This is a genomic window from Azoarcus sp. PA01 (genome assembly GCA_001274695.2).
Lineage (GTDB): Bacteria > Pseudomonadota > Gammaproteobacteria > Burkholderiales > Rhodocyclaceae > Aromatoleum.
On record LARU01000002.1, the window covers coordinates 459,486 to 690,171 of the forward strand.

Genomic DNA, 230,686 nt, shown 5'->3' on the forward strand with positions numbered 1-230,686 from the left:
CGCCTGCCGTGCCGGTAGGCGACCAGATTGCACGCTATGCCGATGCGCTAGCACAGACGGGCGCCGAAACCTATTCGGACTGGATTACGGGGCAAGGCGCGCTCAAGGGCGCGGTGATGCTCGGGCACCTCTCGGACGAGGATGGCGCCGCGCTGTGGTGGAACTTCACCGATTCGGCGAGTCCGGAGGCGCAGGAGGGCAACAACGACAGCCGCTACGACCCCGAAACCATGTGGGCACGTTGGACGCCTTCGGCGGCCCCCCCTGACGCCCTCGTGGGCAAGCTGTTCGGGCAGGCTAAGAACCGCGCGCTCGACCTCGTTCGCAGCGAGACGGCGCAGGGGGGCGAACTGTCGGCCTCCGGGCTGTCGGCGGCGCGCTACCTTGCGACCTACCACCCGCGCGCGTTCGACGAACTGCGGAGGGTGACGGCATGAACTCGAATGCGATCAGAGAACGCGCCGCCGAACTGCGGGCGCAGCGCGAGGCGGCGAAGGCGGGCGGCGCATCCCGCCCGAACGCGGGGGCACTCGCACCTATCATTAAATTGCCGACCGTCGCCGAACCGCAGGAAGGCACGAAGGCAGCGAGCACCGCGCGGGGGCAGCTCGACCAGATCGCGCAACAGGTGCAACCGGCAGATGCAGCCGCGCGGGCCGCACAGGCGACGCAGGCGCTCGCGGGGGAATTTGACCCGTTCGAGGACCAGAACGGCCGGTTCTACGTAATGTTGCGCGGCGGCAGGCGGCCGGAAGCGGTGCCGTTGGAGTCCGAGCAAGTTGCAGACGCAATCCGGGAAACCGCACGGCGTAATTCCAAACCCATGATGGGAAAGGACGCGATTGAGACGGTGCGAAGCATCCTTCGCACATCGGCGCGCGCGCTGTCGCGACGGACGGTGTATCAACGCATCGGCATGGACGGCGGCGATTACCTGCTCGACCTTGGCGACGCTGACGGGCACGTGGTTCGCGTGAATGCGGCCGGCGTGACCGTGGAGACCAGCAACACGATCCCGTTCCGACGCGGACGGGGATATGGCGCGCTGCCCATGCCGACGATCCCTACCAGCGCGGCGCAGGCGTGGGAGTTCGTAGCACCGATGGTGGAGAACGTGCCCGAGGCGGACAAGTTGCCCGTGGTCGCGGCCGCGGTGGAATACCTCCGCGCCGATAGCCCGCACCCCATTCTTGAGTTTGTCGGCCCGGAAGGTTCAGGCAAGACGGCCGTAGCACTCGCGGTCAAGACGGCGATTGATCCCTTCGACGGACAGGCGCCGAGCGCCGGGCAAGACGAGCGCGACATTGTGGCCGCGGTGCAAGGAAGTCACGTCGTCCTCTTCGACAACGTATCCCGCACGGGGGCGGGTGTGGAAGACCTCCTGTGCCGCGTTGCGATGGGGGGCGCGGTCACGCAGCGCGCGTATTACACGAACGCCGACAGCCTGACGCTGCAAATTCACGCTGCGCAAATCCGCACCGCTCTTGTGCCCTCGCTTCGCCAGTCCGATACGCTCGACCGCGCATTGATTGTGCCGATCAAGAAACCCCGGGCATATCGCCCCGAGGCCGAAGTGCGCGCCGAGTACGCGGCCAAGTTGCCCGAAGTGCTCGGCGGGCTGCTGTTCTTCCTGCACGTCGCAATGCGTGACCGCGCCACGGTCGCCGCGCAGCGCGCATGGAAGCATCGCATGGTCGCGTGGAACCAGACCGGCGAGGCCATCGCGCAGGCGCTCGGACACCCGCCCGGTTACTTCGTCGAGATGATGGCCGGCAAGCGGCAACGCGCGGCCGCCGACTACATCGAAGGCGACACCTTCGCGCGTGCGTTGGTCAAGACGTTGAACACGTGGGCGGCCGAAGCGAAACCCGCCGAGAAGCTGCCGAGCTATCGGCAGTGGCAGAAGGTGCCCGGATGGTGCGCCGTGCGGATGAAAGACCGCGTGCTCGTCACGGCGACCGCCCAAACCATCTGCGCAGGGATCACTAGGCACTGCGACGACTGGACGAGCCGGGGGGCAGGATCGACGCTGCCGAGCACGGCACGCGCGACGACGGGGGCGCTGCAACGTGTACAAGGGGTGCTCGGACGGGCCGGGATCGAGGCAGCCTTGCAGTCGATCAGCGGCGCGAAAAATTCCGCGTGGGTGTTCCTCCTGCCGCCCACGGACGGCGAGTAAGCACGTGCGCCGTCTGGATTGCTCGATTTTGCCGGGTGTGCCGGGTGTCGGAAACGCAACACCCGGCAGGCTGAAACCCGCGCCGTTACTGGGATTGAGGCACGGTGCCGGGTGTGCCGGGTGTTGCTCTTATCTTTCTTCAGAAAAAGGAAAAGGAAGAGAGAGGGAGGAAGAGAGAAGAGTAGTAATAGAACTTCGGCCCTCAACACCCGGCACCCCCGGCAAACGTGCTGAAACCCGCGCCGTTACTGGGATTTGGGTGCCGGGTGTTGGGATTTTCAACACCCGGCATACACCCGGCACCCCCGGCACTTTTCATAAGGACCGCACCCGATGAACCCGTATCGCCTCGCGCACGACCTCGCCCGCGTTACAACGTGGTGGGCGTCCGTACCGGACACCGAGCGCCGCGCGACCTATCGCGCCCACGAACTCACCCGCGCCGCGGGCGTACCTCGTCATGCCCTACCCCACGTGCTCGACCTGCTCGGCTGGCACCGCGCCCGCCGATGGAGCCGCATCAACAACCGCCGCGCACTGCACGTGCTCTATGCACCGCCAGGGCACCGCGTACCCCGCCCCCCGAGAGGGCGCCCCCCGCTAGACGTGCTCGCGCTATTCGCCCTGCACGTAACCGACTGACCCACTATGGAAGCTGATACCATGAACGCCACCACCCCGAACGCCTACACGATCACGCTGAACCTCGCGCACGGCGAGGAATCGACGCGCGCCTATACCCTCCACCCCGCGGACCCGATGTATCCCGTGATGCTCTGTTTTTGGGCGTCGCTGGCGACGCAGGAGGGCGTGAAGGTCGAAGCGCGGCACCCGGACGGCTGCGAGATGCCCCCGGGTTACGTGCCGATGTTTCTTCTGGACGCTGCCAACGCGGCAAACCGTGCCGTCCCGGCCTGCGTTCCGGGCTTGATGCGCCATTACGGACCGCCGGTTAATGCCGCCGGTGCCCGCGCCTTCCATTTCGACTACCGCGCTCTCGATGATTGGAACGCCGTGATTCACAAAGTGCTCGACGCCTTGCCGGAAGAACAGGCGAACGCGATCCGCGCCGCGTGGATCAAGGGCGCGGCCGAAACCTTCGAGCAGCACGCCGACAAGATTCGCGCGGCCATCGAGCACAACACCGTGCACGAACTGCTGAACGTGCCGGAACTCGGCGGTGCGCTCCGCGTGGCCTACTCCGTCCTGCCGGAAGCCGAGGCTATGGGACTCGTGATGCACTCGTGCGGGGTTGAAGAGGCTTAGTAACAGAAAGCAGGAGACACGGTATAGCCCCTTAGCTTCCGTAGAGTTTTCGCACGATGAACGAATATAGCTGACCGCCGCGGGGCTGTTCGTCTTCTCACCGTATTTTCGGGAGCACTTGGTTAGTACAGGGCCCGGCATGCGGTTCGAATTTGTGACACCGCGTAAGCGCTTGCTGTCCCCTTCGCGTACTTCTTAAGGCAGTCGTCCGGAGTCAGCGAATTGAAGAGCTGCCAGCGCCTTGTGTCGGGCCCCGAACCTTTCTTTGCCCTGACGCAGGAGTGCAGAGACGCGCACTCCTGCGTCTGCTTTCTCGCCACTACGTCGTTCATCGTACCGGGGTGGTGGTCGATTATGCATTCATAGTATTCCTTGGGGTAGTAGCAAGGGTTCTCCGAACGCCATTTAAGCGCCTGGTACAAGCGTTCTTTTTCTTCTGTCCAAGCGGCGCAGGCACCCGACAAAAACGAGACAAGTAGAAGCGGCACAAACGCGAGCCGTAACACGCAACCTCCCATCAGCATACGTAGAATGATAATGGTGTATGCGATTTGCACGCTGTTAAATCTGTTACACCCGAAGGTTTTCAGGGGGTCTTGCTGTGAGAGCACTACGTAGTGACGTGCCCACCCCGGGTAGGGGTCGTGTCCCACCCCCGGGGGTACCCCCGCATCGATCACGAGCCGTGGCCGGCCGCGTCGACGTGCTTACGAGTAAGCTAGTCTGTTGATTCGTCACAGTTCTTGACTGAACACGGCACGTTTCCCACAATGCCGCTCGCTTACCCGACGCGGATAAGCTGCGCTGCGGAGGTGCGCCAACACCCCCGCCCGCCTCACCACAACCGACTATCACGGAGCCGATCATGGATACCCACAATCTTACTCTCACCTCGCATGCCGCTGCGCGCTTCGTAACGGCCCTACAGCGGGCGGACGCTACCGACCTACACCAAGCCCTTACCGGCAAGCGGATGACCGTCCTAGAGCGCGCAATGATGCGCAAGGCGCATGCGATGCTGCACGGCGACGTAGAAGCCGCCGACCGCTGGATGGTGGAGTGCGTCGGATTGATGGGGGGACGAGAGCCTGACCGGCCGGGAACGGGCACTGGCCGAACTCGTGGATGCAGTCGCCGAGACGGTCTGAACGGGACGAGGTGACGACAGAGAGCCGGGGCGACCCGGCTTTTTCGTTTGTGGAGGGATGGTCGCACCGGGGATAGTCGGCGCCGAACGGCAACCAAACGGCAACCAAAAACCCGGAAAGCAAAACGCCAACCCCGAAGGATTGGCGTAAGTGCTTGAATCTATGGTGCTGCTGACCGGAATCGAACTGGTGACCTACTGATTACGAATCAGTTGCTCTACCGACTGAGCTACAGCAGCAAGGCGGCGAAATATACATCAGGTCGGCGCAGGGTTCAACTGTCGCGTGTGCATCAAAGGAGTCGTCCTCGTTCGCGGCAAAACGCGCTTCGACGAGCCGACTGCGTTCCCGTCACCGCCGATGCCGGTCAGTCCTGGCGCCAGTAGTCCGGGCGGCCATAGTGATTTTTCAGATGATCGATGAACAGCCGCACGCGCAGCGCGAGATGCTTGCGCTGCGGAAAGACGGCGTAGATGCCCGTCGTCGGCGCGGCGAAGGTGTCCAGCACGGACACCAGACGCCCGGCGCGCAAGTCCGCGTCGACCTCCCACAGCGAGCGCCACGCGAGCCCGTGCCCGGCGAGCGCCCACTCGTGCAGCACTGCGCCGTCGTTGCATTCGAACCGGCCGCCGACTTTGAGCGTGACCGTCTCGCCGTCCTCGTCGCGGAACAGCCACCCCCGCTGCTGGCCGAGCGACAGGCACTTGTGGCCGGAGAGATCCTGCGGCGCCGCCGGCGCGCCGAAGCGCGCAAGATAGGCGGGGCTCGCGACGACGACGCGCCGGTTCTCGGCGAGCCGGATCGACACCAGGCTCGAATCGGGAAGTTCGCCGATGCGGATCGCGCAGTCGATGCCTTCGTTGACGAGATCGACGACGCGGTCGCTCAGATCCAGCATGCATGACACGTCCGGGTTCATTTCGAGGAAATCGCTCATCAGCGGTGCGACGTGGACGCGGCCGAAGCCGGCCGGCGCCGACACCCGGATATGTCCGCTGGCCTTGACGCCGCCGAGGCTGACCGACGCTTCGGCATTCGCCAGATCGTGCAGGATGCGCTGGCAATCCTCGAGGAATGCCGCACCTTCGAAAGTCAGTCCGATGCTGCGCGTCGTGCGCGTCAGCAGCTTGACTCCGAGGCGCTCTTCCAGCGCGTCCAGACGCCGTCCGATGATGGCCGGTGTGACGCCCTCGGCTCGCGCCGCAGCCGAGAGGCTGCCGCGGCTCGCGACGCTGACAAAACTCTCGACCTGTTTGAATGTGTCCATTTTGTACTGAAAGTAACAAATAAATTGACTGATGCACGTCTTCTATCGCGTGCATGATACCAATACACTCCTCCTCAACCTCGCGGTGGAGAACCCACCGCCCGACAATCGAGATGCCTTCGTCCGACAGGGTTGCCGGTCGCAAAGGCGCACGCACCGGAATTCCGATGACGATGAAACACACAGGCCAGATCCGCGCGATCGCTTTCGACGCCTACGGCACGCTCTTCGACGTCTATTCCGTCGGCGCGCTCGCCGAGCAGCTTTTTCCCGGCCACGGCGAAGCGCTGACCGTGCTGTGGCGGCTGAAGCAGATCGAATACTCGTTGCTGCGCACGCTGTCGGACCGCTACAAGCCGTTCCTCGAAGTGACGGACGATGCGCTGCGTTTTGCGGCGAGCCGGCTCGGCCTCGACCTGAACGATGCCCGGCATCGCCAGTTGATGAACCAGTACGCGTGCCTGTCGCCGTTCCCCGAAAACCTCGGCGCGCTGAAGACTCTGCGCGAGCTCGGCGTGCCGCTCGCGGTGCTGTCGAACGGCACGCCGCGGATGCTCGACGTCGCGATCAAGAGCGCAGGCATGCACGGGCTGTTCGATCACGTGCTGTCGGTCGACACGGTGCGCCAGTACAAGACCGCCGATGCCGCGTACCAGCTCGGGCCCGACGCTTTCGGCTGCGCGGCACGCGACATCCTGTTCGTCTCGTCGAACGGCTGGGACGCGGCCGGGGCGACCTGGTTCGGCTACACGACTTTCTGGATCAACCGCTCGGGGCAGCCTCTCGAAGCCCTCGACGTGACGCCATCGGTGATCGGCCAGCGGCTCACCGACGTGGTCGATTTCGTCCGCCCGCGCCTTGTCGGCGCCCCCCGCGCATGAGCCTTCACTGATGACCCCCACCGAACTCCTCGTCATCGGTACCGCCGCGGCGATGGCCGGCGCGATGAACGCGGTCGCCGGCGGCGGGACGTTCTTCTCGTTCCCGGCGTTGCTCGCGATCGGCGTGCCGCCGGTGATCGCCAACGCGAGCAACGCGGTCGCGCTGTGGCCGGCGAGCCTGTCGAGCGCCTACGCGTATCGCAGCGAACTCGCACGCTTCGGCAAAGGCCTGCCGGCGCTCACGGCCGTCGCGTTTGTCGGCGGCATCGCTGGCGGGCTGCTGCTGCTGTCGACGCGCGACGACACGTTCTCGATGCTGATCCCGTGGCTGCTGCTGATCGCGACGGTGATGTTCGCCGGCAGCGGGCGGATTTCCGCGCTGCTCGCACGGCTGCGCGGGGAGGCCGCGAGGGGCCCCTCGCACGCGACGCCGGGCGGCCTGCTGTTCCAGTTCGGGGTGTCGATCTACGGCGGGTTCTTCGGCGCCGGCATGGGCATCGTGATGATCGCGGCGCTGGCGATCCAGGGCCATCGCGACATCCACGACATCAATGCGCTGAAGAACTGGCTGTCGGCAGTGATCTACAGCGTTGCCGTGGTGACTTTCGTCATCGCCGGCGCAGTGAGCTGGCCTCACACGCTCGTCATGCTGGCGACCGCCGCGGTGGGCGGTTACTGGGGTGCCGTCGGCGCCCGCAAGGTTCCTGCCGCATGGTTGCGGCGCTTCATCATCACGGTCGGCACTTCCCTGACCATCTACTATTTTTACACGACGTACCTGCAATAAAGGCGAGACATCATGACCGAACGAATCCAAAGTAATCAGCTCCAGGTTGACGCGGCGCTGCACCGCTTCATCGAAACCGAAGCCCTGCCCGGCACCGGCCTCGACTCGGCAGCGTTCTGGAAAGGCTTCAGCGACCTGGCCAACGAGCTGGCGGTCAAGAACCGCGCGCTGCTCGCCGAGCGCGACCGCCTGCAGGCCGAGATCGACACGTGGCACCGCGCCCACCCGGGCCCGATCGCCGACATGCCGGCCTACCGCGCCTTCCTCGAGCAGATCGGCTACCTGCAGCCGGTCCCCGCCCCGTTCAAGGTCACGACCGCGAACGTCGATATCGAGATCCGCGAGCAGTGCGGCCCGCAGCTCGTCGTGCCGATCATGAACGCCCGTTATGCGCTGAACGCGGCGAACGCGCGCTGGGGCAGCCTCTACGACGCCCTTTACGGCACCGACGCGATCCCGTCGGACGGTGGCGCCGAAGCCGGGGCGTCGTACAACCCGGTGCGCGGCGCGCGCGTCATCGCTTTCGCCCGCGACGTACTGAATCAGGCCGCCCCGCTCGCGCAAGGTGACCACTCGAAAGCTGCGGGCTACGCCGTCGAAGCCGGCAAGCTCGTCGTCACGCTGCAGGACGGCACGAAGACCGGTCTCGCCGACGCATCGAAGTTCGCCGGCTACCAGGGTGACGCGGCCGCGCCGAAAGCGGTGCTGCTGAAGAACCACGGCCTGCACCTCGAGATCCAGTTCGACCGCAACCACGCGATCGGCAAGACCGACACGGCCGGCATCAAGGACGTGCTCGTCGAAGCGGCGATCACGACGATCATGGACTGCGAGGACTCGGTCGCCGCCGTCGACGCCGAGGACAAGATCGTCGCGTACCGCAACTGGCTGGGCCTGATCACCGGCACGCTGGTCGAGACGATCGACAAGGGCGGCAAGACCTTCGAGCGCAGGATGAACGCGGACCGCGAATACACCGCGGCTGACGGCTCGCAGCTGCGCCTGCACGGCCGCTCGCTGCTCTTCATCCGCAACGTCGGGCACCTGATGACCAACCCGGCGATCCTGCTCGCCGATGGCAGCGAGATTCCGGAAGGCATCCTGGACGGCGTCGTCACGACGCTGATCTCGCTGCGCGACCTGCAGCTCAAGCACAACTCGCGCACCGGCAGCATGTACATCGTCAAGCCGAAGATGCACGGCCCGGCCGAAGTCGCCTTCGCCAGCGAACTCTTCGGCCGCGTCGAGCAGCTGCTGGGCCTGCCGGCGAACACGATGAAAGTCGGCATCATGGACGAGGAGCGCCGCACTTCGGTGAACCTCGCCGCGTGCATCAAGGCCGCCGAATCGCGCGTCGCGTTCATCAATACCGGTTTCCTCGACCGCACGGGCGACGAGATGCACACCGCGATGGAAGCGGGCCCGATGATCCGCAAGGGCGACATGAAGAGCTCGGCGTGGATCCAGGCTTACGAGCGCCAGAACGTGCTGGTCGGCCTCGACTGCAGCCTGCGCGGCAAGGCGCAGATCGGCAAGGGCATGTGGGCGATGCCGGACCTGATGGCGGAGATGCTCAAGCAGAAGATCGGCCATCCGAAAGCGGGTGCGACGACCGCGTGGGTGCCGTCGCCCACGGGTGCCACGCTGCATGCGCTGCACTACCACCAGGTCGACGTCCAGGCGGTGCAGCAGGAGATGGAGAAGATCAGCCTCGCCACCGAACGCGACACGCTGATGAATAAGCTCCTGACCGTGCCGGTCGCGGCGAGCGCGAACTGGAGTGCCACCGAGATCCAGCAGGAACTCGACAACAACGCGCAGGGCATCCTCGGCTACGTCGTGCGCTGGATCGACCAGGGCGTCGGCTGCTCCAAAGTGCCGGACATCAACAACATCGGCCTGATGGAAGACCGCGCGACGCTGCGCATCTCGAGCCAGCACATCGCGAACTGGCTGCGCCACGGCGTGACGAACGAGGCGCAGGTCATGGAGACCCTGAAGCGTATGGCCGCGGTCGTTGATCAGCAGAACGCCGGCGATCCGCTGTACCGTCCGATGGCGCCGAACTTCGACTCGATCGCGTTCCAGGCGGCGAAGGATCTGATCTTCAAGGGCTGCGCGCAGCCGAGCGGCTACACCGAGCCGCTGCTGCACCGCTGGCGCCAGGTCGCGAAGGCGCGCGGCTGAGCCGCCGCGCCGGGCCGCTTTCACGGCGGCCCCGGCGCGGCGCGCCGATCTGCGGCGCGCCGCCCTCGCGGGAACGGATCGCGCGCGGATGAGCCATAGTGGAGTATACGTACTGCCCATATTCCGATGACGATGCCCGTTTCGATGCCCGTTTCGATGCCCGTTTCCGCCCCCCTCCCCGACTGGCCGACCGGTCACGCAGTATACGGCTGGCTCGCGCTCGACCGCCGCGGCGGGTGGCGCCTGAAGGACGAGCCGGTCACGCACGCCGGCCTGATCGCCTTCCTCAACACGCATTACGCGTCCGATCCGAGCGGCCACTGGTTCGTGCGCAACGGCCCGCAGCGCGTGTATGTCGCGCTCGAGTACGCGCCGCTGGTGCTCAGGCTCGAGCCGGACGGGCGCGCCGTCGCCCACACCGGGGCCGACGCCGGCGACGTGCGCAGCGCCCATCTCGACGAGGACGGCAACGTGCTGCTCGCGACCGCGCGCGGCCCGGGCTTGCTCGACGACCGCGACCTCGCGGCCTTCGTCGCCGAATGCCGCGGCCCGGACGGTGCGCCCGCGAGCGACGAGGCGTTGCTCGGCGTCCTCGGCGGCGGCGCAGGCGTCACCTGGCGCGGGCTCGCCCTGCAGCCGATCCGCCGCGCCGATATCCCGGCGCATTTCGGCTTCGAGCCTGCTCCGCACGACCGCCGGACGTGACCGGTCCCGGGGGCGACGAGGCCGGAAAGCAATGGTCACCGCGACTTTCCGGTTCTACGAGGAACTCAACGATTTCCTCGCGCCGGCGCGGCGCCGGCGTGAGTTCGACGCGCGGTGCGCACGCGCGGCAACGGTCAAGCACATGGTCGAGGCGCTCGGCGTGCCGCACACCGAAGTCGAACTGGTGCTCGTCAACGGCGAATCGGTCGATTTCGGCCGCCTGCTGCGCGACGGCGACCGCGTCGCGGTGTATCCGAAGTTCGAATCGCTCGACATCACGCCGCTGCTGCGCGTGCGCCCCCACCCGCTGCGCGTGATGCGCTTCGTCGCCGACGCGCATCTCGGCGGACTCGCTCACCTGCTGCGGATGACGGGCTTCGACACGCTCTACGACAACCATTTCGACGACGGCGAGATCGAAGTCCTCGCCGCGCGCGACGGGCGCATCGTGCTGACGCGCGACCGCGAACTGCTCAAGCGCCGGACGCTGACGCACGGCTGCTACGTGCGGACGCTCAAGCCTGCCCGGCAGGTGCGCGAGATCTTCGACCGGCTCGACCTCGCCGGCAGCGCGAAACCGTTCACGCTATGCCTCGACTGCAACGCTCCGCTGCGCCCGATCGACAAGACACAGGTCGAAGACCGCCTGCCGCCGGGCGTGCGCGCGAGCCACACGCGTTTCAGCACTTGCGACGTGTGTCGCCGCGTCTTCTGGGAAGGATCGCACTGGCGGCGGATGCGCGCGCTCGTCGACGCACTGCTCGCCGGGCTCCCGTCGCCTGCCGCGGAAGTCGCGGCTGCGCCAGACTCCGATCATCCGAAGTGAGAGCACCCCGCTGTAGCACGCGCTACTGCACCATCGGCAACCTGAACTCCTCGGCATGCAGCGCGACCTCCGGCGGGAACGGCTGCGAGCGGCGCGTCACCGGATTCAGGCACACGACGGTGCAGTCCGACGTCGAGCAGACTTCGCCGCTTTCGGTATTGACGATTTCATGGCGGAAGCGCACCACTTTTTCGCGCATTTCGAGCACGCCGCTGCGCACGAACACGGTGTCGCCCGGATACAGTTCCTTCTGGTAGCTGATGTTCTGCTGCACCATCGCCAGATTCACCGCGCCGCTGCGCAACAGCGACGCCGACAGCCCGAGCATCGCGTAGAACTGCCAGCTCGCCGCATCGTGGAACTCCATGTACGCGCGGATGTTGATATGCCCCATGTGATCCCGTTGCCATTCATGCACCGTGCCGCGCGCCGTTTCGACCATCGTCATTGCCGCCTCCTCGTGCCGTCGCCGTTGTCATCGAGCCGCAACGATAGGGCGTTCGGGCAGGTATCGGCAATACCGGGCAATCGCAGCGCTGCAGCGGTGCGCTCCGTCGCACGGGCGTGGCGGCCGCCGGCACAGCTGGTCACCCGCCCGTTCGCCGCTACCCGGGAACGGACACCGCACGGTGCCGTTATTAACCCGGCAACTGCTGTAAATACCGTTCGGGCTGAGCCCTTCGACTTCGCTCAGGACAGGCTCGTCGAAGCCCTGGCCAAACACCGTTCGGGCTGAGCTTGTCGAAGCCCTGGCCAAACACCGTTCGGGCTGAGCTTGTCGAAGCCCTGGCAGCGCCCTTCGACAAGCTCAGGGCGAACGGTTGTACGAGCTCAGGGCGAACGTTTATACAAGCTCAGGGCGAACGGTTGTATTTAATCGCCGGGTTAATAGAATGTCGCGATCATCCCGCCCGGCCAGCTCCGCAGAGATTTCATGATCGGCGCCCTGACGCTACTCCTCGTGTTCCAGCTCGTCGGCGAAGTGCTGGTGCGCGGGCTCGATGTGCCGATTCCCGGTCCGGTCGTCGGCATGGGCCTGCTGTTCGTCACGTTGATCGTGCGCGGCGGCCCCGGCGAACAGTTGCGCGGCACTGCGAACGGCGTCCTGCAGCACCTGTCGCTGCTGTTCGTGCCAGCAGGCACCGGCGTCATGCTGCATTTCCAGCGACTTGCCGACGAGTGGCTGCCGCTGAGCGTCGCGCTGGTGTTCAGCACGCTGCTGTCGATCGCAGTTACCGCACTGCTGCTGCAAAAGTTGACGCACCGCCGCGGAGAATCCCGATGACGCCGGTGCTCGGCGAGATCTGGGTGTATCTGTCGACGACGCCGCTGCTCGGCCTGACGCTGACGCTGCTCGCCTATCAGGCAGCATCGTGGCTGTACCGCCGCGCGAACCACCATCCCCTGCTGAACCCGGTGATGCTCGCGGTGATCATGCTGGTGCTGGTGCTGAGCGCGACGGAAACGCCGTACGAAACCTATTTCGACGGCGCGCAGTTCGTGCATTTTCTGCTCGGCCCGGCCACCGTCGCGCTCGCGATCCCGCTCCATGCACAATGGGGGCGCCTGCGCAGCATGCTGGTGCCGCTGCTCGCGACACTCGCCGCGGGGTCGCTGACCGCGGCGCTGTCGGCGGTCGGCATCGCGGCGCTGCTCGGCGCGAGCCGCGAGTCGATGATGTCGCTTGCGCCGAAGAGCGTCACGACGCCGATCGCAATGGGAGTCGCGGAGCGTCTCGGCGGCCTGCCGTCGCTCACCGCGGTACTCGTCATCTGTACCGGCATCCTCGGCGCGATCTGCGCGCGCTATGTCTACCGGATGCTGCGCATCGACGACGATGCGGTGCGCGGCTTCGCGATCGGCATCGCGTCGCATGGCATCGGCACCGCGCGCGCGTTCCAGGTCAGCGAACAGGCAGGCGCCTTCGCCGCGCTCGGCATGGGGCTCAACGGACTGCTGACCGCCGCTTCGCTGCCGTGGATCCTGCCATGGGTCGAGCGACTGATGGGCTGACCGGTCCCCGGACCGCTTTCCCCTTTCGTTTTTTCCTTCAACCCGATCCGCCCCTGACCCCTGGAATCCCCGCCTTGAGCACTGCCCTGTACCGCTGGTTCGACCGCAACATTCTGGAGCTGGGCCGCGAGATGCGGCTGTCGTACCTGCCGCCGCTGATGGTGTATGTCGCGGCCGGCGTATCGGGCCTGACCGGCATCGTCGGCACGTTCTTCGTCAAGGACTACCTCGGCCTGTCGGCGGCTTTTCTCGCCGCGCTCGGCTTCTGGGCCGGCATTCCGTGGGCGCTGAAGATGCCGCTCGGCCATCTCGTCGACCTGATGTGGCGGCACAAGGCCGGGTTCGTCTATCTGGGCGCGACGCTGATCGCAGCGAGCCTCGCGATCATGATCGGGCTGATCTCCCGGCCCGACGAGATGCGCGCCGTGATGAGCGCCGAAGCGTGGTTCGTGCTGTCTGCGCTGCTCGCACCGCTCGGCTACGTGATGCAGGACGCGGTCGCCGACGCGATGACCGTCGAAGCGGTGCCGCGGCTCGACGCCGACGGCGCCCCCTACCCGGCCGAAACGATAAAGCTGATGCACACGACAATGCAGATGCTCGGGCGCGTCGCGATCATCGGCGGCACGGTGCTGGTGTCGCTCGCGAACGTCGCGATGTTCCAGGGCGCCGAAACCCTGCCCGAGTCCGCAAAAGTCGCGATCTACGTGCGCATCTACGAGCTCGCGCTGGTGATCCCGCTGCTGTCGATCAGCGGCGTGCTGCTCGCCGGCGTGCTTAAGCGGCGCGAGGCGCGGCGCCTCGAGTCGCTCGGCCACAGCACCGCGGAAGTCGATCGCCTGGTGCACGAGCCGCAGGAAAAAACTGCGCCGAACTGGTGGATCCTTGGCGGCAGCGCGGTGTTCGTCGCGCTCACGCTCGGCGTCGGGCTGTCGGGCATGGCGTACGGCCAGGAGCTGATCTTCGCATCGTCGTTTGCGATCATCGGCGTGATGATCGCGAAGCTGCTGCGCGAACTCGCCCCGGAGGCGGCGCGCACGCTGCTCGGCACCGTCATCGTGATCTTCGTCTTTCGCGCGATGCCGACGCCGGGAGCCGGTGCGAGCTGGTGGATGATCGATGTGCTCGGCTTCGACCAGAGCTTCCTGTCGCGCCTCGACCTGATCACGAGCACGCTGACGCTCGCCGGCCTGTTCCTGTTCCGCCGCTTCATGGCCGAAAAATCGATCGCCCAGATCGTCATCGTGCTGACGCTGGCCGCGACGCTGCTGTCCGCCCCGATCGTCGGCATGTTCTACGGCCTGCACGAATGGACCGCGCGGCTCACCGGCGGACTCATCGACGCGCGCTTCATCGCGATCGCGAACACTGCGCTCGAGTCGCCGCTCGGGCAGGTGTCGATGGTGCCGATGCTCGCGTGGATCGCGAATTCGGCCCCTTCGCATCTGAAGGCGACGTTCTTCGCGGTGATGGCATCATTCACGAACCTTGCGTTGTCGGCGGCGCAGCTCGGCACGAAATACCTGAACGAGATTTTCACCGTCAGCCGCGAAGTGCGGGATCCGGCCAGCGGCGCCGTGACAATGCCTGCCGATTATTCCGAACTCGGCGTGCTGCTGATCACCGTCACGCTGCTGGGATTGTCGCTGCCGCTGCTGGCGATCGCGGTGACGCGGCTGTTCGGGCTGCGCAGCGCCTGAACGGGCCTGTCCGACCTGCAGGCGTTGCACCCGCGGCGCGACAGGCGGAAACTCTGGTCAAACGACAACGGGAGGACAGCGCCATGACACCGACCTCGGTACACGACATCCGCAACGTCGCCCTGCTCGGCCATTCCGGCGGCGGCAAGACGACTCTGCTCGAAGCGCTGCTCGCCGCCTCGGGGACGATCGGTGCGGCCGGCAGCATCGAACGCGGCGACACCGTCAGCGACTTCGACGCACAGGAAAAGGCGATGGGCCATTCCCTTGCGACGTCGATTGCGCACTTCGAATGGGCCGGGCACTGGGTCAACATGCTCGACACCCCGGGCTTGCCGGATCTCGCCGGGCGCGCGCTGTCGGCGCTGCCCGCAGTCGAGACGGCGGCAGTCGTCGTCAGCGCGCAGGCAGGCATCGAAAGCGGCACCCGCCGCATGATGGATGCCGCGGCCGACAAGTGCCGCCTGGTGGTCGTATCGAAGATCGACGCCGCGAGCACTGCCGACCTCACGGCGCTGATGGAGAAGCTGACGGCGACTTTTGGTCGCGAATGCCTGCCCGTCAACCTGCCGGCCGCCGACCGTGCCCGGGTCATCGACTGCTTTTTCGCGCCCGACCACGCTGCCGAAACCGCATTTTTGTCGGTCGCCGCAGCGCACGAGGCGATCATTGACCAGGTCGTCGAACTCGACGAAGCGCTGATGGCAAGCTATCTCGAGCAGGGTGAATCGCTCGACCCCGAGCAGCTTCACGCGCCGTTCGAACAGGCGCTGCGCGAAGGCCACCTGATTCCGGTGTGCTTCGTATCAGCGCGTACCGGCGCCGGGGTGAACGAACTGCTCGACATTCTCGGCCGCCTGATGCCGGACCCGACCGAAGGCAATCCGCCCCGCTTCCTCAAAGGAGAAGGCAGTCAGGCGCAGCCGGTCGAAGTCGCGCCGGACCCGGCCCGCCACGTTATCGCGCATGTGTTCCAGGTCGCGAACGATCCGTATCGCGGCAAGCTCGGGCTGTTCCGCATCCACCAGGGGACGCTCGGCCCGAACACCCAGCTCTATATCGGCGACAGCCGCAAGAGCTTCAAAGTGGCCCACTTGCTGCGCCTGCAGGGCAAGAACCAGGTCGAGACGCCGGTCGGCGTGCCGGGCGACATCTGCGCCGTCGCGCGCGTCGACGACATCCACTCCGACGCCGTGCTGCACGACTCGCACGACGAAGACACCTACCATCTCGCTGCGCCGCGCTATCCGCAGCCGGTGTTCGGGCTCGCGCTGATCACCAAAAAACATGGCGACGAACAGAAACTGGCCGAAGCGCTGGTGCGGCTCGTCGACGAGGATCCGTGCCTGGAAGTGGGGTTCGATCACCAGGCCCGCCAAACGGTGATCCGGGGGCTCGGAGAACTGCATCTGAAGATCGTGCTGGAGCAGTTGCGCACGCGCTGGAACCTGCAGCTCGACACCGCGACACCCACGGTGCCGTATCGCGAAACCATCGCCGGCACCGCGGAGGCACGCTACCGCCACAAGAAGCAGAGCGGCGGCGCCGGCCAGTTCGGCGAGGTCGCGCTGCGCGTCGAAGCGCTGCCGCGCGGCTCCGGCATCGAACTCGGCAACGAGGTCAAAGGAGGCGCGATCCCGACGAACTTCCTCCCGGCAGTCGAGAAAGGCGTGCGCCAGGCGCTCACCGAAGGGGCGTTGTCCGGTTTCCCGGTGCAGGACGTGCGCGTCGTGCTGACCGACGGCAAGCACCATGCGGTGGATTCGAACGAAATCTCGTTCGTCACCGCCGGGCGTCACGCGACGCTCGAAGCGCTGCTCGCGGCGCGGCCGATCGTGCTCGAACCGCTGGTCACGGTCACGGTGAAAATCGAGGACAGCCATTTCGGCGACATCACCGCCGAGTTCGCTGCACGGCGAGGCCGGCTCACCGCCACCGAGAGCCCAGCGAGCGGGTGGACAGTGCTCACCGCGACCGTGCCGATGGCCGAGATGGAAGGCTTCGAGGCGCGGCTCAAAGCGATCTGCGCCGGCGAGAGCGAATTCGTGCTTGCGGCGAGCGGCCACGAGCCCGCGCCGCAGGAGGTGCAGCAGCGTCTCGCGAAGCTCCATGCCGAGCGAAGTTCCGGCCAATAGCACAGGACGCCTCCCGCACCGGGAGAACCATGCGCCGGGGGGACGCCACACTCTCCCGCCGCATGCGCTCCCTGTTGCGCTCACCCGGAACCTCGGCTGGAACAATGAAACTGACTGAACAACAGCGGGTCTACTGGCGCCGCACCCTGCTGCTCACGGTAGCGCTGCTGTCCGTCTGGTTCCTTGTCACGTTCGGAGCGGGTTACTTCGCCGACGAACTCAACCGGTACTCCTTCTTGGGCTTCCCTCTCGGTTTCTACATCTTTGCCCAGGGATCGCTGCTGACCTACCTGGTCATCATCGCGATCTATGTCCATGTGATGAATCGCCTCGACCGCCGCCACGGGGTCGGCGAACGCCGGTAGGCGAACCTCCCGGGGGACGGCGCCCCGTCCGCTGTAACGCAAAAAGCCCCCTTTCGGGGGCTGCGAGGTGTGTCCACTGACCGCGAGTTACATGCGCGCGATCATCGCGTCGCCAAACGCCGAGCAGGACACTTCCTGGGCGCCTTCCATCAGGCGCGCGAAGTCGTAGGTCACGACCTTGTCGCCGATGGCGGCTTCCATGCCTTTGATGACGAGATCGGCCGCTTCCGTCCACTTCATGAAACGCAGCATCATCTCGGCGGACAGGATCAGCGAACCCGGGTTGACCTTGTCCAGGCCGGCGTATTTCGGCGCCGTGCCGTGCGTCGCTTCGAAGCACGCGTACTGATCGGAAATGTTCGCGCCCGGCGCGATGCCGATGCCGCCGACCTGCGCAGCCAGCGCGTCGGAGATGTAGTCGCCGTTCAGGTTCGTCGTCGCGATCACGTCGTACTCGGCCGGACGCAGCAGGATCTGCTGCAGGAAAGCGTCGGCGATCGAGTCCTTGACAACGATTTCGCGCCCGGTGTTCGGGTTCTTGAACTTGCACCACGGGCCGCCGTCGATCGGCTGCGCGCCGAATTCCTGCTGCGCCAGCTCGTAAGCGACGTCACGGAACAGGCCTTCGGTGAACTTCATGATGTTGCCCTTGTGCACGATCGTCAGCGACTTGCGGTCGTTTTCGATCACGTACTTGAGCGCGGCACGCACCAGCCGCTGCGTGCCTTCGACCGAAACCGGCTTGATGCCGATGCCGGACGTTTCCGGGAAGCGGATCTTCTTGACGCCCATCTCGTTCTGCAGGAACGCGATGACTTTCCTGACCTGCTCCGAGTTTGCCTGCCATTCGATGCCGGCGTAGATGTCCTCGGTGTTCTCGCGGAAGATCACCATGTTGGTCAGTTCCGGGTTCTTCAGCGGCGAAGGCACGCCCTTGAAGTACTGGATCGGACGCACACACTGGTAGAGGTCGAGTTCCTGACGCAGCGCGACGTTCAGCGAGCGGATGCCGCCGCCGACCGGCGTCGTCATCGGGCCCTTGATCGACACCGAGTATTCCTTGAGCGCGTCGAAAGTTTCCTTCGGCAGCCACTCGTCCGGGCCGTAGACCTGAGTGGATTTCTCGCCGGCATAGACTTCCATCCAGTGGATTTTTCTCTGGCCGGCATAGGCTTTCTGGACTGCCGCATCGATGACCTTGATCATCACCGGCGTGATGTCTACGCCGATGCCGTCGCCTTCGATGAACGGGATGATCGGATTATCGGGGATGGGCTGGCCAGGAATGATTTTCTGACCGGCGGCCGGGACCGTGATGTGAGATGTGCTCATGCCTACTCCCTCTAGGTGGACTCGATTCGATTGACTCAGCGTTGCACTGAAAACCTTCGACTGGCAGCTTGGGGAATCACCGCACGCGGGCGCCCCGGGGACGACGTATGCGGATGATGCTCCTCCCCCACTCCGGATATCAATTATGGCGCAAAACCCCGGCACCTTCCTTTCGGCGCCAGGATTTCCGCCTGCGCGCGCCCCTTGCGCGGCGCGCGCTTCGCGATGCTCAGGCCGAGGCTTCCGCCAGAATCGCGTTGAACGTCGCGCTCGGGCGCATCACCGCCTGGGTCTTCGCCGGATCAGGCAGGTAATAGCCGCCGATGTCCGCCGGACGTCCCTGTGCGGCGCGCAGCTCGTCCACGATCTTCTGCTCGTTCTCGGCCAGCGCTTTCGCCACCGGGGCGAAACGCGCCTTCAGCTCCGCGTCGTCGTCCTGCGCCGCCAGCGCCTGTGCCCAGTACAGCGCGAGGTAGAAGTGGCTGCCGCGGTTGTCCAGCTCACCGGTCTTGCGCGACGGCGACTTGTCGTTGTCGAGCAGTTTTCCGGTCGCCTCGTCGAGAGTCCTGGCGAGCAGCTTGGCCTTGGCGTTGCCGGTCTTGATGCCCATGTCTTCGAGCGACACCGCCAGCGCGAGGAACTCGCCGAGCGAGTCCCAGCGCAGGTGGTTTTCCTCGACCAGCTGCTGCACGTGCTTCGGCGCCGAACCGCCTGCCCCGGTTTCGTACATGCCGCCCCCGGCCATCAGCGGCACGATCGACAGCATCTTCGCGCTGGTGCCCAGTTCCATGATCGGGAACAGGTCGGTCAGGTAGTCGCGCAGGATGTTGCCGGTCACCGAGATCGTGTCGAGGCCGCGGATGACGCGCTCGAGCGTGTAACGCATCGCCCGCACCTGGCTCATGATCTGGATGTCGAGCCCGCTCGTGTCGTGATCCTTCAGGTACTTCTCGACCTTTTTGATCAGCTCTGCCTCGTGCGGGCGGTAAGGGTCCAGCCAGAACAGCGCCGGCATGCCGGAGTTGCGGGCGCGGTTGACGGCCAGCTTGACCCAGTCGCGGATCGCGGCGTCCTTGACCTGGCACATGCGCCAGATGTCGCCTTCCTCGACGTTCTGCGTCAGCAGCACTTCGCCGGTGGCGATATCGACGATGCGCGCCTCGCCGGCTTCCGGAATCTCGAAAGTCTTGTCGTGCGAGCCGTATTCCTCGGCCTGCTGCGCCATCAAGCCGACGTTCGGCACGGTGCCCATCGTCGTCGGATCGAAGTTGCCGTTGGTCTTGCAGAAGTTGATCATCTCCTGGTAGATGCGGGCGAACGTGCTCTCCGGCATGACGGCCTTGGTGTCTTTCGGCTTGCCGTCGGCACCCCACATCTTGCCGCCGATGCGGATCATCGCCGGCATCGAGGCGTCGACGATCACGTCGTTCGGCGCGTGCAGGTTGGTGATGCCCTTCGCGGAATCGACCATCGCCAGCTCCGGGCGGTGCTCGTGGCAGGCGTGCAGGTCGCGCACGATCTCGTCGCGCTTCGATTCCGGCAGCGTCGCGATCTTTTCGTAAAGGTTCGACATGCCGTTGTTGACGTTGACGCCGAGCTCGTCGAAGAGCTTGCCGTGCTTCTCGAACGCGTCCTTGTAGAAGATCTTGACTGCATGGCCGAACACGATCGGGTGCGAGACTTTCATCATCGTCGCCTTGACGTGCAGCGAGAACATCACGCCGGTCTTGCGCGCGTCTTCCATCTGCTCTTCGTAGAACGCGCACAGCGCCTTCTTGCTCATGAACATCGAGTCGATGATCTCGCCGTCGAGCAGCGCGACCTTCGGCTTGAGGACAATGGTTTCACCGCGGCGGGTGACGAGATCCATCCGTACGTCGCGCGCGTGATCCAGCGTCATCGACTTCTCGCCATGGTAGAAGTCGCCGCTTTTCATGTGCGCGACGTGCGTGCGCGACGCCATGCTCCACTCGCCCATCGAATGCGGATGCTTGCGCGCGTAGCGCTTGACCGCGGGGGCGCGCGGCGGTCGGAGTTGCCTTCGCGCAGCACCGGGTTGACGGCGCTGCCGAGCACCTTGCCGTAGCGCTGCTTGATGATCTTTTCTTCGTCGGTTTTCGGCGTTTCCGGATAGTTCGGAATCGCGTAACCCTTCTGCTGCAGCTCGGCGATCGCAGTGGTGAGCTGCTGCACGGCGGCGCTGATGTTCGGAAGCTTGATGATGTTGGTGTCCGGATCCTGCGTCAGCCGGCCGAGTTCGGCGAGGTTGTCGGGCACCTTCTGCGCGTCGGTCAGATAGTCCGAAAATTCGGCCAGGATACGAGCGGCCACCGAGATGTCGCTCTTCGCGATATTGATGCCGGCGGGCGCGGCAAACGTCTCGATGATCGGCAGCAGCGAGTAGGTCGCCAGCAACGGCGCCTCATCGGTGAGCGTGTAGATGATGGTCGGACTCTTCGTTGTCATGCATTTCTCCCTCGTAATTTTGCCTGCGCGAAGCCTGACGGACGCAAAAACGCGACGAGATACGGCCTCTGAAGGCTCGATCGCATCCGCTCACTTTCTGGCGGCGCACGATTATAGACCTGTGAGCGCAGCACGTTTGACGCCAGGCGCACAATCTTACTCTTATATAAGATACAAGATGGCGCGTGCTCGTCCGACGGTGTCCCCCGCGCGCCATCGAGCGGCGAAACCGGGGAGCGGCTGTTGCGCGGATTTGGACCTACGCTGCCCCTGAAAGCCGACTCGCACCGGTCGGGGAAGACCGCGTACCGGCACAGGCTGCTGCGCCAGGGCGTTGCGGGCCCATGCCCGGCGCTCCGCAGGTTTCGGGATAAAATGTGGGCCATCACGCCGCTGCGCGCCAACTTCGCACCTCATCGAGACGAGGAATCCATGGACGCACCCGTCGGGGAAAACCCGGTCGCCCAATCGATCGCCCAGGCGATGATCGAAGGCTTCAACAAGCATTACCGGATCTTCCGCGAGACTTCGCGCCGCGCCAAGGAAAGCTTCGAGGCGGCCGACTGGCAGGCGCAGATCGACGCGGTGCGCGAGCGGGTGCAGTTCTACGACGACCGCGTCGATGAGGCGGTGCGGCGGCTGCACGAGGAGTTCGACGCCGACTCGCTCGACGACAGCACCTGGCAGCAGCTCAAGCTCCAGTACATCGGCATCCTGATGCGGCACAAGCAGCCGGAGCTGGCGGAGACTTTCTTCAATTCGGTGTGCTGCAAGATCCTGCACCGCACGTATTTCAACAACGACTACCTGTTCGCGCGTCCCGCCGTCTCGACCGAATACATCGAATCCTATCCGCCGGTCTACAGCAGCTATTACCCGCAGGACGAAGGCTTGCGCACCACGGTGCGGCGGATCATCGAGGATTTCGACTGGCAGCGCCCGTTCGCGGATCTCGATCGCGACATCGACTACATCCTGCGCGCCGTGCATGAACACCTCGGCGCGTGGCCCGACATGGAAGTCAATTGCCAGATCCAGGTGCTGTACTCGGCGTTCTACCGCAACAAGACCGCCTACATCATCGGCAAGGCGATCAACGGCTACCAGGAATATCCGTTCGCGCTGGCCGTGCGGCACAACCCCGCAGGCCGGCTCGAGGCCGACACGATCCTGCTCGACCCGTGGCGCATCTCGGTGCTGTTCTCGCTGTCGCGCGCGTATTTTCTCGTCGATATGGAAGTGCCGTCCGGCTACGTCCACTTCCTGCGCTCGATCATGCCGAACAAGCACCGTTCCGAGCTCTATACGATGCTCGGGCTCGGCAAGCAGGGCAAGACGATGTTTTTCCGCGACCTCATCGCCCACCTGCGCCACTCGAACGACCAGTTCATCGTCGCGCCCGGCATCCGCGGCCTCGTGATGCTGGTGTTCACGCTGCCGTCCTACCCGTACGTGTTCAAGGTCATCAAGGACGTGTTCGGCGCGTCGAAAAACATGGACCGCGCGACCGTCAAGCGCAAGTACCTGATGGTGAAGCAGGTCGACCGCGTCGGGCGGCTGGCCGACACGCTCGAGTTCTCGTACGCCGCGCTGCCGCTGTCGCGCTTCCACCCCGAACTGCTCGACGAGTTGCGCGCGCTCGCGCCGTCGGCGTTCGAGATCGAAGGCGATTCGGTGATCATCAAGCACCTCTACATCGAACGCCGCATGACGCCGCTGAACATCTACCTCGAGCGCGCGGACGACGACCAGGTCGAATACGCGGTGCGCGAATACGGCAACGCGATCCGCGAGCTGGCGACGGCCAACATCTTTCCCGGCGACATGCTGTGGAAAAACTTCGGCATCACCCGTTACGGTCGCGTCGTGTTCTACGACTACGACGAGATCGAGTACATGACCGCGATGAACTTTCGCAGAATCCCCCCGGCACCGTACCCGGAGATGGAGATGGCGGCGGAGCCGTGGTATTCCGCAGGTCCGATGGACGTCTTTCCGGAAGAATTCGCGACGTTCCTGCTCGGCGCCCCGCGCGTGCGCAAGGCTTTCCTCCAGCACCACCGCGACCTGCTCGATGCCAAGTTCTGGCAGGACGTGCAGGCCTCGATCCGCAAGGGTTACCTCGAGGATTTCTTCCCGTATCCGACCGAACTGCGTTTTTGCAACCTGCGGAACAACAAGCGCGCCCGCGCAGACCAGGCGGCCTGACCGGCAGCCGGCTCACACGTCGTCCTGCCACCCGAGTTCCAGCAGCCACGGTGTCGGCCGTGCAGCCAGCGCGCTGCGGATGTAGGGAACGGTCGCCGCGGGAAGGCGCTCCCGCCCGAACCAGCCGAGCCGGTCGCATTTGTCCGGTTCGCAAATCTGCGGCTCGCCGCTGAAGCGGCCGGCGCGGACGAAGAAATCGACACGGTTCGTGTCGGAGCGGCGGTGCACGGCGCCGACGTATTCGAGCGCATCCGCGTGCAAGCACAGCCCGGTTTCCTCGCGCATTTCCCGCACGGCCGCGTCGAGCAGCGACTCGCCGGGCTCCAACTGGCCACCGGGAAGGCTGTACAACCCGTCGAAAAACCCGGTCCCGGCGCGTCTGAGCAGCAGCACGTCACCATCCCGCTCGACGATGACGTGTACGCCAACCGGAATTCCGCGACGCATTCAGTGCTTGCCGGTGCTGCCGAAACCGCCCGCGCCGCGGTCGCTTTGCGGGAATTCATCGACGATGTTGAAGCCGACCTGCAACACCGGCACAACGACCAGTTGGGCGATGCGCTCCATCGGCTGGACCGTGAACGTTTCGCGTCCGCGATTCCACACCGACACGAAAATCTGCCCCTGGTAATCCGAGTCGATCAGCCCGACGAGGTTGCCGAGCACGATGCCATGCTTGTGACCGAGGCCCGAGCGCGGCAGCACCATCGCCGCAAGCCCCGGATCGGCGAGATGGATCGCGAGCCCGCTGGGAATCAGCGTGGTTTCGCCCGGGTGCAGGCTCACCGGCGCGTTCAGGCACGCGCGCAGATCGAGCCCGGCTGCACCGGGCGTCGCATACGCGGGCGCGTGGGTGCGCAGGCGGTCGTCGAGAATCTTGACGTCTATTCGGTGCATTTTCCCCTCGGAACTTGGATCGTCGCCCGCGCAGTCCACAAGCGGCTGCAGCAAACGGAAATGACTTTGTTGATTATCGCGCCCGTTGGTCCCGGGTCGTAACGCGGCAGTCGGTCGCGCTCAGGTCGCGAGCTGCCGGACAGCCTGCATCGCCAGCAGGCCCGCCAGATGCTCGACGATCTTCTGCGCGACGACCGTTTTGGGCGCGCGCGGCTGCGGATGGCGACCGGCGTCGTCGTACAGGATCACCTGATTGTCGTCGCTGCCGAGCCCGTCCTGCACGAGGTTGCCGACCAGCATCGGCAGGCGCTTGGCGCGCCGCTTGCCTTCGGCGTACGCATCGAGGTCGCGGCTTTCGGCGGCGAAACCGACGCAGAACGGTGCATCCGGGCGTGCCGCGACTTCGGCGAGGATGTCCGGGTTGGGTGTCAGCGTCAGCGTGAGCTCGGCGGACGACTTCTTCACCTTGTGCTCCGCGGCCGACACCGGCCGGTAATCCGCGACCGCGGCGACGCCGATGAAGACGTCGGCCCCGGGGAGCGCCGCGGCAACGGCGTCGCGCATCTGCAGCGCGCTGCGCACGTCGACGCGATCGACGCCGAGCGGCGCCGGCAGTCCGGTCGGCCCGCTGACGAGCACGACTTCGGCGCCAGCGCGCCGGCACGCCTGCGCGAGCGCATAGCCCATCTTCCCGGAACTCGTGTTCGTGATGCCGCGCACCGGATCGATCGCCTCGAACGTCGGCCCTGCAGTCAACACGACTTTGCGCCCGGCGAGCAGCTTCGGCTGGAAAAAGGCGATCAGGTGCTCGAGCAGTTCGTCCGGCTCGAGCATCCGGCCCATGCCGGTCTCGCCGCAGGCCTGGTCTCCGGCGGCCGGGCCGACCACCGTCGCGCCCTCGGCAGCGAGCTGCGCGATATTGCGCCGCGTCGCCGGGTGCTCCCACATCTGGCGGTTCATCGCCGGCGCGACGAGCAGCGGACATTCGCGCGCGAGGCACAGCGTCGTCAGCAGGTCATCGGCGATGCCGTGCACGAGCTTCGCGATGACGTCAGCCGTCGCCGGCGCGATCAGGATCGCGTCAGTGCCGCGCGTCAGGTCGATATGCGCCATGTTGTTGTCCGCGCGCGGATCCCAGAGATCCGACCATACCGGGTTGCCCGACAGCGCCTGGAAAGTCACCGGCGTGACGAAACGTGCGCCGCCGGCGGTCAGCACGACGTGCACGTCGGCCCCCGCTTTTCCCAGCAGCCGCACGAGTTCCGCAGCCTTGTATGCGGCCACCCCGCCGGTGACGCCAAGCACGATCCGGCGCCCGCTCAATTCGCTCATGGCATATTCCGTATAATTAATAAACCCATCCTCACACCCGCTACCCATGGCAATCACCGACTGGCCGGAAAACGAGCGCCCGCGCGAGAAACTCCTCACCCGCGGCGCTGCCGCGCTGTCCGACGCCGAACTGCTCGCGCTGTTCCTGCGCGTCGGCATGCGCGGAAAAAGCGCGGTCGACCTCGCGCGCGAGCTGCTGCAACAGTTCGGCTCGCTGACCCGCCTGTGCGCCGCCTCCGCCGCGGAATTTTCCGCGATCCCGGGCATGGGCGTCGCAAAGTATGCCCAACTGCAGGCGGTCATGGAACTGGCGCGACGCGCGCTGGCCGAGCAGATGAACGCTGCCGACGTGTTCGAATCGCCGCTGGCGGTGCGCAACTGGCTGCGCCTGCGCATCGGCTCGCTGCCACACGAGGTGTTCCACGTGCTGCTGCTCGATGCGCGTAATCGCCTGATCGAAGCGGTCGAACTGTTCCGCGGCACGCTGACGCAGACCAGCGTCTACCCGCGCGAAGTCGTCAAGCTCGCGCTCGCGAAGAACGCCGCCGCGGTGATTCTCGCGCACAATCACCCTTCGGGCGCCGCCGAGCCGAGCCCCGCGGACGAACTGCTGACGCGCAGCCTGAAGCAGGCGCTCGAGCTGGTCGATATCCGCGTCCTCGATCACTTCATCGTCACCGCCCACGCGCAGCCCCTGTCGTTCGCCGAGCGCGGGTTGCTGTAGCGCGGCAGCGTGAAAGCCCGGCGCACGCCCCCCCCGGCGTGCCGAAATGGCAAAAGCACTTCCGCCCGCGCTTCGCAGCGGCGGTCATGCCCGCCCTGCCGCGCGAACCCCGCCGCCTCCGCGAACCGCCTGAAAGCCTTGAAATCCTTGACTATCATCGACTTCGCCATTAGAGTGCTCGATTCTTTTGCAAACCCATCAACTGGAGCAACACCATGTACGCGGTGATAAAAACCGGCGGCAAGCAGTATCGCGTCGCAGCCGGCGAAAAGATCAAGGTAGAACAGATACCGGCAGACGTGGGCTCCGAAATCACCATCGACCAGGTTTTCATGGTCGGCGAGGGCGAGTCGGTCAAGATCGGCACCCCGGTGGTTTCCGGCGCCGTTGTCACGGCGACCGTGGTGTCCCACGGCCGTCACGACAAGATCAAGATTTTCAAGATGCGCCGCCGCAAGCACTACCAGAAGCATCAGGGGCATCGCCAGAACTACACCGAGCTTCGCATCGAAGCGATCTCGGCCTGAGTCCGGAGGTAATTCGACATGGCACACAAAAAAGCTGGCGGCAGTTCCCGTAACGGCCGCGACTCGGAATCGAAACGCCTCGGCGTCAAGCGCTATGGCGGCCAGTTCGTGCTCGCCGGCAACATCATCGTTCGCCAGCGCGGCACCGAATACCATCCGGGCGAAAACGTCGGCATCGGCAAGGACCACACGCTGTTCGCGCTGAAAGACGGCACCGTGCAGTTCACGATCAAGGGCGCGCAGCGCCGCCGCACCGTCGTCATCGTGCCCGAAGCCGCCTGAAACCCGGCGGCGTTCCGGTTCGAAAAGCCCTATCCTTGCGGTAGGGCTTTTTTGTTTTTGCCACAGGCACATCATCATCATGAAGTTCATTGACGAAGCACGCATCGAGGTCATGGCCGGCGACGGCGGCAACGGGTCGGCGTCGTTCCGGCGCGAGAAATTCGTCCCGCGTGGCGGCCCGGACGGCGGCGACGGCGGGCGCGGCGGCAGCATCTACGCGTGCGCGGACCGCAACCTCAACACGCTCGTCGACTACCGTTTCACGCGCATGCACCGCGCGCAACGCGGCGAGAACGGCGGCAACAAGGACTGCTACGGCAAGGGCGGCGAAGACATCGTGCTGCGCATGCCGGTCGGCACGGTGATCACCGATCTCGACACCGGCGAACTCGTCGCCGACCTCGACGAGGACGGCAAGCAGGCGATCATCGCGCGCGGCGGCAAAGGCGGCTTGGGCAACCTGCACTTCAAGTCGAGCGTCAACCGCGCCCCGCGCAAGCGCACGATGGGCGAGGAAGGCGAGCGTCGCGCGCTGCGCCTCGAACTGAAAGTGCTGGCCGACGTCGGCCTGCTCGGCATGCCGAACGCCGGCAAATCCACGTTCATCCGCGCAGTCTCGGCAGCAAAGCCGAAAGTCGCCGACTATCCGTTCACGACGCTCGCGCCGAACCTCGGCGTCGTGCGCACCGACGAGAACCGCAGCTTCGTCATCGCCGACATTCCCGGGCTGATCGAAGGGGCGGCTGAAGGGCATGGTCTCGGCCACCAGTTCCTGCGCCACTTGCAACGCACGCGCGTGCTGCTGCATCTCGTCGACCTCGCGCCGTTCGATCCCGACGCCGATCCGGTGCGGGACGCCAAGGCGATCGTCGAGGAACTGCGCAAATACGATGAATCGCTGTACAACAAGCCGCGCTGGCTGGCGCTGAACAAACTCGACCTGATTCCCGAAGACGAGCGCGCCGCGCGTGTCGCCGCCTTCCTCGAAGCCTATGGACCGGTCGAACGCCATTTCGAGATCTCGGCGCTGACCGGCGATGGCTGCCGAAAGCTGGTCTTCGCGATCCAGGACTTCCTCGATGCCGGGCGTGCCCAGGCGGAAGCCGAGAAAGCGGCGCGCGCCCATGCCGAAGCGCTCGCCGCGGCCGAAGCCGAAGCGCGCGTGGAGGCGGCCTACCAGGCACGACTGCAGGCGCTCCTCGCCGAAGGCGACGCTGGATCCGGCGAAAACGACGACGAGAACGAGAACGATCCCACCGATGACCAGGACACCAAGCGGCCCAATCATTAGGAACCTTCCCAGCCCGTCATGAGAGACAAGATCCGCAACGCGCGCCGCATCGTCGTCAAAGTCGGCAGCGCACTCGTCACGAACAACGGTGCCGGACTCGACAAAGCGGCGATGGGCGACTGGGCGCGCCAGATCGCCGCGTTGCGTGTCGCGGGCAAGCAGGTCGTGCTGGTGTCGTCCGGCGCGATCGCCGCCGGCATGCAGCGCCTCGGCTGGCAAAAGCGCCCGCACGAAATGCACAAGCTGCAGGCCGCTGCAGCGGTCGGGCAGATGGGCCTCGTCGAAGCTTACGAAGACGCTTTTTCGCGCCACGATCTTCACACCGCGCAGATCCTGCTGACCCACGACGACCTCGCCGACCGCAAGCGCTACCTGAACGCACGTTCGACGCTGACGACGCTGCTCGAACTGGGAGTCGTGCCGATCATCAACGAGAACGACACGATCGTCACCGACGAGATCAAGTTCGGCGACAACGACACGCTCGGCGCGCTGGTCGCGAACCTCATCGAAGCCGATGCGCTGGTGATCCTCACCGACCAGCAAGGCTTGTACACCGCCGACCCGCGCCGCGACCCCAGTGCAACGCTCGTCTGCGAAGGCCGCGCCGAAGACAGGTCGTACGAGGCGATGGCGGGCGGTGCCGGCACCGGTATCAGCCGCGGCGGGATGATCACGAAGATCCGCGCCGCGCAGCGTGCGGCGCGAAGCGGCGCCCACACGTGCATCGCCAGCGGCAACGAAGCCGATGCACTGATCCGCCTCGCGCAGGCCGAACCGCTCGGCACGCTGCTCTACGCGACCAGTTCGCCGCTGCAGGCGCGCAAACAGTGGCTCGCCGACCACCTGCAGCTCGCCGGCGACCTCATCCTCGACGATGGCGCAGTCGCCGCGTTGCGCAGCGGGCGCAGCCTGTTGCCCGTCGGGGTCGTCGAAGTCGGCGGCGAATTCGAGCGCGGCGCAGCCGTCGCCTGCCGCAGCGCCGCCGGCGACGAGATCGCGCGCGGTCTCGTCAACTACAGCAGTAGCGAGTGCCGCCGCATCGCGCGCAAATCGAGCACGCAGATCGAAAAACTGCTCGGCTACATCGACGAACCCGAGCTGGTTCACCGCGACAACATGGTGCTGCGATAAGCTGCGCGGCTCCGTGACAGCCGGCATTAATCGACGATGGCGAACGACGTTTCCCCGCAGCGCTTCCTGATCCAGATCGCGGACGACCTCTCGTCCGGCGACATCACTTTCCCGACCTTTCTGGACGCGGTGATGAAGATCCGAATGGCGCTCGACAACCCGCGGCTGACCGTCGATGAACTGGCCCGCGTCCTCGGAGCCGAGCCGCTGGTATCGGCCAAGGTCATCCGTCTTGCGAACTCGGCGGCGCTGAATTTTTCCGGAAACGACGTCTGCGATGTCAGAAGCGCGGTGATCCGCGTCGGTTTTTCGGCAATTCGCGCCCTCGCGATTTCCGTCGCGATCGAGCAGCTGATGCTCGACCGGGAAATGGCCCCTTATGCGAGCAAAGCACGCCGGCTTTGGGAACACAGCCTCGACGTCGCCGCCCTGTCGTTCGTCATCGCCCGCAAGCTGACCCGTTTCAACCCGCACGAGGCGATGTTCGCCGGCCTCGTGCACGATGTCGGTTACTTCTATCTGCTGTCACGCGTTGCCCGCCATCCCGGCGTCGCCCACGACGACGACCTGTCCCGCCTGCTTTCCGAATGGCATGCGGCCGTCGGCCACGCCGTGCTCGGCGCACTCGATGCGCCCGATGCCATTCTCGACGCGGTCTCGGGCTGCGGGACGGCGTACGAAGGAGACTCTCCGGCCACTCTGGCAAACGTCGTCCACCTGGCGAACCGGCTGACCACCCATCCCAATCCGTTTTCGCGGCCCGGGGAAATCCCTCCCACGCAGCCAGCCCCCGCCGCTGCGGTCGCGGAAATCGTTGCCGAGTCACGCGACGAGCGGAACTCGCTGATGTCCGCGCTGGGACAGTAGTTTGCGGGCACCCTGCTGGCGACGAGGGCGCGACCCCCGATAGGACCAAGCGAGCCGCTCGTCAGGTAGCGACCATCGCCGCCCGCTTCCCCTCGTAGCCGGCCATGACGCCACCACGGATCAGGTCCCACATCGGGCGAATCAGCGAACGCAGCCCTTCCTTGCTCTGCTCCACGTCCATCATCGACGGCACCCGCGTGCCGCGATGTTCGATCGGCGGGCCGACCTGCACGATACTGAAGCCGAGCCGCGACAGATGCGCGGCGAGGCGCGGCTCGGTGATGACGAACACCTTTTCGACGGCACATTGCTCGGCCAGTGCCATCGTCCCCAGATACAAACCGACCGGGATGAACGGAAAACGCGGCGTGGCGTTCGAGCCGAAGTCGCGGGTTCGCAGCGTCATGTCGGTATGCTTTTCACCACGACGGCGACGGTACATTTGCCTGACCGCAAGCCGGGAAACTTCCGCAATCTTGTGTCGCGGCAGCGCGCGCGAGTCGATCGTGTGCCGATCCAGGTTCGCCCGGCAAACGTTCTCGAACGGGAAAGGATGAGCGGGGTCCTCGGGGCGCGCGAGGACCAACCGGGTGCAGCCGACGAGCGTATGGGAGTCGTCTGCGGTGCGCAGCAGGCAATGCACGCTGTGACGATCGTATTCGTCGGTTTCATGCCGATCGTCGCGCAGCGGCTCGAAGCCGAGGTCTTCGCAGTACACCTCATGGCGAATCGTGAAAACCTGGTCGCGCGTGGATTGATCCAGTGCCGGCAAAACCTCGAAGCGGCTCCCGAAACCCTTGCCCAGGTCCGAATCACAAGAAAACGGTGTGCGCATAATTTCCCCAGTGCCCCGGGCGCTCGAACTCGCTCGACCGGCCGATTCTGTGATCCGTGCCGCCTGTCCGCGGCTCCGAGAAGGAGCTGGCTCTAATCAGAATGTGCAGCTTCCTGACGCGCCATGCCGAAGGAATCCGCACCAGTCGGTGATAATCGTCCGCGGTTGATGAAAAATCGGAAAACCATCGAACTGGCGCGATTACCAGCAACCGGCGTGCCGGCAGCGGCTGCCGTTCATGGTATCGACAACGTCTTTGTAGTCAAGTCTCAATACCGATGCAATGACACTGACCGTCCGCCTGCAGCGCAACTTTCAGCTCGCAATACGACTCACCGCCCGTTCAGTTACGCGGCAAGGCGGTGACGGCGAACGTCCTCGGGCTCGCCTCACGCGGTCGCACGCAATGGGCCGGCGGCCGTGTTCCGGCTGATCGGTCGGGTGCCGCCCGGCGACACTCGCGCCGCTGGCAAGCACCGGCCAAAACGTGAGAAAGTCTGCATCCGCCGCCGCTCAAACGGAACCACGCCCTGCTTCCGAACCCGGCAAGGCGAGAGCGGTCCAGCAACAAACGGCGGCAGGCCAACACGCAGGACTTCAGCATGAATCGACTCTCGGCAGCGACCGGTGACGCAGAAGTGCTACAGATCGTGCGCGTGCTCGTCGCCGAGCTTCGCCCGGGACAGCGGCTGACGCCGGAGCTCGACAGCCATCTCGAGCGGGATCTGGGGCTCGACAGTCTTGCACGCGTCGAGTTGCTCGCGCGCCTCGAGCATGCGGCCGGCGTCCGCCTGCCGGCCGGCACGCTCGCCGCGGCCGAGACTCCGCGCCAGCTGCTCGCAGCGCTGCGCGCCGCCCATCCCGAGCTTGCCGCACAGCAGACCGATATCGTTGTGCCGGAAACGCGCGGCGAGACGATCGAAACCCCCGCGCACGCCGACACGCTGCTCGAGGTGCTGGAGTGGCACGCTGCGCGCTCGCCCCGGCACGTGCACATTCGCCTGCTGCGCGACGACGTCGAGATCGCGACGCTGACGCACGACGAGTTGCTGCAAGGCGCGCGCCGCATTGCCGCCGGCCTGCAGCAGCGGGGACTTGCGCGCGGCGAAGCCGTCGCGATCATGCTGCCGACGGCGCTCGAGTTCTTCACGAGCTTTTTCGGCGCCTTGCTGGCCGGAGGCGTGCCCGTGCCGATGTATCCGCCGACGCGCCCGTCACAGCTCGAAGATCATCTGCGCCGCCAGGCCGGCATTCTCGACAGCTGCGAAGCGCCGGTGCTGGTCACGGACGCGGACGTGCGCACCGTCGCGCGTCTGCTCGCGACGCAGTCGCCAAGTCTGAAGCAGGTCGCAACGGTGCAGGAACTGGCAGCGACTGCCGGCAGCAGCACGTCAACCACGGTGGGGGCGGCCGACCTTGCCCTGCTTCAGTACACCTCGGGCAGCACCGGCAACCCCAAAGGTGTCATGCTCAGCCACGCCAACCTGCTCGCGAACATCCGGGCGTGGAGCCGCACGATCGGGATGAACGCCGACGATGTCACGGTGAGCTGGCTGCCGCTGTATCACGACATGGGTCTGATCGCGGCCTGGCTCGGCAGCCTGTACAACGGCTCCGCGCTGGTGCTGATGTCGCCGCTGGATTTCCTGTCACGGCCGGCGCGCTGGCTGTGGACGATCCACCGTTATCGCGGCAGTCTCTCGGCAGGGCCGAATTTCGCCTACGAGCTCGTACTGAAGCATGTCGACGATGCGCAGCTCGCGGGGCTGGACCTGTCGTGCTGGCGAGTTGCCGTCAATGGAGCCGAGCCCGTCAGTCCGGACACGATCGAGCGCTTCAGCGAGCGCTTCGCGCGCTACGGTCTGCGCCGCGAGACCGTGATGCCGTCGTACGGGCTCGCCGAGAACGCCGTCGGGCTGGCAGTTCCCCTCCCCGGGCGGGAGGCACGGATCGACCGCATCGCGCGCGAGCCGTTTTTCCGCGACCGCCAGGCGCGCTCGATACCGGCGAATGACCCGACCGCGATTCGCTTCGTCGGCTGCGGGCAGCCGCTGCCCGGGCATGAACTGCGCGTGACGGATCCGGCCGGTGGCGAACTGCCGGAGCGCCGCGTCGGCCGCATCGAGTTCCGCGGCCCGTCGGCCACGTCCGGCTATCTGCGCAATCCCGAGGAAACCCGCAAGCTGAGGCACGGAACCTGGCTCGACACTGGCGACCTCGGCTACGTCGCCGACGGCGAGCTCTTCGTCACCGGCCGCGTCAAGGACATGATCATCCGCGGCGGGCGGAACCTCTATCCGTACGAACTCGAGGATGCGATCGGTGCGCTGCCGGGCGTGCGCAGGGGCTGCGTCGCGGTGTTCGGCGCTTCCGACCCCACCACGGCGAGCGAACGACTCGTCGCCGTCGTCGAAACGAGGGCGACGCACGACGACGAGCGCCGTAGCTTGCAGCACACGATCGAAGGCCTCGCCGTCGAGCTGCTCGGCGTGCCGCTCGACGAAGTCGTGCTGGCGCCGCCGCACAGCGTGCTGAAAACATCAAGCGGAAAGATCCGCCGTGTCGCGACGCGCGACCTGTACGTCAGCGGGGCGCTGGGCCGGCAGCGCAGCGTACGCATGCAGTTGCTGCGTCTCGCGGCGTCGGCGCTCGTGGAGCGCGCTTCACGAGCGCTGTCTCGCGGCGCGGCGTTGCTGTGGGCGGGCTGGGCGTGGATCGCTCTCGTGCTGCTTGCGGTGCCGGTCTGGCTGGCGGTCGCGGCGCTGCGCCGCCCTGCTGCGGGCTGGCGCATCGGAAGCCACGCGGCGCGGCTGCTCGCGCGGCTGGTCGGCATCCGCCTCGAGGTCCGCGGCCGGGAAAATCTCCCGGCGCGTGCTCCCTGCATCGTCGTCGCGAACCACGCGAGCTATCTCGACGGCCTGATCGCCGTCGCCGCGCTCCCGCGATCTTTCGCGTTCGTCGCGAAGCGCGAACTGCAGGACAGCCCGATCGCCTATCGCTTCCTGCAGGGCCTCGGCGCCGAGTTCGTCGAGCGCTTCGCAGTGCAGGACAGCGTCGACGCCGCCCACCGCCTTGCCGGACGGGCGCGCGAAGGGACAGCGCTGTTCTACTTCGCCGAAGGCACTTTCGTCGGACAGCCCGGGCTGCGCGAATTTCGCCTCGGTGCCTTCCTCGCCGCGTGCGACGCCCGCCTGCCCGTGGTGCCGGTAACCCTTCGCGGCACACGCACCGTGTTGCCCGACGCGACGTGGCGCCCTCGCCGTGCCGCGATCACCGTATCGATCGCCCCTCCGATCCTGCCGCAGGGCTCGGACTGGAGCGCGGCACTCGCGCTGCGCGACGCGACGCGCGCAACGATCCTCGCCGAGTGCGGCGAACCCGACGCGACTGCGTAAAAGCCTGTCAGGCAGGGCGGCGGGATGCGGGGATGTGCCGAATCAGGCCGGCACCAGCTCCACACGACGGCGTGACATCAGCCCCAGGTGCAGCACCCCGCCGAACAGCGCACCGAACATCCACGCAAAGCCGGCAAAAGCGGACAACGCCGGCACCCACACCGACATCACCGAGAACACCGAGGCCACCGAGAACGCCGCCAGCGCGCGCTTGTTCCAGCCGTGGTCGAAGTAGTACGTCGAACCGGGCTCCGCCGAGAACAGGTCCTGCACGTCGAGCTTTTGCTTGCGCACGAGGTAGTAGTCGGCGACGACGATGCCGTACAGCGGGGCCAGCACTGCGCCCAGGGTATCGACGAAGCCGGCGATGCCGATGTTGCTGATCAGCGAGACCCACAGCCCGCCGATGAAAAACGCCACGACCGCGGTGATGATGCCGCCGGTGCGCGCGCTGATCTTCGCCGGCGCGAGGTTCGCGAGGCCGAACGCGGCCGGGATGAAGTTCGCCACGAGGTTGATCCCGACGGTCGCGGCGAAGAAGGTCAGCGCGGCGATGACGGTCAACGCGAGGTTGTCGACCTTGGCGACCATGTCGGCCGGATTGGTGACGATCTCGCCGAACAGCACCGCGGTTCCGGCGGTGATGAACAGCGCGAGGAAGGAGAAGAAAGCGAGGCTCACCGGCAGGCCGAGGAAGTTGCCCCACTTCATCTGCTTCTCGCTTTTCACGTAGCGCGAGAAATCACCGTAGTTGATCACCACCGCGGCGAAGTACGCGACCATCGTGCCGACCACCGCGACGAAGGCCGCCACCTGCCCGCCCGGATGCTCGCCCTGGCCGTCGAAGATGTTGCCGAGCTCGGCCACGAGGCCACCGCCGGCCTTGTACCAGATCACCCCGAGCAGCGCGATCATCACGAGATAGACCAGCGGCCCGGCCCAGTTCAGGAAGTTCGTGATCCAGTCGATGCCGCGCATGAAGAGCGCCAGCTGGAACACGCACACGACCGCATAGGAGAACCAGCCGACCGCATCCATGCCGAGTAAAGTCGGCCCGCCCGGATGGCCGAGCAGCGCATTGAAGAGCAGCGCGAGCGCGGTCGAAGCGAAGTAGGTCTGCACGCCGTACCAGAAGATCGCGACGATGCCGCGGATCAGCGCGGGGAAGTTCGCACCGCGCACGCCGAGGCTCGCACGGGCGATCACCGGATAGGGGATGCCGTACTTCACACCGGGCTTGCCGGTGAGGTTCACGAGCACATTGACGATCACGCCCGCGAGAATGATGCCCGCGAACACTGCCCAGCCGTTCAGGCCGTAGGAGATGAACAGCGTCGCCGCGAGCGTGTAGCCGAACAGGCTCTGGATGTCGTTCGACCATACGTTGAAGATCTCAAACCAGCCCCACTTGCGCTTTTCGGGTGCCAGCGGCGCGAGATCCTCGTTGTAGAGCGTCGGGTCGATCCTGTGGATTTCCAGATCGATTTTTTCCATGCTTGTCTCCATGGCCGTCCGGCCTTCTGTTTTGATGTATGACGACCGCGCGCTGGCCGTCGTGAATCAGGCTTCGGGCCTGTAAGGGTGGTGCTCGATCCAGTGGCGGGCGATGTCGGCGCGACGGCACACCCACACCCGGTCGTGCTTCTGGATGTGGTCGAGGAAGCGCTGCAGCGCGCGGAAGCGCCCCGGGCGGCCGAGCAGCCGGCAGTGCATGCCGATGCTCATCATCGCCGGGCGCTCGTCGCCTTCGGCGTACATCACGTCGAACGCGTCCTTCAGGTATTCGAAGAACTCGTCGCCGTGCGAGAAGCCCTGCGGCAGCGCGAAGCGCATGTCGTTGGTATCGAGCGTGTAAGGCACGACAAGGTGCGGCACGCTTTCCCCGTCGGTCTTCTGCACTGCGGTCCAGAACGGCAGGTCGTCGCCGTAGTAGTCCGAGTCGTACAGGAAGCCACCGTAGTCGGCGACGAGGCGCCGCGTGTTCGGCGAATCGCGCCCCGTGTACCAGCCGAGTGCGCGCTCGCCGGTGAGGCGCTCGATGATCTCCATGCCGACGCGCATGTGCTCGCGCTCGGTCGCCTCATCCACGTTCTGATAGTGGATCCAGCGCCAGCCGTGGCACGCGATTTCGTGGCCGAGTTCGCGGAACGCCGCAGTCACCTCGGGATGGCGTGCGAGCGCCATCGATACGCCGAAGATCGTCATCGGCAGCCCGCGTCGCTCGAACTCGCGCAGGAAACGCCACACCCCGACGCGCGAACCGTACTCGTACACGCCTTCCATCGACAGGTGGCGGTCCGGGATGGCCGGCGGATTGAACAGCTCCGACAGGAACTGCTCGCTGCCCGCGTCGCCGTGCAGCACGCAGTTCTCGCCGCCCTCCTCGTAGTTCAGCACGAACTGCACCGCGACACGCGCGCGGCCGGGCCAGTTCGCATACGGGGGATTGCGACCGTAGCCGACCAGATCGCGGGGGTAGTGGGATTCGATTTTCATGATCCAGACCTTAGCTGTCGTTGTTCAGCAACGCGGATGGCGCCTGCTCCGCGCATCCGCGCTGCTTCAGCGACGATTGACCCAGCAACTGATCCCGTTCGGGCTGAGCCCTTCGGCCTCGCTCAGGACAGGCCTGTCGAAACCCTGCCTTTCGACAGGCTCAGGGCGAACGGCTGTATTGGATCGCCGCACGAATGGGGAAAATCAGTTCTCGCAGAAGCGCCGGCAGGCACCCCAGTGCTTCATCAGCAGGTAATACGTGAGGCCTGCCGGGATCAGGCTGGCGTACCACGACACCGTCGAGAATGTGAGCGCGACGCCGGCGCCGACCAGCGAGGCGACGATGCCCGCGTAGTTCACGCCGCGGTACGGCCCCTCCTCGTCATACAGCTTGTCGAGGTTCAGCGTGCGGCGGCGCACGATGTAGTAATCGACCACCAGCACCGCGAAGATCGGGCCGAGGAAAGCCGAGTAGGTCTGCACGAAGACCTGCAGGCCGGCGGCCGACTCGTCCTTGACGAGTTCCCACGGGAAAGTGCCGAACGCGAGCAGACCGACGATGATTGCCGCAGTGCGGAAGGAGATCTTGAAGACATCCATCAGCACGTAGGTCGGCGGCACGACGTTGTTGAGCACGTTGGTCGTGACCTGCGCAAAAGTGATGAACAGCAGCGTCGCGATCAGCAGCGGCTTGTTGTCGACCGCGCTGGAGAAAACCTGGATCGGATCGGCCACGCCGGTCGCGCCCGACACCATCAGGCCGATGAGCCCCATGAACAGCGTGCAGGGCAGGATCGACATCGCGTAGATCGTGGTCAGCGGGCCGCGCTTGACGCCCTTCTCCAGTTCGCGCGCGTAATCGCTGACGTTGAGCATCATCGTGCTGTAGATGCCGAGGAACAGCATCGTCGCACCCCAGAACGGCAGGCCCCAGGTGCCTTCGATGTTGACGAGGCGCTCGGAGATCACGTCGCCGTACTTGTCGATGACGCTGATGAACATGTAGGTCAGCGACACCAGGATGAAGCCGCTGCCGATGTTCTCCAGCCACTTGATGCCCTGGAAGCCGAGCACCGACAACGCGATCTGCAGCAGCTGGAACACGACGAACCAGAACACCAGGTTGTCGAAGCCGAACATCGACACCGACACCGCGTTCAGCGCCCCCGCGCCGACCCAGCTCTGGAAGCCGTACCACACGATCGCCGGCACCGCGCGCACGAGCCCGGGAAACTTCGTGCCGGCGAAGCCGAACGCGCTGCGCGCCTGCACGACGAAGGGGATGCCGTACTTGTAGCCGGCCGCACCATTCACCGCCAGCGCAATGCCGATGACGAAGCAGCCGATCGCGATCGCCAGCGTTGCCTGCAGCAGGTTCAGGGTGCCGACGACGCTGGATCCCATCGCAAAAGTGCCGATCGACACGCAGCCGCCGAACCAGGCCAGCAGATACGACCACTTGCCCATGATGCGAGTCTGCTGCGGCGCCAGCGACTCCTCGCCGAGCGCTTTGTGCTGTCCCGCATGCTCCGCGCCTTCCGCCGTCACGGCCGCGACCGCGTCCGCCTGCCAGCCGGCCAGGCCGACATCCTGATTCACCGTTGCCATTGTCTCGCTCCTAGTTATATGGGCGCAGCTGTCGCGCCGCGCTCCGTGCTGCCCTGGTGTCGTTGTTCGGCCCCTTTCTCGTGGGAGCCTTCAATGCTGCGCGCTCAGGCACTGAGGTATTCGAACTGTCCGGTGAAGCGCTTCGCGCGCGGAAAGGCGAGGTCGCCATGCTTGCTGGTGCCGAGCTTCAGGCTGGCGAGGGCCTCGACAAGCTTCACCGCAGCGGTGACGCCTTCGACGATCGGCAGCCCCACCGCCGCGCCGATCTCCTCGGTCAGGTCGGCCATGCCGCCGCAGCCCAGCACGATCGCGCCGATGCCGTCCTCGTCCCGCGCGCGGCGGCATTCCTCCACGATCCGCGACACCGCGCAGGCGCCGTCGTCCTCGAGGTCGAGCACCGGAACCTCGGCCGCACGCACGCGCCGGCAGTGGTGCGCGAACCCGTAGGACTGCAGCAGGTGCTCGGCGATGATGCAGGTGCGCCCGAGCGTCGTGACCACCGAAAAGCGCGTGCTGATCATCGTCGCCAGATGAAACGCGGCTTCGGCGATCCCGATCACCGGCTTGGCCGTCACTTCGCGCGCCGCGAGCAGGCCCGGGTCGCCGAAGCACGCGATGATGTAAGCGTCCGCGGCCTCGCGCTCGCCCTTGCGGATTTCCTCGATGACGCCGACCGCGCTGATCGCCTCGTCGAAGTGACTCTCGATCGACACCGGCCCGCTCGCCGGATTGGTGGCCGTGATGAGCGTGCCGGGCGCGGCGACACGACGCGCGGCCTCGCCGATCTTCGCGGTCATGCTCGCGGTGGTGTTGGGGTTGATGACTCGAATCTGCATCGCCTGCTCCTCGCTGCTGGTGTGGGAACTGCCCCGCGGGGGCTTATCGTTCGCGCCGCTGGCGTTGCGCCACGGCGTCGAGAATCTTGCGCAGGTCCGGCTCGTCGGGCGCCTCCTCGACGAGGACGACCGTGCGCTCGACGTCGCGCAGGTGCCGGTCCATCCATTGCTGTGCCGCCGGCGCATCGCCCGCGGCGATCAGCTCCAGCACGTCATCGTGCTCGGAGTGCCGGCAGCTGCCGGCCATCGGTGCGCCGTAGGTCGCGATCACCAGCGACGAACGGGACACCAGCCGCGCGAGGAAGTCAGCGATCGCCTCGTTCTCGGCCACTTTCGCGAGTTCGACGTGGAACTCGCCGGACAGGAAAATCGCCTCGCGCCGGTCGCCTCGCGCCTCGGCTGCGTGTTCGCGCTGGACGATCGCGCCCAGCCCCGCGATGCGCTCGGGCGTGGCTTTCGCAACGACCTGGGGCATCACGCCGCATTCGACGATGCGCCGCGCCGCGAACACGTCGCGCGCCTCCTTGACGGTCGGCTGGGCTACGGTCGCGCCGCGATTGAGCCGAATATCGACCAGCCGCTCATACGAGAGGCGCTGCAGCACCTTGCGGATGCTCGTACGACTCACGCCGAAAGCCTCGGCCAAGGTGTCTTCCGGCAGCTTGGTGCCGGGGGCGAGATGATTCTCGACGATCGCCGCATACAGGTTGCGATAGATGGCTTCGTCGCGACCATTGCCCGAGACTCCTTCCTCGCCGCGTGCTGTTCCGAGATCGATCGCCGACCGTTTCTTACTCATCTGCTGCGCTCCATAGTCAAATGCGAGAGGACAAGCCCGAACATTTGGCGACATTTGTCGATACGAGTGTAGAAGCTGTTTGTATCCAATTCAAGATATTTTTGTGTTCATTCATATTTTTTCTGGTGCTCAGCGCTTCGCGGTTACTGCACGCAGTCGCAATCCCGCCGCGCCTGAGCAAGGCCACGCATCCGACGCTACCGGGGTCGATGCCCTGCTCGCCCCCAAAACGCGTTCCGGCGACTTCGTGTTGCATTGCAGCGTGCAACGGGACAATCGAAGGAAAAGTTGACTTTTGTTTTTGTGTACACTTTTATAGTGTTATGCGTACACATAATCGCCTTGCGATCAAAAACGCAGCCCCGAAACGCAGCGATCGAACCCGACCCGCAGAAAAATCCACAGGAGAAGTTTCATGAGTAGTCATAACACCGGCAGCATCCGGATCGCCGAGCCTGCCGCGCTGCCCGATTGGGCGACCCGCTCGGTCGACCTCGCCAACCCGAGGATCGGTGGCGCCGCACTGTATGCCTCCGACGACTTCTTCGCCGACGTCTCGCGCATGCTCGATCCCGACCCCGCCCAGTTCATCCCCGGCAAGTTCGACGACAACGGCAAGTGGATGGACGGCTGGGAGACGCGCCGCAAGCGCACTACCGGTCACGACTGGTGCTTCGTCAAACTGGGCCGCAAGGGCACGATCCGCGGCTTCGACGTCGACACCAGCCACTTCACCGGAAACTACGCTCCCGCCGTTTCGATCGAGGCGACCGTCTCGGATACCGACGACGTCGCCGCGCTGAAGGATGCGAAATGGGTCGAGGTCCTGCCTTCGACCTCGCTGTCCGGAAACAGCCATCACCTGCTGCGCGCGAACTCGGACAAAGCCTTCACGCATCTGCGGGTGAATATTTACCCGGACGGAGGCATCGCGCGCCTGCGCGTCTATGGCCAGCCGGTGGGCGTATTCGACGGGCGCGGCGATGAGCTCGTCGACCTCGTCGCGCTGGAAAACGGTGGCCGCCCGGTCGCATGGAACGACGCGCACTTCGGCTCGGCCGCGAACCTGATCCTGCCCGGGCGCGGCATCAACATGGGCGACGGATGGGAAACTCGACGCCGCCGCGAGCCCGGCAGCGACTGGTGCATCCTGCAGCTCGGCGGCGCCGGCACGATCGAGAAGATCGAAGTCGACACCGCCCACTTCAAGGGCAACTACCCCGACCGCTGCTCGATCCAGGCTGCATTCGTGGAAGGCGGCACTGACCAGTCGGTGATCACGCAGAGCATGTTCTGGCCGGTGCTGCTGCCCGAGCAGAAGCTCACGATGGACGCGATCCACACTTTCACCGAACAGATTGCGAAACTCGGCCCCGTCACGCACGTGCGCCTGAACATCATCCCGGACGGCGGCGTCTCACGCCTGCGCCTGTGGGGCAAAGTGCAAGGATGAGCACCCAGGCCGCAGCAGCGGCGACCCCGTCCTCGCCGAGGACGATCGTCGCCGAGCCGCTGACGCGCGAAGCGTTTGCGCCTTTCGGCGACGTCATCGAAGCCGGCGACGCGGTACGCCACTTCCCGATCAACGGCGGCAACACGATGCGTTATCACGATCTCGCGAAGATCGAGCCGGGTGCGGACGGGCACGCGATCCTGTCGATCTTCCGCGGCCAGCCCCGCGCGCTGCCGTTCGCAGTGCAGATGATGGAGCGCCATCCGCTCGGCAGTCAGGCTTTCGTGCCGATGTCGGGACGTCCGTATCTCGTCGTCGTCGCCGCAGCCGGCCAAGCGCCGAGCGCCCAATCCCTGCGCGTCTTCAGGGCGCGCGGCGACCAGGGCGTCAATTACGCGCGCGGCGTGTGGCACCACCCGCTGCTCGCGCTCGACGCGGTGTCCGACTTCATCGTCATCGACCGCGCCGGGCCCGGTGACAACTGCGACGAGGTCGCGCTCGCCGATACCGTCCTGATCGACCTTCCCCGCTGATCCCCAGGTCCGGCCCGCGGGCCGGACATCGCGCGCACAACCGGACAATCACCCTTCCATGCTTACCGGCCTCGCCCTGTTCTACGTCGGCGCCGTCCTCATCCTCAACGGGCTGTGGATGCTCGGACGAATCAGCGACCGCGAGATTGCGCTGATCAACTTCTTCACCGGTGGCGTCACGCTGCTCGTCTCGCTCAAGCTCGCGCGGACTGGGCTGGTTCAGCCTGTTCGTCGCAGTCACCGCAGTCCCCGTCGCCATCGACACGATCTCCGCCGCCCGAACGGGCACCGAACTGTGGATGGGCGTCTCGTGGGCCGCGTGGGTCGTTTTGTGGCTGCTGTTCTTCCTGCTGCTCGCCCTGCAGAAGCCGCTATCGCGCGTCACCGCCTGGACGTCGATCGTCCAGGGAATCTTCACCGGCTGGGTGCCGGGCTACCTGCTACTGACCGGGCTCACGCGCTGAGCTCTTGCCGGAACGCGATGGACCGGGTGCATCCCGATCGGCGGCAGCCTGAGCGCAGTCGATACATTGAGTATCGACAGAAAGGATCGCGGTGGCCATTCAAGCCGTTCGAATTGTTCCCTATCCTGCACTCATACCCATCGACGGCACACGCCGATCAGAGCCCAGGAGGAGAACATGGCCCGCATGAGAGCAGTCGACGCCGCTGCCGCGGTGCTGCGCAAGGAAGGCATCAGCACCTTGTTCGGCATCCCCGGCGCAGCGATCAATCCGCTGTATTCCGCGCTGCGCAGGGACGGCAGCTTCAGGCATTACCTCGCTCGCCACGTCGAAGGCGCTTCGCACATGGCCGAGGGCTACACCCGCACCAAGGCCGGCAACATCGGCGTGTGCATCGGCACTTCGGGGCCGGCGGGCACCGACATGATCACCGGCCTGTACTCGGCGTCGGCGGATTCGATACCCATCCTCTGCATCACCGGTCAGGCGCCGCGCGCCCGCCTGCACAAGGAGGACTTCCAGGCGGTCGATATCGAGACGATCGCGAAGCCGGTGACGAAGTGGGCCGTGACGGTGCGCGAACCGGCGCTGGTGCCGCGCGTGTTCCAGCAAGCGTTCCACGTCATGCGCTCGGGCCGCCCCGGCCCGGTGCTGATCGACCTGCCCTTCGACGTGCAGATGGGCGAGATCGAATTCGACGAGGACACCTACGCGCCGCTGCCCACGTACAAGCCCGCCGCGACGCGCGCGCAGGCCACCATGGCGATCGCGATGATGAACGCTGCCGAGCGTCCGCTGATCGTCTCCGGCGGCGGCGTGATCAACGCCCACGCGGCCGCCCGGCTGCAGGAATTCGCCGAAATCATCGGTGTGCCGGTGATCCCGACGCTGATGGGCTGGGGTTCGATTCCCGACGACCATCCGCTGATGGCCGGAATGGTTTAGGTTTGTTTGACGTCTGCCCTCCACGTGACGAGGCTGGATGACGCGAGAGCGCCTGCGGGCAGACGTTGAATAAACCTCCAGGGACGAAACCGCGGAATGCTGCCGCGCGGTTTGGGCAGGGCGCGACCTATGGGGATTTGAAGTCAGTCGCTGTTCCCGGGATGACCGATGATTGGCGCATCGAACCGTCGGCGACGCGCAGCTCGGCACCGAGGGCGGTCATTGGCGCCACGATCGCGCGTGCCGGAAGCGGCGAATGCTGGCGATACGGCATCGAGCAACAGCCGGCCGCTGTCGGCGCCGGGAATTCGGGTGCCGATGCTGTCGTGTGACGAGAGAACTGCAGGCGGTGGATCATGGTGGAGCGCGAATCGGCTGTCGACGCATAAGGATCTCGACGACCAGCATGGCGGCGCCGCAGCAGCGACAGACGAAGGTCGGCGGTGGCGTGACGGCGCTTTCGTTGTCGACCGGTTCGGGTCGAGGCACATCGAGCAAGGTACGCGCCCTCGCCAGATTCTGCAGTCGCCCGGCATTGGCCAGCAGTCCGTAGTGACGGATGCGGTGGAAACCCGTTGGCAACACATGCAGCAGGAAGCGCCGCATGAACTCATCGGCGGCGAGCGTCATCGTCTTGTGGCGGGTACGCCCCTTGGCGCGGTAGTCCTTCCAGCGGAAGGACACGCCGTGCTCATCCATCGCCACCAATCGGCGGTTCGAGATGGCCACCCGGTGGGTGTAGCGGGAGAGATAGGCCAATACGGCCTCGGGACCGGCGAACGGACGCTTGGCATACACCACCCACTCGCACCTGCGCAGCGGCACCAACCACTGGCCGAACGCGCCGGCATCGGCCAGGGGCTCGTGCTCGCCGAAGAATTGCAGCTGGCCGGCGCGATAGAGCTTCTCGAGTTCCTCGATGAAGCGCCGACGGAACAGACGCGACAGCACGCGCACCGGCAGGAAGAACCCGCGCCGGCAAGCGACCCAGCGTTTGCCGTCTGGAGAAATTCCACCGCCGGGGACGATGCCATGCACGTGGGGATGATGCGTCAATGCCGAACCCCAGGTGTGCAGGACCAGGGTGGCGCCGATCTGGGCGCCGAGGTGTTTCGGATCGGCGGCGATGGTCGTCAGCGTTTCCGCTGCGACGTCGAACAACAGCCGGTAGATCACCGCCTTGTTGGTGTAGGCGATGGTGCTGATCGGTTCGGGCAGCGTGAAGACGACGTGGTAGTACTCGACGGGCAGCAGATCGGCCTGTCGGGCCTCGAGCCAGCGCTGCGCGGCACGCGCCTGGCACTTGGGGCAATGTCGATTGCGGCAGGAGTTGTAGCTGATCTCCTCATGCCCGCAGGCATTGCAACGCAATGCGTGTCCGCCCAGCGCCGCGGTACGGCACTGTTCGATGGCCGACATGACCTTGAGCTGACCGAGGCTCAGGTGGCCTGACTGCTTTGTTCGCCACGCGGGGCCATGGGTGCGGAAGATGTCGGCGACCTCCAGGGCAGGCCGCCCCATGGCGGCGCTACGGCGAGTTCAGCTTCTCCAACGGGCTGACGATCTCGCGCAGGATGTCGGTGGCGACCTGGGCATACAGGGCGGTGGTTTCCAGCTTCTTGTGCCCGAGCAGGACCTGGATCAGGCGGATGTCGACCTTCTGCTCCAGCAGGTGGGTGGCAAAGGCATGGCGCAGCGAGTGCATCGATACCCGCTTGTCGATGCCGGCTTCGTCGGCGGCTGCGTGGATGGCGCGGTCGAGTTGCCGGGCGCTGAGGTGTCGGACCGGATCCTGACCAGGGAACAGCCAGCCGCCATCGAGCATCTTGCCCTGCGCATGGGCCACTCGCCACCACACGCGCAGCCGTTGCAGCAGCAACGGCGAAAGCATCGCATAGCGATCCTTCTGGCCCTTGCCTTGTTCAACCCGCAGCGTCATGCGCTGGCTGTCGATGTCGGCGACCTTCAGGGACACGACTTCGCTGATGCGCAGGCCCGTCGCATAGGCCAGTGCCAGGGCGGTTTGGTGTTTCAGGTTGCCGGCCGCAGCGATCAGGCGCTTCACCTCGTCCGGACTCAGGATCACCGGCAGCTTGCGCGGCAGATGCACCGGCTGCATCTTGGCCATCAGCTCGGGACGGTCGAGCGTGACGGTGAAGAAGAACTTCAAGCCGCAGATTGCCGCGTTGAGCGACGTGGGCGACGTCCCGTGATCCACCAGGTACAGCTGGTAGTTCCGCAGATCCTCGACGGTCGCGGTATCGGGGGAGCGCCCAAGATACTTCGCGAAGTAGCGTACGGCGCGCACGTACCCTTCCTGGGTTCTGTCGCCCAGTTTGCGCATCCGCATGTCCTCGATCATGCGTTGGCGCAACGGACTGATGCTCGGCTTCTGGGTTTCCATGGCTTGCTCCTGTCGAAAACGAGGCGGATCGCCTCATTTCCAACATGGCAGAGCACTGCCGATGCACACCCGCGACGTCCTGACCATCCGAAGCGGTTCAGCACGCCCTACCGCGCGAGCGGTTTAGTCCAAGGTCGGCCTGCAGACCGCGCATCGCTACGGCAACGCGACGATGCTCGCGGCCGATTTCGTCATGGGCATCGGCAACCGCTGGGCGAACCGGCACACCGGCTCAGTCGAGGTCTATACGCAAGGCCGCAAGTTCGTCCACATCGACATCGAGCCGACGCAGATCGGCCGCGTGTTCGGGCCGGATTACGGCATCGTCTCGGACGCAGGGCTGGCCCTCGATCGCCTGATCGAAGTCGCCGGCGAGATGAAGGCCGAAGGGCGACTCCCTGACCGTCGCCAGTGGCTCGAGGAATGCCAGGGCCGCAAGCGCACGATGCGGCGCAAGACGCACTTCGACGAGGTGCCGATGAAGCCCCAGCGCGTGTATGAGGAGATGAACCGGTCCTTCGGCCGCGACACGTGCTTCGTGACGACGATCGGCCTGTCGCAGATCGCCGCCGCGCAGTTCCTCCACGTGTACAAGGAGCGCCACTGGATCAACTGCGGCCAGGCAGGCCCGCTCGGCTGGACCGTACCCGCCGCGCTCGGCGTCGTCGCCGCGGACCCTGGTCGCCGCGTCGTCGCGATCTCGGGCGATTACGACTTCCAGTTCATGATCGAGGAGCTCGCGGTGGGCGCGCAGTTCAAGCTGCCCTACCTCCACGTCGTCGTGAATAACGCCTACCTCGGCCTGATCCGCCAGTCGCAGCGCGGCTTCGACATGGATTACTGCGTGCAGCTCGCGTTCGAGAACATCAACGCACCGCAGACCGAAGGCTACGGCGTCGATCACATCGGCGTGGTCGAAGGGCTGGGCTGCAAGGCGCTCCGCGTAAGAAAGCCCGAGGAGATCCGGCCCGCGTTCTCGCAGGCCAGGGCGTGGATGGAGGAGTTTCGCGTGCCGGTGGTCGTCGAGATCATCCTCGAGCGCGTCACGAACATCGCGATGGGAACCGAGATCGACGCGATCAATGAATTCGAGCCGCTTGCCGAAAGCACTGCCGACGCGCCGACCGCCGTGGCCCTGCTCGATTAGTCACCCGACAATCGAATCGATCCGTTCGCCCTGAGCTCGTCGAAGGGCACTGGCAGGGATTCGACAGGCCTGTCCCGAGCGAGGCCGACAGGCTCGGCCCGAACGATATTGAAATACCGAGTCGATAAGACAAGGAGCAAGACATGATCAAATTCGCTGCCAACCTGACGATGCTCTTCAACGAGGTGGGCTTCCTCGACCGCTTCGAGGCGGCCGCCAGCGCGGGCTTCAAGGGCGTCGAATACCTCTTCCCCTACGCCTTCCAAAAGGAACAGCTCGCCGAGAAGCTCGACCATTTCGGCCTCACTCAGGTGCTGCACAACCTGCCGGCTGGCGACTGGGAAGCCGGCGAGCGCGGCATCGCCTGCGATCCGGCGCGCGTCGGCGAATTCCAGGACGGCGTGGGCCGCGCGATCGAGTACGCCGGCGTGCTCGGCTGCAGGCAGGTGAATTGCCTCGCCGGCAAGACCCCCGCCGGGGTCGATGCGGGCCGGGTGCGCGAGACCTTCATCGACAACCTGCGCTTTGCAGCCGGACACCTGAAGGCCGCAGGCATCCGCCTGCTCGTCGAGCCGATCAACACTTACGACATCCCCGGCTTCTACCTCAGCCGCACTGCGCAGGCCGCGGAGATTCTCGAAGCGGTCGGTTCGGACAACCTCTTCATCCAGTACGACATCTACCACGCGCAGCGCATGGAAGGCGAACTGGCGAACACGATCGCGCGCCACCTGCCACGGATCGCGCACATCCAGCTCGCCGACAACCCCGGCCGCAACGAACCGGGCACAGGCGAGATCAACTGGCGATTCCTGTTCGACTTCATCGAGCGCAGCGGCTACGACGGCTGGATCGGCTGCGAATACAAGCCTGCCACGACGACGCGCGAAGGGCTCGGCTGGATCGAGGCGCTGACAAGCTGAAGCCTGCGCCGCCAGCCTTCACAGAGACCCCATCACATGCAAAAAAGGAGAAACGACATGGCAAACATCGGATTCATCGGACTCGGCATCATGGGCACTCCGATGGCACAGCACCTCATCGAGGGCGGTCACACGCTGTTCGTCAACACCCGCGGCAAGACGCCGCGTCAGATCGTCGAGGCCGGCGCGACCGTGTGCGAGAGCGCGCGCGAAGTCGCACAGAACTCCGAATTCATCATCCTGATGGTGCCCGACACCCCCAACGTCGAGGAAGCCCTGTTCGGCGCGAACGGCATCGCCGCAGGCCTCAGCGCCGGCAAGATCGTCATCGACATGAGTTCGATCAGCCCGGTGGCGACGAAGCAGTTCGCCCAGCGCATCAACGACCTCGGCTGCGAGTACCTCGACGCGCCCGTTTCGGGCGGCCAGGTCGGCGCGAAGGCCGCGACGCTCTCGATCATGGTCGGCGGCAAGCACTCGACCTTCGAGAAGGCGCTGCCGCTGTTCGAGCTGATGGGCAAGAACGTCACCCTCGTCGGCAAGAACGGCGACGGCCAGACCTGCAAGGTCGCCAACCAGATCGTCGTCGCGCTCAATATCGAAGCGGTCGCTGAGGCGCTTCTCTTCGCCGCAAAGAACGGCGCCAATCCGGCTCGCGTGCGCGAAGCGCTGATGGGCGGCTTCGCGTCCTCGCGCATCCTGGAGGTGCACGGCGAGCGTATGATCAAACGCGCCTTCGATCCGGGCTTCCGCATCGAACTGCACCAGAAGGACCTGAACCTCGCGTTGACCGTCGCGCGCCAGATCGGCATGTCGCTGCCCAACACCGCGACCGCACAGGAACTGTTCAACGCCTGCGCCGCGCACGGCGCTGCCGGCCGCGACCATTCGGCGATGGTGCAGGCGCTGGAGAAGATGGCCAACTTCGAAATCGGTCAGTAAGCCGAGCGCTTCGCAGCAGCGACAACAGGAAGACGAGAATGCCTGCCACTCCCCGCGAAGTCCTGGCGCAGATGTTCACCGCCGCCGTGCAAGCAGCCCAGCCCGAGCGCTGCCTCCCGCGCCACCTCCCGGCACCGCCGAAGGGCCGTACGCTCGTCATCGGCGCCGGCAAGGCCTCGGCTGCGATGGCGCGGGCACTCGAACGCCACTGGCCCGGTGAGCTCTCCGGCGTTGTTGTCACCCGCTACGGCTACGCCGTGCCTTGCGAACGCATCACGATCGTCGAAGCCGCACACCCGGTGCCCGACGCGAAGGGCCTGGAGGCAGCGCGCCGCATGCTGGAAACCGTGAAGGGGCTCAGCGAGGACGACCTCGTGATCTGCCTGATCTCGGGCGGCGGCTCGGCGCTGATGCCGCTGCCGGCCGCAGGGGTCACGCTGGAGGACAAACAGGCGATCAGCCGCGCGCTGCTGGTCTCCGGCGCGACGATCTCGGAAATGAACTGTGTGCGCCGGCACCTCTCGGCGATCAAAGGCGGACGGCTCGCCGCAGCGTGCCATCCGGCGCGCGTCGTCAATTTGCTGATCTCGGACGTACCCGGCGACAACCCGATCGACATCGCCTCCGGCCCCACGGTCGCGGACCCGACGAGCTGCGCCGACGCGTTGGAAATCGTCGCGCGCTACGGCATCGAACTCCCCGCGCGAGCCCGTGCATTACTGGAGAGCGGCGAAGGCGAGTCGGTCAAGCCGGGTGACCCACGTCTGGCGCGGGTAAGCACCGAACTGATCGCCGCGCCCCAGATGGCGCTCGAAGCCGCAGCAAAAGTCGCGGCCGGCGCGGGCTATACGCCGGTGCTGCTTGGCGACCGCATCGAGGGCGAGGCCCGTGACGTCGGCAAGGTCATGGCCGGCGTTGCACTGCAGGTGCGCCGCCACCGCCAGCCGGTTGCGGCGCCCTGCGTGCTGCTGTCCGGCGGGGAGACGACCGTGACCGTGGGCGGCAAAGGACGCGGCGGGCGGAACGTCGAGTTTCTGCTTGCGCTCGCAATTGCGCTCGACTCCGAACCCGACGTGTTCGCGGTTGCGGGCGATACCGACGGCGTAGATGGCCAGGAGGAGATCGCCGGGGCCTTCATCACGCCCGACAGCCTGAAACGGGCCTGGGCAAAAGGCATCCGGCCGCGCGACAGCCTCGCCGACAACGACGCACACGGTTTCTTCGAGGCGCTCGGCGATTCGCTCATGACCGGGCCGACGCTCACCAACGTCAATGACTTTCGCGCCATCCTGGTGCTCTAGGCTCGCCAGGCAGGGCGCCCGCAATCGCATCGAAGAACAGAACGGACATAGGAGAAACCCGATGAAAAACATCAAGGCCTTGACCCTGGACGATGTCAGACGGATTGCGGCGGCGGCCGAGGCGGAGGCGCTGCGTCAAGGCTGGGCCGTCACCATCGCCGTTTGCGACGCCGGCGGCCATGCGATCTGGCTGCAGCGCATGGACGGCGCGCCATTGATGAGTGCCAGCGTTGCCCCCGAAAAAGCCCGCACGTGCGTGATGAGCGGCAAATCCAGCAAGATCTTCGAGGACATGGTGAATAAGGGCCGCTTTGCCGCGCTCTCGATGCCGGTGGTGCCGCTCGAAGGCGGCGAACCCATCATCGTCGACGGCATGGTGATCGGTGCGGTCGGCGTTTCAGGGGTGAAAGCCGGCGAAGATGCGCAGGTCGCGCGCGCCGGCCTTGCGGTGCTGGAGCAGGCATGAACAACAGCAAGGATTTCCCGATGAGACGTCACCGCCAGTCACGCATCCTCGCGACGCTCGGGCCGACGAGTTCCAGCCCGGAGCGCATCCGTGCGCTCGTGGAGGCCGGCGCGGACGTGTTCCGCCTGAACTTCAGCCACTGCAGCCATGCCGACCACGCCGAGCGCCTTCGCACGATCCGCGAAATCGAACGCGAGGTCGGCCGCCCGATCGGCGTGCTGATGGATCTGCAGGGCCCGAAGCTGCGCATTGGCACGATGACCGACGGCAAGGCTCAGCTCGCCACCGGCTCGCGCTTCCGCCTCGACCTCGACCCGGCGCCCGGCGACACGGCGCGCGCGAACCTGCCCCACCCCGAGATCTTCGCCGCCCTCGCATCCGGCACCGAGCTGCTGCTCGACGACGGCAAGCTGCGCCTGCGCGTCGACGCCTTCGGGCCGGGTTTCGCCGACACCACGGTGCTGGTCGGCGGGCCGCTGTCGGACCGCAAGGGCGTCAATGTGCCCGGCGTCGTGCTACCGATCTCGCCGCTCACCGAAAAGGACCGCGCGGACCTCGACTACGGCTTGTCGCTGGGCGTGGATTGGGTGGCCCTCTCTTTCGTGCAGCGTCCCGAAGACATCGGCGAGGCGCGCGAGATCATCGGCGCGCGCGCCTGGATCATGGCCAAACTGGAAAAGCCCGCGGCGATCGAGCGCCTCGACGAGATCGTCGCGCTCGCCGACGGGATCATGGTCGCCCGCGGCGATCTCGGCGTCGAAATGCCGCCACATGTCACCGACCGGCACATAGGAGCCAGTTGATGATCGGCACAATGGAGCCAGCGCGTGATCGGCACATTGAGGCCAGGGCGTGATCGGCACATAGGCGCCAGCGCCGGATCGGCGTAATGGAGCCAGCAAAGTTCTGACGGACGTCTCGACCTTGAGCGGTCCATCGCTACCCTGCCGGGTTTTGGTTTGGCAGGAGGGAGCCGGTGGCCCGCAGGAGCATCGAGATGTACGAGTACCGCCAGGCCCTGATGCGCATGCGCCAGGGCGACTCCGAGCGCGAGATTGCGCGCGCGAAGCTGATGGGACGGGCCAAGGCCGCCCGTTTCCGCGAATTGGCCGCAGCCCGCGGCTGGCTCGATCCGGAGCACCCGGTTCCGGAAGATGCCGAGATCGCCGCGGCGATCGGCCGTCCGCGGCTGCCGGTGACGGCGCAATCATCGATCGCCGCGTTCCGGCCGCTGGTCGAGCAGTGGCTCGCACAGGGCGTCTCCGGCGTGGTGATCCACGCCACCCTTAAACGTGAGCACGGCTTCACCGGGCACTATTCCAGCGTGCGCCGGCTTGTCGCCACGATCGAGCGCGAGCGCCCGCCCGAGGCGACGGTGCGGTTGTCGTTCGCGCCGGGCGAGGCAGCCCAGGTCGATTTCGGCGCCGGCCCGCAGCTCGTCGATCCCGCCTCCGGCGAACTGCGCCGCACATGGGCCTTCGTGATGACGCTGTGTTTCTCGCGGCACCAGTATGTCGAATTCGTGTGGGACCAGAGCGTGCGCACCTGGCTCGGTTGCCACCGACGTGGCTTCGAGTGGTTCGGCGCGGTGCCTGCGCGCCTCATCATCGACAACGCCAAGTGCGCCATCACCAAGGCGTGCGCGCACGACCCCCAAGTGCAACGTGCTTACGCCGAATGCGCCGAAGGCTACGGCTTTCGCATTGACGCCTGTCCGCCCCAGGAGCCGCAGAAGAAGGGCATCGTCGAGGCGGGCGTCAAATACGTCAAAGGCAACTTCCTGCCCACGCGCAGCTTCCGCGATCTGGCCGATCTGAACGCGCAGGCGCGTGACTGGGTGTTGAAGGAAGCCGGGCTGCGCATTCACGGCACGACCCGGATGCAGCCGCTCGCGAGCTTCGCCGTCGAGCGCAGTGTGCTGCGGCCGTTGCCCGCAGTACCGCCGGATCTGGGCACTTGGCATCAGGTGTCGGTGCATCGCGACTGCCACGTCAGCTTCGAGCGCGCGCTGTACTCCGTGCCTTGCGCCTTGGTCGGCAAGAGTTTGTGGTTGCGTGCGACCGACAGCGTGGTCACGGTCTATCAGGACTTCAAACCCGTTGCCACGCATGCCCGCGCTCGTCGTCCCGGCGAGCGGCGCACCGTCACCGATCATCTGCCGCCCTCGGCGCAACGTTTCTTCGCGCACGACCGCAGTTGGTGTCTGCAACAGGCCGCGGAGATCGGAACCGCGTGCGCCCGGCTCATCGGGCGGCTCTTGAGCGACCGCATCAGTGAGCGGCTGCGTGCCGCGCAGGGCGTGCTGCAGTTGAAGGAGCGCTACGGCGCTGCGCGCCTGGAGGCGGCCTGCGAGCGTGCACTCGCCCACGACAGCCCGCATTACCGCACCGTCAAGACCATCCTCGCCGGCGGCCACGACTTGCAGCCGCTCACCCCCGTGAGTACCGAACCCTACGCCGGCCGCGCCCGTTTCGCCCGCGCGACCGCGGCGCTCTTCGCCGACGATCCGACGTCGTTTCACTGACCGGGTGCACCGCGCGCCCCCTTTACCCAAGGAGTCCCACCATGAATCCCGCCACCGAACTGGCACCGCAACTCAAACAACTGCGCCTCTCCGGCATCCTCGATTCGCTCGACGCGCGCAATCGCCAGGCGATCGACGCGAAGCTCGCCTATACGGAATTTCTCGCGCTGCTGATCCAGGACGAGGTCGCGCGGCGCGAGCAGAAGAAGTTCGCCACGCGGCTGCGTCGCGCCGCGTTTCGCGCTACCAAGACGCTCGAAGGCTTCGAGTTCGACCGGCTGCCCTCGACCAACCGCGCGCTGGTGCATGATCTCGCGACCGGGCGCTACATCGACGAGCGCGCCCCGGTGCTCATCGTCGGCCCCTGCGGCACCGGCAAGAGCCATCTCGCGCAGGCGCTCGGGCACTGCGCGGTGCGCCAGGGTCACGACGTCGTCTTCGCGTCCTGCTCGCAGTTGCTCGCGAGCCTCAACGCCGCGCGGGCTACCGGAGCCTATGAACGGAAGCTCCAGCAACTGGCGCGCGTGCCGGTCCTCATCATCGATGACTTCGGGCTGAAACCGCTGCGTTCGCCCGCCGACGAAGACCTGCATGACCTGATCGCCGAACGCTACGAGCAGACCGCCACCGTCGTCACCAGCAACCTCGACTTCACCGAGTGGGACCAGGCCTTCCCGGGTAACCGCCTACTTGCTTCCGCCACCGTCGATCGCCTGCGTCACAACGCCTACTGCCTGACGCTCGACGGAGCCTCTTACCGCACCCCGCGGCAGGGTCCGAACAAGGCCAAAACAGCCCTTGTCGGAACCCCAAAAAACAGCCAATCTTGAACCCCCGCAGACGTTCGTCAGAGCCCCTTCCAGCTGGCTCCTATATGCCGATCATCGGTGGCTCTATTGTGCCGGTCAGTGACACCACAGCAAGTGCCGATGCTGCAAAAGCGCATCGTGCGCGCCGCACGTGCCGCGGGCAGACCGGTGGTCGTCGCCACGCAGATGCTCGAATCGATGATCAACGTGCCGGTACCGACCCGAGCCGAGGCGTCGGATGTCGCCACGGCGATCTACGACGGGGCCGACGCAGTGATGCTGTCGGCCGAGTCCGCGTCCGGCCAATACCCGGTCGAGGCGGTCACGATCATGAATCGCATCATCACCGAAGTCGAGCAGGACCCGTCGTGGCACGCGGCCCTTGAAGCCTCGCACGTCCCGGCCGAGAAGAGCACGCCGGACGCAATCTGCTGCGCGCTGCGTCGCGTCACCGCACTCCTCGCCCCGGCCGCGACCGTGGCTTATTCGAGCAGCGGCTTCAGCTGCCTGCGCGCGAGCCGCGAACGGCCCGCCACGCCCATCCTCGGTCTGACTCCGCATCTCACCACTGCGCGCCGGCTCGCGTTGGTGTGGGGCGTGCACCCGGTACCTTTCGAGAATGTGCACGACGTGACCGAGATGGTTGAGCATGCCCGCACGGCCGTCGTCACCCACGGCTTCGCCGAGCCCGGCGACGACATCGTCGTAGTCGCCGGCTTGCCGTTCGGCCGCAGCGGCAGCACCAACCTGCTCCACATCGCGCGCATCGGCTGATCCCCGGCGCCCGCGCCCTGAGCGACCCGGGCTCCGCGGCATTCTCTGTCCCGCTCTCCTATCCGGCGCGGAACGACCAAGCCGACCCGCGCTCCCCGCGCGGGTTGGCCGGAAAAGGCTTCGCGCTGCACAGGAAGCCGCCGCGCTGCCCTTCGAACGCGAGCAGCGGCCGTCAAGCAAAAGACCCCGCTGCGCGCCGGGCGCCAGCAGCAAGGGGACTCACCCGCCTTCCCAGTAGCCCGACGTGTTGTAGATGCCCTTGAGATAGTCGATGAAGGAGCGGACCTTGGCCGGCAAATAGCGTTGCTGCGGATATACGGCGTTGATGTCGTAAGTCGGCGCGGCGAAGTCGTCGAGGACCGTGACCAGTTCGCCGCGCTTGAGCTCGGCCTGGATTTCCCATGTCGAGCGCCAGCCGATGCCCAGACCCTGCTTGACCCAGCTGTAGAGCAGCTCCCCGTCGTTGCAGTCCAGGTCGCCCTCGACGCGCAGCGCAACGAGCCTGCCACCGCGCATGAAACTCCATCCCCGCTGCTGTCCCCCCTGCAGGTTGAAAGCGAGGCAGTTGTGGCGCGCCAGATCCTCGAGGGTGCGCGGCTCGCCATGACGCTCGCAATAGCCCGGCGTGCCACAGACCACGCGCCGATTCGGGAACAGCTTCACCGCTACATAGTTCGGATCCGTGACCTCGCCGATGCGGATCGCCATGTCATAGCCTTCGCGGACCAGATCGACGACACCGTCGGTGAGATTGAACGAGAGTTTCAGCTCCGGAAAGCGCGCCTTGAAGGCCGGCGCATGCGAGGCAACATGGCGCCGCCCGAAGGCAGCCGGGGCCGATACCACGAGATGACCGCGCACCACATCCCGGCCGGCGCTGACCCCTGCTTCGATCGCGTCGAAATCCCGGATGAGTTGCCGGCACTCCTCGAGGAACTGTTCGCCTGGAGCGGTCAGCGTCAGCCCGCGCGTCGACCGGTGCATCAGCCGCACCGCGAGGCGCCTCTCGAGCGCATCCAGGCGTCGCCCCATGACGACGGGCGTGACCCCTTCGACGAGCGCCGCGGCCGCAAAGCTGCCCTTCTCGGCCACGAGGACGAAGCTGCGGATCTCAGTATAGCGGTCCATGTGTCGATCGAGTCGAACAGCGAAGCTACGGCATTGGTCGGCACTGCGGATTCGGCCACCGCAATTGCCGCACTCTACAGGATATGGGCGAGACCCGAGCCACGAGTACCTCTGCGCAGAGACCACGACTCTTCGACGGGTTGCGGGCAAGCGTGGACCGATTTGGCGCGGGCGTGATCGGTGGTGAACATCCAGTGGATGCCGGCACCTTCGGCGCTGGGCTGTAAAGCAAAATGGCCAATCTTTCGACTGGCCATTTTTCCTGGTTCTATTGGTCGGGGCGGCGGGATTCGAACTCGCGACCCCTTGCACCCCATGCAAGTGCGCTACCAGGCTGCGCTACGCCCCGACACAAGCGAGCATTATAGCGATATTCTCGACATTTGCCAGTACTGGCTCAAGCCTTGAGGTGCTCCAGCGTGGTGACGATTTCCGAGCGCAGGTGCGCGATCAATGACCGCAGACGGGAAACTTCCTCGGCCTCTTCATGCTGGTGGATTGCCGTCTCGCCGAGCTTGTTGCGGGCGCCCGAGATGGTGAAGCCTTCCTCGTAGAGCAGCTCCCGGATGCGGCGGACGAGCAGGACTTCATGATGTTGATAGTAACGTCGGTTACCGCGTCGCTTCACCGGCTTGAGCTGGGTGAATTCCTGTTCCCAGTAGCGGAGCACGTGCGGCTTGACGGCGCACAGTTCGCTGACCTCGCCGATCGTGAAATACCGCTTGGCCGGAATCGGAGGCAGTTGAGTTGCCGGCGTCTCGTTATGGCTGCTTGCTTGCATCGCTCAGCTGCTCCACGGCGGCCTTGAGTTTCTGACTGGCGTGAAAGGTCACGACCCGGCGCGCAGTGATCGGGATTTCCTCGCCCGTCTTCGGATTGCGACCCGGCCGCTGCGGCTTGTCGCGGAGCTGAAAATTGCCGAAGCCCGAAAGCTTCACGCACTCGCCGCGTTCCAGCGCCTGGCGGATCTCCTCGAAAAAGCCTTCCACCATGTCCTTGGCTTCGCGCTTGTTGAGGCCGACCCGCTCGAACAGCAGGTCAGCCAGTTCCGCTTTGGTCAGGGTCACGTTCATTGCACTATCCACGCAGCCGCGCCCCCAACGAGGTTTCCGCATGGCGGACGATCGCTTCGACCGCCGCATCCACTTCGGCGTCTTCGAGCGTGCGCTGAGTATCTTGCATCAACACCCTGAACGCAAGGCTCTTTTTTCCCGTATCGATGCCTTTGCCATGGTAGACGTCGAACAGCTCTATCCCCATCACAATCGCCGGCGCCGCCTCGCGCATGACCTCGATCACCCGCGCCGCAGTCAACGCCTGCTCGACGACCAGCGCGACGTCACGCGTGACGGCGGGTTGCCGGGAAATCTCGCGATACGCGGGCAGATCAGCCAGGATCGCAGCGTCCAGCTCGATCTCGAACACGATGGGTGCGGTTCCCATTTCGTAGCGCTGCACCCAGACCGGGTGGATCTCGCCGAGCAGTCCGATCCTCCGGCCGTCGAGCATGATGCTGGCGGCGCGCCCCGGATGCAGCGCGGGATCGGACAACCGTTCGAAGCCGAGCGCGCGCGGCGCAAAAAGTGCTTCGACGTCGCTCTTCACGTCGTAGAAATCGACCTGTCGGCTCGCAGCGCCCCACTGTTCGGGCAACGCAAGACCCGCCGCGAGCCCCGCGACGCGCAGCGGTTGATGAAAGCCGGCGACCGGCTCGCCGTCCGCCTTGCGTTCGAAGCAGCGGCCGATCTCGAACACGCGCACCCTGCCCTGCTGGCGCTTGCGATTCGCGACCAGATTCGCCGCAAGCCCCGGGATCAGGCTGGAGCGCATCACGCTCATCTGGCTCGCGATCGGATTCGCCAGGCGGATCGGTTCGGCGTTTGCGCAGAAATCCCGCTCCCAGGCTTCCTCGACGAACGCGTAGTTGACGACCTCCTGGAAATCGCGCGCCGCCAGAAGATGGCGAACATCCCACGCCGAACGGCCCGACTCGGAACGGTCGAGCATCATCAGGGAACCTTGCGGCGCGCAGGCCGGAATCGCGTCGTAGCCGTGCAGGCGCGCGACCTCCTCGATCAGGTCTTCCTCGATCTCGATGTCGAAGCGGAACGACGGCGGGGTGACGAGCAGCGCGTCGCCCGCACGTTCGACCGACAGATGCACACCTTCGAGCAGCCTCACGATCGCGTCGTCGCCGAGATCGATACCCAGCAGGCGGCGGGCGCGCGCAGGGCGCAACCGGACTGCCGGGCGCGCCGGCAGGTGGTCCTTGGCGACTGCTTCCTCGACAGGTCCCGCAGCGCCGCCGCAGATGTCGAGAATGAGCCGGGTTGCCCGCTCGATCGCCCGTCCCGCAAGTTCGAAATCGACGCCGCGCTCGAAACGATGCGACGCGTCCGAGACGAAGCCGTAGCTGCGTGCGCGCCCGGCGATGGCCGCCGGCGCGAAGAATGCGCTCTCGAGGAACACATCGACGGTGTCGAGCGTGATGCCGCTGTCTTCACCACCCATGACGCCGGCAAGGGCCAGCGCATGCGCCTCGTCCGCGATCAGCAGCGTGTCGGCCGCGGGAACGACGGTCTGCTCGTTGAGCAGCCGCACTTTTTCGCCGGCGTGCGGATAGCGGACGTGGATCGCGCCGACGAGCTTCGCATTGTCGAATGCGTGCAGCGGCTGTCCCAGTTCAAGCATCACGTAGTTGGTCACGTCGACGAGCGCGCTGATCGAGCGCACGCCGCTGCGCTGCAGGCGCTGCTTCATCCAGTCGGGCGTCGGCGCCTTCGCAGCGACGCCGCGCACGATGCGGCTGCAATAACGCGGGCAACCTTCGGGAGCGTCGAGGACGACCAGCCTGCGGTCATCGATGGCTGGCACCACCGCGTCGATCTGCGGCAGTGCGAGCGGCTGGCCGGTCAAGGCCGCGACTTCACGCGCGACTCCGGCGAGGCTGAGACAGTCCGAGCGGTTCGGGGTGAGCTTGATCGTGAAGAGCGTGTCGTCGAGCGCGAGGAAATTGCGGATGTCCTGCCCGATCGGAGCATTGCCGGGCAACTCGAGCAAACCGCCGTGGTCGTCCGACAATCCCAGTTCGCGCGCGGAGCAGAGCATGCCGAAGGATTCGACGCCGCGCAGCTTTGCCGCCTTGATGTCGAAACCGGGCAGTTTTGCCCCCACCATCGCGCAGGGAACGCGCAGGCCGGCTGCCGCATTCGGCGCGCCGCAGACGATCTGCAGCAACTCGTCCTGCCCCACGTCAACTTTGCAGAGCTTCAGCTTGTCGGCGTTGGGATGCTTCTCGGCCTCGATGATGCGGCCGACGACGACGCCGGAGAATGCCGCGGCGGCAGGTACCGCCTCTTCGACTTCAAGACCCGCCATCGTCAGCAGGTGGCCGAGGGACTCGCTGTCGAGCGGAGGATTGACGAGGCTCCGCAACCAGTGTTCCGAAAATTGCATGATTCGATTACCTGAATTGGCTCAAGAAGCGCAGATCGCCTTCGAAGAAGAGGCGCAGATCGTTGACACCGTAGCGCAGCATCGTCAGCCGGTCGGGCCCCATGCCGAACGCAAAACCGGTGTAGCGTTCCGGATCGATCCCGCCAAAGCGCAACACGTTCGGGTGAACCATCCCGCAGCCGGCGATTTCGAGCCAGCGGCCCTTGAGCGCCCCGCTCATGAACGCGACGTCGATCTCGGCGCTCGGCTCGGTGAACGGGAAGAACGACGGGCGGAAGCGCACCTGCAGGTCTTCGGTCTCGAAGAACTTGCGCAGGAAATCGGCGATCACGCCCTTGAGATCGGCAAAGCTGACCGATTCTCCGACCCACAGGCCTTCGACCTGATGGAACATCGGCGAATGCGTCGCATCGGAGTCGACGCGATACACGCGTCCCGGAACGATCACGCGAATCTCCGGCATCGACTCGCGATCGCCGTAGCGCGCGACGTGATCGAGCATCGTGCGGATCTGCACCGGGCTGGTGTGAGTCCGCAACAGCACATCCTCGTGTCCTTCGAGGTAGAAGGTGTCGTGCATCGAGCGCGCCGGATGGTTTTCCGGGGTGTTCAGCGCGGTGAAGTTATGCCAGTCGGTCTCGATTTCCGGACCGTCGGCGACGACGAAGCCGATCGAACGAAACAGCGCTTCGATGCGTTCGAGCGTCCGGCTGACAGGATGCAGCCCGCCCTGCGCGACGCCTCGGCCCGGCAGTGTCACGTCGAGCGCTTCGGCGGCGAGCTGGGCGACCAGTACCGCTTCGCGCAGCGCCTGGCGCCGCGCTTCGAGAGCCCCCTCGATCGCATCCTTGGCGCGATTGATCTCGGCGCCGGCGACGCGACGCTCCTCTGCGGCGAGCTTGCCCAGGCCTTTCAGCCGCTCGGTCAGCGCTCCGGTCTTGCCGAGGTAGCGCGCCTTGACCTGTTCGAGCTGGACGCCGTCCGCTGCCGCGGCGAACTCCGCCGCCGCCTGTTGAACGAGTTGATCGAGCTTATCCATTTACGTGCCGTGGAAAATTCAGGAAAAAAAAAGGAGGCCAGGCCTCCTTTTTTCATGCCGCATGCTGTTACGCAGCGAGTTTGGCCCGGGCTTGGTCGGCAAGCGCCGCAAATGCGGCTTTGTCGAACACCGCCAGATCGGCCAGAACTTTGCGATCCACTTCGATCGCCGCCTTTTTCAGGCCGTTCATGAACGTGCTGTACGTCAGCCCGACTTCACGCGCTGCGGCGTTGATACGCGCAATCCACAGCGCGCGGAACTGGCGCTTGCGCTGGCGACGGTCACGGTAGGCGTATTGCCCGGCCTTCATCACCGCCTGCTTGGCGATACGGTAGACGTTCTTGCGGCGACCGCGGTAACCCTTGGCTTGATCGAGAACCTTCTTGTGGCGTGCGCGGGCGGTTACCCCACGTTTAACTCTGGACATGGCGGTCTCCTATCAAGCGTAAGGCAGCATTGCGCGGATTAGCTTTTCGTCGGCGGCGTGGACTCCCGTCATGCCGCGCAGCTGGCGCTTGCTCTTGGTGGTTTTCTTGGTAAGGATGTGGCGCTTGAACGCCTGGGACCGCTTGATCCCGCCACTAGCGCGAACCTTGAACCGCTTCGCGGCTCCGCTCTTGGTCTTCATCTTGGGCATTGCTAACTCCAGGTTTATGAATGCCGTCAGGTAGCGTCGCCATGCGGCGCGTTTTCAACCTGACACCACTTGTTTTCCGGCAGGCTTGCTGCCGGTAGTTGCCTCTCGCCGGAGAGCGGGAGGCAAATTCCGTATCGCGGATCAGCGGTTCTTCTTCGGCGAGATCACCATGATCATCTGACGCCCTTCCATCTTGGGCATCTGCTCGACCTGTCCGATCTCTTCCAGATCCGCCTTCACACGCTCAAGCTGCCGCAGCCCGAATTCCTGGTGAGCCATCTCGCGTCCGCGAAAGCGCAACGTGACTTTGCACTTGTCACCTTCCTCGAGAAAACGCTTCAAGTTCCGCAGCTTGATCTGGTAGTCGTTCTCATCCGTCGCCGGACGGAGCTTGACTTCCTTGATCTGCACCTGCTTTTGCTTGAGCCGGGCTTCGTGGGCCTTTTTCTGCTCCTGGTACTTGAACTTGCCGAAATCCATCACCCGGCATACCGGGGGCTGCGCCATCGGCGCAATTTCGACCAGATCCAGACCAGCCTCTTCGGCCGCGTTCAGGGCTGCATTCAGCGAAACAATGCCGAGGGGCTCGCCGTCCTCGCCGACCAGACGGACTTCAGGCGCGCTGATCTCTTCATTGACGCGCTGCTTTTTTTCTTGAGCGATGGTTCAGTTCTCCACGAATGCCAAAAAATCAGATCGAGCCCGACCGCGCCTCAATTTCGCGCTGCCAACGCTCGATCAGTGTATCGAGGGGCATCTGGCCAAGATCCTGACCTCCCCGCACGCGCACCGCGACGACTCCTGCCGCCTTTTCCTTCTCGCCGATGACAATCTGGTAAGGCAGCTTGTGCACGCTATGTTCGCGGATTTTATAGTTAATCTTTTCGTTACGCAAATCCGCCTCGACCCGGAAACCCGCCTGCTTCAGCCGTCTGGCGACTTCGGTTGCGTAGTCCGCCTGCCCTTCGGAAATGTTCAGCACAACGGCGTGGACCGGAGCCAGCCACAGCGGCAGGGCGCCGGCGTAGTGCTCGATCAGGATGCCGATGAAACGCTCGAGCGAGCCGAGGATCGCACGGTGCAGCATCACCGGGTAGTGCTTCGCGTTGTCCTCGGCGACGAACTCGGCTCCCAGCCGCACCGGAAGGTTGAAATCGAGCTGCAGGGTTCCGCACTGCCACACGCGGTTGAGACAGTCTTTCAGCGAGAACTCGATCTTCGGTCCGTAGAACGCGCCTTCGCCCGGCTGCAAGTCGTACGCGAGCCCCTGCGCGGCGAGCGCCGCCGCGAGCGCCGCTTCCGCGGCATCCCACTGCTCGTCGGTACCGACGCGCTTGGCCGGGCGCGTCGATAGCTTGATCAGGATCTCGGTGAAGCCGAAGTCCGCGTAGACTTTCTGCAACAGCGCGATGAACGCCGCCGATTCGGCCTGCACCTGATCGTCGGCGCAGAAGATGTGCGCGTCGTCCTGCACGAAGTTGCGCACCCGCATGATGCCGTGCAGCGCGCCCGAGGGCTCGTTTCGGTGACAGGAGCCGAACTCGGCCATGCGCAGCGGCAGGTCGCGGTAGCTCTTCAACCCCTGGTTGAAGATCTGGATGTGGCACGGACAGTTCATCGGCTTGACCGCGAAGTCGCGCTTCTCGGACTGGGTCGTGAACATCAGCTCCGAGTACATGTCCCAGTGGCCGGACTTTTCCCACAGTGAGCGGTCGACGATCTGCGGCGTTTTGACTTCCTGATAACCGTTTTCGAGGATCGTGCGACGCATGTACTGCTCGACCTGCTGCCACAGGGTCCAGCCTTTCGCGTGCCAGAACACCATGCCCGGCGCCTCTTCCTGGATATGGAAGAGGTCGAGCAGCCGGCCGAGCTTGCGGTGATCGCGCTTTTCGGCCTCCTCGAGCATGTGGAGGTAGCTTTCAAGGTCTTCCTTCTTCGCCCACGCGGTGCCGTAGATGCGCTGCAGCATCTCGTTCTTCGAGTCGCCACGCCAGTAGGCGCCGGCGACTTTCGTCAGCTTGAAGACCTTGAGCTTGCCGGTCGAAGGCACGTGCGGCCCGCGACACAGATCGATGAAATCTCCTTGACGATACAGCGACACATCCTCGGCCTGCGGGATCGAGGCGATGATTTCGGCCTTGTAGTGCTCGCCCTGGGACTTGAAGAATTCGACCGCCTTGTCGCGCGGCCAGACTTCACGAGAGACCGGAATCTCGCGCCGGGCAAGCTCGGCCATGCGTTTTTCGATCTTCTCGAGGTCCTCCGGCGTGAACGGACGCTTGTAGGCGAAATCGTAATAGAAGCCGTTCTCGATCACGGGGCCGATTGTCACCTGCGCTTCGGGGAACAGTTCCTTGACCGCATGCGCAAGCAGGTGCGCGGTCGAATGACGGATCACGTCGAGCCCTTCGTCACCTTTTTCGGTAACGATCGCCAGCGGCGTGTCGGCCTCGATTCGATACGAGAGGTCGACGAGTCGTCCATCCACTTTGCCGGCGAGCGCCGCTTTCGCCAACCCTGCACCGATCGACGAGGCGACCTCGGATACCGTGACAGGATGATCGAAGCTGCGTACAGAACCGTCGGGAAGCGTGATATTCGGCATGATCTCGAGGCCTCGGACAAATGTTTCGACGAATTGTGGACGAAAAAAAAGTGCGGGCGAACCGCACTTTTTTTTCTGGAGCACTACAGCGGAGCCCGATTTTCAGTTTCCGGCTTCGGCAGTAGTTCGGAACATCACGGTCCAGCTCCATATGTTGGTAGGCGCGATTGGACTCGAACCAACGACCCCCACCATGTCAAGGTGGTGCTCTAACCAGCTGAGCTACGCGCCTGCTAAGAGCTGCGCAGTATAGGCATGCCCGCCATGCAGCGCAATAGTCTGCGCAAAACTTTTTGCGGAACGGGTTTTTTCTCGGGGATTTCCTTCAAGTCCTCACGGCCCGATGCAGGCGAGTCGCGCGACGCGCGGCGGATCGGCAACGAGAAGTTGCAGCGACGGAAATGAAACGCACACTTGTCGGTCCAATTGCAGTGAAACAGGAGGTTTCTCGATGACGACGCATGAGGGTGGTTTTGTCTCACGGCTATCCGGCAGGTGGGTCGGCGTGCTGGGGCTTGCGCTGCTGGTGGCCGGCACGGGCGCGGGACAGGCGGCGCCGGCGTCATCGCCCGCGACGGCGGTTTTCGCCGGGGGCTGCTTCTGGTGCATGGAGCCGCCGTTCGACGGGCTCGACGGCGTCGTGTCGACGACCTCCGGCTACACTGGGGGACACGTCCCAAATCCGCGCTACGAGGCAGTCTCCTCGGGACGCACCGGGCATGCCGAGGCAGTGCGGATCGAGTACGACCCGGAGAAAATCAGCTATGAACAGCTGCTCGACGTGTTCTGGCGCAATATCGATCCCACCGATCCCGGGGGGCAGTTCTGCGACCGGGGCAGCCAGTACCGGGCACAGATTTTCTATCAAAATGAGGGGCAGCGGGCGGCTGCCGAGCGCTCGCGTGCCGCGCTCGTCGCAAACAAACCGTTTGACGAGCCCGTCGTCACTGAAATCGTGCCGGCGCCGAAATTCTATCCGGCCGAAGACTACCACCAGGACTACTACCTGAAAAATCCGCTGCGCTACAAGTTCTATCGGCACCGCTGCGGGCGCGACCAGCGGCTCGAAGCCCTGTGGGGCGTGGATGACGGAGAGAAGAAGTGATGAACAGACGGCTCTTTCTTGCAGCCCTTTTCGGTAGCGCGGCGGCACCGCTCGTTCGCTCGGTCGAACAGAGCACCGAAGCCCCGCCGAAAATCGGGAAAATTCACCGCAGCGACGAGGAGTGGCGAAAGCTCCTCACGCCCGAGCAGTTCCGCATACTGCGGCGCGACGGGACAGAACCCGCTGGCAGCAGCCCGCTGAACGACGAGAAGAGAAACGGCGAATACGTCTGCGCCGGCTGCGAGCTCCCGCTCTTCACGTCGGACATGAAGTACGACAGCGGCACCGGCTGGCCGAGTTTCTTCACGACGATTCCGGGGCACGTCGAAACGAAGCTCGACTTCAGGATGATCCTGCCGCGCACGGAGTATCACTGCGCGCGCTGCGAGGGGCACCACGGCCATGTGTTCGACGACGGCCCGCGGCCGACCGGCAAGCGCTGGTGCAACAACGGCGTCGCGCTGAAATTCGTGCCGGCGCCCGGTTAGAGACCGCTGCACCCGGGCCCACGCGGTGCGCGCTTCAGTGGCTCGTACCTTCCTCGCGCATGGTCTTGTTCCAGACGTTGTATTTGCCGACGGGCTTTTTCATCGGCAAACGCTTGACCTCTTCGAGCGTCTGCGCGTCATAGACGATCAGCGCCCCGTCCATTTCCGACAAACTGGCGAGCGCGTAACGGCCGTCGCGCGTGAACTCGACGTGCGCGAGCGTCTGGCCGGGAGCGGCTTTGAGCTCCCTGACGATCTCGAACGTCTGCTTGTCGATGACCTGGAGGATGTGCTTCGCGTCACGGCTCATCATCGAATCGACAAAAGCATGGCGGCTGTTCTCATGGCTGCGCAGGAAGAACCCGGGGCCCCGCGTCGGGATGCGCCTGACGACGCTCCAGTCCTCGAGATCGATCACCGTGACTTCGGCCGCCTTGAGGTTCGTGCTCGCCATCACCCGCCGCCCCTGCCACTCCCAGGTGATGCCGGAACCGAGGTGCGGCATGCCGTCGAGCGGCAGATCGGCAATCTTGCGCCGAACGTCGAGATTGACGACCTGCCCGACCCCCTCGCGTGACGCGCCGAGCACCGTCGAATAGTCCTGGGTGAAGAAGAAGTCGTCGAGCACTTGCGTGAGCTCGGTGCGGCGTGGGTTCAGGTAGCCGCGGACGAAGGCGCCTTCGCGCAGCTTGTAGTCGTGGACGTAGCCGATCGGGATTTCCTCCGCCGTCGGGTCGTAGCTGATCTCCCACACCTCAGGCACGTCCTTCAGCGCAGCGACGAAGGCATTGCGCGGCGTCGCTTCATACACTGCGGAGACGCGCGAACTGCGCTTGCCTTCGCGGTCGGTAACGTCGATCGATTTCAGCAGATTCAGGTCACCATCGAGCAGCACCAGCGTATGCGGCAGATAGTTCGCGACCGCGACGTGCCGGCCGTCCGGCGACACTGCGACGTTGCGTGTATTGATGCCGGCGCGCACTTCGGCGACGACCTTGAGATTCCACAGGTCGTACTTCGTCACCCAGCCGTCGCGCGAGCCGAAAAACACGAACCGGCCGTTTTTGGTGAACTTCGGCCCGCCATGCAGCGCCAGCCGCGACGCAAAGCGATGAATCGGTTCGAGCTTGTCGCCGTCGAGCACCGACACGTGGTGATCCCCGCCTTCGACGACGACGAAGAGGTTCATCGGATCGGCATCGAACACGGGCTTGGCCGCCAGCGTCGCCGGATCGACATGCTGGATGCGCGAAGCGCGGATATCGGATTCGCTCCATTTCGGCGCCGGAACGACCGGCGTGTAGATCAACGCGCCGAGCGCCGCGATCTCGTTGGCGTTCAGCGCTGCGCCGAACGCCGGCATCTGGGTCGCGACGCGACCCTCACGGATGACCTCCAGCGCCTCTTCCTTGCGCAGGCGCGCGAGATTCTCGGGCAACAGCGCCGGTCCGCTGCCACCGAGGCGATTGGCACCGTGACAGGCGGCGCAGTGTTGCTGGTACTGACGGGCCGCGATGTCGCTGTCGGCAGCATGCACCGCCGGATTGAACACGACGAAGCCCGCCACAAGCAACACGGGGGCGACGAAAAGACGGGCTGACGTCCGGAACGTTACCGCTTTGGAACGAAGAAAATTCATTCGATGTCTCGGTGGGTCAGGCAGGACGGTGGCCCGGCACGAAAGGAGTGGTCTTGACCCGCTCGCTGCCGTAATCGGCCGCCGTCACGCCGATCTCCTCGTCAGTGAGATAACAGGCCGGGTCCTCGACCCACGGATCACCGGTGATCTGCTGGGCGCGCACGCGCGAGCTGCCGTTGCACACCGGGAGAAACGTGCATTTGCCGCAGCGCCCGCCGAGGATACGGGGATGGCGCTTGAGGCCCGCCATCAGCGGATTCGACAGGTCGCTCCAGATCTCGGAAAACGGCCGCTCGCGCACGTTGCCGAGCGGCACATGCCACCACATCGTATCGGGATGCACGACCCCGAGGTTGTCGATGTTCGCGACGTTGACGCCGCTCGCATTGCCGCCCCACTGCAGCAGCTTTGCACGGATATGCTCGGCGTGCTCGGGAAACCGGCGGGCGACCCAGTGATACATGTAGACCCCGTCGGCGTCGTTGTTGCCGGTGACGAATTCCTTGTCGACGCCGCGTCGATGCAGCGCCAGGCAGGTATCGAAAAGCAGATCCATCGCATCGCGCGTCGTGCGGTGGTGCGCATCGTCGCCGCGGTGCTTGTTGCCGCGGCCGGCGTAATTCAGGTGCGAGAAATAGAACTTGTCGATGCCCTCGTCCTCGACGAGGCGCAGCAACGCGGGCAGGTCGGCGGCGTTCTCCTCGGTCATCGTATAGCGCACCCCGACCTTGATGCCACGGGCCGCGCACAGCCGAATGCCGCGCATCGAGGCATCGAAAGCACCTTCGAGGCGGCGGAATCGGTCGTGCGTGGCGCCGATGCCGTCGAGGCTCACGCCGACATAATCGAAGCCGATCTCGTCGATCCGGTCGATGTTCGATTCTTCGATCAGCGTGCCGTTGCTCGACAGGCCGACATAGAAGCCCATTTTTTTCGCGTGACGGCCGATTTCGAAGATGTCGGGGCGCAGCAGCGGCTCACCCCCCGAGAGGATCAGCACCGGCACGCGGAATGCCTTGAGATCGTCCATCACCCGGAACACTTCCGTCGTGGACAACTCTCCGGGAAAGTCGGTATCGGCCGAAATCGAGTAGCAGTGCTTGCAGGTGAGGTTGCAGCGCCTGATCAGGTTCCAGATCACCACCGGGCCGGGGGGGTTGCGGTGCGGGCCCGAGGGTGTCGGATGATCGAGTTCGCGGATGAAGTTCGAGATGCGAAACATGGCGGGCTCTCCTGAGTGAGGCAATTACACCGGACTGCCACCCGCGGGGAAATGACGGCGGTCAAGGGGAGCGCGGACCGGGAGGCGGTCACGCGGAGGAGGAGAACGGCAATATGCCAAAATTGCAGCCTCGGCCGCGGCGACCGGCCACCCCGCACGCCTTACCCGGCAAAAGCCGCAGCATCAATCCCCGACGATGACGACGCCCTTCATTTCGGGATGGGGACCGCAGTGATATTCGAAACGTCCGGCCTGCGGAAAGACGCGCGACCATTTCTCGTCAGGGAAAAACCGTTCGGACTCTTCGCCCGTCGCGTCGAACTGCACCGAATGGCTGGTCCGCTTCTCGCGGTTCACCCACGTGACCGTGTCGCCCGGCTTGATTCGTGCCTCGGCCGGCGTGAAGGTGTAGTTCGAAATTTCGACTACCATTTCAGTTGCCTGCAGTGGCGCCGAAAAGCCCAGTACAAAGAGGCCACCCGCGAGGGTGGCCTGAAACATCGCACGCACGATTGACGCTCCTGGCGGCAGATGGAGGGGTAAGCGAAGTTACTGCTTGGCTGCGGTGATGTCCGCCTTCGCATCGATGCCAAGCTGGTGGCCGAGCGATACGTGGTGGAAGCGGCCGGCCGCGTTGTCGTCGTGAATGGCGAAGCCGAAATTGTAGACCTTGCCGGATTCGAGGTTTACGTCCCCCTCGCCCCCGCCCGTCAGTTTGCGCGTAAACACGACCGACCAGTTGTTGCCGTCGAGCTTGCCTTCGGCGTTCACCAGCCCTTTGCCGCCTTCCATTACCCGCTTGTCGGCGACGTACCCGTCAAAGCCCTTCTTTTCGCCGCTGCGCCACTGGATCAGGTCGTAGAACTTGCCTTCGGCGAGCGAACCACCCTTGACGTACTTCGTCTTGGTATCGGCGGCGCCGGGCATCGTGCGCGAATCGACGTGACAGGTTGCCCAGCAGCCCGCTTGGTCCGCGAGTTCGACCTTGCCGCCGGATTCGAGCATGAAGGCGACCTTCACCGGATTCTTGTCGTCCAGCTTCGGTGCGCCCGATGCTTTCGGCTGCTCCCACGTGAAACGCAGGTAAAGGTTCTCGCCGTCGTGCGACGCCTGCACCTTCACGGGGATGGCCGGAGCCTTGCCGGCGATCGGACTCGGCTCGATCTTCTGCCCGCTGACGATCTTCGTACCCATGTCACGGGCTTCTTCATCGTGGCAGTCGGCGCAGCGCTCGCCCTTCTTGAGTGCGCGTGCACCGCCGTGCTCGGTCCCTTTCGTGATCCATTCGACGGGCGACACCCCGGGATAGAACAGCGTGATGTCCTTTGCGGGAATCTTGCTCCAGTCCGCCGGCGCCGCAGCAAGTGCGCTACCTGCGCCCAGCGTCAGGAGAGTGGTCACCGCGCTCGCGATCAACGTCTTTCTCATTTTCGGTTCCTCTCAGTGGATGCTCGAAATTCGCTACTGCCTGCCGCTCACAACTCATCTTCCTCGGTCATGCCTTCGGGCTTGTGATGGGCGATGCCTTTGTGGCAATCGATGCACGTCATGTTGTCCTCGCGTGCCATCTCGTGCTGCTTGCGTGCCCGCTGCTTCTGCGACTCGGTGTTCATGCTGTCAAGGCTGTGGCAGTTTCGGCATTCCCGCGAATCGACGGACTTCATCCGCGCCCATTCCCGTCGCGCCAGTTCCAGCCGCTTCGCCTCGAACTTCTCGCGTGTGTCGATCGTGCCGGTGAGTTTGCCCCACAGCTCGCGCGACGCTTGGACCTTGCGGATCATCTTGTGCGTCCAGTCCCGCGGCACGTGGCAGTCCGCGCAAACCGCGCGCACCCCGGTGCGGTTCGTGTAATGGATGGTCTGCTTGTATTCCTGATAAACGTTGTCATTCATCTCGTGACAGGAGATGCAGAATTGCTCGGTATTCGTCGCTTCCATCGCGGTGTTGAAACCGCCCCAGAAAAAGACGCCGATGACGAAGCCGACCGCCAATAGGCCGCCGAGCGAGTACTTCACGCTCGGACGGCGAAGACGCGCCAACAGGCCGCCGGAATGTTGTTTGGGATTGCTGTCTCGATCCGTCATGAGAATCTTCCTCGTCACCCCTCCGGGCCGAAGCCCGGAGGGTGTCAGAACCCGATCGACGAGGCGATCAGTAGATGTCCTGCATCGTGTTGAACACGTTGAACTTGCCGGTTGGCGTGACAATCGCGGGGTCGGTGATGACCTTCTTCAGCTTGAGGGTCTTGTCGTCGTAGATCACGATCGCCGACTGGTCCGTCTTGCCGCCCCACAGCGAGATCCACACTTCGTCGCCCGCCTCGTTGTACTCCGGGTGCGTCGCGCGACGAATCGCCTTGCTTTCGGGCAGACCGGAGTCCTTCGCGACGTCCAGGCGCTTCGGTTCCTTCGCCAGGTCGTTCATGTCGAAGACATAAACCGACTCGGCGACCTCGCGTTCCGGGTTCATCGGCGCGTCAGCCCACAGGTTCTTCGACTTCGGGTGGGTCTTGACGAACAGGTTGCCCGCGCCCGGCATCTTCAGCTCCTGCACGACCTTCCAGTTCTGGTCCTTGTGCTTGGCATACTTGGCCTCTTCCGACGCGGTCGAAATCACCGAAATCACGTCGGCGCCGAGGTGGCCGGTCGTCCACACCGGACCGAACTGCGGATGCACGAAGTTCGCGCCGCGGCCCGGGTGCGGAATCTTCGCCGTGTCGATGAGCGCGGCGAGCTTGCCGGTCTTCGTATCGACCGCGGCGACCTTGTTCGACGCGTTCGCCGCGACCATGAAGTAGCGCTTGGAGGCGTCCCAGCCGCCGTCGTGCAGGAACTTCGCCGATTCGATCGTCGTCGTCTTCAGGTTCTTGATGTCGGTGTAGTCGACGAGCATGATCTGGCCCGTCTCCTTGACGTTGACGACCCACTCCGGCTTGATGTGCGACGCGACGATCGACGCGACGCGCGGCTCCGGGTGGTACTCGCCGTCGACCGTCTGGCCGCGCGTCGACACGACCTTGATCGGCTCGAGCGTCTCGCCGTCCATGATCGAGTACTGGGGCGGCCAGTAGGTGCCGCCGATCAGGTATTTGTCTTCAAAGCCCTTGAACTTCGAGGTGTCGACCGAACGCGCATCGGAGCCGAGGCGCACCGTCGCGACCGTCTTCGGCTCCTCGTACCACATGTCGATGATCGTCGTCAGGCCGTCACGACCGACGGTATAGACGTAGCGCCCCGACGCCGATAGCCTCGAGATATGCACCGCGTAGCCGGTGTCGAGCACTTTCCAGATCTTGTGCGTGTCGCCGTCGATCAGCGCGAGCTTGCCGGCGTCGCGCAGCGTCACCGCGAAGACGTTCTTCAGGTTGATGTTGTTCATCTGCTTCTTCGGACGCTCGGCAACCGGAACAAGCAGCTTCCAGCTGTTCTTCATGTCCTGCAGCGAGAACTCGGGCGGCACATCCGGGGTGTTCTGGATGTAGCGCGCCATCATGTTGATCTCTTCCTTCGTCAGGATGTCGTCGTAGTTGACCATCCCGCCTTCGGTGCCGTAGGCGATGATCTTCTCGAGACGTTCGGTGCCGAGCTTGAGCGTGCCGCCCTCGGTCTTGGTTCCGTCGGCCGCGGTCTTGGCCCAGTGCGGTTCCAGATTTTTCCCGGTCGCCCCCTTGCGCAGCACGCCGTGGCAGCCGGCGCAGCGCTCGAAGTAGATCTGCTTCGCCTTGTCCTTTTCGTCCTGGGTCATTTCGGGAGCAGATTGCGCCCAAACCGTGCCCACGGCCAGCGGCAGCAACGCCAGCGCGAACGCCTTGCCCATCCAACTCTTGTTTTGCACGTCTTTCTCCTTAAGCAGCTCGGGATGTGAAACAACAATGCAGCCAGTATCGATCTGATAACCGCGGACGATCCTTGATATGCGTTAAATTTCCCTATCCCCTCTGTGGATAAAATTGTGCAGCATAAAAAACCTCTCATTACAACGTAAAACGCATAAGCAAATTGCAACACCTGCAGTTGCCCGCGGAAACGCAACATCGCGGTTTTACCGGGGTGCGCACGAGGTTTCCGATGCGTGGCGGAAACTCACTCGCGCTTGTGTCCCTTTGGTGCTGAGCCACCGATCCGCAGCCCCGTTTTCTTCAGGATTGCCGACGAGAACAACACGTCGCGGCTGCGGCAGGCGCCGGGAAAACGGGCCGCGATACGGCTCGAAATGTCGCTGATCTGCTGCCGCACCTCGTCATGGCTGCGCCCGTGAACCATCGCGAAGAGGTTGTACGGCCAGTCCGGGAGACGGCGCGGACGTCGATAGCAGTGCGTGACGGCCTCGAGTGCACCGATGAACTCGCCCACGGCATCGACACATTCGTCCGCAACATCCCACACGCTCATGCCGTTCGCGGTGTAGCCGATCGCGTAATGATTCGGTACCGCGCCGATGCGACGGATGATTCCGCGCTCGAGCATCCCGCGGACGCGACAAAGCAGTTCGTCGACCGGCAGCCCGACTTCCCGCGCCACTTCGTCCCACGGCTCGGGGACTAGCGGCAGACCGCCCTGGGTCGCGACGATGATGCGTCGCTCGATCGCCTCGTCGCAACCGACGCCGGGCGCGCAGCCGAGGGCGCCGTCCTGCGGGGGTGGATTTTCGCAGTGCGCGGCCATCACGCCTCCAGCTTCATTTCGACGAAGTACTCCCGTTCCTTCGGAAACAGGAACACCGGCAGCCCGGTCGCCGCTTCGATCCGTCTTGCCGTCTCGGCTATGCCCTGCGGATTTTCGGTCGCGAGGACGAACCACATGTTGAGCGCGTGGTCGCGACGGTAGTTGTGTGCCACTTCGGCAAAGGCATTCACTTCGGCGGTGACGCGCTCGAAATCGGGTTCGGGCACGCTGATGGCGGCGAGGCAGAACGCGCCGCCGATCCGCTCGATCTGGAACATCGGGCCGAACCGGGTCAGCACCCGCTGATCGAGCAGGCGCTGCAGCCGGTCGATGACCTGCCTCTCGTCGATCCCGAGCCGGACCGCGACGTCGGCAAACGGCTTGCGCACCAGCGGAAAATCCCCTTGCAGCATGTTGATCAGCACCCGGTCGGTCTCGTCGAGCAGCGACGCCTGCCCTTTCGCTGTCGCTCGGCTCATGCGTCACCGTCCGCGAGATAACGCGCGCCCTGCTGCTTGAAGCGCCGGGTGCTGAACAGCACGGCGCCGGACCAACGATTCATCTGGTGGCGTGCAGCGATGGCTTCGCGCACCTCGAGCACCGCTTCGCGCGACTTGCCATGGATCATGCAGAACAGGTTGTACGGCCAGTCCGGCACGACGCGGCTGCGCCGGTAGCAAAGCGTCACTGCAGGCTCGGCAGCGAGACTGCGGCCCAGTTCGCTGACCTGGTCGTCCGGAACATCCCAGACGCACATCGCGTTCGCGCGAAAGCCGAGCTCATGATGGCGTACGACGATTCCGAAACGCTTGATCAGGCCGTTTTCGAGCCACGAAGCGATCAACTCGATGACCATCGCTTCGCTGAGCCCGACCTTGCGCCCGAGCGCGTCGAACGGGCGCGGCAGCAACGGCAACCCCGCCTGCAACGCCGTCATCAACCGACGCTCGAGGCCGGGCAGCGCGCACGCCGTCTCGCCGAGGGGCGGCAAATCGCCTCTCGCAGCGCTGACTGCGCCGCGCACCGCCCCGCCGAGATCGAAGCCCAGATCGATGTGGAACTCTTCTTCGAGCGGCAGCACGACGACCCTGCAGCCGGTGTCCCGCTCGATTTCCGCAACGACCTGCTGCAATCGCTGCTCCGACGCCGCCGTGATCACGAACCACAGATTGAGTGAATGTTCGCGCTGGTAGTTGTGATTCACTTCCGGCACTGCGCTGATGCGGGCAGCGATCGACTCGAGCCGCGCTAGCGGTGCGGCGAGCGCCGCCAGCGCGCTCGCGCCGACGCGCCGCGGCGCGAATACCGCTCCCACCCGGCTGACGACGCCGGAGTCCAGCCAGTCCTGCAGCGCGGCGAGCACAGCCGGCTCGCTCAGTCCGCATTGTGCGGCGATCGCGACGAACGGCTCGGAAACGAGCGGAAAGCCGCGCTGGTAGTCATTGAGCAGGCGAAACGCGGCCGCCTGGGGCTGATGAACCACTTCGCGCCCGGCCATTGTCGTGGTGCACATCTGCGTGGCGCTCGTGCAGGGCATGTCCTAGAACCCTGTCCGGAAGGCGCGACTGGTGAAGAAAATGCCGCTCGGGCTGGCGGCCGGGAGTTCGGCACGCTTGTCGCGCTTCGCTGTCCCGTAGATCACGACCTTGTTGTCGTCACGCGCAGACACCCAGACCTCCTCGCCTTTCGGGGCGAATTCCATATGGAGAATGGCCCGACCTGGCTGCAGCGTATCGACTATGTTGTTCTGGATGGTATCGATCACCTGGACCCAGCCGTTGTCCGGGAAGGCGAAATTGACCCACACTTCGCGGCCGTCGGGCCTCGCCATCACGAACACCGGCTGGCTCTTGACCGGAATCCGCGCGATCTCCTTCCAGCTGCCGAGCTCGACGACCAGGACCTCGTGACGGCCGATCGCCGGCAGATAGGCACGTCCCCCGGCAACGGCCCAGCCGCGCAGGTGCGGCATCTTGTACACCGGCAACGCCTGCTCGCCCCGGCCGTAGCCGGGCAGGATGGTGCGCACGCCCTTTTCGGCATGCCACAGGTCGAGCATCGACAGACCGTCCTCGCCGAACAGCCCGGCAATGTAGTAGCGCCCGTCCGGCGTCACCAGCGCATCGTACGGCTGCTTGCCGGACGGGTAACGCTCGGTTTTCGGATGCTGCGGATCGGACAGATCGGTGACGCGGATTTCGTTCGCGTCGAACAGCGAATAGACGAAACGGTTGCCCGGCAGATCGGCCAGGCCGACGACTTTCGAGCGCTTGCCATCGGGGCCGTAGGCGGCCGGCACGTCGGCGAGCAGTTCGAGCGTGCCCGCGTCGAAAGCCTTGATTCCGCCGGGTTCGTAGTTCTGCGCGACGAGGATTCGTCCGTCCTGGGAAATCGCGCCGCCGATCGCGTTGCCGGCCTGTACCACGCGGTTCGCGATCGTCGCGGTGAGGAGATCGACTTTGGTCAGCCCCCCGTCGCGACCGAACACGTAGGCATAACGGCTGTCGCGGGAAAACACCACCGATGCATGGGACAGATCGCCGAGGCCGGAAACTTGCGCGAGCGCCCGGCGCTGCGTCGTCTCGATGACCTGCAACCGTCCGGTCGCACGCTCGACGATGACGCCGAGATCGCCGGTGCCACGCAAGGCGACCGGCGGTTGGGACGCGCACGCCGACAGCAGGAGCATCGCGACTGTCAATGCTGCACGCTTCACTTTGCTTCCGGGCATCGTCCGTCTCTCTTTGTCGGGCAGGTTTGTGCCGGCCGGCCAAGGGCTCATTACCGCGTCCCCGCCGTCCGTTGGGCGGATTGCGGGCCGCCATCCGCGGGAAAGCCTTCGAGGAGCCGTTCCACGACCCATGCAGCTTCCGATTCCTCGATCAGGCCGCGAAACGGCGGCATCGGTGTGCCGGGGCGGCCCCCGATAATCGTCGCGACCAGTCCCTCCGAAGGTTTGCCCCGCAGCGCCGCCGGGGTGAGAGCCGGGCCGAGGCCGCCCTGCAAGGTCAGCCCGTGACACGATCCGCAGTCCTGGCGAACCATATGCACCAGCTCGCGCTGCCGCTTGTCGTCGGGGGCGGGACCCTGGGCGTGGACCGGGACAACCAGCGCCGGAAGGAAAGCCGCGATCAGGATGCTTCGACAGAACACGCTCGGGTCCTCGTCAGTCCGCACTGGAAAGGTTGGCCATCACGGACGGGAGGCGAGACGCCGACCTGATCCGCTCAGCTATGAGTGCAGTATCGTGCCGACATAGCCTGGCCCTCCTTGATATCGGTTAATTTCCCGGACGGTAAGTAGGGATAAAGTGGCGACGCCCGAACGTCCTGTTCGCGCCATTCGAACCGCCGCGGAGCACCGATTCGCGGCACACGCGGAGAGCCATTCATGAGCAAGCATATCGGCGGCTTCGATCCTTCGGGAGAGGATCCCGATAAACCGGCAGCATGCGGACGACCGGGCAAGGTGTATCTGGTCGGGGCCGGCCCCGGCGATCCGGAGCTTCTCACGCTGAAAGCGGCACGCCTGCTGTCGAAGGCGCAGGCTGTCGTCTATGATCACCTTGTCGGCGAGGAAATCCTCAACCTCGCCAATCCGGCGGCAAGGATGATCTATGCGGGCAAAGAGGCGGGATACCATTCATTGCCGCAGCACCGGATCAACGGTCTGCTGGTCGATCTCGCCCGCAGCGGGCTCGAGGTCGTGCGGTTGAAAGGGGGCGATCCGTTCATGTTCGGTCGCGGCGGCGAAGAGGTGGAAGAGCTGCTCGAATCCGGGATCGAATGCGAAGTCATCCCCGGGATCACCGCGGCATGCGGGATATCCGCCTGTACCGGCATCCCGTTGACGCATCGCGACCACGCACGCTCGGTGATCTTCACGACCGGACATCTAAAGGACGACACAGTCAATCTCGACTGGCCGGCGCTGGCCCGGCCGAACCAGACGGTCGTCATCTACATGGGGCTTGGCGCGCTCGACATCATCTGCCAGCAGCTGATCGCCCATGGACTTGCGCCCGATACGCCGGCGGCGGTTGTGCATGCCGGCACCACGAACAGGCAAATCACCGTGAGCGACCGACTCGACCAGCTCGCGGCGGCCGTGAAACGCGCCCAGCTCAAGTCGCCGGCGCTGATCATGATCGGGTCGGTCGTGTCGCTGCACGCGCTGCTTGGCAATGGAACGGCAATCGAGGAACTCGCGCTGACGGGGTGAGTTCCTCGGCAACCAATACCGGGCAGAGGCGTTGCGCCACCAGTTCTTCCCTGAAGGAGAGCGACGATGGGTATCAACAGGAATCGGATCAGCGGCGTCTTCCTGCTTGCGAGCGTGCCACTCGCCATGTCACAGGTGTTCGCCCAGGCGAACACCGCAGAGCATGTCGGCGAGGCGGAGGCAAAATACCAGGCCGGCGGTTCTCCGCTGGCCGACGTCGAGATGTACCAGGACATCAATCCCGACGCGCCGAAGATCACCAAGGCCGAGTTCGCGAAAGCCCAGAACATCTACTTCCAGCGCTGCGCCGGCTGCCACGGCGTGCTGCGCAAGGGCGCGACCGGCAAGCCGCTGACGCCCGACATAACGCTCGGCAAAGGCAGCGAATACCTCAAAGTCTTCATCAAGTACGGCTCGCCCGCCGGCATGCCAAACTGGGGCACGTCGGGCGAACTCACCGACGAAGAAGTCGACCTGATGGCACGCTATATCCAGCAGTCGCCGCCGCAACCGCCCGAGTTCGGCCTGGCGCAAATGAAGGAGACATGGAAAGTCATCGTCCCGCCCGAGCAGCGGCCGAAGAAGAAGATGAACGACTACAACATCTCGAACATCTTCTCGACGACGCTGCGCGACACCGGAGAGATCGCGCTGATCGATGGCGACACGAAGAAGATCATCAACATCGTCAAGACCGGCTACGCCGTTCACATCTCCCGCATCTCGGCCTCCGGCCGTTACCTGTTCGTGATCGGCCGGGATGCGAAGATCAACATGATCGACCTGTGGATGGAGAAACCCGACAACGTCGCCGAGATCCGCATCGGTCTCGAGGCCCGCTCGGTCGACACGTCGAAATACAAGGGTTACGAGGATAAATACGCGATCGCCGGCGCGTACTGGCCACCCCAGTTCGTCATCATGAACGGCGACACGCTCGAGCCGCAGAAAATCGTCTCGACTCGCGGCCTGACTGTCGATACGCAAGAATACCACCCCGAACCGCGCGTCGCGGCGATCGTCGCGTCGCACTTCAAGCCGGAGTTCGTCGTCAACGTCAAGGAAACCGGCAAGACGCTGATGGTCGACTACTCCGACCTCCAGAACCTGAAGACAACCGAAATCGGTTCGGCGCCCTACCTGCACGACGGCGGGTGGGACGCGTCGAAGCGCTATTTCATGGTCGCGGCGAACCAGTCGAACAAGGTCGCCGCGATCGACGCGAAGGACGGCAAGCTCGCCGGACTCATCGACGTCGGCAAGATCCCGCACCCGGGCCGCGGCGCGAACTTCACGCACCCGACCTACGGCCCGGTATGGGCGACCGGGCACCTCGGCGACGACACGATCGCGCTGATCGGCACCGACCCCGAAAAGCACAAGCAGTACGCATGGAAGATGGTCGATACACTGAAGAGCCAGGGCGGAGGGTCGCTGTTCATCAAGACGCATCCGAAGTCGAAGCACCTGTATGTCGACAACCCGCTTCATCCGGACGCGAAGGTCAGCCAGACGGTCGCGGTGTACGACCTCACGAACCTGCAGGGCGGCTTGAAGGTGCTGCCGATCGCCGAATGGGCGGAGCTGAAGGACGACGGCGCGAAGCGGGTCGTCCAGCCCGAGTACAACAAGGACGGCAACGAGGTGTGGTTCTCGGTGTGGTCGGCGAAAGACAAGGAGTCGGCGATCGTCGTCGTCGACGACACGACCCTCGAACTGAAGACCGTGATCAAGGATCCGAAGCTGATCACGCCGACCGGGCACTTCAACATCTATAACACCCAGCACGACGTGTACTGAGGTTGTGCGGCGGAGGGCGCCGCCGACTGTCCAACCCGCACGGCCAGCTTCATGCTGGCCGTTTTTTCAACCTTCCATGTTCAACCTTCCACGCCGATCATTTGCGCAGGCGGGTCACGATGAACAGAATGACTATCGCGCCGACGAGCGCGCCGATGAAGCCGGCCGGCTCGCCCGGCCGGTACAGGCCGAGGAACTGTCCGCCGTAGGTCGCGAGCATCGCTCCGGCGATGCCCAGCAGCGTCGTCATGATGATCCCGAGGCCGTCCTTGCCGGGATGCAGCAGCCGTGCAAGGAGTCCGACGATGAAGCCGATGATGATGGTCCCGATGATCGACATGAGCATATCTCCTTGAGGTTCAGACTCCGGGCCAGGCAGCGAGGAACTGCTTCCAGTGGGGCGCATCGATGCGCGCGAGCGCTTCGCGCACGACCGCGAGTTCGGCGGCGTGGGACGCCGCATCGAGTTGCCCGCGCATGCGCTGAAAACCCAGGTACACCAAATAGGTATTGACGACATCGGTTTCACAGTAATCGCGGATTTCCGCCGCGCGCCCGTCCTGCCACGCCGACCACACCGCGGAACCGTCCATGCCGAGCTTGCCGGGAAACCCCATCAGCTTCGCCAGCTCGTCGAGCGGTGCGTTCGCGCGCGGCTGATACAGCGCGAGCAGATCCATCAGGTCGAGGTGCCGGCTCTGATAGCGGCCGATGTAATTGTTCCATTTGAAATCGCGCGAATCCTGGTAATCCCCTTCACCCTGGTCCCAGTACCGCGGCGCCGAGACGCCGTGTTTCAGGCCGCGGTAATGCAGCACCGGCAGGTCGAATCCCCCGCCGTTCCACGACACGATCTGCGGCGTGAAGCGTTCGATGCCGTCGTAGAAGCGCTGGATGATCTCGCCTTCCGTGCACTCCGGCGCCGAGAGCGAGAACACGCGGAACTGCGAAGCGTCCCGCAGCACACAGGAAATCGTCACGACGCGCTGCAGGTGATGCGGCAGGAAGTCGCTGCCGTTGGTCGCGCGCCGCTGCTGGAAAGCGAATTCGGCGACTTCGTAATCGTCGAGATCGTCGGGCAGATCGTTGAGCACGCGAATGCCTTCGACATCCGGGACGGTCTCGATATCGAAGACGAGGACCGGCATCACTTGCGCACCCAACTGCCCTCGCGCTGGATCCACCAGCCCGGTTGGGCGCGATCGATCCAGCGCCGCGCGAACGTGGCGCGCACTTCCGCCTCCCATTCGGGATGACCATTGGCGCGCGCAATTTCGCGGTAGAGGGCTGCGCGATCGGCGTTTTCAGCCGCGACCAGCGCATTCGCCTGGCCGCGCTGAGCGAGCGGGACGCCGGAGGCATCGCGCAGGGCGACGTTGCCGTCGGCTGCCAGCCCGACCGCACCCGACCCATACAACGGCGCGAGCTTCGCATGACGCTGCTGCATCGACTGCTTGAGCGCCGCGATCGCCGGCGTGTCGATTTCGATGTTCCCCTGTGCGAGCACGAGGCCGGCAAAGCCGAGCAGCACCACGGCAATCCAGCCGCGAAATCCGGTCAGAGCATTCGTCATCGCATTCATTTCGTCTCTCCGTCCGGCTGCGATCGGATCGTCGGGGTCTCGCCTTCGCCCAGCTGCCAGACGTCTTCGATGATGCGATCCGCGGCTTTTTCCGCGGCGGCCGCGGGAAAATAGATATTGATCGTCACGCAGGCGCCGGCAGTCGCGATCACGGCGCCGAGCATAGCGACTCTGGGGAATGCGGTCATTCGGCCTCCTGTTCCTGCCCGCCGCGAGCCGGGCCTGTTGCGGCGAAGCCGCGAATTCCGACTGCTACTGGATGACGGGGGAAGCGTTGGATGCGATCACCCGCTGCAGACGATCGATCAGCTCGTTCCAATCGACGCGCCGATTGTAGCCGATGACATTCAACGCCGGGATGCCGCCGCCACGCACGAGGTAGTAGCCGTCACCGGGCGCGACAGCGTCATCCAGCCCGTCCATGCGGCATACGCCGTCACGCAGGATGCAGGAGATACCGATCTCGCGATAGCCGAACGTTTCGAACAGGCCGAGCAGCCCGCGCTGCAGCGCAGCCGCCGCACCCGGCCCGCCGAGCGCGCTGATGTTCTGCACCGCGCGCTGGCTGATGCGTCGCGGATAGTTTCCGGGGCTGCTGACGACGCGGGCGTCGAAGCGCACCGGCCGCCAGCGCGCGAGTTCCAGCCCGCGCACGTCCGCGTCGACAAAGCCGGAAACGCTGCCGAACGAGAAGGCTTCGGTCAATTGCCCGAGGTCGAGGTGGCGGGCCTGGACGTCCGCATAGAGATGCGATGCGACGCCGAACGGTTCGAGCAATTGCAGGCGCGTCGCCTGCAGGTAGCCGCCGAACACCGAAATCACCAGAGCGCCGTCGAGCGTAATTTCGCCCGGCGCGATGCGCAGCCCCGGCAGCGATGCGCTCAGCACGCCGGACATCGCCGGCAAGCCGGCTGCCTCGGCGAGCAGCGCCATCGAAATCGGCTCGACGACGGCACCGCCGCTGCCGTGCCAGCCGGTCGCATCGCGCGCGAGCGCCAGCCGCTCGAGGACCAGCGCACCGTCGAGCACCGGGATCGCGACACGGTCGACGTCGACACCTTGCCCGTCGAGCCGCGCGACAAGCTCGAAGGCGCCCAGCGCGAGCTTCTGCCAGCGGCCGCCGCCGACCGCCAGTCGCGCTTCGGTGCGAGCGTCGGTGCGCCATGGCACGACGCCGGTCAGCGGCCCGAAACTCAGTTCCTTGTCACTGAGGCTGAAGCCGGCCTCGTCGAATGCAAGATCCACCGCAGTCGGCACCCCCTCTTCGACTGTCGCTGCGGCGCTGACATGGCCTGAAAACCGCAGCCGGTCCGTTGCGGCCGGTGCAAACGCCGGCGCAAGATAACGCGGACCGACCACCGCGAGATCGGCGTCAGCGACCGAAAACGCCAGACTTCTCATGGCCAGCGGCTGCAGGCCGATTTCGGCGTTTGCGGTGATCGCGCGCACGCCTTCGAGTTCGAGGCGCGCGCGCGTCACCGTGAGCACCTCCGCTTCGAGCCGCCCGGCCGCGTCGATGATCGGGCCGGCCACGAGGTACAGCGGATGCAGATACGCTTCGCCGGCGCGCCACGCCACCCGCCCCTGCCAATCCCAGCCGGCGCGCCGGCGCCGCGCCCGTAGATCGATATCCAGGCCCACCCCTTCCGCCGCCCGCAGCCCATCCGCCTGTTCGAATCCGCCGCCTTCGAGCTTCCCCGACACTTTGATGCGGGCACCGTCGCGCGCCGGGGAATATTCGATGCGACCGGCAAACCGCCCTGCCGCATTCCAGCTTGCCAAATCGATGAGCTTCCCCAGGCGTGCAACGGAAAGCCCTGCAAGCGACGCCACGATCCGGCCATCCGGACGCAGCACCACGTCGATCGTTTCGCGGCCGGGCATGCGGAGGTTGAGTTCGCCGCTCTTGTTCACCGTGTCGAAGTGCAGGTCGATCGCCACACGCTCGAACAGGCCGGGGACGGTCACTAGGCCGCTGCGGCAGCGGACCACGGCACGTTCGAGGTGGAAATCGGGGCAATGGATCGTGACGTCCTGCCAGTCGCGCTGGTCGATTGCGAAGCGTTCGATCGCCAGTTCGGCCAGCTCGCCTTCGCCGCCGAGACGGACATGCAGGCCTTCGATGACGAAAACCGGATGCGTGACGCGGCCCAGGTCGAGTTGCAGGACGCCCGCTCCGGCAAACCCGAACCAAGCCAGGATGAAAAGAACAAAAGCCCAGCGCATCGTGCGCCGGCCGGACCCGAACTCAGCCCGGAAACACGCCGGTCGACAGATACCGGTCGCCACGATCGCAGATGATGGACACGATCACTGCATTTTCCAGGTCCGCCGCAAGGCGTACGGCAACATGCATCGCGCCGCCCGACGAGATCCCGGCAAAAATGCCTTCCTCGCGCGCCAGGCGCCGTGTCATTTCCTCGGCGTCGGCCTGGCTCACGTTTTCGAGTGCATCGACCCGCGGCTTTTCGTAGATCTTCGGCAGATAGGCTTCGGGCCACTTGCGGATGCCGGGGATCTGCGAACCCTCATCCGGTTGGCAGCCGATGATGCGGACGGCGCGATTTCTTTCCTTCAGGAAGCGCGAGCAGCCCATGATCGTCCCGGTCGTGCCCATGCTGCTGACGAAGTGCGTGATCCGGCCGCCCGTCTGCTCCCAGATTTCCGGGCCGGTCGCTTCGTAATGAGAGAGCGGGTTGTCGGGATTCGCGAACTGGTCGAGGATGATTCCCCCGCCTTCGTCGCGCATCCGTTCGGCGACGTCCCGGGCCATTTCCATGCCGCCGTCGCGCGGAGTGAGCACGAGTTCGGCGCCGAACGCCCGCATCGTCTGGCGCCGCTCGACGCTCTGGTTTTCGGGCATCACGAGGATCATCCGGTAACCGCGCATCGCCGCGGCCATCGCCAGCGCGATCCCGGTATTTCCGCTGGTCGCCTCGATCAACGTGTCGCCGGCACGAATCTCGCCGCGCGCTTCCGCATGCACGATCATCGACAGCGCCGGTCGGTCCTTCACCGATCCGGCCGGGTTGTTGCCTTCGAGCTTCGCGAGAATGACGTTGTTGCGCCCCGCGCCGATGCGCTTGAGGCGCACCAGCGGCGTGTGGCCCACGTAGTCTTCCAGCGTCTTGTAGTCCATGTCCCTGTGATCCGGTCTGATTTCGATGGCCCGATAGTAAGCGGGGAGCCCCTTCACGCAAACCCGCGGAGCGGCATAAGCTTATATCGGCAATCGTTCCGGAACGGGAGCTCAGCGCCGTCCGATGCCGTGGTACTCGAGGCCGACCCGTGCCATGACGGACGGTTCGTACATGTTGCGTCCGTCGAACACCACCGCATGCCGCAGCATCTGCCGGATGCGGATGAAATTGGGGCTGCGGAACTCCTTCCATTCGGTGACGATGATTAACGCATCAGCACCTTCGAGGACCTCCATCGGCCGCTCGGCATACGCCAGCCGCGGTTCGTCGCCGAAGATGCGCCGCGCCTCGCTCATCGCGACCGGATCGTAGGCGACGAGCGTAGCGCCGCGGCGCAACAGCTCGGCGACGATCACCCGGCTCGGTGCGTCCCGCATGTCGTCGGTGTTGGGCTTGAAGGCGAGCCCCCACAGTCCGAAGTGGCAACCCGACAGGTCCTCGCCGAACCGGGCGACGATCTTGTCGACGAGACGCAGCTTCTGCGCCTCGTTCGCCGCCTCGACGGCGTTCAGGATCAGCAGATCCTGGCCGCGCTCGTCGCCGGTGTTGATCAACGCCTTCACATCCTTCGGAAAGCATGAACCGCCGTAGCCGCAGCCGGGATAGAGAAAGTGCCAGCCGATGCGCGGGTCCGAGCCGATACCCTGACGCACGAGTTCAATGTCCGCGCCGAGCGTCTCGGCGAGGTTCGCCAGTTCGTTCATGAAGCTGATGCGGGTCGCAAGCATCGCATTGGCGGCATATTTGGTCAGCTCGGCGCTCCTGACATCCATCACCAGCATCTTTTCGCGATTGCGCTGAAACGGGCCGTACAGTTCGCGCATCAGCTCGATCGCGCGCTCGTCGTCCGCACCGACGATGATCCGGTCGGGGCGCATGAAGTCATCGACCGCCGCGCCTTCCTTCAGGAACTCCGGGTTCGACACGACACTGAACGGAAAATCGGCTTCGCGCGCCGCCAATTCCGCAACGATCGCCTCGCGAACGCGGTCACCGGTACCCACCGGGACCGTCGACTTATTGACGACGATGCGGTAGCCATCCATGTGCCGGCCAATGTTTCGCGCCGCCGCAACGACGTACTTCAGATCCGCCGACCCATCCTCGTCGGGCGGCGTTCCGACCGCGATGAACTGCATCGTTCCGTGGCGCGCCGCCTGTTCGACGTCGGTGGTGAAGAACAGGCGCCCGGCCTCGACGTTGCGGCGCACGATCTCCAGCAGCCCCGGTTCGTGGATCGGAATTCCGCCACCCTCGAGGATGCTGATCTTGGTCGGATCGACATCCACGCACAGCACATCGTTACCGACGTCCGCGAGGCAGGCCGCGCTGACGAGTCCGACGTAACCGGTACCCACGACGGTGACTTTCATGAATCGTCCTCAAGCGGAAGAAACATCAAACCGCCGGGCGAGCCGTGCGACCGGCGACACCTCTCACAGGCGTTTAGGGCGCAAGATCGTATTCTTCGGTGCGGCGCGGAGGATACGTTTCCCAACCGCCGCACGCGGGGCAACGCCACTGGAACTGGCGCGCCTTGAACCCGCATTCGGCGCAACGATAGCGCGCAACCCGGCGCGTGTGGCCGTGGATTAACTGTTTTACAAGTTCGATGTCGCTGCGCTGCTCGGCCGGCGCATTCAGCAATGCCGCTTCGAGCAACTTGTCGAGCCCGAGCAAGGTCGGATTGCGACGCAGCTCTTCCCTGACCAGGTCATAGGCCGCGCGTGATCCCTGCTTTTCAAGCTCCCAGTGGAACACCTCGTCGAGGAGATCGAGCGAGGAATGACGTTCGAGCCACGAGCGCAGCAGCGTCTGCCCCTGCTCGATCCGGTCGAGCCGCTGGTGGGCGTCCATGATGCGTTCGGCGACCAGCGCAAGGTACACCGGGTCCTGGCTCTCGACGCGTTTCCACACTTCGATGGCCTCGTCGTAGCGCTTCTCGGCCGCCATGAGATCACCGAGGACGATGCTTGCGCGGACACACCGCCGGTTGATCGCGAATGCCTGGTCGAGATGGTGCCGCGCTTCGTCGTTCCGTGAGCTTGCAAGGGCGAGCGTCGCCAGCTCGCAATGGAAATTCGCGACTTCCTTGCGCCACAGGACGCTCTCGTTATCCGGCAGCGCCTTCGCCGCCTCGATCGCCTTTGCCCAGTCCTTTTCCTGCTGATAGATCTCGAGCAGAAAACGCACTGCAGTGTCATTGAGGCGGGTGTCGCGAAGCTTCACGAACACCGCCTCGGCGCGGTCCAGCAATCCGGCCTTCAGATGATCCTGGCCGAGCTCGGCGAGCGCCTGAAGGCGCTGCTCATCGGAGAGGTCCTCGCGGTCGACGAGGCTCTGGTGCATGCGAATCGCGCGATCGGTTTCGCCGCGGCGTCGAAACAGGCTTCCCAGTGCGAAATGCAATTCGATCGTTTGCGGATCGATTTTCACTGCTTCGATGAACGCATCGATCGCCTTGTCCTGCTGTTCATTGAGCAGAAAGTTCAGACCCGACAGGTATGAACGCGGCAGCGCGCGCGATTCATGCACCACCTGACGTATGTCGATGCGGGCGGCCAGCCAGCCCAGCGCAAAGAAAAGCGGTAGCGCCAGAAACCACCAGAATTCGATTTCCATTGCTCAAAAAGTCTCGGGCGCCTGGACTTCGGCGGCGCTCGGAACCGGGGCGGCCGGACGATCGCGCGTGGCGCGATCGAGCTGGCGGCGCAGGCGACCGATTTCACGCCGCTGACGCAGCAGCGAGCCGAACGTCGCGGTCACGCCGAGCAGCGCACCTGCGGTGAATGCAACGAGAATGACGAACACCAGCGGCAACTGCCAGCTGCTGCCGAAAAAGAAATGCAGGCTCACGAGGTGGTCGTTCTTCACTGCGAAACCGAACAGCAGAAAGAACAGCAGGAGCCGGATGATCCACATTACGACGCGCATGGGATGAATTATCTCCGAGCGAAGGGCAAAAAAGAAGGCGGCTCGCGCCGCCCTCCCGGACATTCATGATGCAGACCCGATCGCCGCGCAGCTCATCCGGCGATGTCGACGCGCTCGCGTAGCTCTTTGCCGGCCTTGAAGTGGGGCACGTACTTTTCCGGGACCAGGACCTTGTCCCCGGATTTCGGATTGCGCCCCACCCTCGGCGGTCGATAGTTCAATGCAAAGCTGCCAAATCCCCGGATCTCAATGCGGTCCCCGCGCGCCAGCGCTTCGGACATCGCATCGATCACCATCTTGACCGCGTAATCGGCATCCTTTGCGACGAGCTGCGGAAAACGCGCCGCAAGCCTCGCAATCAGCTCCGATTTGGTCATATCCAACCGGATTTACTGCTTCTGCTCGTTGAGCTTGGCCTTCAGCAGCGCACCAAGGTTCGTGGTACCGCTGGCTGCGGAACTGTCCGAAGCAAACTTCTGCATCGCGTCGCTCTGCTCGGCCTGGTCCTTCGCGCGGATCGACAGGTTGATCGAACGCGTCTTGCGATCGACGTTGATGATCATGACCTCAACTTCCTGGCCTTCCTTCAGCACGGTCGTCAAGTCATCGACACGGTGCGCAGCAGCTTCCGACGCGCGCAAGTAGCCTTCGACATCCTCGTTCAGCTCGATCACCGCCCCGCGCGCGTCGACCGATTTCACGGTGCCGCTGACGACGCTGTTCTTCTCGTGCGTCGCAATGAAATTCGTGAACGGATCGCCTTCGAGCTGCTTCACGCCGAGCGAAATCCGCTCGCGCTCGACGTCGATCGCCAGGACGACAGCCTCGACTTCGTCGCCCTTCTTGAAGCGGCGCACAGCCTCTTCGCCGGTATCGCTCCAGGAAAGATCGGACAGATGCACCAAGCCGTCGATGCCGCCGTCCAGGCCGATGAACACGCCGAAATCAGTGATCGACTTGATCTGGCCCCGCACCTTGTCACCCTTCTTGTGGTTGATCGCGAAATCGTCCCACGGGTTCGACATGCACTGCTTCATGCCGAGCGAGATGCGGCGGCGGTCTTCGTCGATCTCGAGAATCATCACTTCGACTTCGTCGCCGAGCTGGACGACCTTCGTCGGATGGATGTTCTTGTTCGTCCAGTCCATTTCGGACACGTGGACCAGGCCCTCGATGCCCTGCTCGACTTCAACGAACGCACCATAGTCGGTGATGTTCGTGACCTTGCCAAACAGGCGCGTGCCCTGCGGGTAACGACGGGCAATGCCCACCCACGGATCTTCGCCGAGTTGCTTGAGTCCGAGCGAGACGCGGTTCTTTTCCTGATCGAACTTCAGCACCTTGGCGTCGATCTCGTCACCGACGTTGAGCACTTCGGACGGGTGACGCACGCGACGCCACGCGAGATCGGTGATGTGCAGCAGGCCGTCGATGCCGCCGAGGTCGACGAACGCGCCGTAGTCGGTGATGTTCTTGACGATACCCTTGACGACCGTGCCTTCCTTGAGGTTCGCGAGCAGTTTTTCGCGCTCTTCGCCCATCGTCTCTTCGAGCACGGCGCGACGCGACACCACGACGTTGTTGCGCTTGCGGTCGAGCTTGATGACCTTGAACTCGAATTCCTTGCCTTCGTACGGCGACGTATCCTTGACCGGACGCATGTCCACCAGCGAGCCCGGCAGGAACGCGCGGATGCTGTTCGTCATGACCGTCAAACCACCCTTGACGCGACCCGAGATCAGGCCCTTCACCAGGGAACCTTCGTTGAGTGCCTTTTCCAGATCGTTCCAGGCTGCGATGCGCTTCGCCTTCTCGCGCGACAGACGGGTTTCGCCATAGCCGTCTTCCAGCGCGTCGATGGCGACATGGACGAAGTCGCCGACCTTGACTTCGAGTTCGCCGCGGTCATCGCGGAACTCTTCGATCGGCACATAGCTCTCGGACTTCAGGCCGGCATTCACGACGACGAAGTTGTGGTCGATGCTGACGACTTCGGCAGTGATCACCTCGCCGGAGCGCATCTCCTGACGCGCAAGGCTTTCTTCGAACAGGTCGGCAAAACTTTCCTGGAAATCGGAAACGGGGGTGGCAGTGGTCATAAAGAGTGAAGGTCCAAAAGCCGCCCGAAAGCGGCTACCAGTAGAGGATTGAAATCAGGAAACAAACCTTTCGGGGTCTGCTTCTCGCCTGCGGGAACGGGCTAACGGCGGACCCGGTCGAGCACAAAACCGACCGCCTGCTCCACGTCGATTTCCGTCGTATCGAGGAGCACCGCATCCGGCAATTTCTTCAAGGGAGCGACAGTCCGGGCCGCATCGCGCGCATCCCGTTCATGAAGATCCTTTAAAAGACTCTCCATGCTAGCACCCATTCCTTTTTCCATCAACTGCTTATAGCGGCGCTGCGCGCGCGCCTCGACAGTCGCGGTGAGGAATATCTTGAGCGTTGCATCCGGGAACACGACCGAACCCATGTCGCGCCCTTCGGCAACGAGCCCGGGCGCACGACGGTAATCGCGCTGGCGGTCGAGCAGGGCCGCGCGCACCGCAGGCAATGCCGCGACCTGCGAGGCGGCGACCGAACACGTTTCGGTGCGAATCGCATCGGTGACGTCATCGTCGTCGAGCGTGACTCGCGCTGCGCTGAAGCGGGCCGGCAACCGCGCCGCGAGCGCCGCGAGCGCCGGTTCATCGTCCAATGCAAGCCCCGCACGCATTGCGGCGAGCGCGACCAGGCGGTACAGCGAACCGCTATCGAGGTAGTGATAGCCCAGCGCCGCGGCAACGCTCGCGGCGACCGTGCCTTTCCCGGAGGCCGACGGTCCGTCGATCGCGACGACCGGGACAGGCCGCGTGATGCTGCCGAAGCATTCGAAATAGGTCGGGAAAGTCTTGTTCACGCATTTCGGCTCATTGATGCGCACGCGGCAGCCGCCGAGGCTCACCAGCGAGAAGCACATCGCCATGCGGTGATCGTCATAAGTATCGATTGCGGCCGGCACGAGCTGCGCAGGGGGTGTGACGCGCAGGAAATCCCCGCCCTCCTCCACGGTGGCGCCGACTTTGCGCAGTTCCGTTGCCATCGCCGCGATGCGATCCGTTTCCTTGACCCGCCAGCTGGCGATATTGCGCAGCGTGCAGGGACCGTCGGCAAACAGCGCCGCGACGGCGAGCGTCATCGCGGCGTCGGGAATATGGTTCAGGTCGAGATCGAACGCCTTCAGCCGTCCGCTCTCCGGCGCGCGCGCTTCGATCCAGTTGTCGCCGATGTCGACCCGGGCGCCGAGTTCGACGAGGGCCTCGGCGAAGCGCACGTCGCCCTGGATGCTGCTACGCCCGACGCCTTCGACGCGAACGGGCCCGCCAGCGATCGCGCCCGCGGCAAGAAAGTACGAAGCCGACGACGCATCGCCTTCGACGAACACCGTGCCGGGGCTGCGGTAACGGGCGCCGCCGGGAACGGTGAAGCGGCTCCAGCCTTCGCGTTGCACCTCGACGCCGAAACGGGCCATCAGATCGAGTGTGATCGAGATGTACGGTTTCGAGATCAGCTCGCCGACGACTTCGATCGTGGTCCGCGTTCCGGTGAGCGGCAACGCCATCAGCAGCGCGGTGAGGAACTGGCTCGAAACGTCGCCGCGCACGCGCAACACCCCGCCAGGATGAATCGTGGCGGGCAGGACATGCAGCGGCGGGAAGCCTTCGACACCGAGATAGCGCACGTCCGCACCGACCTGCCGCAGCCCGTCGACGAGGTCGCCGATCGGCCGCTCATGCATCCGCGGCACGCCGGTCAGGCGGTATTCCCCGCCCGACAGCGCGAGTGCGGCAGTCAGCGGGCGGAATGCCGTGCCAGCATTGCCCAGGAACAAGTCCGCGGCCTTGACCGGAAACGGCCCCGCGACGCCGTCGACCCGATAGTCGTCGCTGTCGCCCAGGCGTTCCCACGAGACGCCCAGCGTACGCAGCGCGTCGAGCATCCGCTCGACGTCGTCCGAGGCGAGCAGGTCGCGGATTTCCGTTCGTCCCTCGGCGAGCGCGGCAAGCAGCAGCGTGCGGTTCGAAATACTCTTCGACCCCGGCAGGCGTACCCGCCCGGTGGCGTCGAGCATCGGCGGAAGGTCGAGAAAGTCCATGGTCATTCGGGTGTCGGAACAGCGTTGGCGGCGGTGGAAAATTGCTCGGCCCAGGCGTTGCGCGCCTCGCGCGCCTCGCCGAACAGCTGCTCGAGCCGGTCGCCGTCGGCCGACAGCAGCAGCGCCCGAAGCTGCGCAAGCTCGGCAAGATACTGGTCCAGTTCGCCCAGCAGTGCCTGCCGGTTGGCGATGCAGATATCCCGCCACATCTCCGGATGGCTGCCCGCGATCCGCGTGAAGTCGCGAAAACCGCTCGCGGCGTAGCCGAACAGCTGTTCGGCGTTCGACCGCCCGGCAAGGTCGTGCACCAGCCCGAACGCGAGCAGATGAGGCAGATGACTGACCGCCGCGAACACGCGATCGTGCTCTTGCGGCGGCATCTCGTGCACCAACGCCCCGCACGCCTCCCAGGCCTCGCGCACGCGCAGCACCGCCTCCGGCTCGTTTTCCGGCAACGGCGTGACGACGACTTTCCTGCCGTCGTACAGCCCGGCGAAGGCCGCCTCGACACCGCTGCACTCGGCGCCGGCGATCGGGTGCGCCGGGACAACGTACGGGAGATGCTCGGGAAGATTGCGGTAGATCGCCTCGATGACGTCGCGCTTGGTGCTGCCGGCGTCCGTGACCACCGTTCCCGGCGCCAGATGCGGCGCCATCGCCGCCATCACCGCATCCATTTGCCCGACCGGAGTAGCCAGCAGGACGAAATCGGCGCCGTCCAGCGCGTCGGCCCAGCCGGCAGCCGCCTTGTCGAGGACGCCCAACGCCACTGCGCGGGCAAGCGACGCCGGGCTGCGCCCGATCCCTACGATGCGTCTGACCAATCCGGCCCGACGCAGCGCCAGCGCGAACGAGCCGCCAATCAGGCCGACGCCGCACACGACCAGCTTGTCGATCATGACCATTGCCTGCCCCTTGCGTGAGTCATGCGAGCGCCTGCCGCAGGGCGGCAATGAAGCGGGCGTTCTCTTCGGGCAGGCCGATCGAAACGCGCAGCCATTCGGGCATGCCGTATCCGCCGATCGGCCGGACGATGACGCCTTGTTTCAGCAGCGCCAGATTCACCGCTCCGGCATCGCCGACCCTGAACGTGACGAAATTGCCCGCCGACGGGATCCATTCCAGCGCAAGCTCGGCGAGCGCTTCGGTGATCTGCGCCATGCCGCGCCGATTGACGTCGGCACTGCGGGCGAGAAACTCCTCGTCGGCGAGCGCAGCCGTCGCCGCCGCGAGCGCCACGCTATTGACGTTGAACGGTTGGCGGACGCGGTTCATCAGGTCGACGACATCGGGGTGGCCGATGCCGTAACCAACGCGCAAACCTGCCATGCCGTACGCCTTCGACAGGGTGCGGGAAACGAGCAGGTTCGGAAAACGGGGCAACCACGAGAGACTGTCGTAACGCTGCTGTTCGGACAGGTACTCCGTATAGGCTTCGTCGAGCACCACGAGCACGTCAGGGGGCACCCGCGCGAGGAAAGCTTCGAGCTCGCTGCCCTCGACGAAGGTGCCGGTCGGATTGTTCGGGTTCGCTATGAACACGATGCGCGTGTCGGGCGCGACCGCGGCTGCCATCGCGCGCAGATCGTGTCCGTAAGCGCGCGCCGGCACCTCGATGCCGCGCGCACCCGTCGCGTTGGTGGCGAGCGAATAGACGGCGAACGCGTGCTGCGAGAACACCGCAGAACTGCCGGGGGCGAGATACGCGTGCGCGGCGAGTTCGAGGACGTCGTTCGAGCCGTTGCCGAGCACGATCTGTTCGGGCTGCACGCCGAAGCGCGCGCACAGCGCCGCCTTCAGCTCGAAGCCATTGCCGTCCGGGTAGCGCTCGATGTCGACGAGCGCCGCCAGGGCTGCTTCCTTGGCGCGCACGCTCATGCCCAGCGGGTTCTCGTTGGACGCGAGCTTGACGATGCTGGCTTCGGGAATCCCCATTTCCCGCGCCAGCTCGCCGATCGGCTTGCCAGGCGGATAGGGCGTGATTGCGCGGATGTAATCGGGGGCCTTGCTGGCTACGCTCATTGCGCTCTCCTCGTGGTCGGTCCCGTTTCGCTCAGATCACCGCGACCGGGTACGATCCCAACACTTTGACGAACCCCGCACGTTCGTTGAGTTCCTTCAAGGCCGCGGCCACCTCCGGGTCGTCGCGGTGGCCTTCGATGTCCATGTAGAACACGTACTCCCACAATCCGCCGCGCGCGGGACGGGACTGCAGCTTGCTCATGCTGACACCGTGCTTCGCGAGCGGTTCGAGCAGTGCATGCACCGCGCCGGGGCGGTTCGGCGCCGAACACACCAGTGAAGTCTTGTCCTGGCCGGAGTGGTCCGCATCGTGGTGCGCGATGACAAGAAAGCACGTGGTGTTGTTCGGATCGTCCTCGATGTTCGCAGCCAGCACGCCGAGGCCATAGAGGTCGGCCGCCGCCTCGCCCGCGATCGCGCACGATTCGGCATCTTCGGAAGCGAGGCGCGCCGCTTCGGCGTTGCTCGCGACCGGCACGCGCGAGAGCGACGGCAGGTTGCGGTTCAGCCACTCGTGGCACTGGGCGAGGGACTGGGCGTGCGAATACAGCCGTTTGAGCGCGCCGATGCCGGCAGCTTTCGACAGCAGGTGCTGATGAATGCGCAGCTTGACTTCGCCGCAGATCTGCAACGGATTCTCGAGCAGCAGGTCGAGCGTACCGCCGACCACGCCTTCGGTCGAGTTCTCGACCGGGACGACGCCGTAATCGACGTTACCGGCTTCGACCGCGCGAAAGACTTCGTCGATCGTCGAGGTCGGCACGAAGTTCGGCGCCGAGCCGAAATGCTTGCGTGACGCGCTCTCCGAAAAAGTGCCCGCCGGCCCGAGGTAGGCGACTCGCAGCGGCCGTTCGAGCGCGAGGCACGCGGACATGATTTCGCGGAAAATCCGCTGCACCGCGAGATCCGGCAGCGGCCCGGGATTGGCAGCACCGAGTCGGCGCAGCACCTGCGCTTCGCGCTCCGGGCGATATACGTTGCCCTGCTTGATTTCGCCGACGCGCTGCGCGTTGCGGGCGCGTTCTGCAAGGCGCACGAGGATTTCCTCGTCGAGGCGGTCGATGTTCTTCCTGAGGTTCAGCAGTTCGTCACTCATGCTCGCCCTTTCAGCCGTGCGTGTTCAACCGTTTCGCGCGGAAAAATCCCGCATGTAATCAACCAGCCCCTGCACGCCCGCCAGCGGCATCGCGTTATAGATCGAGGCGCGCATCCCCCCGACCGACTTGTGCCCCTTGAGCTGCGTGAGCCCGGCCGCCGTCGCTCCGGCGAGGAAAGCGTCGTTGAGCGCGGCGTCGCGCAGCAGGAACGGGATGTTCATCCGCGAGCGACTGTCGTGATCGACGCGGTTCTCGTAAAAATCGCTGGCATCGAGAAAATCGTAAAGCAGGTTCGACTTCGCGACGTTGTTCGCCTCGACCGCTGCAAGCCCCCCCTGCGCCTTGAGCCAGCGGAATACGAGCCCGGCGATGTAGATCGCGTAGGTCGGAGGCGTGTTGAGCATCGAGCCGTTCTCCGCCATCACGCGATAATCCATGATCGTCGGCGTCACCGGCGCAGCGTGGCCGAGCAGGTCCTCGCGCACGATGACGACGACCAGCCCGGAAGGCCCAATGTTCTTTTGCGCCCCCGCATAGATCAGGCCGTAGCGGCTGACCTCGATCGGGCGCGACAGGATATGCGACGACATGTCGACGACCAGCGGCACGCCCGCATCCGGCAAACGGTGGGCATCGCGCAGTTCGATGCCGTGGATCGTCTCGTTGGTGCAAAGGTGCAGATAGCGCGCCCGCGGGTCGAGGTCGAGTTCGTCCGGGCGCGGCAGGCGCGTGAATCCGGTGGTCTCCGTGGAGCCGGCGAGCCGGACTGCGCCGCCGAGCACGTCGGCCAGATGCTTGGCTTCGCCGTAGGCCTTCTTCGACCAGGTCCCGGTCACGACATAGTCGGCCGACCCTCCGGCGAGCAGATTCATCGGAATCTGCGCGAACTGCTGCGTCGCCCCGCCCTGCAGGAACAACACGCGGTAGTTGTCCGGGATCGCCAGCAGCTCGCGCAAATCCGCTTCGGCCTGTTCGACGATCGACGTGAACTCCTTGCCGCGATGGCTCATTTCCATCACGCCGCATCCCGCGCCATGCCAGTCGAGCATCTCTTCAGCGGCCTGTCGCAGCACCGCCTCCGGCAGCGCCGCCGGCCCGGCGCTGAAGTTGTATACGCGTGTCATTGTCTGGAATTCTCCCTTCGCAGTCTTACTCCGGCAGCCCATCCGTTCGCGGCCCGTCCACCGCAGAGGTGGAGTCGACCTCCGGGACGCCATCGTCGGAGACGTCGGCCGCAGGCTCGTCGACTTCGGACTCTGCGACTTTCTCGATCCCTGCGAGCGAAGTGCCCTCGTCGAGGTTGATCAGCGTCACGCCTTGGGTCGCCCGGCCCAGTTCGCGGATGTCCTGCACCCTGGTCCGGATCAGCACGCCACCGGTCGAAATCAGCATCACCTCGTCGCTTTCCTCGACGAGGCACGCGCCGACGAGCTTGCCGTTGCGATCCGACGTCTGGATCGCGATCATGCCTTTGGTGCCGCGCCCGTGACGCGTATATTCGGCGACCGGCGTGCGCTTGCCATAGCCGTTTTCGGTCGCGGTCAGCACCGACAGCTCCTCGTCCTTCGCGACCAGCATCGCGATGACGCGCTGGCCTTCCTCGAGATTCATGCCGCGCACCCCGCGCGCCTCGCGCCCCATCGGGCGCACGTCGCCTTCCGGGAAGCGCACCGCCTTGCCGGCGTCTGAAAACAGCATCACGTCGCTGTTGCCGTCGGTGATCGCGACGCCGATCAGGCGGTCGCCATCGTCGAGGTTCGCCGCAATGATGCCGGCCTTGCGCGGATTCGAGAACGCGGTCAGCGCGGTCTTCTTCACCGTGCCCTCGGCGGTCGCCATGAAGACGAAATGGTCGTCGTCGAAAGCCTGCACTGGCAGTACTGCGTTGATCTTCTCCCCTTCCATCAGCGGGAAAAGATTCACGATCGGACGGCCCCGCGAGTTGCGCGTGCCTTCCGGGACTTCATACACCTTGAGCCAATAGACGCGACCGCGGCTGGAGAAGCACAGGATGTAGTCGTGCGTGTTGGCGACGAAGAGGCGGTCGATGAAATCGTCGTCCTTCATCCCGGTCGCCTGCTTGCCGCGACCGCCGCGACGCTGCGCGCGGTAGTCGGTCAGCGGCTGGCGCTTGAAGTAGCCCGCGTGCGACAGCGTCACGACCATGTCTTCGGGCGCGATCAGGTCCTCAATGTTGATCTCCGCCGTGTTCAGCACGATCTCGGAACGGCGCGGGTCGTCGAACTGGTGCCGGATCGCACCCAGTTCCTCGACGATGATCGCGGTGATGCGCGGCGGATTGGCGAGAATGTCGAGCAGGTCGGTGATGACCTCCATCACGTCGCGGTATTCGGTGACGATCTTGTCCTGCTCGAGTCCGGTCAGGCGCTGCAGGCGCAGCTCCAGGATCGCCTGCGCCTGCGCATCCGACAGCCGGTAGCCCTGGGCCGAGAGGCCGAACTCGGCCGCCAAGCCGTCGGGTCGATAGCTGTCGGCAAGCGCGCGCGCGAGCATCTCCTCGACCAGTGCGGAATGCCACGTGCGCGCCATCAGCCCGCGCTTCGCGTCGGCGGGAGTCGGCGCCGCCTTGATCAGGGCGATGATCTCGTCGACATTCGACAGCGCGACCGCAAGCCCTTCGAGGATATGCCCGCGTTCGCGCGCCTTGCGCAACTCGAACACGGTGCGGCGCGTGATGACTTCGCGCCGGTGCGACAGGAAGCAGTCGAGCATCTGCTTCAGGTTCAGCGTGCGCGGCTTGCCATCGACCAGCGCCACCATGTTCATGCCGAACGTGTCCTGCAGCTGGGTCTGCTTGAAGAGATTGTTCAGCACGACTTCGGGTACTTCGTTGCGCTTGAGCTCGATGACGACGCGCATGCCGGACTTGTCCGACTCGTCGCGAATCTCGCTGATGCCCTCGATCTTCTTTTCGTTCACCAGCTCGGCGATGCGCTCGAGCAATGTGCGCTTGTTCACCTGGTACGGCAGCTCATCGACGATGATTGCCTGGCGGTTGCCTTTTTCCAGATCCTCGAAGTGCGTGCGCGCGCGCATCACGACGCGACCGCGACCCGTACGGTAGCCGTCGTGCACGCCCGAGAGCCCGTAGATCAACGCGGCAGTCGGAAAGTCCGGCGCCTTGACGAGGGCGATCAGCTCTTCGATATCGGTGTCCGGATTCTCCAGCAGCTTCAGGCAGGCATCGAGCACTTCGCCGAGGTTGTGCGGCGGGATGTTCGTCGCCATGCCGACGGCGATGCCCGACGAGCCGTTGATCAGCAGGTTCGGGATCTTTGCCGGCAGGATCAGCGGCTCCCTCTCCGAACCGTCGTAGTTCGGGCCGAAGTCGACCGTTTCCTTGTCGATGTCCGCGAGCAGCTCATGACCGATCCGCGCCATGCGGATTTCCGTGTAACGCATCGCGGCGGCGTTGTCGCCGTCGACCGAACCGAAGTTTCCCTGGCCGTCGACAAGCATGTAGCGCAGCGAGAAATCCTGGGCCATGCGCACGATCGTGTCGTAGACCGCGGAGTCGCCATGAGGGTGATACTTGCCGATGACGTCGCCGACGATCCGCGCGGACTTCTTGTAAGCCTTGTTCCAGTCGTTCGACAGTTCGTGCATCGCGAAGAGCACGCGCCGGTGAACCGGCTTGAGGCCATCGCGCGCATCGGGCAACGCGCGGCCGACGATCACGCTCATCGCGTAGTCGAGATAGGAGTGCCGCATCTCGTCTTCAAGACTGATCGGCAGCGTTTCCTTGGCAAACGGGGTCATTTAGCGGCGGCGGCGAAAACCGCTCGGTCAAAAGCGTGCAATCTTACCATGCGGCCGGTAGCGGACGCTCCGCATTGCCAGGGTGGCTGACGGTACGCATCACGAACGCGCCGATGGCGGCGCCAACCGACGTATGCTTAAATCGTAGAAAAACCGAGATGCGAAGCTGTCGCCTCTGCGCAGCCCCTGCATCGTCTGGAGCGAGAGTTGAGCCAGCCCGCAGACCTCCTGATTCACGCTCGCTGGATCCTTCCCGTCGAGCCCGCGAACGTCGTACTCGAGCACCATGCCGTCGTGGTGCGCAACGGACGCATCCTCGCGATATTGCCGCAGGACGAAGCGCGCTTGCGCTACCACGCGCCAGAGTCGTTCGAACTCGCCGAACATGTCCTGATTCCGGGACTGATCAATCTTCATGCGCATTCGGCGATGACGTTGATGCGCGGAATCGCCGACGACCTGCCTTTGATGCGCTGGCTGCAGGAGGCCATCTGGCCGGCTGAAAGCAGGCAGGTGTCCTACGCTTTCGTCCGCGACGGCACTTTGCTGGCCGCGGCTGAAATGTTGCGGGGCGGAATCACGACCTGCAACGACATGTATTTCTACCCCGATGCGGCCGCTGAAGCGTTCGATCAGGCAGGAATGCGCGCCGTGCTCGGCATTACCGTGCTCGAATTTCCCACGCCCTACGCCAGCGATGCGGACGACTATCTGCGCAAGGGACTGGCAGCACGGGGACAATGGCACACGCATCCACGGATCGATTTTTCACTTGCCCCGCACGCCCCGTATACCGTTTCGGATGAGACCCTGGCGCGCGTCGCGAGCCTTGCCGCCGAACTCGACACGACAATTCACATCCATATCCACGAGACGCTCCAGGAAATTCAGGACTCCCATTCCCGGCATGGTGTCCGCCCGCTCACTCGACTTGCGCGCCTCGGTCTGCTCGGCAGCAACCTGCTAGGGGTCCATGCGGTTCATCTCGACCCATCCGATTTCGACCTGCTCGCCCTGCATGGTTGCAGCATTGCCCACTGCCCCACGTCGAACATGAAGCTCGCAAGCGGGATCGCACCGGTTGCCCGCCTGAGGGAAGACGGCATCACGGTAGGCCTCGGCACCGACGGCGCAGCGAGCAACAACCGCCTGGATCTCTTCCAGGAAATCCGTCATGCCTGTCTTCTTGCGAAGGTCTCCACGCTCGACGCCACCGCGATTCCTGCCCATGTCGCCATCCGGATGGCGACACTCGATGCCGCCCGCGCCCTGGGACTGGGAGACCGGATCGGATCGATCGAACCAGGCAAGGCAGCCGACCTTTGTGCGGTCGCGCTGGACCGGTTCGAAACACGCCCCTGCTTCAATCCTGCCTCGCATTTGGTCTATGTTGCAGGACGGGAGCACGTCTCCCACGTATGGGTCGGCGGAGAAATCCGTGTAAATAAAGGGAATTTGATGTTGCAATTAAACGACAGAGAATTGCTCGCGCTTACTGCAGTGTGGCAAACTAAGTCTGGTAGCTGAACTGGATATGTTTGGCTCTTACTCTTGGCGGGTATTGCTGAATTCGATTCGCCCGGCTAATCAGTCATCCCCACTCATCCTCCTGCCCATCGACGAGGAAATCATGATCAAACAGACTAAAAAGCAGATGTTCATACTGGCCGCAATCGCCTCGATCGGCCTCTCCGCACCGGCCGCCTTTGCGCAGGCAAAGGATGTCGTGGTCGATGGCAAGGGCGAGATCCCCTACGTTATCGATTCGCGCAACGTCGTCGCGCGAAGCGGCACGGGCCTGTGCTGGCGCACCGGCTACTGGAGCCCGGCTGCTGCGGGTACCGCGATGGCGGGGCAGTTCCCGGCCGGCTGCGAATGCGACAGCGATATCGTGCCGAAGGAAAAATGTACGCCGGCAGTGATTCCGGCAGCGGTTCCCGCCCCCGCCGCTCCGGCCCCGAGGCCCACCGCTGAAAAGATCAAACTCTCCGCTGACACGCTGTTCGACTTCGACAAGGCCGTCCTCAAGTCGGAAGGCAGGAGCAAGCTTGATCAACTGGCGGAGCAGGCGAAGAGCGTCAAGCTGGAAGTGATTCTCGCCGTCGGCCATACCGACCGTCTCGGCTCCGATGCCTACAACCAGAAGCTGTCCGAGCGCCGTGCCAACGCCGTGAAGACCTACCTTGTGGGCAAAGGCGTCGAAGCAAACCGCATCTATACCGAAGGCAAGGGCGAGCGCCAGCCGGTGACGGGCACCAGCTGCTCGGACAAACTCGGTCGCACGGCTCTTATCGCATGTCTGCAGCCGGATCGTCGGGTCGAAGTTGAAGTGATCGGCACGAAGTAAACGATCCACCCGAGTGCCTGTGAAGGCCCTGCCCCGGCAGGGCTTTTTCATTTGGCCAGCGAAAAGGGAACACGGCTGCGCCGCACTGGTCCCATCGTGACAAAAGACTTCAGGCAATGAACATGAATGCTGACCCCGCAGAACTGCAGAAATTCAGCGAACTTGCCCACCGCTGGTGGGACACCACGTCCGAATTCAAGCCGCTTCATGAAATCAACCCGTTGCGCCTCGACTGGATAGACAGGAATGCGGGGCTTGCAGGCAAGCGTGTCCTGGATATTGGATGTGGCGGAGGAATCCTGTCGGAGAGCATGGCGGCCGCAGGCGCTCAGGTCACAGGTATTGACCTGTCAGAAAAAGCTCTCGGCGTTGCTCGCCTTCACCTATTCGAAAGCGGGCAGAAAGTCGACTATCATCATGCGAGCGCTGAGGAATTCGCCGCGCAACATGCTGGTGAGTTCGACATTGTGACATGCATGGAAATGCTCGAGCATGTTCCTGATCCTGCAAGCACCGTGCTCGCGTGCGCCCAACTGGTCCGACCCGGCGGGGACGTATTTTTCTCCACAATTAACCGAAATTTCAAGGCCTATCTATTTGCAGTTCTCGGAGCGGAATACATCCTGAACCTGTTGCCGCGCGGCACCCACGATTATGTGAAGTTCATTAGACCATCTGAACTCGCGCGGTATAGCCGCCTAGCCGGCCTGGAAACTGCCGAATTGCTCGGCATGAGCTACAACCCCTTGACACATGTGTATTCACTCGGAAATGACACCGATGCGAATTACCTCGTTCACGCCAAACGCGCAGCCTGAATACCGTAGAGCTCGTGAAGGAAGTTCTGATCTATTCAGAATTTATTGGAATACTGGAGTCGTAAAAAGCATTGTGCCCCGAAGATTCCCCCGGGCCGTCTTTCCGCCCGGGCGACGCAGGCGTGTCGTGGCTGGGTTGGGCGGCAGGTGGACAGCAAAAAGCCGCTTTCCGGTTCGGGAAAGCGGCTTTTCGGGTGAAGAGTTAGTCTGACGATGACCTACTTTCGCACCCGCATGGGCACTATCATCGGCGCGGTCCTGTTTCACGGTCCTGTTCGGGATGGGAAGGGGTGGTACCAGGATGCTATGGTCGTCAGACTGTAAGGGGTAACAAAGCGGAGAAGCGAAGTGTGTGGGGGAGGTGTGAGGCGTTTTTTTCGGTGAGTCGTCACGCGGTGTTCGATCCAGGGTTATAGGATCAAGCCTCACGGGCAATTAGTATCGGTTAGCTCAACGCATTGCTGCGCTTCCACACCCGACCTATCAACGTTGTGGTCTTCAACGACCCTTCAGGGGGCTCGAGGCCCCGGGGAAGTCTCATCTTGAGGCGAGTTTCCCGCTTAGATGCTTTCAGCGGTTATCTCTTCCGCACTTAGCTACCCGGCGATGCGACTGGCGTCACAACCGGTACACCAGGGGTGCGTCCACTCCGGTCCTCTCGTACTAGGAGCAGGTCCTCTCAAACTTCCAGCGCCCACGGCAGATAGGGACCAAACTGTCTCACGACGTTTTAAACCCAGCTCACGTACCACTTTAAATGGCGAACAGCCATACCCTTGGGACCGGCTACAGCCCCAGGATGTGATGAGCCGACATCGAGGTGCCAAACTCCGCCGTCGATGTGAACTCTTGGGCGGAATCAGCCTGTTATCCCCAGAGTACCTTTTATCCGTTGAGCGATGGCCCTTCCATACAGAACCACCGGATCACTATGACCTGCTTTCGCACCTGCTCGACTTGTCGGTCTCGCAGTCAAGCCGCCTTTTGCCATTGCACTATCAACACGATGTCCGACCGTGTCTAGGCGACCTTCGTACTCCTCCGTTACCTTTTGGGAGGAGACCGCCCCAGTCAAACTGCCTGCCATGCACGGTCCCCGACCCGGATTCACGGGCCAAGGTTAGAACCTCAACGACACCAGGGTGGTATTTCAAGGTTGGCTCCACGGAAACTGGCGTTCCCGCTTCACAGCCTCCCACCTATCCTACACAAGTCCCGTCAAAGTCCAATGCAAAGCTACAGTAAAGGTTCATGGGGTCTTTCCGTCTTGCCGCGGGGAGATTGCATCTTCACAAACATTTCAACTTCGCTGAGTCTCAGGAGGAGACAGTGTGGCCATCGTTACGCCATTCGTGCAGGTCGGAACTTACCCGACAAGGAATTTCGCTACCTTAGGACCGTTATAGTTACGGCCGCCGTTTACCGGGGCTTCGATCAAGAGCTTGCACCCCATCACTTAACCTTCCGGCACCGGGCAGGCGTCACACCGTATACGTCCACTTTCGTGTTTGCACAGTGCTGTGTTTTTAATAAACAGTCGCAGCCACCGATTCTCTGCGGCCCCTTCGCCCTTCGGCTGTTCGCCTACAAGCTAGCGGGGCATACCTTCTCCCGAAGTTACGGTATCAATTTGCCGAGTTCCTTCTCCTGAGTTCTCTCAAGCGCCTGGGTATTTTCTACCTGCCCACCTGTGTCGGTTTGCGGTACGGTCGCTCTTAGACTGAAGCTTAGAGGCTTTTCCTGGAAGCATGGTATCAACCACTTCGGGCTCAAAGAGCCCTCGTCATCACGCCTCAGCTTAGCCCCGCGGATTTGCCTACGGGGCACGCCTACACGCTTAAACCGGGACGTCCAACACCCGGCTGGCCTAACCTTCTCCGTCCCCCCATCGCATCTAAGAGCGGTACGGGAATATTGACCCGTTTCCCATCGACTACGCATTTCTGCCTCGCCTTAGGGGCCGACTCACCCTGCGTCGATGAACGTTGCGCAGGAAACCTTGGGCTTTCGGCGAGGGTGCTTTTCACACCCTTTATCGCTACTCATGTCAGCATTCGCACTTCCGATACCTCCAGCATCCCTCTCGAGACACCTTCGCAGGCTTACGGAACGCTCCCCTACCATCTCTTGCGAGATCCGCAGCTTCGGTTCATGGCTTGAGCCCCGTTACATCTTCCGCGCAGGACGACTCGACTAGTGAGCTATTACGCTTTCTTTAAAGGATGGCTGCTTCTAAGCCAACCTCCTAGCTGTCTGGGCCTTCCCACTTCGTTTCCCACTTAGCCATGTATTTGGGACCTTAGCTGGCGGTCTGGGTTGTTTCCCTCTTGTCCCAGGACGTTAGCACCCCAGGACTGTCTGCCGTATATCACTTTGCGGTATTCGGAGTTTGCTATCGCGGGGTAGATCGCAGTGACCCCCCCAACGATTACAGTGCTCTACCCCCGCAAGTGTCCGTACGACGCACTACCTAAATAGTTTTCGGGGAGAACCAGCTATTTCCGGATTTGTTTAGCCTTTCACCCCTATCCACAGCTCATCCCCTAATTTTTCAACATTAGTGGGTTCGGACCTCCAGTGCGTGTTACCGCACCTTCATCCTGGCCATGGATAGATCATCCGGTTTCGGGTCTACGCCCAGCAACTCAATCGCCCTTGTCAGACTCGGTTTCCCTACGCCTCCCCTATTCGGTTAAGCTCGCTACTGAACGTAAGTCGCTGACCCATTATACAAAAGGTACGCAGTCACCCCACAAAGGAGGCTCCCACTGTTTGTATGCATGCGGTTTCAGGATCTATTTCACTCCCCTCCCGGGGTTCTTTTCGCCTTTCCCTCACGGTACTGGTTCACTATCGGTCGATCACGAGTATTTAGCCTTGGAGGATGGTCCCCCCATCTTCAGACAGGATTTCTCGTGTCCCGCCCTACTTGTCGCACGCTCAGACCCGCCAGCCACTTTTCGCATACGGGACTATCACCCTGTATCGTCGGACTTTCCAGACCGTTTTGCTAAGTAATTGGTTTAGTCGTGCAGGCTCCTCCCCGTTCGCTCGCCACTACTTGGGGAATCTCGGTTGATTTCTGTTCCTGCGGCTACTTAGATGTTTCAGTTCGCCGCGTTCGCCTCCACACGCCTATGTATTCAGCGCGGGATACTCCAAAAGGAGTGGGTTTCCCCATTCGGACATCGGGGGATCAAAGCTCCATTGCCAGCTCCCCCCGCTTTTCGCAGGCTTGCACGTCCTTCATCGCCTGTGATCGCCAAGGCATCCACCACATGCACTTAGTCGCTTGATCCTATAACCATGGACCCTGTCGCCAGGGTGCACCGTCATAGACGAACTCACGCTTGTGCGCACTCACCTGCCGCTGGTTCAAAGCGCAGGTGAATGCAAAAAATGCAATCACACCAACCCATGCAACAGCGCGCCTTGCGGCCCACTGTCGCACACTTTACTTCTTCCACTTTGTTAAAGAACACTGGCACTAGGCCTAAGCACTACGCACCGTCCGTGCGCACTGCTTAGCCCTACTCTCGAGCCCACCCGATGAGGCGGTGGTGGAGGATGACGGGATCGAACCGTCGACCCCCTGCTTGCAAAGCAGGTGCTCTCCCAGCTGAGCTAATCCCCCCCTGTCCTGCGGCGGTGGTGGGTCTGGTTGGGTTCGAACCAACGACCCCCGCCTTATCAAGACGGTGCTCTAACCAGCTGAGCTACAGACCCTCATGCCTGCGAGGCGCTCGTTGCCTGAACAACCGATAAGTTGTGGATACTGCGGCCGCCGCGGCCGTCTTCTCTTGAAAGGAGGTGATCCAGCCGCACCTTCCGATACGGCTACCTTGTTACGACTTCACCCCAGTCATGAATCTCACCGTGGTAAGCGCCCTCCCCGAAAGGTTAAGCTACCTACTTCTGGTGAAACCCACTCCCATGGTGTGACGGGCGGTGTGTACAAGACCCGGGAACGTATTCACCGCAGCATGCTGATCTGCGATTACTAGCGATTCCGACTTCACGTAGTCGAGTTGCAGACTACGATCCGGACTACGATCGGCTTTGTGGGATTGGCTCCACCTCGCGGCTTGGCAACCCTCTGTACCGACCATTGTATGACGTGTGAAGCCCTACCCATAAGGGCCATGAGGACTTGACGTCATCCCCACCTTCCTCCGGTTTGTCACCGGCAGTCTCGCTAAAGTGCCCAACCTAATGATGGCAATTAGCGACAAGGGTTGCGCTCGTTGCGGGACTTAACCCAACATCTCACGACACGAGCTGACGACAGCCATGCAGCACCTGTGTCCTGGCTCCCGAAGGCACTCCTCGATCTCTCGAGGATTCCAGGCATGTCAAGGGTAGGTAAGGTTTTTCGCGTTGCATCGAATTAATCCACATCATCCACCGCTTGTGCGGGTCCCCGTCAATTCCTTTGAGTTTTAACCTTGCGGCCGTACTCCCCAGGCGGTCGACTTCACGCGTTAGCTGCGTTACTCAGGAAGTTACCTTCCCGAACAACTAGTCGACATCGTTTAGGGCGTGGACTACCAGGGTATCTAATCCTGTTTGCTCCCCACGCTTTCGTGCATGAGCGTCAGTATCGGCCCAGGGGGCTGCCTTCGCCATCGGTGTTCCTCCACATATCTACGCATTTCACTGCTACACGTGGAATTCCACCCCCCTCTGCCGTACTCTAGCCGTGCAGTCACAAGCGCAGTTCCCAGGTTAAGCCCGGGGATTTCACACCTGTCTTACACAACCGCCTGCGCACGCTTTACGCCCAGTAATTCCGATTAACGCTCGCACCCTACGTATTACCGCGGCTGCTGGCACGTAGTTAGCCGGTGCTTCTTCTGACAGTACCGTCATCCACGCAGGCTATTGACCCGCGCGATTTCTTTCCGTCTGAAAGAGCTTTACAACCCGAAGGCCTTCTTCACTCACGCGGCATGGCTGGATCAGGCTTGCGCCCATTGTCCAAAATTCCCCACTGCTGCCTCCCGTAGGAGTCTGGGCCGTGTCTCAGTCCCAGTGTGGCTGATCATCCTCTCAGACCAGCTACGGATCGTCGCCTTGGTAGGCCTTTACCCCACCAACTAGCTAATCCGACATCAGCCGCTCCAATCGCGCGAGGCCCGAAGGTCCCCCGCTTTCCCCCTCAGGGCGTATGCGGTATTAGCTACGCTTTCGCGTAGTTATCCCCCACGACTGGGTACGTTCCGATGCATTACTCACCCGTTCGCCACTCGCCGGCAGGCCGAAGCCCCCGCTGCCGTTCGACTTGCATGTGTAAAGCATGCCGCCAGCGTTCAATCTGAGCCAGGATCAAACTCTTAAGTTCAATCCAACAAAGTACTCAAAGAATCTCTACTGACTTCCGTGAGCACTCAATCTTTGCAATGCCGAATCCACCCGAAGGCGATTCGACCACCGCAGCAACCCAGTACCCACACTTATCGGTTGTTCAACTTTTTAAAGAACCGCTGCCGTTGCAGCGAGAAAGAGATTCTGACCGACTTCGCTGCTGCCGTCAACCCCCGCCGGGCGCTTTCCTCACCCCCGGCAACCCTTCCTCTGCCGCCACCGCGCCTCGCACCCGACTTCCCAACCGTCCGGTGCCGCGAAGAGGGCCGAATTATAGACACATCCAACAGGCAGTCAACCTGTTGTTGAAACGATCCGCCCAACCTCCATTAGCGCAACGCAGTTGCTTGATCGCGAAAGAATTCTCATCAATTCAGCACAACAGACGCGAACTTCCGTTTCCCGACCTGCAGAACAACCGTTTGATCGCGCTGAAGTACAAGACCCTTGTCCTCGACTCGCTCCCCGTTCAGTCGAACCGCGCCCTGCTCGATCATACGCAGTGCTTCCGAGGTACTTCCAGTCAGTCCTGCCTGCTTGACGACCTGGAACACCGGCAAACCACCCTCCCCGACCGTGACATTCACTTCAGGCATGTCGTCTGGCAATGCCCCCCGTTGGAATCGGGCTTCGAAATCAGCGAGGGCATCGTCTGCAGCAGCACGGCTGTGGAACCGGGCCACGAGCTCCTGCGCCAACAGCACCTTCAGTTCGCGCGGATTACGCCCGCCTTCGACCTCGACACGATAGTGCGCGATTTCGCCGGCCGGACGAAAGGATAGCAAGTCGAAATAGCGCCACATCAAACTATCGGAGATGGACATGACCTTGCCGAAAATTTCGCGGGGCGCTTCCGTGATACCTATGTAGTTGCCCAGCGACTTCGACATCTTGTTAACGCCGTCGAGCCCCTCCAGCAGCGGCATCATAAGGACGCACTGAGGCGCCTGTCGCTCATGCTTCTGAAGCTCTCTACCGACCAGCAGATTGAATTTCTGGTCGGTCCCCCCGAGCTCGACATCGGCCCGCATTGCCACCGAGTCGTAGCCTTGACACAGAGGGTACAGAAACTCGTGGATCGCGATCGCCTGCCCTCCCGCATAGCGCTTTGCGAAATCGTCCCGCTCCAGCATGCGCGCCACCGTGTACCGTGATGCCAGGCGAATCATCCCCGCCGTCCCGAGAGACTCCATCCACGAGGAGTTGAAACAGATCTCGGTCTTGTCCGGATCGAGAATCTTGAACACTTGCTCCTGATACGTGCGTGCATTTTCGAGGATCTGCTCACGCGATAAGGGCGGCCGAGTGGCGTTCTTCCCGGATGGATCACCGATCATTGCGGTAAAGTCACCGACCAGAAACATCACCTGATGGCCCAGCTCCTGAAAGTGCCGCAACTTGTTGAGCAACACGGTGTGCCCCAGGTGCAGATCGGGCGCTGTCGGGTCGAAACCCGCCTTCACGCGCAGAGGGCGATCCGATTTGAGTTTTTCGACAAGTTCGGCCTCGATCAGTAACTCTTCAGCTCCCCGCTTAATCAGCTCCAGGGCTGCCTGTACGTCAGTCATGCATTTCTCCATTCGTTAGGGCAGCCAGAAAAACTTTGCTACACTCGCGCAAGTTTTTGCCCAGTGTTTCCCATGCAGGCACAAAAAAACACGATTCTAGCCGAACTGTTCCACCATCTCCCTTCGGGTCGCCGGCGATGGGTGCTCGGAACTCTGGTGGGCACCTCGCTTCTGAGCGTCGTCGCGGCCACTGCAGTGGTTCCCGGCGATGCCGTGCCCCCGTTCCCGGTGCAAGCGGTCATCGAGGAGCTTGGTTCCGTTACCGCGCAGCCTAGCGCCAGCGCACCCATCCCCTTCGTTTTCGACGAACGGGTGCAGCCGGGCGATACGATTCAGGCGCTCTTTCGCCGTCTCAAGATCGATGACCAGGAAGCACTCGATTTCCTGTCCGGGGATCCCGAAAGCCGAAGCGCTATTCGCCAGTTGCGCGCAGGACGCTCCGTATTGGCGCTCGTTGACGGCCACGGAAAGCTCGTTTCCCTGACTTTGCCAGTCGCGAGAGGCGATTCACGCTTCACGATCGAGCGCACTCCGGAGGGGATCCGCTCTCGCAGTCAAGCTGACCCTGTGCTGGATACCCACGTCGAAATGCGTTCCGGAACGATCCGTCACACGCTTTTCGGTGCGACGGATTCGGCAGGAGTTCCCGACAGCGTTGCGACAAAGCTTGCCGAGATTTTTGGCACCGAGATCGATTTCAGCTCGGATCTGCGTGCAGGCGACCAATTCAGCGTCGTCTACGAGACGATTTACGACAAGGGGGCTCCTGCGGGTAGTGGACGAGTGCTCGCGGCCGAGTTCGTCAACCAAGGGAAAAAGTTCGCTGTGGTACTCCATCGCGATGCGGATGGGAGCGAGGCGTACTACACGCCCGAGGGTCGCGGGCTGAATCAGGCGTACCTAAGATACCCTCTTGAGTTCTCCAGGATCTCGTCCACTTTCGGGCGACGCCTGCACCCCATTCACCGGAGTTGGCGCAGCCACAATGGCGTGGACTTCGCAGCGCCCACCGGCACGCCCGTGAAGGCGGCTTCCGACGGCGTTGTAAACTATGTAGGCAGGCAGAACGGTTACGGCAACATCGTTATCTTGCAACACCGCGACCGCTACTCCACTGCCTACGCGCACCTGAACGGCTTTGCCGGCAGTCTTCGCAAAGGCGCCAAAATCAGGCAGGGCGATCTGATCGGCTATGTAGGGTCCACGGGCTGGGCGACCGGTCCGCACCTGCACTACGAAATCCGCGTAAACAACATCGCCCACGATCCGATGAAGATTGCGCTACCGACCGTCCAGCCCCTGGGACCCACCGCGCTCGCTGCATTCAAGAGCCAGACTGCCCCCCTGCTGCAACGATTGGCGCTGTTGAACCGAACAGTGGTGGCTCAAGCGGATTGAGCTTTCCGGTACAGGAAGGCTGAAAAGAAAACGGGGTGCACCAGCACCCCGTTTCCGCTTCGCCCTGCAAGGACAAATCCGCAGATGTCTTTCGCTCACGCAGAAAACGAAGAACCGCAGCCGCAAGTGCTTGTCGCGTTCGGATTGCGAATGACGAACTGGGACCCTTCCAGTCCCTCGCTGTAATCGATCTCGGCCCCTACCAGATACTGGTAGCTCATCGGATCGACCAGCAAAGTCACGCCATTTTTTTCGAAGGCAGTGTCGTCCTCGTTCACTTCCTCATCGAACGTGAAACCGTACTGGAAACCGGAACATCCGCCGCCGCTCACAAAAACGCGCAGCTTCAGCTCGGGGTTGCCCTCCTCCTCAATCAGTTCCTTGACCTTCGTGGCCGCACTGTCCGTGAAGACCATCAGTTCTGGGGTATCAACTACGCTGTCCATATTTTCTCCTCTATCAGAACACTGGCACATGATGCGCCACGGGAAGCATTATCGTCAAAGTCCGATCGCCGGTCGATCCGATAGTTCCCTTACGGGGACACCGGAACGATATCGAGCCCGAGCGACTCATCCAGTTCAAACATGATGTTCATGCACTGGACGGCTTGCCCGGCCGCACCCTTGACGAGATTATCGATGACCGACAGGACCACGACGACGTCGCTGCCTTGCGGCCGATGCACGGCCACGCGGCAAAGGTTGCTTGCCCTCACGGAACGGGTTTCCGGATGGCTGCCTGCGGGCAGAACATCGACAAAGAGCTCGTCCTGATACCGCTCTTCAAACAGCTTCTGCACATTCACTTCCGTCGAAAGCCTGGCGTAAAGCGTCGCATGGATGCCCCGGATCATCGGCGTCAAATGTGGAACGAAGGTGAGGCCGACGTTTTGCCCGGCCATCGCCTCGAGTCCTTGACGAATCTCGGGAAGATGCCGGTGGCCCGCCACGGCGTAAGCTTTGAAGTTGTCGGCCGCCTCGGCAAACAAGGTGTGCACTTCCGCCTTGCGTCCCGCCCCCGAGACACCGGATTTCACGTCCGCGATCAAATGCGACAGGTCCACCACCCCGGATTCGACCAACGGCAGAAAGCCCAGTTGGACCGCCGTCGGGTAGCAACCCGGATTAGCCAGTACGCGGGCCGAACGAATGCGCTCGCGGTTCCGCTCGGGCAAACCGTAGACCGCTTCGGCCACCAGCTCCGGCGAAGCATGCTTCATCCCGTACCACTTTTCCCATTCGGCAACGTCACGGATACGGAAATCCGCCGCCAGATCAATCAGCCGCACGCCGGCGTCGACGAGTTCTCTCGCCTGCTGCATTGCGATCCCGTTGGGCGTCGCGAAGAAGACTACGTCGCACCGGTCGAGCGCCGCATCCTGTGGAGTCACGAAGCGGAGATCGACACGGCCGCGCAGACTCGGAAACATTTCGCAAACGGGCAAACCGGCGTCGCCGCGCGAGGTTATCGCCACCAGGTTCGCTTGAGGGTGGCGGGCAAGCAGCCTCAATAGTTCCACTCCGGTGTATCCCGTTCCACCGACCACACCAATCTTGATCATGCCCTCTCCTTGCCGTGACTGCCTTCCCGAGCGATGAATTATCGCACTCGCAGCAGTTGATCTTGAATTCAAAACGAGAAAAGCCGCCTCGAAGGGCGGCTTTTCTGTACGCGGATACGAAATATCAGCGCTTCGAGAACTGCTTGCGGCGACGCGCCTTGCGGAAACCGACCTTCTTCCGTTCGACTTCGCGAGCATCACGAGTCACGAAGCCGGCCTTGCGCAGCACGGGCTTGAGCTCTGCATCATATTCGATCAGCGCTCGGGTAATGCCGTGGCGAACGGCGCCGGCCTGACCCGACTCACCGCCGCCGGTCACATTGACCATGATGTCGAAGCGGCTGTCGTTTTCGGTCAGCACGAGCGGCTGACGCACGATCATGCGACCCGTTTCGCGCGAAAAGAATTCGTCGACGGGCTTGCCGTTGACGACGATGTTGCCGGAACCCGGCTTGATGAACACACGGGCAACCGCAGTTTTGCGGCGGCCGGTGCCGTAGTTGTAACTCACAGCCATTGATCGGCTCCTGTCAGATCTCGAGAACTTGGGGCTGCTGAGCGGAATGCGGATGTTCGCCACCCGCGTAGCACTTCAGCTTCTTCAGCATGGCGTAACCCAGCGGCCCTTTCGGCAGCATGCCCTTCACCGCCTTTTCCAGCACGCGCTCGGGAAAGCGCTGCTGCAGCTTGGTGAAGTTGGTTTCGTAGATTCCGCCCGGATAGCCAGTATGACGGTAATACTTCTTGTCGAGCGCCTTGTTGCCGGTCACCCGCAGCTTTTCGACATTGACGACGACGATGAAGTCACCCGTATCGACGTGCGGCGTGTAAATGGCCTTGTGCTTGCCACGGAGGCGACGGGCCACTTCGGCGGCAAGCCGGCCAAGCACCTTGTCCGACGCGTCGACAACAAACCAGTCGCGCTTGACTTCGTGCGGCTTGGCAGAAAACGTTTTCATTCGAATCCTCGATCTTGTCCGGCCTAGGGCGAAGGCCAATAAACGGAAAGCTCGTGATGGTACCAGCAACCCTGGCGGGAAGTCAAATTTGGGCTGGCCCAACCCTGCCACCGAAGAAGAGGCAAAAAAAACGCAGCCCTTGAGGACTGCGTTAAATCCACACCAAAGGAGGAGGGTGGAGGAGACACTGCTTGGATCGCCACACCATCTCGATCCGACTAAACGCGATTATCCTGAAACCCGCCCCCCGTCACAAGCTTTTATTGTGCATTGCACTATAAATGTTTTGATTCCACTATAAAAGTAGTTTATGCATACACAAACTATTAATATTGATCAATTTAACAAGCCACCCTGACCAGTAGGCATCCGCCGCTTCGTGACACGATATTATGCCTTTCAGATGCATTAGTGCGCCGCAATAGAACGTCTGGACACGGCCCATCTCGCGTCGGGTTGGCCGTATGGAATTGCCGTCCGGTAAAATGCCGCTCCGCCTCGCCCAGAGGTTCCCTCGCTCATCGAGCGGACAACGGAGTAGATGATGGAATGCACGATCAAGTGGGTCGATGGAATGACTTTCCTCGCGGAGACCGGCACCGGTCACGTCGTGGCGATGGATGGCGCACCGGAAGCAGGCGGCCGCAATCTTGCCCCGCGGCCGATGGAAATGATGCTTGCCGGTGCTGGCGGATGCACGGCGTTTGACGTCGTATTGATCCTGAAACGCAGCCGCCAGGATGTTCGCGGCTGCGAAGTGAAGCTATCGAGCGAGCGAGCGGAAGCAGACCCGAAAGTGTTCACCCGCATCACTTTTCACTACACGGTGCGAGGCAAAGGGTTGAAGGCCGACGCGGTGGAGCGCGCGATCCACCTCTCCGCAGAGAAATATTGCTCGGCGTCGATCATGCTCGGCAAGACTGCCGAGCTGGTGCACGAATGGGATATCGTCGAGTGCGAGTGACGGCGCTGTCTGTAAGCGCCGCGCAGGGTTTTCTCGCTATATCCGGTAAGCGGTCGCCGTCATTACCCGCGCCATCAACCTCATCGCTCCCCTGAAGGGCGCAGGCAGTTCGTGAGCCCCGAGGGCGAGCGCGACGTCGGCGTGATGCGCCTCATCCGCCTTCATCTGCTCGAGAATTTCACGGGACTTGCGGTCCTCGGGGGGCAAACGCTCCAGATGGCTGCCGAGATGCGCTTCAACCTGGCGCTCGGTTTCGGCCAGGAAGCCGAGATTCCACCGGTCGCCAAGCCTCCCGGCCAGCAGCCCCAGCGCCAGCGACCCGCCGTACCATAACGGATTCAACAGGCTCTTGCGCCCGCCGAGTTCGGAAATCCGCTGCTCGGTCCACGCCAGGTGCTCGGTTTCCTCGTCCGAGGCCCGCGCGAGTTCGCGTTTGACATCGAGATCGCCCGCGCTCATCGACTGCCCCTGGTACAGCGCCTGAGCGCAGATCTCGCCGCTGTGATTGACGCGCATCAGGGCCGCGACATGCTGTCGATCCCGATCGCCGAAATGCGTTTCGGGCATGTCGGCGCCGGGGGTCGGGCGCACGCTGCGCGCGGGCGCGAATAGCGTGCGCAAAGCCTTGTCGAACTGGACAATCGCTTCGTCGATCATGAACACCTCTGAATATCGGTCATTTCAATGCCGGCTCCCTGCCGCGCAGGCGCCGCAGCACTTCGCGGGCGTCCCGGGGCGGAACCACTCCGTCGCAGAAATATTCTTTCGCCAACGCTGCACGCGGACGGTTATACGCGGTGTCGACGATCGGCTGCCAGCCGGCGTCGCGCGCCACTGCCCACTCGCCCCCGTCGCGGCCGACCGCGTAGATGCGCCACCCCGCCACCTCGCAGTGAATGCCTTCGAAAGTGACGTTCTCGGCGCCGCCCGCCGTGCGCACTACGAGTACGTAGCGCACGACGCCGTCCTCGCCCACTGTCAGGCTATGCTCATCGAGCAGAAAACGGTTGCGCGAAGTCACATCGACGGGGAATTCATGCAACGCGGAGGGAAGCGGCGGCGCGGGCAACTCGTAGTGGCCTTCCTTCCAGTTCGGATCCGGATCGCTGAAAAGACCGGCGCAAACAGCGCCGGAAAAGAACACGAGAGCTGCCACCCCCGCTTGGACGACGGTTTGGAACGGTTTCAAGCTTGCAGGTCTCCGGACAGGGACAAAAGAATCCTCTCGGGCAGCGTATCCACCGGGGCAGAGGGCGCCGCATGATCGATCCCGATGGCGCACGCTCCACCGGCCTTTACCGACTGCATCCTGCCCGGCAGCAACTGGATTCGGAGGAAATGCAGCACAGAGGTTCTTTCGGCATTGTCGCGTTCCGGACCGTCGTCGGCAATCGAAAAAGCAAAAACCAGCCTCACGTACCCTCGGCCGACCGGTGCGAGGCCCGCTGCGGCTCGAGGTTTTCGAAGAGCTTCGTGTGCGCTTGCCCGGTCTCGTCTTCGGCCTTTCAGCGCAGGGGAAAGCGCGATCAGATACCCTGGGAGCCGGGCTAAGGTTTCAGGCGGAGATTGCCGCTTCGATTTCGGCGAAATTCCGTGCGATCTCGGTGCTGACCGGCTGGGGTTCCCCGAGCTGGCGCGCGATCTGGGATGCCGAGAAAATCCCCCGGATCAGGCCCCGTCCGCCCTCGGAGCGTTCCAGTACCAGAGCATGCTGCCGACCGGAGCGTTTCAGCGTCGCGAGGACGTGCCCGACGTCCGCGCGCATGACCTCACCGAGCTCGACCGCCTCGGTGCGCTCGAGTGGCGTCATGACGGAATGGACGGTCAGTTCCCCGACCCGAATGCCGCGTTCCTGCGCGGTCCGCACCGGGCCTTCGCCCAGCAGGTCGGCGACCGAAATCACCCCCATCACCTGGTGACGCGAATCGGTCACGAGCAACAGGCGCACGCCGCGCAGGATCATCGCGCGGTTGGCATCGGCCAGCGAGGTTTCGCCGGCGATCGTCGCCGCGGGAATTCTCGTCAGGTCGGTCATGACCTCGATCGCCGGGGAGTTGCGGGAGACTCGGCGGTTGTTATCGGTTCTCGCGACTTCGCAATGCAGGCCCGCAAGGCGCGCTTGCGGAAGCGGATCGAATTCCCGGTTCATGGACACCTCCCACTGCAGAATTTTGACAAGCGTGCCGACATCATGCCATTGGTCTTATCGGCCTGCCGCAAGCCCATCTTTTTCATATCCCGCAAGGTTGGCCCAGGCCGCGGCCGAACGGCTCGGACGCATCCCTTCGACCCGATCGGGTCCGGCGAGTTCATCGTTGCGAGGCGGTGGAATTCGGAAAGAGGATCAGCGCGCCGAAAGAAAATGCCCCGCATGCCGAACACCGGCAGGCGGGGCAACGAGGAACGGCGTTCAAGGCTCACGTGCTTCGGCCAGCGCCTTGTAGGCCTCGGGTGGATCCCGCGGCCGCGTCCGGAACAAGGTCTTCGACAGTTCGAACAACGCCTGCTGGTACACCTGCCGCTTGAACTCAATCACGGCTTCCAGCGGCACCCAATAGTCACTCCAGCGCCAGGCATCGAACTCCGGATGAGTGCTGGCTCGCAGACAGACGTCGGAATCACGCCCCACCAAACGCAACAGAAACCAGATTTGCTTCTGTCCCCGGTAGGTATTGCGCCATTCCCGTTTGATCCAGTGCTTCGGAACGTCGTACCGCAACCAACCACGCGTGCGGCCGAGAATCTTCACATGCTCGGGACGCAGACCCACTTCCTCGAACAGTTCACGGAACATGGCCTGCTCCGGCGTTTCGCCGTGCTTGATGCCACCTTGCGGGAACTGCCACGAATGCTCACGGATCCGCTTGCCCCAGAAAACCTCATTGCGCGTGTTGACCAGAATGATGCCGACGTTCGGGCGATAGCCTTCACGATCGAGCATGATCAAACCTTCAATTCAAGAACTGTCACAATTTTTCCACATTTACAGAGGCTTGGAAAGGCGCACCACCGGAAGCGTTCCCGTTCCACAGCTTCGCGACCGCCAGGCAGCAGCGCGGGCGGCATACCACGATCTGCATATCGGTCGTCGACACGGTAAAATCGCGTCTTTGCTCACCAGCCCCACTCCCGGATCCAGCATGCGCGCCAGCCAGTATTTCATCTCGACCCTCAAGGAAGCCCCGTCGGACGCCGAAGTCGTCAGCCAGAAACTGATGCTGCGCGCGGGCTTCATCCGCAAAGTCGCAGCCGGCATCTACAGTTACCTTCCCATCGGCCTGCGCGTGATCCGCAAGGTCGAGGACATCGTGCGCGAGGAAATGAACCGCGCCGGTGCGCTCGAACTGGCGATGCCGCTCGTTCAGCCGGCCGAACTGTGGGACGAAACCGGCCGCTGGGAACAGATGGGCGCCGAGATGCTGCGCTTCAAGGATAGGCACCAGCGCGACTTCGCGCTGCAGCCCACGTCCGAGGAAGTGGTCACCGATATCGCTCGTCAGGAATTGAAGAGCTATCGCCAGTTGCCGAAGAACTTCTACCAGATCCAGACGAAGTTCCGCGACGAGCGCCGGCCGCGCTTCGGCGTGATGCGCGGTCGCGAGTTCACGATGAAGGATGCGTATTCGTTCGACCGCGACGCGGCCGCCGCGGGCCGCAGCTACGACGCGATGTACGCCGCCTACTGCCGCATTTTCGACCGGCTCGGCCTGACGTACCGGGCTGTCGCAGCGGACACCGGGGCGATCGGCGGGGATCGCTCGCATGAGTTCCAGGTCATCGCCGACACCGGCGAGGATGCAATCGTCTACTGCCCCGGGTCCACCTACGCGGCCAACATCGAACTGGCCGAAGCGCTGCCGTTGCTGGCGACCCGCGCGGCGCCGACCCGGGCGCTCGAAAAGACTCCCACCCCGGGCAGGACGACCTGCGCAGAGGTCGCGGAGCTGCTCGGCGCGCCGCTCGAGACGACGGTGAAATCGCTGGTCCTCGCGACCGATGACGTCGACGACGCCGGCAAGCCCGCCGGCGTCACGCTGTGGCTGCTGCTCGTGCGCGGCGATCACGAACTGAACGAAGTCAAGGCGGGCAAAATCCCCGGCCTGAAAGCCGGGTTCCGCTTCGCGACGGAAACCGAGATCACCGAGCGCTTCGGCTGCAAGACCGGCTACCTCGGGCCCGTGGGCGTGAATCCCTCCGTCAAGGTCGTCGCCGACCGCACTGTCGCGAACATGGCCGACTTCATCTGCGGCGCCAATGAAGCCGACTTCCACCTGACCGGTACGAACTGGGGCCGCGACCTGCCGGAGCCCGCTCTCGTCGCCGACCTGCGCAACGTCGTCGAAGGCGACCCGAGCCCGGACGGCATGGGACCGCTCGCGATCCAGCGCGGCATCGAAGTCGGCCACGTTTTCTACCTCGGCACCAAATACTCGCAGTCGATGAACGCGACTTTCCTCGACGAGAACGGCAAGCCGAAGCATTTCGAAATGGGCTGCTATGGCATCGGCGTCACGCGCATCCTCGGTGCGGCGATCGAGCAGAACCACGACGCGCGCGGCATCGTCTGGCCGGACGCGATCGCACCGTTCCGCGTCGTCGTCTGCCCGGTCGGCTGGGGCAAGTCCGAAGCGGTACGCGACGAAGCGACGAAGCTTTACGAAATGCTGCGCGCCGGCGGCATCGATGTGATCCTCGACGACCGCGACGAGCGTCCGGGCGTGATGTTCGCCGACTGGGAACTGATCGGCGTTCCGCATCGCGTCGTCATCGGCGATCGCGGACTGAAGGAAGGGATAGCCGAATATCAGGGGCGGCGCGACGCCGAGGCGGCGAAAATTCCGCTTGCCGAACTCGCGACTTTCGTCGGCTCGAAGCTCCAGCCCACGGCGTGAGGAGCGCCGACAGCGGCGGCATGAAGGCCGCGTGCGGCCTCGTGCTGAGTGTCGTTCTGCTCGCAGCTCCCGGCACGGCGCCCGCCGGGCGCCAGCAGTACGAACCGATGGCGGCGAGCGTGCGCTCGGCGCTGCATGCGGCAGTCAGCGACGCGGGCGCGCCGGAACTCCTGATTGCGAACGAGGGGGAGCGGGTACGCTGGCTGCAGGACATGTCGCGCCGGCTCGACAAACGCATCCCGGACCGTCCTTACCGGGAAGAATTGCTGACCGCGGTGCACTACGAAGCGACGCGGGCAGGGCTCGATCCGCAACTCGTGCTCGGCCTGATCCAGGTCGAGAGCGCGTTCCGCAAATACGCGGTGTCGAGCGCCGGCGCGCGCGGTTTCATGCAGGTGATGCCGTTCTGGATCAAGACGATCGGCCTGCCGGAAGACAATCTCTTCCATCTGCGCACGAACCTGCGCTACGGCTGCACGATCCTGCGCCACTACCTCGACATCGAAAAAGGCGACCTGTACCGCGCGCTGGGCCGCTACAACGGCAGTCTCGGCAAGCCCGAGTACCCGAACCTGGTACGCGCCGCATGGGAGAAGCACTGGAGCTACTCGCCGCTGCGGCTCGCCTCGGACGACCGCACAAGCCGCGCGAACTGAACCGAAAGCGGCGCGCGCGAGGCGACCGACGGGCGGCGAGCCGCGTCGCAGCGCGTGTCGCTACGACACGACAGTCGTCAGCCCGCGCCGACGACTGCGACTTTCGGCATCGATTCCTCGCGCGGCACGGCTCTCCCCGCCTCCTTCGCCGAAGCCAGCGACTGCACGTCGCCGGACAGCTCGCCGCCTTCCTCGATCAGGATCTTGCCGTAGCGAATCTTGCCGCTGACACGACCCGTCGCGTGGATCACGAGTTGGGTGCGCGCAGTGAGTTCGCCTTCGAATCGGCCGCGGATTTCCGCAATGTCGATCCCGACCGTCCCGGCAAACGAGCCGCTTTCGGCGATGCGGATGACGCGGCTGTCCATCGTCGCTTCGACGCGGCCTTCGACGATCAGCGTGTCGCAATCCAGAATCTCCGCGCCTTTGAGCTTGACCTCGGGCCCGACGATGAGGCGGCTGCCGGAAGCGTAGCCCGCATCCTCCGCAGCTTCACTCGCGCGAGGAACGGCGGCCGAAGTGGCAGTCCCTCCCATGCTGTTCGTCGCGACATCGCGTGCGTTTGCGGGTGTCTCGGCAGAAGCGTTGGAACTGTTGACCGGCCCCGCCGGTTGAGCGGTTGCGAAATTGCCCGGCCCGATACGCGGTCCGCGTGCGGCCTGTGGATCGGCAGCTTTCGGGAACACTGGGGATTTGCTGAACATGATCTCTCCTGGGGTGAATTCGCGTCGGACGACAGGGGCGCGAACGCAAAATCCAGGCCAGGCGGATTTAGTCTTTTATATTCATGTTCCTGGAAATATAAGCTGGAACAGTACACGAGATTTTTTGCGCTCTCGTGTCGTCTCTTAGCGACGCATTGTAGGGACAAAAATAACAAGCTATTGAATTAAATATGTTTCTTAATGTCGCCATGAAGCGACAAAGGTGTAGCCGAAAAGCGCCAGTTTGCATTTCCTTACGGACCGCGAGTGAAGCCTCACACTAAACTGCGACGCCGGACTTCGCGCCATTCGCCGGCCGTCCATGTCTCGCCTGTCCTTCAGTTCCACGCTGCTTGCGAGCTTTCTGCTCATCGCCGCGATCCTCGGCACCGCCGCGCTCGGCGGACTGCTGACGCTGGAAGACTTCGCGGCGCGCAGCCGCGAAGGCGCGAAGCACGCGCTCGGCTTTTCCAGTGCACTCCAGGAACTGGGCGAGCGCACGGTGGATTTGGAACGCAGTGCGCGCCAGTTTCTGGTTCTCGGCGATCCCGTACTGCTCGAGCGGTTCGAGCAGGCGCGCGACGACTCGATGACGGCGCTGGTATGGATCGGGGGGCTCGGCAGCGCGAAATCGCAAGGGCTCGTCAACCAGTGGAGCGACGCCGCCGACCGCGCCGCGGCCGCGTTGAACGCTCGCGCGGGAGCGGACGCCGTTCTCCAGGCGCTGGGCGAGTTGCCGACCCTCAACGAGCAGCTCGCCGCGGAACTCCGTCTGCAGCTCGAGGCGGAGTCGAAACGGCTGCTCGACGAGCTCGACGGCAATAGGGAACAGCTGGCGTGGCATCTGCTGGTGGCAGTGGCGGCGGCCTTCCTGCTCGCCGCACTCACCGGGTGGTGGGTGCTGCGTCCGCTGAACAGGGTCGAAGGCGCGATCGAAGCGCTCGGCGAGAGTCGCTTCGACGAACCGGTGATCATCGGCGGGCCGGCCGACCTGCGCCGGGTCGGGCGGCGACTGGACTGGCTGCGAGTGCGCCTCGCGGACCTGGAGGCCAACCGTACGCGAGTACTGCGCCATGTCTCGCACGAGCTGAAAACTCCGCTCGCATCCTTGCGCGAAGGCATCGCGCTGCTCAAGGACGGCGTCGTCGGCGAGCTCACGCCAGGGCAGCACGAAGTGGTAGGCATTCTCGAACACAATAGCCGTGCGCTGCAGCTACGCATCGAAGGATTGCTGGGCTACAACGCGGCGGTGTTCGACGCGCGCAGGCTCAAGCGCCGGAAAGTGGCATTGCGTCCGTTGCTCGAGTCGGTGGTCGCGGAACAGCAATTGCAGATACAGAGCCGGAATCTCCACGTCGATATCGACGTGAACACGAATGTCCCGCCATTGACTGCCGACCCGGACAAGCTGCGAATCGCGTTAGCGAACCTGGTCGCGAACGCGATTTCGTTCAGTCCGCCAGGCGGGGAAGTGCGACTGAAAATCGCATGCGAGCTGCGCGGGGTGAGGATCGACTGCATCGATGAGGGCCCCGGCGTGCCTGAAAACGAGTCCGAGCGCATTTTCGAACCTTTCTACCAGGGTAGTCGGCAACCTGCGATGCCGCGCCATGGCAGCGGTCTGGGCCTTTCGATCGTGCGCGAATTCGTCCACGCCCATGGCGGGAAAATCGAGCTGCTGCGGACCTCGGCAGGCGCTCATTTCAGGATTGCGCTGCCCAATGAAAGCTGAAAGCGAAACCGCTCGCTTCGCCTCGTCAGGTCCGGCAGTTTCTGCGGCCCGACGCCGGTGGTGCGTCGGAAAGACGTTCTTCGCGGTGCTGACTGCCGGCCTGCTCGGAGCGTGCGCAAATCTGGCTGCGCCGGGGTCGGGCGGCGACGAGCGCGCAGTCGAGAGCGCGATCGAGTACTACCATTTCGTCCGCAAGCTCGGGCCGGCCGAGCTGGAACGGGAACGCGACGCCCTGGCAGTCGGCGGGAGCGACCCGCTGAATCAGCTGCTCCAGGCGATCGCGCTCGCCCGCCCGCCGGGAAGCAATGTTCCGCGCGCGCTGGCGCTGCTGGAAGTCGTCGAGGCCTCAGCTCGGCCCGAAGCGGTCGCGTTGCGTCCGCTGGCGCGCCTGCTTGCCGATCAATTTGCCGAGCAGCGCCGTCTCGAGACGGCGGCGCGATCCCTCACCCGGCAACTCGAACACACCGGCCAGCATCTCAAGGAAAGCCGCCGGCATGCCCGACAGCTCGAGGAAAAGATCGAAGCGCTGACCGAGATCGAACGCACGCTGCCGGAGCGCCCGGCGGCCCATGCGGCACCGCCGCCCCCGCCGGAACGGAGGATCACGCGATGAAAGCCACTCACAGCCCTGCCCCCACTGGCGGCGCCCATCTGCTGCTCGTCGACGACGACACCGACCTGCTCAAGCTGCTGTCGTTGCGCCTGCACGCGAGCGGCTACCGCGTCAGCACCGCCGAGACGGCGGAGGCGGCGCTCGGACGCATCGCGGTCGAACGCTTCAGCCTGGTCGTCAGCGACGTGCGCCTGCCGGACCGCGACGGACTCGCGCTGTTCGAGGAAATCCGGCGCACCTGCCCCGTGCTGCCGGTGATCCTGCTCACCGCGCACGGCAGCATTCCCGACGCCGTCGAAGCGACTTCCCGCGGCGTCTTCGGCTATCTGACAAAACCTTTCGACAGCCAGGCGCTGCTCGAGAAGATCGCGCAGGCGCTGCAGGTCGGCGGTCCGATGCACGTCGGGGACGACGCCGACGACGGCGACTGGCGCGATGAAATCATCAGCCACAGCAACCGCATGGCGACTGTCCTCGACGAAGCCCGTCTCGTCGCCGCGTCCGATGCGAGCATCCTCATTCGCGGCGACAGCGGCACCGGCAAGGAATTGCTCGCGCGTGCAATCCATCGCATCAGCAGCCGCGCGAACGCGCCGTTTGTCGCGATCAACTGCGGCGCGATTCCGGAACAGTTGCTCGAGTCGGAACTCTTCGGCCACGTCAAAGGCGCTTTCACCGGCGCGGCAACGGCCAACACCGGGCTTTTCCTCACCGCCCATCGCGGCACGGTGTTTCTCGACGAGATCGGCGACATGCCGCTCGCGCTGCAGGTGAAGCTGTTGCGCGTGCTGCAGGAACGTGCCGTGCGTCCTGTCGGCGCGAGCCGCGCCGAGCCGATCGACGTGCGGATCATCTCCGCGACGCACCGCGACCTGGAGCTCGCGCTGGCCGAAGGGCAGTTCCGCGAAGACCTCTTCTACCGGCTCAACGTCGTCAGCCTGACCTTGCCGACGCTCGACCAGCGCCGCGAGGACATCCCGCTGCTCGCCAACCATTTCCTTGAGGTGATCGGGCGCAAATACCACAAACGACTGCGCGGTTTCGCCCCCGAAGCGATGGAAGCGCTCGCGACCGCGGCATGGCCGGGAAATATCCGCCAGCTGCAGAACGTCGTCGAACAGGCCTGCGCGCTCGCGACGACGTCCCTGATCCCGCTCGCACTGGTCGAGCGGGCGCTGCGCGTACCGAGCATCGAAGCGCTGAGCTATGCGGAAGCGAAGCAGCGCTTCGAACGCAACTACCTCATCCAGCTCCTCAAACTCACCGACGGCAATGTTTCGGACGCGGCGCGGCTCGCGGATCGCAACCGCACCGAGTTCTACCGCTTGCTGCAACGGCATGCGCTGACGCCGAGCCTGTTCCGCGATGGGGGAATTGTCGCCCGCGAACGACAGCAATAACGCCTTCGATACAAGGTCTTGCGTCGGACCCCGCGTTTTGGTCGCCCCTGCCCGACAAAATGCGGCCGGGCAGCAGGCGGACACACATCCTTCCCCCTCCCTCGTTACGCAACCCGTTGATCGAAACGGCCATTCGGCAACCGGCATGAAGTCTGCTACAAGGCGAGGGATCCGGCCTTCGCCTTTTCAGCCTGTTTATTGCACAAGGAGCCCGCGCATGATCAGACGGAAGACTATTGCCTCCGTGCTCACTACCACTGCAATCGCTTTCTGCATCGCCCCCACCCCCGCCCGGGCAGCGCACATGGCTTCCGCAGCCGCGCCGCCGAACGAACGCGACCGCGGGCTGCAGCGCGACGTCAAGAGCGCGCTTGTCGCCGACCCAACGCTGCAGCAGACCCATATCGCGGTGTTCGCAGATGGGGGGCAAGTGACGCTCGCCGGCGTCGTCACCACCGCCGCGCAGCGGGACCGCGCACAGCGCAACGCGATGGCGGTGCGCGGCGTGCGCCAAGTGGAGAACACGATCGAGGTCGCCGAACCCTGAACAGACCTGCCGAACGCGCGCAGGCGGCAAGGCCGTCGGGCGCCGCCTACGCACCCCACCACTAGGGACGCAGAGGCGCGGGTGATCTTCAGCCGGTCCCGCCGACGGTCAAGCCATCGAGGCGCAGCGTCGGCTGCCCCACGCCGACCGGCACGCTCTGGCCATCCTTCCCGCACGTACCGACGCCCGGATCCAGGGCCATGTCGTTGCCGATCATCGATACCCGCGTCAGTGCATCCGGGCCGTTGCCGATCAGCGTCGCGCCCTTGACCGGACGCGTGACCTTGCCGTTCTCGATCAAGTAAGCCTCCGCGGTCGAGAAGACGAACTTGCCCGACGTGATGTCGACCTGCCCACCGCCGAAATTGGCTGCGTACAGGCCTTTTTTCACCGACTTGATGATCTCCTCATGCGACCTGTCGCCGTTCAGCATGTAGGTGTTCGTCATGCGCGGCAGCGGCAGGTGGGCGAACGACTCGCGCCGGCCGTTGCCGGTCGGCTTCACGCCCATCAGGCGCGCGTTCATCGTGTCCTGCATGTAGCCGGTGAGGATGCCGTCCTCGATCAGCACCGTGCATTCGGTCGGGGTGCCCTCGTCGTCGATCGTCAGCGAGCCGCGGCGATCCGGCAACGTGCCGTCGTCGACGACCGTGACGCCTTTCGCCGCGACCTGCTGCCCGATGCGTCCGGAGAACGCGGAACTGCCCTTGCGGTTGAAGTCGCCTTCGAGGCCGTGGCCGATCGCCTCGTGCAGCAGGATGCCGGGCCAGCCCGGCCCCAGCACGACGCTCATCGTACCGGCCGGGGCCGGCGCGGCGCCGAGATTCGTGCGCGCCTGATGCACCGCCGCGACTGCGTATTCGCGCAGCCGATCGTCGTCGAAATAACCGTAGTCGAAGCGTCCGCCACCGCCGCCGCTGCCTTGCTCGCGGTCGCCGTTGTCTTCCATGATCACGGTGACCGAAACCCGCACCAGCGGACGCACGTCGGCCGCCATGTGACCGTCGCTGCGCATCACCATGACGACTTCCCACGAGCCGGAGATGTGCGCCATCACCTGCGTGACGCGCGGGTCTTCGTCGCGTGCGAAGCGTTCGAGCCGTTCGAGCAGCTTCACCTTGGCGGTGTCGTCGAGCGACGCAAGCGGATCGTCGCTGCGGTACAGGCGCGGCACGCCGGCGTGCGGCCGGACCGCGACGCTGCGCTGGCCGCCGGCATCGGCGATCGCCCGCGTCGCTTCGGCAGCTGCCGTCAGCGCCGGCAGCGAAATGTCGTCGGAGTAGGCGAAAGCGGTCTTCTCGCCGCAGATCGCGCGCACCCCGACGCCCTGCTCGATGTTGAAGCTGCCGGACTTGACGATGCCTTCCTCGAGGCTCCAGCCTTCGGAACGGTGATACTGGAAATACAGGTCGGCATAGTCGAGCCGGTGGGTCAGCAGCTTGCTGAACACTTTTTCGAGTTCCGGATGGCCCAGATCGTAGGGGTTCAGCAGGTAGCGGTCGGCAACCTTAAGCGAGTTTTGTGTCGGGCTCATTGTTTGTCCAGTCGTTGGGTCGCCCCGTTCGACAGGGCCGACCCGATAAAGGTCACCGGAGTCTCATCCGGCACCCCGAGTTCAGGTTGCGAGGCAGCGGTGCCGCAGCGCCGGCAGGCTCTCGCGCACCGCCGCGAGACGCGCCGGATCGAGGTCCGCGACCACGACGCCGGTCCCTTCGTCCCGGCAGGCGAGCACCTCGCCCCACGGGTCGACGATCAGGCTGTGTCCCCAGGTCACGCGCCCGCCCGGGTGACGTCCGCCTTGCGCCGGCGCCATCACGTAGCACTGGTTTTCGATCGCGCGCGCACGCAGCAGCACTTCCCAGTGGTCGCGACCGGTCGTCCACGTGAAGGCTGCGGGCAACACGATCAGATCCACATTGCCCATCGCGCGGAAGAGCTCGGGAAAACGCAGGTCGTAGCACACCGACAAGCCGACGCGGCCGCACGGCCCGTCGAACGTCACCACGTCGCGCCCGGGCTCGATTGTCGCGGCCTCGTCGTACTGTTCGCTGCCCTTGCGGAAGCCGAACAGATGGATCTTGTCGTAGCGCGCGACCTGCTCGCCGCTCGGGTCATACACCAGCATGCTGTTGCGGACCTTGCCATCCGCGTCGGCGACGAGCGGAATCGTTCCGCCGACGAGCCACACGCGATGACGCACGGCAGCTTCGCGCAGAAAGTCCTGCAGCGGGCCCTCGCCTTCGGTCTCGCGGATCGCGACCTTCGCCGTTTCGTCCGGCGTGATCAGCGGAAAATACTCCGGCAATGCGACGAACTGCGCGCCGCCGGCCGCGGCTTCGGCGACCAGCGCGGCCGCGACGCGAAGGTTCTCCGCGACGTCGGCGCCGGACACGGTCTGGATCGCCGCAATCCGGCATGCTCCGGGCGAAGGATCTGGAGGCACGTTCACGTTCATCATTCCTGGTCAGGTTGCGGATTCGCCACGGCCGAACGGCCGGCGAGCTTCTCGACCTTCGGGTCCGCCCAGCTGCCGGTGATCGCGTAATTGAAGGCGAACAGCTTTTCGATCGGGTCGCTGAGCGCTTTCTGGGCGACGTAGGCGACGACGCCGGCGATCGGATTGATCAGTCCGGCCGCAGTGCCGATCGCGACCGATTCGGACAGCGTCGGCTGAACGGTGACTTTCAGATCCTGGGTTTCCCGTTCGACGTCGGCCGAGCCGCTCATGCGGATCCGGGCCGCCGGGCCGCGGATCAGCAGATCATCAGTGCGCATGACGCCGGCGCTGACGTCGATGCTACCGGAAATGCGATCGAACGCGAATCCTTCGCTGAGGACGTCGCGAAAATCCAGCGTCAGCCGTCGCGGCAGCGCCTGCAGGCTGAGGACGCCGAGCAGGCGGCCCATGCCCGGCTCGAGCTTGCGAAACTGGCCGCTGGCCGCTTCGACCCGCATCCCGCCCGACAGCGACGGGTAGTGGATGCGCGTCGGCGCGCCGCTCCAGCCGAGCTTGCCGCTGAGAACCGCCTGCCCGCCGCGCACCGCCTCCTCGTAGCCCATGCGCGTCGCGAAACGGCCGATGTCGTTGGTTTCGAGGCGGAAATCGAGCGCGGTACTGGCGCGGGCGCCGGGGCGCCACTCGCCGCGCCCGGTGAGCGTCGCGTCGGCATTGGCGATCGCGAGGGCATCGAGATGCCAGAGCTCACCGCGGTTGCGCGCCTGCAGCTCGAGGCGTCCCAGGTCGATGCCGCGCAGCACGAAGCGGTCGGCGACGACATTCAGTCCGGGCAGCCGGCGCGGCGGCTCGTAGGCTTCGAGCCGATCCGCGCTGCCGGTTTCGCCCTCGTCCGCGCCACCCCCGACGACAAGACGCGTCAGACGCGCCTGGAGGGCGCCTTCGCCCCGCTCGCGCCAGTCGAATTCGCCTTCGACTTCAGCGCTCGCGATGCGCCCCTTCCAGCCGCCGGCATCGGTTCGCGCAGCGATCCCCACTTCCGACAGGGTCTGCCCGAATGCCGTCGCGCGCTTCGCCTGCAGCTCGATGCCTGCCAGCGGCGGCAGCTGCCCGGCCGCAACACTCACGCGCGGCTCATCACTCGCGCTGTCCTCGTCCTCGAAGACCGCGCGCCACGCATCGACGTCGAGTTCATCGAGGTCGGCGACCACCATGACGCCGCGTTCCGCGTGGCGCAGCGGCGCAAACAGCGCCAGTCCGCCTCGTTCGATCTCCCATCCCTGCTCGCTGCGTCGCCGCACGAGCTCGAGTTCGGCGCGCCCTTCAAGCGAGACGCGGATATCCTCACGCGCGCCGCCGGGAAAAGCGAGCGCGACGTGCAGCGGCCACCGCGCCGTCGCACTCTTGTTCATTGGCGCCGGCAGGCTCGACGCGACGCCCGACAGGTCGGAGTGCACGACGACATGAGTCTGCTGCGCGCGCAGGTCGATCGTCGCCTGCCACGGCAGCGTCCCCGACAGGTGCGCGAGCACCGGCCAGTCCTGCGTCTGCCGCAGCGCCTGGATGCTTGCCGCACCTGTCGCCCTGAAGCTCACGCCACCGTCCTTCGCGGCATCGGCGACCAGTTGCATCGGTTCGCCGAAGAGCCGTCCGTGCGCACTCGGGATCGCCAGGTCTTTTTCGGTGAAACGCACCCTGCCCGCAGCTTCGGTCACCGGCGGCAACGCGTCGACGAGCCACAGTCGATTGTCGGCGAAGCGGAATTCGCCTTTCACGGTGCTGTCGGCGATGTCGCGCAGCGGCATCACCAGCTTCAGGTCGAGCGTTCCGCGCCCCTCGGCGCGCATGCCATCGGTGAAACCGTCGATCCGCCCGCTGACCGGGCTCGCCGAGACGAAGCGGAGAAACTCCACCGTCGGACCGCTCGCGCGCCCGTCGATCGTCATCACCTCACCGGCAGGCGCGTCGAGCTCCGGCACCGCCGCGACAACGCGGCCCAGCGTCGTGCCGAAAATGCGCGCCCGCTCGGCAATGATCCGCATCCCGGGCCCCTCGAAACGCACTTCGCCGTGGATATCGGTGATCGCCGGCCAGCCTTCGGCATAGTCGAGGCTCGCTCCGGCGACGCGCGTCGTCACCAGGAACTGGCCCGATTTACCGTCGCGGAACGGAAAGTCGTCGAGCTTGCCCCGGAGACGCAACCGCACCTCCGGCACCGTACCGCCGCCGAGGCTCTGGCGCAGCCAGTCGCGCGTCGCGTCATTGACGACTTTCGGCAGATAGCGCCACACGGCCTTGCTTTCGGCGCGCGTCAGGTGCGCCGCGAGGTCGATTTCTCCGCGCCCTTCGGCCGCAGGCCGGTACCAGCCGGAAGCACTGCCGGCGGCATCCGGGTTGTCGAAACTCGCACGGTCGATCGCGATTTCCAGTTGCCCGTCCTTCCGCGTCCAGCCGCCGTCGGCGCGCAGTACCGAGAACGCGAGGCGCGATTCCGGGAAGACCGCAGGCAGATCGAGCGCCATGTCCTGCCCGACGACACGGAAACGGCCGCGCTGTTCGTCGCCGTCGATCTCGCCGGACAGCCCCGCGAGGCCCGGCAGCACGCCTTGCGGGCGCAGCCCGAGGTCGTGGAATCGCGTCTTCAGGCTCCAGCTGTCCGGACGCGCGACGTCGCCGCGCCACGCGAGTTGCAGCCCCTCCAGCCGGCCGTGCGGATCGACCGCTGCCAGGCGCGCGTGCACCGCCTCGTCGAACGGCAGATGCGCCGCCAAGCGCGCGAGCACGGCGAAATCGAGCCGGTTGGCGCTGAACTGTCCCCCGGCCGGCTTGCCCTCGACCGCCTCGCGCAGCATGAACTCGAGATCGACCGGCTCGACGGTTAGACCGTCGTCGGTGACGATTTGCAGCGCGCGCGTCGATGCGCTCAGTCCCGCCCGCGAACGCCGCGCGGACAGCCAGCCGCGGGCGCTGGCGAGCTGCAGTTCGGGCAGATCCGCAGCGAGGCGCGTCGCGACCTCCTCGGCGGCGAAATTCGCCGTGAACGCTTCCGGCTGCCCGTGCGCCAGGTCCAGCCATGCCCGAACGCCGCCGCCGCCCGCCAGTTCGATCGGGTAATCGATCCACGCTCGCCATCCGCCCAAGTCGGCCTGCGCGAGCGCCAGGTAAAGCTCGCCGCTCCACGTGCCGGGCTCCGCGGGCTGTGCACTCGCGACGTCCCCGCGCAAGTCGAGCGTCGACGTGAGCGCCGCGGGAGGGGCAGCCTGCAGGCCGAAGCGGTAACGTCCCCCGGCGTGGGCGAGACGGAAATTCACGTGCTCGAGGCGCAGCTCGGGCGCTGCACGCCGCGCATCGTGCCAGCTCACCACTGCGTCGCGGATCACAATCTCGCGCTGTCCGAACAGCCAATCGGACAGCCCACCCGAAGGCGCGCCGCCCGAGGCGACCGGAATCCCGGCCACGAAGAGCTGCCCGCCGGCGTCGCGCCGCAACGCCAGTTGCGGTGCATGCAGGACGAGCCGGTGGAAGTGCGGCTGCCCACGCAGCAGCGCCGACCATGCGAGCGTCGCATCGACGCTCTCGAGCCGCAGCGCGGCACGGCCTTCGCGGTCGCGCAGTTCGACGCCGGACAGATGCAGGCGTGGACGCAGCCCCGTCAGGTCCGCCGACAGCGCGTCGATCGAAACCGGCAGGCCGACCGCGTCGCCGAGCAGCGCGGCGACGTGGCCGCGGTACTGGTCGGCGCGCGGCAGCAGCACGTCGCGCACGAACAGGAACGACAGCGCCGCGACGAAGAATGCGACCGCGAGCCCGATCGCCAGGGCACGCGATGCGGCGCAGCGGCGCGTTGCCGAGGAGGCGGCGTGTGCGGCAGGAAGGACGGAAGGAGCGTTCATCTCGACAATGCTTGAGGCCGATGCTGCACGACTGAAAACGGACAGGCTTGGCTACAATCCGCTCCACGTCCTCCGCGCCGACGCCACCACGCGACGTCAGGAGCCCGCCATTCTAACAATGATCCGGAGCTCGCCTCCCATGTCCGTCGCCTCCTCGCCGCTGCCCGAAGCGCTCCGCCACGCCGCGTCCATTTCCCGCTTCCTGTGCCGCATGCTCGCCAGCCGGTCGTGGCTCGTCGCGCAGCTCGCGGGCTCGCTTGCACAACCGCTCGACAGCGAGGCGATGTCGTCGTTTCTCGCGAGCCGCGGCCTCGACGAAGCGAGGCTGCGGGCGAGCCTGCGCGACTTGCGCAGCTGGGTCGTCTGCCACGTGCTGACACGCGACCTCAACGGCGCCGCGGACCTCACCGAAGTGACTGAAACGATGACCGTCCTCGCCGAAGTGACGGTGCGGGCCGCGTACGAAGCGCTGCGCGAAGGGCTCGTGGCGCGCTACGGTGCGCCGCTGTCGCCGACCGGCTGGGAGCAGGAGCTGCTGGTCATCGGCATGGGCAAGCTGGGCGGGCGCGAACTCAACGTGTCGTCGGACATCGACCTGATCTTCGTCTACCCCGAAGACGGCGACACCGGCGGCAACAAGGTGATCAGCAACTTCGAATTCTTCGAACGGCTCGGCAAGCAGATGATCCAGGCGCTCGCCGACGTCACCGAGCACGGCCAGGTGTTCCGCGTCGACATGCGCCTGCGGCCGAACGGCGAGTCGGGTCCTCTGGTGTGCTCCTTCGATGCGCTGGAGAACTATTTCATCACTCAAGGCCGCGAATGGGAGCGTTACGCGTGGATCAAGGCGCGCGTGCTGGCCGGCGAGCGCTATCACGAGCTCGAACAGATCGCCCATCCGTTCGTGTTCCGCAAGTACCTGGATTTCGGCTCGATCAACGCGATGCGCGCGCTGCACGCGCAGATCCGGCGCGAAGTCACGCGGCGCGACCGCGTGAACAACATCAAGCTCGGCCCCGGCGGCATCCGCGAGATCGAATTCACCGCGCAGGTGTTCCAGCTGATCCGCGGCGGGCGCGAACCGGGACTGCAGGTGCGCGCGACGCTCGCCGTGCTCGCGGTGCTCGGCGAGCGCGGCATGCTCACGCCGCAGACGGTGCGCGAACTTGCCGAAGCCTACGACTTCCTGCGCCGCCTCGAGCACCGGCTGCAGTACCTCGACGACGCACAGACGCACGACCTGCCGGGCAACGACGCGGACCGCGAGTGCATTGCGCGGGCGATGGGCTTTCCCGACTACGCGTCTTTCCTCGGCGTGCTCGATCACCATCGCGCCGCGGTGAGCCGGCATTTCGACCACGTGTTCGGCGATCCGAGCGAGGAAGCCCACACGCTCGACAGCATGTGGGCCGCGGCGCGCGACGTCGAGCAGGCCGAACCGATCCTTTCGCGCCTCGGCTACGGCGACCCATCCGGCGCCGCGCACCGGCTCGCCGCGCTGCACGGCAGCGCACGCTACCAGCAGCTGCCGAACCACATCCGCAGCCGTCTCGACGCGCTGATGCCGCGCGTCGTCGAAGTCGCCGCCGCGACGCCCGGCCCGGACGAAACGCTGGCGCGCTGCATCGACCTGATCGAGGCGATCAGCCGCCGCGGCGCCTACCTCGCGCTGCTGCAGCAATACCCGCAGGCGCTGCGCCGCGTCGCCGACCTCGTCGGCGCATCGCGCTGGGCGGCGCAGTACCTCACGCGCCACCCGATCCTGCTCGACGAACTGCTCGACGACCGTAATCTCGAACCGGCTCCCGACTGGGACGCGCTGCGCGCACAGATGCGCGACACGCTGGACACGCTCGAGCCCGACATGGAGCGCCAGATGGACGTCATGCGCGAGCAGCACCACGCGCAGGTGTTCCGGCTGTTGACGCAGGACATCGCCGGCCTGCTGTCCGTCGAGAAGCTCGCCGACCACCTGTCGGCGCTCGCCGACCTGATGCTCGAACTCGCGCTGCCGCTGGTGTGGCGCAAGATCAAGAACCGCCACCGCGAGAATCCGGCATTCGCCGTCATCGCGTACGGCAAGCTCGGCGGCAAGGAGCTCGGCTACGCGTCGGACCTCGACATCGTGTTCCTGTTCGACGACCCGGCGCCCGAGGCGCTCGAGCTCTACACCCGGCTCGCGCAACGCATCAATACCTGGCTGTCGAGCCAGACCGCGGCCGGCATCCTGTTCGAGACCGACCTGCGGCTGCGGCCGAACGGCGACTCGGGCCTGCTCGTGACGTCGATCGAGTCGTTCCGCAAATACCAGCTCGAATCGGCCTGGGTGTGGGAACACCAGGCGCTGACGCGCGCCCGCTTCGCCGCCGGCGACGCGACGATCGGTGCGGCTTTCGAGCGCATCCGCTGCGAAGTGCTGCGCCTGCCGCGCGATCTGGAGACGCTGCGCGCCGAAGTGCTGGCGATGCGCCGCAGGATGAGCGCCGCGCACGCCGGAAAAAGCGAACGGTTCAACCTCAAGCACGACGCCGGCGGCCTCGTGGATGTCGAATTCCTGATCCAGTACCTCGTGCTCGGCCACGCGCACCGCTACCCGGAACTCACCGGCAACCTCGGCAACATCGCGCTGCTGCGCATCGCCGGCGAACTCGGCCTGATTCCCCGGGAGCTCGCGACGCGCTGCGGCGACAGCTATCGCCTGTTGCGTCGCCTGCAGCACCGCCAGCGCCTCAACGGCCTGCTGTCGCTGGTCGATCCGGACGAGGTCGCCGCCGCTCGCGAACCGGTCCGGGCGCTCTGGGCAATCGTGTTCGGCAGCGCCTGAGCCCCGGCGCTCCGGGCTCCCGAGGCGCGCGCGCATCGCATCGCGCTACATGTGCCGATAACGGCACGAGGGCTATAATCAGCCACCTCTTCACTCGTGGGCTCGCCTCCTTCCGATGAGCCAGGAAATCGAACTCAAGCTCAGCCTGCCCGCAAAATCGCTTCCCGCGCTGCGCCGCCATCCGATCTTCAGCGGTGCCGCCCGGCAGGGCAACGCGGTGACGCTCGACAACACTTACTTCGACACTCCGGAGCTCGCGCTGAAGCAACGCAAAGTCGCGCTGCGCATTCGCCGCCACGGTCGGGTACAGCTGCAGACAGTGAAATGCTCGGCGGTCTCCGCCGGCGGCCTGACCCAGCGGCCGGAATGGGAACATCCGTACAGCGGCGCCTTCGACTTCTCGGCCGTCGATGCCCCCAAGGTGCTGAAGCTGCTGAAGCGGCACGAAGCGGCGCTGCAGCCGGTGTTCTCGACCCGCTTTCGCCGCGAGACGCGCCTGTACGCCCCGCGTGAAGGCGTGCGCATCCTGACGATGATCGACACCGGCGACGTGATCGCCGGCGAACAGCGCGAACCGATCTGCGAGCTCGAACTGGAGCTCGTCGAAGGGCGGCCGCTCGACCTGCTGCTGCTCGCGTCCGAACTCGCCGCCGACCTCCCGCTGCTGCCGAACGACGTCAGCAAGGCCGAACGCGGCTACCGGCTGCATCTGGGCTGGGAGCCTGACGCGATGCGCGCCGAAGCGTCCACGATCGACGCGAAGCAGACGCCGCTCGAAGCGTTCCAAACGCTGGCGTTCTCGTGCCTGCGGCAGTGGCAGGCGAACGCAGGCGCGATGACGCATGCCGGCAAGCCCGAGGAGTTCACCCACCAGCTGCGCATTGCGTTGCGGCGCCTGCGCTCGCTGCTCGCGCTGTTCGCGCCCGCGCTGCCCGCAGATTTCGTCGCCGACTGGCGCGAACGGCTCAAGCAGAATGCCGACCGCTTCGGCGCCACGCGCGACCTCGACGTGCTCTACGACGAAGTGCTCGCTCCGGTCGTCGCCACCGGGATGGAGGAGCTTTCGCTGGCCCGATTGACCGGATTGGCCGTCGCCGCGCGCGACGAAGCGCGCGACGCGGCGGTTCGCAGCCTCGACCTCGCTGGCCAGGGCCGGCTGCTGATCGGATTCACTACCGCGCTCCATGGGTTGCCGACCAGCGAGCGGATCGACGCGATCGATCTGCGCAGTTTCGCGCGCCTCCAGCTCACGCGCCTGCGCAAGAAAGTGCGGCGGCGCTTCGAAGCCGCGGCCGACCTCGTGCCGGCGCATCTGCACAAGTTGCGGATCGCGCTCAAGCGCCTGCGCTACGGCATCGAGTTCTTCGCTCCGCTGTTCCCGGCCAAGGCCGGCAGGCGCTATCTTCAGCACATCGTGCGGGTGCAGGACGCGCTGGGCTTCGTCAACGACGTCGAGATCGCGCGCGGGCGGCTGCTCGGCTGGGCCGGCGAGGACGCCGAACTGCGCGCCGCCGCCGCTTTCGTCAGCGGCTGGCACAGTCCGAGACATGCGCGCCTGGCGCGGCGTTCGCTGCGCGAGCTCGAGCCGCTGCTGTGGGGCAAGACCCCGTGGCGCCGTTGAGCGCACCAGGGCACTCGAAGCGGGCGTGCCGGTCGACGCGTCACCGGGGCGTAACCGGCCGCCTTCAGGCTGTCGCCCTTTTGACCGGGAGCAAGCGATGGATTTGTTGTTGTGGCGCCACGCGGAAGCCGTCGAAGGCAGTCCGGATCGCGCTCGTGAACTGAGCGCGCGCGGGCGCGAGCAGGCGCGGCGCATGGCACGCTGGCTCGACGAGCACCACCCGAAAGCACTTCGGATACTCGTCAGCCCGACGATGCGCACGCGCCAGACGGCGCTGGCGTTCACGCGCGATTTCGAGATCGTGCCGTCGATCGGGCCAGAAGCCGGCGTCGCCGACCTCATCGCTGCGGCGCGCTGGCCGGAGCGGCGCGGCGCCTGCCTGATCGTCGGTCACCAGCCGACGCTGGGGCGACTCGCGGCGCTCCTTTTGTGCGGTGCGGAAGCCGACTGGACGATCAAGAAAGGCGCGTTGTGGTGGTTCAACAACCGGGTGCGCGAAGGCGAGCCGCAGACGGTGTTGCGCGCCGCAATCCCTGCCGACTTCGCGTAATCGGCAGTGGCGGAGCGACACGCAGCGGCCGAAGTACCCAACATGGGGCGCATCGCGCGGGGAATGGCGGCGGAACGTGATTTCGTGCAGTGCACAACGCCCGGTTTCATGCCTAAACTGTCAGTCACATGAACCGAAATGGGCCGCCATGAACACACTGATCGCCAATGGCACTGTCCGCGTCATCGAAAACATCGAACGCGTCTACTACGACGGTTACTGGATCAAGGCCTACGATCCGCCCGCCGACTCGCTGCGCGCCAAGAAGCAGCTGATCGAAGCCCTGACGCGCCGGCTGTTCAATCACGTCGAACACGGCATCAACATTCCGGGACGCCGGCTGAACGAAGCGCGACAGGCGTTCGAGTCGGAGACCGAGCCGGCGCGCAAGCGGGTCAAGGGAGCGATGCTCGCCGGAGCGCTGTTCAACCGCGCGACCGACATCTTCACGAAACTCATGGAGCTGCAGGAACTCGGCATCGAGATCGACGAGGAAAACGCGCTGATGCGCGAGTGCGGTTTCTGTCTGCAGGAAGCGCTGACTTTCGGCAAAATGGTGCTGCACCGCAGCGGCGAAGAAGGCATCGACGAGCTGTGGGGCGAGCCGTTCCGGGCCTTCTCGATCCCGGTCGAAGCCTTCTACGACAGCCGCTACATCAAGATCGCCCAGACGCTGCGCGACATCGATCGCATTGCGCAGATCATCGTCCGCACTTTCGGCGGGACGCGGCTGTTCGAAGGCATCGAAGGCCCGGTGCTGCGCTTCACCGAAGCCGCCAAGATCAAATGCGAAACCTTGCGCACCGATCCGGCGATTTTCGACGTGTGGGCGGATTTCGCGGTGGCCGGCGAGGAACTCGCCGCGTTTGCGCCGCGGCTCGTCGGCGCGACCTCGGCGGAGGATCTGCAGCTTGCGGCCGACGGGCTGCAGCTGATCGTCAAAGGCCGCGATCTGGTCGGCCACATCACCCGGGCGCGCGTGCCGATGCCGAAGAGCACGCGCGAATACATCGAACGCTGCGAACATTACAGTGCGAGAATCCACAGCCATTTTCAGGGCTGCATGAACCTGCCCTGAATCCACCCCGGCCCGCCAGCGCGGCCGATTCTGCCAGGACAAAGTCGATGAAACGCACCGATCTCGAGAAACTCAACGGACTGAAAATCCAGGGCCGGATGAAGCGCGACGGCACCCCCGAGCGGTTCCGCTCGGGAGCCGAAAACGCGTCAAAAGCGCCGCTCAATCCGCTGATCGAAAAACTGCTGCGCAACGGCCTCGACCCCAAGAGCGGGAACTGAAACGTCCGCCGAGTCGGACCGGCGCGGCGCTCAGGCGATCACGCCGCCGCCGAGGCACACTTTCGATTCATACACGACGACGCTCTGCCCCGGCGTCAGCGCCCACTGCGGTTCCGCGAACACGATCTCGGCGCGCCCGTCGGCGATCGCCTCGATCTCGCACGGCATGTCGGGCGTGCGGTAGCGCGGCTTCGCGGTGTACACCCAGTGCGTATGCGGGTCGCGGCCGGCGATCCAGTGCAGGTCGGTCGCGCTCAGGCGGGTCGTCAACAGCGCTGGATGCTCGTGCCCCTGCACCGCGTACAGCACGTTCGCCTGGACGTCCTTGCCGGCGACATACCACGCGTCGTGCTCGCCGGCGTCGTCCTGGCGGCCCTTGATGCCGCCGATGTGCAACCCCTTGCGCTGGCCGATCGTGTGGTACATCAGGCCCTGGTGCTCACCGATGACGCGACCGTCGTCGAGGTTGCGGATCTCGCCCGGGCGCATCGGCAGGTAGCGCATCAGGAATTCGCGGAACGGCCGTTCGCCGACGAAGCAGATGCCGGTCGAATCCTTCTTCCCGGCGACATGCAGGCCGGCGTCGGCCGCGATGCGGCGCACGTCGCGCTTGTAGAGGGCGCCGAGGGGAAACAGCGTTTTCGCGAGCTGCGCCTGGTTCAGCCGGTACAGGAAATAGCTCTGGTCCTTCGTGCCGTCCTCGGCCTTCAGCAGCTGGTATTCGCTGCGCCCGTCATTGGCCCATTCGCGCACCTGTGCATAGTGTCCGGTCGCGATGCGGTCCGCGCCGAGCGCCATCGCGTGATCGAGAAAACAGCGGAACTTGATCTCGGAGTTGCACAGGATGTCCGGGTTCGGCGTGCGCCCGGCCTCGTATTCGCGCAGGAAATCGGCGAACACGCGGTCCTTGTACTCGGCCGAGAAATTGACGACTTCGAGGTCGATGCCGAGGACGTCGCACACCGACGCGACATCGACGAGGTCCTCGCGCGTCGAGCAGTACTCGTCGTCGTCATCGTCCTCCCAGTTCTTCATGAACAGGCCGGTCACGTCAAAACCCTGCTGCTTGAGCAGCAGCGCGGTCACCGAGGAGTCGACGCCGCCGGACATGCCGACGACGACCTTCATCCCGTTGGGATCGGTATTACTGGACATTCGGTCCTTCTCCATTGAGCCATTCGGCCAGCGGCAGCACGACTGCCGGCTCGCCATGATTTCCGAACCAGCTATCGACGACGAAACGCCCGCCCAGGGCGGCGCCGTCTGCAGCACCAGGCGGGGACGCATCGGGATCGCGCGCTCGCGGGATGTCGTCGACGACATTCTGGCAGTCGCACAGCGCGAGCAACAGCGGCACGTGATCGGGAACACTGCCTGCGGCAGCGGCGGCGAGCGCCGGTGCCGCGGGCCGGGGCGAGGGCGTGACCTCCTCGATCAGCGCCGAGAAATGCTGGAAGATCACGCGCGAGCGGCGCGCCGGCTCGAGCACGCGGTGAAAGCGCAGCCAGCCGCGGCTTGCCATCAGCGCGAGCAGGCGCGTCGTGGTCGTCGCGTGATCGATGCAGTCCATTCGCCCGTCGATGCCGTCGTCGAGAAAATTGCCGGCACGATCGGCCGCGATCGGCGATTGTTCCCCGGCGATCCGGTGCAACGCGGCGACCGCGAGCGATATCGCCGCCCGTTCCCGCTCCGCGTCGCCCGCGTCCGAAAACAGCCGTCCGACCTCGTCGAGCCGCTCGTCGGCAAACCGCACTTCCGCGCTCGCCGCGCAGCCGTAGTTGAAGCAGACGTCGACGGAGGCGGCCGCCTGCACGGCCCCGCAGGCAGACAGCGCGAACACGAGCGGCCAATGATGCATCGGTGCCGCGCTCAGCCCGAGTAATGCGTGATGAACTCGAGCGGGTAGCGGCGCCCGGCGATCCAGTCGTCGACGCAGCGCATCACGAGCGGGCTGCGGTGACGCGGCGTGCAGTCGCGCAGCTCGTCCGGCGTCAGCCACAGCGCCCGGACGATGCCGTCGTCGAGCGTCGCGCCGGTCGACTCGCCGAGCACCGGGCCGCCGAAAGTGAAGCGCAGGTAGGTGAGGTCGCCGTCCGGCACCGGCCACTGGTAGACGCCGACGAGGCACTCCGGGACGAAACGGTACGCAGTCTCCTCGAGCACTTCACGCGTCGCCGCCGCGACGAGCGACTCCCCTTCTTCGAGATGGCCCGCCGGCTGGTTGAAGCGCAATCCGTCGGCAGTCTGTTCCTCGACGACGAGGAAGCGGCCATCGCGCTCGATGATCGCGGCGACGGTGACGTTGGGTTTCCAGGATCGATTCATCGCTTTGCGGCGCAAAGCCGCGATTTTAGCGCCTCGGGCGCTGCCCTTGAAGGTGGCGGCGCGACGACATGAGCTGACGCGCAGGCGCCGAGAGGTTTTCGTCGTCCGCCGTCCTGTTTCACCTAACCTTCCGGCGACTTGCCGGGAGCATGGTCACGCAGCGCCCGACACGTGCCGAGAACGCGCCGCAGCGCGGCAAAAATACCGGACTTTGCGCTAGAATCGCCCGCTTGCTCCGCTTCGCCGCGGACGCTTACATCAACCTGATTTTCCGCTGGAGAACACGCACCATGTCCATGGCTGACCGCGACGGTTTCATCTGGCAGGACGGCAAACTCGTGCCGTGGCGCGAAGCCACGACTCACGTCCTGACCCACTCCCTGCATTACGGCCTGGCCGTCTTCGAGGGCGTGCGCGCGTACAACACCGCCAAGGGCACCGCGATCTTCCGCCTCGCCGAGCACACGCAGCGCCTGATCAACTCCGGCAAGATCTACCGCATGGAGATCCCGTTCTCGAAGGAAGAGCTGATGGAAGCGCAGAAGGAAGTCGTGCGCGCCAACAAGCTCGAATCCTGCTACCTGCGCCCGCTCGCATTCTACGGTTCGGAGAAGATGGGCATCTCGACGCGCGGCGCGACCGTGCATGTCGCGATCGCCGCGTGGCCGTGGGGCGCTTACCTCGGCGAGGAAGGCCTCGAGAAAGGCATCCGCATCAAGACTTCGTCCTACTCCCGCCACCACGTCAACGTCACGATGCCGCGCGCGAAGATGTCCGGCAGCTATGCGAATTCGATCCTCGCGAACCTCGAGGCGACCGAGGACGGCTACGACGAGGCGCTGCTGCTCGACACGCAGGGCTTCGTCGCCGAAGGCTCGGGCGAGAACCTCTTCGTCATCAAGGACGGCAAGATCTACGAACCCGAGATCGCGTCGGCGCTGACCGGCATCACGCGCGACTCGGTGATCCAGGTCGCCCGCGAATTCGGCTACACGGTCGACTCGCGCCGCATGACGCGCGACGACATCTACATTGCCGACGAAGCCTTCTTCACCGGTACCGCGGCGGAAGTGACGCCGATCCGCGAACTCGACAACCGCACGATCGGCGAAGGCCGTCGCGGCCCGATCACGGCGAAGATCCAGGCCCGCTTCTTCGATATCGTCAATGGCCGCGCGCCCGAATACGAGCGCTGGCTCACCCACGTCTGAGGAAATCTCCATGGTCGAAACTCGCGACAAGACTCCGTCGATCGCCGTCACCGCAGCTGACCTGCCGCTCGCCTGCCCACGTCCCGACGCCCCGTTGTGGGCGCGCCACCCGCGGGTGTTTCTCGACGTGCTGAAGGAAGGCGAAGCGGTGTGCCCGTACTGCAGCGCGAAGTACGTGTTCACCGGCGAGCATCCGAAAGGCCACCACTGAACGCCGCCGCCGCGCCGCGGCCGCTTCCGGCGGTCCGTTTCGTCATCAACGGGGGAGAAGATGCTTCCGCGCAGGTTCGCCCGGTTGCGGGCGTGGATTGAAACATCGTGAGCAAACCCATCTACACTTCGGTCGCCGAAGCGGAAGCGGCGTTCTACGATGCGCTGGCGCGCTCGGACCTCGATGCAATGATGACCGTCTGGTCGGAAGACGACGAAGTCGTCTGCGTGCACCCGGACACGCCGCGCCTGGTCGGGCTCGCCGCGGTGCGCGAGTCGTGGCGGCAACTGTTCGCCGGCGGCACGCGGCTGCAGGTGAGGACGTCCCATCACGTGGTGTGCCAGAACATGCTGCTGACGATCCACAACGTGATCGAACACGTCGCGGTCGAAGGCGAGGACCGGCTGCCGCCGCCGATGATCGCGACGAACGTGTATACGCGCGGAGCGCTGGGCTGGCGCCTCGTCATGCACCACGCGTCGCCGGCGCCGCAAAACCCGCACGCCCCGGCCCGCGGCGCGCCGCACGTCATGCACTGAACCGGCTGTAACAGCGCGGACAGCGTGCCTCGGCTGCTCTGCGATAATACCGCCCGTCATTCACCCACCTTCGACCGGCCTGCGCCATGACCCCTACTCCGAACTCCGCGACGCCCTCTTCCTACGCTCCGCCCGCTGCCGAGATTTTCAAGGCCTACGACATCCGCGGCATCGTCGACAAGACGCTCGCCGCCGAGGCCGTGCGCGCGATCGGGCACGCGCTGGGCTCCGAAGCGCGCAAACGCGCGCAGCGCGCGATCGCGATCGGCCGTGACGGGCGCCTGTCGGGCCCCGAACTGGCGGGCGCGCTCGCCGACGGCATCCGCGCCGCCGGCGTCGATGTCATCGACATCGGCTGCGTGCCGACGCCGCTGACGTACTTCGCCGCCTATCATCTCGGCACCGATTCGTGCGTCAGCGTCACCGGCAGCCACAACCCGCCCGACTACAACGGCCTGAAGATGGTGCTCGGCGGCGAGACGCTCCACGGTGACCTGATCCAGGACCTGCGCCGGCGCATCGTCGACAACGACTTCACCCACGGCGCCGGCGAGCGGCGCGAAGCCTCGGTCATCGACGCCTATCTCGACCGCGTCACGTCCGACGTGAAACTCGCCCGGCCGATGAAGATCGTCATCGACTGCGGCAACGGCGTCGCCGGCGCAGTCGCGCCGCAGCTCTTCCGCCGTCTCGGCTGCGAGCTCGTCGAGCTGTTCTGCGACGTCGACGGGACGTTCCCGAACCATCACCCCGATCCGTCGAAGCCCGAGAACCTGCAGGACGTCATCCGTGCGCTGCGCGACACGGACGCCGAACTGGGTCTCGCGTTCGACGGCGACGGCGACCGCCTCGGCGTCGTGACGAAAGCCGGACAGATCATCTACCCCGACCGACAGCTGATGCTGTTCGCAGCGGACGTGCTGTCGCGCGTGCCGGGCGGCGAGATCATCTACGACGTCAAATGCACGCGCAACCTCGCCAGCTGGATCCGCAGCCATGGGGGCCGCCCGACGATGTGGAACACCGGTCACGCGCTCGTGAAGGCAAAGCTCAGGGAAACGGGCGCGCCGCTCGCCGGCGAGATGAGCGGCCATGTGTTCTTCAAGGAGCGCTGGTTCGGCTTCGACGACGGCCTGTACGCCGGCGCGCGCCTGCTCGAGATCCTGTCGCGCGCAGCCGATGCGAGCGCGGTGCTCGACGCGCTGCCCGATGCGGTCAGCACACCGGAACTGAACATCAAGATGGCCGAAGGCGAGCCGTTCGAGCTCGTGCGCCGGCTGAAGGAATCCGCACGCTTCGACGACGCGATCGACACGATCACGATCGACGGCGTGCGCGTCGAATACGCTGACGGCTTCGGCCTCGCGCGGCCGTCGAACACGACGCCGGTCGTCGTGCTGCGCTTCGAAGCCGACTCACAACAAGCGATCGAGCGCATCCAGGCGGATTTCAGGCGCGCGATCGAAAGCGTCTGGCCGGGCGTGCACCTGCCGTTCTGAGCGACCCGCCCGGCTTGCCGGCGCGACCGGGGGCGGCCCTGCCCCGTCGACTCGCTGCCGGTCGGACGCGGCAGGGCCGCCCGCAGGCGGCCTTTTTGCGGAAAGCGCGCGCGATCAGAGGCGCGCTTCGGCCCAGGCCCTGACCGACGCGAGCGCTGCCGGCAGATTCGCCGGTTCGGTGCCGCCCGCCTGCGCCATATCCGGGCGACCGCCGCCCTTGCCGCCGACCTGCTGCGCGACCATGTTCACGAGCTCGCCGGCCTTCAGCTTTGCGGTCAGATCGGCCGTGACGCCGGCGATCAGGCTCACGCGCCCGTCGGCGACCGCCGCGAGCACGATCACTGCCGACTTGAGCTTGTTCTTGAGCTTGTCGAGCGTCTCGCGCAGCGTCGCGACGTCGGCGCCTTCGAGCATCGCGGCAAGCACTTTCGCCCCCCGCACCTCGGCCGCCTGCGCGACGAGCTCGTCGCCCTGGCTCGCGGCGAGCCGCGACTTCATCCGCGCGAGCTCCTTCTCGAGCGCACGCACGTTGTCGAGGATGCCGGCGATGCGCTCCGCGACCTCGTCCGGCTGCACTTTCAGCAGCGCCGACATGTCCTGCACGCGCCGCTCCTGCTCTTGCGCGTAGCGCAGCGCGTTCGCGCCGGTTACCGCCTCGATACGGCGCACGCCGGCCGCGACGCCGCCTTCCGAGACGATCTTGAACAGGCCGATGTCGCCGGTGCGGGTGACGTGCGTGCCGCCGCACAGTTCCTTGCTCGAGCCGATCGCGAGCACGCGCACCTCGTCACCGTACTTTTCGCCGAACAGCATCATTGCGCCGGACTTCTGTGCGTCGTCGATCGACATCACCCGTGCCTCGGTCGCGATGTTCGCGAGGATCTCGGCGTTGACGAGCGCCTCGACTTCGCGGATCTCCTCGGGCGACAGCGGCGCGGTGTGCGCGAAGTCGAAGCGCGTCTTGTCCGGGTCGACCTGCGAGCCTTTCTGCTGCACATGGGCGCCGAGCACTTCGCGCAGCGCCTTGTGCATCAGGTGCGTGACCGAATGGTTGCGCTGCGTGCTCGCGCGCGCCTCGCCGTCGACGCGCGCGACGAGTTCCTGCCCGACCGCGAGCCGTCCGGTCTTGACGACGCCATGGTGCCCATACACGGCGGCCTGGATCTTCTGCGTGTCCTCGACCGCGAAGATCCCGGCGCTGCCGCGCAGCTCGCCGCGGTCGCCGACCTGACCACCGGACTCGGCGTAGAACGGCGTGTTGTCGAGCACGACGACGCCGAGGTCGCCTTCCTGGAGTTCGGCGACCGGCGCGCCGTCCTTGTACAGCGCGAGCACCGTGCCGCGCTCCTCGAGCCGCTCGTAGCCGTGGAACTTCGTTTCCGGGCCCTCGTATTCGAGGTTCATCGCCATGCGGAATTTGCCCGCGGCGCGCGCCTGCTCTTTCTGGCGCGCCATCGCCGCGTCGAACGCCGCCGCGTCGACGGTGACTTCGCGTTCGCGGCAGACGTCTGCCGTCAGGTCGAGCGGAAAGCCGTAAGTGTCGTGGAGCTTGAACGCGGTTTCGCCGTTGAACGTCCGGCTGCCGGTCGTCGCCATCGCGGCGAGCTCGGTCTCGAGAATCGCCATGCCGTTCTCGATCGTCGCGAAAAAGCGCTCCTCTTCCTGGCGCAGCACGTCAGCGACGCGCGCCTGCCCGGCTTTCAGCTCCGGGTACGCCGCACCCATCTCGGCGACCAGGTCCGGCACCAGCCGGTGGAAGAACGCCGCGCGCGCGCCGAGCTTGTAGCCGTGGCGGATCGCCCGGCGGATGATGCGCCGCAGCACGTAGCCGCGCCCTTCGTTGCCCGGAATCACGCCGTCGGCGATCAGGAACGAGCACGCCCGGATATGGTCCGCGATCACGCGCAGCGAAGGGCTGTCGAGGTCGGCGCACGCGGTCTCGCGCGCCGCCGCACGGATCAGGTTCTGGAACAGGTCAATCTCGTAGTTGCTATGCACGTGCTGCAGCACTGCCGAGACGCGCTCGAGCCCCATGCCGGTATCGACGCTGGGCTTGGGCAGCGGATGCATCACGCCCGCTTCGTCGCGGTTGAACTGCATGAACACGTTGTTCCAGATCTCGATGTAGCGGTCGCCGTCCTCGTCAGGGGACCCCGGCGGGCCGCCCCAGATCTCCGGGCCGTGGTCGTAGAAGATCTCGGTGCACGGCCCGCACGGCCCGGTGTCGCCCATCATCCAGAAGTTGTCGGACGCGTAGCGCGCGCCCTTGTTGTCGCCGATGCGGATCACGCGCTCGGCCGGCACGCCGACTTCCTTCGTCCAGATGTCGTAGGCCTCGTCGTCGTCGGCATAGACGGTGACCCACAGCTTGTCCTTCGGCAGCCCGAACTCGGCGGTCAGCAGCTCCCACGCGTACGTGATCGCGTCGCGCTTGAAATAGTCGCCGAAGCTGAAATTGCCGAGCATCTCGAAGAACGTGTGATGCCGCGCGGTATAGCCGACGTTCTCGAGGTCGTTGTGCTTGCCGCCGGCGCGCACGCATTTCTGCGACGTCGTCGCGCGCGAGTACGGCCGCTTGTCGAAGCCGAGGAAAACGTCCTTGAACTGGTTCATCCCGGCGTTCGTGAACAGCAGCGTCGGGTCGTCGTGCGGCACCAGCGAACTGGAGGCGACGATCTGATGACCTTTGGATTCGAAGAACTTCAGGAACTTCTCGCGGATTTCAGCGCTTTTCATGGGGGAGGTTCGCCTGGACTGATCGGATCGACACAGCGGAATTCGTAAGACGGCAATTCTAACGGATGAAAGGAGGCCGAGAGGCTTCGCCTATAATCGGCCGACCCCAACTGCACAGGAAGACGAGAAAATGGGACATCGGCTGTCGAAGATCTACACGCGCACCGGCGACGCCGGGACGACCGGGCTGGGCGACGGCAAGCGGGTTGCGAAGAACAGCCTGCGCATCGACACGCTAGGCGAAGTCGACGAACTGAACGCAGTCGTCGGGCTGCTGCTGTGCGAGGAGCTGCCGGAGGACGTGCAGGCGCTGCTGACCGACGTGCAGCACGATCTCTTCGACCTCGGCGGCGAAATCTGCATTCCCGGCATGAGCATGATCAGCCAGAAGCATGTCGACAAGCTCGAGACCGAACTCGACCGGCTCAACGAACCGCTCGAACCGCTGAAGGACTTCATCCTGCCCGGCGGCAGCCGCGCGGCCGCGCTCGCGCACCTCGCGCGCACGGTCTGCCGCCGTGCGGAACGCGCGATCGTCGCGCTCGGACAGGAAGAAGCGATCAACGACGGGCCGCGCCAGTACCTGAACCGGTTTTCCGACCTGCTGTTCGTGCTCGGCCGCGTGCTCAACCGGGCCGCCGGCCGCGGCGACGTGCTGTGGCAGAAAGGCAAGAACGCCTGAAGTCAGCGGGACTGCGGGCCGGCGCCGGGCGGTGCGACGCCGGCAAACAGCTCAAGCTGCGGGTCCGGCGCCGCAGGCGCGGCAAAGCGCACCCCGACCCCGAGCAGGCGCACCGGCCGCGCGCGACGCCGATACCCTTCCGCGAGGAGCCCGATCCATGTCTCGACTGCCGGGCGCGGATTGACGCACTCGGCGGTGGTCCGCGTGAAATCGGAGAAGCGCAACTTGACGAAGACCTTGTGGACCGTCTCGCCGTCGTGCAGCCGCGCCATGCGGCGCGAGAATTGCTCGACGAGCGCCGGTAATGCCTCGACGCAGGCCTGCAGATCGGGCAGGTCGCGATTGTAGGTCGTCTCCACTGACAGCGACTTGCGCTCGCGGTCGGGCGCAACCGGCCGGTCGTCGATGCCGCGGCACAGCCGGTGCAGTTTCGCGCCGAAACTGCCGAATTCGCGCGTCAGATCGGCCAGTCCCCAGCCGCGCAGATCGCCGCACGTTTCGACTCCCAGCCGCAGCAGATGCTCGGCGGTGACTTTGCCGACGCCGAAGATCTTCTTCACCGGCAGCTCGGCGACGAAGCGGTCGATCTGTTGCGGGGGCACGACGAACTGGCCGTTCGGCTTTCGCCAGTCGCTCGCGACCTTCGCGACGAACTTGTTCGGCGCGATCCCGGCCGACGCGGTGATGCCGACTTCGTCATGGATGCGACTGCGGATCTCCTGTGCCATCAGCGTCGCGCTGCCGCGGCAGCGATCGACGGCAGTGACGTCGAGATAGGCCTCGTCGAGCGACAGCGGTTCGACGAGCGCAGTGTATTCATGATAGATCGCGAGGATCTGGCGCGACGCCGCACGGTAGCGAACGAAGTCGGGCGGCACCAGCAGCAGCTGCGGGCACAGCCGCAGCGCGTGCGCCGTCGACATCGCCGAGCGCACGCCGAAAGCGCGTGCTTCGTAGTTGCACGTCGCAACGACGCCGCGCTCGTCGGGCTTGCCGCCGACCGCGAGCGGCCGGCCGACGAGCGACGGATCGTCGCGCATCTCGACGGCCGCGTAGAAGCAGTCGCAATCGCAGTGGATGATCTTGCGCGACACGGCTTGTGCCCGAGGCGGACGATCGGCGCTGCGACTTCAGGCGCCGGACCCGGCATCGATCGCGCGCGGACCGGGAACGCGCGGCGTCTTGCGGCAGGTCTGCGCATCCATTTCCCGGCCCTCAGCTGCCGGCGCGGCAGCCACCCGGCCGCCGCGTCACTCCAGGTCGGCGCGTTTGACGCGGCGCTGACGTACCGCCTCGGCGAGGATCTCGAGCACGGTGACGCTGTCTTCCCAGCCCAGGCACGCGTCGGTGATGCTCTTGCCGTACTCGAGCTCCTTGCCGGGAATCAGGTCCTGGCGCCCTTCCTTCAGGTGCGACTCGACCATCACGCCGATGATGCGGTCGTCGCCGTCGGCCATCTGCGCGCCGACGTCGCGCGCGACCTCGATCTGCAGGCGGTGCTGCTTGCGGCTGTTGGCGTGCGAGAAGTCGATCATCACTTTGCCCGGCACGCCCGAAGCGGCGAGCTCCTTGCACGCGGCATCGACGCTGACGGCATCGTAGTTGGTGCTCTTGCCGCCGCGCAGGATGACGTGGCAGTCCTCGTTGCCGAGCGTCGTGACGATCGCCGAATGCCCGGCCTTGGTCACGGAGAGAAAATGATGCGGTGACTGTGCGGCCTTGATCGCGTCGACGGCGATCCGGACGTTGCCGTCGGTGCCGTTCTTGAAGCCGACCGGGCACGACAGCCCGGACGCGAGTTCGCGGTGCACCTGGCTCTCGGTCGTGCGCGCGCCGATCGCGCCCCAGGCGATCAGGTCGGCGATGTACTGCGGCGTGATCATGTCGAGGAACTCGGTGCCCGCGGGCAGCCCCATCTCGTTGATCTCCCACAGCAGCTTGCGCGCGAGCCGCACGCCTTCGTTGATGCGGAAGCTGTTGTCGAGGTAGGGATCATTGATCAGGCCTTTCCAGCCGACCGTCGTGCGCGGCTTCTCGAAATACACGCGCATCACGACGAGCAGATCGTCCTTAAGGCGCGCGGCCTCGACCTTGAGCTTGCGGGCGTATTCGAGCGCCGCGTCCAGGTCGTGGATCGAGCACGGCCCGATGACGACCAGCAGGCGGTCGTCCGCGCCGAACAGGATGCGGTGGATCCCCTGCCTCGCCTCGTACGCCACTTCGGCCGCTTTCGGCGTCGCCGGAAACTCGCGCAGCACGTGCGCGGGCGGAATCAGCTCCTTGATCTCCTGGATGCGGACATCATCGATGTGAATCTTGACTGAGGCGGACATGGCGAAACTCTGTTGGGCAGCGTTGGCAAGCGCACAATTCTAGCCGAAGATCGCCTGTTCCTGCGCCGGCAGCCTCCCGCAGCGAGTTCGGAGTCAGGCTTTTTTCGGCCGGATCGCCTGCTTCGGGCGGAAGACCTTGATGACTTCGTCATCAGTCTCGACGTACGGCCCGCCGATCAGGTCGATGCAGTACGGAATCGCCGCGAAGATGCCGACGTGACTCACCGAGCCGTCGGCGGCGCGCAGTCCTTCGAGGGTTTCACGGATCGATTTCGGCTGTCCGGGCAGGTTGACGATCAGGCTTTTGCCGCGGATCACGGCGACCTGGCGCGACAGGATCGCGGTCGGCACGAAGTTGAGGCTGATGCGGCGCATCTCCTCGCCAAAGCCGGGCATCTCCTTTTCGCCGACGGCGAGCGTCGCTTCCGGCGTGACGTCGCGCGGTGCCGGCCCGGTGCCGCCGGTCGTCAGGATCAGCGCGCAGCCTGCAGCGTCGGCAAGCTCGATCAGCGTGCGCTCGATCGTCGGCCGGTCATCCGGGATCAGCCGCATTTCGGCGCGCCACGGCGAACTCAGGGCGCGATCGAGCCACTCGCGCAGCGCCGGAATGCCCTGGTCCTGATATGTGCCGTCGGAGGCGCGGTCGCTGATCGACACCAGGCCGATCGTGATTTCGTCACTCATGAGAATCCCCTTTCGATCATCGGACACCGCCGGAACGCCCGGCCGTGCTCACTCTTCGTCGCGATCCTGCGGCTCGTCCGCGGCGGCCGCAGCGGCGCCGGCGTCGAGGTCGCGCAGCACACGGAACAGCTCGCGGAACGCGCGCGGCGGCTTGTTGTGCTCGCGCTCCTTCAGCGCATTGCGCCGCAAGGTTCGCAGCTGCTGGAAATCCGCCTCCGGCCAGGTCTCGGCGATCCTCTGCAGCACTTTCTCGTCGTCGAGCACATCGGAGCGCAGGCGCTCGAGGCGATGCTGGCGGGCGATCTCGGCTTTCGACAAGCCGTTGAACACGTCGAGCTGCGCCTGGATCGGTTCGGGATCGATGTGGCGCATCAGCTTGCCGACGTACTGCATCTGGCGGCGCCGCGCTTCGTGCTTCGTCATGCGCTTGGCTTCGCGCACCGCGTCGGCGAGCGCCTCGGGCATCGGCACTTTCTTCAGTTGGTCGACAGACAGCGCGACCAGTTGCTCGCCGAGATCCTGCAGCGCGTGCATGTCGCGCTTGCGCTGGCTCTTGCTTGGCGGCAGCGGCAGCCCGTCCTCGCCGTCGGGCAGTTTGTCGTCGTGGTCGGCGTGGATCATGAAAAGTACAGTGCGTGGGAACGGGGTAAGATTATAGCCTTTGCTCCCTGGTCTCCCGCCCATGTCCGCTCAAGGCTTCTCGTTCTCCCCCGACCGACTGCACGAAATCGCCGCCGATGTACTGAAATTCGCGAAAAAAAGCGGCGCGACGGCATGCGAAACCGATGTTTCCGAAGGGTTCGGCCAGTCGGCGACGGTGCGCAAAGGCGAAGTCGACACGATCGAATACAACCGCGACAAGGGCATCGGCGTCACGGTCTATGTCGGCCAGCAGCGCGGCCATGCGAGCACTTCGGATTTTTCGAAGGCGGCGCTGAAAGCGACCGTCGAAGCGGCCGTCTCGATCGCCCGCTTCACCGCGCCCGACCCGTGCGCCGGCCTGGCCGACCCGCAGCTGATGGCAAAGGACTGCCCGGATCTCGACCTCCACCACCCGTGGCAGCTCAGCGTCGAGGACGCGATCGCCGCGGCGCGCGAGTGCGAGGAGGCGGCGTTCGCCGTGAGCCCGAAGATCACGAATTCCGAAGGGGCGAGCGTCTCGACGCAGGAATCGCACTTCGTCTCGGCGAACAGCGCCGGCTTCACCGGCGGCTACGCCAGCTCGCGCCACAGCGTCTCGTGCTCGGTCATCGCCGGCGAAGGCGACGCCATGCAGCGCGAATACTGGTACGACTCGCGCCGCGACGCGGCCGACCTGATGGCGAGCGATCTGGTCGGACGGCGTGCCGCCGAACGCGCCCTCGCCCGCCTCGGTGCGCGCAAGATCAAGACCTGCGAGGCGCCGGTGCTGTTCGAAGCGCCGCTCGCGGTCGCGCTGGTCGGGAATTTCGTCCACGCGGTCAGCGGCGGCTCGCTGTACCGCAAGTCGTCGTTCCTGCTCGACAGCCTCGGCCAGACGGTGTTCTCGCCGCTCGTGAACATCTCCGAGCGCCCGCACGTTCCGAAAGGCTTCGGCTCGAGCCCGTTCGACAGCGACGGTGTCGCGACGCGCGACCGCGAAGTCGTCAGCGACGGGGTGCTGCAAGGCTATTTCCTGTCGACCTATTCCGCCCGCAAGCTCGGGCTGCAGACGACCGGCAACGCCGGGGGTTCGCACAACCTCGTCGTCGGCGGCGGCGAAATGGACTTCCCGGCACTCGTCAAGCACATGGAGCGCGGCCTCGTCGTCACCGAGCTCCTCGGCCACGGCGTCAATTACGTCACCGGCGACTACTCGCGCGGGGCGGCCGGATACTGGGTCGAAAAAGGCAAGATCAAGCACGCGGTCGAGGAAATCACGATCGCCGGCAACCTGCGCGACATGTTCCGCAGCATCGTCGCGATCGGCAACGACGCGCTGCCGCGCGGCGCGAAACATTGCGGCTCGGTGCTCATCGAGCGCATGAAGATCGCCGGGCGCTGAACGCGCTGCACCTCATTTCGTGGCGTGGCATAACGGATGGCCGTACGCTTTCGAAGCGGCGCGGCGTTCCTCCGGGACGCCGCGCCCCGCACCACCCTTCGGGGGATCTCGCCGGCATTGCCGGAAATTCATAAAGCACAACAAGGAGAGATCGTGGAACGTCGAAAATTTCTCAGAAGCGCGGGCCTCGCCGGCGTGCTCGCCGGCGCCAGCGCGCCGGCGCTCGTCCAGGCGCAGGAAAACATCCGCTGGCGCCTCGCGTCGAGCTTCCCGAAGTCGCTCGACACGCTGATCGGCGCCGCCGAGACTTTCGCGAACAACGTCGCCGAATCGACCGGCGGCAAGTTCATCGTCAGCGTGCATGCGGCCGGCGAACTGGTGCCGGCGTTCGGCGTCGTCGACGCGCTGCAGCAGGGCTCGATCGAGTGTGCGAACACCGCGCCCTATTATTTCTTCGGCAAGGACGAAGCCTTCGCGTTCGACTGCGCGATCCCGTTCGGCATGAACGCGCGCCAGCTCACGGCATGGATGTATGAAGGCAATGGCCAGAAGCTGCTGCGCGAGTTCTACGCGCCCTACAACATCATCAGCCTGCCGATGGGCAACACCGGCGCGCAGATGGGCGGCTGGTACCGCAAGGAAATCAAGTCCGTAGCCGACTTCAACGGCATGAAGATGCGCATCGGCGGCTTCGGCGGACGCGTGCTGGCGAAACTCGGCGTGGTGTCGCAGAACATTCCGGCCGGCGAGATCTACTCGGCGCTGGAAAAAGGCACGATCGACGCGACCGAGTTCGTCGGCCCGCACGACGACCTCAAGCTCGGCCTGCACCGCGTCGCACCGTATTACTACTATCCGGCCTGGTGGGAGGGCAGCGCCCAGACCACGCTGTACATCAACGCGAAAGCCTTCAACGCGCTGTCGAACGAGTACAAGTCGATCGTGCGCCAGGCGGCGTCCGATTCGCACGTCGTCACCCAGGCTCGTTACGACGCACGCAACCCGGCCGCGCTCAAGCAGCTCATTTCCGAAGGCACCAAGCTGCGGCGGCTGCCCAAGGATGTCATGGACGCGGCGTTCAAGGCGTCGCGCGAAGTCTATGCCGAGCTGAACGACAAGAACCCGGCATGGAAGAAGATCTACGCGGACTACTCGCGTTTCATGCAGGCGCAGTACCAATGGACGCCGCTCGCCGAAGGCAGCTACGACCAATACATGGCCGCGCAGAAGCTGTAACAGGCCCGTCGGAGCGTCCGCCAACCGCAACACCGGGGGCGCTTCCCGAATGTCTCTTTCCCTCCACCCGGCGGCACGGCGGACAGCGCCGTCGGATCCCCGACGGCCCTTCCGGCCGGGCCGAAACAGCGGATATTAGGGTTTCCCGCGAATTTCGCCGTCGCGCGAACCCTTGTACTCTCAGCGCCATTCCAACAACGGAAGGTCAAGGGAGACATCGTGGAACGTCGTTCATTTCTGAAAAATGCAGGTATCGCCGGAGTCCTCGCCGCGGGTTCCGCTCCCGCCATCATCCACGCGCAGCAGAATCTGCGCTGGCGCCTGGCGTCGAGCTTCCCGAAGTCGCTGGAAACGCTCTTCGGCGGTGCCGAAACTTTCGCGAAAAACGTCACCGAAGCGACCGGCGGGAAATTCACCGTGAGCGTCCATGCGGCGGGCGAGCTCGTCCCCGCTTTCGGCGTCGTCGACGCGATCCAGCAGGACACGATCGAATGCGCGCACACCGCGCCGTACTATTTCTTCGGCAAGGACGAAGCTTTCGCGCTCGACTGCGCGATCCCGTTCGGCATGAACTCCCGGCAACAGACCGCGTGGATGTACGAAGGCAACGGCCTGAAGCTGATGCGCGAATTCTATGCCAACTACAACATCGTCAATTTCCCGATGGGCAACTCGGGCGCCCAGATGGGCGGCTGGTACCGCAAGGAGATCAAGTCGCTCGCCGACGTGAACGGACTGAAGATGCGCATCGGCGGCTTCGGCGGGCGGGTGCTGGCCAAGCTCGGCGCGGTGCCGCAGAACATTCCCGCAGCGGAAATCTACCAGTCGCTCGAGAAAGGCACCGTGGATGCCGCCGAGTGGATCGGGCCCTATGACGACCTGAAGCTGGGCCTGCACAAGGTCGCGAAGAACTACTACTACCCCGCGTGGTGGGAAGGCAGCACGCAGTTCTCGGTGCTGATCAATACGAAGGCGTTCAACGCGCTGTCGAACGAGTACAAGGCGATCGTGCGCCAGGCCGCCTCCGACGCGCATGTCAGCGTTCAGGCGACTTACGACGGGCGCAACCCGACGGCGCTCAAGCAGCTGATCGCCGAAGGCGCGAAGCTCAGCCGCCTGCCGAAGGAAGTGATGGACGCGGCGTTCAAGGCGTCGCGCGAAGTCTATGCCGAGCTGAACGACAAGAACCCGAACTGGAAGAAGATCTACGCGGATTACTCGCGCTTTCAGGCCGACGCATATCAGTGGGAAGGCATCGCCGAAGGCAGCTACGACCAGTACATGTCGGCACAGAAACTCTGATCTGCATCACGCCGGCCCCGCGGGGCCGGCGCCGCTTTCCGCCGCCCGATGCGGCGCTGTAGCATCCAATTCGCGCCGGGCGCGGCCGTGCGCGCCGCTGCTCGCGCCACCTCCCTCCGTTTCAGGCGAATTACCCGATGGGAACTCTGCTCAAGTTGTCACACCTCATCGACGCGTTCAGCCGCTTCATCGGCAAGTCGATCATCTGGCTGGTGCTGGCCGCAACGCTGATCAGCGCCGCCAACGCCGTCGCCCGCAAGGCATTCAGCATCGGCTCGAACGCGTTTCTCGAAATCCAGTGGTACCTGTTCGCCGCAGTGTTCATGCTCGGCGCCGGCTATGCGTTCCTGCAGAATGCGCATGTGCGCATCGACGTCATCGCGAACAAGATGAGCAGTCGCATGCGCAACTACGTGGACGTCTTCGGAATCATCGTCTTCCTGCTGCCGCTGTGCTACTTCATGATCAGCTTCTCGTGGCCGGTCGTGCACGGCGCCTACGTGTCCGGCGAGATGTCCTCCAACGCCGGCGGCCTGATCCGCTGGCCCGTCTACGCGCTGGTTCCGGTCGGCTTCGCGCTGCTCGGGCTGCAAGCCGTCTCCGAACTGATCAAGCGCATCGCCTTTCTGATGGGCCGCGGCCCGGACCCCTTGGCCACCGCCGGACATGACGAAACGAAGGACCACATCCACGCCGCCGTCGGCGACACCTCCGAGACCAACGCTGCCGGCGAGTCCCAAAAATGATTGAATTCGTCTCCGCCAACATCGCCCCGATCATGTTCGGGGTCATTATTTTCTTTCTGCTTTCCGGTTTCCCGGTCGCGTTTTCCCTTTCGGCTTGCGGGCTGTTCTTCGGCTTCGTCGGCCTCGAGCTCGGCCTGATTCCTGCGGCCCTGTTCCAGGCGCTGCCGCTGCGGGTGTTCGGCATCATGCAGAACGACACGCTGCTGGCGATCCCGTTCTTCACGCTGATGGGCCTGATCCTCGAACGAAGCGGCATGGCCGAGGATCTGCTCGAGACCGTCGGGCAGGTGTTCGGCCCGATCCGCGGCGGCCTCGCCCTCGCGGTGATCTTCGTCGGCGCACTGCTTGCGGCGACGACCGGCGTCGTCGCAGCGTCGGTGATCTCGATGGGCCTGATTTCGCTGCCGATCATGCTGCGCTACGGTTACAGCCGTCCGGTAGCGACCGGTGTCATCACCGCCTCCGGTACGCTCGCGCAGGCAATTCCGCCGTCGCTGGTGTTGATCGTCATGGCCGACCAGCTCGGCCGCAGCGTCGGCGACATGTACAAGGGAGCGATGATTCCGGCGCTGATGCTCGTCGCGCTCTACGCAATGTTCATCGTCGGGCTGGCGATCTTCAAGCCCAAAATGGTGCCCGCCCTGCCGCCCGAGGCGCTCACCTACCGGGAACCCAACGGCAGTTCGGGCATGGCCTCGCTTGGCGTCCTCTTCGTCCTGGTCACCGCGATTTCGGTCGCGCTGGGCAAGTACTACGGCGAAGTCCTGAGCTTCATGGAGGGCCAGGCGGTGACGGAGCCGGCCCTCGACGAAACAATCGTCGTCGCGATGACGTTCGGCACCCTCTTGGCGCTGCTTCTCGCAGTCCTGAACCGCATTTTCCGGCTTGGCCTGCTGTCGCGCATCGCCGAACGCGTAACGTTCGTGCTGATCCCGCCGCTGACGCTGATCTTCCTCGTGCTCGGCACGATCTTCCTCGGTGTCGCGACGCCGACCGAAGGCGGTGCGATGGGGGCAGTCGGCGCGCTGGCGATGGCAGTGTCGCGTCGCCGGCTCGATTTCAAGACGCTGCTCCAGGCGCTCGAAGCGACGTCGCGGCTGTCGATCTTCGTACTCTTCATCCTCGTCGGGTCGACGATCTTCAGCTTCGTGTTCACGGCGGTCGACGGCCAGATATGGGTCGAACACCTGTTCGACCGGCTACCCGGGGGGCAGCTCGGCTTCCTGCTGTTTGTCAACACGGTGATCTTCTTCCTCGGTTGCTTCATCGATTTCTTCGAAATCGCGTTCATCCTGCTGCCGCTGCTTGGACCTGTCGCCGAGAACATGGGCATCGATCTGATCTGGTTCGGCGTGATCATCGCGATCAACCTGCAGACCTCGTTCCTGACGCCACCGTTCGGCTTCGCGCTGTTCTACCTGCGCAGCGTCGCGCCGGTCGCCTCTTACCCGGACCGCGTCACCGGCAAGCGCATCGAAGGCATCAAGACCGCAGACATCTACCGCGGGTCGATCGCGTTCGTCATCATCCAGCTGATCATGGTCGGCCTCGTCATCGGCTTCCCGCAACTGGTAACCGGCGGTCTAGATGACAGCGTCAAGATCGATCTCGACACCATCCAGATTCAGCAGCCACCGGGCGATGGGGGCGGCTGGGGAGACAGCGACGGGGGCGACGGATGGTGATGATGCGCGCGACCCGGCTATGTCTGGTGCGACACGGCGAGACCGCGTGGAACGCGGAAAGACGCCTGCAGGGACACCTGGACGTGCCGCTCAATGAAATCGGTCATGCCCAGGCGGAAGCGACTGCCGCGCGCCTCGCCGGACACCGCTTCGCCGCGTTCTACTGCAGCGACCTGCGCCGCGCACAGCAGACCGCTGCGGCGGCGGGGCGCGCGCTCGGGTTCGAGGCGACGCTCGAACCCGAACTGCGCGAGCGGCACTACGGGGTATTCCAGGGCCTCACCTACGACGAAGCCCGCGAGCGGTTCCCGCAGGACTACGCCCGCTTCCACGCCCGCGACCGCGACTTCGCCTTTTGCGGCGGCGGCGAGAGCCTCGGCACCTTCGCCGCCCGCATCCACCGCGCACTTGACCGTATCGCCGCCCGCCATGCCGGCCAGCAGACGCTGGTCGTCACGCACGGCGGCGTGCTCGACATCGCGCATCGCCTCGCAACCGGCAAGGCGCTCGACGCGCCGCGCGACTTCACGATTCCGAACGCCGCACTCAACTGGATCGAGTTCGACGGCCGCCGCTGGCAGCTCCTCGCGTGGGCCGATCAGGCTCACCTTGCAGCCGCCCGCGACGAGTTGCCGAACACCTGACGGTCCCGCTCGTCGGCACCGCCCCTCCGAGCGCTGGGGCGGCTGTGCCGGCCACCCGTTCGCGAGGTCTGCGCCGCTGCGCGCGAATGCTTGCCCCACCATGACCGCTTGCCGTGCGTGCTAATATCCGCTTTTAAAACCAATCGCTTCGAGCCCGTCTCATGTTCTCTGCGCAAGACACCCTCGCCAAGGTCGACCCCGAACTGTGGACCGCCATCCAGGCCGAAAACCGCCGCCAGGAAGACCACATCGAACTCATCGCTTCGGAAAACTACGTTTCCCACGCCGTGATGGAAGCGCAGGGTTCGCAGCTGACCAACAAGTACGCTGAAGGCTACCCGGGCAAACGCTACTACGGCGGTTGCGAGCACGTCGATGTCGCCGAGCAGATCGCAATCGACCGCATCAAGAAGCTGTTCGGCGCGGAGGCCGCCAACGTCCAGCCGAACTCCGGTTCGCAGGCAAACCAGGCGGTGCTGATGGCCTTCGCGAAACCCGGCGACACGATCATGGGCATGAGCCTCGCTGAAGGCGGCCACCTCACGCACGGCATGGCGCTGAACATGTCCGGCAAGTGGTTCAACGTCGTCGCCTACGGCCTCGACGAAAAAGAAGAGATCGACTACGACGCGATGGAACGGCTCGCGCGCGAGCACAAGCCGCGCATCATCATCGCCGGCGCTTCCGCCTATTCGCTGCGCATCGACTTCGAGCGCTTCGCGAAGATCGCCCGGGAAATCGGCGCGATCTTCTGGGTCGACATGGCGCACTACGCCGGCCTGATCGCCGCCGGCTACTACCCCAACCCGGTGCCGCACGCCGATGTCGTGACTTCGACGACGCACAAGACGCTGCGCGGCCCGCGCGGCGGCATCGTCCTGATGAAAGCCGAACACGAGAAAGCCATCAACTCGGCGATCTTCCCGGGATTGCAGGGCGGCCCGCTGATGCACGTCATCGCCGCGAAGGCGGTCGCGTTCAAGGAAGCGCTGACTCCGCAGTTCCGTGATTACCAGGAACAGGTCATCGCGAACGCGCGCGTGATGGCGCGCGTGCTCGGCGAAGAGCGTGGCCTGCGCATCATCTCGGGACGCACCGAAAGCCACGTCTTCCTCGTCGACCTGCGCTCGAAAAACATCACCGGCAAAGCCGCCGAAGCGGTGCTCGGCTCGGCGCACATCACGGTGAACAAGAACTCGATCCCGAAGGATCCCGAAAAGCCTTTCGTCACCTCCGGCATCCGCATCGGCTCGCCGGCGATGACGACGCGCGGCTTCACCGAGATCGAAGCCGAGCAGGTCGCGCATCTGATCGCCGACGTCCTCGATGCGCCGCAGGACGACGCGGTCCTCGCCGACGTCCGGTCCAAGGTCGCCGAACTGTGTGCCCGTCACCCGGTGTATGGAAAGTAGGCGGTTGCGCCTGAGCCGCGGACGTGTGCCGGCGCATGGCTGCGGTTTTTCGCCGACCGCTCGGGCCGGCGCTGCGGCACCCCGGCGCCGCTCATGAAATGCCCTTTCTGTGGCGACCCGAACACTCAGGTCGCCGACACGCGTGAGAACGAAGGCGGCGAAGTGGTTCGCCGCCGGCGGCGGTGCCCGAAGTGCGACAAGCGCTTCACGACGTACGAGCGCATCGACCTGAAGATGCCGCACATCGTCAAACGAAATGGCAACCGCAGCGAGTTCGAGCACGACAAGCTTGCCGGCAGCATGAAGCTCGCGTTGCGCAAGCGCCCGGTCACGCTCGAAGCGCTCGATGCGGCGGTCGACCGCATCGAGGCGAAACTGCTGGCGCTCGGCGAACAGGAAGTGCCGAGCGAGAAAGTCGGCGAACTCGTCATGCGTGAACTGAAGAAGCTCGACAAGGTCGCCTACATCCGTTTCGCCTCGGTTTATCGCAACTTCGCCGACGTCGACGAATTCGCCGAAGTGATTCGCGAAGTCAAGGCGCGCCCCAGGCGCAGTCGCCCCGCAGAACCCCCGGAACCGACCTCCGAGAATGACCTATTCCGAAGCTGACCACGTCGCGATGGCGCGCGCGCTGCAACTGGCCGAGCGCGGGCTGGAAACGACGACGCCGAACCCGCGGGTCGGCTGCGTCCTGATCAAGGACGGCGGCATTGTCGGCGAAGGCTGGCATCAGCGCGCCGGCGAGCCGCACGCCGAAGTCCTCGCGCTGCACGCCGCCGGCGACGCCGCGCGCGGCGCGACCGCCTACGTGACGCTCGAACCCTGCACCCATCACGGGCGCACTCCCCCGTGCGCCGACGCGCTGATCGCCGCCGGCGTCACGCGCGTCGTCGCGGCGATGGAAGATCCTAATCCGCTCGTCGCCGGCACCGGCGTCGCCCGCCTGCGTGCAGCGGGCATCGCCGTTACGACCGGCCTGCTCGCGACCGATGCGCACGAGCTGAACATCGGCTTCGTAGCGCGCATGACCCGCGGGCGCCCGTGGGTGCGGCTGAAAACCGCCGGCACGCTCGACGGCAAGACTGCGCTGAACAATGGCGTCAGCCAGTGGATCACCGCAGACGCGGCGCGGCGCGACGGACATCGCTGGCGTGCCCGCGCGTGCGCGGTGCTCACCGGCATCGGCACCGTGCGGGAGGACGATCCGCAGCTCACAGTGCGGGCGGTGCCGTGCGAGCGCCAGCCGCTGCGCGTGCTCGTCGACGCGCGGCTCGACGTGGCCCCATCGGCGAAACTGTTGCAGGGAGGGGGCTGCCTGGTCGCCACCGCGATCGAGGATCGCGAAAAGACCGCGGCGCTGAAGGCACTGGGTGCTGAAGTCGTGGTGCTGCCGAACGGCCAGGGGAAAGTCGATCTGCCGAGCCTGATGCGCGAACTCGGCGCCCGCGGCATCAACGAAGTGCATGTCGAAGCCGGGCTCAAGCTCAACGGTTCGTTGCTGCGCGAGAACTGCGTCGATGAACTGTTGCTCTACGTCGCGCCGATGCTCGTCGGCGACGCCGCCCAGGGACTGTTCAACCTGCCGGAACTCGCGCAACTCGACCGCGCGATACGGCTGCAGTGGCGCGATGTCCGCTTCATCGGCGACGATCTTCGCCTGCTCGCCCGTCCGCTGAAAGCCTGAAGCGGGTCACCCGAAAACCTAGTCGTCCCGGCCGGCACACACTTCGCAGGCCGGATCGCGACCGAGCAGGACGCTGCGCCATTCCATTGCGAGACCGTCGAGCAGCAGCAGGCGGCCGTCGAGCGAAGTGCCGCAGCCGATCAGAAGCTTCAGCGCCTCGGCTGCTTGCGTCGCCCCGATGATGCCGGTGAGCGGCGCGAACACACCCATTACCGCGCAGCGCACTTCATCGACCTCCTGGCCTTCGGGAAACAGGCAGTGATAGCAGGGGCTGTCGGCGCGGCGCAGGTCAAAGACCGAAACCTGCCCGTCGAAGCGGATCGCCGCGCCCGAGACGAGCGGCTTGCGAAAGCGGACGCAGGCACGATTGATCGCGTGACGCGTCGCGAAATTGTCCGAACAGTCCAGCACCAGGTCCGCCGCAGCGACCTGCTCGTCGAGCGCCGCTCCGTCGAGGCGCATCGCGAGCGGCTCGATCCGCGCCTGCGGGTTGAGCCGGAGCAGCGTATCGCGCCCCGACTCTACTTTCAGGCGCCCGACCCCTTCGGCGCTGTGCAGGATCTGGCGCTGCAGGTTCGTCAGATCGACGGTGTCCCCGTCGCACAGCACGACCGTTCCGACGCCGGCCGCCGCGAGATACATCGCTGCCGGCGAGCCGAGCCCGCCGGCCCCGATCACCAGCACTCGCGACGCGAGAATCGCCTCCTGTCCCTCGACGCCGATTTCGGGCAGCAGGATATGCCGGCTGTAGCGCAAAAGCTGGTCGTCATTCATCGGAGAGAAAAACCCGGGTGAGGCGGCAACGCCGGCATGGAAAAGGAAAAGGCCCGGGGGAAAGAACCCCGGAAACCCGGCCTACTTGTATTCGCGGAATTCCACCGGCGTATCGTCGTGATCGCCGTGGAGGTGATGGTCGTACGCCGTCACATAGACTTCGTTGGATTGCTTGATCAGCCGCTCGGGCGAGCCGAGATTGTGCCGCTGCGTTTCCTCGCAAAAATAAACGAAAGTCCGCAGCAGCCGCGAGTAAAGCCCGTTATCGAGGTGGAACCCCGCCTCGGACAACGCGCTCTCGACCATTTCGAGCGAAAACTCGAGCACCGAATACGAGACGATCAGCGACAGCGGATGTTCCCCCGTCGATACCCGCAACCCCTTGAACGTCTGCAGCGAGCGCATCGCCTGGCCGACCTGGCCGGGCGGCAGCGATGCGAAACGGATCTCCCGCTGCTTCTCCAGCCCGGCTCCGACAACCGGGTGGTCATGATGCCTGCCGGCAAGCTTGTAGGCAGTCTCCCGACGCATCACGTCTCCTTATCGCGCTTTTATTCCTTCTTATTCTGGACGATCTGCAGGCCCTTGAGAAGGTTGAGCGCCTGGTTCAGTTGGTAGTCGTCCTTGCTCGCGAGTTCCGGACGCGGCAGCACCTCGGCCTCGTCGTCGACAGCCGGCGGGTCGCCCGCCTTCGGCTCGTCGGCCTTCTTCGGCTCCGCCTCGGGACTGCGGTCATTGCCGAGGTGGCGCTCCAGGTCGGCTTCGCGCAGGCGCCGCGACGAGCCATTGGCCGTTTCCTCGACGATGATGTCCGGCTCGATGCCTTTCGCCTGAATCGAGCGGCCGCTCGGCGTGTAGTAACGGGCCGTCGTCAGCTTGATCGCGGTGTTGCTGTTGAGCGGCAGGATCGTCTGGACCGAGCCCTTGCCGAACGTCTGCGTTCCCATCACGACCGCGCGGCGGTGGTCCTGCAATGCGCCAGCGACGATTTCGGAAGCCGAGGCGGAGCCGGCATTAACGAGCACGACCATCGGGAGTGTGCGCGCGCCCTCCGGCAGATCCTTGAGGAAATCCTCACGGCTGCCGCGCAAGTAGTCGTCCGCCCGCGCACGATATTCACGTTTCGCGTCATCGGTCCGCCCGTCCGTCGACACCACCAGCGCATCCGCCGGCAAGAACGCCGAAGCGACGCCGACAGCACCATGCAGCAGGCCGCCCGGATCGTTGCGCAGGTCGAGCACCAGGCCTTTCATGTCGCCTTCCTTGGCGAGCTTCGCAAGGTGTTCGGCGACGGCTTGCGAGGTGTTTTCCTGGAACTGCGCGACGCGCAGGTAACCATAGCCCGGCTCGACCATCTTCGACTTGACGCTTTGCACCTTGATCACTTCGCGCGTCAGCGTCACCACCACCGGGCGATCTTCGCCCTTGCGCACGATGGTCAGCGTGATGTCGGTCTTCGGCTTGCCGCGCATGCGCTTGACCGCGTCGCTGAGCGTCATGCCCTTGACTGGGGTTTCGTCGAGCTTGACGATCAGGTCGCCGGCCTTGACGCCCGAGCGGAACGCGGGAGTGTCCTCGATCGGTGAAATGACCTTGACGAAGCCGTCTTCCATGCCCACTTCGATGCCCAGCCCGCCGAACTCGCCGTGGGTGCCGACCTGCAGCTCCTTGTACGCTTCGACGTCGAGGTACGCGGAGTGAGGGTCGAGCCCGCTCAGCATGCCGCTGATCGCGTGGTTGATCAGTTTCTTGTCCTCGACCGGTTCGACGTAGCCTTGCTTGATCGCGTTGAACACGTCGGCAAATGCGCGCAGCTCCTCGACCGGCAGCGGGGCGGCTGAAACTTTGTCGGCACTGGCGGGGAAATTGAGACTGATCAGCACCCCGGCGAACACGCCGGTCATGATCAAACCCGCTTTCTGAAGCTTGTTACGCATGACTACTCCATCGAGGAAAAAACGCCGGGAACCCCGGAAAAGCTAATTGAGCCGCACCCACTGCAGGGGATCGACCGGCTGTCCGCGGTAGCGGATCTCAAAGTATAAACCCGATTCGGAGGCGCCTCCGCTCGCCCCAACGCTGGCGATCGGATCCCCCCCGGCAATCACGTCGCCGAGCTCCTTCAGCAAGGCGTCGTTGTTGCCGTATATCGACAGATAGTCACTGCCGTGATCGACGATGATGAGGTTGCCGTAGCCGCGCAGCCAGTCCGAGAACACGATCTCCCCCGCTGCCACTGCCCGCACCTCCGCACCGCCCGAGGCGCGTATGAAAACGCCTCGCCACGTCGTGCCACCTTCCGCCCTTGGAGCACCGAAACGTCCAACCAGTTCGCCACGGACCGGAAATCGCATCTTGCCGCGCAACTGCGCAAAGCTCACGCCCGTCGGAGTCGCCTCCGCGGCCTGCCGGACTTCGCCGACGACCGCTTCCGAGCGCGAGCGCGGCGTTGACCGTGCCGCGTCCGCCCGTTTTTCCGCTGCCGCCCTGGCCGCCGCGCGGGCCGCAGCTTCGCGCGCGGCGGCAGCGGCTGCGGCACGCGCGGCTTCCCGTTCGGCCGCCCGCCGGGCGAGGACTTCCACCAGGCGACCGAGCCGCTGCTGATCCTGGCGCAGCGTCTCCTCTTCCTTGCGCTGGCTGAGCAGCTGCCGGGAGATCCCTTCGAGGGCCTGCTTGCGCCTGGCCTGCATCGATTCGAGCGCGGCATGCTGGCTGCGCTGTTGCACTTCGAGCGCCACGAGCCGGTCGCGCCGGCCGGCAATCGACTCGCCGAGCTCGGCTTTCTGCCGCAGATCCCCGCGCAGCGACTCGATCAGCGCGAGGCGGGCCCTGCCGAGGTGTTCGAGATAATGAGCGTCGCGGGCGAACTGATTCGCGTCGCGGTTCGCCAGGAACGGTGCGACGCCGCCGCCCGCGCCATGGACATAGTGCCGGCGCAGCCACTCGCCCAGTTCGGTCTGCCGTCCCGCGATCCGGGCTTCCACTGCTTCCTGCTCGGCCTCGAGGATCGCCACCGATTTCTCGGTCGTCGCCCGCTCTGCGGCCAGGGCGTTCAGCTGTCGCCGCGCCTGCGAAACCGCCCGTTCCGCCGCGGCGAGTTCGCCGGCAGCGCCCGAGCGGGTTTCCTCGGTATCGGCAATCTCCTTGCGCAGATCCGCGATACGGCGTTTCACCTCTTCGAGGTCGGAACGCTTCTGCACGACTTCGGCCGGCTCGCCCGCCCACGCCGCAGGGGGGCCGAGCAGGAGCGCCACCGCCAGCGCAGGGACAACGGAGCGCAACCCGGGCAGGACGATCATTCTCGGGCGGCTTTCAACCCTTCGCCTTGCCCTGCCCCGCCACCGCCGCCTCGGCCGCGCGGATCGTGTCGGCATCCGCGAGGTAGTAGCTCCTGATCGGGCGCAGGTTCGCGTCCAGCTCATAGACGAGCGGCTGAGCGGTCGGGATGTTGAGGCCGACGATCTCGCTGTCGGAGATGTTGTCGAGATACTTGATCAGCGCGCGCAGGCTGTTGCCGTGGGCCGCGATCAGGATGCGGCGACCGGCGAGGATATTCGGCACGATTACCGTCTCCCAGTACGGCACGAAGCGCGCAACGGTGTCCTTGAGGCATTCGGTGCGCGGAAATTGCGCGCGCGGCAGCGAAGCATAGCGCGGATCGCCGCTGGTGAGCCGTTCGTCGCCTTCCGGCAGCGGCGGCGGCGGCGTGTCATAGGAACGGCGCCAGACGAGCACCTGGTCGTCGCCGAATTTCGCCGCGGTCTCGGCCTTGTTGAGCCCCTGCAAGTCGCCGTAATGCCGCTCGTTCAGACGCCACGAATGCTCCACCGGCAGCCACAGCGAGTCGAGTTCCTCGAGGACGATGTTCAGCGTCTTGTTGGCACGCTTGAGCACCGACGTATAGGCCAGGTCGAAGGTGTAGCCTTCGCGTTGCAGCAGCTGGCCGGCAACCCGCGCCTCTTCGACGCCCTTCTCGGTGAGATCGACGTCGGTCCAGCCGGTAAAGCGGTTGTCCTTGTTCCAGGTAGACTCGCCATGGCGAAGCAGAACGATTTTGTACATGAACGCTCGGGAAAAAGTGGTTGAAATTGTGAAGCTGACATCGGACGACGGAACGAGACCGGAGCGCCCGGCGCAACACAAAGACACCGGACTCGCCCTTAATCGAGCCGCGGTATTTTATACTAGTCGTCTGATCTGCACTTCACGCCCACCGTGGACAACAACGCCATCATCGACCTGATCGACAAGCACGAACACATCGAGACTGCCGCTCGTGCGCTCAAGGCGATTGCACACCCGCTGCGGCTGAAGATCCTGTGCGTGCTCGGCGAGAGCGAAATCTGCGTCCAGGAAATCGTCGAGGCGGTCGGCACGTCGCAGAGCAACATCTCCCAGCATCTCGCGATCCTCCGGGACAAGGGAGTGCTGCAAACCCGCAAGGATGCCAATCGCGTCTATTACCGAGTCTGCGACCAGCGGACGCTGCAGCTGATCGTGCTGATGCGCGAAGTGTTCTGCGGCGTCGCCCGCGACAGGATGTGAGCCGGCAGTCCGCGGCTGGCGTCCCGGCTGCCATCTCGATTGTCATCCCAATTGTCACCCTTCGCATCGAACCCTTAGAACGGAGCAAGATTTCGTGGAATTCCTCCAGCAAAACTGGTACTGGGCTGCGCTCGCGGTAGCAAGCGGCAGCTGGCTGCTGTTCGACTTCGCGCGCGCGCAAGGCGACAAGAGCCAGGTATCTCCGATCGAGGCGACCCTGCTGATCAACCGCGAAGAGGCGATCGTCATCGACATTCGCGACCAGGCCGAATACGCCCGCGGTCATATCCCGAACGCGCGGCACGTTCCGCAGGGCGACCTCGAACGGCGCAGCGCGGAGCTCGCGAAGTTCAAGGATCGCCCGCTAATCGTTTATTGTTTCACCGGTGCTCGCTCGGCGGCGGCGATCGCGACGCTGAGGAAAGCGGGATTCGAGAAACTCTTCAACCTGCGGGGCGGCCTCGTCGAATGGGAAAAAGCCGGACAGCCGGTCAGCCGCAAGAGGAAATGAACATGGCAAAAATCAGAATGTATGCCACGAACGTGTGCCCTTACTGCGTGCGTGCGGAACAGCTCCTCAAGCGCAAAGGCGTGACCGACATCGAGAAGATCCGCGTCGACCAGGATCCGGCGCTGCGCGACGAGATGATCAAGCTGACCGGGCGCCGGACGGTGCCGCAGATCTTCATCGGCGACCAGCATGTCGGCGGCTGCGACGACCTGTTCGATCTCGACCACGCCGGCAAGCTCGACCCGCTGCTGGCCGCGCCCTGAACATCCTGATCCGGGCGCGACGCCGCGTTGAGGCGCGCGCCGCCGCGAGCCGGGTCACTTCGCATCCTCCCCATTCACCCGATCCACTTCCTTTTTCCAGGCCTTTCCATGACCGAAAACGCACAAGCCGCACAACCCGTCTTCTCGATCGAAAAACTCTACGTCAAGGATCTCTCGCTCGAAGTGCCCAACGCGCCGAAGATTTTCCTCGAGCGCGAGAACCCGCAGATCAACGTGCAACTGCGCACCGAGGCCAGCAACGTCGATGAAGGTGTTTTCGAAGTCACGCTGACGGTGACCGTATCGTCGAAACTGGCGGAAGACCGGACAGTGTTTCTCGTCGAAGTTGCGCAGGCGGGCATTTTCCAGATCCGCAACATTCCGGAAGGCGATCTCGAAGCGGTGATGATGATCGGCTGCCCCAACATCCTTTTCCCGTATGCGCGCGAGTCGGTGTCGGATGCGATCACCCGTGCCGGTTTCCAGCCGGTAGTGCTTGCGCCGGTGAACTTCGAATCGCTGTACCAGGCCCAGCAACAGCAGGGCGCGGCAGCCGCGCAGGCTGGCGAACTGCCGATCCAGTGAGACGAATGCACCCGAACCTCCGCTTCTCGCTGTCCCTCGCCGCCGCGCTGGCCCTGCCGGTCGGCGCCGCCGAGGCGATCGAATTCCGTTCGGTCGGCGAACCCGCCGTGCTCTTCGACGCGCCTTCCGAGAAAGGCAAGCGCCTGTACATCGTCGCGCCGGGCACTCCGGTCGAAGTCGTCGTGACCCTCGACAAGTGGGTCAAGGTGCGCGATGCGGGCGGAGCGCTGACGTGGATCGAACGGCGGGCGTTGTCGGAAAAGCGCACCGTGATGGTCTCCGTGCCGCGGGTCGTGGTGCGCCAGCGGGCCGCGGACGATGCGCCGGCGGCGTTCGAGACCGTCAAGGATGCGGTCCTCGAATTCGTCGCGCAATCGGGCGATGGCTGGATCCAGGTCCGCCACAAGGACGGCACGCAGGGCCACCTCAAGATCAGCGAGGTGTGGGGGCTTTGACGCGGACGCGCATCGCCGTGTTCGGCGCCGGTGCCTGGGGCACCGCGTTGGCGCTCGCATTCAGCCCGCGCCACGACGTCATCCTGTGGGGCCGCAACGCAGGCCACATCGACACGCTCGCGACGACGCGGCACAACGAGCGTTACCTGCCTGGGGTGCCCCTTCCCGAAGAACTGGCCCTGACGGCCGACTTCGCCGCGGCCGCCCGCGCCGCCGACCTGCACCTCGTCGTCACGCCGCTCGCCGGGCTTCGCGCCGCGGTCGGCGAACTCAGCACGCTGCAGCCCGGCACGCCGTTGATCTGGGCATGCAAAGGTCTCGAATCGGGGAGCGGCAAGCTGCCGCATGAAATCGTCGCCGAAGAACTCGGGCCCGCAGCCCGGTGCGGCGTATTGACCGGCCCCAGTTTCGCCGCCGAAGTCGCTCGCGGAATGCCGACTGCGGTGACGCTGGCCGCGGCCGACCCGGCTTTCGCCAGTCGCTGGGTTCCTGTGCTGCACCAGCCGCGGCTGCGCATTTACGCGAACTCCGACCTCGTCGGCGCCGAGATCGGCGGTGCGGTCAAGAACGTGCTCGCGATCGCCGCAGGTGTGTCCGATGGCATGGGGTTCGGCCTCAACGCGCGCGCGGCGCTGATCACCCGCGGATTGGCTGAAATCGCGCGGCTCGCCGAAGCCCTCGGCGGACGCCCCGAGACCCTGATGGGCCTCGCCGGCATGGGGGACCTGATCCTGACCTGCACCGGCGACCTGTCGCGCAACCGGCGCGTCGGGCTCGCACTCGCCCAGGGCAAGACCCTCGCCGAGATCCTCGGCGAACTCGGCCATGTCGCCGAAGGCGTGTCCACCGCGCGCGAAGTCGTCAAGCTCGCTGCCCGCCACGGCGTCCAGATGCCGCTGTGCGAAGCCGTCGACACGCTGCTCCACGATGCGCGACTCGGCCCGCGCGAAGTCGTCGAGCAACTGCTGTCGCGCGAGCCACGGCACGAGTGACGCGTTCCCCCGCGTTTGCGCCGGTTGCGGCAGCACCGCGCCGCTTTGCTCCGCTCCCGTCGTCGCATCCCGCCGGGCAGAGGTGCCCGGGCTCACGTCGCGCCGGCAAATCCCAGTTGGCGCCACGCCTCGAAAACGACGACCGCGACGGCGTTCGACAGATTCACGCTGCGGTTGGCCGGACACATCGGGATGCGCAGCGTCTGCATGTCCGGTACTGAATCGAGAACTTCGGCCGGCAGCCCGCTGGTTTCGCGTCCGAAAAGCAGTACATCGTCGGTACGGTAGTCGACCAGGTCGTAGCGGATCCGACCCCTGGTGCTCAGCGCGAACATGCGGCGCCCGGCGAGTGCGGACAGGCACGCGTTCCAGTCATCATGGACGGTGACCGTCGTCAGGTCGTGGTAATCGAGGCCGGCGCGCGCGAGTTGCCGGTCGGAGAGATCGAAGCCGAGCGGGCGCACGAGATGCAGCCGCGCGCCGGTGTTGGCCGCGAGCCGGATCGTGTTGCCGGTGTTCGGCGGGATTTCGGGCTGGAAGAGAACGATATCGGGCATGTCACTCGGGGGAAGGTGTGCGGGCGACGACGAGGTTTTCGACGCGTGCGGCGCCGTGCATCTTGAGCGTGCGGGCGAGCTCGTCGAGCGTCGCGCCAGTCGTCATGACGTCATCGACGACGATCACCGTGCGGCCGGCAAACGATGCCTCACAACGGAACGCGCCCCGCATATTGACGCTTCGCTCCTTCCACGGCAAGGACACCTGCGGCGCGGTGTTCAGCGCCCGCCCGACCGCCGCGAGCTCGAGCGGCAAGCCCCACGCGCGTCCGAGCGGACGGGCGATCTCGACGGCCTGGTTGAAGCCGCGCTGGCGCAGGCGACTCACATGCAGCGGCATCGGCAGCAGGACCGCAGCCGGCCGGGGCGGGCCGAGCGGCAACAGCGCTTCGGCGAAAAAATTCGCCAACGCCAGGCGGTGGCGGTATTTGAGCCCCTGCACGATCCGGTCGACGGGAAAAGCGTAAGCAAACGCGGCGCGGCTCGCATCGAACGCCGGCGGATTGCGCAGGCAGCGCCCGCACGTCGCACCGTCGCCAGTCGGAACCGCACATACCGGGCAGGACGCCGGCTGGCGCGGCAGATCGTTCCGGCAGGCGCTGCACAGCGCGGCTGCGCCCGACATCGAACCGCACACGAAGCAGTCCTGCGGCATCAGCAGGTCCGCGATCCGGCGCACCCGAAGGCGCACCCCCTTGAGCAGGTTTGACAAGATTTCCGCCAATGAAGGAACATGCGAGGCTTCGCATTACATCCCGGAACCGCTTTCATGACAATGACTTCAGCGCCCGCTGCCGAACGCCAGGCCGACCCGGCCGTACCCCGCGCCCCGTGGACCGTGGCCGAAGCCGTCGAGCTGTTCGAACAGCCTTTCATGGACCTGCTCTTTCGCGCGCAGCAGGTGCACCGCGCGCATTTCGACGCGAACGCGGTGCAACGCTCGACGCTGCTGTCGATCAAGACCGGCGGCTGCTCGGAAGACTGCGGCTACTGCTCGCAATCGACGCGCCACAAGACCGGCCTGGACCGTGAACAGCTGCTGAAAGTGGCCGAAGTCGTCGAGCATGCGAAAGCGGCGAAAGCGAAGGGCGCGTCGCGCTTCTGCATGGGTGCGGCGTGGCGCGGGCCCAAGGACAAGGACATGGAGACGGTGCTGGCGATGGTGCGCGAAGTCAAGGCGCTCGGCCTCGAGACCTGCGTGACGCTCGGCATGCTCAAAGGCGACCAGGCGCTGCAGCTCAAGGAAGCCGGCCTTGACTACTACAACCACAACCTCGACACCGCGCCGGAGTTCTACGGCCAGGTCATCACGACGCACACTCTGGCCGACCGCCTCGACACACTCGAACAGGTGCGCGGCGCAGGCATCAACGTCTGTTCCGGCGGCATCGTCGGCATGGGTGAAGGGCGGCGCAGCCGGGCCGGCCTGCTGGTGCAGCTCGCGAACATGGCCTCGCCACCCGAATCGGTGCCGATCAACAATCTCGTGCCGGTGCCCGGCACGCCGCTCGAAAACGTCGACAAGATCGATCCGTTCGAATTCGTCCGCACGATCGCCGCCGCGCGCATCATGATGCCGACGAGCTTCGTGCGCCTGTCGGCCGGGCGCGAGCAGATGAGCGACGAGCTGCAGGCGCTGTGCTTCATGGCCGGCGCGAACTCGATCTTCTACGGCGACCGCCTGCTGACGACCGACAATCCGGACACCGACCGCGACGAGGCGCTGTTCGCGCGTCTCGGCCTGCGTCCCGTCTGAGCCGGATGCGCGCTCCGGCCGACTTCGCGCTCGCCCGCGAACGCCTCGTCCGGCGCTTCGGCCGTGCCGCGGCGACCTACGACGAGGTCGCGGTGCTCGCGCGCGAAGTCGCGCGCCGCATGGACGAGCGGCTCGACTACATCCGCATCGAACCGAAGCGCATTCTCGACCTCGGCTGCGGGACCGGCGCGGACTTCGAGGCGCTCGGCAAGCGCTACCCGAAAGCGATGCGCATCGGCGCCGATTTCGCGCTGCCGATGCTCGAGCGTGCGCGCGGCGAGCGCAGCCTCTTCGGTCGGCTGCGCTCGCTCGGCCGCAACGTCCCGCCGGCGCTCGTCTGTGCCGACGCGTCCGCCCTCCCGTTCGCCCGTGCCAGCGTGTCGCTGGTGTGGTCGAACCTGCTGCTCAACTGGCTCGCCGATCCGCTGCCGGCGTTGCGCGAGCTGCACCGCGTGCTCGAGACCGACGGGCTGCTGATGTTCTCGTCGCTCGGGCCGGACACGCTGAAAGAGCTGCGCGCGGCCTTGCCCGATACGTACGGTGAGCGGGTGCACCGCTTCATCGACATGCACGACCTTGGCGACGCCCTCGTCACGGCCGGCTTCTCCGATCCCGTCATGGACATGGAAGTGCTGACGCTGACATACGCCGACCTCGACGAACTGCTGCGCGACCTGCGGCTCTCCGGCAGCGCCAACGCAAGCCATGGTCGGCCGCGCGGGCTCTCGGGCAAGTCGGGCTGGGCGGCGGCGCGCGACGCGCTCGAGGCGCTGCGCCGCGACGGGCGCCTGCCGGCGACTTTCGAGATCGTCCAGGGGCACGCATGGAAGGCGCAGCCGAAAACGACCGATGACGGCCGCGCGGTCATGCAGTTCCAGCCGCGCAAGCTGCGCGGATGACCGCTCCGCTCCCGCCTCGACTGGTGTGGCTGTTCGATCTCGACAACACGCTGCACAACGCCAGCGCGCACATCTTCCCGCACATCAACCGCAGCATGACGGCGTACCTCGAGCAGCACCTGTCGCTGAGCGCGGAGGAAGCGAACGCGCTGCGGGTCCACTACTGGCATCGTTACGGGGCGACGCTGCTCGGCCTCGTGCGCCACCACGGCACCAACCCGCACCATTTTCTCGAGGCGACGCATCGCTTCGAGAAACTGCACAAACTGATGGTGTTCGACCGCGCGCTGCGCTCGATGCTGCGCAAACTGCCGGGACGCAAGATCGTATTCTCGAACGGCCCGCAGCGGTACGCCGAAGCGGTCGTCGGAGCGATGGGCATCCGCCGTCATTTCCATGACGTGTTCGGCATCGAACAGATGCGCTTCCACCCGAAGCCGGGCGTGCAGGCATTCCGCCACCTGCTCCAGGATCATCGCCTGGACCCGCGGCGCTGCGTGCTGGTCGAGGATTCGGCCGAGAACCTGCGCACCGCGAAGCGGCTCGGCATGAAAACGGTGCTCGTCGGGCGCGGCCTGAAGCAGCCGGCCTACGTCGACATGAAGATCAGCTCGATCCTGCGCCTGCGCCGCGCCACCCGGCCGTGGCTCGCGTGACGTCGGACGGAAAGGTCAGGCTGCTTTCAACCAGCGCGCCGCGTCGAGCGCGAAATACGTCAGGATGCCGTCGGCGCCGGCGCGCTTGAACGACAGCAGCGCCTCCATCACGCACGCTTCCTCCGCCAGCCAGCCGTTCGCGATCGCCGCCTTCAGCATCGCGTACTCGCCGCTGACCTGATAGACGTAGGTCGGCACCTGCAGCTCGGTCTTCACGCGCCGGACGATGTCGAGGTACGGCATCCCGGGCTTCACCATGAACATGTCGGCCCCTTCGGCGATGTCGAGGGCGACTTCGCGGATCGCCTCGTCGGAGTTCGCCGGGTCCATCTGGTACGTATATTTGTTGCCCTTGCCGAGACTCCCGGCCGAGCCGACCGCATCGCGGAACGGCCCGTAGAAGCTCGACGCGTACTTCGCCGCGTACGCGAGGATGCGGGTGTGGATCCGGCCGTGGCGGTCGAGTTCGGCGCGGATGCGCGCGATGCGCCCGTCCATCATGTCGGACGGCGCGACGACATCCGCGCCGGCCTGCGCATGGCACAGCGCCTGTTTCGCGAGCGCTTCGAGCGTCTCGTCGTTGAGCACATAGCCGCGCGGGTCGTCGGGGTCGATCAGCCCGTCCTGGCCGTGGCTGGTGTAAGGATCGAGCGCGACATCGGTGATCACGCCCAGCTCCGGAAAGCGTGCCTTCAGCGCCTGCACGACCCGCGGCACGAGGCCGTCGGGATTCCACGCCTCTTCGGCGCCAGGCGTCTTGCCCGCGGCATCGATGACGGGAAACAGCGCCAGCGCCGGCACGCCGAGCGACACCGCCTCTTCGGCGACATGCAGCAGATTGTCGAGCGACACGCGGTTCACGCCCGGCATCGACGGCACCGCTTCGGTGAGGCCCGTCCCTTCGAGCACGAACACCGGATAGATCAGGTCATCGGTGGAAAGCCGGGATTCGCGCATCAGGCGGCGGGAAAAGTCGTCGCGGCGCATCCGCCGCATGCGGGTCGCGGGAAAAGTTCCGGTAGGGCGCATGGTCAGTCCAGTGAAGTGGAGGCGAAACACCCGGTAACGAAACCGCGGAGGAACTTCGCCGAAAGAGGCTTATCTTATCGTACAGATGGTGACGAGCCATCTCCCGCTTCACCTCCCTGAGCGGGTGCCTTAATCCAGTTAAGGCGTTTGACCCCGGGCTTTATCCCCTTTAGCCCGGGGTTTTTTATTGCTCGGGGGGTTTGTCCGCGCGCTGTGGCGAAGTCATTTCCCTGCCGCGCGCAGCTGAGCCGCAGTCGGAATTGCCGGCAGATCGTCGGTCGGCAGACCGAGCCAGCCGGCCACCTTGTGCTCGACTTCTTCCATGCCGATTTTCTTGAGGCTGGAGAACAGCTGCACGCTGATCTGAGGCCCGATTGTCGCGACTTCGCGTCGAACGCTGGCGAGCGTGGCTGCAGCCTCGTTGCGCGACAGCTTGTCGCATTTCGTCAGCAGCGCGTGGATCGGCCGCCCGCCGGGGACGAACCAGTCGATCATCTGCCGGTCGAGGGTGGTCAGCGGATGACGCGAATCCATGATCAGCACCAGTCCGATCAGGTTTTCACGTTTGCGCAGATAGTGCTCGAGCAGCCCCTGCCATTGGCGGCGGATGTTTTCCGGCACTTTCGCGTAGCCATAGCCCGGCAGGTCGACGAGCACTGCACCGCAATCGAGGCGGAAGAAATTGATCAGCTGGGTGCGTCCGGGCGTCTTCGACACGAATGCCAGACGGGTATGATCGGCAAGCGTATTGATGGCGCTCGACTTCCCGGCGTTGGAGCGTCCGGCGAACGCGATTTCCGCGCCCTGCGGAGGAGGTAAATCCCCTGATTTTGCAATGGAAATTTCGAAGCGTGCGTTACGGAAGATCGGCATCTGGGAGTCGGCGAGAACAAGGGCGAGAGCGAAAACGGGGTTGGGGCGCGCCCACCTTGCATCGCGCAAAACGGGGTACTTGATATAGAATAACGCGTTTGTGACGACCGCTCACGGCTTTCTGAGGACACCATGATCAAGCGTTCCCTGCTGCTCCCGCTGCTGCTGGTTGCCGGCGGCCTTCAGGCCCAAGAACCGGCTCCCGATCTCGCAAAGGCGAAAACGACGGCTGAAACCGTGTGCGCCGGCTGCCACGGTCCGGACGGCAACAGCCCGATTTCGGCCAATCCAAAGATCGCGGGACAGCACGAGGAATATCTCTACAAGCAGCTGAGGGCCTTCAAGTCGTGGGACGGCAAGCCGCCCGAGCGCGAGAACCCGATCATGGGCGCGATGGTGGCCGGGCTCGAAGACGCGGACATGAAGGCGCTCGCGGTCTATTTCGCGTCGCAGAAGCTGCAGCCCGAGAGCGCGAAGAATGCGGAGACGGCACAACAGGGCCAGGATATCTGGCGTGCCGGCATCGCCGCGAAAGGCCTGCCGGCCTGCTCGGGCTGTCACGGCCCGACCGGCGCCGGCATGCCGGTCCAGTATCCGCGCATCGCGGGCCAGTTTGCCGAATACACCGAAGCGCAACTGAAGGCCTTCCGCGACGGGGTACGCAAGAACGATCCGAACCTGATGATGCAGACGATCGCATTGAAAATGACGGATGCGGAAATCAAGGCGGTTTCGGATTACGCGGCAGGATTGCGTTAAGAACCGAACAGCGGGATCGCGGTGCGAGAAATGGGGTGGTTCGACCACCCTTTTTCTTGCCGGCCCGCAATCCCGACCCGCGAATGGCCGCTCGCAAGCGGACCGCGCCCTCACCCGCGCCACGAGTTGCCGCAACGACGGTCGACCGTGCGATGATAATCAGCAGTGTGGCGGTGCGCCGCCGCGTCAAGGGATCAGAGTCATGAAACAGAACGCCGGCGCGACGTCCGCGCCCCGCTCCCCCCAGCTGACCACCGCCGAAGCGCGACGAACGATTCTCGAACGCCTCGCGCCGATCGACGGGTGGGAACGCGTCGCGGTTCGCAACGCGCTCGGACGGGTTTTGCTCGACGACGTGATAGCGCCGTGCAACGTGCCGGCCCACGACAACTCCGCGATGGACGGCTATGCGGTGCGGTTCCGCGATCTCGCCGTCGGGCACGAGACTGCACTTGCGGTGGTCGGCACCGCGTTCGCCGGCAAGCCGTTTTCAGGCATCGTCGGCGGCGGCCAGGCCGTGCGGATCATGACCGGGGCGCCGATTCCGCAAGGTGCCGACACGATCGTCGTGCAGGAAATGGCTCGGGTGGCGGACGGGCAGGTGTTCATCCCGGCCGGACAGCAGGCAGGGCAAAACCTGCGCCGTGCGGGCGAGGATCTCGCCGTCGGCGGCGTCGCGCTGCCGGCTGGAAAACGCTGCGGCCCGGCCGAACTCGGTCTGATCGCTTCGCTCGGCATCGCCGAAGTCACCGTGCGCCGACGCCTGCGCGTCGCGTTCTTCTCGACCGGCGATGAGCTCGCGTCGATCGGCAAGCCGCTCGCACCAGGCGAAGTCTATGACAGCAACCGCTACACGCTGTTCGGCGCACTTTCCCGTCTGGGCTGCGACATGCTCGACATGGGCGTCGTCCCCGACAACCCGGCGGCCCTCGAAGCCGCTTTTCGCGGTGCGTCCGCCGATGCGGACGTGATCCTGACGAGCGGCGGCGTTTCGGTCGGCGAAGCCGATTTCATCCGCGAGCTCGTCAATCGCCTCGGCGAGGTCGCGTTCTGGAAGATCGACATCAAGCCGGGCCGGCCGATGGCTTTCGGCCGCGTCGGCGATGCCTGGCTGTTCGGCCTGCCGGGCAATCCGGTCGCGGTGCTGGTGACTTTTTACCAGTTCGTGCAGGATGCGCTGCTCGTCCTCTCCGGCGTCTCGCCGCTGCCGGAACCCGCGCTGTTCGAAGTCCGGTGCGGCGAAGCGATCCGCAAACAGGCCGGCCGCCGGGAGTTCCTGCGCGGCCAGCTGCAAACGGTCGACGGCCGGCAGACGGTGCGCCTCGCCGGAGCGCAGGGCTCGGGGGTGCTGCGGTCGATGTCCGAGGCGAACTGCTTCATCGTCCTCGCCGAGGAGCGCGGCGACGTGGCGGCCGGAGAAGCAGTGACGGTGCAGGTTTTCGACGGGCTGATCTGAAGCGGCGTTTCACCGGATGGACATTTCACCATGACCCAGGACGAACTCAAGAAGGCAGCCGCGATCGCGGCACTCGACTACGTCGAAGACGGAATGATCGTCGGTGTCGGCACCGGTTCGACCGTCAATCATTTCATCGACGGTCTGGCTGGCATCAAGGAGCGCATCGCCGGAGCGGTGTCCAGTTCGGAAGCGAGCGCGCGCCGCCTGGAGGCCCACGGCATCCCGATCCTGGATCTGAACGACATCACCGACCTGCCGGTGTACGTGGATGGGGCCGACGAGATCGACGCCGGGTTTTGCATGATCAAGGGCGGAGGCGGCGCGCTGACGCGCGAAAAGATCGTCGCGGCAGTTGCGCGCCGGTTCGTCTGCATCTGCGACGCGAGCAAGAAGGTCGCCTGTCTCGGCCGCTTTCCGCTGCCCGTCGAGATCATTCCGATGGCCCGCGCCTACGTCGAGCGCGAACTCGCGCGGATCGGCGGGCGGCCCGAACTGCGCGACGGATTCGTCACCGACAACGGCAACCTGATCCTCGACGTGCACGGCCTGATGATCACTTCGCCGCGCGCGCTCGAAACCGAGCTGAACCAGATCGTCGGGGTGGTGACCAACGGTCTGTTCGCGCGCCGCGGCGCGGACGTGCTGCTGCTGGCCACACCCGCCGGCGTCGAGCGACAAGTGGCAAGCTGAGCAGCGCGTGCCCCCGACGCCGACCTGAAACATTCCGGTCACTTTTTGCTGCTAGCCTCCTCGCACACAGAGGATTCAGACATGCCGAGCAAACACACTCTTACTCATTTCGACACCGAACTGGAAGCCATCCGCAAGCGTCTGCTGGAAATGGGCGGCCTCGTCGCACAGCAGCTGAGCCGCGCGATCGAGGCGTTGAGCAGCGGCGACCTGGCAACGATCGAAGCGGTCATCGAAGACGACCGACGCGTCAATGAAGAGGAAGTCGCACTCGACGACGCGTGCATCCTGCTCATCGCGCGTCACGGGCCGACCGCCGGCGACCTGCGCATGGTCATGACGATGATCCAGATGATCACCGACCTCGAACGGGTCGGCGACGAAGCAAAGAAGATCGCAAAGGCGGGCAGGCAGATCATCAGATCGGATGCGATGTTCGTGCCGAAAGTCGAACTGCGGCACGTCGCGGCGATGGTCGTCGACATGCTGCAGCGCGCGCTCGACGCCTTCGCCCGCATGGATCCTTCGGCGTCGGCCGCCATCGCGCGCGAGGACAAGGAAGTCGACGCGATCTTCAAAGGCATCATGCGCCAGCTGATCACCTACATGATGGAAGATCCGCGGCTCATCACGCGCGCGCTCGACGTGCTGTTCATCGCCAAGTCGATCGAGCGGGTCGGGGACCACGCGAAGAACGTTTCGGAATACGTCGTGTATATGGTCAAAGGCCGCGACGTGCGCCACGAAGGAATCGAAGCGCTGGAGCGCGAGTCCGGCAGCCGCTGACAGGGCTGCTGCCGCCGGAAATGCGAAGGGATGACCCGCAGGTCATCCCTTCTTCGTTTGCAGCCGCGGCATGCGCCGGGATTTACTGGGGGGGGGGAACGTAGCCGCCGACCTGGTCCGCGCCACCGCCGAAGAAATGCTTTTCCATCTGTTCGGCGAGGTACTTCCGCGCCCGCGCGTCCATCAGGTTGAGGCGATTTTCGTTGATCAGCATGGTCTGGTACTTCACCCACTGCTGCCAGGCTTCCTTGGACACATTCTCGAAAATGCGCTTGCCCAGCGCGCCCGGCACCGGCGGCAGGTCCAGCCCTTCCGCTTCGCGCCCAAGCTTGATGCAATTGACCATACGGGTCATCGTTCAATCCCCTTTGCAAATGGGTTCATCGGATTCTGAAGGCACCATTCTATCGGATTCATGCGCTTGACTCCCGGCCAGCGTCCATCTGTCGCGACCCCGATTCTTCGAGCAGTACATCGCCTGATCGGCGACCGCGATGAGCTGTTCCGGGTTGTCGGCGTGCTGCGGGAACAGCGCGATCCCGAGGCTCGCCGTGAGGCTCGCGATGTGCCCGTCGAATTCGAAGCGCTGCGTCTCGATGACTTCGAGGATGCGGCGAGCGAGTTCGCACAGGTCACGCTCTTCGGCGTCGGGCACGAGCACGCCGAACTCGTCGCCGCCGAGGCGGAAGAACATCTCGTTGCGCCGGATCACGCCGCCGACGGCCTGGGCAAGGCCGACGAGCACGGCATCGCCCGCCTGGTGACCGAACTCGTCGTTGATCGGCTTGAAGCCGTCGAGGTCGATCGCGATCAGTCCCACACGGACTTCGTGGCGGCTCGCTTCGGCCACCAGGCGATTGAGCTCCTCGTGGAAGCGCCGCCGATTGAAAAGGTTCGTCAGCGGATCGCGCTCGGCCAGTTCCACCATTTTCCGGGCGATCTTTCGCTCTTCGGTGACATCCTCGTAGATCCACACTCGCCCGATCCAGCGCCGGCCCTGGACCGATTCCACGACCGTGGACACGTCGGTGACGATGCGTCCGTCGCGCAGGCCGATCTCGTGCGTTTCGCTGACACCATGCATCTGCAGCACGCCCGCGATGTGCTCGAAATACGCTTCCGGCTGCTCGAGCAAAGGGGCCACGCGGCTTTGCAGCACGACATCGCGCATCCCGATCAGGTTCTCCTCGGGCCCGAACCCCCAGATGCTCAGCATCGCCCGATTGTAGTAGAGGACCCGGTGATCCCGATCCATGAACAGGATGCCGAGGCGGATCACGTTGAGCAGCGCCGAAAGGCGCTGACGCTCATCGTTGCTGCGGGCCAGATAGCGTTCGCGGAGCGCCTGCGCGCGACGCAGCTCGGTCACGGTCTCGAGCAGCTTGTATTCGGTCTCCTTGCGCGCCTGGATGTCCTCCGCCGACATGCGCAAACCTGCCGGATGAGTGGAATCTTCGCCCAGCTGCCGCCAGTGGCACGCCACCCAGCAGATGCCCCCGTCGGCGCGCATCAGGCGCATCTCGAAATTCGCGGGCGGGCCGCCCTCGGCGACTTTCCGCGCGGTGCGCAGACAATAATTGCGGTCCGATTCATGCACGAGGAACACGATCGCATCGGGCGCTGCGAGGCATTCGGCAGGCGTGCGACCGGTGATGCGGTGGATCGACGGGCTGATCCAGACGAGGCGCCCGCCGACATCGAACAGCGCTTCGAGGCCGTACACCCCTTCGGCAACTTCGCGCAGCCGCCGCACTTCGTCGGAGGCGGCGTCGATACGGGCGAGCGCGTCCTGCGGTCGAGCCTCCCGTGAAGGGGCGAGCGGAATCGCCGCGTCGGCGTCGAGTCGGTCGAGCCGTGCCGCGATCGCGATATTGCCCTGCTCCCTTTCGCGCGTCCGCCGCAGCCTGTCGCAGTGCACGGCGACTCCAGCCAGCAGGCCGATTGCGGCGATCGTGACGATTGCCCCGAGAGGCGCGCCCTCGGCCTCGCCATACATTCCGATTCCCACAGCAAACGTGGCAAGCATCGCCGCGGCCACGCCGGCGAGCACCGGAACCAGCTTCGCGCCCCCCCCCCTGTTCGCCGCTCAAGTCGTCGCCTCCTCGCACACTGCGAGGAACCTCTGTGCGGCAGGCATTGCATCGCGAATGTTCATAGCGGTTTCGTGAACACCTTGGAACGACGCTGGTAGTTGTAGAGTTCGCGCTTCTGCCGCGGCAGCGCGTCCGGCCCGATCTCGCTGAAGCCGCGCTCGCGGAACCAGTGCGCAGTGCGCGTCGTCAGCACGAACAGCCGCTCGAGCCGCTGCGCGCGCGCGCGCTGCTCGATCCTTCGCAGCAGCTGATCGCCCAGCCCCGCCCGCCGGTACTCGGGAGTGACTGCAAGGCACGCGAGTTCGGCGGCGCGTTCGTCGCTGAACGGGTACAGCGCAGCGCATCCGACCAGCACTCCGTCGTGTTCGACGACCGTGAAGCGGTCGACTTCCTGTTCGAGCAGCTCGCGGCCCCGCCGCACCAGCGTGCCGTCCGCTTCCATCGGCGAGATCAGCGCGACCAGCGCGGCGACGTCCTCGACCGTGGCTTCGCGCAAGCCGAACAGCGGGTCGCGTGACACGACGGTGCCGACTCCGGCGTGCGTGAAAAACTCCAGCAGCAGGCCGCCGTCCTTGTCGTGGTCGATCAGATGGACGCGCGCGACGCCGCGGCGCACGGCGCGGATCGCACAGGGCAGGTAAAGATCGAGATCCTCGGTCAGCCCTTCGCCCGCGTTGAACATGCGCTCGGCTTCGTCCGCGGTAACGTAATCCATCAGATGCTGGTCGGCGTCCAGCAGCCCCGGCGCGTCGCATAGATAGACGAGCTTTTCGGCGTGCACCGCGATCGCGACCGCTTCCGCGACTTCCTCCATCGACAGATTGAAAATCTCTCCGGCCGGCGAAACGCCGAGCGGAGTGATCAGCACGACGTTCTGCTGATCGAGGTCGGCGTTGATTTCCTCGGCGATGATCTTGCGCACCGCCCCCGTGTACAGGTAATCGACGCCCTCGACGACGCCGACCGGGCGCGCGGTGATGAAGTTGCCGCCGGTGATCCGCATGTAGCTGCCCGCCATCGGCGTATTCGGCAGTCCCTGCGACAGCAGCGCTTCGACTTCGATCCGCGTCACCGCCATCGCTGCCTTGACGCATTCGAGCGCGTCGGCGTCGGTCACGCGCAGACCGTTGTGGTAACGCGGCTCGAGCCCGCGCCGGGCCAGTTCGGCATCGATCTGCGGACGCGCGCCATGCACGAGGACGAGACGGATTCCCAGCGCCGCCAGCAAGTTGCAGTCGTATGCGAGGCTTTGCGCGCGCGCGCCGGCGGCGACTTCGCCACCGAAGCCGATCACGAACGTCCGCCCGCGAAACGCATGGATGTACGGCGCCGCCCCGCGCACCCAGGCGACGAACTGGTCGGTGCTCGCAGGGACTTCGGTTGCGGCACGGGAAGGAGTGGTTTGCCCGTTCAAGCGATCACCGTCAGGATTCTTTGAGCTGCGCGCGCGGCCGAAACGGCGGCACGCAGCCCGCAAGCTGCATATTCTAACGAAACGGGGACGCTGCGCATGCGCTTGCGACGTGCCGAAACACGAAACGTCGTATTTCAGCCCGGTTTCAAGCCCTGCCGAAGCTCGGCAACACTTTGATACGCGCAAACCCCGGCTCGACAAGCACGCAACTGCGGCTCGACCGCGTCGTGCTCGGCTTTGTCGTTTGCCTGGGCCAGCTCGGCCGCCGGGGCACGCCGCTGCGGCTTCAGAAATCTCCCCACAGCGCCTGCAGCGTGGCGACTGCAGCGAGCCCTGCCGTCTCGGTGCGCAGCACTCGCGGCCCGAGCCCGACCGGAACGCATCCCGCAGCCCGGCACACCGCGAGCTCATCATCCGACCAGCCGCCTTCGGGGCCGACGAGCAGGTGCAGCGCTGTTTCGGGGCGGGCGAACGACACCAGGCGCCGCCCGTCGACCGGCGTCAACACGAGCCTTGACGCTCCATCGGCACTGCCGAGATACTCGCGCAGCCCGGTGATCGGCGCGATGTCCGGCACGCGATTGCGCCCGCTCTGCTCGCACGCCGAGATCGCCACCTGCTGCCAGTGCGCGACACGCTTTTGCGCGCGGTCGCCCGACAGCTTCAGCACCGAACGCTCCGCCTGCAGCGGGACGAGCCCCGACACCCCGAGCTCGACGGCCTTCTGCACGATCCAGTCCATCTTCTCGCCGCTCGCGAGCGCCTGCACCAGCACCAGCGACAGCGGCGATTCCCGTTCCAGCGCGTGGTGTTCGCCGCGCACCGCGAACGCGTCCCGGCCGCGCACTTGTAGACGGGCGGCCAGCTCTCCACCGCGTCCGTCGAACAGCACCAGCGGGTCGCCGTCGCGCAGGCGCAACACGCGCAACGCGTGGTGCGCGAGCGCTTCCGGCAGTTCGATTTCGCCCGAATCGGGCAACGGACAGGGAAAAAAGAAGCGAGAAATCATCATGCTATTATAAGGAAACCCTTGTCTTTCCGGAGCTTCCCGATGGTCGCAACGACAACACCGCTGTGCAATTTCGGCTGGCCGGCGCCGGAGTTCGACCTGCCGGGCATCGACGGCAAGCGTCATACGCCTGCTTCGGCGCGCGGCCCCAACGGCCTGCTCGTGATGTTCATCTGCAACCACTGTCCGTACGTGAAAGCCGTCATCGACAAGCTCATCCGCGACGCGCGCGAGCTGGCCGCGCACGGCATCGGCAGCATCGCGATCATGGCGAACGATCCGACCGACTATCCGGAAGACTCGTGGGACAACATGGTGCGCATCGCCCGCGACCTCGACTTTCCGTTTCCGTACGTGCTCGACGCGACGCAGGCGGTCGCGAAAGCGTACGGCGCGGTATGCACTCCGGATTTCTTCGGCTTCAACAGCCGGCTCGAGCTGCAGTACCGCGGCCGCCTCGACGCATCGGGCCGCGGCCCGACGCCGGCCGGCGCGCGCCGCGAGCTCTTCGACGCGATGCTACAGGTCGCACGCACCGGCGAAGGCCCGCGCGAGCAGACTCCGAGCATCGGCTGCTCGATCAAATGGCGGGAGGCGTGATATGTCGACTGTCGGGCAACGACTCGCCTGTGCGCGGGCGCTCGAATCGGTCGTGCGCGACATCGCCCGCGAAGTCATCCTGCCGCGCTATCTGAAGACCGCGCGCAACCGCAAGCCGGACGGGTCGCTGTTCACCGAAGCCGATCTCGAATCGCAGGCGCGCTTCATCGAAGCCCTGCCCCGCCTGCTGCCCGGCCCGGTGCTCGGCGAGGAAATGAGCGGCGAAGAGCAGGCGCACCTGTGGAGCAGCGGGCGCGCCGGCATGTGGTGCATCGACCCGATCGACGGCACCACCAACTTCGCCAACGGCATTCCGTTCTTCGCCGTGTCGATCGCGTATCTCGTCGAACAGGAAACCCGCTTCGGCGTCGTCTATAACCCGGTCACCGACGAATCGTTCTACGCCGCGAAAGGCGCCGGGGCGTTCCTCAACGGCGTCGAACTCCCCCTCCGTCCTGCAGCGCCGCGCCTGCACGACGCGGTCGCCGGCATCGACTTCAAGCGCATCAGCCATCACCTCGGCGACGAACTCGCGGTCCGCCCGCCGTATTTCTCGCAGCGCAACTTCGGCTCGAGCGCGCTCGAATGGTGTTTCGTCGCCGCCGGCCGGCTCGACGTCTATCTGCACGGCGGGCAGATGCTGTGGGACTACGCGGCAGGCCGCCTGATCCTCGCCGAAGCCGGTGGGGAAGCCGCGGCGCTCGATGGCGGATCGCTGATGGCCGGCCCGGCGATCAAGCGCGGCATCATCGCCGCGGCCAATCCGACGCTGTTCCTCGAGTGGCGCAGCTGGGTGGCGGCGCACTCCTGAGCTTCCCGACCGACTTCCTCCGGCCTGCGGGACAACTTCCGCCCTCACCGCTTTCAAGATCACCGCTTAAAGATCACCGCTTCAACATCGCACCTCCCACGAACCTGCCGCGGAACTTCGCCATGTCCATGAAACATCCGATCATCGCCGTGACGGGCTCCTCCGGCGCCGGCACGACCACCGTGAAACACACGTTCGCTGCGATCTTCCATCGCGAGCGCGTCAACGCCGCGATCGTCGAAGGCGACAGCTTCCACCGCTACACGCGCAACGAGATGAACCGCATGATCGAAGAAGCGGAACGGGCCGGGCAGCGCGGCATCAGCCATTTCGGGCCGGAAGCGAACCTCTTCGAAGAGCTCGAGAACCTGTTCCGCGCCTACGGCGAATCGGCGACCGGGCGCAGCCGCTCGTACATCCACAACGAGGAGGAGTCGGCGCGCCTCGGCCTGGCGATCGGTACTTTCACCGAGTGGGAAGACCTTCCCGTCGGCACCGACTGCCTGTTCTACGAGGGGCTGCACGGCGGCGTCGTCGCCGACAAGGTGGATGTCGCGCGCCACGTCGATCTGCTGATCGGCGTCGCACCGGCAATCAACCTCGAATGGATCCAGAAGCTGCACCGCGACACCAAGATTCGCGGCTACTCGATGGAAGCCGTGCAGGACACGATCCTGCGCCGCATGCACGACTACGTGCATTACATCGTGCCGCAGTTCTCGCTCACGCACATCAACTTCCAGCGCATTCCGATCGTTGACACATCGAATCCGTTCATCGCGCGCGATGTCCCGACGCTCGACGAATCGATGGTCGTGATCCGCTTCAAGGACCCGCGCGGCGTCGATTTTCCGTATCTGCTGCGCATGATTCACGAGTCACAGATGTCGCGCGCGAACTCGATCGTGATCCCGGGCGGCAAGATGGACCTCGCGATGCAGCTGATCCTGACGCCGCTGATCTGGAAGCTGATGGAACGCCGGCGCCAGTGGGTATAGGCCCGCGCCGGCCCGTCAGGGGGCGGCAATAGCTTTGCCGCGCCAGATACTTATCCATTTTGCAGCGCAGCAAGCCCTATCCCATTGCCGCCGTTTTCGGCGATAATTCCGCTTTTTCCAAGCCGTCACAGGCCAGAGAAAGCCATGCCGCCAGCCGCACACACGATTCCGCGCAACGTCACCCCCCCGGTCTTCAACCCGGTCACCGGCGCGATTCGCGCGCTCGCGATGGACGCCGTCCAGCAAGCCAACTCGGGCCATCCGGGCGCTCCGATGGGCATGGCCGAGATCGCCGAAGTCCTGTGGCGCCGTCACCTGCGCCACAATCCGGCGAACCCGCAATGGGCCGACCGCGACCGCTTCGTGCTGTCGAACGGCCACGGCTCGATGCTGATCTACGCGCTGCTGCACCTGACCGGCTACGACTTGGCCGTCGACGAGCTCAAGCGCTTCCGCCAATTGCACAGCAAGACGCCGGGCCACCCCGAGTACGGCTACACGCCGGGCGTCGAGACGACCACCGGGCCGCTCGGCCAGGGCCTCAGCAACGCTGTCGGCATGGCGATCGCCGAGAAGGTGCTCGCCGCCGAATTCAACCGGCCCGGCCACGACCTCGTCGATCACCACACCTACGTGTTCGTCGGCGACGGCTGCCTGATGGAAGGCATCTCGCACGAAGTCTGCTCGCTCGCCGGCACGCTCGGCCTGGGCAAGCTGATCGCCTTCTATGACGACAACAGCATTTCGATCGACGGCGACGTTGCCGGCTGGTTCACCGACGACACGCCGAAGCGCTTCGAAGCCTACGGCTGGCACGTCGTGCGCGACGTGCAGGGTCACGTCCCGGCCGAGATCGACGCTGCGATCCGCGCCGCGAAAGCCGAGACCGGCCGGCCGACGCTGATCTGCTGCAAGACGATCATCGGCGCCGGCTCCCCGGCCAAGCAGGGCTGCCACGACTGCCACGGCGCACCGCTCGGCGCCGCGGAAATCACGGCTGCGCGCGCCCATCTCGGCTGGACCCACGCGCCGTTCGAAATCCCCGCCGAGGTCTATGCCGAGTGGGACGCGCGCGACGCCGGTGCGCAGCGCGAAGCGGACTGGAACGCGAAGTTCGACACCTACGCGCGCGCCTTCCCCGAAGCTGCCGCCGAGTTCGAACGTCGCATGAATGGCGAGCTGCCCGCGAACTGGGCGCAGCATGTCGACAACGTGCTCGCGAAGTTCGGCGAAAAAGCCGAGACGATTGCGACGCGCAAGGCGAGCCAGAATTCGATCGAAGCGTTCGCGCCGGCGCTGCCGGAGCTGATCGGCGGCTCGGCCGACCTCGCCAGCTCGAACCTGACGCTGTGGTCCGGCTCGAAAGGCGTCTCCAAGGACTCGGGCGGCAACTACATCTACTACGGCGTGCGCGAGTTCGGCATGGCCGCGATCGCCAACGGCATCGGCCTGCACGGCGGCCTAATTCCCTACACCGCGACGTTCCTGATGTTCAGCGAATACGCGAGGAACGCGCTGCGGATGGCGGCGCTGATGAAGCTGCGCCAGGTGTTCGTGTTCACGCACGACTCGATCGGCCTCGGCGAGGACGGCCCGACGCACCAGCCGGTCGAGCAGACCGCGACGCTGCGCCTGATTCCCAACATGGACGTGTGGCGTCCGTGCGACACGGTCGAAACCGCGGTTTCCTGGGCGAACGCGATCGAACGCCGCGACGGCCCGTCGGCGCTGCTGTTCTCGCGCCAGAACCTGCCGTTCCAGACGCGCAGCGCGGAGCAGGTCGCGGCGATTCGCCAGGGCGCCTACGTGCTGTCGGAAGCGGCGAACGGCACGCCGCAGGCGATCATCATCGCCACCGGCTCCGAAGTCGGCCTGGCGATGGCAGCGCAGCAGGCGCTCGCCGGCGACGACATCCACGTGCGCGTCGTGTCGATGCCCTCGACGAACGTGTTCGACCGCCAGGAAGCGGCATACAAGGCGTCCGTGCTGCCGCTCGGCGTGCCGCGCGTCGCGGTCGAAGCCGGCGTCACCGCTCTGTGGCACAAGTACGTCGGCCTCGAAGGCGCTGTCGTCGGCATCGACACCTTCGGCGAATCGGCTCCGGCCGGGGACCTGTTCAAGCATTTCGACATCACTGCCGACGCGGTCGCGCGCGCCGTGCGCTCGGTCCTTCTTTAACCGCCCCCTTCCCCATTCCCGTTCCATATACCTATATTCCTCGAGGGAGATTCTTCGATGACCATCAAAGTCGCCATCAACGGTTACGGCCGGATCGGCCGCTGCACGCTGCGCGCGCTGTACGAACTGGGCCTGCGCGACCAGTTCGAGATCGTGGCGATCAACGCTTCCGGCGACCTCGCGACGAATGCGCACCTGACGCGCTACGACACCACGCACGGGCGTTTCGCGACGCCGGTCGCGACCGAAGGCGACAATCTCATGATCGTCGGTGACGACCGCATCCCGTTCTTCTCGACGAAAGACCCGCTGGCGGTGAACTGGGGCGAGCTCGGCGTCGACGTGCTGCTCGAATGCACCGGCGCCTACACGTCGAAAGCGAAAGCCGAAGTGCTGCTGAAGCAGGGCGCGAAGAAAGTGCTGATCTCCGCGCCCGGCGGCGACGACGTCGACGCGACGATCGTCTACGGCGTGAACCACGACGTGCTGACCGGCGACATGACGGTCGTGTCGAACGCGTCGTGCACGACCAACTGCCTCGCCCCGGTCGCGAAGGTGCTGCAGGACAACATCGGCATCGAACAAGGCCTGATGACCACCGTCCACGCGTACACCAACGATCAGGTGCTGGTCGACGTGCGCCACAAGGATCTGCGTCGCGCGCGCGCTGCAGCGCACAACATCATCCCGACGAAGACCGGCGCGGCGAAAGCCGTCGGCCTCGTGCTGCCGGCGCTGAAAGGCAAGTTCGACGGCTTCGCGCTGCGCGTGCCGACGATGAACGTGTCGCTCGTCGATCTCACCTTCACCGCGAGCCGCGCGACCTCGAAGGAAGAGATCACCGCGCTGATGAAGGAAGCCGCCAACGGAGCGATGAAAGGCGTGCTGGCGGTCAACGAGGAACCGCTGGTGTCGATGGACTTCAACCACGACGCGCACTCGTCGGTGTTCGACGCGACCCAGACCCGCGTCATGGACGGCACGCTCGTCAAGGTGCTGGCGTGGTACGACAACGAGTGGGGCTATTCCTGCCGCATGCTCGACGCTGCCCGCGTTTTCCATCAGGCCAAATAACCGTCCACCGACTCCCGACGCCCTGCTCTTCGCAGGGCGTTTTTTCATCCGGAAGAAATCCCCATGAACGTCAAGAAACTCGCCGACCTCGACGTCGCCGGCAAGCGCGTCTTCATCCGTGCCGACCTCAACGTGCCGCAGGACGAAGCGGGCAACATCGTCGAGGACACCCGCATCCGCGCGTCGCTGCCGTCGATCCGCTACTGCCTCGAACGCGGCGCCGCGGTCATGGTCACGTCGCACCTCGGCCGCCCGACCGAAGGCGAATGCCGCGCCGAAGACACGCTCGCGCCGATCGCCGTGCGCCTCGGCGAACTCCTCGGGCGCCCGGTGCGCCTGATCCGCGACTGGATCGAAGGCGCCTTCGAAGTGCGGGCCGGCGAAGTCGTGCTGCTCGAGAACTGCCGCTGCAACAAAGGCGAGAAGAAGGACAACGAGGAACTCGCGAAGAAGATGGCCGCGCTGTGCGACATCTACGTGAACGACGCGTTCGGCACTGCGCACCGTGCCGAAGCGACGACGCACGGCATCGCGCGCTTCGCGCCGGTCGCGTGCGCCGGCATGCTGATGGGCGCCGAGATCGACGCGCTGACGAAAGCGACCGAGAACCCGGCGCGCCCGCTCGTCGCGATCGTCGGCGGCGCGAAAGTGTCGACGAAGCTGACGATCCTGAAGACGCTCGCGCAGAAAGTCGACCAGCTGATCGTCGGCGGTGGCATCGCGAACACTTTCCTGCTCGCGTCGGGCAAGCGCATCGGCGAGTCGCTCGCCGAACCGGAGCTCGTCAAGGAAGCGCAGGCGATCATGGACATGATGAAGGCGCGCGGCGCCGAAGTGCCGCTGCCGGTCGACGTCGTCGTCGCCGACGAAGTGTCGGCGCTCGCGCGCGCGAACCGCATCCCCGTCGACGAAGTCGGCCCGCACGACCGCATCCTCGACGTCGGGCCGAAGAGCTCGGCCAAGCTTGCCGAGATCATCGCGCACGCCGGCACGATCGTGTGGAACGGCCCGGTCGGGGTGTTCGAGCACAACCAGTTCGCCGGCGGCACGAAGATGATGGCTTCGGCGATCGCGCACTCCGAAGCGTTCTGCATCGCCGGCGGCGGCGACACGCTGGCCGCGATCGCGAAGTTCCACATCGCGCAGGACATCGGCTACATTTCGACCGGCGGCGGCGCTTTCCTCGAATTCCTCGAAGGCAAGAAGCTGCCCGCGATCGCCGCGCTCGAAGCGCGCTTCGCCGACTGACTCCCTTCCTCCGACCCCCTTCTTCCGACCCCCTTCCTCCGGCCGACCACAACGGACTCACCATGCCACGCCACACCAAGATCGTCGCCACGCTCGGCCCCGCCTCGTCCGACCCGCAGGTGCTTGAACGCATGGTCCATGCCGGCGTCGATGTCGTGCGGATGAATTTCTCGCACGGCAAGGCGGAGGATCATGTCGCACGCGCCGAAGCGATCCGCGAAGCGGCATCGCTGGCGGGCCGGCCGGTCGGCATCCTCGCCGACCTGCAGGGACCGAAGATCCGGGTCGGCAAGTTCGCCGAAGGGCAGATCGAACTGCGGCGCGATGCCGACTTCATCCTCGATGCGCGTTGCGAGCTGGGCAACGCGGAGCGGGTCGGGCTGGACTACAAGGACCTGCCGAAGGACGTCAAGGCCGGCGACGTGCTGCTGCTCGACGACGGGCGGCTGAAGCTGACGGTCGCGCGCGTCATCGGCCACGAGATCCACACCATCGTCAAGGTCGGCGGCACGCTGTCGAACAACAAGGGCATCAACCGCCAGGGCGGCGGCCTGACCGCGCCGGCGCTGACCGCGAAGGACATGGACGACATCAAGACGGCGGCGAAGATCCGCGTCGATTTCGTCGCAGTGTCGTTCCCGAAAAGTGCGGCCGACATGTACATGGCGCGCCAGCTGATGCGCGCGTCGGGGGTCGATGCGCTGCTGATCGCGAAGATCGAGCGCACCGAAGCGGTCGCGAACCTCGAAGAGATCCTCGACGCGTCCGACGGCATCATGGTCGCGCGCGGCGACTTGGCCGTCGAAGTCGGCGACGCGGCCGTGCCAGCGCTGCAGAAGAAGATGATCCGTGCCGCGCGCGACCGCAACAAGCTGACGATCACCGCGACGCAGATGATGGAGTCGATGATCACCAGCCCGGTGCCGACGCGCGCCGAAGTCTCCGACGTCGCCAACGCGGTGCTCGACGGCACCGACGCGGTGATGCTGTCGGCCGAAACCGCCTCCGGCAGGTTCCCCGTCGAAGTCGTCGAGGCGATGAGCCGCGTGTGCCTCGAGGCCGAGAAGTCTTCCGACGTCGCGCTCGACCGCGACGTGCTGAACCGGGTCTTCACGCGCATCGACCAGTCGATCGCGATGGCGGCGATCTGGACGGCCTGGCACCTCAAGGTCAAGGCGATCGCGTCGCTGACGCAGACCGGCTCGACCGCGCTGTGGATGAGCCGCCTCAACAGCGGCGTGCCGATCTACGCCCTGACTCCCGAAGCGAGCGCGCGCAACCAGATGACGCTGTACCGCGAAGTCTTCCCGCTGCTGATGTCGCAGACCCACGAGGATCGCGACGTGCTGCTGTGGGAGGCCGAGCAGATCCTGATCGACCAGGGCGTCGTCGAGCGCGGCGACCTGATCGTGCTGACGATCGGCGAGCCGATCGGCGCGGCCGGCGGCACGAACACGCTGAAGATCGTGCGCGTCGGCGAACACCCGCCGCCGCACGTCGGCGACCAGTAAATCGGGCCCCGCCGGGTCGGTACCGCCGGACGAGCGCGAGCGCCGCCGTCACGCCCGCGATGCGGGCAAGGCTCGAGAAGGTTCGGCCTAGGCGCGCCGTTTCACCTCGAAACCCCGTTCGCCGACCGCCGGGCCCACGATGCACGAACAGCGCTAGAATGCGGTCCAAATTTCAACGTCGCGCGCCCGCCGTGCCGGCGACCCAACTGCGGAGAAGTACCATGCCCCTCGTTTCGATGCGCCAGCTGCTCGATCACGCCGCCGAGAACGGCTACGGCCTGCCGGCGTTCAACGTCAATAACCTCGAACAGGTCCAGGCGATCATGGAAGCGGCCGCCGAGGCCGACAGCCCGGTCATCATGCAGGCTTCGGCCGGCGCGCGGAAATACGCCGGCGAGCCGTTCCTGCGCCATCTCATCGACGCCGCCATCGAAGCTTACCCGCACATCCCGGTCGTCATGCACCAGGACCACGGTCAGTCGCCGGCGATCTGCATGGCGGCGATCCGCTCGGGCTTCTCGAGCGTGATGATGGACGGGTCGCTGCTCGAAGACGGCAAGACCCCGTCGTCGTATGACTACAACGTCGCGGTGAGCCGCGAGGTGGTCAAGTTTTCCCATGCGATCGGCGTCACGGTCGAAGCCGAACTCGGCTGCCTCGGCTCGCTCGAGACGGGTCAGGCCGGCGAGGAAGACGGGCTCGGCGCCGAAGGTACGCTCGACCATTCGATGCTGCTGACCGACCCCGACCAGGCTGCCGACTTCGTCAGGCAGACCGACTGCGACGCGCTCGCGATCGCGATCGGCACGAGCCACGGCGCGTACAAGTTCAGCCGCAAGCCGACCGGCGACATCCTCGCGATCGACCGCGTCAAGGCGATCCATGCGCGCATCCCGAACACCCACCTGGTCATGCACGGCTCGTCGAGCGTGCCGCAGGAACTCCTCGAGATCATCCGCCAGTACGGCGGCGACATGAAGGAGACGTACGGCGTGCCGGTCGAGGAGATCCAGACGGCGATCAGGTTCGGCGTGCGCAAGATCAACATCGACACCGACATCCGCCTCGCGATGACCGGCGCGGTGCGCAAGTTCCTGGCCGAGAATCCGTCGAAGTTCGACCCGCGCGAGTTCCTCAAGCCGGCGCGCGAAGCGGCCAAGCTGGTCTGCAAGGCGCGCTTCGAAGCGTTCGGCTGCGCCGGCCAGGCGAGCCGCATCAAGCCGATGCCGCTGGAAAAAATCGCTGCCCGTTACAAGAGCGGTGAACTGACCCAGGTCGTGCGCTGAGCGCGCCTCGCGTCATCGGTCGGCAACGAAGCGCAGGTCGCCGAACAGCGTCGTCACCCGCTCGCCGGTGTTGTCGGTATCGGCGCTGACCGCGATGCCGACGATGCGCGGCGCGGCTTCGCCGAAAGCCGCGCGGAAATCGGCCGCGACATTGCGGCGCACGCTGACCCACTGCCCGGCGTGCGCTGCGCCGCTATCGACGACGACCATCCTGACGCGGTCGGTATAAGGGTTCGGGCCGATCGCGCCCGGCGGCTGCGCTGCACCCCATACGTACGCGAGCGCGGCCGCGGGCAGGTCGGCGCCGTACAGCGCGCGCCCGAGCGTGATCTTGGCCCGGTCGGCGAGCGACAGCCGTTCGACCGGATAGTCGAACAGCACGTACACCCTCGCGGCGTAGTCGTCGCCGCCCTTGTGGCTGAAGTCCGAGCCGGCCACCGGGCGGGAAACTTTCCAGCGCCATTCCAGCAGCGGCGTTTTAGCCGGGTCGATATCGAGCGGCTGGGCGAGCGTCGACGCGGCGGCATCCGAGCGGACCCGCAGGACTGTCCGGCCGTCGTCCTCGACGAGGTCGAAGCGGTTCTGCCGTTCGACTCGCGGCAGCGGCTGGTGTCGCCACGGCGCGGGCGGCGGTGTGCCCGGTTCGGCTGCCGAGAACGGTGCCGGCGTCTGCGGCAGGAGCGGCGCCGGGAAGATTTCCGCGGCAAACACCAGCAAACATGCGAGCACGATCCTTCCCGTGCTGTACGCGACGCGACCGCGAAGTCGCAACACTCTTTTCATGCGCGCCTCCCGCAGATAAGGTTGTCGATGTCGCCTCGCCGGGGAAGCTTTCCGTTCCGACGGACGGCAATGACGTGACTGGCCACGAGTGTAGACTGCGGGCCGCTGCAGCCGGCACGCTCCGCGCACCGAGCGGTGCGTCGCGCACGCCCCCGCCCACGGAGAAACAGATGTCTGTCCACTGTCGCGGCTGCATCGGACGATGAAGCTCTCGATCGTCATCCCGGTCCTGAACGAGGCCGGCAACCTGCCCGGGCTGCTCGCGCGCCTCGCCCCGCTGCACGCGCGCGGCGTCGAGATCATCGTCGTGGATGGCGGCAGCAGCGACGGCTCGGCCGGGATCGCCGAACGCGCGGGGGTCGTCGCCCTCCGCAGCCCTGCCGGCCGAGGGCTCCAGATGAACGCCGGTGCTGCCCGCGCGACCGGCGACACGCTGCTGTTCCTCCATGCCGACACGACTCTGCCGCAGTCCGCCGACCATATCGTCGCCGCGGCGCTGCACGACGGTCGCGCTTGGGGCCGTTTCGACGTCGATATCGACGGTCGCAGCCCGATGCTGCGCATCGTCGCGGCGATGATGAACCTGCGTTCGCGGCTCACCGGCATCGCGACCGGCGACCAAGCGGTTTTCGTCACGCGCGAGGCGTTCGAGGCCGTCGGCCGCTTTGCGCCGTTGCCGCTGATGGAAGACCTCGAACTGTCCCGACGCCTGAAAGCGGTCTCTCGTCCGGCGTGCGCGCATCAGCGCGTGCATACGTCCGGACGGCGCTGGGAGACGCGCGGCGTGTGGCGGACGATCCTGCTGATGTGGCGGCTGCGCTGGGCGTGGTGGCGCGGCGTGCCGGCCGAGCAGCTCGCCGAGCGGTACCGCTGAGATGGAACGACCCCCACGCTCACTGCGTTCGCTGCCCCCCGTGGGGGCGTCAGTACGCTTGGGGCGGCCCGGCGCGTACTGAGATGGCCGCCGAAGCCGCAGCGGCGAAGCCCGTACGCATCCTCGTCTTCGCCAAGGCGCCTCGGCCCGGTTTCGTCAAAACGCGGCTGGTCCCGGCGCTCGGGACCGTCGGCGCGGCGGCGCTTGCACGGCGCATGCTGGACGATACGCTCGCCGCCGCTCTCGCCGCGGCAGTCGGGCCGGTCGAACTCGTTGCCACTCCGCATGTCGGCACGCTCGCGTGGCGCGAGATCGCGTTGCCCGCCGAAGTCACCGTTACCGACCAGGGCGAGGGAGACCTCGGCCAACGCATGGCGCGCGCGGCGCGGCGCACGACTGAACGGGGCGAGGCGGCGCTGCTGATCGGCACTGATTGCGTCGAACTCGGGCCCGCAGTGCTGCGTGCCGCGGCAGTCACCCTGCTCACGCACGACGCCGTGATCCACCCGAGCACCGACGGCGGCTACGTGCTGCTCGGCCTGTCGCGTTTCCACCCGCAGCTCTTCAGCGGCATCGCGTGGAGCACCGAAACGGTCGCCGCGATGACGATCGCCCGACTACGCGAGATCGGCTGGTCACTGCACGTCGGCGAGACGATGCATGACATCGACGTGCCCGGCGACCTGCGACATGTCGTCGCACTCCTCCCGCGACGAGGCGGGTCGCCACGGCAGTAACGCGTTTTACAAGCGATCCGGTTCGCAATCGCCCGGCATGGCGGTGCATCGGACGCGTCGTCGAAGCGGGCGATCCGTTCGTTCTCGCCGACCCGCGCCAGGGATTACCGAAGCGCTCGACCCGCGACCGCATTGACATACTTTTCGATACTCCTTTGTCCTCGCGAACGCCGGCGGCTGCGCCTAGAATGAAAAGGCTCCGACCGTTCCAGCGTGCGAACGGTAAGGGCGCGGCGGTTCCCGGTCGAACAAGAAGAGGAGACGAATCATGAAACAGCTACAACGACTGTTCGCAATGCTGCTGGTCATCTGCTTTTCCAACGCGACGATGATCCAGGCCGCGCAGGCAGCACTCGTGACGACCGAACAGGTCGCCGGCATGGCGGCAGCTTCTCCCGAGGATTCACCGCACGCGCGTCTCGGAGCGCTGATGACCCGCGCCGACGTGCAGGCCCAGCTCGAACGCTTCGGGCTGAGTCCCGATATCGCCAAGGAACGCATTGCGGCCCTGACCGATGACGAAGCGTCGATGCTCGCGCAGCAGATCGAGAACGCGCCGGCCGGCGGCTCCGACGTGCTCGGCGTGCTGCTGTTCGTGTTCATCGTGTTGCTCGTCACCGACATCCTCGGCTTGACGAAAATCTTCCCGTTCACCCGTTCGGTCCGCTAACGGACCGAACGACGCCGTGCGGCCCGGCCTCCGCCGACCCTCTGCGTCTCCTTTCGCCGCGCTGGGCGCGGCGATGCTGCTGATGCTCGCGCTGGCGGGCTGCGCAGTGCAGGCGCCGCGGCTGCTCGCCCGCCCGCCGCCCGACCTGCCCCGGCAGGTCGAGCTGGTGCAGACGCCGTTCTTCCCGCAGCTGGAACTCCAGTGCGGGCCGGCAGCGCTGGCGACGGCGCTGTCGGCGAACGGCCCCGAGATCCTGCCGCAAACGCTCGTCGACGAGGTGTTCCTGCCCGGGCGCGAAGGCTCGCTGCAGCTCGAGATGCTTGCCGGCGCGCGGCGCCACGGCATGGTCGCGACGCTGCTGCCGGGTTCGCTCGAAGCGGTGATGCGCGAGACTGCAGCGGGTCATCCGGTGATCGTGCTGCAGAACCTCGGCCTGTCATGGGCGCCCACTTGGCACTATGCGGTCGTCGTCGGCTATGACTTCGACGCGGCGACGTTTATGCTGCGCTCCGGCACGACCGAGCGCCTCGAACTCGCGTTTCGCACGTTCGAACACACCTGGGACCGGTCGCAGCGGTGGGCTTTCGTCGCGCTGCCTCCGGGCAGGCTGCCGGTCACGGCGACCGAGGACGAAGCGACGCGGGCGCTCGTCGCGTTCGAACGCAGTGCGCCGCCCGATGCCGCCGCGCGAGCCTACGCCGGCGCGCTCGCGCGCTGGCCCGACAGCCTGGTGCTGGCGATGGGTCTCGGCAACGCGCGCCATGCAGCCGGCGACAAGGCCGGCGCCGAACAGGCGTTCCGCGACGCCGCTGCCCGCCACGACTCGGCCGCGGCATGGAACAACCACGCCTCGGTGCTGCTCGAACTCGGACGACGGGATGAAGCGAGACACGCCGCACAGCGCGCGGTCGAGCTCGGCGGCCCGCTGCGCGAAACCGCGCTCGCGACGCTGCGTGCAATCGATCGATAGGCGCGACAGCACGGGTCACAATCAGTGCATAAAACACAACAACACGTAGAGGTCACGAATGATGAAAACAGCCCTTCTTGCCACCGTCACGACGCTGCTGATCGCTGGTTGCGCCCAGAACCCCTACTACGGCGACACCGCGAAAACCGCCCGCGGAGCGACGATCGGCGCCGGTGCCGGTGCCGTGCTCGGCAGCGTCGTGTCGGGATCCGGTGATCGCACCAAAGGCGGCCTGATCGGCGCAGCCGTCGGCGCGACGGTCGGCGGGCTGATCGGCCGCCAGATGGACAAGCAGGAAGCGGAACTGCGCGAGCAGATGGCAGGCACCGGCGTCGAGGTCCAGCGCCAGGGCGACACGATCCGTCTGCAGGCACCGGAGAACATCACGTTCGACACGAATCGCGCGGACATCAAGCCGCAGTTCCAGCCGGTGCTGGGCCAGCTCGCGCAGAGCATCCAGCAGTATCCGGACACCGTCGTCCAGATCGAAGGGCACACCGATTCGGTCGGCTCGGCGAGCTACAACCAGACGCTGTCGGAGAACCGCGCCAGCGCGGTACGCAGCCACCTGATCCAGCGCGGCGTTGACGCAAACCGGCTGGCCGCGGTCGGCTACGGCCTGACGCGTCCGGTTGCCGACAACAGCACCGCCGCCGGACGCGCGCAGAACCGGCGCGTCGAAATGCTGATCGTTCCGGCGCAGCAGCCGGCACAGCAACAACCGGCGCAGCAGCCGGCACAGCAGCGGCCGGTACAGCAACAGTCGCCACAGCAGCAACCGCTGCAAACTCCGCGCTACTGAGTCCGCGTCGCCTTGCCGCCGGGCCGTCGTCGGGACGCCCGGCGCCGCAGCGCTTCCGCGCTGCCTGCAGGATGGGTACTCTTGCACGATCCTGCAGCTCGTCCCCTCATCATGCCCCTGTTCGAAGAACACCCCCAGCGCCGCGCGCTGAACGACGAAGTTCACTCGCGCCCGCCAGTGCCGCTCCATACGCCGGCACTCGTCAGCTACCTCGCCTTCCTGCACATCGACGGCAGCGCCGATCTCGAGCCCGCGCACCTTCATCAGCTCGCTGCGCAACTCGGCCTGCCGGAGGTTTCCACGGACACCGGCCACGTGTCGCTGGACGCCGGCGAATTCCGCCTCAGATGGGAACGGCACAGCGAATTTTCGAGCTATACGTTCTTCCGCGACGGCCCGCGCACCGGCGACGACGCGGATCCGGCGCTGTTGGCGGTTCCGGCCGGGTGGCGCAAGAGCATCCCGGGTCAGCTGATCGTCGCGACCCAGGTCGAAGTGCGCGATGCGGACGATGTGCCGCCCGAAACAGTCATTGCCCAGGAGGGTCATGACTTCATTCCGACCGTCGCCTCGCAGATTGCCGGCGGCGCAGGCTGGGTACTGACCGATTTCCGCATCGTCGAGGGGTTTTCACGCTTTGTCGTCTTCAACCGCTCGCTGACTCCGCGGCAGGCCGGCCGCAGCGTCCAGCGGCTCGTCGAAATCGAAACCTACCGCGTCATGGCGCTGCTCGCGTTTCCCGTCGCGAAGGACGTCGGCCGGCTGCTCGCGCGCGCCGAGGGCGAACTCGCGGACCTGACGGACAACATGGGCAATTCCACCTCGACCGATGATGAACGCCACGTCCTGAATCGGCTGACCCGGCTCGCCGCCGAAGTCGAGCGCTCCGTCGCGCGCACGACGTTCCGCTTCGGCGCCGCCGCCGCGTATTACCAGCTGGTACGCCAGCGCATCGAGGATCTGCGCGAAGTCCGCCTCGACGGTTACCCGCCGATCCGCGAGTTCATGGACCGCCGGCTCGCTCCGGCAATCGCGACCTGCGCGACGATGGCGCGCCGGCAGGAAGACCTGTCGGGCCGCATCGCGCGCAATTCGCAGCTGCTGCGCACGCGCGTCGACATCGAGATCGAGCGGCAGAACCAAGAACTGCTGGCGCAGATGAACCGCCGCGCGAAGCTGCAGCTGCGGCTGCAGGAGACGGTCGAAGGGCTGTCGGTCGTGGCCATCACGTATTACGCGTCGCAGCTCGTGCAATACCTCGCGAAAGGCGGCAAGGACTATCTTGCGCCGGCGACGCCGGAAGTCATCACCGCGGTGTCGATCCCGATCATCGCCGGGCTGGTCGCGCTCGGCCTGCGCCGCATGCGCCGCCAGCTTGCCGCCGAGGAGGCAGTGCCGGGCCACTGAGCGGGCGCCGCGCGGTGAGCGACTGCCGGACAAGCTGGCCTATAATCGCGTTTTGCCTGAATGAGTCCGATCGTGGCCCAACCCCTGTTCGAATCCACCATCAAGAGCCTGCCGTTGCTCGGTCGCGGCAAGGTCCGCGACATCTACGCCGTCGATGCCGACAAGCTGCTGATCGTCACCAGCGACCGGCTGTCCGCGTTCGACGTCATCCTGCCCGACCCGATTCCGGACAAGGGGCGCGTGCTGACCGCGATGGCCGCGTTCTGGTTCGCGCGCCTCGGCCACATCGTGCCGAACCAGCTCACCGGCATCGACCCCGAAGCGGTCGTCACGAGCGACGAGCGCGACCAGGTGCGCGGCCGCGCGCTGGTCGTCAAACGGCTCAAGCCGCTGCCGATCGAAGCGGTCGTGCGCGGCTACGTGATCGGCTCGGGCTGGAAGGACTACCAGGACACCGGCGCGATCTGCGGCATCAGGCTGCCCGCGGGGCTTACCCAAGCCGCGAAGCTGCCGTCGCCGATCTTCACCCCCGCGTCGAAAGCCGACGTCGGCGATCATGACGAAAACATCTCGTTCGCCGAAGCCCAGACGCGCTGCGCCGCCGAACTGACCGGTCTGCTCGCCGGCAGCGGCACGAACGGCGCCCGTCTCGCCGCCGAGGCGCGCGATGCCGCGCTCGCGCTGTACGTCGAAGCGGCAAACTATGCCGCGGGGCGCGGCATCATCATCGCGGACACGAAGTTCGAGTTCGGCGTCGACGCCGCCGGCACGCTGCACCTCATCGACGAGGCGCTGACGCCGGACTCGTCGCGTTTCTGGCCCGCCGACAGCTACCGCGAAGGCACCAGCCCGCCGAGCTACGACAAGCAGTACGTGCGCGACTACCTCGAGACGCTGACCTGGGGCAAGAAAGCGCCGGGCCCGCGCCTGCCGGCGGACGTCATCGCGAAGACCGCGGCAAAGTACCGCGAAGCGTTCGAGCGCCTCACCGGACAGTCGCTGGCCTGAACGGCACCTCTCCCGACGACAGGCCCGACCGGTAACGCCCGACGGATTGCCGGTCGCGAACTTGCGGCCGGCACCTCTCTCTAATTTGCGTCGCGATGCCTGCGCCGGCGGCACTAGGGAGCGGGCAGAAAACTCGCGTGTCCTGTTCCGGAGGAGGTCGCGTCATGGACAAGCCACACGGTGCGCTCGATCCGCGTTTCCAGCTCCCTCAGATACGGCAGGTCAACAGTGCGCGACCTTTCGCGTGGCTGCGCAGGGGCTGGGCCGACATGCGCGACAATCTGCCGGCAAGCCTGAGCTACGGGCTGCTGTTCGCGGCTGCCGGTTCGTTCATCCTCGGCTATGCGACCGGCCTGCCGCATCTGTTCACGGCAGCGATTTCCGGCTTCTTCCTCGTCGGCCCGGTCGCTGCGGCCGGCTTGTACGAGATTTCGCGGCGTCACGACTGCGGCGAACCGGCCAGCTTCATCGATTCGCTGCGCGGGTTGAGCACGCATGCCGATCACCTGCTGTATTTCGGTGCCTTCCTCGTTTTTGTGCTGCTCGGCTGGGAACGGCTGTCGGCGCTGCTGTTCGCGTCGTTCTACCCCGAAGACGCGAGCGGTCTGGGCAGCTTTTTCCTGGAAGTGTTCCTGACGGGCGCGTCGGCCTCGTTCGTCGTGTGGTACCTCGTCATCGGCGGCGCAATCGCAGCCGTGGTCTTCGCGCTGTCGGCGGTGTCCGTGCCGATGCTGATGGACCGCGACACCGATGTCGTCACGGCAATGGTCGCGAGTGCGCGCGCGGTCGGCGCGAACTTCGGCACGATGGCAGTGTGGGCGCTGATCATCGTCGTGCTGATCGCCGTCGGTTTCGCGACGATGGCCGGCATGATCGTGCTGCTGCCGTTGCTCGGCCACGCCAGCTGGCATGCCTACAAGGATCTCGTCGAGTAATGCCCGTTCTGCCCCGCAGTGAAAAGCCGCGCCCGGGAAACCCCGCAGCGGCGATGCGGTTAGAATGTGACACGTGCTCCAGCGCCCGTTTCTCCTGTCTTTCCTCCTGTCTTCCTTCCTGCCTGCCGGAGAATCCCCATGTCCAATCCCCTCCTCGATTTTTCGGCGCTGCCGCGCTTCGATGACATCCGCCCGGAACACGTCGCGCCGGCAATCCGCCAGCTCATCGACGAGAACCGCGCGCTGATCGCGGAGCTCGTCGCCGATCCCGCGCCGCCGACGTGGGCGAACTTCGTCACGCCGATGACCGAGGAAGGCGAACGGCTCGGGCGCGCGTGGGGCATCGTCGGCCACCTGCACAGCGTCATGGACGTGCCCGAATGGCGCGAAGCCTACAACGCGATGCTGCCCGAAGTGTCGAGCTTCTATGCCGAAGTCGGGCAGAACCTCGAGCTGTTCGACAAATACCGGCTGCTGCACGACAGCGCCGAATACGACATGCTGTCGCCGGCGCGCCAGCGCATCATCGACCACGAGCTGCGCGACTTCCGCCTGTCGGGGGCCGAACTGCCCGACGCCGACAAGCCGCGCTTCAAGGAAATCCAGGAAGAGCAGTCGGCGCTCGCGGCGAAATTCTCCGAGAACCTGCTCGACGCCACCAACGCCCACGCCGAATGGATCGACGACGAAGCGCAGCTCGCCGGCCTGCCGGGCGACGCGATCGCCGCGGCGCGTGCAGCGGCCGAACGCGACGGCAAGCCGGGCTGGAAATTCACGCTGCAGATGCCCGCGTACCTGCCGGTGATGCAGTACGCCGACAACCGCGAACTGCGCGCGCGAATGTATCGTGCGTATGCGACGCGCGCGTCGGAACAGGGCAAGCCGGAGCTCGACAACGGGCCGCTGATCGGCCGTATCCTCGCGCTGCGCGCCGAAGAGGCGAAAATGCTCGGGTACCGCAACTTCGCCGAAGTGTCGCTCGTGCCGAAGATGGCCGAAACGCCCGAGGAGGTGCTCGCCTTCCTGCGCGAGCTGGCGACGAAAGCCAAGCCGTTCGCCGAGCGCGATCTCGCCGAGTTGCAGGCGTTCGCCCGCACGGAACTGGGCCTCGATCCGCTCGAGCCGTGGGACATCGGTTATGCGTCGGAAAAGCTGCGCCAGGCCCGTTATGCGTTCTCGGACCAGGAAGTGAAGCAGTATTTCCCCGAACCGAAAGTGCTCGAAGGCCTGTTCGGCGTGATCCGCACGCTGTATGGCGTCGACATCGTCGCCGACAATGCTCCGCTGTGGGATCCGGACGCGCATTTCTTCCGCATCGACCGGGACGGCGCGACCGTCGGGCATTTCTACCTCGACCTGCACGCGCGCGAGACCAAGCGCGGCGGCGCGTGGATGGACTCGGCGCGGAGCCGCTACGTCGGCCCGCGCGGCACGCAGACGCCGGTCGCCTACCTGGTGTGCAACTTCCCCGGCCCGGTCGGGGGCAAGGCGCCCACTTTCACGCACGACGACGTGCTGACGCTGTTCCACGAATGCGGTCACGGCCTGCACCACCTGCTGACGCAAGTCGACGACCTCGCGGTTTCAGGCATCCACGGCGTCGAGTGGGACGCCGTCGAGCTGCCGAGCCAGTTCATGGAGAACTTCTGCTGGGAATGGGACGTGCTCAGCGGCATGACTTCGCACGTCGACACCGGGGAACCGCTGCCACGCGAGCTCTTCGACAAGATGATCGCGGCGAAGAACTTCCAGAGCGGCATGCAGACGGTGCGACAGCTCGAGTTCTCGATGTTCGACCTGCGTCTGCACGGCGAAGTCGACGCGTCGGCAGGACCGGTTCCGATCGAGCGCGTCCTGGAGCTGCTCGACGAAGTGCGACGCGAAGTCGCAGTGATCATCCCGCCGCCCTGGCACCGCTTCCCGCACAGCTTCTCGCACATTTTCGCCGGCGGCTACGGGGCCGGGTATTACAGCTACAAATGGGCCGAAGTGCTGTCGGCCGACGCGTTCGCGGCATTCGAGGAGGCGGGGGCCGGAAAAGGGACGTTGCTGGATCGTGAAACGGGGGAACGCTTCTGGCGCGAAATCCTCGCCGTCGGCGGCAGCCGCCCGGCGCTCGAATCGTTCAAGGCTTTCCGCGGCCGCGAACCCCGGGTGGATGCGCTGTTGCGGCACAACGGCATGGTGAGCGCCTGAGACGTGCCGCAGCCCCGCTGCCGCGGGGCTGCGCAAGACTCAGAGAACCGAGGCAGTTCCCTCCAGCACGCGCCGCTGCACGTGCAGCGGCACGCCGCGCTCGGTCATGTTCATCTGCGCGTTCGCATGGTCGCCCCCGCGGGCGAGGTAATCGATGATGGTCCCGACAAACTGGCGCATGGCCCAATCGACTCGCATCTCGCATCCACTGAGTGCCATCGCTGTCCCCCTTCATGACGAAATGCGTCAGGTGCGCATGACGCCATGTCATAGCCTCCCGAGAACCAAAGCCAGTTTTATGCCACGCGCAGGACACGGCGTGGATGCAATGAATTGCAGCGGGCACCGCGAGGCTCGCGTGCATCATCCCCGCACGTTGTAAGAATTTCCGACACCGCCGACCCGGCCGAACTGTTCAATCCCCATGCCACCCTGCACACGATGAAAATCGCCACCTGGAACGTAAACTCCCTCAAGGTCCGCCTGCCCCAAGTGCTCGACTGGCTCGCGGCCAACCGGCCCGACGTGCTGTGCCTGCAGGAACTCAAGCTCGAGGACAAGTCGTTTCCGACCGCCGAACTCGACGCGGCCGGCTACCACGCAGCGTTCAGCGGGCAAAAGACTTACAACGGCGTGGCGATCCTGAGCCGCTCTGCGCTCGGCGACATCGGCTACGGCATCCCGGGCTTCGATGACGAACAGAAACGCGTGCTCGCCGCGACGGTGAACGGCGTGCGCGTGATCTGCGGGTATTTCCCGAACGGACAGGCGCTCGGCTCGGAGAAATTCGCGTACAAGCTGCGCTGGGTCGCGGCCCTGACCGAGTGGCTGCGCGAAGAACTCAAGGCACATCAGCGGCTGGTGCTGACGGGCGACTTCAACATCGCGCCCGAAGACCGCGATGCGCATCCCGACTGGAAGGACGAGATCCACGTCTCACCCGCCGAACGCGCCGCGTTCGCCGCGCTGACCGGCCTCGGCCTGACCGACGCTTACCGTCTTTTTCCGCAGGACGACAGGAGCTTTTCGTGGTGGGACTACCGCATGGCGGCTTTCCGGCGCAACTTCGGCCTGCGCATCGACCACGTCCTGCTGTCGCCGGCGCTGCGCGATGTGTGCTGCGCGTGTACGATCGACAAGGCGCCGCGCAAGCTCGAACGCCCGTCCGACCACGCTCCGGTGATCGTCGAACTCGAGGTGTAGTCCCATCGCCGCAGCGCACGACGGAAAGACGATGATGACGCCTTCGCCCCTGCCAGAGCCGGCCCGCCTCGCCGACCGCTATCCGGTGATCGCCGCGCTGTCCGAAGCGGCGCGGCAGCGCGTGCTCGAGAACGCGCGCTGGGCGCGCGTGCCGGCCGGCGCAGTGCTGTTCGACGATCACCAGGCGTGCGAAGGTTTCCCGTTCGTCGTCGAAGGGTCAGTGCGCGTCGTCAAGTGCGCTGCCAACGGCCGCGAGCTGCCGCTGTATCGGGTCGCGGCGGGCGAAACCTGCATCATCTCGTCGTCCTGCCTGCTCGGCCACGAGGACTACAACGCGCGCGGCATCGCCGAGTCCGACACGGTGCTGATGCTGCTGCCGAAAGCCGAGTTCGACGCGCTTCTCGCCGAGCCGGCGTTCCGCGATTTCGTCTTCCACCTGTTCGCCGAGCGCATTGCCGACCTGATGCAGCTGATCGAGGAAGTCGCGTTCCACCGCCTCGACCAGCGCCTTGCCGGCCAGCTGCTCGGCAAGGGGCGCGTGCTGCATGTCACGCACCAGCAGCTCGCCGACGAGCTCGGCACGGTGCGCGAATTCGTCAGCCGCCTGCTCAAGAGCTTTGCAGTGCAGGGGCTGGTGAAGCTGTCGCGCGAGCAGATCGAGATCCTCGATCCCGTGGGCTTGCGCCGCATGGCAAGCGAAGGGCGCCACGAATAAGGCCGACGCCTGCGCTGTGTAACCGAGGTTACAGACCGTGCGGCGGCGCGGTGGTCCAATACGCTCGTCATCCACGCAGCGCAACGGAGAACATCATGAATGCAAACATCGGCGGCATCGACCGGATCCTGCGCATCGTCGCCGGGCTGGTCCTGGTCATCCTCGCGATCCTCGGCATCGGCAGTCCCTGGACGTGGATCGGCGTCGTCCCACTCGCGACCGGGCTGCTCGGCTGGTGCCCGGCCTATACCCTTTTCGGGCTGCGCACCTGCCCGCTCACGAAAGCCTGAGCGCTACGGCGGTCTGCCTCGACGCCCGTTCCCCGATGGCGCCGAAGGGCCTGCAGGTGCGGGGCACGCCGCGCCGGATCACGTGCTCGCGAGCGCGCGCGGCGACTTCGCGGCGATGTAGTTCGTGATCGCGACGTAGTCGGCGACGGTCAGGCGTTCGCCGCGCAAGCCCGGGTCGATTCCGAGCGCGGGGAAATCCGCTTCGTCGAGCCATTCGCGCAGCGTGTTGCGCAGCGTCTTGCGGCGCTGGCCGAACGCGGCGGCAACGACACGCTCGAGCAGCGCCTCGTCCTGCGCAGTGCGATCGTCTGCCGGCAGCGGCATCATGCGGACGATGCTCGACGTCACTTTCGGCGCCGGGCGGAACGCGCCGGGCGGCACATCGAACAGCCGCCCCATGCGGAAGCGGTATTGCAGCATCACCGACAGGCGGCCGTAGTCCTCGGTGCCCGGCTCGGCGACCATGCGCATCACGACTTCCTTCTGCAGCATGAAAGTCATGTCGCGCACGCCGGCCGCGAACTCGGCGAGGTGGAACAGCAGCGGCGTCGAGATGTTGTACGGCAGGTTGCCGACGACGCGCAACGGCGCGCCGAGCGTCGCGAAATCGAACTTCAGCGCGTCGCCTTCGTGGATCGTCAGCTGCTCCGGCGAATAACGTTCATGCAGCCGGGCGATCAGGTCGCGGTCGATCTCGACGACGTGCAGGTGACCGAGCCGCTCGACGAGCGGATCGGTCATCGCACCGAGCCCCGGGCCGATCTCGACGACGGTGTCGCCCGGCAGCGGGCGGATCGCGTCGATGATCTTGCGGATGATGTTGGGGTCCGACAGGAAGTTCTGGCCGAAGCGTTTGCGCGCGCGGTGTTCGCTCATCGCGCGGCATCCCGGCTCTGCACCATCGTCGTCGCGAGTTCGACTGCGGCGAACAGGCTGCCCGGATCGGCCACGCCCGTGCCGGCGAGATCGAGCGCAGTGCCGTGGTCGACGGACGTGCGAATGACCGGCAGGCCCAGCGTGACGTTCACGCCACCGCCGAAGCTCGCGTGCTTGAGCACCGGCAGGCCCTGGTCGTGGTACATCGCGAGCACCGCGTCGCCCTGCCCGAGCGTATGCGGCACGAACAGCGTGTCGGCCGGCAGCGGTCCGACGAGGTGCATGCCTTCGCCGCGCAAGCGCTCGAGCACCGGCGCGATGACGTCGATCTCCTCGCGTCCCATGTGCCCGCTCTCGCCGGCGTGCGGGTTGAGGCCGGCGACGAGAATGCGCGGCGCGACGAGCCCGAAGCGTCCGACCAGATCGGCGTGCAGGATGCGCAGCGTCTCGTCGAGCAGCGCCGGCGTGATCGCGCCCGCCACGGCTGCGAGCGGCAAATGGGTGGTCGCGAGCGCGACGCGCAGCCCGCCGCCGACGAGCATCATCACGACGCGCGGCGTGCCGGTGTGTTCGGCGAGGTATTCGGTATGGCCGCTGAACGCGACGCCGGCGTCGTTGATGACGCCCTTGTGCACCGGGGCAGTCACGATCGCGTCGAACTCGCCGCTTCGGCAACCGTGCAGCGCCCGGTCGAGCAGCGCGAGGACGTAGCCGGCGTTGGCGGGATCGAGGCGGCCGGGGCGTGCGGCGACGTTGAGCGGCAGGTGCAGCACGTCGAGCACGCCGGCTGTCGCAGGCACGTCGGGCGTGTAGGCGCGCACGAGCGCTGCGCCGGCTGCGCGCGTCCGGATCAGCTCGAGGTCGCCGAGCACGACCGGGCGCAGCAGCCAGTCGCGGCGCGCGAGGTGCGCGCACAGCTCGGGGCCGATGCCGGCCGGCTCGCCGCTGGTGATTGCAAGGATCGGAGGGGAAGCCACGGTGCCGAGCTATTCCCTGCCGGTCCGGTACTCGACATACGTGCGGTCGCGCAGCTGGCGCAGCCAATCCTCGAACGCTTCGTCGGCCTTGCGCTCGCGCAGCGCATTGCGCGCCGCGTTGCGTTTGCGCTCGTCCGACACGTCCTGGACCCGGCGCGCCTCGACCTGGATCAGATGCCAGCCGAACGGCGAACGCACCGGCGCACTCACTTCGCCCGGCTGGAGCGCGTTCATCGCGCGCTCGAATTCGGGGACGGTGTCGCCGGGGCTGAGCCAGCCGAGATCGCCGCCTTTCGCCGACGACAGGTCCGCCGAATGCGCTTTCGCGAGCTCGGCGAAACTCGCGCCGTTGACGATCCGCTCGCGCAACCCGAGCAGGCGGCTTTCCGCGTCGCTGTCGTTGAGGATTTCCGAAGTCCGGATCAGGATGTGACGCGCCCGCGTCTGTTCGAGCTGCTGCGGACCGGCCGCCGCGCCGCCGCGCCTGTCGAGCAGCTTGACGATGTGCAGGCCCGCCGAGCTGCGCAGCACCGGCGACACGCTGCCGGGGCTCAGCTCGCCCACCGCTTCGGCGAACAGCGGCGGCAGGCGGTCGCGGCTGCGCCAGCCGAGCGCACCGCCGTTCATCGCATCCGGGGCGTCGGAATAGCTCGCGGCAACACGCGCGAAGTCGTCACCCGAATTGAGCCGCTGTTTCGCAGTTTCGGCGCGCGCGACGAGGGCCGCCATCTGCTGCTGCGTTGCCGCTTCGGGCACGCGGATCAGGATGTGGGCGAGCTCGAATTCCTCGCCGGACAGTGCATCGGCGTTGTTCGCGAGGAAGTTGTCGACTTCGGCGTCGGTCACGACGATGCGGCTGTCGACTTCGCGCTCGCGCAGGCGCGTCAGCAGGATTTCGGTGCGGATATTGTCGCGGAAGCGGCTCCAGCTGACACCGTCCTTTTCGAGCGCGGCCTGCAGCTGCGCCATGGTCAGACGGTTGCTCTCCGCAATGCGCGCGATCGCCCGTTCGAGCGTCGCCTCGTCGACCTGCAGCGACGTCTCGCGCGCCAGCTGCAGCTGCGCCCGCTCGAGCACCAGACGCTCGAGCAACTGCCGCTCGAGCACGTCGGCTGGCGGTTGCGGCGTGCCCTGGCGGTTCAACTGGTGAATCGCCTGCTCGACCCGCTCACGCAATTCCCTCGCCGTGATGACTTCGTTGTTCACGACCGCGGCGATATGGTCGACTTCGACGGAGCGGGGATTGGCCGCATGAGCCGGAAACAGGGCTGCGGCGCAGGACAGGGCGGCGAACAGGATGAGACTGAGGCGCGCGGGAGTTCCACGCCAGGAAATGCGACGCAAGGGAATTCGTATCATGGTTTCTCGAAAAATGAATCGACTCGTGTATCGCTGAAATACGGCCGCCGGACTCAGTAGGCTCCGAAGACGCGGTCGGACACGGGTTCGTTGATCTTGCCATATCCCGCAACGCTGCGTTTGAGCAGATTGACCGGACTGGAACCGACACTGGCCAGGCCGTTGAGTTCAAGCTGCACGAAGAGCGCCTCGGTGACGTCGTCGGGATTGGTCGCGAAACGGTGCACGGCGCTGCGCACCACCCAGCAGCCGCCATCGTATTCGAGGCCCGCGATGGTCTCGGTGATGCGGTTCTCCTTCAGCGAGCGCGTCACGCGCGCGACGCCGTACCAGCCGCGGCCGAGCGGCCACTGCCCGGAAAGGTCGAGATCCTCCAGCACCTCGCGCGAATAACGGTAACCGAGATTGAGCGCCTTCGCGAATTCCGGCTGATAGCGCACGGTGAAGTTGAAGCGCTCCGTCAACTGTTCGCGCGGGTTGTACTGCCACGCCGAATCGATCGACGAGCTCGTCGTCACCCGCCCGCTGAACGCCGCCAGCATGTCGGCGCGGCGCTCGCCACGGCGCGGTTCGCCCGGCAGCGCGACGCGCTGGTCGTCGAAGTAGTAGCGCTGGCCGAGCGTTGCGCGCATGCGCTCGGCGCCAGTTCCCGGATCGATCAGCCGCGACGTCACGGCCGCGGTGACCTGGTTCGCGTCGGCGATGCGGTCGCCGCCGGCATAGAGGTTTTCGGAGAAGATCTGCGCGAAGCCGAAGTCGAAGCGGGCCGTGTCGAAAACCGGGATGTCGTCCTGGTTGCGGTACGGCGTGCGCACGTAGTAGATGCGCGGCTCCAGCGTCTGGAGATAGTCGCGGGCGAACAACGTCGTGTCGCGCTCGAAGCGGAGCCCGCTGTCGAGCGTGAAGATCGGCAGCGTCCGCGTGATCGAGTCGCTCTCGCCGGCCAGGTCGCGGTCGAGCGCATATTGCGTGTGATGCACGCCGATTTTCGGTGTCACGTAGTAGCCCGGGCGTTCGAACGGCAATGACAGCTGCGGATACAGCGTGAAGCGGCTGCCTTCCGGCTTGCGGCTGTCCGAATGTTCGAACTGCACGTATTCGCCGCGAAAGCCGAAGACCGTTCCCGCCGCCATGTCCTGCCGGTTCGCGTTCAGCAGCAGCTGCGGCAGACGCCGGTAAGGATCCTCGCCGGACAGCGTCTGGTAGCTTTGCACCAGCGCCGACGCGCTCCACCAGTCGCTCGCGACATAGCTCAGGCGGCCTTCGCGCAACAGGTTGACCTGCGACGCGACCGACAGGCGCGAGCTGAGGTCTTCGAAATACTGGTCGTCGGAGACGCCGTTCAGGTCGAGCGAACCGTACAGGTGCGGCGTGATCTGCTGCTGGTGCTGCACCGATCCGAGCGCACGCTCCTCGCCGGTGACGGCGTCGCGCGGCAACCACTCGACGCGCGACTGGCCACGGTAGCCCGGCGTCAGGTAACGGAACTCGCCGCCGAGCTGCACGCCGCGCCGCCCCATGAAGCGCGGCGCGAACGTCGCGTCGTAGTTCGGCGCGAGGTTCCAGTAATAGGGCACGGAGACGTCGACGCCAGCCTTGTTCGAGACGCCGACGGTCGGCGACAGGAACCCGGACTGGCGCTGGGCGACGAGCGGAAATTCGGCCCACGGCCACCAGAAGATCGGCACGTCCTGGAAGATTACCGACCCGCCGCGCACCACGCCGACTTCGCGGTCGTAGTCGAGCTCGAGGTCGCGCGCCTTGATGTACCAGTCCGGGTCGTCGGCCTGGCAGGTCGACCACGTCGCGTTTTCCAGGCGATACTGGTTCTCGCCTTCGAAGTGCAGCACGTCGGCATGCCCGCTGCCGGAGATCTCGCGCACCGGCTCGCCCGGCGCCGGATCGGAGCGGCGACTGAAGCGGTATTGCGGTGCCTCGAATTCGCCGACCTGCTCGGCGATCTTCAGATTCGCACGCGGCCCCTCGACCCGGTCCGTCCCCTGTGCCAACAGCACATTGCCTTCGGCCCGCGCCTCGTCGGTCAGCTCGCTGTATGTCAGCCGATCCGCGGACAGCAGGATGCCGTCGCGCCGCAGTTCGGCCTTGCCTTCCGCGACCAGTTCGACCGCTCGCGTTCCGCTGATCTGCTGTGCGCGGATCTCGGTCGCTCCGGCAGCGATCGGCGCGCTTTTTGCAGGCGCAGCGGCGGCAGCCGGTTCGGCGGGAGTCACGGCCGGGGGCAGCACCGCAGCTGCGGGCGATTCGGGCGGGGTCGAGGGCTTCGCCGCGGCAGGCGGCTGCTGCACCTCGGGCACCTCCGGGCTTGGGGCCGGCGCCTGTCCGGCCGGACGTTCCGGACGGCTTTTCACCAGGTCCGGCGAAACCACCAGCGGTGGCAATCCAGCCGCCACCGCAGCTCCCGAGAAGCAGCATATCAGCAGCGGAATAAGCTTCAGCCGCGTTCTCAATCGCGTTTCGCGCAAGCGTCTTCCCCAATCGTCAAGAGTCAGCCCGACGGCGAGCGGCACGGTCGAAGCCTTTGATAAACTCATCGATTTTACACGAAGCCTCGCGGAGAACCCGGTGCAAAGACTCACCCAACTGAACGCCTGGCTGACGGCGCAGCTACCCGGACAGGATTTCGAACTGAGCCCGGCATCGGCCGACGCCAGCTTCCGGCGCTATTTCCGCGTGCGGTTTGCCGACCGCAGCCCGAGCCGCATCGTCATGGACGCACCGCCCGAACACGAGGACACGCGCCCCTGGCTCGAGGTCGCCGAACTCTTCGGCGCTGCCGGCGCCCACGTCCCCGAAGTGCTCGCGCGCGACCCGGAGCAGGGCTTCCTGCTGCTGTCGGATCTCGGCAGCACGACCTACCTCGCCGCGCTGACTCCGGCGAATGCCGCCAACCTCTACGCCGACGCCCTCGGCACGCTGATCGCGATCCAGAAAGCGAGCCGCCCCGGGGTGCTGCCGGAATATTCACGCGAACTGCTGCGGCGCGAACTGATGCTGTTCCCCGAGTGGTACATCGCGCGCCACAAGGGGGTGAGCCTCGACGAGCGCCAGCGCGCGGCGCTGGATGGCGTGTTCGACCGCATCCTCGCCGTCAACCTCGCCGAGCCGCAGGTGTTCGTGCATCGCGACTACCATTCGCGCAACCTGATGCACCTCGCCGACGGCCGCAACCCCGGCGTCATCGACTTCCAGGACGCGGTGTACGGTCCGCTGACCTACGACCTCGCGTCGCTGCTCAAGGACGCCTACATCCACTGGGAAGAGGACTTCACGCTCGATCTGCTCGCGCGCTACTGGGAAGCTGCACGCAAGCTCGGCCTGCCGGTACGCGAGGACTTCTCCGACTTCCACCGCGACTACGAGTGGATGGGCGTGCAGCGCCACATCAAGGTGCTCGGCATTTTCGCCCGTCTGTGTCACCGTGACGGCAAGGACGGCTACCTCGCCGACATGCCGCGGGTGATGGACTACCTGCGCCGCGCCTGCAAGCGCTACCGCGACCTCACGCCCCTGCTGCGGCTGCTCGACCAGGTCGATCCCGAACCGGTCGAAGTCGGCTACACGTTCTGATGCGCGCGATGATCCTCGGTGCCGGGCGCGGCGAGCGCATGCGCCCGCTGACCGACGCCTGCCCGAAGCCGCTGCTCGCCGCCGGCGGCAAGCCGCTGATCGTGTGGCACCTCGAGCGCCTGCGTGCCGCGGGCTTCACCGACGTCGTCATCAACCACGCCCATCTGGGAACGATGATTGAAGCGGCGCTCGGCGACGGCCGGCAGTTCGGCCTGCATATCACCTACTCCGCCGAAGCCGAGGCGCTGGAGACTGCCGGCGGCATCCGCCAGGCGCTGGCGCTGCTCGGCGACGCGCCTTTCCTCGTCATCAACGGCGACGTCTTCTGCGACGCGGACCTCGCCGCGCTGCGCCCCGTCGGCGCGGAACTTGCCGCGACGGGCGACCTCGCCCACCTCGTGATGGTGCCCAACCCGGACCATCACCCCGGCGGCGACTTTCGTCTCGACGGCGAGCGCCTGCGTCGCGACGGCGAGCCGCGGCAGACGTTTTCCGGCATCGGCGTCTATCGTCCGGCGCTGTTCGCCGCCCTCGCAGCGGGAACGAAAGCGCCGCTCGGCCCGCTGCTGCGGGAGGCGATGGACGCCGGCCGGGTGCGTGGCGCGCTCTATCGCGGCTACTGGCTTGATGTCGGGACACCGCAGCGCCTCGCGGCGCTCGACCGGCATCTGCGCCCGGTCGTCGACTAGCGCCGCGCGCGAACAGGCCCGGTTCCGCCGGGTCGAAACCGGGAACCGCCGCCGTGCCATAATGAATTCATGAACACTCTTCCAGAGCGTCCCGTGCCCGACATCGCCCCGTTCCACGCCCGCCGCGAACGGCTTCTCGCGCGCATGAACGCGCTCGGCGGGGGCATCGCGGTGCTGCCGACCGCGCCCGAATGCACGCGCAACCGGGACACGCACTATCCGTTCCGCCACGACAGCTACTTCCATTACCTCACCGGCTTCGGCGAGCCCGAAGCGGTGGTCGTGCTGGTTGCCGGCGAATCCCCACGCTCGATCCTGTTCTGCCGCGAGAAGAACGAGGAACGGGAGATCTGGGACGGTTACCGTTTCGGCCCCGATGCGGCGCGCGAGCGCTTCGGCTTCGACGAAGCGTGGACGGTCGGCGACTTCGACCAGCGCCTGCCCGACCTCCTCGCGAACCAGCCGAAGCTGTGGTGCGCGCTGGGTTACGAAGCGGAGTGGGACGTCCGCGTGATGCGCGCGCTGAACGCGGTGCGGGCGAACGCGCGCGCCGGCGCAGTGCCGCCGCATGCGATCCACGATGTGCGCACCGAACTCGACGAAATGCGCCTCGTGAAGGACGACTCGGAACTCGCGATCATGCGCCGCGCAGCCGCGATCTCGGGCGAGGCGCACCGGCGCGCGATGGCCTTAACCCGCCCGGGGCACCACGAATACGAGATCGAAGCGGAGCTCCTGTACAGCTTTCGCCGCGCCGGCAGCCAGGCACCCGCCTACCCGTCGATCGTCGCCAGCGGCCCGAACGCGTGCGTGCTGCACTACGTCGAGAACGACCGCGTGATGGCCGACGGCGAGCTGCTGCTGATCGACGCCGGCTGCGAACTCGACGGTTACGCGTCCGACATCACCCGGACGTTTCCCGTCAATGGCCGCTTCACCGGCGCGCAGCGCGACGTCTATGAACTCGTGCTCGCCGCGCAGCGCGCCGCGAAAGACACGATCCGTCCCGGCGTGCTATGGAACGACCCGCACGACGCTGCGGTGCGCATCATCGCGCAAGGCCTGCTCGATCTCGGCCTGCTCTGCGGCACGCTCGACGCCGTCATCGAACAGGGCCTCTACCGGCGCTTCTACATGCATCGCACCGGCCACTGGCTCGGCCGCGACGTCCATGACGCCGGCGAATACAAGCGCGCCGGCGAGTGGCGGCCGCTCGAACCCGGCATGGTGCTGACCGTCGAGCCGGGGTGCTACATCCGCGCCGCCGCCGACGTGCCGGAAGCGTTCTGGAATATCGGCGTGCGCATCGAGGACGATGCCGTCGTCACCGCAACCGGGTGCGAATTCATCACCGATGCGGCGCCGCGCTCGATCGCCGACATCGAGGCAGTGATGCGCGAGGGCGCCGGTGCGACAGCCTGACCTTTTGGTCGTCGGCGCCGGTCCGGTCGGGCTCGCGCTGGCGCTTGCGCTCAAAGACAGCGGACTGGCGATCGTGCTCGCTGACGCCCGCCCGCGCGCGGCCGTGCTCGCCGACCCGCGCGTGCTCGCGCTCGCGCACGGCACACGCCTGACGCTGGAGCGCCTCGGCGTGTGGGACGCGCTGCCGGTGACGCCGATCCGCCGCATCCACGTATCGCAGCAAGGCGGTTTCGGCCGCACCGAACTGCGCGCCGAGGACTACCATCAGCCGGCGCTCGGCTACGTGGTCTCGGCCGGCGCACTCGCCGGCGCGCTGCGCGCAGCGGTGGACCGCAGCGGCATCGCCGTCCTCGACGAAACGCAAGTCACCGCCCTCACGCCGCAGTCCGACGCCGTCGTCGCCACCCTCGTCGCCACCCTCGCCGGCACAGCCCCAAGTGCGCCGGACGACGCGCCGTGCCGCGCGCGCCTCGTCGCCTGCGCCGAAGGCCGGCTCGAAGCCGGCAGCCGGGACGTCGTCGAGCGCGACTACCGCCAGCACGCCCTCATCGCGCGCATCGACGTCGCCGGCGGTCACCACCATCGCGCTTTCGAGCGCTTCACGCCGCAGGGGCCGATCGCGCTGCTGCCCTGCGACAGCAACTACGCGCTGGTCCAGGTCGTTTCGCCCGAACGCGCCGACGAGTTGCTCGCCCTTGACGACGTGGGCTACGTCGCGCAGTTGCAGGAGCACTTCGGCACCCGCTTGCGGTTCGGCGCGGTTTCCCGCCGCCACCGCTATCCTCTCGGCCTGCGCTATCGGCGTGATCCGGCGGGCCCCCGCACCGTGTGGCTCGGCAACGCTGCCCAGACCCTCCATCCGGTCGCCGGTCAGGGCTTCAACCTCGCGCTGCGCGACGTCTGGGCGCTGGCCGACACGCTGCTGCGCCATCCCGGCGATCCGGGCGGCGCGGCAGCCCTCGACGCCTATGCCGATTCCCGCAGCCTCGACCGCTTCGGCGCGATCCACTTTACCGACGCGCTCGTGCGCGTGTTCAGCAACGACTTCGCGCCGCTGCGCCAGCTGCGCGGCGCCGGCCTGCTGGCCCTCGACCTCATCCCGCCGCTGCGCAGTTTCGTCGCGCGGCGGATGATGTTCGGCGCCCGCGCCTGGCCCTGAGCGGCACCGTCCCGGCGGGGCGGTGCGCGGGCGCAAATACGACAGGACGTGATGCAATCGGCGTCGGCGCTGCATTCCGCTGCTCGCCCGGCAGCGCATGGGGTAAAATGCGCCCTCTTCCCCGAACACCTCTCCATCCATGCAGTACGCCGGTTTTACCCTGCGCAACAATCTTTTCGTCGCTCCGATGGCGGGCGTGACCGATCGGCCGTTCCGCCAGCTGTGCAAGAAGCTTGGCGCAGGCGTCGCAGTCAGCGAAATGGTCACGTCGAACTCGCTGCTCTATGGCAGCGCGAAAACCCGTCGCCGCGCCGAGCACGCCGGCGAGGTCGAGCCGATCTCGGTGCAGATCGCCGGCGCCGATCCGGCGATGATGGCCGATGCCGCCCGCTACAACGCGGACAACGGTGCGCAGATCATCGACATCAACATGGGTTGCCCGGCAAAGAAAGTCTGCAACGTCATGGCCGGCTCCGCGCTGATGCAGAACGAGCCGCTCGTCGCCCGCATCCTCGAGGCCGTCGTCGCCGCGGTACCCGGCACGCCGGTGACGCTCAAGTTCCGCACCGGCTGGAACCGCGACAACCGCAACGCCCCGACGATCGCCCGCATTGCCGAAGCATCAGGCATCCGCGCGGTCGCGATCCACGGCCGCACGCGCGCCGACCAATACACCGGCAACGCTGAATACGACACGATCGCCGAAGTGAAATCGCTCGTGAACATCCCGGTGATCGCCAACGGCGACATCACGACGCCCGAGAAAGCCCGCTACGTGCTCGACTACACCGGCGCCGACGGCGTGATGATCGGCCGCGCCGCGCAGGGCCGACCGTGGATTTTCCGCGAAATCGAGCATTACCTCGCGACCGGCACGCTGCTGCCCCCGCCGCTCGTCGCCGAGATTCTCCAGGTATGCCGCGAGCACCTGGGCGACCTGTATGCGTTCTATGGAGAGGAAACCGGAGTCAGGATCGCGCGCAAGCACATCTCCTGGTACACCAAAGGCCTCGTCGGCTCGGCGGCGTTCCGCCGCACGATGAACCAGCTGTCCGATGTGCGCGAACAACTCGAGGCTGTTGAAGACTTCTTCGGCCGCCTCGCCGAGCAGGACGCCCGCCTGCGCTACGAAGAACTTCCGCAGGAACTCGCAGCATGACCCGCTCGAACGAGATCGCCGACTCGATCCATCGCACCCTTGACCAGTACTTCCGCGACCTGGACGGCGAGAAGCCGGCTGCCATTTATGACATGGTAATTCGCAACGTCGAACGCCCGATGCTCGAATTCGTGCTTCGCCAGGCCAATGGCAACCAGACCGTCGCCGCCGAGATGCTCGGCATCAATCGCAACACGCTGCGCCGCAAGCTGACCGAATACGAACTGCTGTAGCGCAGCCCGACCCTCACTCCCCGCGCGGCGGAATCGCCGCGTCGCCCATCCGATTTTTTCCTGCGATCCTCACGATGAAAGTCTCCCAAGCCCTGATCAGCGTCTCCGACAAGCGCGGCGTCGTCGAATTTGCCCGCTCGCTCGATGCGCTCGGCGTCAAGCTGCTGTCGACCGGCGGCACTGCCACGCTGCTGCGCGAGGCCGGCCTGCCGGTCACCGACGTGTCCGAGCACACCGGCTTTCCGGAAATGCTCGACGGCCGCGTCAAGACGCTGCACCCGAAAGTGCACGGCGGCATCCTCGCGCGCCGTGACCTGCCCGACCACCTGGAGACGATCGCCGCACACGACATCTCGCGCATCGACCTCGTCGTCGTGAACCTCTATCCGTTCGCCGCAACCGTCGCGAAGCCCGACTGCACGCTCGACGATGCGATCGAGAACATCGACATCGGCGGCCCGACGATGGTGCGCGCGGCGGCCAAGAACCACGGCAACGAAGCGGGCGGCGTCGGCATCGTCACCGACCCGGAAGACTACGCGTCGATCGTCGCCGAGCTGAGCTCGGGCGACGGCGCGCTGAGCTACAGGACGCGCTTCGCGCTCGCGGTAAAGGCTTTCACGCATACTGCGCGCTACGACGCGGCGATTTCCAACTATCTGACCGCGCTGAATTTCGACGACGCCGGAACGGCCACCCGGCAGGCCTACCCGGAACGCTTCCAGCTCGCGTTCGACAAGGTCCAGGACCTGCGCTACGGCGAGAACCCGCACCAGTCCGCAGCCTTCTACCGCGAGCCGTCGGCGCCCGAAGGCGTGATCGCGGCGTATCGGCAGCTGCAGGGCAAGGAACTGTCTTACAACAACATCGCCGACGCCGACGCGGCATGGGAATGCGTCAAGGCGTTCGACGTCGAAGCCGGCCGCGTCGCGTGCGTCATCGTCAAGCACGCGAACCCGTGCGGCGTCGCCCTCGCCGAAACCCCGCAGGCCGCTTACCGCAAGGCCTTCTCAACCGACCCGACGTCGGCCTTCGGCGGCATCATCGCGTTCAACTGCGAAGTCGATCGGGCCGCTGCCGAAGCCGTCGCAGCGCAGTTCCTCGAAGTGCTGATCGCGCCGTCGTACAGCGCCGACGCGCTCGCGGTGCTCGCCGCGAAGCAGAACGTGCGGGTGCTGACGTGCGCGCTCGGCAAGCCGTCCGGCGCCCTCGACCTGAAACGGGTCGGCGGCGGGCTGCTGGTGCAAAGCGCCGACGAAGCGCGCATCACGGTTGCCGATCTTCGGATCGTCACCCGCCGCGCGCCGACCGAACAGGAACTCGGCGACCTGCTGTTCGCGTGGCGGGTCGCGAAATACGTCAAGTCGAACGCGATCGTGTATTGCCGTGACGGCATGACGGTCGGCGTCGGCGCGGGACAGATGAGCCGCGTCGATTCGGCGCGCATCGCCGCGATCAAGGCCGAGAACGCCGGGCTGACGGTGCACGGCTCGGTGGTCGCCTCCGACGCGTTCTTTCCGTTCCGCGACGGGCTCGACGTGCTCGCCCAAGCTGGCGCGACCGCGGTCATCCAGCCCGGCGGGTCGATGCGTGACAGCGAGGTGATCGCCGCGGCCGACGAACAGGGCGTGGCGATGGTGTTCACCGGTTTCCGTCATTTCCGGCACTGAGAGCCGCACAGGAAAACTCATGAAAGTTCTCGTCATCGGCTCCGGCGGCCGCGAACACGCGCTGGCCTGGAGACTCGCCCAGTCGCCCAAAGTCACACGCGTGCTGGTTGCTCCGGGCAATCCGGGCACCGCTCGCGAACCGCTGCTCGAGAACGTCGCGGTCACTGCGATCCCGGATCTCGTCGAACTCGCGCGCACCGAGCAGGTGCAATTCACCGTCGTCGGCCCGAAGCCCCGCTTGCGGCCGGCGTCGTCGACGCCTTTCGCGCCGCCGGGCTGCCGATCTTCGGCCCGACGAAAGGCGCCGCACAGCTCGAAAGCTCAAAAGACTTCGCCAAGCGCTTCATGGCCCGGCACCACATCCCGACGGCAAAGCACGCGACTTTCTCCGACCCGTCCGCGGCGCACGACTATGTCGAGACCGAAGGGGCGCCGATCGTCATCAAGGCCGACGGCTTGGCCGCCGGCAAGGGCGTCGTGGTCGCCGCGACGCTCGCCGAAGCCCATGGCGCGATCGACCTGATGCTGAGCGGCAACCAGACCGGCGTGCAGTACGACGAAGCCGGCGCACGCGTCGTCATCGAGGAGTTCATGGCGGGCGAGGAAGCGAGCTTCATCGTCATGGCCGACGGCAAGCATGCGCTGGCACTGGCAACGAGCCAGGACCACAAGCGCCTGCAGGACAAGGACGAGGGCCCCAACACCGGCGGCATGGGCGCCTATTCGCCGGCGCCAGTCGTGACACCCGAAATCCACGCCCGCGTGATGCGCGAAATCATCCTGCCGACGCTCGCCGGCATGAGCGCCGACGGGCTGTCCTATACCGGCTTCCTGTACGCCGGCCTGATGATCGACGAAGCGGGCCAGCCGCGCGTCGTCGAGTTCAACTGCCGCCTGGGCGACCCGGAAACCCAGCCGATCATGATGCGCCTGAAGACCGACCTGTCCGACCTCGTCGAAGCGGCGATCGGCGGGCGGCTCGACCAGATCGAAGCCGAATGGGACCGTCGCGTCGCGCTCGGCGTCGTGCTCGCCGCCGAAGGCTATCCCGAGGCGCCGCGCAAGGGCGACGTGGTGTCCGGCTTGCCAACCACCGAGAGCGAGGACGTGCATGTCTTCCACGCGGGCACTGCGGAACTGGACGGACAGGTGGTGACGGCCGGGGGCCGCGTGCTGTGCGTCACGGCGCTTGGCGACAACATCCGCAGCGCGCAGAAGCGCGCTTACGAGATCGCCGACGGAATCCTCTTCGAAGGACGCCAGTACCGCCGCGACATCGGGTACCGCGCGATTGCCCGCAAAGGCTGAACGATGGGCGCGCCCGATTCGCGCGTCGTCAGGCAGCACCTGCTCGACCTGCAAAGCCGCATCGTCGCCGCGCTCGAACGATTCGACGGCGGCAGCTTCCGCGAGGATGCCTGGCAGCGCCCGGCGGGCGGCGGAGGCGTCACGCGCGTCATCGAGGAAGGCCGTTTCTTCGAACGGGGCGGGGTCAATTTCTCGCATGTGATCGGCGGCGCAATGCCCGCTTCGGCGACCGCGCACCGCCCCGATCTCGCGGGCCGCGCGTTCGAAGCGATGGGCGTGTCGCTCGTGCTGCATCCGCGCAACCCGTACTGTCCGACCGTGCACCTGAACGTGCGCTTCTTCATCGCATCCCGCCCGGACGCTGCCGCTCCGCCGGCACCGGTCTGGTGGTTCGGCGGCGGCATGGACCTGACGCCCTATTACCCGTACGAGGAAGACGTGCGCGCTTTTCACCGCGCCTGCCGGGACGCGGTGCTGCCGTGGGGCGGCGAGCCGGAATACCGGCGCCTCAAGGAATGGTGCGACCGGTACTTTTTCCTCAAGCACCGCAACGAACCGCGCGGTGTCGGAGGCCTGTTCTTCGACGATCTGGGCGCCGACGGCAAGACCGACTTCGACGCCGCATTCGGGCTCGCGCGCAGCGTCGGCGATGCCTTTCTGGGCGCCTACCTGCCGATCGTCGAGCGGCGACGCGACCTCGCATACGGCGAACGCGAACGCGACTTCCAGGCCTACCGCCGCGGCCGCTACGTCGAATTCAACCTCGTGTTCGACCGCGGGACGCTGTTCGGCCTGCAATCGGGCGGGCGCACCGAGTCGATCCTGATGTCGCTCCCGCCGCTCGTCAAATGGCGCTACGACTGGCAGCCGGAGCCGGGCAGCGCCGAGGCGCGTCTATACGACGAATTTCTCGCCCCGCGCGACTGGTGCTGACTGCCGCGGCGCGAAACCGTTCAGGCCGCCGAATGTTCAGCGGCCGCGCGATAGTGGGCGTGCGCCTCTTCGGCCCGCTCGAGACGCTCGAACAGATGCGCGAGCGCGAGGTGGGTTTCGATCGTCGGCACGAGGCTCAGCGACGCCTCGAGGTAACTCTGCGCCTTGCCCCACAGCTGCGCCGCCAAGCATAGCCTGCCGAGCGCATACAGCAGGTCCGCATCCTTCGGGTGCTTGCGCAGCCACCCTTCGGCCCGCGCGAGGCAGCCGGCCGCGTCGCCATTCGCACACTGGGCGTACAGCCGCGCCAGCCCTCCGTCCCACTCGGTGTCGAGCATGCGTTCCACGGTCTTGCGCACCAGCGCGCCCTGTCCCGCTGCGGCAAGATAGGGAACGGCTTCCTCGACCATGCGCCGGTCTCCCAGCTCGGCAGCGGGAATGCTGCGCCAGTATGCTGCGAGCGCTTCGCCGTCGGAAGCCAGTTCGCGTATCCGTTCGACGTGCGCGCGGCGCACCACCGGTTGCGCCTGCTCGTCGGTCAGAGCCTTGTGCTTGCGCAACTGCCGCGCAAGACGCAGGACCTCTTCCCAGTGCCCGAGCGCCGACGCCACTTTCAGCGACAGGCGCAGCGCGGCGATGTGCCGGTGCCCGGACAGGCGCAGATTTTCGAGCCGTTCGGCGGCTTCCTCGAAGCGCCGCCCCTCGACTGCGAGTTCGGCTTCGGTCATCAGGCGCGCAACACGGGCTTCTTCTTCCTGCTCGGCAGCCCGCCCGATCCAGATCCGGTAACGGGCGTCATCGTGCATGCCGTGCGCCGCGCGAGCCGCGACCAGCGCCGCCATCGAGCGGCTTTCCCCGGCGTCGAAAGCGCTGCCGGAGAGCTTCAACGCCTGCGCGAAGCGGCCTTCGAAAAGCGCCCGCAAGCCCTCGCGCAGCGCTCGGCCGGCCTTGTCCTTGCGCCGGCGCTCACGGAACACGCCGACCCGACCCGGCAGCGCGATCGTTTTCCCGACCAGCCGGAGCACCACGTAGCCGATGAAAAACGCCCCGAGCAGCGCGACGATGAGGAGATTCAGTGACAGCTGGGCACGCCACGGCGGCAGCACGACGAGCACGTAGCCGGTGTTGATGCTCGCGAGCATCGCCACCCCGGCAGCGAGAGCGAACAGCGCGATGAGCCAGAGCAGGGTACGCATTCCGGACCTCCTCTCAACGCTCGCCGGCGACCGGCGCCTGCTCCGGCTGCGCGGACGCAGGCGCAGCAGGCGGCGACCGGACCTCGGGAGCGGAGGGTGCACCGGCGGGTGGACGGCCTGCACCGGAAGTGGCAGCACCGGGCGCAGGCGTTCCGTTGAGCGGCCGCCGGCCTTCGGCCGAGCGGGCCTGCAGCATGCGCAGTGCGGCGATGCTTTCGGTCGGCGTCGGCTGCTCGACCTTGACCGGCAACGCCTGCAACGCCGCGAGTTCGGCGAGCGTTTCCTGCACGGCCGGGTCGCGCCGGTCGAAAAAGCGTTCGATCCAGCTCCGCGCCTGCGCGAGGTCGGCGGCGAAAGTCCGGCCGTCGCGTGCGAGCAGCGCGAGCCGCGCGGTCAACAGGCGGATCTTGAGATTCTCGCGCAGGTAGGTGCTTTGCGCCGGCGCCAGCAGCACGGGTTCGGACTGGTCGAGACGCTCGATTCGCACCAGCGTCAGCATTTCGCGCCAGATGTCGCGCGCCAGTCCGGTGACAAAATCGATCACCGAAGGGTCGGCCGAAGCGGCCTCCGGCATGCTCGCCCCCTCATTGCCCTCGGCAGCGGGATCGTCGAGTTGCCCGGCGAAAGCCAGCGGCAGCGTATCGACCCGCTCGAGCAGCGCCTCCAGGCGCAACGCGATGCCCGGCATATCGACCTGCGGCGCGGCCTGGAGCCGCTCGATGTCACGCACCAGCGCACGGCGCAAGGCTTGGAACTGGCCGCGGTCCTGCGCCGCCAGCCGCGCCTCGGCCCCCTGCAACGCGATCAGCGCGGCTTCGTGGTTGCCGGCCAGCTGCAGTTGCTGCGCAGCGATGCCGATCGCCTGCTCCGCCTCGGCGACGACCCGGTCGTCCCGCGTGCGCGAAAACTCCTGGTAGAGATTTTCGAGCGCGGCCGCCTGCCCTTCGGTGGCCGCGACATGCGCCTCGAGCGCGCCGATCTTGCCCTGCAGCGACGCGATCGACTCCTGCTGCTGGCGTGCCGATCCTCGCGCTTCGGCGAGCGCGGAATCGCTTGCCGCCAGGCGCTGGGCGACTTCCTCGCGAATCTCGATGGCGTCCGAGCGCAGCTCGTACACCTGCCAGCCGGCGAGCCCGGCCGCAGCGAGCGCGACCAGCGCCACCGCAGTGGCGATGCCGCCGCCGCGCTTCGACGAGGAAGCCGGCGGCGTGGAGGACGAGGTGGACGGCGTCGATCCGGACGGGGTATCGGAACGCGGAGGCTGGGAAAGCGCTGGAATTTCTTCTTTCATGCCGAGAGTTTAACCGAGGTCACTAGAAATGAGATTCGAGTGCGCGAATCAGCCCTTCGTCGCCGGGGGCGGTTTCGACGACGCGCACGAAGCCCGCTGCGCGCGCATGCGTCGCGATCCTCGGGTGCGGCGCGAAGATCGGCACCGCGCACAGCAAGCGCAGGCCTTCGGCGCCGACGATCGCGACGAGCTTCGCGACGCCTTCGCTGCTCGTCAGCGTGATCGCGTCGAGTGCGCCGCGCCGCGCGAGGTCGAGCAGCGGGGCGGGGTCCTGGTCGGGCTGGAAGCGGCGATAGCAGCTCACGTATTCGACGCTGGCGCCGTGTTCGCGCAAGGTTTCGCCGAGCAGGTCGCGACCGCCGTCGCCGCGGAAAATCACGATCCGCCGGCCGCGTACCGCTTCGGGCCGGAATTCCGGAAGGGCGAGCACCGACTCGCTGTCGAACCCGCTGCGCGGCGCGACAACGGCGCGGAAACCGAATGCTGCGAGCGCCCGCTCACTCCCCTTGCCAACCGTCGCGACGACCACGCGCGGCGGCCACGCGCGCTGCGCGAGGATCGGCGTGAGCGCGTGCTGCACGGCGTTCGGGCTGACGAAAAACGCGAGGTCGAACTGATCGAGCCGGGCCGCGATGTCGTCGAGTTGCGCGCCGTCGACAGCGCCGATCGCGAGCACCGGAAAGCGCACCGGAATGCCGCCGCGTGCAGCGATCGCCTCGCACAGGCTGTCGGCCTGGCCCGTCGGGCGAGTGACTGCGACGTGACGTCCGCAGAGCGTCTTGCGCATCATCGACGTCTCAAGGTTGTGCCGTTCGTATCGGGCTCACCCCAGGCGCGCGAGGATGTCTTCGGCCCCTTGCGCGCGCAAGTCGTCGGCCAGTGCGAGCCCGAGCCCTTCGGCATCGGCAGCGTTGCCTTCGCGTTCGGCGCGGACCATGCGGCTGCCATCGGGCAGCGCGACAAAGCCGCGCAGCCACAGCCGGCCGGCACGGATCTCGGCGTACGCACCGAGCGGCACTTCGCAGCTGCCCGCGAGCGCGCGCGAGACGGCACGCTCGGCGCGCACGCATGCGGAAGTGTCGGCATCGTTGAGCGGCGCGAGCCAGGCGGCGATGTCGCTGCGCTTCGCGAGGCATTCGATGCCGAGCGCGCCCTGCCCGGCCGCCGGCAGCGACACCTCGGACGGCAGCTCGGCGCGGATGCGGTCCGCCAACCCGAGCCGCTTCAGGCCGGCGGCGGCGAGGATGATCGCGTCGTACTGCCCCTCGTCGAGCTTGCGCAGGCGCGTGTCGAGGTTGCCGCGCAGGCTCGTGACCGCCAGGAACGGGAACTGCGCATGCAGCTGCGATTCGCGGCGCAGCGACGACGTGCCGACGACCGTGCCCGGCGGCATGTCGGCGAGGCTCGCGTAGCGCGGCGACACGAACGCGTCGAGCGGCACTTCGCGCGCCGAGATGCACGGCAGCGCGAACGGTTCGGCCAGCTGCATCGGCACGTCCTTCATCGAATGCACCGCGATGTCGGCGCGCTCCTCGAGCAGCGCGGCTTCGAGTTCCTTGACGAACAGGCCTTTGCCGCCAACTTTCGCGAGCGGCCGGTCGAGGATCTGGTCGCCGCGCGTCGTCATGCCGAGCAGCTCGACGCGACAGCCCGGGTAGAGCGCTTCGAGGCGGGCCTTGACGTGTTCGGCCTGCCACAGCGCGAGACGGCTTTCGCGGGTGGCGATTACGATGCGTTCGGGAGAGGGAAAGTCGGGGGTAGCGCTCACGGTGGGCAGACTCGTCACGGAGGAAGGGATCGATGGTGCCTGCGGCAAAAGGTTGCCGCAACGCAACATCAGGGTTCGCGCCAATGGCGCACGGGCTCGGCGGCATTCTAGCATGGGTGCAAATTGCGCCTTTCCTGCCTCGGCGAGCGCACGTCCGCATCGTGTCCGCCGGCAAGCCGGACCGCCACTCCCACCACGTAGCCCCCAAACCCGGAACAGACCATGACTGAAGACAAGGACGCCCCGCTGCGCGAAGACATCCGGCTGCTCGGCCGCGTACTGGGCGACACCGTGCGCGACCAGCAGGGCGAAGCGGCGTTCGCCCTCATCGAGCGTATCCGCCAGACCTCGGTGCGCTTCCGCCGCGACGACGACAACGCGGCGCGGCTCGAACTCGAAGGCATCCTCGACGCGCTGTCGCGCGAACAGACGATCGAAGTCGTGCGCGCGTTCAGCTATTTCTCACACCTGTCGAACATCGCCGAGGACCAGCATCACATCCGCCGCAGCCGCGCCCACCTGATCGCGGGCTCGGCGCCGCGCGAAGGCAGCGTCGCGCACGCGCTCGTGCGCGCACTGGCGAGCGGGCTCCCGCCGGCCCGGCTTGCGGCGTTCTTCGACACCGCGCTGATCTCGCCGGTGCTCACTGCGCATCCGACCGAAGTCCAGCGCAAGAGCATCCTCAACTGCGAGACCGACATCGCGCATCTCCTCGACGCGCGCGACCGCATGACGCTGACGCCTGAAGAGTACCGCGAGAGCGACGACGCGCTGCGCCGCGCGGTGCTGACGCTGTGGCAGACGCGCATGCTGCGTCCGGCGAAGCTGTCGGTCGTCGATGAAGTCGCCAACGGCCTGTCGTACTTCGACGCGACTTTCTTGCGCGAGCTGCCGCGGCTCTATGCGAACCTCGAAGACGAGCTCGCGAGCCGCGACGCGGCGCTCGCCGGACTCGAACTGCCGGCGTTCCTGCAGGTCGGCAGCTGGATCGGCGGCGATCGCGACGGCAATCCTTTCGTCACCGCCGACGTGCTCGAACGCGCGCTCGCGATGCAGGCGGGCGCCGCGCTCGGTTTCTATCTCGACGAACTGCATGCGCTCGGCGCGCGCCTGTCGCTCGCGCTCGGGCTGGTCACCGCGTCCGATGTGCTGCTTGCGCTCGCCGATCGCTCACCCGACCATTCCCCGCACCGCAACGACGAGCCCTACCGCCGCGCGATCTCCGGCATCTACGCGCGGCTCGCGGCAACGCACCGCGCGTTGCTCGGCACCGAACCGCCGCGCCACCCGGTAGCAGTGGCCGAGCCCTATGCCACCGTCGCCGAACTCGCTGACGATCTCGACGTCATTCACCGCTCGCTCGTCGCGAACGGCTCGGTAGCGCTCGCGCGCGGGCCGCTGCGCCGGCTCCGGCGGGCGGTGCGCGTGTTCGGCTTTCACCTCGCGCCGATCGACCTGCGCCAGAATTCGGACGTTCATGAGCGCGTCGTCGCCGAACTCTTCGCGGCCGCCCAAGCCGGCACCGACTACGCCGCGCTCGACGAGGCGGCGCGCGTCGCACTGCTGCTCGAGGAACTCGCGACGCCACGGCCGCTCGCGTCGCCTCACGTGCGCTATTCGACTGAAACCGAAGGCGAGCTCGCGATCTTCCGCGCCGCGCGCGCCGCCCATCGGCGCTACGGCAGGGGGGCGATCCCGAACTGCATCATCTCGAAGACCGACGACGTCTCCGACCTGCTCGAACTCGCGCTGCTGCTGAAGGAAGCGGGCCTGCTGCGACCGCACGAACAGGCGCTGGACGTCAATATCGTGCCGCTGTTCGAGACGATCGAGGATCTCGCGAACGCGCCGTCGGTGATGGACCGCCTGTTCGCGCTGCCCGGATACATGAGCCTGCTCGCTGGCTCCCGCGACCGCACGCACGAAGTCATGCTCGGCTATTCCGACAGCAACAAGGACGGCGGCTTCCTGACGTCGGGCTGGGCGCTCTACAAGGCCGAGATCGGCCTCATCGAAGTATTCGCGCGGCACGGCATCCGTCTGCGCCTGTTCCACGGCCGCGGCGGCTCGGTCGGACGGGGCGGCGGCCCGAGCTACCAGGCGATCCTCGCGCAGCCCGGCGGCGCGGTGCAGGGGCAGATCCGGCTCACCGAGCAGGGCGAAGTGATCGCGGCGAAATACGGCAACCCGGAAGTCGGCCGTCGCAACCTCGAAGTCATCGTCGCCGCGACGCTCGAAGCGAGCCTGCTCGCCGATCGCGCTCCGGCGCCGCGCGCGGAGTTCCTCGACACGATGCAGGCGCTGTCGGATGGCGCGCTCGAAGCGTACCGCGGCCTGGTCTACGACACCGATGGGTTCGAGCGCTATTTCTGGGAATCCACCGTGATTTCGGAGATCGCCGAGCTGAACATCGGCTCGCGGCCCGCGTCGCGCAAGAAAGGCACGCGCATCGAGGACTTGCGCGCGATCCCGTGGGTGTTCAGCTGGTCGCAGTGCCGCCTGATGCTGCCGGGCTGGTTCGGCTTCGGCAGCGCAGTGAAAGCCTGGCTCGCGGCCCACCCCGACGACGGCCTCGCGCGCTTGCAGGCGATGCACCAGGAATGGTCGTTCTTCGCCGCGCTGCTGTCGAACATGGACATGGTGCTGGCGAAGACCGATCTGGCGATCGCGTCGCGCTATGCCGGCCTCGTCAAGGACGTGAGCTTGCGCGACGCGATCTTCGAGCGCATCCGCAACGAATGGCACGACACCGTCGAGGCGCTGCTCGCGATCACCGGCCAGCGCGAGCTCCTCGATGCCAACCCGCTGCTCAAGCGCTCGATCCGCAACCGCTTCCCCTACCTCGATCCGCTCAACCACGTGCAGGTCGAGCTGCTGCGCCGCCACCGCGAGACGCACGACGACGCGCGCATCCGGCTCGGGATCCATATCTCGATCAACGGCATCGCGGCAGGTTTGCGCAACAGCGGCTGAGGAAGCCGGCGCGTCGGAGCGGGAGTCAGAGTCCGAGCGCGTGCCGAACCGCCGGCCACTGGCGCCGGCTGACGGCCAGGCGTTCGGCGAGGCCGGCGAGCACGACGTCCCAGTGCGGCTCGCCGTCGTCCTCGCCCGCGCGTTCGACGCCCGTCACCGCGCGGCGCGCGACGAGGCAGTTGCGATGGATGCGGACAAAGCGATCGCGGAACTCCTGTTCGAGCTGGACGAGCGATTCGTCGAGCAGGAACTCGCGCGCCGCGGTGCGCGCAGTGACGTACTTCAGTTCCGCACGCAGGAACAGCACGTCGGCAACCGGCACCAGCACGATGCGGCCGCGCTCATTGACGCTGAAATGGCGCCTTGCGCCGCGTGAAAGTCCGGCCAGCAGCGCGTCGGCAGCGGGTGAACGCCGGCGCGCCCGCGCGAGCGCTTCGGCAAGCCGCGCCGCGCGGACCGGCTTGAGCAGGTAGTCGGTCGCGGCCAGGTCGAACGCCTGCACTGCGTATTCGTCGTATGCCGTCGTGAAGATCACCGCGGGCGGGCATTCGAGACGGCCGAGGTGGCGCGCGAGTTCCACCCCGTCCATGACCGGCATGCGGATGTCGGCGAGCACGACGTCGGTCGCCACCTCTTCGATCAGGCGCAACGCTTCGAGCCCGTTCGCTGCCACGCCGACGATGCGTGTCGGCTGCGTGTCGGCAATGTCGTCGAGCAGATCCTTGAGGCGGGCGCGGGCGGGCTCCTCGTCATCAACGATGACGACCCGCAAAGCAGCGTCGGTCATGCAGGAATTCTCCGTTGTGGCGACGCCGGGCAAGCCCGCGTCGCAAGCGCCTGGCGAAAGCCGGCAAAGCTTTTGCTTTATACTTTTCACCCCTTATATGCGACGGACGAAACCTGCGCCGCCGCGGCATCGAACGATCTTCCCGGTCGGTTTTCCTTCCACGGACATTATGACAGACACCTCTTCCTCGCAGCCGGCCAAGGCGTGGTCCGGCCGTTTTTCCGAACCCGTCTCGGACCTCGTCAAGCGCTATACCGCGTCGGTGTCGTTCGACCAGCGCATGGCTCAGCAGGACATCCGCGGCTCGCTCGCGCATGCGAAGATGCTCGCACGTCAAGGCATCATCGGCGCAGCCGACCTCGCCCACATCGAGCGCGGCATGGCGCAGATCCGCGACGAGATCGAGCGCGGCGAATTCGCCTGGAACCTCGACGACGAGGACGTGCATCTGAACATCGAGAAGCGCCTCACGGCGCTCGTCGGCGACGCCGGCAAGCGGCTGCACACCGGGCGCAGTCGCAACGACCAGGTCGCAACCGACATTCGCCTGTGGCTGCGCGACGCGATCGACGAGATCATCGCGCTGATCGGCGAGTTCCAGAAGAACGTCCTCGATGTGGCCGAAGCGAATGCGGCGACGCCGATGCCCGGCTTCACGCACCTGCAAGTCGCGCAGCCCGTCACGTTTGGCCACCACCTGATGGCCTATTTCGAGATGACCCGCCGCGACGCCGAACGCTTCGCCGACTGCCGCAAGCGCGTCAACCGCCTGCCACTGGGCTCGGCGGCGCTCGCCGGCACGAGCTATCCGATCGACCGCGAGTTCGTCGCGCGCGAACTGGGCTTCGACGAGGTCTGCCACAACTCGCTCGATGCGGTCAGCGATCGCGACTTCGCGATCGAATTCTGCGCCGCCTCGGCGCTGCTGATGACGCACCTGTCGCGCCTGTCCGAAGAGCTGATCCTGTGGATGAGCCCGCGCGTCGGCTTCATCGATCTGGCCGACCGCTTCTGCACCGGCAGCTCGATTATGCCGCAGAAGAAAAACCCGGACGTGCCCGAGCTCGTGCGCGGCAAGACCGGCCGCGTGAACGGCAGCCTGATCGCGCTGCTGACGCTGATGAAAGGCCAGCCGCTCGCGTACAACAAGGACAACCAGGAAGACAAGGAACCGCTCTTCGACACCGCCGACACGGTCATCGACACGCTGCGCATCTACGCCGACATGATCACCGGTATCAGGGTCAAGGCGGACGCGATGCGCGACGCGCTGAAGCAGGGCTACGCGACGGCGACCGACCTCGCCGACTATCTCGTCAAGAAAGGCCTGCCGTTCCGCGACGCGCACGAAGCGGTCGCCCTCGCGGTGCGCGCAGCCGAGGCGAAAGGCTGCGACCTGCCGGATTTCAGCCTCGACGAGCTGCGCGCCTTCTCGCCGCTCGTCGGCGAAGACGTGTTCGCGGTGCTGACCGTCGAAGGCTCGCTTGCGTCCCGCGCGCATGTCGGCGGTACGGCGCCGGAACAGGTCCGCGCGGCCATCGCGCGAGCCCGGCTGGCGCTCGGATCCAATTTTTGATCAGCGACTGGAACCTGCAGCAGTCGGGAACGGACATACTCCACGGGTGTCCAGTCGTTGAGCATTACCAACCCGTCGGGGAATTTTACATTCGCCTTTCAGGACTCCAGCCAGTGCTGTACTTTTTCTTTTAACGTCAGCGCCTTGCCCGACCGTGATGGAACAGGTGCAAAATTTGCTTCTCTTCGAGGGACATTAACAGAAACCAAAAGTCTCGCCCTGACGGCGATGGTCGGTATATTCTTTTGACAAAAGAAGAACGAATTTCGGAGGGATTTTTCATGCACGACGCCCCGCAGTCGAATTCGGTCGAGCAGCGCCGCAAGCTGCTGAAGGGCGCCTTGGCGGCTTCCGGAGTGGTGACCATGGGGTACAGCGGGTCGGCGCTGGCGTCGATCAACTGTGTCGAGCAAGTACGGACTGACATGGGTTTCCCTGGCACTGATTTGCAGTTCAGGGATACTAACCATGGTAATACTGTTCCAGTTGCTACAGGGTCACAGGACTGGGCGTGGGTGAAAGTGGAAATTTTTCCGTACACCGGTACCGTGAACGGAATCCCGGGGACGACTTTCGAAGGTTTTCAAGCTGTCCCCGATTCCGGAGCTGTTTATACGGCTACGCAGCCGGTTATGCTCGTCCCTGACGCATCTCTCGTCATGCCCGTCTCGGCCCCTCGGGATGGTTTTGTGTTGGCGTATTTCGATGACGCTGGTGAGATAACAGGCGTTTTTCCAACCACGACCACTGTCGAGGAGGGTTTTACGCCCGCGACAGACCGCTGTCTGGCGTCCATAAACCCGGGACTCGACCGGACAAACATGCTCTTTGGGGGCTGAATTTGGATGGTCTCTCCAAAGGGGCCCGGTCCTGGTGACTGGCTGCAGCACTACTGCCCGCTTCTCGACGGGCAGTTCGTTTTTCTGAACCCGCTGTCCTGGGAAACGCACTTGGTGACCGAGAGCGCAGTGCTGGTGCTGCGCGAAGCTGCCGCCAGCATTGAGGAAGGCCGATTTGACGCTTTCCTTGACGAGGTGGCCGAAGCCGGCGGATGGCCTCCGGGACTGGAATTACTGGCTCGCTCCCTCACCACGCTCGTCGACCGGGAACGGGAAACGGGACAATGAGCGCTGCGCTCGACTACCGCCTGCTCGACGTGGGCGCCGCCCGCATCGCCGTGGCGTCGTCGCTCGAAGCTTTCCATCGCCATCTGGATGCCGTCTATCCCCACCAGGAAGTGCTCGACGCCGCCGCCTTTGCCGATGTACGCATGTCGCTGCTGCTCGAGTCCGCGTGGCGCTTGCGCGCTCGCCACGTCGAACTGTGGTCGGAAGGACGCCGGGCGTTCGAACCCTATCCGGCAAACAGCGCCCTGCCGCTATTCGAATGGGGGGGCAACTGGTTGCTGGCGCAGCGGCTGAACGCCTACCTGCTGCTGCATGCCGGTATCGTGGCGCGCGACGACAAGGCGCTGGTCCTGCCGGCCGAGCCCGGTTCGGGCAAGAGTACGCTGACCTGTGCGCTGCACTTGGCGGGCTGGCGCTTCCTGTCGGACGAATTCGGCGTGATCGACCCGGAAAGCGACGAGATTCTGCCGATGCTGAAGCCGGCCGCGCTGAAGAACCAGTCGATCGAAGTCATCGGCGCCCGTCCGGGCGCGGTGGTCGGACCGGTATTTCCGAAGACGCGCAAAGGCGATGTCGCGCACTTCGTGCCGGACCGGCGAAGCTTCGAAGCACGCCATCGTCGCGCGCAAGCCCGCCTGATTGTCTTCCCCCGCTACCAGTCCGACGCCCGGCTGCGAAGCCGGCGAATTCCCGTGGCGCAAGCCGCACTGCGATTGGGTCTGAACAGCTTCAACTATCACGTGCTCGGGCCGGTCGGCTTCGGGGTCACGACACGGCTGGCGCGCCGCGCGCATGCCCACGAACTGGTGTACGGCGACCTGGACGAAGCGGTCGCCCACATTGAAACCCTGTTCCGGGACACCGCATGACCGGCCCCGCCTCGCCCGTGACCGACAGCGCCGATGTCGCGCTGCTACTGATAGGCGTCCGAACGCCGCTGGCGATCGATGAGATGCGCTGGGAACGGCTGCTGCGTATCGGACGCGTCGCGGGCCTGCATGGGCGGCTGGCGACAGCCAATCTCGCGAACCCGGAACTTCCCCCGCCGGTGCGCCGCCACCTTCTGTCGTCGGCACGAGTCGCCGCATTTCGCTGCCAGATGCTACGCGCCGAGCTTTTCCATCTGGCTCGCTTATGCAGTAAC

Annotated in this window: 211 protein-coding genes, 5 tRNA genes, 3 rRNA genes and 5 pseudogenes (2 of these 224 only partly in view); 118 read left to right on the plus strand and 106 right to left on the minus strand. The window is 65.6% G+C overall.

All coding sequences use genetic code 11. The annotated features are described in order from the left end of the window. The 3 genes from PA01_03130 to PA01_03140 all read left to right on the plus strand — a co-directional run. A protein-coding gene (locus PA01_03130) for a hypothetical protein (GenBank protein KON80756.1) crosses the window boundary here: on the plus strand, positions 1–437 show its final stretch. 553 nt of this gene lie to the left of the window's left edge; 437 of the gene's 990 nt are visible here — the last part of the coding sequence; the start codon falls outside the window, past its left edge; it ends in the stop codon at positions 435–437. Continuing rightward, positions 434–2,179 (plus strand): ATP-binding protein, encoded by a 1,746-nt coding sequence (locus PA01_03135; protein ID KON80757.1) that lies wholly within the window; start codon positions 434–436, stop codon positions 2,177–2,179. Before PA01_03130 ends, PA01_03135 begins: the two co-directional genes overlap by 4 nt. Positions 2,180–2,842: 663 nt before the next feature. After that, entirely contained in the window at positions 2,843–3,445 is a 603-nt protein-coding gene (locus PA01_03140; GenBank protein KON80758.1) for a hypothetical protein, read from the plus strand. Between the two features lie 1,311 nt (positions 3,446–4,756). On the opposite strand, the gene PA01_03150 is transcribed toward PA01_03140, so the two are convergent. Both PA01_03150 and PA01_03155 read right to left on the minus strand, forming a co-directional pair. Beyond that, a tRNA-Thr gene (locus PA01_03150) sits at positions 4,757–4,832 on the minus strand. A gap of 128 nt (positions 4,833–4,960) precedes the next feature. Then, complete coding sequence (locus PA01_03155; protein ID KON80759.1) at positions 4,961–5,860, minus strand: LysR family transcriptional regulator; 900 nt, start codon at positions 5,858–5,860, stop codon at positions 4,961–4,963. A 167-nt stretch (positions 5,861–6,027) separates the two neighbouring features. Between PA01_03155 and PA01_03160 the strand changes: the two genes are divergently transcribed. From PA01_03160 to PA01_03180, 5 genes are all read left to right on the plus strand, one after another. Beyond that, positions 6,028–6,741 (plus strand): haloacid dehalogenase type II, encoded by a 714-nt coding sequence (locus PA01_03160; protein ID KON82273.2) that lies wholly within the window; start codon positions 6,028–6,030, stop codon positions 6,739–6,741. Between the two features lie 10 nt (positions 6,742–6,751). Continuing rightward, positions 6,752–7,528 (plus strand): sulfite exporter TauE/SafE family protein, encoded by a 777-nt coding sequence (locus PA01_03165; protein ID KON80760.1) that lies wholly within the window; start codon positions 6,752–6,754, stop codon positions 7,526–7,528. Between the two features lie 12 nt (positions 7,529–7,540). Continuing rightward, positions 7,541–9,715, plus strand: a complete 2,175-nt coding sequence (locus tag PA01_03170) for a malate synthase G (protein KON80761.1) — start codon at positions 7,541–7,543, stop codon at positions 9,713–9,715. Between the two features lie 144 nt (positions 9,716–9,859). Further along, positions 9,860–10,420: a DUF2946 family protein gene (locus tag PA01_03175; protein ID KON82274.1), complete on the plus strand. Its 561-nt coding sequence runs from the start codon at positions 9,860–9,862 to the stop codon at positions 10,418–10,420. 31 nt (positions 10,421–10,451) lie between these two features. Next, positions 10,452–11,246, plus strand: coding sequence for a Mut7-C ubiquitin/RNAse domain-containing protein (locus PA01_03180; GenBank protein KON80762.1), 795 nt, complete (start codon positions 10,452–10,454; stop codon positions 11,244–11,246). Between the two features lie 22 nt (positions 11,247–11,268). On the opposite strand, the gene PA01_03185 is transcribed toward PA01_03180, so the two are convergent. Further along, entirely contained in the window at positions 11,269–11,694 is a 426-nt protein-coding gene (locus PA01_03185; GenBank protein ID KON80763.1) for an acyl-CoA thioesterase, read from the minus strand. A 486-nt stretch (positions 11,695–12,180) separates the two neighbouring features. Here PA01_03185 and PA01_03190 point away from each other — a divergent pair, with 486 nt between their 5' ends. From PA01_03190 to PA01_03210, 5 genes are all read left to right on the plus strand, one after another. Continuing rightward, positions 12,181–12,531, plus strand: coding sequence for a CidA/LrgA family protein (locus PA01_03190; protein KON80764.1), 351 nt, complete (start codon positions 12,181–12,183; stop codon positions 12,529–12,531). After that, positions 12,528–13,259, plus strand: a complete 732-nt coding sequence (locus PA01_03195) for an LrgB family protein (protein KON80765.1) — start codon at positions 12,528–12,530, stop codon at positions 13,257–13,259. The genes PA01_03190 and PA01_03195 overlap by 4 nt, the downstream gene beginning before the upstream one ends. A gap of 74 nt (positions 13,260–13,333) precedes the next feature. Then, complete coding sequence (locus PA01_03200) at positions 13,334–14,959, plus strand: hypothetical protein (protein KON80766.1); 1,626 nt, start codon at positions 13,334–13,336, stop codon at positions 14,957–14,959. A gap of 83 nt (positions 14,960–15,042) precedes the next feature. After that, on the plus strand, positions 15,043–17,094 hold the full coding sequence (fusA, locus tag PA01_03205; protein ID KON80767.1) for an elongation factor G: 2,052 nt from the start codon (positions 15,043–15,045) through the stop codon (positions 17,092–17,094). Positions 17,095–17,198: 104 nt separating this feature from the next. Further along, a complete protein-coding gene (locus PA01_03210; protein KON80768.1) occupies positions 17,199–17,459 on the plus strand; it encodes a DUF4212 domain-containing protein in 261 nt (86 codons plus the stop codon). Between the two features lie 87 nt (positions 17,460–17,546). Here PA01_03210 and icd read toward each other — a convergent pair whose 3' ends face one another. Continuing rightward, positions 17,547–18,791 carry an NADP-dependent isocitrate dehydrogenase gene (icd, locus tag PA01_03215; protein KON80769.1) on the minus strand — a complete coding sequence of 415 codons (1,245 nt, stop codon included), beginning with the start codon at positions 18,789–18,791 and terminating at the stop codon, positions 17,547–17,549. A gap of 229 nt (positions 18,792–19,020) precedes the next feature. Next, a pseudogene (locus PA01_03220) lies at positions 19,021–21,257 on the minus strand (NADP-dependent isocitrate dehydrogenase). Between the two features lie 432 nt (positions 21,258–21,689). Between PA01_03220 and aceK the strand changes: the two are divergent. Beyond that, positions 21,690–23,465, plus strand: a complete 1,776-nt coding sequence (gene aceK / locus PA01_03225) for a bifunctional isocitrate dehydrogenase kinase/phosphatase (protein ID KON80770.1) — start codon at positions 21,690–21,692, stop codon at positions 23,463–23,465. A gap of 12 nt (positions 23,466–23,477) precedes the next feature. On the opposite strand, the gene PA01_03230 is transcribed toward aceK, so the two are convergent. The 3 genes from PA01_03230 to coaBC all read right to left on the minus strand — a co-directional run bounded on the left by PA01_03230 (position 23,478) and on the right by coaBC (position 25,694). Then, positions 23,478–23,912, minus strand: a complete 435-nt coding sequence (locus tag PA01_03230; protein KON80771.1) for an NUDIX domain-containing protein — start codon at positions 23,910–23,912, stop codon at positions 23,478–23,480. Then, positions 23,913–24,362, minus strand: coding sequence for a dUTP diphosphatase (dut, locus tag PA01_03235; GenBank protein ID KON80772.1), 450 nt, complete (start codon positions 24,360–24,362; stop codon positions 23,913–23,915). A gap of 120 nt (positions 24,363–24,482) precedes the next feature. Continuing rightward, positions 24,483–25,694 carry a bifunctional phosphopantothenoylcysteine decarboxylase/phosphopantothenate--cysteine ligase CoaBC gene (coaBC, locus tag PA01_03240; protein ID KON80773.1) on the minus strand — a complete coding sequence of 404 codons (1,212 nt, stop codon included), beginning with the start codon at positions 25,692–25,694 and terminating at the stop codon, positions 24,483–24,485. A gap of 46 nt (positions 25,695–25,740) precedes the next feature. Between coaBC and radC the strand changes: the two genes are divergently transcribed. The 6 genes from radC to PA01_03270 all read left to right on the plus strand — a co-directional run bounded on the left by radC (position 25,741) and on the right by PA01_03270 (position 30,519). After that, positions 25,741–26,418: a DNA repair protein RadC gene (gene radC / locus PA01_03245; protein KON80774.1), complete on the plus strand. Its 678-nt coding sequence runs from the start codon at positions 25,741–25,743 to the stop codon at positions 26,416–26,418. A gap of 215 nt (positions 26,419–26,633) precedes the next feature. Beyond that, positions 26,634–26,945 (plus strand): 50S ribosomal protein L21, encoded by a 312-nt coding sequence (gene rplU, locus PA01_03250; protein ID KON80775.1) that lies wholly within the window; start codon positions 26,634–26,636, stop codon positions 26,943–26,945. 18 nt (positions 26,946–26,963) lie between these two features. Continuing rightward, positions 26,964–27,227 carry a 50S ribosomal protein L27 gene (rpmA, locus tag PA01_03255; GenBank protein ID KON80776.1) on the plus strand — a complete coding sequence of 88 codons (264 nt, stop codon included), beginning with the start codon at positions 26,964–26,966 and terminating at the stop codon, positions 27,225–27,227. A 79-nt stretch (positions 27,228–27,306) separates the two neighbouring features. Beyond that, positions 27,307–28,518 (plus strand): GTPase ObgE, encoded by a 1,212-nt coding sequence (gene obgE / locus PA01_03260; GenBank protein KON80777.1) that lies wholly within the window; start codon positions 27,307–27,309, stop codon positions 28,516–28,518. 18 nt (positions 28,519–28,536) lie between these two features. Further along, positions 28,537–29,652, plus strand: a complete 1,116-nt coding sequence (proB, locus tag PA01_03265) for a glutamate 5-kinase (protein ID KON80778.1) — start codon at positions 28,537–28,539, stop codon at positions 29,650–29,652. Positions 29,653–29,688: 36 nt separating this feature from the next. After that, entirely contained in the window at positions 29,689–30,519 is an 831-nt protein-coding gene (locus PA01_03270) for an HDOD domain-containing protein (GenBank protein ID KON80779.1), read from the plus strand. A 61-nt stretch (positions 30,520–30,580) separates the two neighbouring features. Here the strand turns inward: PA01_03270 and PA01_03275 are convergent, their stop codons facing one another. After that, positions 30,581–31,354, minus strand: coding sequence for a PEP-CTERM/exosortase system-associated acyltransferase (locus PA01_03275; protein ID KON80780.1), 774 nt, complete (start codon positions 31,352–31,354; stop codon positions 30,581–30,583). A 602-nt stretch (positions 31,355–31,956) separates the two neighbouring features. Here PA01_03275 and PA01_03280 point away from each other — a divergent pair. Then, positions 31,957–34,749, plus strand: coding sequence for an AMP-binding protein (locus PA01_03280; protein KON80781.1), 2,793 nt, complete (start codon positions 31,957–31,959; stop codon positions 34,747–34,749). A gap of 42 nt (positions 34,750–34,791) precedes the next feature. Here PA01_03280 and PA01_03285 read toward each other — a convergent pair whose 3' ends face one another. The 5 genes from PA01_03285 to PA01_03305 all read right to left on the minus strand — a co-directional run bounded on the left by PA01_03285 (position 34,792) and on the right by PA01_03305 (position 40,488). Further along, positions 34,792–36,243 carry an NCS1 family nucleobase:cation symporter-1 gene (locus tag PA01_03285; protein ID KON80782.2) on the minus strand — a complete coding sequence of 484 codons (1,452 nt, stop codon included), beginning with the start codon at positions 36,241–36,243 and terminating at the stop codon, positions 34,792–34,794. A gap of 66 nt (positions 36,244–36,309) precedes the next feature. Next, positions 36,310–37,245 (minus strand): allantoinase PuuE, encoded by a 936-nt coding sequence (gene puuE / locus PA01_03290; GenBank protein ID KON80783.1) that lies wholly within the window; start codon positions 37,243–37,245, stop codon positions 36,310–36,312. 204 nt (positions 37,246–37,449) lie between these two features. After that, the gene (locus PA01_03295) at positions 37,450–38,853 is read right to left on the minus strand and encodes an NCS1 family transporter (GenBank protein ID KON82275.2); all 1,404 of its coding nucleotides are present in this window, start codon (positions 38,851–38,853) and stop codon (positions 37,450–37,452) included. A 104-nt stretch (positions 38,854–38,957) separates the two neighbouring features. Continuing rightward, on the minus strand, positions 38,958–39,689 hold the full coding sequence (locus PA01_03300; protein KON80784.1) for an aspartate/glutamate racemase family protein: 732 nt from the start codon (positions 39,687–39,689) through the stop codon (positions 38,958–38,960). A gap of 43 nt (positions 39,690–39,732) precedes the next feature. Further along, positions 39,733–40,488, minus strand: a complete 756-nt coding sequence (locus PA01_03305) for a GntR family transcriptional regulator (GenBank protein KON80785.1) — start codon at positions 40,486–40,488, stop codon at positions 39,733–39,735. Positions 40,489–40,903: 415 nt separating this feature from the next. Between PA01_03305 and alc the strand changes: the two genes are divergently transcribed. From alc to PA01_03325, 4 genes and pseudogenes are all read left to right on the plus strand, one after another. Further along, positions 40,904–41,941 (plus strand): allantoicase, encoded by a 1,038-nt coding sequence (gene alc, locus PA01_03310; GenBank protein KON80786.1) that lies wholly within the window; start codon positions 40,904–40,906, stop codon positions 41,939–41,941. Beyond that, positions 41,938–42,474 carry an ureidoglycolate lyase gene (locus tag PA01_03315; protein ID KON80787.1) on the plus strand — a complete coding sequence of 179 codons (537 nt, stop codon included), beginning with the start codon at positions 41,938–41,940 and terminating at the stop codon, positions 42,472–42,474. The genes alc and PA01_03315 overlap by 4 nt, the downstream gene beginning before the upstream one ends. A gap of 118 nt (positions 42,475–42,592) precedes the next feature. Beyond that, positions 42,593–42,938, plus strand: a pseudogene (locus PA01_03320) (AmiS/UreI family transporter). Between the two features lie 177 nt (positions 42,939–43,115). After that, positions 43,116–43,883 (plus strand): thiamine pyrophosphate-binding protein, encoded by a 768-nt coding sequence (locus PA01_03325; protein ID KAI5913023.1) that lies wholly within the window; start codon positions 43,116–43,118, stop codon positions 43,881–43,883. Between the two features lie 354 nt (positions 43,884–44,237). Here PA01_03325 and PA01_03330 read toward each other — a convergent pair whose 3' ends face one another. After that, the gene (locus PA01_03330; GenBank protein ID KON80788.1) at positions 44,238–45,404 is read right to left on the minus strand and encodes an IS91 family transposase; all 1,167 of its coding nucleotides are present in this window, start codon (positions 45,402–45,404) and stop codon (positions 44,238–44,240) included. 7 nt (positions 45,405–45,411) lie between these two features. Next, the gene (locus PA01_03335) at positions 45,412–46,287 is read right to left on the minus strand and encodes a site-specific integrase (protein KON80789.1); all 876 of its coding nucleotides are present in this window, start codon (positions 46,285–46,287) and stop codon (positions 45,412–45,414) included. A gap of 139 nt (positions 46,288–46,426) precedes the next feature. Between PA01_03335 and PA01_03340 the strand changes: the two genes are divergently transcribed. The 9 genes and pseudogenes from PA01_03340 (at position 46,427) to PA01_03380 (ending at position 55,173) form a co-directional block, all read left to right on the plus strand. Then, positions 46,427–47,434, plus strand: coding sequence for a thiamine pyrophosphate-dependent enzyme (locus PA01_03340; protein ID KAI5913109.1), 1,008 nt, complete (start codon positions 46,427–46,429; stop codon positions 47,432–47,434). Positions 47,435–47,577: 143 nt separating this feature from the next. Beyond that, positions 47,578–48,357, plus strand: a complete 780-nt coding sequence (gene hyi / locus PA01_03345) for a hydroxypyruvate isomerase (GenBank protein ID KON80790.1) — start codon at positions 47,578–47,580, stop codon at positions 48,355–48,357. Between the two features lie 57 nt (positions 48,358–48,414). Further along, positions 48,415–49,299, plus strand: coding sequence for a 2-hydroxy-3-oxopropionate reductase (locus tag PA01_03350; GenBank protein KON80791.1), 885 nt, complete (start codon positions 48,415–48,417; stop codon positions 49,297–49,299). A 38-nt stretch (positions 49,300–49,337) separates the two neighbouring features. After that, positions 49,338–50,600 carry a glycerate kinase gene (locus tag PA01_03355; protein ID KON80792.1) on the plus strand — a complete coding sequence of 421 codons (1,263 nt, stop codon included), beginning with the start codon at positions 49,338–49,340 and terminating at the stop codon, positions 50,598–50,600. A gap of 61 nt (positions 50,601–50,661) precedes the next feature. Next, on the plus strand, positions 50,662–51,066 hold the full coding sequence (locus tag PA01_03360; GenBank protein KON80793.1) for a heme-binding protein: 405 nt from the start codon (positions 50,662–50,664) through the stop codon (positions 51,064–51,066). Between the two features lie 20 nt (positions 51,067–51,086). Then, positions 51,087–51,836 (plus strand): annotated as a pseudogene (locus PA01_03365) (pyruvate kinase). 227 nt (positions 51,837–52,063) lie between these two features. Beyond that, positions 52,064–53,590 carry an IS21 family transposase gene (gene istA, locus PA01_03370; GenBank protein KON80794.1) on the plus strand — a complete coding sequence of 509 codons (1,527 nt, stop codon included), beginning with the start codon at positions 52,064–52,066 and terminating at the stop codon, positions 53,588–53,590. A 41-nt stretch (positions 53,591–53,631) separates the two neighbouring features. Beyond that, complete coding sequence (gene istB / locus PA01_03375) at positions 53,632–54,420, plus strand: IS21-like element helper ATPase IstB (protein KON80795.1); 789 nt, start codon at positions 53,632–53,634, stop codon at positions 54,418–54,420. Positions 54,421–54,504: 84 nt separating this feature from the next. Next, positions 54,505–55,173: pseudogene (locus tag PA01_03380) on the plus strand (pyruvate kinase). Between the two features lie 219 nt (positions 55,174–55,392). On the opposite strand, the gene PA01_03385 reads toward PA01_03380, so the two are convergent. The 11 genes from PA01_03385 to PA01_03435 all read right to left on the minus strand — a co-directional run bounded on the left by PA01_03385 (position 55,393) and on the right by PA01_03435 (position 64,273). Further along, positions 55,393–56,301, minus strand: coding sequence for a LysR substrate-binding domain-containing protein (locus tag PA01_03385; GenBank protein KON80796.1), 909 nt, complete (start codon positions 56,299–56,301; stop codon positions 55,393–55,395). Positions 56,302–56,573: 272 nt separating this feature from the next. Beyond that, positions 56,574–56,650, minus strand: a tRNA-Pro gene (locus PA01_03390). A gap of 48 nt (positions 56,651–56,698) precedes the next feature. Then, a complete protein-coding gene (locus tag PA01_03395) occupies positions 56,699–57,082 on the minus strand; it encodes a MerR family transcriptional regulator (protein KON80797.1) in 384 nt (127 codons plus the stop codon). Next, a complete protein-coding gene (locus tag PA01_03400) occupies positions 57,063–57,374 on the minus strand; it encodes an integration host factor subunit alpha (GenBank protein KON80798.1) in 312 nt (103 codons plus the stop codon). Before PA01_03400 ends, PA01_03395 begins: the two co-directional genes overlap by 20 nt. Before the next feature lie 4 nt (positions 57,375–57,378). Then, positions 57,379–59,757, minus strand: coding sequence for a phenylalanine--tRNA ligase subunit beta (pheT, locus tag PA01_03405; protein KON80799.1), 2,379 nt, complete (start codon positions 59,755–59,757; stop codon positions 57,379–57,381). 7 nt (positions 59,758–59,764) lie between these two features. Beyond that, the gene (gene pheS, locus PA01_03410; protein KON80800.1) at positions 59,765–60,796 is read right to left on the minus strand and encodes a phenylalanine--tRNA ligase subunit alpha; all 1,032 of its coding nucleotides are present in this window, start codon (positions 60,794–60,796) and stop codon (positions 59,765–59,767) included. 67 nt (positions 60,797–60,863) lie between these two features. After that, positions 60,864–61,223, minus strand: coding sequence for a 50S ribosomal protein L20 (gene rplT / locus PA01_03415; GenBank protein KON80801.1), 360 nt, complete (start codon positions 61,221–61,223; stop codon positions 60,864–60,866). Positions 61,224–61,235: 12 nt separating this feature from the next. Continuing rightward, positions 61,236–61,433, minus strand: coding sequence for a 50S ribosomal protein L35 (gene rpmI, locus PA01_03420; GenBank protein ID KON80802.1), 198 nt, complete (start codon positions 61,431–61,433; stop codon positions 61,236–61,238). Between the two features lie 141 nt (positions 61,434–61,574). Next, positions 61,575–62,096, minus strand: a complete 522-nt coding sequence (gene infC, locus PA01_03425; GenBank protein KON80803.2) for a translation initiation factor IF-3 — start codon at positions 62,094–62,096, stop codon at positions 61,575–61,577. 28 nt (positions 62,097–62,124) lie between these two features. Continuing rightward, positions 62,125–64,041, minus strand: a complete 1,917-nt coding sequence (gene thrS, locus PA01_03430) for a threonine--tRNA ligase (protein ID KON82276.1) — start codon at positions 64,039–64,041, stop codon at positions 62,125–62,127. A 155-nt stretch (positions 64,042–64,196) separates the two neighbouring features. Continuing rightward, positions 64,197–64,273, minus strand: a tRNA-Val gene (locus PA01_03435). A 23-nt stretch (positions 64,274–64,296) separates the two neighbouring features. Between PA01_03435 and PA01_18525 the strand changes: the two genes are divergently transcribed. Genes PA01_18525 through msrB form a run of 3 tightly spaced genes read left to right on the plus strand, consistent with a single transcriptional unit; the run spans position 64,297 to position 65,634 of the window. Continuing rightward, positions 64,297–64,446 (plus strand): hypothetical protein, encoded by a 150-nt coding sequence (locus PA01_18525; protein ID KAI5913024.1) that lies wholly within the window; start codon positions 64,297–64,299, stop codon positions 64,444–64,446. A 46-nt stretch (positions 64,447–64,492) separates the two neighbouring features. Beyond that, positions 64,493–65,146: a peptide-methionine (S)-S-oxide reductase MsrA gene (msrA, locus tag PA01_03440; GenBank protein KON82277.2), complete on the plus strand. Its 654-nt coding sequence runs from the start codon at positions 64,493–64,495 to the stop codon at positions 65,144–65,146. Next, positions 65,146–65,634: a peptide-methionine (R)-S-oxide reductase MsrB gene (gene msrB, locus PA01_03445; protein ID KON80804.1), complete on the plus strand. Its 489-nt coding sequence runs from the start codon at positions 65,146–65,148 to the stop codon at positions 65,632–65,634. The genes msrA and msrB overlap by 1 nt, the downstream gene beginning before the upstream one ends. Before the next feature lie 34 nt (positions 65,635–65,668). Here the strand turns inward: msrB and PA01_03450 are convergent, their stop codons facing one another. The 11 genes from PA01_03450 to PA01_03500 all read right to left on the minus strand — a co-directional run bounded on the left by PA01_03450 (position 65,669) and on the right by PA01_03500 (position 76,297). Continuing rightward, positions 65,669–67,273 carry a nitrite reductase gene (locus PA01_03450; protein ID KON82278.2) on the minus strand — a complete coding sequence of 535 codons (1,605 nt, stop codon included), beginning with the start codon at positions 67,271–67,273 and terminating at the stop codon, positions 65,669–65,671. A 16-nt stretch (positions 67,274–67,289) separates the two neighbouring features. Beyond that, positions 67,290–68,495 (minus strand): heme d1 biosynthesis radical SAM protein NirJ, encoded by a 1,206-nt coding sequence (nirJ, locus tag PA01_03455; protein ID KON80805.1) that lies wholly within the window; start codon positions 68,493–68,495, stop codon positions 67,290–67,292. A 183-nt stretch (positions 68,496–68,678) separates the two neighbouring features. Then, entirely contained in the window at positions 68,679–68,996 is a 318-nt protein-coding gene (locus PA01_03460) for a plastocyanin/azurin family copper-binding protein (GenBank protein KON82279.1), read from the minus strand. A gap of 48 nt (positions 68,997–69,044) precedes the next feature. Then, positions 69,045–69,923, minus strand: a complete 879-nt coding sequence (locus tag PA01_03465; GenBank protein KON80806.1) for an ethylbenzene dehydrogenase-related protein — start codon at positions 69,921–69,923, stop codon at positions 69,045–69,047. Between the two features lie 47 nt (positions 69,924–69,970). Beyond that, entirely contained in the window at positions 69,971–70,579 is a 609-nt protein-coding gene (locus PA01_03470; GenBank protein ID KON80807.1) for a NapC/NirT family cytochrome c, read from the minus strand. 67 nt (positions 70,580–70,646) lie between these two features. Next, on the minus strand, positions 70,647–72,329 hold the full coding sequence (locus PA01_03475; protein ID KON80808.1) for a nitrite reductase: 1,683 nt from the start codon (positions 72,327–72,329) through the stop codon (positions 70,647–70,649). Positions 72,330–72,577: 248 nt separating this feature from the next. Next, positions 72,578–73,162 (minus strand): Lrp/AsnC family transcriptional regulator, encoded by a 585-nt coding sequence (locus PA01_03480; GenBank protein KON80809.2) that lies wholly within the window; start codon positions 73,160–73,162, stop codon positions 72,578–72,580. Further along, complete coding sequence (locus PA01_03485) at positions 73,159–73,638, minus strand: AsnC family transcriptional regulator (GenBank protein ID KON80810.1); 480 nt, start codon at positions 73,636–73,638, stop codon at positions 73,159–73,161. Before PA01_03485 ends, PA01_03480 begins: the two co-directional genes overlap by 4 nt. Beyond that, positions 73,635–74,672, minus strand: coding sequence for an Lrp/AsnC family transcriptional regulator (locus tag PA01_03490; protein ID KON80811.2), 1,038 nt, complete (start codon positions 74,670–74,672; stop codon positions 73,635–73,637). The genes PA01_03485 and PA01_03490 overlap by 4 nt, the downstream gene beginning before the upstream one ends. A gap of 27 nt (positions 74,673–74,699) precedes the next feature. Further along, entirely contained in the window at positions 74,700–75,890 is a 1,191-nt protein-coding gene (locus PA01_03495) for a protein nirF (GenBank protein ID KON80812.1), read from the minus strand. Between the two features lie 50 nt (positions 75,891–75,940). Further along, positions 75,941–76,297: a cytochrome c gene (locus PA01_03500; protein KON82280.1), complete on the minus strand. Its 357-nt coding sequence runs from the start codon at positions 76,295–76,297 to the stop codon at positions 75,941–75,943. A 252-nt stretch (positions 76,298–76,549) separates the two neighbouring features. On the opposite strand from PA01_03500, the gene cobA reads away from it, so the two are divergent. Both cobA and PA01_03510 read left to right on the plus strand, forming a co-directional pair. Further along, on the plus strand, positions 76,550–77,380 hold the full coding sequence (cobA, locus tag PA01_03505) for a uroporphyrinogen-III C-methyltransferase (protein KON80813.1): 831 nt from the start codon (positions 76,550–76,552) through the stop codon (positions 77,378–77,380). Positions 77,381–77,602: 222 nt separating this feature from the next. After that, entirely contained in the window at positions 77,603–79,180 is a 1,578-nt protein-coding gene (locus PA01_03510) for a nitrite reductase (GenBank protein KON80814.2), read from the plus strand. A gap of 97 nt (positions 79,181–79,277) precedes the next feature. Here the strand turns inward: PA01_03510 and PA01_03515 are convergent, their stop codons facing one another. The 17 genes from PA01_03515 to gyrA form a co-directional block, all read right to left on the minus strand. After that, entirely contained in the window at positions 79,278–79,520 is a 243-nt protein-coding gene (locus tag PA01_03515) for a GlsB/YeaQ/YmgE family stress response membrane protein (GenBank protein KON82281.1), read from the minus strand. A 19-nt stretch (positions 79,521–79,539) separates the two neighbouring features. After that, positions 79,540–80,328, minus strand: coding sequence for a 3'-5' exonuclease (locus PA01_03520; protein ID KON80815.2), 789 nt, complete (start codon positions 80,326–80,328; stop codon positions 79,540–79,542). Continuing rightward, positions 80,328–80,762 (minus strand): YdbL family protein, encoded by a 435-nt coding sequence (locus tag PA01_03525; protein KON82282.2) that lies wholly within the window; start codon positions 80,760–80,762, stop codon positions 80,328–80,330. The genes PA01_03520 and PA01_03525 overlap by 1 nt, the downstream gene beginning before the upstream one ends. Next, positions 80,759–80,950: a hypothetical protein gene (locus PA01_03530; protein KON80816.1), complete on the minus strand. Its 192-nt coding sequence runs from the start codon at positions 80,948–80,950 to the stop codon at positions 80,759–80,761. The genes PA01_03525 and PA01_03530 overlap by 4 nt, the downstream gene beginning before the upstream one ends. 64 nt (positions 80,951–81,014) lie before the next feature. After that, positions 81,015–82,988: a hypothetical protein gene (locus tag PA01_03535; GenBank protein KON80817.1), complete on the minus strand. Its 1,974-nt coding sequence runs from the start codon at positions 82,986–82,988 to the stop codon at positions 81,015–81,017. Positions 82,989–83,010: 22 nt separating this feature from the next. After that, complete coding sequence (gene cysM, locus PA01_03540; protein KON80818.1) at positions 83,011–83,901, minus strand: cysteine synthase CysM; 891 nt, start codon at positions 83,899–83,901, stop codon at positions 83,011–83,013. 111 nt (positions 83,902–84,012) lie between these two features. Then, positions 84,013–85,335, minus strand: a complete 1,323-nt coding sequence (locus PA01_03545) for a UDP-glucose/GDP-mannose dehydrogenase family protein (protein ID KON80819.1) — start codon at positions 85,333–85,335, stop codon at positions 84,013–84,015. A 73-nt stretch (positions 85,336–85,408) separates the two neighbouring features. Further along, positions 85,409–86,584, minus strand: coding sequence for a lipopolysaccharide assembly protein LapB (gene lapB / locus PA01_03550; protein ID KON80820.1), 1,176 nt, complete (start codon positions 86,582–86,584; stop codon positions 85,409–85,411). 3 nt (positions 86,585–86,587) lie between these two features. Further along, positions 86,588–86,896, minus strand: coding sequence for a LapA family protein (locus PA01_03555; protein ID KON80821.1), 309 nt, complete (start codon positions 86,894–86,896; stop codon positions 86,588–86,590). Positions 86,897–86,988: 92 nt separating this feature from the next. Next, positions 86,989–87,273, minus strand: a complete 285-nt coding sequence (locus tag PA01_03560) for an integration host factor subunit beta (GenBank protein KON80822.1) — start codon at positions 87,271–87,273, stop codon at positions 86,989–86,991. A gap of 12 nt (positions 87,274–87,285) precedes the next feature. Next, positions 87,286–88,995: a 30S ribosomal protein S1 gene (gene rpsA, locus PA01_03565; protein ID KON80823.1), complete on the minus strand. Its 1,710-nt coding sequence runs from the start codon at positions 88,993–88,995 to the stop codon at positions 87,286–87,288. A gap of 101 nt (positions 88,996–89,096) precedes the next feature. Continuing rightward, positions 89,097–91,031 (minus strand): bifunctional 3-phosphoshikimate 1-carboxyvinyltransferase/cytidylate kinase, encoded by a 1,935-nt coding sequence (locus tag PA01_03570; protein ID KON80824.1) that lies wholly within the window; start codon positions 91,029–91,031, stop codon positions 89,097–89,099. A 2-nt stretch (positions 91,032–91,033) separates the two neighbouring features. Beyond that, the gene (locus PA01_03575; GenBank protein ID KON80825.1) at positions 91,034–91,936 is read right to left on the minus strand and encodes a prephenate dehydrogenase/arogenate dehydrogenase family protein; all 903 of its coding nucleotides are present in this window, start codon (positions 91,934–91,936) and stop codon (positions 91,034–91,036) included. A 19-nt stretch (positions 91,937–91,955) separates the two neighbouring features. Further along, positions 91,956–93,053, minus strand: a complete 1,098-nt coding sequence (hisC, locus tag PA01_03580) for a histidinol-phosphate transaminase (GenBank protein ID KON80826.1) — start codon at positions 93,051–93,053, stop codon at positions 91,956–91,958. A gap of 31 nt (positions 93,054–93,084) precedes the next feature. Further along, positions 93,085–94,149 carry a prephenate dehydratase gene (gene pheA, locus PA01_03585; protein ID KON80827.1) on the minus strand — a complete coding sequence of 355 codons (1,065 nt, stop codon included), beginning with the start codon at positions 94,147–94,149 and terminating at the stop codon, positions 93,085–93,087. A gap of 24 nt (positions 94,150–94,173) precedes the next feature. Further along, positions 94,174–95,274: a 3-phosphoserine/phosphohydroxythreonine transaminase gene (gene serC, locus PA01_03590; protein KON80828.1), complete on the minus strand. Its 1,101-nt coding sequence runs from the start codon at positions 95,272–95,274 to the stop codon at positions 94,174–94,176. A gap of 25 nt (positions 95,275–95,299) precedes the next feature. After that, on the minus strand, positions 95,300–97,930 hold the full coding sequence (gyrA, locus tag PA01_03595; GenBank protein KON80829.1) for a DNA gyrase subunit A: 2,631 nt from the start codon (positions 97,928–97,930) through the stop codon (positions 95,300–95,302). 207 nt (positions 97,931–98,137) lie between these two features. On the opposite strand from gyrA, the gene PA01_03600 reads away from it, so the two are divergent. From PA01_03600 to ubiG, 3 genes are all read left to right on the plus strand, one after another. Then, on the plus strand, positions 98,138–99,457 hold the full coding sequence (locus PA01_03600; GenBank protein KON80830.1) for a TRZ/ATZ family hydrolase: 1,320 nt from the start codon (positions 98,138–98,140) through the stop codon (positions 99,455–99,457). A gap of 103 nt (positions 99,458–99,560) precedes the next feature. After that, complete coding sequence (locus PA01_03605) at positions 99,561–100,277, plus strand: OmpA family protein (protein KON80831.1); 717 nt, start codon at positions 99,561–99,563, stop codon at positions 100,275–100,277. Between the two features lie 116 nt (positions 100,278–100,393). Further along, on the plus strand, positions 100,394–101,095 hold the full coding sequence (gene ubiG / locus PA01_03610) for a bifunctional 2-polyprenyl-6-hydroxyphenol methylase/3-demethylubiquinol 3-O-methyltransferase UbiG (GenBank protein ID KON80832.1): 702 nt from the start codon (positions 100,394–100,396) through the stop codon (positions 101,093–101,095). 205 nt (positions 101,096–101,300) lie between these two features. On the opposite strand, the gene rrf is transcribed toward ubiG, so the two are convergent. The 6 genes from rrf to tyrS form a co-directional block, all read right to left on the minus strand. Further along, positions 101,301–101,413, minus strand: a 5S ribosomal RNA gene (gene rrf / locus PA01_03615). Positions 101,414–101,509: 96 nt separating this feature from the next. Further along, a 23S ribosomal RNA gene (locus PA01_03620) occupies positions 101,510–104,393 on the minus strand. Positions 104,394–104,653: 260 nt separating this feature from the next. Beyond that, positions 104,654–104,729, minus strand: a tRNA-Ala gene (locus PA01_03625). A 15-nt stretch (positions 104,730–104,744) separates the two neighbouring features. Further along, positions 104,745–104,821 (minus strand) — tRNA-Ile (locus PA01_03630). A gap of 77 nt (positions 104,822–104,898) precedes the next feature. Continuing rightward, a 16S ribosomal RNA gene (locus tag PA01_03635) occupies positions 104,899–106,436 on the minus strand. The 16S, 23S and 5S rRNA genes sit together here with 2 tRNA genes alongside, the layout of an rRNA operon. A 391-nt stretch (positions 106,437–106,827) precedes the next feature. Continuing rightward, on the minus strand, positions 106,828–108,027 hold the full coding sequence (gene tyrS / locus PA01_03640; protein KON80833.1) for a tyrosine--tRNA ligase: 1,200 nt from the start codon (positions 108,025–108,027) through the stop codon (positions 106,828–106,830). A 72-nt stretch (positions 108,028–108,099) separates the two neighbouring features. Here tyrS and PA01_03645 point away from each other — a divergent pair, with 72 nt between their 5' ends. Next, complete coding sequence (locus PA01_03645) at positions 108,100–109,425, plus strand: M23 family metallopeptidase (GenBank protein KON80834.1); 1,326 nt, start codon at positions 108,100–108,102, stop codon at positions 109,423–109,425. A 95-nt stretch (positions 109,426–109,520) separates the two neighbouring features. Here PA01_03645 and erpA read toward each other — a convergent pair whose 3' ends face one another. The 4 genes from erpA to rplM form a co-directional block, all read right to left on the minus strand. Further along, positions 109,521–109,871 carry an iron-sulfur cluster insertion protein ErpA gene (gene erpA / locus PA01_03650; protein KON80835.1) on the minus strand — a complete coding sequence of 117 codons (351 nt, stop codon included), beginning with the start codon at positions 109,869–109,871 and terminating at the stop codon, positions 109,521–109,523. An 89-nt stretch (positions 109,872–109,960) separates the two neighbouring features. Next, positions 109,961–110,989, minus strand: coding sequence for an N-acetyl-gamma-glutamyl-phosphate reductase (gene argC / locus PA01_03655; protein ID KON80836.1), 1,029 nt, complete (start codon positions 110,987–110,989; stop codon positions 109,961–109,963). Between the two features lie 124 nt (positions 110,990–111,113). Then, entirely contained in the window at positions 111,114–111,506 is a 393-nt protein-coding gene (gene rpsI, locus PA01_03660; GenBank protein ID KON80837.1) for a 30S ribosomal protein S9, read from the minus strand. A 13-nt stretch (positions 111,507–111,519) separates the two neighbouring features. Continuing rightward, positions 111,520–111,948 (minus strand): 50S ribosomal protein L13, encoded by a 429-nt coding sequence (rplM, locus tag PA01_03665; protein ID KON80838.1) that lies wholly within the window; start codon positions 111,946–111,948, stop codon positions 111,520–111,522. Positions 111,949–112,492: 544 nt separating this feature from the next. Here rplM and PA01_03670 point away from each other — a divergent pair. Further along, positions 112,493–112,912 (plus strand): OsmC family protein, encoded by a 420-nt coding sequence (locus PA01_03670; GenBank protein KON80839.1) that lies wholly within the window; start codon positions 112,493–112,495, stop codon positions 112,910–112,912. Between the two features lie 36 nt (positions 112,913–112,948). Here the strand turns inward: PA01_03670 and coq7 are convergent, their stop codons facing one another. The 5 genes from coq7 to PA01_03695 form a co-directional block, all read right to left on the minus strand. Further along, positions 112,949–113,569 (minus strand): 2-polyprenyl-3-methyl-6-methoxy-1,4-benzoquinone monooxygenase, encoded by a 621-nt coding sequence (gene coq7 / locus PA01_03675; GenBank protein ID KON82283.1) that lies wholly within the window; start codon positions 113,567–113,569, stop codon positions 112,949–112,951. Positions 113,570–113,588: 19 nt separating this feature from the next. Next, a complete protein-coding gene (locus PA01_03680) occupies positions 113,589–114,101 on the minus strand; it encodes a CNP1-like family protein (GenBank protein ID KON80840.1) in 513 nt (170 codons plus the stop codon). Then, positions 114,098–114,328, minus strand: coding sequence for a DUF3501 family protein (locus PA01_03685; protein ID KAI5913025.1), 231 nt, complete (start codon positions 114,326–114,328; stop codon positions 114,098–114,100). The genes PA01_03680 and PA01_03685 overlap by 4 nt, the downstream gene beginning before the upstream one ends. 139 nt (positions 114,329–114,467) lie before the next feature. Next, a complete protein-coding gene (locus tag PA01_03690; protein KON80841.1) occupies positions 114,468–115,061 on the minus strand; it encodes a CBS domain-containing protein in 594 nt (197 codons plus the stop codon). Between the two features lie 261 nt (positions 115,062–115,322). Beyond that, positions 115,323–115,853, minus strand: coding sequence for an RNA pyrophosphohydrolase (locus tag PA01_03695; GenBank protein KON80842.1), 531 nt, complete (start codon positions 115,851–115,853; stop codon positions 115,323–115,325). Positions 115,854–116,052: 199 nt separating this feature from the next. Between PA01_03695 and PA01_03700 the strand changes: the two genes are divergently transcribed. Next, on the plus strand, positions 116,053–117,804 hold the full coding sequence (locus PA01_03700) for a proline--tRNA ligase (GenBank protein ID KON80843.1): 1,752 nt from the start codon (positions 116,053–116,055) through the stop codon (positions 117,802–117,804). A 20-nt stretch (positions 117,805–117,824) separates the two neighbouring features. Beyond that, positions 117,825–118,460, plus strand: a complete 636-nt coding sequence (locus PA01_03705; GenBank protein ID KON80844.1) for a transglycosylase SLT domain-containing protein — start codon at positions 117,825–117,827, stop codon at positions 118,458–118,460. A gap of 77 nt (positions 118,461–118,537) precedes the next feature. On the opposite strand, the gene PA01_03710 is transcribed toward PA01_03705, so the two are convergent. Then, positions 118,538–119,164: a polymer-forming cytoskeletal protein gene (locus PA01_03710; protein KON80845.1), complete on the minus strand. Its 627-nt coding sequence runs from the start codon at positions 119,162–119,164 to the stop codon at positions 118,538–118,540. 322 nt (positions 119,165–119,486) lie between these two features. On the opposite strand from PA01_03710, the gene PA01_03715 reads away from it, so the two are divergent. The 4 genes from PA01_03715 to PA01_03730 all read left to right on the plus strand — a co-directional run bounded on the left by PA01_03715 (position 119,487) and on the right by PA01_03730 (position 123,456). Then, positions 119,487–120,896 carry an ATP-binding protein gene (locus PA01_03715; GenBank protein ID KON80846.1) on the plus strand — a complete coding sequence of 470 codons (1,410 nt, stop codon included), beginning with the start codon at positions 119,487–119,489 and terminating at the stop codon, positions 120,894–120,896. Further along, a complete protein-coding gene (locus PA01_03720; GenBank protein ID KON82284.2) occupies positions 120,886–121,509 on the plus strand; it encodes a permease in 624 nt (207 codons plus the stop codon). The genes PA01_03715 and PA01_03720 overlap by 11 nt, the downstream gene beginning before the upstream one ends. Next, complete coding sequence (locus PA01_03725; GenBank protein ID KON80847.1) at positions 121,506–122,909, plus strand: sigma 54-interacting transcriptional regulator; 1,404 nt, start codon at positions 121,506–121,508, stop codon at positions 122,907–122,909. The genes PA01_03720 and PA01_03725 overlap by 4 nt, the downstream gene beginning before the upstream one ends. A gap of 217 nt (positions 122,910–123,126) precedes the next feature. Further along, a complete protein-coding gene (locus PA01_03730) occupies positions 123,127–123,456 on the plus strand; it encodes a BON domain-containing protein (protein KON80848.1) in 330 nt (109 codons plus the stop codon). 88 nt (positions 123,457–123,544) lie between these two features. Here the strand turns inward: PA01_03730 and tldD are convergent, their stop codons facing one another. From tldD to PA01_03745, 3 genes are all read right to left on the minus strand, one after another. Continuing rightward, the gene (gene tldD, locus PA01_03735) at positions 123,545–124,990 is read right to left on the minus strand and encodes a metalloprotease TldD (GenBank protein ID KON80849.1); all 1,446 of its coding nucleotides are present in this window, start codon (positions 124,988–124,990) and stop codon (positions 123,545–123,547) included. An 81-nt stretch (positions 124,991–125,071) separates the two neighbouring features. Further along, positions 125,072–125,911 carry a carbon-nitrogen hydrolase family protein gene (locus PA01_03740; protein KON80850.1) on the minus strand — a complete coding sequence of 280 codons (840 nt, stop codon included), beginning with the start codon at positions 125,909–125,911 and terminating at the stop codon, positions 125,072–125,074. Further along, on the minus strand, positions 125,911–129,804 hold the full coding sequence (locus PA01_03745; GenBank protein ID KON80851.1) for a TIGR02099 family protein: 3,894 nt from the start codon (positions 129,802–129,804) through the stop codon (positions 125,911–125,913). Before PA01_03745 ends, PA01_03740 begins: the two co-directional genes overlap by 1 nt. 139 nt (positions 129,805–129,943) lie before the next feature. Here PA01_03745 and glnE point away from each other — a divergent pair, with 139 nt between their 5' ends. The 5 genes from glnE (at position 129,944) to PA01_18530 (ending at position 136,098) form a co-directional block, all read left to right on the plus strand. Beyond that, on the plus strand, positions 129,944–132,628 hold the full coding sequence (glnE, locus tag PA01_03750; GenBank protein KON80852.1) for a bifunctional [glutamate--ammonia ligase]-adenylyl-L-tyrosine phosphorylase/[glutamate--ammonia-ligase] adenylyltransferase: 2,685 nt from the start codon (positions 129,944–129,946) through the stop codon (positions 132,626–132,628). 115 nt (positions 132,629–132,743) lie between these two features. Beyond that, positions 132,744–134,249, plus strand: coding sequence for a CHAD domain-containing protein (locus PA01_03755; protein ID KON80853.1), 1,506 nt, complete (start codon positions 132,744–132,746; stop codon positions 134,247–134,249). Positions 134,250–134,346: 97 nt separating this feature from the next. Then, positions 134,347–134,799, plus strand: a complete 453-nt coding sequence (locus tag PA01_03760; protein KON80854.1) for a histidine phosphatase family protein — start codon at positions 134,347–134,349, stop codon at positions 134,797–134,799. A gap of 148 nt (positions 134,800–134,947) precedes the next feature. After that, positions 134,948–135,877: a hypothetical protein gene (locus tag PA01_03765; protein KON80855.1), complete on the plus strand. Its 930-nt coding sequence runs from the start codon at positions 134,948–134,950 to the stop codon at positions 135,875–135,877. Positions 135,878–135,924: 47 nt separating this feature from the next. Further along, entirely contained in the window at positions 135,925–136,098 is a 174-nt protein-coding gene (locus PA01_18530; GenBank protein KAI5913026.1) for a hypothetical protein, read from the plus strand. 30 nt (positions 136,099–136,128) lie between these two features. Here the strand turns inward: PA01_18530 and mnmA are convergent, their stop codons facing one another. The 3 genes from mnmA to PA01_03780 are packed head-to-tail and all read right to left on the minus strand — an operon-like array spanning position 136,129 to position 138,423. Next, positions 136,129–137,226: a tRNA 2-thiouridine(34) synthase MnmA gene (gene mnmA / locus PA01_03770; GenBank protein ID KON80856.1), complete on the minus strand. Its 1,098-nt coding sequence runs from the start codon at positions 137,224–137,226 to the stop codon at positions 136,129–136,131. A 16-nt stretch (positions 137,227–137,242) separates the two neighbouring features. Then, positions 137,243–137,956: a hypothetical protein gene (locus PA01_03775; protein KON80857.1), complete on the minus strand. Its 714-nt coding sequence runs from the start codon at positions 137,954–137,956 to the stop codon at positions 137,243–137,245. Between the two features lie 11 nt (positions 137,957–137,967). Next, positions 137,968–138,423 carry an NUDIX hydrolase gene (locus PA01_03780; GenBank protein KON82285.1) on the minus strand — a complete coding sequence of 152 codons (456 nt, stop codon included), beginning with the start codon at positions 138,421–138,423 and terminating at the stop codon, positions 137,968–137,970. A 290-nt stretch (positions 138,424–138,713) separates the two neighbouring features. On the opposite strand from PA01_03780, the gene PA01_03785 reads away from it, so the two are divergent. The 4 genes from PA01_03785 (at position 138,714) to PA01_03800 (ending at position 141,883) form a co-directional block, all read left to right on the plus strand. Further along, positions 138,714–139,634 carry a branched-chain amino acid transaminase gene (locus PA01_03785; protein ID KON82286.1) on the plus strand — a complete coding sequence of 307 codons (921 nt, stop codon included), beginning with the start codon at positions 138,714–138,716 and terminating at the stop codon, positions 139,632–139,634. Positions 139,635–139,644: 10 nt separating this feature from the next. Continuing rightward, positions 139,645–139,845, plus strand: coding sequence for a zinc-finger domain-containing protein (locus tag PA01_03790; protein ID KON80858.1), 201 nt, complete (start codon positions 139,645–139,647; stop codon positions 139,843–139,845). A 107-nt stretch (positions 139,846–139,952) separates the two neighbouring features. Continuing rightward, positions 139,953–140,384, plus strand: coding sequence for a nuclear transport factor 2 family protein (locus tag PA01_03795; GenBank protein ID KON80859.1), 432 nt, complete (start codon positions 139,953–139,955; stop codon positions 140,382–140,384). An 86-nt stretch (positions 140,385–140,470) separates the two neighbouring features. Beyond that, positions 140,471–141,883, plus strand: coding sequence for a phosphomannomutase/phosphoglucomutase (locus PA01_03800; GenBank protein KON80860.1), 1,413 nt, complete (start codon positions 140,471–140,473; stop codon positions 141,881–141,883). Positions 141,884–141,997: 114 nt separating this feature from the next. Here the strand turns inward: PA01_03800 and alaS are convergent, their stop codons facing one another. After that, the gene (alaS, locus tag PA01_03805) at positions 141,998–144,619 is read right to left on the minus strand and encodes an alanine--tRNA ligase (GenBank protein ID KON80861.1); all 2,622 of its coding nucleotides are present in this window, start codon (positions 144,617–144,619) and stop codon (positions 141,998–142,000) included. Between the two features lie 130 nt (positions 144,620–144,749). Between alaS and PA01_03810 the strand changes: the two genes are divergently transcribed. Beyond that, entirely contained in the window at positions 144,750–145,301 is a 552-nt protein-coding gene (locus PA01_03810; GenBank protein KON80862.1) for a cob(I)yrinic acid a,c-diamide adenosyltransferase, read from the plus strand. Between the two features lie 2 nt (positions 145,302–145,303). On the opposite strand, the gene dinB is transcribed toward PA01_03810, so the two are convergent. The 4 genes from dinB to PA01_03830 form a co-directional block, all read right to left on the minus strand. Continuing rightward, entirely contained in the window at positions 145,304–146,395 is a 1,092-nt protein-coding gene (gene dinB / locus PA01_03815; protein ID KON80863.1) for a DNA polymerase IV, read from the minus strand. A 156-nt stretch (positions 146,396–146,551) separates the two neighbouring features. Continuing rightward, the gene (gene aroG / locus PA01_03820) at positions 146,552–147,634 is read right to left on the minus strand and encodes a 3-deoxy-7-phosphoheptulonate synthase AroG (protein ID KON80864.1); all 1,083 of its coding nucleotides are present in this window, start codon (positions 147,632–147,634) and stop codon (positions 146,552–146,554) included. 93 nt (positions 147,635–147,727) lie between these two features. After that, entirely contained in the window at positions 147,728–148,318 is a 591-nt protein-coding gene (gene mog / locus PA01_03825) for a molybdopterin adenylyltransferase (protein KON80865.1), read from the minus strand. A gap of 48 nt (positions 148,319–148,366) precedes the next feature. Continuing rightward, positions 148,367–148,939 (minus strand): DUF615 domain-containing protein, encoded by a 573-nt coding sequence (locus PA01_03830; protein ID KON80866.1) that lies wholly within the window; start codon positions 148,937–148,939, stop codon positions 148,367–148,369. A 61-nt stretch (positions 148,940–149,000) separates the two neighbouring features. Here PA01_03830 and pmbA point away from each other — a divergent pair, with 61 nt between their 5' ends. The 9 genes from pmbA to ribD all read left to right on the plus strand — a co-directional run bounded on the left by pmbA (position 149,001) and on the right by ribD (position 159,050). After that, positions 149,001–150,341, plus strand: a complete 1,341-nt coding sequence (gene pmbA, locus PA01_03835) for a metalloprotease PmbA (GenBank protein ID KON80867.1) — start codon at positions 149,001–149,003, stop codon at positions 150,339–150,341. A 153-nt stretch (positions 150,342–150,494) separates the two neighbouring features. Next, positions 150,495–151,577, plus strand: a complete 1,083-nt coding sequence (gene dctP, locus PA01_03840) for a TRAP transporter substrate-binding protein DctP (GenBank protein ID KON80868.1) — start codon at positions 150,495–150,497, stop codon at positions 151,575–151,577. A 219-nt stretch (positions 151,578–151,796) separates the two neighbouring features. Continuing rightward, positions 151,797–152,879 (plus strand): TRAP transporter substrate-binding protein DctP, encoded by a 1,083-nt coding sequence (gene dctP / locus PA01_03845; GenBank protein KON80869.1) that lies wholly within the window; start codon positions 151,797–151,799, stop codon positions 152,877–152,879. A 137-nt stretch (positions 152,880–153,016) separates the two neighbouring features. After that, positions 153,017–153,625, plus strand: coding sequence for a TRAP transporter small permease subunit (locus PA01_03850; GenBank protein ID KON80870.1), 609 nt, complete (start codon positions 153,017–153,019; stop codon positions 153,623–153,625). Further along, entirely contained in the window at positions 153,622–155,310 is a 1,689-nt protein-coding gene (locus tag PA01_03855) for a TRAP transporter large permease subunit (GenBank protein KON80871.1), read from the plus strand. The genes PA01_03850 and PA01_03855 overlap by 4 nt, the downstream gene beginning before the upstream one ends. After that, the gene (locus PA01_03860; protein KON80872.2) at positions 155,310–155,954 is read left to right on the plus strand and encodes a histidine phosphatase family protein; all 645 of its coding nucleotides are present in this window, start codon (positions 155,310–155,312) and stop codon (positions 155,952–155,954) included. The genes PA01_03855 and PA01_03860 overlap by 1 nt, the downstream gene beginning before the upstream one ends. 161 nt (positions 155,955–156,115) lie before the next feature. Further along, entirely contained in the window at positions 156,116–157,366 is a 1,251-nt protein-coding gene (locus tag PA01_03865; GenBank protein ID KON80873.1) for a serine hydroxymethyltransferase, read from the plus strand. Between the two features lie 93 nt (positions 157,367–157,459). After that, the gene (gene nrdR / locus PA01_03870; protein KON80874.1) at positions 157,460–157,975 is read left to right on the plus strand and encodes a transcriptional regulator NrdR; all 516 of its coding nucleotides are present in this window, start codon (positions 157,460–157,462) and stop codon (positions 157,973–157,975) included. After that, the gene (gene ribD, locus PA01_03875; GenBank protein ID KON80875.1) at positions 157,956–159,050 is read left to right on the plus strand and encodes a bifunctional diaminohydroxyphosphoribosylaminopyrimidine deaminase/5-amino-6-(5-phosphoribosylamino)uracil reductase RibD; all 1,095 of its coding nucleotides are present in this window, start codon (positions 157,956–157,958) and stop codon (positions 159,048–159,050) included. Before nrdR ends, ribD begins: the two co-directional genes overlap by 20 nt. An 18-nt stretch (positions 159,051–159,068) precedes the next feature. Here the strand turns inward: ribD and moeB are convergent, their stop codons facing one another. The 5 genes from moeB to gpmA form a co-directional block, all read right to left on the minus strand. Next, complete coding sequence (gene moeB, locus PA01_03880) at positions 159,069–159,824, minus strand: molybdopterin-synthase adenylyltransferase MoeB (protein ID KON80876.1); 756 nt, start codon at positions 159,822–159,824, stop codon at positions 159,069–159,071. A gap of 81 nt (positions 159,825–159,905) precedes the next feature. After that, entirely contained in the window at positions 159,906–160,355 is a 450-nt protein-coding gene (locus PA01_03885) for a hypothetical protein (GenBank protein KON80877.1), read from the minus strand. Between the two features lie 20 nt (positions 160,356–160,375). Next, a complete protein-coding gene (locus tag PA01_03890; protein ID KON80878.1) occupies positions 160,376–161,761 on the minus strand; it encodes a S41 family peptidase in 1,386 nt (461 codons plus the stop codon). 42 nt (positions 161,762–161,803) lie between these two features. Continuing rightward, on the minus strand, positions 161,804–163,123 hold the full coding sequence (locus tag PA01_03895) for a peptidoglycan DD-metalloendopeptidase family protein (protein KON80879.1): 1,320 nt from the start codon (positions 163,121–163,123) through the stop codon (positions 161,804–161,806). 13 nt (positions 163,124–163,136) lie between these two features. After that, positions 163,137–163,886 (minus strand): 2,3-diphosphoglycerate-dependent phosphoglycerate mutase, encoded by a 750-nt coding sequence (gene gpmA / locus PA01_03900; protein KON80880.1) that lies wholly within the window; start codon positions 163,884–163,886, stop codon positions 163,137–163,139. Positions 163,887–164,039: 153 nt separating this feature from the next. Here gpmA and PA01_03905 point away from each other — a divergent pair, with 153 nt between their 5' ends. From PA01_03905 to PA01_03930, 6 genes are all read left to right on the plus strand, one after another. Beyond that, positions 164,040–164,369 carry a metalloregulator ArsR/SmtB family transcription factor gene (locus PA01_03905; protein KON80881.1) on the plus strand — a complete coding sequence of 110 codons (330 nt, stop codon included), beginning with the start codon at positions 164,040–164,042 and terminating at the stop codon, positions 164,367–164,369. Positions 164,370–164,463: 94 nt separating this feature from the next. Continuing rightward, positions 164,464–164,880, plus strand: a complete 417-nt coding sequence (locus PA01_03910) for a rhodanese-like domain-containing protein (GenBank protein KON80882.1) — start codon at positions 164,464–164,466, stop codon at positions 164,878–164,880. Then, positions 164,877–165,143, plus strand: a complete 267-nt coding sequence (gene grxC, locus PA01_03915) for a glutaredoxin 3 (protein ID KON80883.2) — start codon at positions 164,877–164,879, stop codon at positions 165,141–165,143. The genes PA01_03910 and grxC overlap by 4 nt, the downstream gene beginning before the upstream one ends. A 108-nt stretch (positions 165,144–165,251) precedes the next feature. Beyond that, on the plus strand, positions 165,252–165,728 hold the full coding sequence (gene secB, locus PA01_03920) for a protein-export chaperone SecB (GenBank protein KON80884.1): 477 nt from the start codon (positions 165,252–165,254) through the stop codon (positions 165,726–165,728). A 5-nt stretch (positions 165,729–165,733) separates the two neighbouring features. Further along, positions 165,734–166,183, plus strand: coding sequence for an SH3 domain-containing protein (locus PA01_03925; GenBank protein ID KON80885.1), 450 nt, complete (start codon positions 165,734–165,736; stop codon positions 166,181–166,183). Further along, positions 166,180–167,175 (plus strand): NAD(P)-dependent glycerol-3-phosphate dehydrogenase, encoded by a 996-nt coding sequence (locus PA01_03930; protein ID KON80886.1) that lies wholly within the window; start codon positions 166,180–166,182, stop codon positions 167,173–167,175. The genes PA01_03925 and PA01_03930 overlap by 4 nt, the downstream gene beginning before the upstream one ends. 92 nt (positions 167,176–167,267) lie before the next feature. On the opposite strand, the gene PA01_03935 is transcribed toward PA01_03930, so the two are convergent. Next, complete coding sequence (locus tag PA01_03935; protein ID KON80887.1) at positions 167,268–167,732, minus strand: tRNA (cytidine(34)-2'-O)-methyltransferase; 465 nt, start codon at positions 167,730–167,732, stop codon at positions 167,268–167,270. A gap of 1 nt (position 167,733) precedes the next feature. After that, a complete protein-coding gene (locus tag PA01_03940) occupies positions 167,734–168,444 on the minus strand; it encodes a ComF family protein (protein ID KON82287.1) in 711 nt (236 codons plus the stop codon). A gap of 57 nt (positions 168,445–168,501) precedes the next feature. Here PA01_03940 and bioB point away from each other — a divergent pair, with 57 nt between their 5' ends. The 3 genes from bioB to PA01_03955 are packed head-to-tail and all read left to right on the plus strand — an operon-like array spanning position 168,502 to position 171,043. After that, positions 168,502–169,488, plus strand: a complete 987-nt coding sequence (gene bioB, locus PA01_03945; protein KON80888.1) for a biotin synthase BioB — start codon at positions 168,502–168,504, stop codon at positions 169,486–169,488. A gap of 5 nt (positions 169,489–169,493) precedes the next feature. Next, entirely contained in the window at positions 169,494–170,387 is an 894-nt protein-coding gene (gene bioC, locus PA01_03950; protein KON82288.2) for a malonyl-ACP O-methyltransferase BioC, read from the plus strand. Next, positions 170,384–171,043 (plus strand): pyrimidine 5'-nucleotidase, encoded by a 660-nt coding sequence (locus PA01_03955; GenBank protein KON80889.1) that lies wholly within the window; start codon positions 170,384–170,386, stop codon positions 171,041–171,043. The genes bioC and PA01_03955 overlap by 4 nt, the downstream gene beginning before the upstream one ends. 15 nt (positions 171,044–171,058) lie before the next feature. Here the strand turns inward: PA01_03955 and hemB are convergent, their stop codons facing one another. Then, entirely contained in the window at positions 171,059–172,072 is a 1,014-nt protein-coding gene (gene hemB / locus PA01_03960; protein ID KON80890.1) for a porphobilinogen synthase, read from the minus strand. A 222-nt stretch (positions 172,073–172,294) separates the two neighbouring features. Continuing rightward, on the minus strand, positions 172,295–172,945 hold the full coding sequence (gene yihA / locus PA01_03965; GenBank protein KON80891.1) for a ribosome biogenesis GTP-binding protein YihA/YsxC: 651 nt from the start codon (positions 172,943–172,945) through the stop codon (positions 172,295–172,297). 132 nt (positions 172,946–173,077) lie between these two features. On the opposite strand from yihA, the gene PA01_03970 reads away from it, so the two are divergent. From PA01_03970 to phoU, 4 genes are all read left to right on the plus strand, one after another. Then, on the plus strand, positions 173,078–173,704 hold the full coding sequence (locus tag PA01_03970; protein ID KON80892.1) for a cytochrome c4: 627 nt from the start codon (positions 173,078–173,080) through the stop codon (positions 173,702–173,704). A gap of 202 nt (positions 173,705–173,906) precedes the next feature. Continuing rightward, positions 173,907–175,160, plus strand: coding sequence for a molybdopterin molybdotransferase MoeA (locus PA01_03975; GenBank protein KON80893.1), 1,254 nt, complete (start codon positions 173,907–173,909; stop codon positions 175,158–175,160). Between the two features lie 30 nt (positions 175,161–175,190). Next, entirely contained in the window at positions 175,191–175,853 is a 663-nt protein-coding gene (gene rpiA / locus PA01_03980) for a ribose-5-phosphate isomerase RpiA (protein ID KON80894.1), read from the plus strand. An 81-nt stretch (positions 175,854–175,934) separates the two neighbouring features. Further along, entirely contained in the window at positions 175,935–176,639 is a 705-nt protein-coding gene (gene phoU, locus PA01_03985) for a phosphate signaling complex protein PhoU (protein ID KON80895.1), read from the plus strand. Positions 176,640–176,721: 82 nt separating this feature from the next. On the opposite strand, the gene PA01_03990 is transcribed toward phoU, so the two are convergent. The 4 genes from PA01_03990 to PA01_04005 all read right to left on the minus strand — a co-directional run bounded on the left by PA01_03990 (position 176,722) and on the right by PA01_04005 (position 181,155). Further along, positions 176,722–176,994, minus strand: a complete 273-nt coding sequence (locus tag PA01_03990; GenBank protein KON80896.1) for an oxidative damage protection protein — start codon at positions 176,992–176,994, stop codon at positions 176,722–176,724. A 3-nt stretch (positions 176,995–176,997) separates the two neighbouring features. Then, positions 176,998–178,635, minus strand: a complete 1,638-nt coding sequence (locus PA01_03995; GenBank protein KON82289.2) for a diguanylate cyclase — start codon at positions 178,633–178,635, stop codon at positions 176,998–177,000. Positions 178,636–178,790: 155 nt separating this feature from the next. Next, positions 178,791–180,146 carry an amino-acid N-acetyltransferase gene (gene argA, locus PA01_04000; protein ID KON80897.1) on the minus strand — a complete coding sequence of 452 codons (1,356 nt, stop codon included), beginning with the start codon at positions 180,144–180,146 and terminating at the stop codon, positions 178,791–178,793. A gap of 286 nt (positions 180,147–180,432) precedes the next feature. Further along, positions 180,433–181,155 carry a 16S rRNA (uracil(1498)-N(3))-methyltransferase gene (locus PA01_04005; protein ID KON82290.1) on the minus strand — a complete coding sequence of 241 codons (723 nt, stop codon included), beginning with the start codon at positions 181,153–181,155 and terminating at the stop codon, positions 180,433–180,435. 42 nt (positions 181,156–181,197) lie between these two features. Here PA01_04005 and PA01_04010 point away from each other — a divergent pair, with 42 nt between their 5' ends. The 8 genes from PA01_04010 (at position 181,198) to fba (ending at position 190,861) form a co-directional block, all read left to right on the plus strand. Beyond that, positions 181,198–181,755, plus strand: coding sequence for a thioredoxin family protein (locus PA01_04010; protein KON80898.1), 558 nt, complete (start codon positions 181,198–181,200; stop codon positions 181,753–181,755). Position 181,756: 1 nt separating this feature from the next. After that, the gene (locus PA01_04015) at positions 181,757–182,566 is read left to right on the plus strand and encodes an inositol monophosphatase (GenBank protein ID KON80899.1); all 810 of its coding nucleotides are present in this window, start codon (positions 181,757–181,759) and stop codon (positions 182,564–182,566) included. A 122-nt stretch (positions 182,567–182,688) separates the two neighbouring features. Then, the gene (locus tag PA01_04020) at positions 182,689–183,564 is read left to right on the plus strand and encodes a phosphoribulokinase (protein KON80900.1); all 876 of its coding nucleotides are present in this window, start codon (positions 182,689–182,691) and stop codon (positions 183,562–183,564) included. A 144-nt stretch (positions 183,565–183,708) separates the two neighbouring features. After that, a complete protein-coding gene (tkt, locus tag PA01_04025) occupies positions 183,709–185,742 on the plus strand; it encodes a transketolase (GenBank protein ID KON80901.1) in 2,034 nt (677 codons plus the stop codon). A 57-nt stretch (positions 185,743–185,799) separates the two neighbouring features. Beyond that, positions 185,800–186,816 (plus strand): type I glyceraldehyde-3-phosphate dehydrogenase, encoded by a 1,017-nt coding sequence (gene gap / locus PA01_04030; protein ID KON80902.1) that lies wholly within the window; start codon positions 185,800–185,802, stop codon positions 186,814–186,816. Positions 186,817–186,879: 63 nt separating this feature from the next. Then, positions 186,880–188,064 (plus strand): phosphoglycerate kinase, encoded by a 1,185-nt coding sequence (locus tag PA01_04035; GenBank protein ID KON80903.1) that lies wholly within the window; start codon positions 186,880–186,882, stop codon positions 188,062–188,064. 62 nt (positions 188,065–188,126) lie between these two features. Continuing rightward, the gene (gene pyk, locus PA01_04040) at positions 188,127–189,575 is read left to right on the plus strand and encodes a pyruvate kinase (protein KON80904.1); all 1,449 of its coding nucleotides are present in this window, start codon (positions 188,127–188,129) and stop codon (positions 189,573–189,575) included. Between the two features lie 221 nt (positions 189,576–189,796). Continuing rightward, on the plus strand, positions 189,797–190,861 hold the full coding sequence (gene fba, locus PA01_04045) for a fructose-bisphosphate aldolase class II (protein KON80905.1): 1,065 nt from the start codon (positions 189,797–189,799) through the stop codon (positions 190,859–190,861). Between the two features lie 12 nt (positions 190,862–190,873). Here the strand turns inward: fba and PA01_04050 are convergent, their stop codons facing one another. Beyond that, positions 190,874–191,644, minus strand: a complete 771-nt coding sequence (locus PA01_04050; GenBank protein KON82291.2) for a DUF3047 domain-containing protein — start codon at positions 191,642–191,644, stop codon at positions 190,874–190,876. Positions 191,645–191,846: 202 nt separating this feature from the next. Here PA01_04050 and PA01_04055 point away from each other — a divergent pair, with 202 nt between their 5' ends. From PA01_04055 to PA01_04095, 9 genes are all read left to right on the plus strand, one after another. After that, positions 191,847–192,518 (plus strand): TIGR04283 family arsenosugar biosynthesis glycosyltransferase, encoded by a 672-nt coding sequence (locus PA01_04055; protein KON80906.1) that lies wholly within the window; start codon positions 191,847–191,849, stop codon positions 192,516–192,518. 83 nt (positions 192,519–192,601) lie between these two features. After that, positions 192,602–193,255 carry a TIGR04282 family arsenosugar biosynthesis glycosyltransferase gene (locus tag PA01_04060; GenBank protein KON80907.1) on the plus strand — a complete coding sequence of 218 codons (654 nt, stop codon included), beginning with the start codon at positions 192,602–192,604 and terminating at the stop codon, positions 193,253–193,255. 268 nt (positions 193,256–193,523) lie between these two features. After that, positions 193,524–193,925, plus strand: a complete 402-nt coding sequence (locus PA01_04065; protein ID KON80908.2) for a PA2779 family protein — start codon at positions 193,524–193,526, stop codon at positions 193,923–193,925. A gap of 73 nt (positions 193,926–193,998) precedes the next feature. Continuing rightward, positions 193,999–194,895, plus strand: a complete 897-nt coding sequence (locus PA01_04070; protein KON80909.1) for a PA2778 family cysteine peptidase — start codon at positions 193,999–194,001, stop codon at positions 194,893–194,895. Between the two features lie 58 nt (positions 194,896–194,953). Beyond that, positions 194,954–195,697, plus strand: a complete 744-nt coding sequence (locus tag PA01_04075) for an OmpA family protein (GenBank protein KON80910.1) — start codon at positions 194,954–194,956, stop codon at positions 195,695–195,697. Positions 195,698–195,808: 111 nt separating this feature from the next. Continuing rightward, a complete protein-coding gene (locus PA01_04080) occupies positions 195,809–197,104 on the plus strand; it encodes a DUF3422 domain-containing protein (GenBank protein KON80911.1) in 1,296 nt (431 codons plus the stop codon). A 72-nt stretch (positions 197,105–197,176) separates the two neighbouring features. Beyond that, on the plus strand, positions 197,177–198,112 hold the full coding sequence (locus tag PA01_04085; protein KON82292.1) for a phosphoribosylaminoimidazolesuccinocarboxamide synthase: 936 nt from the start codon (positions 197,177–197,179) through the stop codon (positions 198,110–198,112). A 164-nt stretch (positions 198,113–198,276) separates the two neighbouring features. After that, the gene (locus PA01_04090; protein ID KON80912.1) at positions 198,277–199,047 is read left to right on the plus strand and encodes a DUF2189 domain-containing protein; all 771 of its coding nucleotides are present in this window, start codon (positions 198,277–198,279) and stop codon (positions 199,045–199,047) included. 138 nt (positions 199,048–199,185) lie between these two features. Further along, a complete protein-coding gene (locus PA01_04095; GenBank protein ID KON80913.1) occupies positions 199,186–201,243 on the plus strand; it encodes a M3 family metallopeptidase in 2,058 nt (685 codons plus the stop codon). Between the two features lie 39 nt (positions 201,244–201,282). Here the strand turns inward: PA01_04095 and PA01_04100 are convergent, their stop codons facing one another. Next, complete coding sequence (locus PA01_04100; protein KON80914.2) at positions 201,283–201,423, minus strand: hypothetical protein; 141 nt, start codon at positions 201,421–201,423, stop codon at positions 201,283–201,285. A 261-nt stretch (positions 201,424–201,684) separates the two neighbouring features. Here PA01_04100 and xth point away from each other — a divergent pair, with 261 nt between their 5' ends. The 3 genes from xth to PA01_04115 all read left to right on the plus strand — a co-directional run bounded on the left by xth (position 201,685) and on the right by PA01_04115 (position 203,451). Further along, a complete protein-coding gene (gene xth, locus PA01_04105) occupies positions 201,685–202,446 on the plus strand; it encodes an exodeoxyribonuclease III (protein ID KON80915.1) in 762 nt (253 codons plus the stop codon). Between the two features lie 34 nt (positions 202,447–202,480). Continuing rightward, complete coding sequence (locus PA01_04110) at positions 202,481–203,161, plus strand: Crp/Fnr family transcriptional regulator (protein ID KON82293.1); 681 nt, start codon at positions 202,481–202,483, stop codon at positions 203,159–203,161. A gap of 95 nt (positions 203,162–203,256) precedes the next feature. Next, positions 203,257–203,451 carry a DUF2892 domain-containing protein gene (locus PA01_04115; protein KON80916.1) on the plus strand — a complete coding sequence of 65 codons (195 nt, stop codon included), beginning with the start codon at positions 203,257–203,259 and terminating at the stop codon, positions 203,449–203,451. Between the two features lie 78 nt (positions 203,452–203,529). Here PA01_04115 and rsmA read toward each other — a convergent pair whose 3' ends face one another. Genes rsmA through lptD form a run of 4 tightly spaced genes read right to left on the minus strand, consistent with a single transcriptional unit; the run spans position 203,530 to position 209,074 of the window. Beyond that, a complete protein-coding gene (rsmA, locus tag PA01_04120) occupies positions 203,530–204,327 on the minus strand; it encodes a 16S rRNA (adenine(1518)-N(6)/adenine(1519)-N(6))-dimethyltransferase RsmA (GenBank protein ID KON80917.1) in 798 nt (265 codons plus the stop codon). Next, positions 204,324–205,304, minus strand: a complete 981-nt coding sequence (gene pdxA, locus PA01_04125; GenBank protein KON80918.1) for a 4-hydroxythreonine-4-phosphate dehydrogenase PdxA — start codon at positions 205,302–205,304, stop codon at positions 204,324–204,326. The genes rsmA and pdxA overlap by 4 nt, the downstream gene beginning before the upstream one ends. A gap of 9 nt (positions 205,305–205,313) precedes the next feature. Next, positions 205,314–206,663 carry a peptidylprolyl isomerase gene (locus PA01_04130; protein ID KON80919.2) on the minus strand — a complete coding sequence of 450 codons (1,350 nt, stop codon included), beginning with the start codon at positions 206,661–206,663 and terminating at the stop codon, positions 205,314–205,316. Positions 206,664–206,716: 53 nt separating this feature from the next. Continuing rightward, positions 206,717–209,074: an LPS assembly protein LptD gene (gene lptD, locus PA01_04135; protein ID KON82294.2), complete on the minus strand. Its 2,358-nt coding sequence runs from the start codon at positions 209,072–209,074 to the stop codon at positions 206,717–206,719. A 172-nt stretch (positions 209,075–209,246) separates the two neighbouring features. On the opposite strand from lptD, the gene PA01_04140 reads away from it, so the two are divergent. From PA01_04140 to hemF, 9 genes and pseudogenes are all read left to right on the plus strand, one after another. Beyond that, positions 209,247–210,251 carry a phosphotransferase gene (locus tag PA01_04140; protein ID KON80920.1) on the plus strand — a complete coding sequence of 335 codons (1,005 nt, stop codon included), beginning with the start codon at positions 209,247–209,249 and terminating at the stop codon, positions 210,249–210,251. Continuing rightward, positions 210,251–210,940, plus strand: coding sequence for a nucleotidyltransferase family protein (locus PA01_04145; GenBank protein KON82295.2), 690 nt, complete (start codon positions 210,251–210,253; stop codon positions 210,938–210,940). Before PA01_04140 ends, PA01_04145 begins: the two co-directional genes overlap by 1 nt. 69 nt (positions 210,941–211,009) lie before the next feature. Then, on the plus strand, positions 211,010–212,362 hold the full coding sequence (locus tag PA01_04150) for an aminopeptidase P N-terminal domain-containing protein (protein ID KON80921.1): 1,353 nt from the start codon (positions 211,010–211,012) through the stop codon (positions 212,360–212,362). After that, positions 212,349–213,521 (plus strand): FAD-dependent monooxygenase, encoded by a 1,173-nt coding sequence (locus tag PA01_04155; protein ID KON80922.1) that lies wholly within the window; start codon positions 212,349–212,351, stop codon positions 213,519–213,521. Before PA01_04150 ends, PA01_04155 begins: the two co-directional genes overlap by 14 nt. A 139-nt stretch (positions 213,522–213,660) precedes the next feature. Next, positions 213,661–214,680 carry a tRNA dihydrouridine synthase DusB gene (gene dusB, locus PA01_04160; GenBank protein KON80923.1) on the plus strand — a complete coding sequence of 340 codons (1,020 nt, stop codon included), beginning with the start codon at positions 213,661–213,663 and terminating at the stop codon, positions 214,678–214,680. Next, positions 214,677–214,913, plus strand: coding sequence for a Fis family transcriptional regulator (locus PA01_04165; protein KON80924.1), 237 nt, complete (start codon positions 214,677–214,679; stop codon positions 214,911–214,913). Before dusB ends, PA01_04165 begins: the two co-directional genes overlap by 4 nt. Before the next feature lie 74 nt (positions 214,914–214,987). Beyond that, entirely contained in the window at positions 214,988–216,583 is a 1,596-nt protein-coding gene (gene purH / locus PA01_04170; protein ID KON80925.1) for a bifunctional phosphoribosylaminoimidazolecarboxamide formyltransferase/IMP cyclohydrolase, read from the plus strand. 19 nt (positions 216,584–216,602) lie between these two features. Then, positions 216,603–217,891 (plus strand): annotated as a pseudogene (gene purD, locus PA01_04175) (phosphoribosylamine--glycine ligase). A gap of 3 nt (positions 217,892–217,894) precedes the next feature. Further along, positions 217,895–218,824, plus strand: coding sequence for an oxygen-dependent coproporphyrinogen oxidase (hemF, locus tag PA01_04180; protein KON80926.1), 930 nt, complete (start codon positions 217,895–217,897; stop codon positions 218,822–218,824). Between the two features lie 20 nt (positions 218,825–218,844). Here the strand turns inward: hemF and PA01_04185 are convergent, their stop codons facing one another. From PA01_04185 to hemC, 4 genes are read right to left on the minus strand one after another with little or no spacing between them, the layout of a single operon-like run. Continuing rightward, entirely contained in the window at positions 218,845–220,020 is a 1,176-nt protein-coding gene (locus PA01_04185; GenBank protein KON80927.1) for a heme biosynthesis protein HemY, read from the minus strand. 13 nt (positions 220,021–220,033) lie between these two features. Continuing rightward, entirely contained in the window at positions 220,034–221,311 is a 1,278-nt protein-coding gene (locus PA01_04190; GenBank protein KON80928.1) for a uroporphyrinogen-III C-methyltransferase, read from the minus strand. Between the two features lie 22 nt (positions 221,312–221,333). Beyond that, on the minus strand, positions 221,334–222,101 hold the full coding sequence (locus PA01_04195; protein ID KON80929.1) for a uroporphyrinogen-III synthase: 768 nt from the start codon (positions 222,099–222,101) through the stop codon (positions 221,334–221,336). Between the two features lie 33 nt (positions 222,102–222,134). Further along, positions 222,135–223,079, minus strand: a complete 945-nt coding sequence (gene hemC, locus PA01_04200) for a hydroxymethylbilane synthase (protein ID KON80930.1) — start codon at positions 223,077–223,079, stop codon at positions 222,135–222,137. Positions 223,080–223,301: 222 nt separating this feature from the next. Here hemC and ppc point away from each other — a divergent pair, with 222 nt between their 5' ends. Continuing rightward, positions 223,302–226,052: a phosphoenolpyruvate carboxylase gene (gene ppc, locus PA01_04205; protein ID KON80931.1), complete on the plus strand. Its 2,751-nt coding sequence runs from the start codon at positions 223,302–223,304 to the stop codon at positions 226,050–226,052. Positions 226,053–226,077: 25 nt separating this feature from the next. On the opposite strand, the gene PA01_04210 is transcribed toward ppc, so the two are convergent. Beyond that, the gene (locus PA01_04210; GenBank protein KON80932.2) at positions 226,078–226,824 is read right to left on the minus strand and encodes a LytTR family DNA-binding domain-containing protein; all 747 of its coding nucleotides are present in this window, start codon (positions 226,822–226,824) and stop codon (positions 226,078–226,080) included. Positions 226,825–227,008: 184 nt separating this feature from the next. On the opposite strand from PA01_04210, the gene argH reads away from it, so the two are divergent. The 6 genes in view from argH to PA01_04235 are tightly spaced (at most 57 nt apart) and all read left to right on the plus strand, a layout consistent with a single transcriptional unit that may run on beyond the window. After that, positions 227,009–228,415 carry an argininosuccinate lyase gene (gene argH / locus PA01_04215; protein ID KON80933.1) on the plus strand — a complete coding sequence of 469 codons (1,407 nt, stop codon included), beginning with the start codon at positions 227,009–227,011 and terminating at the stop codon, positions 228,413–228,415. 57 nt (positions 228,416–228,472) lie between these two features. Further along, positions 228,473–228,664, plus strand: coding sequence for a hypothetical protein (locus PA01_18535; protein KAI5913027.1), 192 nt, complete (start codon positions 228,473–228,475; stop codon positions 228,662–228,664). A gap of 32 nt (positions 228,665–228,696) precedes the next feature. Then, positions 228,697–229,254 carry a hypothetical protein gene (locus tag PA01_04220; GenBank protein ID KON80934.1) on the plus strand — a complete coding sequence of 186 codons (558 nt, stop codon included), beginning with the start codon at positions 228,697–228,699 and terminating at the stop codon, positions 229,252–229,254. A gap of 6 nt (positions 229,255–229,260) precedes the next feature. Beyond that, a complete protein-coding gene (locus PA01_04225) occupies positions 229,261–229,542 on the plus strand; it encodes a hypothetical protein (protein ID KON80935.1) in 282 nt (93 codons plus the stop codon). Next, entirely contained in the window at positions 229,539–230,411 is an 873-nt protein-coding gene (locus PA01_04230) for an HprK-related kinase A (GenBank protein KON80936.1), read from the plus strand. Before PA01_04225 ends, PA01_04230 begins: the two co-directional genes overlap by 4 nt. Next, positions 230,408–230,686 carry the 5' end (the start) of a nucleotidyltransferase family protein gene (locus PA01_04235; GenBank protein ID KON80937.1) on the plus strand. Its footprint extends 831 nt past the window's final position, so the window shows 279 of its 1,110 coding nt (coding positions 1–279); its start codon is at positions 230,408–230,410; the stop codon falls past the right edge of the window. Before PA01_04230 ends, PA01_04235 begins: the two co-directional genes overlap by 4 nt.

Bases quoted from the DNA above. Each gene is read 5' to 3' on its own strand.
- PA01_04230 (KON80936.1), top strand. From the start codon at position 229,539: ATGAGCGCTGCGCTCGACTACCGCCTGCTCGACGTGGGCGCCGCCCGC.
- rsmA (KON80917.1), bottom strand. From the start codon at position 204,327: ATGAGCGAACACCGCGCGCGCAAACGCTTCGGCCAGAACTTCCTGTCG.
- PA01_03135 (KON80757.1), top strand. From the start codon at position 434: ATGAACTCGAATGCGATCAGAGAACGCGCCGCCGAACTGCGGGCGCAG.
- hemB (KON80890.1), bottom strand. From the start codon at position 172,072: ATGCGCCCTACCGGAACTTTTCCCGCGACCCGCATGCGGCGGATGCGC.
- pheT (KON80799.1), bottom strand. From the start codon at position 59,757: ATGCAATTTTCGGAACACTGGTTGCGGAGCCTCGTCAATCCTCCGCTC.
- radC (KON80774.1), top strand. From the start codon at position 25,741: ATGGCAATCACCGACTGGCCGGAAAACGAGCGCCCGCGCGAGAAACTC.
- PA01_03890 (KON80878.1), bottom strand. From the start codon at position 161,761: ATGCGTAACAAGCTTCAGAAAGCGGGTTTGATCATGACCGGCGTGTTC.
- moeB (KON80876.1), bottom strand. From the start codon at position 159,824: ATGAATGACGACCAGCTTTTGCGCTACAGCCGGCATATCCTGCTGCCC.
- alaS (KON80861.1), bottom strand. From the start codon at position 144,619: ATGAAAAGCGCTGAAATCCGCGAGAAGTTCCTGAAGTTCTTCGAATCC.
- PA01_03400 (KON80798.1), bottom strand. From the start codon at position 57,374: ATGAACGTGACCCTGACCAAAGCGGAACTGGCTGACCTGCTGTTCGAG.
- PA01_04065 (KON80908.2), top strand. From the start codon at position 193,524: ATGAAACAGCTACAACGACTGTTCGCAATGCTGCTGGTCATCTGCTTT.
- erpA (KON80835.1), bottom strand. From the start codon at position 109,871: ATGGACAGCGTAGTTGATACCCCAGAACTGATGGTCTTCACGGACAGT.
- PA01_03315 (KON80787.1), top strand. From the start codon at position 41,938: ATGAGCACCCAGGCCGCAGCAGCGGCGACCCCGTCCTCGCCGAGGACG.
- PA01_04070 (KON80909.1), top strand. From the start codon at position 193,999: ATGCTGCTGATGCTCGCGCTGGCGGGCTGCGCAGTGCAGGCGCCGCGG.
- PA01_03275 (KON80780.1), bottom strand. From the start codon at position 31,354: ATGCGCACACCGTTTTCTTGTGATTCGGACCTGGGCAAGGGTTTCGGG.
- PA01_03935 (KON80887.1), bottom strand. From the start codon at position 167,732: ATGCCCGATATCGTTCTCTTCCAGCCCGAAATCCCGCCGAACACCGGC.
- PA01_04035 (KON80903.1), top strand. From the start codon at position 186,880: ATGAACGTCAAGAAACTCGCCGACCTCGACGTCGCCGGCAAGCGCGTC.
- PA01_04195 (KON80929.1), bottom strand. From the start codon at position 222,101: ATGATGCGCAAGACGCTCTGCGGACGTCACGTCGCAGTCACTCGCCCG.
- rpsA (KON80823.1), bottom strand. From the start codon at position 88,995: ATGACCACTGCCACCCCCGTTTCCGATTTCCAGGAAAGTTTTGCCGAC.
- PA01_03470 (KON80807.1), bottom strand. From the start codon at position 70,579: ATGACGGATCGAGACAGCAATCCCAAACAACATTCCGGCGGCCTGTTG.
- puuE (KON80783.1), bottom strand. From the start codon at position 37,245: ATGAAAATCGAATCCCACTACCCCCGCGATCTGGTCGGCTACGGTCGC.
- PA01_03695 (KON80842.1), bottom strand. From the start codon at position 115,853: ATGCTCGATCGTGAAGGCTATCGCCCGAACGTCGGCATCATTCTGGTC.
- rplT (KON80801.1), bottom strand. From the start codon at position 61,223: ATGTCCAGAGTTAAACGTGGGGTAACCGCCCGCGCACGCCACAAGAAG.
- PA01_04010 (KON80898.1), top strand. From the start codon at position 181,198: ATGGTCGCAACGACAACACCGCTGTGCAATTTCGGCTGGCCGGCGCCG.
- mnmA (KON80856.1), bottom strand. From the start codon at position 137,226: ATGAAGGTCGTCGTCGGCATGTCCGGCGGCGTCGACTCCTCGGTGACC.
- argH (KON80933.1), top strand. From the start codon at position 227,009: ATGACAGACACCTCTTCCTCGCAGCCGGCCAAGGCGTGGTCCGGCCGT.
- PA01_03155 (KON80759.1), bottom strand. From the start codon at position 5,860: ATGGACACATTCAAACAGGTCGAGAGTTTTGTCAGCGTCGCGAGCCGC.
- nirJ (KON80805.1), bottom strand. From the start codon at position 68,495: ATGTTTCGCATCTCGAACTTCATCCGCGAACTCGATCATCCGACACCC.
- PA01_03895 (KON80879.1), bottom strand. From the start codon at position 163,123: ATGATCGTCCTGCCCGGGTTGCGCTCCGTTGTCCCTGCGCTGGCGGTG.
- cobA (KON80813.1), top strand. From the start codon at position 76,550: ATGAGCAAGCATATCGGCGGCTTCGATCCTTCGGGAGAGGATCCCGAT.
- PA01_03185 (KON80763.1), bottom strand. From the start codon at position 11,694: ATGACGATGGTCGAAACGGCGCGCGGCACGGTGCATGAATGGCAACGG.
- PA01_03515 (KON82281.1), bottom strand. From the start codon at position 79,520: ATGTCGATCATCGGGACCATCATCATCGGCTTCATCGTCGGACTCCTT.
- PA01_03535 (KON80817.1), bottom strand. From the start codon at position 82,988: ATGCGCTGGGCTTTTGTTCTTTTCATCCTGGCTTGGTTCGGGTTTGCC.
- yihA (KON80891.1), bottom strand. From the start codon at position 172,945: ATGCCGATCTTCCGTAACGCACGCTTCGAAATTTCCATTGCAAAATCA.
- PA01_03495 (KON80812.1), bottom strand. From the start codon at position 75,890: ATGCCCGGAAGCAAAGTGAAGCGTGCAGCATTGACAGTCGCGATGCTC.
- PA01_03350 (KON80791.1), top strand. From the start codon at position 48,415: ATGGCAAACATCGGATTCATCGGACTCGGCATCATGGGCACTCCGATG.
- PA01_03740 (KON80850.1), bottom strand. From the start codon at position 125,911: ATGAACGTGAACGTGCCTCCAGATCCTTCGCCCGGAGCATGCCGGATT.
- tldD (KON80849.1), bottom strand. From the start codon at position 124,990: ATGAGCCCGACACAAAACTCGCTTAAGGTTGCCGACCGCTACCTGCTG.
- PA01_03520 (KON80815.2), bottom strand. From the start codon at position 80,328: ATGCCGGTCCTCGTCTTCGATATCGAGACCGTCCCGGATGTCGAAGGC.
- istA (KON80794.1), top strand. From the start codon at position 52,064: ATGTACGAGTACCGCCAGGCCCTGATGCGCATGCGCCAGGGCGACTCC.
- alc (KON80786.1), top strand. From the start codon at position 40,904: ATGAGTAGTCATAACACCGGCAGCATCCGGATCGCCGAGCCTGCCGCG.
- PA01_03850 (KON80870.1), top strand. From the start codon at position 153,017: ATGGGAACTCTGCTCAAGTTGTCACACCTCATCGACGCGTTCAGCCGC.
- gyrA (KON80829.1), bottom strand. From the start codon at position 97,930: ATGACCCCGTTTGCCAAGGAAACGCTGCCGATCAGTCTTGAAGACGAG.
- grxC (KON80883.2), top strand. From the start codon at position 164,877: ATGAACATGGCAAAAATCAGAATGTATGCCACGAACGTGTGCCCTTAC.
- PA01_04220 (KON80934.1), top strand. From the start codon at position 228,697: ATGCACGACGCCCCGCAGTCGAATTCGGTCGAGCAGCGCCGCAAGCTG.
- PA01_03715 (KON80846.1), top strand. From the start codon at position 119,487: ATGTCTCGCCTGTCCTTCAGTTCCACGCTGCTTGCGAGCTTTCTGCTC.
- PA01_03710 (KON80845.1), bottom strand. From the start codon at position 119,164: ATGTTCAGCAAATCCCCAGTGTTCCCGAAAGCTGCCGATCCACAGGCC.
- PA01_04110 (KON82293.1), top strand. From the start codon at position 202,481: ATGACGCCTTCGCCCCTGCCAGAGCCGGCCCGCCTCGCCGACCGCTAT.
- lapB (KON80820.1), bottom strand. From the start codon at position 86,584: ATGGAAATCGAATTCTGGTGGTTTCTGGCGCTACCGCTTTTCTTTGCG.
- PA01_03925 (KON80885.1), top strand. From the start codon at position 165,734: ATGCACCCGAACCTCCGCTTCTCGCTGTCCCTCGCCGCCGCGCTGGCC.
- PA01_03395 (KON80797.1), bottom strand. From the start codon at position 57,082: ATGCAAGCAAGCAGCCATAACGAGACGCCGGCAACTCAACTGCCTCCG.
- phoU (KON80895.1), top strand. From the start codon at position 175,935: ATGCCGAGCAAACACACTCTTACTCATTTCGACACCGAACTGGAAGCC.
- PA01_03305 (KON80785.1), bottom strand. From the start codon at position 40,488: ATGAGTAAGAAACGGTCGGCGATCGATCTCGGAACAGCACGCGGCGAG.
- argC (KON80836.1), bottom strand. From the start codon at position 110,989: ATGATCAAGATTGGTGTGGTCGGTGGAACGGGATACACCGGAGTGGAA.
- PA01_04075 (KON80910.1), top strand. From the start codon at position 194,954: ATGATGAAAACAGCCCTTCTTGCCACCGTCACGACGCTGCTGATCGCT.
- PA01_03605 (KON80831.1), top strand. From the start codon at position 99,561: ATGATCAAACAGACTAAAAAGCAGATGTTCATACTGGCCGCAATCGCC.
- nrdR (KON80874.1), top strand. From the start codon at position 157,460: ATGAAATGCCCTTTCTGTGGCGACCCGAACACTCAGGTCGCCGACACG.
- PA01_03355 (KON80792.1), top strand. From the start codon at position 49,338: ATGCCTGCCACTCCCCGCGAAGTCCTGGCGCAGATGTTCACCGCCGCC.
- PA01_03810 (KON80862.1), top strand. From the start codon at position 144,750: ATGGGACATCGGCTGTCGAAGATCTACACGCGCACCGGCGACGCCGGG.
- PA01_03575 (KON80825.1), bottom strand. From the start codon at position 91,936: ATGGTCATGATCGACAAGCTGGTCGTGTGCGGCGTCGGCCTGATTGGC.
- PA01_03730 (KON80848.1), top strand. From the start codon at position 123,127: ATGATCAGACGGAAGACTATTGCCTCCGTGCTCACTACCACTGCAATC.
- pyk (KON80904.1), top strand. From the start codon at position 188,127: ATGCCACGCCACACCAAGATCGTCGCCACGCTCGGCCCCGCCTCGTCC.
- tkt (KON80901.1), top strand. From the start codon at position 183,709: ATGCCGCCAGCCGCACACACGATTCCGCGCAACGTCACCCCCCCGGTC.
- PA01_04020 (KON80900.1), top strand. From the start codon at position 182,689: ATGTCCATGAAACATCCGATCATCGCCGTGACGGGCTCCTCCGGCGCC.
- PA01_03775 (KON80857.1), bottom strand. From the start codon at position 137,956: ATGCATCATTGGCCGCTCGTGTTCGCGCTGTCTGCCTGCGGGGCCGTG.
- PA01_04185 (KON80927.1), bottom strand. From the start codon at position 220,020: ATGCGTACCCTGCTCTGGCTCATCGCGCTGTTCGCTCTCGCTGCCGGG.
- PA01_03160 (KON82273.2), top strand. From the start codon at position 6,028: ATGACGATGAAACACACAGGCCAGATCCGCGCGATCGCTTTCGACGCC.
- PA01_04050 (KON82291.2), bottom strand. From the start codon at position 191,644: ATGAAAAGAGTGTTGCGACTTCGCGGTCGCGTCGCGTACAGCACGGGA.
- PA01_03510 (KON80814.2), top strand. From the start codon at position 77,603: ATGTACCAGGACATCAATCCCGACGCGCCGAAGATCACCAAGGCCGAG.
- PA01_03885 (KON80877.1), bottom strand. From the start codon at position 160,355: ATGCGTCGGGAGACTGCCTACAAGCTTGCCGGCAGGCATCATGACCAC.
- PA01_03765 (KON80855.1), top strand. From the start codon at position 134,948: ATGAACACACTGATCGCCAATGGCACTGTCCGCGTCATCGAAAACATC.
- PA01_03325 (KAI5913023.1), top strand. From the start codon at position 43,116: ATGGCCCGCATGAGAGCAGTCGACGCCGCTGCCGCGGTGCTGCGCAAG.
- pheS (KON80800.1), bottom strand. From the start codon at position 60,796: ATGGATAAGCTCGATCAACTCGTTCAACAGGCGGCGGCGGAGTTCGCC.
- dut (KON80772.1), bottom strand. From the start codon at position 24,362: ATGCACCGAATAGACGTCAAGATTCTCGACGACCGCCTGCGCACCCAC.
- fusA (KON80767.1), top strand. From the start codon at position 15,043: ATGACACCGACCTCGGTACACGACATCCGCAACGTCGCCCTGCTCGGC.
- PA01_03780 (KON82285.1), bottom strand. From the start codon at position 138,423: ATGAATCGATCCTGGAAACCCAACGTCACCGTCGCCGCGATCATCGAG.
- PA01_03180 (KON80762.1), top strand. From the start codon at position 10,452: ATGGTCACCGCGACTTTCCGGTTCTACGAGGAACTCAACGATTTCCTC.
- PA01_03860 (KON80872.2), top strand. From the start codon at position 155,310: ATGATGCGCGCGACCCGGCTATGTCTGGTGCGACACGGCGAGACCGCG.
- PA01_04055 (KON80906.1), top strand. From the start codon at position 191,847: ATGAAGCTCTCGATCGTCATCCCGGTCCTGAACGAGGCCGGCAACCTG.
- PA01_03140 (KON80758.1), top strand. From the start codon at position 2,843: ATGAACGCCACCACCCCGAACGCCTACACGATCACGCTGAACCTCGCG.
- istB (KON80795.1), top strand. From the start codon at position 53,632: ATGAATCCCGCCACCGAACTGGCACCGCAACTCAAACAACTGCGCCTC.
- PA01_04190 (KON80928.1), bottom strand. From the start codon at position 221,311: ATGAAAGAAGAAATTCCAGCGCTTTCCCAGCCTCCGCGTTCCGATACC.
- hisC (KON80826.1), bottom strand. From the start codon at position 93,053: ATGAGCGTAGCCAGCAAGGCCCCCGATTACATCCGCGCAATCACGCCC.
- PA01_03995 (KON82289.2), bottom strand. From the start codon at position 178,635: ATGTATGGCGAGGCCGAGGGCGCGCCTCTCGGGGCAATCGTCACGATC.
- PA01_03450 (KON82278.2), bottom strand. From the start codon at position 67,273: ATGAATTTTCTTCGTTCCAAAGCGGTAACGTTCCGGACGTCAGCCCGT.
- gap (KON80902.1), top strand. From the start codon at position 185,800: ATGACCATCAAAGTCGCCATCAACGGTTACGGCCGGATCGGCCGCTGC.
- PA01_03490 (KON80811.2), bottom strand. From the start codon at position 74,672: ATGTGCACCACGACAATGGCCGGGCGCGAAGTGGTTCATCAGCCCCAG.
- PA01_03700 (KON80843.1), top strand. From the start codon at position 116,053: ATGCGCGCCAGCCAGTATTTCATCTCGACCCTCAAGGAAGCCCCGTCG.
- msrA (KON82277.2), top strand. From the start codon at position 64,493: ATGACGACGCATGAGGGTGGTTTTGTCTCACGGCTATCCGGCAGGTGG.
- PA01_03555 (KON80821.1), bottom strand. From the start codon at position 86,896: ATGCGCGTCGTAATGTGGATCATCCGGCTCCTGCTGTTCTTTCTGCTG.
- rpiA (KON80894.1), top strand. From the start codon at position 175,191: ATGACCCAGGACGAACTCAAGAAGGCAGCCGCGATCGCGGCACTCGAC.
- PA01_03955 (KON80889.1), top strand. From the start codon at position 170,384: ATGACCGCTCCGCTCCCGCCTCGACTGGTGTGGCTGTTCGATCTCGAC.
- fba (KON80905.1), top strand. From the start codon at position 189,797: ATGCCCCTCGTTTCGATGCGCCAGCTGCTCGATCACGCCGCCGAGAAC.
- ppc (KON80931.1), top strand. From the start codon at position 223,302: ATGACTGAAGACAAGGACGCCCCGCTGCGCGAAGACATCCGGCTGCTC.
- aroG (KON80864.1), bottom strand. From the start codon at position 147,634: ATGTCCGCCTCAGTCAAGATTCACATCGATGATGTCCGCATCCAGGAG.
- secB (KON80884.1), top strand. From the start codon at position 165,252: ATGACCGAAAACGCACAAGCCGCACAACCCGTCTTCTCGATCGAAAAA.
- PA01_03865 (KON80873.1), top strand. From the start codon at position 156,116: ATGTTCTCTGCGCAAGACACCCTCGCCAAGGTCGACCCCGAACTGTGG.
- purH (KON80925.1), top strand. From the start codon at position 214,988: ATGAAAGTCTCCCAAGCCCTGATCAGCGTCTCCGACAAGCGCGGCGTC.
- PA01_03175 (KON82274.1), top strand. From the start codon at position 9,860: ATGCCCGTTTCGATGCCCGTTTCCGCCCCCCTCCCCGACTGGCCGACC.
- PA01_03830 (KON80866.1), bottom strand. From the start codon at position 148,939: ATGATCCACGCCGACCACGACGACAAACTGCCCGACGGCGAGGACGGG.
- PA01_03195 (KON80765.1), top strand. From the start codon at position 12,528: ATGACGCCGGTGCTCGGCGAGATCTGGGTGTATCTGTCGACGACGCCG.
- PA01_03545 (KON80819.1), bottom strand. From the start codon at position 85,335: ATGAAAGTCACCGTCGTGGGTACCGGTTACGTCGGACTCGTCAGCGCG.
- PA01_04005 (KON82290.1), bottom strand. From the start codon at position 181,155: ATGATTTCTCGCTTCTTTTTTCCCTGTCCGTTGCCCGATTCGGGCGAA.
- xth (KON80915.1), top strand. From the start codon at position 201,685: ATGAAAATCGCCACCTGGAACGTAAACTCCCTCAAGGTCCGCCTGCCC.
- PA01_03335 (KON80789.1), bottom strand. From the start codon at position 46,287: ATGGAAACCCAGAAGCCGAGCATCAGTCCGTTGCGCCAACGCATGATC.
- PA01_04080 (KON80911.1), top strand. From the start codon at position 195,809: ATGCCCCTGTTCGAAGAACACCCCCAGCGCCGCGCGCTGAACGACGAA.
- serC (KON80828.1), bottom strand. From the start codon at position 95,274: ATGACACGCGTATACAACTTCAGCGCCGGGCCGGCGGCGCTGCCGGAG.
- hyi (KON80790.1), top strand. From the start codon at position 47,578: ATGATCAAATTCGCTGCCAACCTGACGATGCTCTTCAACGAGGTGGGC.
- pheA (KON80827.1), bottom strand. From the start codon at position 94,149: ATGAGTGACGAACTGCTGAACCTCAGGAAGAACATCGACCGCCTCGAC.
- bioC (KON82288.2), top strand. From the start codon at position 169,494: ATGCGCGCTCCGGCCGACTTCGCGCTCGCCCGCGAACGCCTCGTCCGG.
- PA01_03485 (KON80810.1), bottom strand. From the start codon at position 73,638: ATGAGCCGAGCGACAGCGAAAGGGCAGGCGTCGCTGCTCGACGAGACC.
- PA01_03970 (KON80892.1), top strand. From the start codon at position 173,078: ATGATCAAGCGTTCCCTGCTGCTCCCGCTGCTGCTGGTTGCCGGCGGC.
- PA01_04090 (KON80912.1), top strand. From the start codon at position 198,277: ATGGACAAGCCACACGGTGCGCTCGATCCGCGTTTCCAGCTCCCTCAG.
- bioB (KON80888.1), top strand. From the start codon at position 168,502: ATGACAATGACTTCAGCGCCCGCTGCCGAACGCCAGGCCGACCCGGCC.
- PA01_03800 (KON80860.1), top strand. From the start codon at position 140,471: ATGACCCCTACTCCGAACTCCGCGACGCCCTCTTCCTACGCTCCGCCC.
- PA01_03210 (KON80768.1), top strand. From the start codon at position 17,199: ATGAAACTGACTGAACAACAGCGGGTCTACTGGCGCCGCACCCTGCTG.
- PA01_03190 (KON80764.1), top strand. From the start codon at position 12,181: ATGATCGGCGCCCTGACGCTACTCCTCGTGTTCCAGCTCGTCGGCGAA.
- PA01_03230 (KON80771.1), bottom strand. From the start codon at position 23,912: ATGCGTCGCGGAATTCCGGTTGGCGTACACGTCATCGTCGAGCGGGAT.
- PA01_03785 (KON82286.1), top strand. From the start codon at position 138,714: ATGTCCATGGCTGACCGCGACGGTTTCATCTGGCAGGACGGCAAACTC.
- PA01_04145 (KON82295.2), top strand. From the start codon at position 210,251: ATGCGCGCGATGATCCTCGGTGCCGGGCGCGGCGAGCGCATGCGCCCG.
- PA01_04060 (KON80907.1), top strand. From the start codon at position 192,602: ATGGCCGCCGAAGCCGCAGCGGCGAAGCCCGTACGCATCCTCGTCTTC.
- proB (KON80778.1), top strand. From the start codon at position 28,537: ATGAGAGACAAGATCCGCAACGCGCGCCGCATCGTCGTCAAAGTCGGC.
- PA01_04100 (KON80914.2), bottom strand. From the start codon at position 201,423: ATGCGCCAGTTTGTCGGGACCATCATCGATTACCTCGCCCGCGGGGGC.
- coq7 (KON82283.1), bottom strand. From the start codon at position 113,569: ATGATCGACGAAGCGATTGTCCAGTTCGACAAGGCTTTGCGCACGCTA.
- PA01_03755 (KON80853.1), top strand. From the start codon at position 132,744: ATGAGCCAGGAAATCGAACTCAAGCTCAGCCTGCCCGCAAAATCGCTT.
- PA01_03790 (KON80858.1), top strand. From the start codon at position 139,645: ATGGTCGAAACTCGCGACAAGACTCCGTCGATCGCCGTCACCGCAGCT.
- thrS (KON82276.1), bottom strand. From the start codon at position 64,041: ATGCCGAATATCACGCTTCCCGACGGTTCTGTACGCAGCTTCGATCAT.
- PA01_03385 (KON80796.1), bottom strand. From the start codon at position 56,301: ATGGACCGCTATACTGAGATCCGCAGCTTCGTCCTCGTGGCCGAGAAG.
- PA01_03725 (KON80847.1), top strand. From the start codon at position 121,506: ATGAAAGCCACTCACAGCCCTGCCCCCACTGGCGGCGCCCATCTGCTG.
- icd (KON80769.1), bottom strand. From the start codon at position 18,791: ATGAGCACATCTCACATCACGGTCCCGGCCGCCGGTCAGAAAATCATT.
- PA01_03975 (KON80893.1), top strand. From the start codon at position 173,907: ATGAAACAGAACGCCGGCGCGACGTCCGCGCCCCGCTCCCCCCAGCTG.
- PA01_03280 (KON80781.1), top strand. From the start codon at position 31,957: ATGAATCGACTCTCGGCAGCGACCGGTGACGCAGAAGTGCTACAGATC.
- cysM (KON80818.1), bottom strand. From the start codon at position 83,901: ATGGACTACAAGACGCTGGAAGACTACGTGGGCCACACGCCGCTGGTG.
- PA01_04130 (KON80919.2), bottom strand. From the start codon at position 206,663: ATGATACGAATTCCCTTGCGTCGCATTTCCTGGCGTGGAACTCCCGCG.
- PA01_03300 (KON80784.1), bottom strand. From the start codon at position 39,689: ATGCAGATTCGAGTCATCAACCCCAACACCACCGCGAGCATGACCGCG.
- PA01_18530 (KAI5913026.1), top strand. From the start codon at position 135,925: ATGAAACGCACCGATCTCGAGAAACTCAACGGACTGAAAATCCAGGGC.
- coaBC (KON80773.1), bottom strand. From the start codon at position 25,694: ATGAGCGAATTGAGCGGGCGCCGGATCGTGCTTGGCGTCACCGGCGGG.
- ribD (KON80875.1), top strand. From the start codon at position 157,956: ATGACCTATTCCGAAGCTGACCACGTCGCGATGGCGCGCGCGCTGCAA.
- PA01_03990 (KON80896.1), bottom strand. From the start codon at position 176,994: ATGACCCGTATGGTCAATTGCATCAAGCTTGGGCGCGAAGCGGAAGGG.
- tyrS (KON80833.1), bottom strand. From the start codon at position 108,027: ATGACTGACGTACAGGCAGCCCTGGAGCTGATTAAGCGGGGAGCTGAA.
- PA01_18525 (KAI5913024.1), top strand. From the start codon at position 64,297: ATGCCCGCCATGCAGCGCAATAGTCTGCGCAAAACTTTTTGCGGAACG.
- PA01_03295 (KON82275.2), bottom strand. From the start codon at position 38,853: ATGGCAACGGTGAATCAGGATGTCGGCCTGGCCGGCTGGCAGGCGGAC.
- PA01_03165 (KON80760.1), top strand. From the start codon at position 6,752: ATGACCCCCACCGAACTCCTCGTCATCGGTACCGCCGCGGCGATGGCC.
- rpsI (KON80837.1), bottom strand. From the start codon at position 111,506: ATGGCTGTGAGTTACAACTACGGCACCGGCCGCCGCAAAACTGCGGTT.
- PA01_03270 (KON80779.1), top strand. From the start codon at position 29,689: ATGGCGAACGACGTTTCCCCGCAGCGCTTCCTGATCCAGATCGCGGAC.
- PA01_03690 (KON80841.1), bottom strand. From the start codon at position 115,061: ATGAACCGGGAATTCGATCCGCTTCCGCAAGCGCGCCTTGCGGGCCTG.
- PA01_04225 (KON80935.1), top strand. From the start codon at position 229,261: ATGGTCTCTCCAAAGGGGCCCGGTCCTGGTGACTGGCTGCAGCACTAC.
- PA01_03170 (KON80761.1), top strand. From the start codon at position 7,541: ATGACCGAACGAATCCAAAGTAATCAGCTCCAGGTTGACGCGGCGCTG.
- mog (KON80865.1), bottom strand. From the start codon at position 148,318: ATGAGTGACGAAATCACGATCGGCCTGGTGTCGATCAGCGACCGCGCC.
- PA01_04150 (KON80921.1), top strand. From the start codon at position 211,010: ATGAACACTCTTCCAGAGCGTCCCGTGCCCGACATCGCCCCGTTCCAC.
- PA01_03560 (KON80822.1), bottom strand. From the start codon at position 87,273: ATGACCAAATCGGAGCTGATTGCGAGGCTTGCGGCGCGTTTTCCGCAG.
- rplM (KON80838.1), bottom strand. From the start codon at position 111,948: ATGAAAACGTTTTCTGCCAAGCCGCACGAAGTCAAGCGCGACTGGTTT.
- PA01_03670 (KON80839.1), top strand. From the start codon at position 112,493: ATGGAATGCACGATCAAGTGGGTCGATGGAATGACTTTCCTCGCGGAG.
- PA01_04165 (KON80924.1), top strand. From the start codon at position 214,677: ATGACCCGCTCGAACGAGATCGCCGACTCGATCCATCGCACCCTTGAC.
- PA01_03570 (KON80824.1), bottom strand. From the start codon at position 91,031: ATGGACTTTCTCGACCTTCCGCCGATGCTCGACGCCACCGGGCGGGTA.
- PA01_03360 (KON80793.1), top strand. From the start codon at position 50,662: ATGAAAAACATCAAGGCCTTGACCCTGGACGATGTCAGACGGATTGCG.
- PA01_03720 (KON82284.2), top strand. From the start codon at position 120,886: ATGAAAGCTGAAAGCGAAACCGCTCGCTTCGCCTCGTCAGGTCCGGCA.
- PA01_04015 (KON80899.1), top strand. From the start codon at position 181,757: ATGTCGACTGTCGGGCAACGACTCGCCTGTGCGCGGGCGCTCGAATCG.
- glnE (KON80852.1), top strand. From the start codon at position 129,944: ATGTCCGTCGCCTCCTCGCCGCTGCCCGAAGCGCTCCGCCACGCCGCG.
- PA01_03530 (KON80816.1), bottom strand. From the start codon at position 80,950: ATGACCGCATTCCCCAGAGTCGCTATGCTCGGCGCCGTGATCGCGACT.
- PA01_03330 (KON80788.1), bottom strand. From the start codon at position 45,404: ATGGGGCGGCCTGCCCTGGAGGTCGCCGACATCTTCCGCACCCATGGC.
- msrB (KON80804.1), top strand. From the start codon at position 65,146: ATGAACAGACGGCTCTTTCTTGCAGCCCTTTTCGGTAGCGCGGCGGCA.
- pmbA (KON80867.1), top strand. From the start codon at position 149,001: ATGTCCGCTCAAGGCTTCTCGTTCTCCCCCGACCGACTGCACGAAATC.
- PA01_03760 (KON80854.1), top strand. From the start codon at position 134,347: ATGGATTTGTTGTTGTGGCGCCACGCGGAAGCCGTCGAAGGCAGTCCG.
- PA01_03525 (KON82282.2), bottom strand. From the start codon at position 80,762: ATGAATGCGATGACGAATGCTCTGACCGGATTTCGCGGCTGGATTGCC.
- PA01_03645 (KON80834.1), top strand. From the start codon at position 108,100: ATGCAGGCACAAAAAAACACGATTCTAGCCGAACTGTTCCACCATCTC.
- rpmA (KON80776.1), top strand. From the start codon at position 26,964: ATGGCACACAAAAAAGCTGGCGGCAGTTCCCGTAACGGCCGCGACTCG.
- rpmI (KON80802.1), bottom strand. From the start codon at position 61,433: ATGCCCAAGATGAAGACCAAGAGCGGAGCCGCGAAGCGGTTCAAGGTT.
- gpmA (KON80880.1), bottom strand. From the start codon at position 163,886: ATGTACAAAATCGTTCTGCTTCGCCATGGCGAGTCTACCTGGAACAAG.
- dusB (KON80923.1), top strand. From the start codon at position 213,661: ATGCAGTACGCCGGTTTTACCCTGCGCAACAATCTTTTCGTCGCTCCG.
- PA01_04095 (KON80913.1), top strand. From the start codon at position 199,186: ATGTCCAATCCCCTCCTCGATTTTTCGGCGCTGCCGCGCTTCGATGAC.
- obgE (KON80777.1), top strand. From the start codon at position 27,307: ATGAAGTTCATTGACGAAGCACGCATCGAGGTCATGGCCGGCGACGGC.
- PA01_03285 (KON80782.2), bottom strand. From the start codon at position 36,243: ATGGAAAAAATCGATCTGGAAATCCACAGGATCGACCCGACGCTCTAC.
- PA01_03460 (KON82279.1), bottom strand. From the start codon at position 68,996: ATGTTTCAGGCCACCCTCGCGGGTGGCCTCTTTGTACTGGGCTTTTCG.
- PA01_03465 (KON80806.1), bottom strand. From the start codon at position 69,923: ATGAGAAAGACGTTGATCGCGAGCGCGGTGACCACTCTCCTGACGCTG.
- PA01_03745 (KON80851.1), bottom strand. From the start codon at position 129,804: ATGAACGCTCCTTCCGTCCTTCCTGCCGCACACGCCGCCTCCTCGGCA.
- rplU (KON80775.1), top strand. From the start codon at position 26,634: ATGTACGCGGTGATAAAAACCGGCGGCAAGCAGTATCGCGTCGCAGCC.
- aceK (KON80770.1), top strand. From the start codon at position 21,690: ATGGACGCACCCGTCGGGGAAAACCCGGTCGCCCAATCGATCGCCCAG.
- PA01_03855 (KON80871.1), top strand. From the start codon at position 153,622: ATGATTGAATTCGTCTCCGCCAACATCGCCCCGATCATGTTCGGGGTC.
- PA01_04115 (KON80916.1), top strand. From the start codon at position 203,257: ATGAATGCAAACATCGGCGGCATCGACCGGATCCTGCGCATCGTCGCC.
- hemF (KON80926.1), top strand. From the start codon at position 217,895: ATGGGCGCGCCCGATTCGCGCGTCGTCAGGCAGCACCTGCTCGACCTG.
- ubiG (KON80832.1), top strand. From the start codon at position 100,394: ATGAACATGAATGCTGACCCCGCAGAACTGCAGAAATTCAGCGAACTT.
- PA01_03705 (KON80844.1), top strand. From the start codon at position 117,825: ATGAAGGCCGCGTGCGGCCTCGTGCTGAGTGTCGTTCTGCTCGCAGCT.